The following is a 230,686-nucleotide window of genomic DNA, read 5'->3' as shown; positions in this document are numbered from 1 at the left end:
CCGCCGCCGGTCTTGATCCCACGCAGCGGGCGGAGACGGTTCCGGTCGAAGGGTTCTGCGCCCTGGCTCGCGCCGTCGAAGCCGCGTCCGGCTCTGATCGGTTGTAGCGTCAGGCGTCGCCTTGGCTTAGGCTGGAGGGATGCAGGAAGACAAAGAGTCGCCGCGAAACGGTCCCGCGCCCGCCGAGGAGGAAACGATCCGGCCGCCCGAGGCGTTCGCCGCCCTGCTCGACCGGGTTCTCGCCGGACTGCCCGATGCGGAAGCCGAGCCGGAGCTTCCCCCCGGTCCGCCCCCGCCGATTCCGGCGGTTCTTACCTCCGACGATCTTCCCCTCCACGACCGCCGCCATCCCAGCATGCTGGAACGGCTGTTCGGGCGGCGTCGTACCGGACATGGCGGGCCGTCGCAGACCGGGGCATTGCATTTCCACCCCGAGGAAGAGGATGGAGGCGGTCACCTCCCCCGCGACGAGCAAAGCGCCGCTTTGTTGCGCCAGGTCCAGACGATCTGGCGCACTCAGGATTCCCGGCCCGCCGAGCCCGAGGTGACCGCGCCGTCGGCCGAATCCGCAACGCCACCCGATGCCGTCCCCGCCCCCGTTCTCCAGGATACCGACGGGTTGCTCCGCCGGATCGCCGCCGTGACTCCGGACGGCGTGGGAACAGCGGATCTGCCCCATCGTCAGGACGCGCTGGACGCGCTACTGGCGATTCCGTCCGACGATTTCCTCGCCCAGGATCTGTTGCGGGCCTGCTGGCCCCAACGCGGTCCCGTCACCAGCCGGGCTGCGCTGGCGGTGGCGGTGACCCTGACGCAGGGCTTCGGCCGAAGCGGACGATTGCCGCTGGCCTCGGCCCAGGCATGGCGTCTGCTCGACCCGAGCTTGTTCCGCGAGGCGCTGTCGCGGCAATTGGCGACGATTTCCGACTTCGTCTTGATCGGGCAAAAGCCAAACGCGCCCGCTTTATCGCTCGAACATGGCGAGATCGACCTGATCGAATATCTGTTCGAGACGCTGGAGCCGGGAGAGAATCCCGACCTGCTGGCCTCGGTGATGGCCTTCAAGGGACTGTCGGGCCGCCGTTTCGGGCTGGTGCGGCGGATTCCAACCCGCGCCCGTCATCGGATCGAGGCGCTTGATCCGGCGATGCGCTCTGCGGCACTGCCCGGCCTGTTCCAATCGCGGGCCTTGCTGTTACGCCTGTCCGATCATGGCAGCTTTCCCCCGCTGGCCGAGGCCGCCTTGCGTGCCCTGACCGAAATCGAGGCCCTGATCGAACAGGTTGCAGAGGACGCGCAACAATGAGCGGATGGGGCTGTGTCCACGAAATCCAGGAGCAATGCTCGCGGCTGGGATATCGCCCCTGCGACCCCGGCATGAAAGGCTGCATCCTGGCCGGGCGGTTCCGCTTTTCCAATCCGGACAAGAATCGCCGCCGCGATCCCGACCCGGACGACTTGTCCCCGCGTGACCCGGCTCACTCTCCACCGCCCTCGCCTGAGGATTGACGGTTGGCAGGGCAATAGCGTTAAGTCAAAGACCCTAGGCCAAAACGCCCGCTAGAGGCGTCGTGCCACAGAAACAACAACCAAATCAGGGAGTGACACCAATGGAGGCTGGGACGGAGGACGAGGCCCCTAATCCGGCGAAGGACATCTTCGCCGCCGAAGTCTTGCGCAAAATTGACACCCTCAGCCTCGAAGTCGCCGACATCGCCGGAACGATGGACGGCCTGACCCGCTTCGTGAGCCATCAGAAGGAATTGTTCGACCACCTGAAAGGCATCGCCCACACCATGGTCGAAACCATCGGCCAGATCGACGCCGCCGGACGCGAGGCGCGCGAGGTCACCGAGCGGGCCGGACGGGAATCCGGCGACTCCCTCCACACCATTGATCAGGCCCTGACCGGCGTCAAAAGTCTGGTTGCCTCGGTCCAGGGGATCGAGGAACGGCTGGAAGGGCTGGAAGGCGCTCTTGGCAATGTCAGTTCGATGTCGCGCAACATCCAGAAAATCACCCGCCAGACCAACCTGTTGGCGTTGAACGCGACGATCGAGGCGGCGCGGGCGGGCGAAGCGGGCAAGGGCTTCGCCGTCGTCGCCAACGAGGTCAAAAGTCTGGCCCGTCAGACCGCCGACGTGACCGGCGGCATCGACGACACGGTGCAAAAGCTGTCGGGATCGGTCACCGATCTGATCCAAAGCTCGACCAGCACGCTACGGATGGCGGATTCGGTCGGGGCCGGAGTCGGCGTCATCAACCACGCCGTCGCCATCTTCGGCGAGGCAATCGGCACCGTCGATAGCAAGGTCGGCGACATCTCGCGCTCGGCGACGGATTCGCTGACGCAATGCAACGTGGTGATCGAGGAGATCGACCGCTTCTTCGAAGGCATCGCCCTGACCAGCGACAGCCTGCGCCGCGCCGACGAACGGATCGCCTCGCTGCTGGGCAATTCCGAAGAACTGATGGGCTTCATTGCCGCCTCGGGCTTTCGCACCGACGACACCCCGTTTATCGAACTGTCCCAGGCCACCGCCCGCGCCGTCGCCCACAGTTTCGAAACGGCGATCGAGTCGGGCCGGATCAATCTGGCCGATCTGTTCGACGAGGATTACCGCCCGATCGACGGCACCAATCCGCAACAGGTGCTGACCCGCGTCACCAGCCTCACCGATGAAATTCTTCCCGCCTTGCAGGAACCGGTGCTGGGGTTCGACCCGCGCGTCGCTTTTTGCGTCGCGATCGACCGCAACGGCTATATCCCGACCCACAATCTCAAGGTCTCGAAGCCGCAAGGGGCCGACCCGGTATGGAACAACGCCAATTGCCGCAACCGGCGGATGTTCACCGACCGCACCGGGCTGCATGCCGGACAGAACACCGCGCCATTCCTGCTCCAGACCTATCGCCGCGACATGGGCGGCGGCACCTTTGTGATGATGAAGGACATTTCCGCCCCGATCGTCGTCAAGGGCCGCCATTGGGGCGGATTGCGGATCGGCTTCCGGATCGAATAAACGAGTCCGATACCGGGCGCGCGGCGGACAGGACTATTTTTTCCGCCGCAGCCGGGGCAGGTCGCCATAGCTCGGCACCCGCCAGCCAAAGCCCAGGGCGCAGCCACGCACCGCGAAGGTGAACAGAAAGGCGAACCAGGCCGAAGCGACCGAACTGGCTCCGAACGAAAACAGGGCGACCTGGGCCGACGCCCCGGCGAGGGCGGCGGTGGCGTAGACCTCGTTATGGAACATCATCGGCTTTTCACCAGCCAGAACATCGCGGAGAATGCCGCCGAACGCGGCGGTCATCACCCCCATTGCGACGGCGACCACGGCGGGCGCCCCGACGGCCAGGGCCTTTTGCGTTCCCGTCGCGGTGAACAACGCCATCCCCAGCGCGTCGGACCACAGCAAAGCACGGTGAAGCGGTCCGACCAGCCGGGCCAGCCAGAACATCCCCACCGAGACCAGGACGCTGACGATCAGGTAATCGGGCTGACCGACCCAAAAGACCGGCTGAACCCCGATCACCAGATCGCGCAACGTCCCGCCGCCGATGGCGGTGACGGTGCCGAGAACGGCGAACCCGAACGGGTCCATCCGCTTCTCGGCCGCCATCAGCGCCCCGGACACCGCGAACACCGCCACCCCCAGCAACTCGACCAGATGCAGCGCTGCCCGAACGGTTTCGGCTTCGGTCATGCGGTCAAGGTCCGGTTGATCGCGCTGATCACCGCCCGCAGCGATGCCATGGTGATGCCTCCGTCAAGAGCGGCCCCGTGGATGCCGATCCCATCCGGAGTGGCCAGTTCGACATAGCAGGCGGCCTGGGCGTCGGCCCCGCTGCCAACAGCGTGTTCATGATAATCGCTCAAAGAGAGTTTCAGCCCCAACCCCTTTTCGAGCGCCTGGACAAAGGCCGCGACCGGACCGGCGCCGACTCCCTGGATCACCATTTCCTCACCGTCTTTGAGCAAGGTCGCGGTAATCGCGCGGGAATGGCCCTTGCCCGCCGCGACGGTCGAATAATCGACCAACTCCAGCCGACCGGGACGGAGATAGGTTGCGGTGAAAGTCTCCATGATCTCGGCCGGAGTCAGTTCGCGTCCCTCGCGGTCGGCGACGGCCTGGACCACCCGGGCGAACTCGACCTGAAGCGAACGCGGCAATTCGAGCCCGTAATCGCGCTCCAGCACCGCGGCGATGCCGCCCTTGCCCGACTGGCTGTTGATGCGGATCACCGCTTCGTAGCTGCGCCCGACATCGGCGGGGTCGATCGGGAGGTAGGGGACTTCCCATACCGGGTCGTTGCCATGACGGCGCGCCGCGAATCCCTTCTTGATCGCGTCCTGGTGCGACCCGGAAAAGGCGGTGTAGACCAGATCGCCGGCATAGGGATGACGGGGGTGGACCGGCAACCCGGTGCAATGTTCGGCGACGCGGCGGACCGCGTCGATATCGGACAGATCGAGCCGGGGATCGACGCCCTGGGTGAACATGTTGAGCGCCAAGGTCACGATATCGACGTTGCCGGTCCGCTCGCCATTGCCGAACAGAGTGCCTTCAACCCGGTCGGCTCCGGCCATCATCGCGAACTCGGCCGCCGCGACTCCGGTGCCGCGATCGTTGTGGGGATGAACCGACAAGATCAGCGAATCGCGACACGACACGGTGTCGCAGAACCATTCGATCACATCGGCATATTGATTGGGGGTCGACATCTCGACCGTCGCGGGAAGGTTACAGATCATCCGGCGGGCGGGCGTCGCTCCCCATTCCTTCGCGACCGCCTCGACGATCTCGATCGCGAAATCGGGCTCGGTGCCGGTGAAGCTCTCGGGCGAGTATTGGAAGGTGACCTCGCCCTCGGGCCGCGCCGCCGACAGGTCGCGGATCATCCGGGTTCCCGACAAGGCAAGGTCGATGCAACCCTGGCGGTCGAGGCCGAACACCACCCGGCGCTGTACTTCCGAGGTCGAGTTATAGAGATGGACGACGCATTTCGGCGCGCCGCGCAACGCTTCGAAGGTGCGGGTGATCAATTCGGGCCGGGACTGGACCAACACCTGGATGGTGACGTCGTCGGGGATATGGCCGCCTTCGACCAGCACCCGGATGAAATCGTAATCGGTCTGCGACGCGGCGGGGAAACCGACCTCGATCTCCTTGAAGCCCATCGCGACCAGGGCCTTCCACATCTGCATCTTGCGGTCGGACCCCATCGGGTCGATCAGCGCCTGATTGCCGTCGCGCAAATCGACGCTGCACCAGATCGGCGGTTCGGTGATGGAGGCGTCGGGCCAGCGGCGGGCGGCGGGACGGAGAGCGGGATACGGGCGGTATTTGTCCTTGGCGACGGGCATCATGGCCTCGTCCTCCTGTCGTTAGTCATCGTTTCATCGGGTGAAAAGCGCAGCGGCGTTCAACGGCCGCCGGGCGGCCACGCAAGGTCAGGCCCGGCGACCGCTGGCTAGTCGCAGCAGCAGGGGCTTCGTCGTTACGACGGCGAGGAAACGAGCGGACCCGAAATTACGAGAGGGAGACATGAAAGGCACCGTTCCGAAAGAAACCCTGAAACGCAGATCATCCCGGCGTCGGAAATTACGACACCGGGCGACTAAGCAGCAGCAGGACGGAAGCGTTGCGAATAATCATGTCGTCATGCTGACCGATACGCCCTCCGGCGTCAAGGGATCTGTTCCGGCTGATCGCCTAAGGCACCCAAGGAATGGCGCACGACCACCGAAAGACGCAGCACCCAACCATAGGTTTTGAAAAATTTTATAAAAATTACCCTTGGATAATCTTTCGATTGATTTTACCCAACAGCAAATGAATCGAAGATATCGAATGTTGCTATATTTACGTACATTCGGAGATCTCGCCCAAAATTCACACTTTACTAAATAATTAAAAGTAATAACCTTCATTCTGAGGTTGACGAAAATCAGGCCTTGAATCCAAAGTTATAGGGATTATGTCATAGTGCTCCAGGCCGTTTAATCGGCAAATCGCACCAACAGCCTATTGGACAGAGTCCGTATGAGGTCGCAAGGGGGGAGCCGATGAGTCTAATCGAAGACGCGGTGACCGTGGCGTGCTCGGGCGAGCTCTGTCTCCCCCGAGCCGAGGAAATTCGCGACACCCTGCTCGCCGCACTCGATCAGGCGCAGCCGGTGGTGATCGACCTCTCCCAGGCGACCGAGATCGACCTCAGCACCGTTCAACTGATCCTGGCCGCCCGCTTGAGCGCGGAGCGTCGGGGGCTCTCGCTGTGGCTAACCAGCCCGGCGGACGGTCCATTGGCCGCGACCCTGCTCGCGGCCGGACTGACCGGAAGCCCGCTCTCCACGGACAGCCAGTTCCGGACAGAAGGCAAATAGCGATGGCGAAGACAATCCTGTGCGTCGACGATTCCACCAGCATGCGTCTGATGGTCAAGATGGCACTGACCGGGGCGGGCTATGAGGTCATCGAGGCCTGCGACGGCAAGGACGCACTGACCAAGGCGCAAAGCGGCGGAGTCAACATGGTGCTGACCGACCTCAACATGCCCAACATGGACGGGCTGAGCCTGATCCGCGCGCTCCGCACCCTACCCACCTACAAGGGGGTGCCGATCATCTTCCTGACCACGGAATCCGACGAATCCAAGAAGGCCGAGGCCAAATCGGCCGGGGCCACCGCCTGGATCGTCAAACCGTTCCAGGAAAGCCAGTTGTTGGGCGTGGTCAAGAAGGTCCTCGGCTGATGGCCGCCGGCGCCGATCCCACCCAAGCGTTCCGCGAGGAGGCCTCCGATCTGCTGGCCGAGCTGGAAACGGCGCTGCTCAGCCTTGAAGAAGCCCCCGACGACCGCGACCTGCTCGACACCGCCTTTCGCGCCCTCCACACGATCAAGGGGTCGGGCGCAATGTTCGGGTTCGAGGCCGCGGCCGGTTTCACCCATCATCTGGAAAATGCCTTCGACATGGTCCGGCGGGGGGTGATCGCCCCCAATTCGGCACTGATCGGCGTCGCCTTGGCCGCCCGCGACCATATCCGCACCCTGATCGAGGCCCCCGACCAGGCCGACCAGGCCCTGGGAGAGCGTCTGCTGGCCCAGGTCGCGGCACTGACCGGCGAAGATGGCGGCGGCCCCGCCTTGTCCTCGGCCAACCGGGAGCGGGCGGCCCCGTCCGCCGCCATGACGACGTGGCGTTTCCGCTTCCGCCTCGCCCTGGACGCGATGGCGATGGGGACCAACCCGTTGCGGCTGCTCGACGAAATCCGCGAGTTGGGCGAGTGCACCATCAGTTGCCTGACCGAGGGGGTGCCGCCGCTGGAGGAGATTGATCCCTGCGGCTGCTATCTTGCCTGGGATGTTGTGTTGACCACCGACCAGCCCGAAACTGCGATCGAGGACGTCTTTATCTTCGTTCGCGACAGTATGGAGCTGACGATTGATCGGGTGACCGATCTCGACCCCCGCCTGGGCGAGATTCTCTCCCAACGCGGCGACGTCGATCCCGCGACGATCGAGGATATTGCCGCCCGCCAGCCCAAATTGGGCGAATTGCTGGTCCAGGACGGAGCCCTTAGCGAAGAGCGGCTGCACTCGGCCCTGGCGGAGCAGAAGCACCTCCGCGCCGAGGGAGCAGCGGCCAAGGCGGCCAGCCCGGCCGCAACCTCGTCGATCCGGGTGGCGGCGGAACGGCTCGACGATCTGATGGATCAGGTCGGCGAACTGGTGATTGCCCAGGCCCGGCTGAAGCAATTGATCGCCACCAGCGACGACCTTCAGATCAAGGCGATCGCCGAGGAAATCGAGCGGCTGGCCAACGGGCTGCGCGAGACGACGATGGGGATCCGGATGCTGCCGATCGGATCGCTGTTCGGGCGGTTCCGTCGGCTGGTGCGCGATCTGTCCCGCGACCTTGAAAAGGAAGTGCACCTCACCACCGACGGCGAGGAAACCGAACTCGACAAGACGGTGATTGAGCGGCTCAACGATCCGCTGGTCCATATCGTCCGCAACAGCCTCGATCACGGGCTGGAACCGGTCGAGGAACGGATGCGGGCCGGCAAGCCGCCCCAGGGACGAATTCACCTGTCGGCCCGCCATGCCGGAACCCAGGTGCAGATCTCGATCCGCGACGACGGTCGTGGCCTCGACCGCTCCCGCATCCGCGCCAAGGCGGAAGAGCAGGATCTGATCCCGCCCGGAGCCAAGCTGTCCGACGCCGAATTGTTCCAACTGATCTTCCACCCCGGCTTCTCGACCGCGAAGTCGGTGACCAGCCTGTCCGGACGCGGCGTCGGGATGGATGTCGTCAAACGCACCATCGATTCCCTGCGCGGCACCATTGAGGTGTCGAGCATTCCCGGCCAGGGCACCGACATCGTTCTCAGCCTGCCGCTGACGCTGGCGATCATCGACGGATTGCTGGTCCGGGTCGGCCGGGGCCGTTTTGTGATGCCGCTGTCGGCGGTCGAGGAATGTGTCGAACTGCCGAATGGGGACGAACGCCACAACGGGCGCAACTTCCTCAACATCCGCGACGAATTGGTGCCGTTCATTCGCCTGCGCGAGATGTTCGGGACAACCAGCCCGCCCGATCCCTATCAGAAGGTGGTGATCATCTCGGCGGGCGAGCGTCGGATCGGCTTGGTGGTCGATCAGGTTCTGGGCGATCACCAGACCGTGATCAAATCGCTGTCGAAGCTGCATACCGACGTCGCCAGCTTCTCGGGCGCGACGATCCTGGGCGACGGCACCGTCGCCCTGATCCTCGACACCGCGCATCTGGTCGCCAGCGGTCAGGGCCTGGATCAGCAGAGGAGCGCGTCATGACGGCACCCGCCATTGCCGATTCGAGCGATTTCGAGGCGCTGACCCTAGGTCTGGGCGGCGAAATCTTCGCGATTGATGCCAGCATCGTTCACGAAATCCTCGATCTGGTCTCGGTCACCGAAGTGCCGGGCGCGCGCGAATTCGTCGGCGGCCTGATCAACGTGCGGGGCAAGGTGGTGCCGGTGGCCGATCTGCGGCTGAAATTCGGCATGGAGCGCACGCCGCCCACCCTCGACACCAGGGTGGTGGTGGTCGAAATCGACCTGGAAGGCGAGACCACCGTGGTCGGCCTTCTTGCCGACAAAGTGTTCGAAGTTACCGAAATCGGTCGGGCCTCGATCGAAAACACCCCCGATATCGGGATGAAATGGCGCGCCGAGTTCATCAAGGGCATCGGCAAGCGTGGCACCGACTTCATCGTTATTCCCGACATCGTCCGCCTGTTCACCATTGACTGACCGCGTCCTCCGCGAAAGATCATCCAAAAGGGGTTTGGGTCATGCGAATCTCCGTCAAAGTCAAACTGGCCGCAGCATTCGGCGTGGTCATCCTGCTGTTGGTGGTCGCCGCGAGTTCGGCCCTCAACGGCCTGTCCGACATTAATACCAACCTCAGCAATCTGGTGAACGGTCCGGTCAAACGGCAATATCTGATCCAACAGATCGAGATTAGCGCCACCGAATTGATCCGCCAGGAAAAGAACCTCCTCCTCGCCCAAGATGCTGATGATTGGCAAAGAGTATCAAACAACATCGACAATTCCCGAGAAAAAATTAAAAAATTTGGCGAAGAGTATTTCGCAATAGCCTCCGAAGAAGGTCGGCGACGCTTTACGGAAACTCGCGAGATACTCGATAAATACTATACCGTTCAAAACAACATCCGAGAACTTGCCAAAATACGCTCGAACGACAAGGCCGCAGAATTGGCTGGCGGCGACGGGCGCAAAGCGATGATTAGCATCATCGATTCCTTCGGACCGCTGCTGGCACGGGTCGAGGGGGGGGGGCAGCCGACCGCCGACCAGTTTCGCATCGCCCATCAGGTGCGGCGGATCACCACCGAATTGCGCGCGGCCCAAGGCAATTTGCGCCAGTCGATGCTGACCTCGGACGACAAGGAAACCGAGGTCCTGGTCAACCGCGCCCGCGAACAGAACATCCTGGCCCGTCAATTGTTCGATATTCTGCGCCGCAGCGTCAACGACGAGGACCGCCGCGTTCTCGACGTCGTCAATGAAAAGCTGACCATGTGGGAATCCGTTTCGGCCAAGATGAATGAACTCAGCATGATCAATTCTGAGTCCAAGGCCCAGGCCCTGACCACCGGCGAGAGCCGCAGACTGTTCATCCAACTGGAACGCAGCCTGAACGAGCTGGCGGAACTGCAAGTCAAGTTCATGGATCAGGCCAAGAATTCCTCGATCGAAACCTATGAATCGCTGCGCACCCAATTGCTGATCCTGGTGGTCGCCTCGATCCTGATCGCGGTGGGAGCCGCGCTCTACATCGCCATCTCGATCTCGCGCGGATTGGGTAAGGCGGTTGGTCTGGCCAATGCCGTCGCCGTTGGCGATCTCGGCCAGAATATCGAGGTCAGCAGCAATGACGAGATCAAGGATCTGGTCACCGCCCTGAACGCGATGACCGCCAACCTGCGCTCGACCGCCCATGTCGCCGGAGAAATCGCCAAGGGCAACTTGGCGATCGAAGCCAAGCGCCTGTCCGATAAGGATAGGTTGGGGGTCGCGCTGGAAACGATGCTGGAAAAGCTGCGCGCCGTTGTATCCGATGCGATGACCGCCGCCGACAATGTCGCCGCGGGCAGCCAGGAACTGTCCTCGGCCTCTGAGCAATTGTCGCAGGGCTCGACCGAGCAGGCCTCCGCCGCCGAGGAAGCCTCGGCCTCGATGGAAGAGATGGCCGCCAACATCAAGCAGAACGCCGAAAACGCCACCCAGACCGAGAAAATCGCCCGTCAGTCAGCCAAGGATGCCCAGGTGTCCGGCGACGCGGTGACCAAGACGGTGTCGGCGATGCAAACGATTGCCGAGAAGATTTCGATCGTCCAGGAAATCGCCCGCCAAACCGACCTGCTGGCGCTGAATGCGGCGGTCGAAGCGGCACGCGCCGGGGAACACGGCAAGGGCTTTGCCGTCGTCGCCTCGGAAGTCCGCAAGCTGGCCGAACGCAGCCAGGGTGCCGCAGCCGAAATCAGTTCGCTGTCGTCCGACTCGGTCAAGGTCGCCCGCGAGGCTGGCGACATGCTGTCGAAGCTGGTTCCCGACATCAAGAAAACCGCCGAACTGGTCGAAGAGATCAGCGCGGCCTGCCGCGAACAAGATATCGGTGCCGAGCAGATCAACCAGGCGATCCAGCAACTCGACAAGGTGACCCAGCAGAACTCGGCCGCATCCGAGGAAATGGCCGCCACGTCCGAGGAACTGGCCTCGCAGGCCGAGCAGTTGCAGGACACCATCTCCTACTTCAGCATCGACGGGCAGGATTCGTCGCGGGGACGGCGGACTCCGACGACTCGTCAACAGGCGCATCACGCCCCGGCCCGCCCGGCGGCCAAAACCACGCCGCCCCGCGCCAAGTTCACCGCTCCCGGCGGTGCCAAGCCACGGGGGGTGAAGCTCGACCTGGAAAGCGGAAAGGGCGCCGACGACCTGGATTCCGGATACGTCCAGTTCTGACGATAGCCGGGACGGAGAGCGGCAGGTGCCGCTCTCCGGGCACATTCTCGGGGATGCGACATGACACAGACCGCCCTCACCCGTAGCGGGGTGCAATACGTCACCATCGGGATCGATCGCGAAATCTTCGCGGTCGAGGTCGAGCAGGTGCGCGAGATTCTTGACCTGCGTCCGGTCTCGCGGGTTCCCAACGCCCCGCCCTTTCTCGCCGGAATGATCGATGTACGGGGCCAGGGCGTTCCGGTGATCGACCTGCGGACCAAGCTTGGCCTGCTTCCCGTCGAGCCGACCGAACATACCCGCATCGTCGTTCTTGAAGTCCCGGTGGGGAACCGCCAGATCACAATGGGGATGATCGCGGACCGGGTAATCGAGGTGACCTCGCTGGCCGAGCACGACTTGGAGCCGCCCCCCGACGTCGGCGTGCGCTGGCGCTCGGACTATATCCGCGCCATTGGCCGGTCCGGCGGCGCTTTCGTCATCGTCTTTGACCTGTCGCGGCTGTTCTCCAGCGAAGACGCCGCTCTGATGCCGTCCGATTTCGACCCAACCATGAGCGAGTGATCAGGAATTTGCCGATGGAATCGTATCAGCCCCCGACCGACCATCTGTCCGACCGTGATTTCCGCCGCTTGGGCGAATTGATCCAGGATTATTGCGGCATCCGGATGCCCCCGGTCAAAAAGACGATGGTCGAGGGGCGGCTGCGCCGTCGGGTGCGGGCGCTGGACCTGTCCAGCCTGGACGATTATTGCCGCCGCCTGTTCGACGAAGGGCAGTTAGGGGCGGAAATGGTCGAACTGATCGACGCCGTCACCACCAACAAGACCGAGTTCTTCCGCGAGATCGAACATTTCCGCTTTCTGACCGCCAAGGCGCTTCCCCATCTGCAATCCCTGCCCCACCGTCCCGGACGCGACCGCCCCTTGAAGATCTGGAGCGCGGCCTGCTCGATCGGGGCCGAGCCCTATACCCTGGCGATGGTGCTGGGCGAACATGCCCGCACCGTTCGCGACTTCCGTTTCGACATCTTCGCCACCGACATCTGCACCGACGTGCTGGAAAAGGCCAAGATGGGCATCTTCCCCGAAGAAATGGCCCGCGACGTTCCGCCCGATCTGGCCAAACGCTATCTGCGCCGCTCGCGCGATCGCACCCGGCCGACGATCCGTTTGGTCCCCGATCTGCGCCAGCGGGTCCATTTCGGTCATCTCAATCTGATGGATGCCGACTTTCCGATGGATTGCGATATGGACATCATCTTCTGCCGCAACGCCCTGATCTACTTCGACAAGGCGACCCAACACACCGTATTGTCGAAACTGTGCCGCCATTTGCGCCCCGGCGGCTATCTGATGGTGGGGCACAGCGAATCCGTGCTGGGCGGAAGTTTGCCGCTGACCCACGTCACCTCGGCCGTCTTCATGCGGAGCTAGCCTTCATGGCCAAACCGATCCGGGTTTTGATCGTCGATGATTCGGCCACCGTGCGCCAAACCCTGAAAGGGATTTTGGAATCCGACCCGGATATCGAGGTGATGGGAGCCGCCGCCGATCCATTCGCCGCCGCTCGCCTGATTTCCCAGGAGACTCCCGACGTCATCACCCTTGACGTCGAGATGCCGCGGATGGATGGGATCAGCTTCCTGCGCAAGATCATGAGCCAGCATCCGATTCCGGTGGTGATGTGCTCGTCCCTGGCCGAGGAGGGCTCGGAAACACTGATGCAGGCGCTGGAAGCCGGCGCGGTCGATGTGATCCTGAAGCCCCGGATCGACACCAAGCAATTCCTGATGGAGGCCCATGTCCGCATATGCGACACCGTCAAGGCGGCGGCGCAATGCCGTCTGGTGGGTCGAGCCCGCCCGTCCGCGCCGTCCCATACCCGCACGCACGCCCCCAAGCTGACCGCCGACGCGATGATGCCCGCGCCCCATGCTCCGACCGGCGGAGCGATGGCGCGGACGACGGAAAAGGTAATCTGCATCGGGGCCTCGACCGGCGGCACCGAGGCCCTGCGCGAGGTCTTAGAGGAGCTTCCCGCCGACAGTCCGGCGATCGTGATCGTCCAGCATATGCCCGAAAGCTTCACCGCCGCCTTTGCCCGCCGCCTCGATAGCCTGTGCGAGGTCACGGTCAAAGAAGCGCAGGACGGCGATGCGATGCTGCGCGGGCGGGTGCTGATCGCGCCGGGCAACCGCCACGCCTTGCTGCAACGCAGCGGTGCTCGCTATCACGTCGCGATCAAGGACGGACCGCTGGTGTCGCGCCACCGTCCCTCGGTTGACGTCCTGTTCCGGTCTGCCGCCCATTGCGCCGGAGGCAATGCGGTTGGTATCATCATGACGGGCATGGGAGACGATGGAGCCAATGGATTGCTGGAAATGCGCAATGCCGGTGCCTATACCGTCGCCCAGAACGAGGAAAGCTGCATCGTTTTCGGGATGCCTAAGGAAGCGATCGCCCGTGGCGCGGCGGCGAAGATTCTCCCGTTGAACCAGATCGCCCGAGAAATCGGCCGCGCTGGCAACGATCCGGTCGGCCTCGCCCGGTCTCAGGAACACGACATTGGATAGCGTCGTTGCGCCGACAGAGCCCGTCGCCCTGGCCGACATCCTGCGCGGGATCGACGGTCTGAATGCGGACCTGGGACAACTGGCCGCGCCGAACGAAGCGGCATTCGTGACCCTGGGCGACGCCTTGGCCTCGGCCCGCACCACCCTCTCGAATGGAAGCGGCCAGTTCCACGCTTTGTCCGAAATGCTCGACAGCGGCGACGGCAATCATGCCGAGGAGATGATCGCTTCGGCCCGCGGCGACATCTTGTCGATTTCGGCCGAAACGCGTGCAATCGCCGCCAGCCTCTGCCATCTCGACCAGCGGACCAGCGCGGTGGCCAAGCCGCTCGCCACCCTGGCCAAGATCATCTCGGAGATTTCGGCGCTCGGCATCAACGCCAAGATTCACGCCGCCCAGGTCAACGCCCAAGGAATCGATTTCACCGTCTTCACCAAGGATATCGACCGGCTGCAACAACTGGCCGACGACACCATCAAACGCGCGTCGGGCCAGCTTGGCTCGTTGTCGATGGCGATGGCCTCGGCCCGCCAGGCTTCGGACACGTTCCAGCGCGGCGATGCGATCGAACTGGAATCGATCGGCACCCGGCTGGGCGGTCAATTGACCGAACTGGCCGCCCGGCGCGAGACGGTCCGGCGCGCTTTGCCCGGGATCGAACAGCGCACCGGCACCATCGCCGAACGGGTGTCGCGGTCGATTTCCGCGCTCCAGATCAACGACCTGACCAGCCAGAGGCTTGAACATGTCCGCTCGGCCCTGGCGCTGATGCACGGACTGACCACCCCGCCATCGGGCAAGGAAAGCGACTGGCTCTATACCCTTGACGACGAGCGCAAACGGCGGATTTTCGCCGCAGTCTGCACCTTGCAGGCCCAACAGATGGAGCGGGCGGTCGCCGATTTCTCCCAGGCGATCCGTGACCTGAAAAGCAATCTGACCGCGCTCGGTGCCGAGGCATCGACGATCCTGGCCGAAGCGCAAACGCTGTTCGGCGGCGACGATGGCGATAACAGCTTCATCGAGGCGGTCGCCACCGACATCGAACGCGCCGCCGTGCTGCTCGACAATTACTGCCAGGCCGACGAACGGGTGCGGATGCTGATCCATCAGGTGTCCGAGGTGTTCGGCCTGATCGCCAAGGATCTGTCGGCCTTGCGCTCGATCGACGCCGATTTGCGGATCATGGGGCTGAATGCCACCCTGAAATGCACCCGACTAGGCAGCTCGGGCCACGCTCTGGGGGTAGTTGCGCAGGAATTGCGCGCCTGCTCGCGCCGGACCGAGGAAATCTCGCGGCTGATCGCGACCGCGATCGACGCCGCCACCGACGAGGCGCAGGCGCTGGCGGAGCGCTCCGAGCGCGAGCATGCGACGGCGGCGGCGCTGGCGGCCAATATCGCCGAATCGACCCGGGCAATGCGGACGATCAGCAGTCTGCTCGACCGGACGCTGAACGATTTGATGACCGCCTGCGACCGGGTGTCGCGGCTGTTGACCGAAGCGACCGGCAGCTTCGACCTCGAACAAAGTCTGGAAAAGGGAATCGGCGCCCTGGTCCTGCGCCTCACCGATCTGGGCCGTCAGGCCGCCCCCGACGGAGTCGATCCGGCGCTGGTGCGCGAAGACATTCAGCGGATGCTGGGACAGCATTACACGATGTCGAGCGAGCGGATTATCCACGACATTTTCGCCGATGGCGACGCGCTGTCGGCCCCGCCGCCCGCGACTGCGGCTTCGGGGGATTCCGACATCGACGACTTCTTCTTCTGATCACCGCCGCCGATGCGAAGGCGGGGTTGCCATCCTCTCCCGACTTGCCTAAAAAGGGCGGCTCAATTCCGTCGAGAGGATCAGCCATGCGGGCAGAAATCGAATCGCTCGCCCAGGATATCCGGCGCTCCGTCGCGCTGCTGAAGCGCCACCTCAATTGGGACGAGGCGTTGATGCGGCTGGACGAGCTGAACGCCGCCTCGGAAAACCCCGAATTGTGGAACGACGCCGCGCGGGCACAGCAGATCATGCGCGAACGCACCGATCTCGACACGGCGATCCAGGGGTGTCGCGCCAGCGAACGCGAACTGGCCGATCTGATCGAGCTGATCGAACTCGGCGAGATCGAGGGCGATCAGACCGTAATCGACGACGCCGAATCTCAGGTCCGCGCGCTGAAGGACCGCGCCCGCAAGATGGAGCTGGAGACGCTGCTGTCTGGCGAGGCCGACCGCAACGATTGCTACATCGAAATCAACGCTGGCGCTGGCGGCACCGAATCCCAGGATTGGGCCGAGATGCTGCTGCGGATGTACACCCGCTGGGCCGAGCAGCACGGTTATAAGGTCGATTGGCTGGAAGAAAGCCCGGGCGAACAGGCCGGGATCAAATCCGCCACCGTCCGCGTCGCCGGGCACAACGCCTATGGCTGGCTGAAGACCGAAAGCGGCGTGCACCGTCTGGTGCGGATTTCGCCCTATGACAGCGCCGCCCGCCGCCACACCAGCTTTTCTTCGGTGTGGGTCTATCCGGTGATCGACGAAACCATTGATATCCAGGTCAACGAAAGCGACTGCCGCATCGACACCTATCGCGCCTCGGGCGCGGGCGGTCAGCACGTCAACAAGACCGATTCGGCGGTCCGCATCACTCACGTCCCCACCGGCATCGTCGCCGCCTGTCAGATGGAGCGGTCGCAGCACCAGAACCGCGCCCGCGCCTGGGAAATGCTGCGCGCCCGCCTCTACGAAGCCGAATTGCAGAAGCGCGAAGCCGCCGCCCAGGCGTTGGAGGACCAGAAGACCGAGATCGGCTGGGGCCATCAGATCCGCTCTTACGTTCTTCAGCCCTATCAGATGGTCAAGGATCTGCGCACCAACGTCGAGACCTCGGACACCCAGGGCGTCCTCGACGGCGACCTCGACCTGTTCATGGCCGCGTCGCTGGCCAGCCGGGTTCAGGGCGGACCCGACGGCGGCTGATCGCCGCATTCGGGATTTGCAATCCGCAGATTCGCGCTTACCTAATGCGTCAGCGCGTTTAACATCCGCGAAGGATCGTCATGAGGAAGTATCTCTTTCCCGTTCTGGTCGCCCTTACCCTGGTGCTGACCGGAACCGCCGATGCGCTCGCCAAGGCGGGCAGCACCTCGAAATCCAGCAGCGGCAGCAGCTTCGGGTCGCGCGGGTCGCGCACCTCCGACGCGCCGATGGAACGGACCCTGTCCCTCCCCTCCTCGCCTTCGCCCCGCGTCACCACCCCGCCGCCGCCGCCCTCGGTCGCGCCGCGCCCCGGTAATGTCGATGCCCAGCCGCTTCAGCCCGGATTGCAGCAACCGGGCATGCGCACCCCGGCGATGGCCGGTGCGGTCGGCATGGCGACGCCCGCCGCCGCCCAGCCCGGTTTCTTCCAACGCAATCCCTTCATGGCCGGAATGGCCGGCGGTTTGGTCGGTGCCGGTATCGGCAGCATGCTGTTCGGCCATTCCCCGGCGCTGGCCGCCGCCTCCGACGCCGCTCCTGGGGCCAGCATCCTGGGCCTGCTGGTCCAGATCGCCCTGATCGGCGGTTTGGTCTGGCTCGCGTTCAAGCTGTTCCGCGGCCGCGCCCCGGCCGGACCCAACCCCTATGCCGCCGCGCCGCGCGCCACGCTCAACCCCTATGGGAACGATCCGCGCGTATCGGATAATCCCTATGCCGCGCCGCGCACGGCGGTCGAGCCGCATTTCGAGCCGCAGGGTCTGTCTTCGGTTCCGCCGCAGGCCGCGCCGCAGCGGGTCCAGCGCGAATTCGAGCCGACCGAGGCCGACCAGAACGATTTCACCAACATCTTGCAAGGTGTCCAGCAATCGTGGAGCGCCGCCGACCCCGCCGCGCTGCGCGCCTGGGCGACCCCGGAAATGGTAACCTTCCTGGCCCAGGATCTTGGCCAGAATGCCGCCGAGGGTCTGGTCAACCGGGTTGAGCAGGTCACGCTGCGTGAAGGCGACGTCGTCGAAAGCTGGCGCGAGGACAAGTCCCAGTACGTCACCGCTCGCCTGGTGTTCGATTGCCTCGATTACATGGTTCGCACCGACACCGGAGCCTTGGTCTCGGGCAGCCGCACCAGTCCGGTCACCCATGCCGAGTTGTGGACCTTTGCCCGTCCCACCTCCGGCGGCAGCTGGCTGCTGTCGGCGATCCAGCAAGTCTGATCGCGGGTGGCGGGCCGGATGGATCTGGCAACGATCCGGGCGGGCGGCAAAGCGGCGCTCGCCCGGGCGCTTTCGACGATTGAAAGCGCCCCCGACGATCCTGCCGTTCTGTCCCTGCTCGAATCCGCCCATGCCGCCGCCCAGGCCCATGTCGTCGGCATGACCGGCCCGCCCGGCGTCGGCAAATCCACTTTGATGAACGCGTTGATTGCCGAGTGGCGTGCTTCGGGCCGCCGCGTCGGCTGCATTGCCGTCGATCCGTCGTCGCGCCGCTCGGGCGGCGCGCTGCTGGGCGACCGCACCCGGCTTGCCACCGACCCCGAGGACCAGGACGTGTTCGTCCGCTCGATGGCCGCCCGCGACCGTCTGGGCGGACTGGCCGAGCTGACCGTCGCGGCGATGGTGCTGATGCGGGCGCTGTTCGACATCGTTTTGATCGAAACCGTCGGCGTCGGCCAATCGGAAACCGACGTCGCCGCGATTGCCGATTCCGTACTGTTTTGCGTCCAGCCCGGCTCGGGAGACGCCCTCCAGTTCATGAAAGCGGGGATCGCCGAAATCCCCGATCTGGTGGTGGTGACCAAAGCCGATATGGAAGAGGAAGCCGGGCGCGCCCGAGCCGATGTCGAAGCCGCCCTGGCCCTGGCCAGCGACCGCATCGCGGGCTGGACCATCCCGGTCCTGATGGTTTCCGCCCCGTCCCGCGACGGGATCGCCGCTTTGGCCGCCGCGATCGACCGCCATGCCGCCTTTCTCGACCAAGGTGCCGGACGGGCTGAACGCCGCCATGCCCAGGCCGAAGTATGGCTGGTCCAGGCGATCCGCGACCGCTTTGGCCGCGAGGGGCTGCGCCGGGCCGGACGGATCGACCTTCCGTTCGGTGGCTCGCCGTTCGGACGGCTGGCCGCCCTTGCCCACGCGCTGTCGCCTCCCGACACCGCCCCTCTGTCTATGACCTAAATCATATTCATGGCCAAATTACCCTATACTTTAATCATGGCCGATGGTATCGTCGCCCTATGGTTTGGACCGGCACCGCGTCCGAACCGATCAGGAGGGCGCGATGCAGTTTCCCGCAAACGATCTGTTGGACAAAGCCACCGCTTGGACGGTTCCCGGAACCGGCGGAGCCCTGTTGGTCGGCGCCGCCACCGAAGACGCCGTCACCCTGGGGCTGTCTGCCCCTTATCGCGGTTTCTTCGAAGCCGGACCGATGCAGTGGGACGATATCGATTCCGGTCTGCGCGCCGCGATCCGCGCCGGAGGATTGGTTCTGTCGCTGACCACCGCCAGCGCCTGGAAACTTGACCTCACTCAATTGGTCACCGCAGCGGTGATCGAGCGGTTCGGCCCGCTAAACGAAGCGAGGCGGCACGAAATCGAGCTATGCCTGTCGGAATCGCTGACCAATGCGCTGTTGCACGGCAATCTGGAAATGGACAGCGCGCCCCGCAATTCACTGTCGGGGTTAGTTCGCTATCTCGACCAGATCGAGGAGCGGCTGCGCGACAATCGTCTGGCCGCCAAGCGGGTCGATCTGCTGATCACTCCCAGCCGTTCGGGTCGGCTGCGCGTCGCGGTGCGCGATCGCGGGCCTGGCTTTGATGCCGAATATTATCTCGACCGCCCGCTGGTAACCGAGGCCAAGCACGGACGCGGCCTGCCCCTGATCCGCCAATTGGCCGGGTCGGTCGCCGCCCGCGACGAAGGCCGGACCCTGGTGATGCGTTTTTCCCGCGCCGGGTGATCTATCCCAAGTCTTTTCCATATGTCTTATCGAGCCGATAGAAAAGGCTCTAGGCCATACCCGTCATCGCCTTGCGGAAGTACCATACGGTCACGCCGAAAAATGCACTGCCGATTGCGAACAAAGCCAGCAATTCAGGCCACACCACGGCGAACCCGGCCCCGCGATACAGGATCGATTGGGCCAGAATGACAAAGTGGGTGGTCGGCGCGAGCATCATCATATCCTGGACAAGGTCGGGCATGCTGTCGCGGGCGGTCAGGCCGCCGGACAGGACTTGAAGCGGGATCAGGATCAAGATCATGACGATCCCGAATTGCTGCATCGAGCGGGCGATGGTCCCGATCAGAATGCCGAGCGCGGTGGTGGCGAAGATATTGAGGGCGGCTCCGAACAGAAACAGCGGCAGCGACCCGGCCAGCGGTATTCCCAACACACCTCGCGCCATCAGCAGCAACGAGCACCCCGCCGCCACCAGCACCACCAATCCCATCGACCAGATCTTGGCCGCCATGATTTCGAACGGCGAAACCGGCATCGCCAGCAGATGCTCGATTGTGCCCCGCTCGCGCTCGCGGATCAGCGCGGCCCCGGTCAGAATGATCGACAGCATCGTCACATTGTTGATGATCTCCATCACCGCACCGAACCAGGATTCAGTCAGCGTCTGGTTATAGCGGGCCCGCAACACGAGATCGACCGGGGACGGAGCGGCGGGACGGTCGTGGCGCAGGAACGTCGTCACCTCCTGAACCACCATAGCCTGGATATAGGCGCTGCCGGTAAAGGCTTGACTGACCCGGTTGGCATCGACGTTGAGCTGGACGCTGGGCCGCCGCCCGGCCAGCAGATCGCGCTGGAAATCGGGTGGGATGTCGAGAACGAAGGTATAGGTTCCCTCGTCCAGGCCGGGATCGAGCCGGGCCAGCGAAATCATCTCGGGCGGCTGAAAATGCGGCGGGTAAAACGCATCGGCGATCCGCGCCGACAGCGGCGAGGCATCCTCGTCGATAACCGCAATCGGCGCATTGTGCAGCGTTTCCGGCATCACCGTCGCCGCGACATAAATTCCCAGGCTGAAGACATAGAGAATCAGGATCAGCATGATCCGGTCGCTGGCCAGACTGCGGAGTTCCTTGACTCCCAGGCGGGCAATCGCGGCGAGCGAGGGCATCGGCCTTACCCTTCCTGCTTTTTGAGGAGAAGGATGCACAGAATCATCAACACGACGATGCTGGCCGCGATGGGAAGAAGCGACGGCCACAATTCGACAAAGCCCAACGCCTTGGAAAAAGTCCCGCGCGAGATGATCAGGAAATAGGTCGCCGGGAAAATCCGCCCGATCAAGGCTCCGCCTCCTTCCAGCGAGGAGACCGGATTGATCAGCCCGGCATATTGGATTGCCGGAACGATGGTGCCGATGGTGGTGCCGAAGATGGCGGCGATCTGGCTCCGCATGAAGGTCGACATCACCAACCCGATCGCGGTGGCCGACAAGATGAAGAGGAAGGCGGCGACGGTCAGCAGGGCAAGGCTGCCGGTCAGTTGCACCCCGAACACAAACGTCACCAGCAAGGTCAGCAGCACGAAATTGACCATCCCCAGCACGACATAGGGAATCTGCTTGCCGATCAGAAACTCGGCCCGCGTTACCGGAGTGACGTAGAGATTGACGATCGAGCCCAATTCCTTCTCGCGCACGACGCTGAGCGAGGTCAGCATCGCCGGAATCATCAGCAGCAGAATCGGAATCATCGCCGGGACGATGGCAACGAGGCTGACGATTTCTGGGTTGTAGCGAAAGCGGATTTCGACCTCGACCGGGCTGAAAGAGGGTCGCGTCCCCGTCCGACGCTGCGCGGTTTCCGACAGCCAGGAAATATGCATGGCCCGCACATAGGACTGAATCGTCTCGCCCCGTTGCGGCATCGCGCCGTCGAACCACGCCCCGACCTCGACGGGTGTTCCCCGGTCGATATTGCGGCCGAAGCCGGGGGGAATCTCGATGGCAAGACCCAGCTCGCCACTCTGCATCCGGCGATCGAGATCGGCATAATCGGCAAGCGGGGGCTGTTCGGAGAAATAGCGCGAGCCGGACAGGGTCAGCGCGTAATCGCGGCTGAGAGCGGTGCCGTCATGATCGAGCACGGCGAAACGGATGTTCTCGACGTCAAGGCTGATCCCATAGCCCATGATCAACATCAGAATGACGGTGCCGAACAGGGCCAGGGTGCCGCGAATGGGATCGCGGCGCAGTTCGAGTCCTTCGCGCCTTGTATAGCTCCACATCCGCCGCAGGCTAAAGCCCTGCCATTCCGGCACGGGCGTGGTTGGAGGATGATGAATTTTGACCGGAGGAGCCTTCGTCGCGGCGGATTCCCCCCCGCCGGCCTCGGTCAGATAGCCGATGAAGGCGTCTTCCAGGCTGGCCGCACCGCGTCCGGCGATCACTCCCGCCGGGCTGTCGCAGACCAGAACGCGACCCGCATGCATCAGCGAGATGCGGTCGCAGCGCTCGGCCTCGTTCATGAAGTGGGTCGAGATGAAGATCGTCACCCGGTCCTGGCGCGACAGATCCGCCATCATCTGCCAAAACATGTCGCGGGCGATCGGATCGACTCCGGAGGTCGGTTCGTCGAGGATCAGCAGCTCGGGCTTGTGCACCATCGCGACGGCCAGCGATAAACGCTGGCGCACCCCCAGCGGCAACGTCTCCGGCAATCTGCCGAGTTCAGAACCAAGCGCGAAGCGCTCGGCCATTTCGGCGACCCGGCCGGGCACCTCTGCTGCGGGAACCCCGAACAACTGGGCGTGCAGCGTCAGGTTTTGCGCCACCGTCAGTTCGGAATAGAGCGAAAAGCCCTGCGTCATGTAGCCGACGCGGCGCCGCATCGCCATATCGACGATGGCGACCCGCCGACCGAACAGCTTGGCCTCGCCCGCGCTGGCTGACAATAGGCCGGTCAACAGCTTCATCGTCGTGGTCTTGCCGCAGCCGTTCGAGCCGAGAAAGCCGAAAATCTCGCCGCGTTCGATCCGAAAGCCGACATGATCGACGGCGGTGAAATCGCCAAAGCGGGCGGTCAGCCCCGTTGCTTCGATCACCACCTCGGCGGACGTGTCCGTCGTCCGGGGCGGGATCGTCACAACATGGTGGCGCTGCCGCTGCTCTTCCGGCATCAAGGCGATGAAGGACTCTTCCAGACTGGCCGCTCCGGTGCGGTCGAGCAGGTCCTTGGGCGTGCCGGTGGCGATAATCCGCCCGGCATTGATCGCGACCAGAGAATCGAAGCGGGCGGCCTCTTCCATGTAGGCGGTGGCGACGACGACGCTCATTTCCGGCCGCACGGCGCGAATCCGCTCGATCAGATCCCAAAACTGAACCCGTGACAGCGGATCGACCCCGGTGGTCGGCTCGTCGAGGATCAGCAGATCGGGATCGTGAATGAGGGCACAGCACAGCCCCAGCTTCTGCTTCATCCCGCCGGACAGGTTTCCCGCCGGGCGGTCGCGAAACGGCGCCAGCCCGGTGCTGGCCAGCAGATCGTCGATCCGGCTGTCCCGCTCGGGTTTGTCCTGGCCGAACAGCCGGGCGAAGAAATCCATGTTCTCGACCACCGACAAGGTGGCGTAGAGATTGCGCCCCAGCCCCTGCGGCATGAAGGCGATGCGGGGGCAGATCGCGGCGCGGTGACGGGGATCGGCCATGTCGCCGCCCAGAACCTCGACCCGTCCGTCCTGGATCGCCCGCGCCCCCACGACAAGGTTGAACAACGAGGATTTGCCGACCCCGTCGGGGCCGATCAGGCCAATGATTCGACCGGTCGGCACGGCCAGGCTGACCCGATCCAGCGCAACCGTATTTCCGTAATGCTGGCTGACGCCGTCAAGCCTGATCGCCATCGTGGTGGCAGCTGGGGTGGGCGGACTCATTGCGGGACATGAAGTGCAAGGTGATCCGGCCAGGCTTGGGCGGGATCGAGCCGGATATAGGCCATGCCGGGCAGGCCGGTCTTGACGTCGCGGCTGAATTTTTTCAGCAATTCGGGATCGAGTCTGGCCCGGACCCGAAACATCAGCTTTTGCCGCTCGCTGGCCGTCTCGACCGATTTGGGAGTGAATTGGGCGACATCGGCGACGAACGAGACTTTGGCCGGGATCACCCATTGCGGCGCGGCGTCGAGGACCAGCCGCACCTCGCTCTCCAGTGCGACCTTGCCCACGGCGACGTCGGGGAGAAAGAAGGTCATGTAGACGTCGGCCAGATCGACCAGATTGAGCACCTTGCCGCCCGCCGCGATCACTTCCGCCGCCTGGGCCACCCGGTACTGCACCCGGCCGTCGCGCGGCGATTTCAAGGCGCTATCCTCGATATCGCTCTCGATTCGCGCCATCGTGGCGCGAGCCGCATCGGCGCTGGCCCGTGCCCCGACCACCTGAGCCCGCGCGGTGAGGATCGCGGCATCGGCGGCGGCAACCTGGGCCTGAGCGGCGGCGACGGCGGCGGCGCTGCCCTGCTGTCCGGCCAGATCGTCGTCGTATTCCTGTACCGCCGCCGCCCCTTCGTTGGACAGCGTCCGCGAGCGCGCCAGCCGCTTGCCCGCCACATTCAACTCGGCCTTGCGCTGGGCGACGACGGCCAGCGTCGCCGCTCGTTCGCTCTGGCGCAGCGTCACCTGACTTTCGGCGGTGACAATCGTGCTGAACGCGCGGGCCAGATCGGCGGTGGCCTCGGCGAGTTGAGCGTCGAGCCCCTGGGTATCCATCCTGGCAAGGATCTGACCGCGCGTGACGACCTCGCCTTCCTTGACCAGGATTTCAGCCAGCCGCCCCGGCAATTTCGCCGCGACATCGATTTCGACCGCCTCGATCCGCCCGTTGCCGCTGGCGAACCCCGGCCCCAATTGTTTCGGTTTCAACAGATCCCAGGCCAGGAACCCAAGACCCGCCGCCACCAGCAGGGTCGCCCCGATGGCGATCCATTTGGTCCGGGCCGGCTTTGGGGCTGGTGCGGGAGGTGGCTTCGGCGCGGTCTCGGGCGGGGGCTTCTTCGGCTCGGGCGGGGCCGACGGCGCGGGGGGCTGCGCGGCAGGCTGCGGGGCCGGTTTGGCTTCGGCCTTGGGTTCTATCCTGGCATCGCTCGTTGTTTCGGTCCGGGTCTCCGTCCGGGTCTCGATCACCGTTTCATTTTTCGTATCCGGGTCGGTTTCGGTCTTCGTTTCCGTCCGGATTTCCGACTTAGCCACAAGCTTTCCATCCGGACCGGTTTCGGTGCGGGTTTCGATTCGAATCTCCGTCTTGGCATCGGGAATCGCGTCAGTCCTGGTCATGGGGAGGCCGCCTGTCGGTTTCGTCGTCGCCCCCGCCCAGGGCGGCATACAGATTGACCTCGCTCGACAGGCGGGCGCGTCTGGTTTCAACCAGCGCCTGCTCGGTCGCGAACAGATCGCGCTCGGCGTCCAGCACATCGAGGTAGGTCGATGCGCCATGGAGATAGCGCAGCCGAGACAAACGGGCACGCTCGGTCAGGGCATCCAGGGTTCGCTGCTGCGCCGCCACCTGTTGCCCGAGCCAGCGCCGCGCCGCCAGGGCGTCGGCGACATCGCGAAAGGCCGTCTGCACCGTTCGCTCGTACTCGGCCACGGCCATTGAGCGCTGTGCCTTGGCCGCGTCCAAAGCGCCCAGCAGGCGTCCACCATCGAACAGGGGCACCGACAGATTGGCGGCAAGCGTCCAGATCCGGCTTCCCCCCAAGAACAGACCGTCCAGCGCCGCACTGGCGGTGCCATACTCCCCGGTCAGGGCGATGCGGGGGAAAAATGCCGCTCGCGCCGCGCCGATATCGGCCTCCGCCGCCCGCAGCAGGTTCTCGGCACCGCGGATGTCCGGGCGGTCCTCCAGCAAAGTTGACGGCAGTCCGGGCGGCAGATCGCGCACCACGGCGGCTTCGACCGAAGACAGGGCCACGATCTCGGCCCCGACCGGAGCCCCGACCAGCACGCTCAGAGCGTTTTGTGTCCGCTCGCGCTGTTGCTCCAGCACGGTCAAGGCGCTGTCGGCCTGACCGAGCAGGGTTTCGGCCAGGGTCAGATCGAGCCGGGGCGAAGCCCCCACCTCATAGCGCCGCCGGACAATCCGGGCGGAGTCGCGACGGCTGTCGATCGTGCGGGCCGCCAGGGCAATCCGCTCGTCCAACTCACGTCCGACCAGCCAGGTATTGGCAATCTCGGCAATCAGGTTGAGGGCAACCGCCCGGCGCGCCTCGTCTGTCGCCAGCCAACTTTCCAGCGCAGCGGTGTCGAGATTGCGAACGCGGCCCCACAGGTCAAGCTCCCATCCCGCGCTGAGCGACGCGCTGAAGCTATTGGCGATGATGGTTTTGCCGGTATAGGACAGATCGGCCGGCGTTTTGGTCCGTGACGAATGCGCCCCGCCGTCGAGATGGGGAAACAATTCGGCGCGTTGGATTCGGTACTGGCTGCGCACCACCTCGACCCGCTGCACCGCGACGCGCAGGTCGCGGTTGTTTTCCAGCGCCAAGGCGATCAAATCCGCCAAAGCGGGCGCGACAAAAAAGGACTGCCAGCGCCCTGGCCGCGCCGCAGCGCCGTTTCCCCGATCGGGCAAAGCCCAAACGTCCGGCACCGGCGACGCCGGGCGGATATGTTCGGGCGACAAGGAACATCCCGCTACCAGCAGGAGTGCAAGCAAAAAACCGAAGTGGAGACGATTCATCGCCTCCACCCCCGCCGGAGGCATCTCGATGTCCCTACTTGTCCGACTTGATCATCAACTCGCTCTTGACCGAAGTGACGCCCGCAACGGCGCGCGCGATCGCAACGGCCTTGTCGATTTCGGCCTGACTGGCAACGGTGCCGCTTAACTCCACCTCGCCCTTGCTGTCGGTCTCGACCTTGACGTCGAGCAGCGTTCTAACCTTTTCTTCGGCCAGCTTCGCCTTGACCTTGGTCGTGATCGCGGAATCCTTCACGTAGGTCTCGGCGTGCGCCCGGTCGCTCTCCGCGTTGGCGATCCCGATGAAAACAGGGGACAGCATAACGGCAAGAGCGAGGCAAATGGATGCGATCCGGTAAGTCATGATTATGATCCTTTAATCGGATTAAACAATTCCAGAAGATTGGACATCGTCTGGAATTGTAATTCCGCCAAAACCGATATTTAATTCTTCTCGCTAGGCCTGGGCTTGGCTTTGCCCGCCTTCATCGGCTTGTTGTCGGGTTCCTGGTCAAAAATTTCTTTCTGAGCGGGCGTCAGGGTCGCATAAAACGCCTCGAGCGCCGGCCGGGTTTCCTGAAGGGTTTGAAGCTCGAGCTTCAGGTGAGCTTCCTTGCTGATGTCGCGCTCCAGCACCGTCGGCTTGCTCCCAAGCTTGGGGCCGTTCGCATGACATGCGGTCCGGATGCTTTCCGCCGCCGCCAACGAATCCTGGCGATATTTGGCGAAGGCCGATTTCTGCGCCTCGGTCAGCTTGAAGCGGGCTTCCTGATAGCCAAGCTCGCCGCCGCGACGGGCGTAATGGTCGTCGCAGGCCTTGACATGCCGGGCGGTCAGATCCTGTTGGGTCAGTGCCGGTTCTTTTTGACCCGGATGGGTCGATTCGGCCAGCGCCAGCGAACTCCACATCAGGGGAAGGACAAACAGTAAGGCGCGATATGGTTTGACCATGTGAAAATCCTTTGGCTAGGGCATGACTGGATATATTTATTATTCCGATACAATATCGGAGGATATCAGTTCCAGTAATTCGGCGATTTGTAATAGCTATCGACGGTGCGGCCGTATTCCGGCGTCCACGAGAATTCCTTATTCCGATCATAGCTCGGCGCATCTTCAAGATGCTTCTTGTCGAGATTGACCCGGTAGACGTTTTTGACGACGTCGTAGGCCAACGTCGACCAAGGCAACGGATGATGCCGTTCGCCCATCCCCAAAAATCCGCCGAACGACAACACGGCGTAGATCGTCCGACCGCTGACCTTATCGACCAGAATATCTTCGATCGTTCCGAGTTTCTCGTCGGTCGGGCTAAACACGTCTGATCCGACAATCGTCTTCGAACTGATCAGAGTCGCGGATGAGATCGAAATCGTCTCGCTCATTGGCTGCATCCTTGTTGGATTACGTATGAAGTCCATTCCGGCTCATGCAAGAATGGGGCTCATCCATGGAATGTAAAATATCAAACTCACCCAGGGCCGACAAAGTATCGGAATATACTCACGAACAGGAACCATTACAAAAATGACAACATTTTCTAATGTCGCACTTCATGCGTAGATTCCGAACCTTACAATTAATCAAAATTATGGATAGTTTAAGATGTTACATTAAAGTGTACGCCAATACTGGATCTGCGTCGTGACGCAAGCCAACGCGCGCATAGGGTGGGCTCGCCTGGAGATAAGGCCCCAAACCGCCCCAGTCGAACCTGTGCCGCGATGGATATTTGTCGGGGGGGGGGGAGTGAGAGATGAAATACGGAATTCTATGGTTGCTTGGGGTTCCCATTCCGGTTCTGATCGTCATATACATCCTCATGCACTAAACTATTCGAGTTTTTAAATATAAACACATTCAGGCGAAACAACCTGAATGTGTTTAACTTCTATTTTTCTACAAATCGCGCAGCATCTTCCTGCGCTACAATAGTCTCACCGGTCTTTCCGGTGTCGCGAAGCGGACTTGCCCTCCCATATCTCGGCAATCCATTAACGTGGGATGAAAGCGGGTTTGTGACGGCTCAGATCACACCAGGCGAGCAGACCAGACCGGAAACGCCCTCTTCCGAAGGTCTCGGCTGGTCGGCAGCCCTTGAGGGCACCAATGCCGTGGTGACCCTGAGCGGCGACTGGATCGCCTGCGCCCGTGGCGTGGAAGGCGATGTGGCTGCGAAAATCCTTAAAAGCGGTGCCCAGGCAATCGTCTTTCAGTCTGACCGTCTGGGACAATGGGATAGCGCGCTGATTGCCACTCTTTCCGCCGTGCGCGACGCGGCGCGGGACCGTGGCGTCGAGTTCGACCAATCCGGCCTTCCCGCTCCCGCGCGCAAATTGCTGGGGCTGATCGAGGATAGCAAACCGATCCCGCCCCCATCGCCCCAGCCGCCGCTGCTCGAGCGGGTTGGCCTGTGGGGATTGCGGGTGTTCGACGAAGCGACCGAAGCGGTTGCCCTGATCGGCTCCACCTGCCTGCGTGGCGCGGCGGCGATCCGGGGCCGCTCGACCATGCGGGGCGTTGATTTACTTGATTGCATGAAAGATGCCGGGGCGGCGGCTCTGCCGATCGTCACGGTGATCAATTTCCTGGTTGGCGGCATCCTGGCTTTTGTCGGCGCGGTCCAGTTGCGGCGATTCGGAGCCGACATTTATGTCGCAAGCATGGTCGGGATCGCCGTGGTTCGGGAAATGGCCGCCCTGATGACCGCAATCATCATGGCCGGTCGCACCGGCGGAGCCTATGCCGCCAGCCTTGCGACGATGCAGGGCAACGAGGAAATCGACTCTCTGCGCACCGTCGGTATTCCGGTGTTCGATTATCTTGTCCTGCCCCGGGTGCTGGCGCTGACCGCAATGATGCCGATCCTGTATCTGTATGGCTGCGCGGTCGGTATTTTCGGCGGTTTCGTCGTGTCGGTGCTGACGCTGAACCTGTCGCCGATCGTCTATGTCGAAACAACCCGCATCGCCGTTTCGGGCAACCAGTTCATGCTGGGTTTCGCCAAGAGCATCGCCTTTGGAACACTGATCGCAATCGCCGGGTGCCGTGTCGGGTTGCGCGCCGGTCGCAGTTCGGCCGACATCGGACGGGCCGCAACCAGTGCCGTCGTGGTCAGCATCATTGGCATCATCGTGTTGGATGCGGTTTTCGCCCTTTGCGCCAATGCGCTGGGGATCTGAGCGATGACAGCCCCCACCACCGGAACAACGATCGAGGTCTCCGGCCTGTCTGTCGGGTTCGGCGACAAGATCGTCCAGCACGACCTCTCGTTTACCGTCACTCCCGGATCGATATTCGCGATCATGGGGGGAAGCGGTTGCGGCAAAAGCACGGTGATGAAGGCGATGATCGGCCTGCTTCGCCCCAAGGCCGGTACGATCCATGTCGGCGACGAGGATTACTGGGCCGCCAGTGCCGCCCGCCGCGCCGAGATCGGCCGACGGTTCGGGGTGCTGTTTCAGAGCAGTGCGCTGTGGAGTTCGATGAGCACAGCCGAAAACGTCGCCCTGCCGCTTCGGATGCTGACCCGCCTCGACGAGGCTTCGATCGACGCGTTGGTTCGAGTGAAATTGTCGCTGGTGGGGCTGGCCTCGTCCGGAGCGGTGATGCCGAGCGATCTCAGCGGTGGGATGCGCAAACGGGCCGGTCTGGCGCGGGCTCTGGCGCTTGATCCGGACATCTTGTTCTTCGACGAGCCTGCGGCCGGGCTCGATCCGATCACCGCCCGCCGTCTCGACGACCTGATCTTGGAGGTGCGCGATGGGTTCGGCACCACGGTGGTGATGGTCAGCCACGAATTACCCAGCCTGTTCGGGATTTGCGATGACGGGATATTTCTCGATGCCGACAGCAAAACCGCGATTGCCCACGGGGCACCGCAGACGTTACGGGATCAATGCGACCATCCGATCGTCCATGCCTTTATGACCCGGTCCCGGCTTGGCGACGATCAAGACAGCCCCGGAGAGGGACATGACAAGCGCTGTTAAACCCGCGATCGTCGGCGCCTTCATCCTTAGCGGCCTTGCGCTGGGGATTGGGGCCATCCTGCTGTTCGGCAGCACCCATCTGTTCAATCCGGTCGTCCCCGCCGTGGTCTATTTTCAGGGCTCGGTTGCCAACCTTGACGTTGGCGCGCCGGTCACCTTTCGCGGCGTCAAGGTGGGGACGGTCACCGGGGTTTCGATCAGCCTCGACATGAGCGACCTGACCGCCCGCATCCCGGTATATCTGGAACTGGACCCATCGCTGATCTTCCTGGTCAAGGGGGCGAGCGAAGAGACCGAGACCGGTTTCGAGCGATTGTTGAAGGCGGGCTTGCGGGCTCAGTTGAGCATGCAGAGCCTGATCACCGGCAAATTGCGGGTTGATCTCGACATCCAGCCCGGACTCCAGGCGGCCGCGGGCGGCGACCGAAACCGCCCCGAGATTCCATCGATTCCGTCGCAGATTCAGACGATTGAGAGCGAAATCGCCAGCCTTCCGTTAAAGGAAATGGTTGAGAACGCCCGTCTGGCCCTGGCCTCGATCCAGCGCGTCGCCGACGAACTGCCACGCCAGATCGCCCCTCTCACCGACAGCCTCAAACAAACCTCGGATGCCGCGCAAACCACCCTGTGGTCGATCGACCAGCTGGCCGCCACGTCTCGGCAGCAGGTGAGCTTGAGCGGCGCGCAAATGGCCCAGCTCCTGGACTCGTCGGACCGGATGGTGCGCGACGCCGACGCGCTGATGCTGTCGCTCCAGGAGATGAGCGGGCGCGAATCGCCGATGCGAAGCGAGCTTGACGCCGCGATCCGGGATCTGGCCGCCAGCGCCAGTTCGCTGCGTGGCTTTACTCGCGAGATTGAACGCGACCCCAGCGCTCTCCTATATGGCAGGACAAGCCGCTGAACTTTTCCGCAGCGAAAGTATATCCGCGCGGATCACGCCGATGTTAGAATTATAATCGTCTCGGTTTATTATAGAACAAAGCATCAATCGCTTTTATTGGCGTCGATAACGGTCCGCAACAGATCGAGCAGGGCTTTCGACTTGGTCTTACGCATCACCGAGGCGCGGTGATTCTCGACCGTGCGCTGGCTGATCCCCAGGTAATGGGCAATGGTTTTGTTGCGGTGACCGGCCAGCAATTGTTCGAGGACGTCGCTTTCGCGCGGGGTCAAACTGGACATCCGTCCGATCGCTTCGCTGCGGCGCACGGCTTCGACTGCCTGATCGCGTCCCTGTTCCATGGCTCGATCAATTGCGGCCAGCAAACCGGTGGGATTAAACGGCTTGGCGACGAAATCGCAGGCGCCCGCTTTCATCGCGGCAACCGCCATCGTGATGTCGCCATGCGCGGTCATCACGATCGCCGGGAGGCGGCGGTTCTGGCCGCGCAACTGCCGCAACAAGTCCAGCCCGCCCATCCCCGGCATCAACGCATCGACCACCAGGCACCCCTCGCGGGACGGGGCAACCACGCTCAGAAAAGCTTCGGCATTTGGAAAGATCTCGACCCGCCGACTGTCTTCGGTCAGCAGGATCGACATGGTCTGGAGCAGGGTCTCGTCATCGTCGACCACGAAGATCGTCGGCTCCAAAGCGCGGGGGTCGGTTCCCGGCGCAGGCATCTGCGACAGCAACGTCCCCGCCGCCCGCATCAATTCGCTCATCGTCACCGGTTTGGTCAGGTGAACGCAATCGGCAAAAGTCCCGATCTTGCTCAACGTCCCGGTGGAAATGTCGCCGGACAACAGAATCGCGGGAAGATTGGGCACGCCAGCGGCGCGCAATCGGGTGATAACGTCCAGCCCGGTCGCCCCGTCGCGCAAAGTATAGTCGGAGATCACCAGATCGAACGGTCGGGACGATTGGGTGGAGCGGACTGCCGCCATCGCGGCGTTCGAGGCGACCGTTACCGTCGCGCCCTCGGCGGTGAACAGGCTGCTCAGCATCGAACTGATCGCCGGGTCATCCTCGACCACGAGAATCCGGCGTTGCCGGATCGTGGCATTCAAACTTTCCAGCGGCGGCAGGGTCGGGACGGCGACGGCGGCGGTCTCCACCACGCCCAGGGGCACATCAATCGAAAAGACCGATCCCCGCCTCGGCACGGAGCGGACCCACAGCGGATGGCCGAGCAGATCAGCCTCGCGCTTGACGATCGCCAGACCGAGTCCCAATCCCCAATTGCGCCGATCAATCGGGGTCTCGATTTGGACGAATTCGTCGAAAATCGACTCGATCTTGTCGGGAGCAATGCCGATGCCGCTGTCACACACCTCGATCCGCAGGCGGTCGCCCAGACGGCGGCATCCCAGCAGCACCTTGCCGTGGTGGGTGTATTTGAAGGCATTCGACAACAGGTTGCGTAAAATCCGCTCCAGAATCATCGGGTCGCTGTGAACGAACTGCTTTGAGGTCACGACCCGCCAGATGTTGCCGCCGGTTCCGGCGTGGAACGCGAAATCCCGTTCCAGCCGATCAAACAGAACGGAAATGCGAAAGCCGATCGGCTTGGGTTTGGTTAGCCCGGCATCGATCTGGTTGATTTCAAGCAGGGTGTTCAGCATCCCCGACATCACTTCCAGCGCCTGATCCTGGCTGGTGACCAACTCGCGCAGCCGGGGATCGTCGAACCGGCGCGCCATCACGGAGCTGATCAGATAGAGGGTTTGCAACGGCTGGCGCAGATCGTGGCTGGCGGCGGCGAGAAAGCGCGACTTGGCCGTGGTGGCCTGTTCGGCCTCTTCCTTGGCGCGGAGCATCGCATCCTGGGCCAATTTGCGCTCGGTGATGTTGATCATCGCCACGATGCAATCCTGACCGGTGACGTCGGCGAGACCTTCCAAGATGGCGACACGGGTCTGCTGTCCATCCGCCGCCTTCAAAAGCACTTCGCACCGCTCGGTGTCCTTGCCGTCGAGAATCCGATCGAGGAAGGCGCAAAAATCACGCTGAGCCCCGTCGGCGATGAACGCCCCCAGCCGTTGCGAAGCGCTCAGTTCCTGTGTCGTCCCCAGCAGGGCGATGGCGGCGCGGTTGGCTCGTTTGATCACACCGTCACGGCCCAGCGTGACATAGCCGACCGGGGCGAAATCATACAATTCGGTATAGCGGGCCAGCGCTTCCTCGGATACCTGCCGAGCCTCCTGGAGCGCTTGGTTCTGGGTCTCCAGCTCAATTTGATGAACCCGCAATTCGTGAACCAAGCGATGAGCATCCTCAACCGTCAGAGCGGGGACGGGCGCGGACGCATCATAGATGGTCTTCGCGGGAGGACGGGTGTTTCCTCCGGAGTTCGACACGTCTCTGTGATCAAAGGTCATGGCGGTGAACTCTGTCTGGTGGCCGAGCCCTGTCTTTGCCCCAGGACGAGCCGTTGCCGTATCGAGGGTGGACCCGGAGCGCGGCAAGGCGCTTCCTGCACTCATCGGGCGGACGACGGACATCGGGGCGGTCTTCTGCTGAAATGAGCGGTCCGCAGTCACATGAGCGATGAGGCATTGGGATCGACACCAATGACCTTTAGTTCAAATTCACCCGAATAATATTAAGCCATAGGTGGAATAGGACAGGGTCGGAATATACGCAGGTGGTATAACCAAATAAATTTAGAAATAAATGCGGATTGATTTCAAAAAAATCTTTTCTGTGTAAATAGAATTTTTAGTTTCAACAAATCAATGACAACGATATTTTAAATATGACCGCAAATTTGAATTTTAACAATAAGTTGTTACTAATAAGTAATTCACGTATAATTAAATAATACTCAATACCGCAAAATATGCGGATGAATAAACTGTTAATGAAATTTTATTATTCTGGAATCTGAACAGCATCTCCATCGTTCGGGGGCGCGTTGAAGATGCGTCTTCCCGGACAAGGTGGCTCACATCATCGGCAGAAAACGAAGCCGCAGGATGATTCCGATACGGCCGATCTCCCAGGCACTGCCTCGACATTCCGCGTGCGATACGGGGGTTTCTACCTGCCTTTTCTATCCTTTAAGTGGTTTCCGATGCTTTCTTATGAAACCCAGAGTGAAACAATCTCGGGATCAGCCGACAAGGGGGCGTGATGTGGGGGCATCATGGAAGAGTTGCTAAAGCTGTTATCTCGATCCGGTGATGCAGAGCTCTCAGATTCCCGCACCCTGGTTTCCGTTCGGAACCATGTCCTTGCGATGTGGCGCTGAATTCGGCTTTCGACTGGACGATCCCGCCACCTCGGGCTTGCCCATAGATTCTTAATATAATTACACGGCTCAACATGAGTACGGGAGAATACATCATGAGACAAACTGCAATTGCCGCAGCATTTTTTGCGGTTTTCGCGATCGCTGTTCCGACATTTGCCGATGCCTCTATCATCACGGTCAGCAGCCACGCCGACCTCGGCACGCTGAGCCTTGCTGGCAACTACACTTTCGGCGCCAACGTCAACAACACGGCGACCCAGGCCGGGAACTTCAGCCCGTACACCTCCACGATCTGGAACGGCATCGTCTCGCCGATCAATACGTTCAACCCGACCAACAGTGCGGTGAATTTCGTCAATACGTATTCGTTTGTTTTGTCCGCAAGCAGCGTGCCCAGCAGCGCGCATGTCGGACAAACCTTTGCCGTTGTGACCCCGATCTCCGGGTTGAACTTCTCCCTGGAATATCTCGATTCCAATAACATCTTCAACACCATCACCCCGACGAGCGTCAGCAATCCGCTCACCGTCGATCCCATCACCCACGCCGCGACTTTAACTTTGATCCAGACGTTCGCGAATCTGGCGTCGGGCACCTATGCCCTGATCGTCAACGGCGTTGTGGACCAAGGTAATGTTGGCAGCTATGCCGGCACCGTGGCGGTGAGCCCGGTTCCGCTGCCGGCCGCCCTGCCGCTGTTCGGTTCGGCCCTCCTCGGTCTGGGCGCGCTTGCCCGCCGCCGTCAGAAGGAAAATGCGGTCTGATCTGGCCGCTTATGCGCGGTCTGATCACGGATGCCCTGCCGATTAATCTCGGCAGGGCATTTTCCGACGCGCGGAGGGGGTGGCCGCTCTGGCCAGAACCGATCAGGCTTCTTGCGGCGGGGGGAAATCGAGCCGCACCACCAGACCGGGGGAATTATCGCCCAGGCTGAGTTGAGCGCCATGCAGACGCGCCACCGCCTGAACCAGCGACAGGCCAAGTCCGTTGCCCGGAGTCGAGCGAGTGGAATCCAGCCGGACAAAGCGTTCGAGCACATTATGTCGGGCTTCTTCCGGCACGCCGGGGCCGCTGTCGCTGACGGTGATCGCAATACCGCCATTGCCGCCCGCAGCGGCGACCCGCACCCCCACCTCGCCCCCGGCGGGGGTGTATTTAACGGCGTTATCGACCAGATTGGCCAGGGCCTGGAACAAAAGATGCCGGTCGCCGCGCAGCGACAAACCGGATTCGCCGCCAAAGGTAATCTTCAGATCCTTTTCTTCGGCCAGCGGCTCGTACAATTCGAACACGTCTCCGGCCAGTTGGGCCGGATCGATCAGTTCGAACTGCTCCAGCCGCCCCGAGGATTCCGCCTGGGAAATCGTCAGGATCGCGTTGAAGGTGGCCAGCAGATTGTCGGCGTCGGCCAGCGTCTCCTCTAGGGTGCGGCGATAGGCCTCGCACTCCGACGGCCCCAGCAGCACCAGATCAATTCGCGAGCGCAACCGATTGAGCGGCGTGCGCAGATCGTGGGCGATGTTGTCGGAAACGGTGCGGATGCCTTCCAGCAGCCGTTCCAGTTCGTCCATCATCTCGTTGAAGCTCTCGGCCAGTTGGTCGAATTCGTCGTCCGAGCCAGACAAGGTCATCCGCTGGCTGGTATCGCCGCCAAAGATGTTGCGGGCGGTGCGGCTCATCTCCTCCACCCGCTGGAGCAGATGACGGCTGGTGAAATAGCCCCCGACCACCCCCAGTTGGATCGTCAGCGCCAATCCCCAGCCCAGCGCGCGATTGATCGCCGATTTGACCCGGTTGGCATCGGCCAGCGAACGGCCAACCAGCAGACGGTGACCGTCGGCCAGTTCGTAGGCATGGGCCATCACCTCGATTCCGGTGCCGCCTTCGACCACCGGCAACAGGTTGAAGCGGACCCAGCCCAGCATCGTCCCGACTTCGGTCGGCCAGGCGCGTAGATTGCCCGCGACGATCCGGCCATCGCCCGCGCGCAGGGCGTAGGTGGCGCGGCCGTCGATATCCTGGCGGGTGCGTTGGGCAATGATCTCGGACAGGCCGGGAATGGCGCGGTCGCGATAGACTTCGTAGAGACCGGTGGCTTCGGCCTCGACCGTCTCCTGCACCTGCCACTCGATGAACATCGTGGTGCTCCACGACACCAACGCCAGCAACGCCACCGCCGAAACGGTAAAGATGCCGAGATAGCTCAGCGCCAGCCGGAAGGTGGTGGTGCGGAGAAGGCTAGCGGGCCGCACGAAGCGTGTACCCCGCGCCACGAACCGTATGAATCAGGGGCGGGTCGAAATCCTTATCGACTTTCTGGCGCAAACGGCTGATGTGAACGTCGATCAGGTTGGTCTGGGGATCGAAATGATATTCCCAGACGTTTTCCAGCAGCATCGTCCGGGTCACCACCTGACCGGCATGGCGCAGCAAATATTCGAGCAGACGGAATTCGCGCGGTTGCAGGTCGATCGGCTGACCGCCGCGGGTGACGCTGCGGCCGAGCAAATCCATCTCCAGATCCTCGACCTTCAGCCGGGTTTCCGGCTGCGCCGCCGAGACCCGGCGCGACAGCGCCTCGATCCGGGCCAGCAATTCGGCGAAGGCATAGGGCTTGACCAGATAATCGTCGCCCCCGGCCTTCAGCCCCTTGACCCGGTCGTCAACCTTGCCCAGGGCGGACAGGACCAGCACCGGGGTGACGTTGCCCGAGGCGCGGATCGCCTGAATGATCGCCAGCCCATCCAATCCGGGCAGCATGCGATCGACAATCATCGCGTCCCAGCGTTCGCTGGTCGCCATGAACAATCCGTCGGTGCCTGTCGCGGCAAGGTCGACGACATGACCGGCTTCCCTCAGCCCCTTGGCCATATAGGCGGCGGCCTCGGTATCGTCCTCGATCACCAGAATGCGCATGTCGCCCTTTCGGTCACAGTTGGGAGGCCGAACCTTACATCCTTCCCCCCTCATGGAAAAGCCCCCGCGCCATCGGAAAACAGCGTGGGGGCTTTTGCCGGAAGGGCCGGACGCCGGGGGGCACGCCCGACCCTATAAGTCGGTGCGCCGTCCCTGGGGGGGGCAGAGGCGCACCGCGGCGGTGAGGTCAAACCGCCAAACCCTTTGGATCAATCGAGAAAGTCATGGGCCGAAACCGTGGCCGGTCGGCAAAGCTTATGATGTGATCATGGGCGTGCCGGGGTTACCGCGCCCTTTCGCCGCGATGAACCTTTGGTAACCATTCGGGCAAATAATCGTTACCGGCAAAGAAAAACCCCCGCGCCAGGGGGGACCGGCACGGGGGGCTTCTTTGGGCGGCCAGACCATGGGGGGACACGGTTCTGGCCTTTACGTGTGCGCCTTCCTGGGGGGACAGGGGGGGGTAAGGCGCACAAGGTGGCGGGAGTTCAAAACCGCCGAAACAGAGAGGAAGAACGGGCTATCAGGTAAACGTCTTGGCTGATGTTTGAAGCTGATGTAAGCATCATGCCTGCGATCGGATTACCGCGCCCTTTCGGTCCGATTAACCTTTCGTAATGATCGGGTTTTCCTGGGGCTCATCGGATTGGTCGCGCCGCCCAACGATCAGAAACTCGCGATTGCCTTCCGGTCCCTGGATCGGGCTTTCCGAAATCCCTTCGACCCGCCAGCCCGGCCGCGACGACAGCCAGTCCCTGATCCGCTCGCACACTTCCTGATGCAATTCCGGCTCGCGGACAACACCGCCCTTGCCCACCCGTCCCTTTCCGACCTCGAATTGCGGCTTGATCAGCGCCGCCAGAATCGCGCCGGGCCGGGTCAACGCCATCGCGGCGGGCAACACCGTCTCCAACCCGATGAAGCTGGCATCGCACACCACCAGATCGACCGGCTCGGGTATTTCGGCCGAGGTCAGATGGCGGGCGTTGGTCCGCTCCATCACCACAACGCGGGGATCGGTCCGCAGTTTCCAGGCCAATTGACCGTGACCGACATCGACGGCGTAGACCTTTGCCGCTCCATGGGTCAGCAAGACGTCGGTAAAGCCGCCGGTCGAGACCCCGACATCAATCGCGGTCTTGCCCGACGGGTCGATCGCAAAGGTCTCGATCGCATGGGCCAGTTTGAGGCCACCGCGCGAGACCCAGGGATGGTCCTGGCCTTTCAGCGTCAGCGGATAATCCTCGGCAACCGCCGTACCGGGCTTATCGACGCGGCGATCGCCGGAAAAAACCAGCCCCGCCAGCACCAGCGCCTGGGCGCGGGCCCGACTTTCGACCAGCCCGCGATCGACCAGAAGCTGGTCCACCCGTTTGCGTTCCGCCATTCCCTCTGCACTCCATCAAAATCAGAGATGGAAATTGCGCCGTCCATCCCGGAGAATAAACCCATATTCTCCGAACACGGGGTGATTCGGCCGCATGACCACGCTCCTGTACACGCATCCGCTCTGCCTGGAACACGACACCGGGGATTATCACCCCGAATGTGCCGACCGCATCAAGGCGGTGATCGCCGCCTTGGAGAGCGAGGAATTTTCCATGCTGCTGCGCGATACCGCCCCCCGCGCCACCATGGAACAGGTGATGCGCGCCCATCCGCTCGAATATATTGATCTGGTGCTGGATTCGGTGCCGACCGGACCGGGGCAGCACGCGCTCGACAACGACACGGTGCTGTCGGAACAATCGGGCGAGGCCGCCTTGCGCGCCGCCGGTGCCGGAATCGCCGCTGTCGATGCGGTGGCTGCCGGGCAGGTCCATAATTGTTTCTGCGCCGTCCGCCCGCCCGGCCACCATGCCGAGATCAGCACGGCGATGGGCTTCTGTTTCTTCAACAACGCTGCCATCGCCGCCTTGCATGCCCGCGACGCCCATGGCTTCAAGCGGGTCGCAGTGGTCGATTTCGACGTCCATCACGGCAACGGTACCCAACAGATTCTGTGGGACCAGCCCGGCACCTTCTATGCCTCGACCCACCAGGAACACGCCTACCCCAACACCGGTTCGGCCGACGAGACCGGAGGCGAGGGGGTGATCGTCAACATCCCCCTGCCCGCCGGAACCGGCTCGGCCGATTTCCGGATGGCGTTCGCCGACATGTTGATTCCGCGCCTGCGTGAGTTCGCCCCCGATTTCCTGATCATTTCCGCCGGGTTCGACGCTCACGCCTCGGACCCGCTGGCCCACCTGCGGCTGACCACCGCCGATTTCGGTTGGGCGACCCGGCAGCTTCTTCAGGTCGCCGAGGAGTTCGCCGGACGCCGGGTCGTCTCGCTGCTGGAGGGCGGCTACGACCTGCGCGCCCTGGCCGACAGCACCCGCGAACATGTCCGCGCCCTGATGGGATTTTAGTCAGCGGCTTGAATTGCCAATTCTTTGTGCGCCGCCCCAGCCGGACCGGTCCTTTTCCGGAAAATCCGACGGCGTTCTTCGTCGCGCCGCGCTTGCCTTCGGCGAAGAGCGCCCGTAAACTTCCGCGCTTCCGCGCCCCTGGGTACCAACACTCAGACGCAATGACCACGATCTTCAAGGACCCATGGCCGACCTGCCGCCAGACATTACCGCCCTCAGCTTCGAAGACGCCTTGGCCGAACTGGAGCGCATCGTGCGCCAGCTTGAGGAAGGGCGTGGACGCCTGGACGATTCGATTGCCGCCTACGCCCGGGGCGCCGCGCTGAAAAAGCATTGCGAAGCCCGGCTGGAAGAGGCACGAACCAAGGTCGACCGTATCGTTTCCGGCCCAGATGGGGCTGTTTCCACTGAACCCGCCGACCTTGCGTGATCCACAATCGGGTGATCCTTTGAGCCAGTCTTCGATTTCTCCCCGCCTCGCCGAGGCCCTCACGGTCACCAGTCAGGCCGTCAATGTCGAACTCGATCGTCTGCTGCCGCTGGCCGACGGTCCGGAAAACCGCGTGATCGAGGCGATGCGCTATTCCAGCCTCGACGGCGGCAAGCGTCTGCGGCCGTTCCTGGTCATGCAATCGGCCTCGCTGTTCCACGTTGCCGAAAGCGCGGCGATCCGGGTCGCCTGCGCGATCGAGATGATCCACTGTTACTCGCTGATCCACGACGATCTGCCGTGCATGGACAATGACGATCTGCGCCGCGGTCGGCCGACCTGCCACCGCCATTTCGACGAATCCACCGCGCTGCTGGCGGGCGATTCGCTCCAGACCCGGGCGTTCGAGATCCTGGCCAACCCGGCCACCCATCCCGATCCCCAGGTCCGTTGCGATCTCGTCAGCGAACTGGCCCACGCCTCGGGCGCGCTCGGCATGGTCGGCGGCCAGATGATCGACCTTCAGGCCCATACCCTTGATCTCGACGTCGCCGGGATCACCCGGTTGCAGCAGATGAAGACCGGGCGGCTGTTCTCGTTCTCGTGCGAGGCCGGTGCGATCCTGGGCAAGGCGCATGGCGAGTTGCGGCTCGCCCTGCGGAATTATTCCCACGATCTCGGTCTGGCCTTCCAGATCGCGGATGACATCCTCGACGTCGAAGGCGACGCCGCGGAAGTCGGCAAGCAGGTCCAGAAGGACGCCGATGCCGGCAAGGCCACGTTTGTTTCCCTTCTTGGTCTCGACCGTGCCCGGTCGCAGGCCGCCATGCTGGCAGAACAGGCCTGCCGTCACCTCGATCCCTTCGGCGAAGCGGCCGATCTGATGCGGGATGTCGCCCGCTTCGTCGTCCAGCGCCGTTCCTGAGGCAATTCCGAACATGAGTGCAACTCCTCCCCGTCTCCCGAAAGCGCCCCTGCTCGACCGGATCTCCGGTCCGGAGGATTTTCGCGATTTCACCGTTGAGGAACTGATCCGGCTGACCGAAGAGGTCCGCCAGACCATGATCCATTCCGTGTCCTACACCGGCGGCCATCTTGCCGCCGGGCTGGGCGTCGCCGAATTGACGGTCGCCCTGCATTATGTGTTCGACACGCCCAACGACAAGCTGATCTGGGACGTCGGTCACCAGGCCTATCCCCACAAGATCGTGACCGGGCGGCGCGACAAGATGCTGGGGCTGCGCCACAGCGGCGGTCTGTCGGGCTTCACCCGTCGGGCCGAAAGCGAATACGACCCGTTTGGGGCTGGCCATTCCTCGACCTCGATCTCGGCGGCGCTGGGCATGGCAGTCGGTCGCGATCTGCAAGGGACCAGCAAGAACGTCATCGCCATCATCGGCGACGGCGCGATGAGCGCCGGTCAGGCCTATGAGGCGATGAACAATGCCGGAGCCCAGGGCTCGCGGTTGATCGTCGTCCTCAACGACAACGACATGTCGATCGCCCACCCGGTCGGCGCGATGAGCGCCTATCTGTCGCGGTTGATGTCGTCGCCGAAATATCACTCGATCCGCCACATCGCCAAGGATCTGGTCCATCTGCTGCCGCCTCCGCTCGAACGCGCCGCCAAGCGCGCCGAGGAATATGCCCGCGGCATGGTCACCGGCGGCGGCACCCTGTTCGAGGAGATGGGCTTCTTCTATATCGGCCCGGTCGATGGTCACAATTTCGAGCATCTGCTCCCGGTGCTGAAGAACGTCCGCGATTCGGACTCCAATACCCCGGTCCTGCTCCACGTCGTGACCAAGAAGGGCAAGGGCTACGCCCCCGCCGAAGCCGCCGCCGACAAATATCACGGCGTCGGACGCTTCGACGTCGTCACCGGTCAGTTCGAGAAACCGGCGGCCAACGCGCCGTCCTACACCTCGGTGTTCGCCAAGGCCCTGCTGGCCGAAGCCGAAGCCGACGACCGCGTCGTCGCCATCACCGCAGCGATGCCGGCCGGAACCGGTCTCGACCGCTTCGGTTCGCGCTTTCCCGGCCGCTGTTTCGACGTCGGCATCGCCGAACAGCATGCGGTGACCTTCGCCGCCGGTCTCGCCTGCGAAGGGTTGAAGCCGTTCTGCGCGATCTACTCCACCTTCCTGCAACGCGCCTACGATCAGTTGCAGCATGACGTGGTGTTGCAGAAGCTGCCGGTGCGCTTTGCGATCGACCGCGCCGGTCTGGTCGGTGCCGACGGGGCGACCCACGCCGGAGCCTACGATCTGGCCTTGCTCGGCTGTCAGCCCGACATCGTCATCATGTGTCCGTCGGACGAGGCGGAATTGATGCACGCCGTCGCCACCGCCGCTGCGATCGACGACCGTCCCTCCGCCTTCCGCTATCCCCGCGGCGAGGGAATGGGGATCGAACTGCCCGACCGTGGCTCGGTTCTGCCGATCGGCAAGGGCCGCATCCTGCGCGAAGGCAACCGGGTGGCGATTCTGTCGCTGGGAACCCGGCTGGTCGAGGTGCTGAAGGCAGCCGACGAACTGACCGCTCTCGGCCTGAAGCCGACGATCGCCGACGCCCGCTTCATGAAGCCGCTCGACGAAGAGCTGGTTCTGCTGCTGGCCCGCGAGCATGAAGTGCTGGTCACGATCGAAGAAGGCTCGATCGGCGGTTTCGGCAGTCACGTCCTGCAATTGCTGGCCAGCAAGGGCGCGCTTGATCGCGGCCTGAAGGTCCGTCCCATGATCCTGCCCGATGTCTTCATCGAGCATGACACCCAGTGGGAGCAGTACGAGAAGGCCGGTCTCAATGCCGGTGGCATCGTCCACACCGTTCTGTCCGCGTTGAACGATCCCAAGCTGACCGCCCGCGCCTGAAGGGTGACCTAAAACCGACCGGGCAGCCTTTTCCCAAGGCTGCCCGGTTTTTTGTGCACATATAACAATTTTGTGGCGTTGTTCCCCGGCAATCACCGTGTCAGTATGCGTTTTTCCGGGTATCATTGAATTTCTTCAATTCAGTGATATCTTATATATCTCGTCCGACAGCGAGGATTCTGCATCGATGGATGTCGACAAGCTTCACGATAGCGCCCGCAAAGCCAGCGTTTTGCTCAAAGCAATGAGCAACGAACACCGCCTGATGATCTTGTGCCAATTGTTGCCGGGTGAAAAATCGGTCGGCGAGTTGGAGCGGGTGATCGGCCTCAGCCAGTCCGCTTTGTCGCAGCATCTCGCCCGTTTGCGCCGCGACAGTCTGGTTTCGACCCGCCGCCAGGCCCAGACCATTTTCTATTCCCTCGCCGGGCGCGAGGCCGGAGCGGTGATCGACACCCTATATCGCCTCTATTGCGCGCCGCAGGAATCCTGCGCCGCCGAATAGCTCGCGGCGCCCCGGAACGGGGCCGCTACGGCCCCGCCCCTTGTCCGAATCCGTCGCCTATCCGGCCAAATCGAGGGCGAGAACCCCCGACAGCAATTCCTCGACCATCTCGCGCGGGAGATCGCGGGTGATGAAGACGATCCGGGTGCGGTGATCGTCGTCGGGCCAGCCCGGCAACGGCGCGGGCGGGTGAAAGACGTGCTGGACGCCATGGATCGCCAGCGGTTCCGGTACATCGCGGGCATTGACGATGCCTTTGACCCGCAACAGATTTTCGCCCTTCGACGAAATCATAAGCTCCAGCGCCAAGGCCAGCGAGGGCCACGACACCGGCTCATCGGTGGTAAAGACGAACGAGTGGATGCGGTCGTCGTGGCGATTGGGATCGTGGCTGTGGTGGCCGTGATGCCCGTGCCCATGATGCTCGTGTTTATGTCCATGGTCGTGGTGCCCGTGCTTATGGCCGTGATCGTGATCGTGATCGTCGTGGCCGTGATCGCGATAGGCTTCCTCGTTCAGCCAGCGGGCGACGTCGGGAATCTTCGAATCCCGGCTGAACAGACCGGCATCGAGAATCGAAGCGGGATCGACCCGGCCATGATCGGCGACGATAATCGGCGCGCCAGGATTGAGGTGGGCCAACCGGGCCCGCAACGCCGCCAGCGCCTTGGGTGTGACCAGATCGGTCTTGGTCAGGATCAGCCGGTCGGCCACCGCCGCCTGCTTGACCGCCTCGGGCTGGGCGTCGAGGGTATGGTCGCCGCAAGCGGCATCGACGGTGGCGACGATGCCATCCAGCTTGTAGCGCGAGGCGATCATCGGATCGGTCATCAACGTGTGGATGATCGGGGCCGGATCGGCCAGACCGGTGGTTTCGATCACCACCCGCGAAAAGTCCGGCACCTCGCCCCGGGTCCGCTTGATGAACAGGTCGCGCATTCCCTCGACCAGATCGCCGCGCACCGTGCAGCACAGGCAACCCGATTGCAGCAGCACCACCGTCTCGGCGAGCGGGCGGACCAGCAGATGGTCAAGCCCGACCGAGCCGAACTCGTTGATCAGCACGGCGGTGTCCGACAATTCCGGCCGGGCCAGCAGATGGTTGAGCAGAGTGGTCTTGCCGCTGCCGAGAAAGCCGGTCAGCACGGTGACGGGAATCAGACTCATCGGGGGGGTATCCTTGGTTCAGGCTCCGTAAAGCTGGTCGGGGGAGACCAGCACCGGCGCGATCTCGACCAATCCTTCGGGACGGACGGCCGTATAGAAACAGTGGCGTCGCCCGGTGTGACAGGCAACCCCCTCCTGATCGACACACAGAAGAATGGTATCGCCATCGCAATCGATGCGGAAATCGACCAGACGCTGGCGCTGGCCCGAGCTTTCGCCCTTGCGCCACAACCGCGAGCGCGAGCGCGACCAATAGCAGACCTGACCGGTCGCCAGCGTCTCGATCACCGCGTCGCGGTTCATCCAGGCCATCATCAGCACTTCGCCGCTGTCATGCTGCTGGGCGATCGCCGCCACCAATCCATCGGAATCGAATTTCAGCAGGCCAAGCGCGGCAGTCGGGTCGATGGCGGCGGACATGAGGCTCTCCCAGGGCAATATGGACCCTTGATATAGACCAGCCGCGCTCCGACGCAAAGCCCTGGCACTCCGTTGCGTCCGGATCGGGGAATTGCCCTTCGCAACCCGTCTCTCCCATGCGATCATCAAAGGGAAGGTATGTTATAACATAACAAAACAGACGGACCAAGCATGGCCTTTCCCGCCGCTCTTCACGATCACTCCGCCTGCATCCACGCCGCGCTGGACGCCGCCGAAGCGGAATGCCGCCGCCGTGGCGCCCGGCTGACCGACATCCGCCGGATCGTGCTTGAACTGGTGTGGGAAAGTCACCGCCCGGTCGGAGCCTATGCCCTGCTGGAAAGCCTGGGTCGGCTCGGCCGCTCCGCCGCGCCGCCGACGGTCTATCGCGCCCTCGACTTCCTGCTCGCCCACGGGCTGATCCATCGGGTCGCCTCGCGCAACGGCTTCATCGGCTGTCCCCATCCCGGCCACGCCCATGGCGGCCAGATCCTGCTCTGCGCCCAATGCGGCATGGCCGCCGAACTGGACGATCCCGCGCTGGACCGGGAAATCGCCCTCTCCGCCGCCCGCCTCGGCTTTTCCGTCAGCCACCAGACCATCGAGGTCGAAGGCCTCTGCCCCACCTGCCGAGCCCAGGCGGGCGACACCGCGTAATCGAAGCCGTCAAAGGGGGCTTCGCCCCTCACCCCGACCGGGAGGAAATCCTCCCGGACCCTCCTTTTAAATTCAAGGGGTGTTTGCGGGCCAAGGCCCGCAAGCGGGTTTGGGCGGCAGCCCGGTCGCGCAAGCGACAAACTCATATAAAAAAGGCCGACCCCGCGAGGGATCGGCCTTTCGATTGGGACCGGAGCCGGGCGTCAGGACGCCGTCGGTTCGGCGTCTTTTTTCGGCTTGGGCAGATCGAGCTTCAGGTGCAGTTCGCGCAGCCGCTCGGGCAGCACCGCCGCCGGGGCCTGCATCAGCAGATCCTGGGCCTGCTGGTTCATCGGGAACAAGATCACCTCGCGGATATTGGGCTCGTCGGCGAGCAGCATCACGATGCGATCGACGCCGGGAGCGGCACCGCCATGCGGGGGCGCGCCGAACTTGAACGCGTTCAGCATGCCGCCGAAATGCTCTTCGACGTGGGCGGCGGTATAGCCCGCGATCTCGAACGCCTTATACATGATGTCGGGGCGATGGTTGCGGATCGCGCCCGACGACAGTTCGATACCGTTGCAGATGATGTCGTACTGATAGGCGTTGATCGTCAGCGGATCCTGGGTCTGGAGCGCCTCCATCCCCCCCTGCGGCATCGAGAACGGGTTGTGCGAGAATTCGACCAGCCCGGTATCCTCGTTCAACTCGTACATCGGGAAATCGACGGTCCAGCACAGCTTGAACACGTCCTTTTCCAGCAGGTCGAGTTCGGTGCCGAGCTTGGTACGAACTTGACCGGCGAACTTGGCGGCGGCCAGCGGCTTGTCGCAGGCGAAGAACACGGCGTCGCCCTCGGACAGACCGGCGGCGACACGGATCGCCTCGACCCGCTCGGGATCGAGATTCTTGGCGATCGGCCCCTTCGGGCCTTCGGCGGCGAACTGGATATAGCCCAGACCGCCCGCGCCGTTCTCGCGCGCCCATTCGTTCAGCTTGTCGAACCACGAGCGCGGCTGACCGGCGGCACCGGGGGCCGGAATGGCGCGGACCACCGAGCCCTTTTCGACCAGCTTGGCGAACAGGCCAAAGCCCGAACCGCGGAACGGCTCGGTGACATCGGCGATCAGGATCGGGTTGCGCAGATCGGGCTTGTCCGAGCCGTATTTCAACATCGCGTCGGCATAGGCGATGCGAGGGAACGGCGCGGGAGTGACGGCGCGGCCCTGGCCGAACTCGCGGAACACCCCTTCCAGCACCGGCTCGATCGCGGCGAACACGTCGTCCTGGGTGACGTAGCTCATCTCGAAATCGAGCTGATAGAACTCGCCCGGGCTGCGGTCGGCGCGGCCGGCTTCGTCACGGAAACAAGGCGCGATCTGGAAGTAGCGGTCAAAGCCCGCGACCATCAGCATCTGCTTGAATTGCTGCGGGGCCTGCGGCAGGGCATAGAACTTGCCGGGATGGAGCCGCGACGGCACCAGATAATCGCGCGCGCCCTCGGGGCTGCTGGCGGTCAGGATCGGGGTCTGGAACTCGGTGAAGCCCTGGTCCTGCATCGCCCGGCGCAGGAAGGCGATCACCTTGGCCCGCAACATCATGTTGGCGTGGACGTCCTCGCGGCGCAGATCGAGGAAGCGGTATTTCAGCCGCATATCCTCGGGGTAGTCCTGGTCGCCTGCCACCTGCATCGGCAGCACGTCGGCAATCGACTGAATCTCGACCTCGGCGACCTGCAATTCGATCGCGCCGGTGGGCAGGCGCGGATTGACGGTCTCGGCCGAGCGCAGCACCACTTTGCCGGTGACGGTGACGACGCTTTCCGGGCGGGCGCGTTCCAGCACCGAGAACACCGGGCTGGAAATATCGGCGACACACTGGGTGATGCCGTAATGGTCGCGCAGATCGACGAAAAGCAGATTGCCGTGATCGCGCTTGCGATGGACCCATCCCGACAGCCGGACCTGCGAGTCGGCGTCCGTGGCCTTCAACTGGCCGCAGGTGTGGGTTCTATAGACATGCATGGTGACCGTGACTCCGTACTTTCGACAGCCTGCTGGCCCGGAACCGCGAAGAAAGGCACCCCCGCCCCGCCTTTGTCAAGGCGGTTTGGCCCCCCACAGCCTCGCCGAACCCGACGCGGCGGCGAGCGGGGCGGCGCGAAAGGGATCGGGGGCGATCCGACGCGCCCGGACAGTATAGGCCGGAGCGGCCGCAATTGGCGACAACCGCTTGAAATGGGCAGCGGTTGTCCTTGCCGCCCCCTCCCGGCGGGTGTATCACTTTCCATCATGCCGATGATCTCCGATACCGAGTCGCTGGCGGCTTTCTGTCAGCGAATGAAATCCGCATCCTTCGTCACCGTCGATACCGAGTTCATGCGGGAGAAGACGTATTGGCCCATCCTGTGCCTGGTGCAGGTGGGCGGGCCGGAGGAAGCCCACGTCATTGATCCCCTGGCTCCGGGCATCGACCTCGCGCCGCTGTTCGACCTGATGGCCGACACCTCGGTGCTGAAGGTTTTCCACGCCGCCCGCCAGGACGTCGAGATTTTCCTCCACATCGCGGGCGCGCTGCCGACTCCGCTGTTCGACACCCAGGTCGCGGCGATGGTGTGCGGCTTTGGCGACGCGGTGGGCTACGAGACCCTGGCGGCACAGCTGGCCAAGGCCCGCATCGACAAGTCGCTGCGCTTCACCGACTGGTCGATCCGCCCCCTGTCGGACAAACAGGTTCAGTACGCACTGGCCGACGTCACCCATCTGCGCGTCGCCTATGAAAAGCTGGTCCGCAAGCTGGAACGCAACGGGCGGCTGGAATGGCTGACCGAGGAAATGGCGATCCTGGCCGATCCCGCGACCTATCGGGTCGATCCGGCCCAGGCGTGGCGGCGGCTGAAGCCGCGCTCGAACTCGCCCCGCTTCCTGTCGGTCCTGAAGGAACTGGCGGCATGGCGCGAACACGAGGCGCAGGATCGCGACCTGCCGCGCCAGCGGGTTCTGCGCGACGAGACCCTGACCGAAATCGCCGCCCACCATCCGCGCGACACCGCCGAATTGGGGCGGATGCGCGGCATCGGCAAGGGGCTGGTCGAAGGACGGATGGGACAGGCGATCCTGGAAGCGGTTCGCCGCGGCCTTGAGATGCCGGAAAGCGAATGCCCGGTCCCACCCGATCGGATCGAGGTGCCCAAGGGATTGGGGGCCGTCGTCGATCTGTTGAAGGTGCTGCTGAAGATGAAGTGCGATGAGCACGGCGTCGCCAGCCGCCTCGTCGCCAATTCCGCCGATATTGATGCGATCGCCGCGACCGACGCCGCCGACGTCCCCGCCTTGCGTGGCTGGCGGCGCGAACTGTTCGGCGAGGATGCGCTGCGGCTGAAGAACGGGCGGCTGGGGCTGGGCTTTTGCAAGGACGGACGCCACCTGCGTCTGATCCCGACCGATCCGGATGACGCGACCGACGCCCCCCAACTCGAAACGGCCGACTGATACCAACCGGCATCGCCCGACAACGAGAAGCCCCCGGAGCCGTTCAGTCTCCGGGGGCTTTTTCTATTGCGTCGCCGAGAGGTCAGGCGGCAAAGCGCTTGACGTAGCGACCAGCGATATCGGCGGCGTTGACGACGACCAGAACGTCGGTGGTGTTGAACTGGTGGTCGATCACCGCCCCGTCGCCGATCATCCCGCCCAGGCGGAGATAGCCCTTCAGCAGCGGCGGCAGCGAGGCCAGCACACGACGAGCGTCCCATGTCGCGTCGATCGCGGCGAAATCGATTCTGTCGCGGCTGGACAAAGCGCGCCCGCGCAACGTCGGCGGGGCCAGATGATTGTCGCGCAGATAGGCAATCTGCGGAGCCAACACCGCCGGATCGGTGCCGGGTAGGCTGCCACAGCCGAACAGCAGGCGGATATCGTTCTCGACCATATAGGCGGCCAGCCCCTGCCACAGCATTTGCAGGGTTCCGCGATGACGCCAGCGGGCATCGACGCAGGAGCGCCCCAACTCGAGGATCGGACCCGGCGTCGCCAGCAGCGACGACAGGTCGAACTCGCCCTCGGAATAGAAATGGCCGATCCGGGCGGCGGCGGCGCGATGGATCAAACGATAGGTTCCGACCACTTCGCCCTCGGCCAGAACCAGCAGATGATCGCACACATCGTCATATTCGTCGAAGTCGCGATCCTGGGTGCGCATCGCGGCGGTAGGCTTTGCCCCCATTTCCTCGTAAAACACCCGGTAGCGGATGCGTTGAGCCGCTTCGATTTCGGCCCGGCTTTCGGCCAGACGGACTTCGACGGCGCCGGGGACGGCCGGCATGAGGGCTTGGACAACCAGGTCCTGGTGGGTCAAGACGCACCTCGGTTGATGAATTGTTGATGAACAATTGAAACGAAGTCTGGAACCGGAGACGACATTCCTGCACGAGACCAGTTTCCCAAGCACTCCTGGTGCAAATTACCGGCGTCGCGACAGTTCAGCTATCGCCGATGTCCACGGGATGACATATATCTTGAAGACTTGTTCAATCGTGGTGAATTAATTATTACACATGGCATCCAGGGAATGGGTCTTGACCCACCCGGTGCCGAACCACAGGGGGAGAGAAGATGGCGGAGACACGGATAGCCTTCGTCGAGGGGTTCCAGTTCTCGTTCCACCAAGAAGAGTCGGCCAAACCGACGCGGCGGGTCAATTCGCGCTGGGAAGTGCGGGACTGGGCCTGTCAGGTCGAGCACGAGGGGGAGTGGTGCCGCTTCACCCTGCACGAATTCAACGACGGTGTATTCGAACCCTCGGCGATCCAGGGGGTGTTCAGCGACTTTGCCGGAGCCGCCGCCGCCGAGGTCACCATCCGTTGGCTGCAACGCCGCATCGCCGAAAAAGACGCCCGCAACAGCCAGCAGCGCTATATTTTTCTGGGTGGACTCGCGGTCATCGCCGCTTTGGTTCTGGCGGCGGTCTCGCTACGCTGAGACGGCGTCCCCATATCTGTGTGTCGGTGCGAATGATTGGAGGGACCGGCGACCATGTTCGGCAGACGCGACAAGACGGAAATGGTGAGTGCGACCGAGGCCCTGCCCGGCCGGACCAAGGCGATGCTGGTGCCCGAACGGCATCTGGTGCTGGGCACGCCCCTGCTGCCGCCGTTTCCCAATGGGATCGAGTCGGCTTTGTTCGCTCTCGGCTGCTTCTGGGGAGCGGAGCGACTGTTCTGGACCCAGACGGGGGTGTACTCGACCTCGGTCGGCTATGCCGGGGGCTTTACTGCCAACCCGACCTATGAAGAGGTCTGTTCCGGCCGCACCGGCCACGCCGAAACGGTGCTGGTCGCCTTCGATCCCGCCATCATCTCCTATGGCACCCTGCTGCGGCTGTTCTGGGAAGCGCACGACCCGACGGCGGGCATGCGCCAGGGCAACGATGTCGGCACCCAGTACCGCTCGATGGTGCTGACCGCCTCGCCCGAGCAGGAGCGTCTGGCCCAGGCCTCGCAGGCGACCTATCAGGCGGCGTTGCGCCAGGCCGGTCGCGGCGTCATTTCGACCGAGATCGTCGTCGCCGGTCCGTTCTTTTGGGCCGAGCCCGAACACCAGCAATATCTGGCCCGTAATCCCAACGGTTATTGCGGATTGCGGGGAACCGGGGTCCGGCTTTGCTGAGGCGGGAGCAGGGTTATCGACCTCTTCGGTTGCAAGCTGCCTTTATCTATGCTTAGGTCATAAGTGGTGCGTTGCCGGTTTCAAAGAGCGTCTTTGGGGGATTTACAGGAAATGCTCAGGTCTCGTTTCGCGATCCACCCCCGCCACCTGTTCGACGACAGGCGAACATGAGACCGTATATCGTCGCCTTATTCAACCAAAAGGGCGGTATTTCCAAGACCACCACCAGCACTAACCTTGCCGTCTGCTTGGCCGCGTTTGGGAAATCGGTCATCGTCATCGACCTGGATTCCCAGGGCGATTCGACCAAAAGCCTGGGGATCGACCCCAAGACCCGCGAAGGGGTCTACGACCTGTTCATCAACCACGCTCCGGTCGAAAGCGTGATCCGCGACACCCCCTTCGACGGGGTCCGGGTGTTGCCTTCGACCTACAGCCTCGCCGGAATCGAGATCAAGCTGTCCGAGCTTCAGAACTCGCAACGGACGCTGAGCGCCATTCTTGCCAATGCCAAGCTCGATTGCGATTACGTCGTGATTGATTGCCCGCCCGCCCTCGGTATTCTGCCGATCAACGCGCTGGCCGCCGCCCATGCCGTCGTTATCCCGGTCACGGCGACGCCCTACGCCAATGATGGGCTGTTGCGGACCCTGCCCTCGATCAAATACGTCCAGGAAGGGTTGAACAAGTCGCTGCTGCTCCAGGGCGTTCTGTTCACCATTCACGACCGCAACAAGACCGCCCGCCGGATCGGCGACCTGATCCGCTCGCGCCTGGGCGGCACCGTCTATCGCAGCCAGATTCCCCGCGACAATATGGTGATCGAGGCCGCCACCGCCGGTTTGCCGGTCTGCGTCTATGCGCCCCGCTCCGCCGCCGCGCAATCCCACCTCGATTTCACCGAGGAGTTTCTCGACCGCCACACCGCGATCGCCGCCAAGGCGGGCGAAACCGTTGCGCCCCGCCCCGCCCGCGACGTCGCCCTCGACCGCCTGCTGCATTGGCGGGGCGACCTTGCCGCAGCCACCGGCCCCACCACTGCCGCCGGTCTGCGCCAGCGCAAAAGCCAGTTGGACCGGTTGCTGTACGGCGACCGCACCCTGGCCGAACGCTGGCATCTGGGGGTGATCCACTTCTTCATCGACAACCGGCTGTCGCTGGCGGTATTCCTGCTGCTGATGCTGGCCGGAGTGATCGCCTTGCTGGGAGCCAGCCTGGAGGGCCTGCGCCGTCTCTCCGACATCGTCGGATTGTAAGCGCCCGCTCCTCCGCCGTCCCTGCTCCTGTCGAGTCATCGCCATGATGGAAACGGATAATCGCGCCATTCCGGCGATCGTGATCGGCGGCGGCCCGGCCGGATTGATGGCGGCCGAGACCCTGGTTGCCCAGGGGCAGACGGTCGCGCTGTTCGACGCGATGCCCTCGCCCGGCCGCAAATTTCTGCTGGCGGGCAAGGGCGGACTGAACCTCACCCACACCGAACCGGCCGAGCGCTTTTTGGGGCGTTACGGCGCGCGGGCCGACCGCTTCGCCCCGCTGCTGGAGGGATTTGGACCGGCCGCGTTGCGCGCCTGGGCCGAAGGATTGGGGATCGAAACCATCGTCGGCAGTTCCGGCCGGGTGTTTCCCGCCGAAATGAAGGCGGCACCGCTGTTGCGGGCGTGGCTGCGCCGGTTAAAGGCGGCAGGCGTCACCTTTCACGCCCGCCACCGCTGGCAGGGCTGGGACGACAGCGGCGCGCTTCGCTTCGCCACGCCCGATGGACTCGTCTCCGTCCCGGCGTCGGTTGTGGTGCTGGCGCTGGGGGGAGCATCCTGGCCGCACTTGGGCTCGGACGGGGCCTGGGTCGAACCGCTGGCGGCGCGCGGCCTTGCCATTGCGCCACTCCGCCCGGCCAATTGCGGTTTCGATCTCGATTGGAGTCCGCTCTTTGCCGAGCGCTGCGCCGGAACCAGACTTGCCACCGTCGAGCTTCGCTTCGGCGCGTTGGTCCGGCGCGGCGAGTTGACCCTGACCGCGACCGGGATCGAAGGCGGATTGGTCTATGCCCTCGCCGCCCCGCTCCGCGACAGGATCGCCCAAGACGGGATCGCCCGCCCCACCCTCGATTTGATGCCGGATTGGAGCCGCGAGCGGATCGAGGCGGCATTGCGGCGTCCACGCGGGTCGCGCTCGCTCTCGACCTTCCTGCGCAAGGCCCTGCCGCTTGAGTCCAACGCGCTGATGCTGCTGCGCGAAATCGTCCCGCCCGCCGATCTCGACGATCCCGCCGCCCTGGCTGCCGCGATCAAGGCTGTCCCCTTGGCGCTGGTGCGGCCGCGCCCGCTGGCCGAAGCGATCTCGACCGCCGGAGGACTCTGTTTCGAGGAATTGGACGAGCATTTAATGCTGCGCCGCTTGCCCGGCGTGTTCGTGGCCGGAGAAATGCTCGATTGGGAAGCGCCGACCGGGGGCTATCTGCTCACCGGCTGTTTCGCCAGCGGCCGCGCTGCCGGTCTGGGTGCCGCCGCCTGGCTGCGGTCGGAACGAAGAAATCAGGGGGGAAACTGACCCACCCCCGAACGGCAGAAGCCGTCCGGGGATGGGGGCCGGGGCGCGTGCACGGCGAGGTCCCCCCGAACCCGCCGAAAGCTACGCCCCTTCCTTACGCAGATCCCGTACCCGCACCGCCTTGCCTTCCGAGCGGGGCAATTGCCCAGGCAAGCGGACCAGAGCTTCGCACGACACGCCGATGGTCGATTTGACGTGGTGGCGAACCTGATTGGCGAGCCGGACCCGATCTTCTTCGCTTGACGGAGAAACGGTCTCCACCTCGACGGTCAGATGGTCAAGCCAGCCCTGGCGGGACAGAATCAATTGGTAATGCGGCGCAACCCCAGGCAGACCGAGCAACACCGCTTCGATCTGGCTAGGATAGACGTTGACGCCGCGGATAATCAACATGTCGTCGTTGCGCCCGGTCACCCGCAGGATCCGCAGATGGGTGCGGCCGCAGGGACAGGGCTCGTCGGTGATCATCGAGATGTCGCGGGTGCGATAGCGCACCATCGGCAAAGCCTGCTTGGTCAGGGTGGTGATGACCAATTCGCCCGGTTGCCCCATCGGCACCGGCTCCAGCGTTTCCGGATCGATCACTTCGAACAGGAAATGATCTTCCCAGGCATGCATGCCGTTGCGCTGGCCGCATTCCATCGCCACGCCCGGCCCCATCACCTCGGACAGGCCATAGGAATCAATCGAGCGGATGCCAAGGCGACGGTCAAGCTCGCCGCGCATCGTCTCGGACCACGGCTCGGCCCCGAACACACCGACCCGCAGGCTACCCGCGGCAAGATCGACCCCCATCCGCTCGGCCGACTCGGCCAGATTGAGGGCATAGGACGGAGTCGCATTCAGGATCGTCGCGCCGAAATCGCAGATCAGCCGAATCTGCTTCTCGGTCTGACCGCCCGACATCGGCACCACGGTGCAGCCCAGCCGCTCGGCCCCGTAATGGAAGCCCAGCCCACCGGTGAACAGGCCATAACCGAGCGCGTTGTGCATCACGTCACCGGGCCGTCCCCCGGCACAGGCCAGCGAGCGGGCGATCAGATCGGCCCACGAATCGAGATCGTCGGCGGTATAGCCGACGACGGTGGGCCGTCCGGTGGTGCCGGAACTGGCATGCAGCCGGGCCACCTGCTCGCGCGGGACGGCGAACAGACCAAAAGGATAGGTGTCGCGCAGGTCCGTCTTCACCGTGAAGGGGAAGCGGGTGATGTCCTCCAGCCGGGACAAATCCTCGGGCCGCACCCCGGCCCGGTCAAACGCCTGACGATGATGAGGAACGCAGGCATAGGCGCGGCCCAGCGTTTCTTTCAGCCGTTCAAACTGCAAGCGGCGCAGGGCCGAGCGGTCGAGACGCTCGATCTCCGGCGCAAAATAGAACGGCGCGGCACCGACTGCCGACATTCCCGACTCTCCCTCGCGACCAACCCCGGATGCGCCTGGGCCACCCGGTTTCAAGGGGGAAGACATCCCCCGATTCGGCTGCAAAGACAAGCTGGAATCTTACACCACAGTATAATTTCGGTCACCATTGCTCGCCCTATCGCCGGTCTCAACCAGCAATAGGGCGAAGGCGGCACTTAGTGCGTTTAGGTTGCCCGCGTTAGGATCACCAGCCGGAGCGCCCATCCCCCCGCCACGACCGCCAGACCGGCCGCCGCCAGCGCCGACGGAGCCAGGTCCGGCATCATCCCCGCCACGATCGACAAAGCGAGCGGAATGACATTGCCCCCCAGGGTAAAGGGGGTGGAAAAGGCCAACAACACGACGGCGGTTGCCGCCGGAACGGTCTCGCCGGTCAGACGGCGACGATAGGCCATCCACACCAGCAACCGCGCTGCCACCAGGGCGATCATCAGCCCGGCGGTCCAGTCCGGCGCCCCCCCGGCCATCGTCAGCGGGGCCAGCAGAAGCAGCAGGCCGCTTCCCTCGGCGAACGCGCTGGTCAACAGCAGCGGCAGATGCAGCGGCGCCGACCAGGCCGGGATCGCGCGGACCGCCTCGATCCGGCGGGCCTGGGCATAAAGAACCACCAGGGCGGGCAGCCACACCAGCCGGATCAGGTCGGGCCAGCCTAACGCCGCCCCGCACAGCGGAAACAGCACCAGCGCCGCAATCGCGGCGACCCGCCGCCACGTCTCTCCCTCGGCCGACAAAGCGGGCCGCAGCCACATCGCCAAGAGGCCCAGTCCGACCAGAGCCAGACCGGGCAGCACCAGCCCCGCCCCGGCGTCGAGACCACCATAGCCGCCTAGCGACAGAATGGCGAGCAGCCCGGCCCCCGATCCCGACACCACCAGCCCGGTGGCGGCGATGCCATCGGGCCGGGCCGGGTCCGGCCGCGTCTCTTCCCTCGTCTCCGTCATGTCCCGCGTCCTTCCCGTCTTCGTCACGCCATAAAAAACCGGGGGCGCGAACGCCCCCGGTTCCCAGTCCACCAAGCCGGTTTTACTGGCCGGGTTCCTTGCGCGCCTTGGCATAGCCGACGCTTTCGAGGGATTCCTCGATTTCCTCGAGGATCGCCGGATCGTCGATCGTCGCCGGCATCTTGAAATCCTCGTTGTCGGCGATCTTCTGCATCGTGCCGCGCAGAATCTTGCCCGAGCGGGTCTTGGGCAGACGGGCGACGACGGTGCAGGTCTTGAAGGCGGCGACCGGTCCGATGCGCTCGCGCACCAACTGGACCACTTCCTTGATCACCTGCTCGTGGCTCTTGGTGACGCCCGCCTTCAGGCAGACGAAGCCCAGCGGCAACTGCCCCTTCAACTGATCGGCGACGCCGATCACGGCGCATTCGGCGACGTCGGGATGACTGGCCAGCACTTCTTCCATCGCGCCGGTCGACAGGCGGTGACCGGCGACATTGATGATGTCGTCGGTGCGCGACATCACGTAGGCATAGCCGTCCTCGTCGATATACCCGGCGTCGGCGGTCTTATAATAACCGGGGAATTCGGAGTAATAGCTGTCGTGGCACCGCTGATCGGCGTTCCACAGGGTGACCAGCGCGCCCGGAGGCAGCGGCAGCCGCACCACCAGCGAGCCAACCTTGCCCGGCGGGCACGGCTGATGGCTTTCGTCCAGCACTTCGAGACCCCAGCCGGGAACCGGCTTGGTCGGCGAGCCCGGCTTGACCGGGAATTGATGCAGGCCCATGCAATTGGCCGCGATCGCCCAGCCGGTTTCGGTCTGCCACCAATGGTCGATCACCGGCACCTTCAGATTGGACGAAGCCCAATTGATCGTGTCGGGGTCGGACCGCTCGCCCGCCAGGAACAGCGTCCGCAGCGAGGACAGGTCATAGTTCTTCAGCAGAGTGGCGTCGGGGTCTTCGCGCTTGATGGCGCGGAAGGCGGTCGGCGCGGTGAACAGGGCCGACACCTTGTGCTCGGCGATCACCCGCCAGAACGCCCCGGCGTCGGGAGTGCCGACCGGCTTGCCTTCATAGACGATGGTGGTGGCACCGTGCAGCAGCGGAGCATAGCAGATATAGGAATGGCCGACGACCCAACCGACATCCGACGCGGCCCAGAACACTTCGCCCGGCTTGATGTCGTAGATCGCGCTCATCGACCATTTCAGCGCCACCATGTGGCCGCCATTGTCGCGGACGACGCCCTTGGGCTGGCCGGTGGTGCCCGAGGTGTAGAGAATATAGAGCGGATCGGTCGCCTGCACCGTGACGCAGCCATGCGGGGCCGAGGCGGCGGACAGTTCGACCCAATCGAGGTCGATGCCGGGCTTCAGTTCGGCCGCGATCTGCGGGCGCTGGAACACCACGGTATGACCCGGCTTGTGCGAGGACAGGTCGATCGCCTGATCCAGCATCGGCTTGTAGGGCAGAACCCGGCTGCCCTCGATCCCGCACGAGGCGGTCAGGATCACCTTGGGCTCGGCATCGTTGATGCGGGTGGCCAATTCGCTGGGAGCGAAGCCGCCGAACACGACGGTATGGATCGCGCCCAGACGCGCCACCGCCAGCATTCCGACCACAGCTTCGGGGATCATCGGCATGTAGAGCAGGACACGGTCGCCCTTGCCGACGCCCAGGCTGGCCAGACCACCGGCCAGACGCGACACCTGATCTTGCAGTTCGGCATAGGTGATGGTGCGCTTGGTCCCGGTGACCGGGCTGTCATAGATGATCGCGGCCTGGTCGGCGCGTCCATCGGTGACATGACGATCGACGGCATTGTAACAGGTGTTGGTCTCCGCCCCGACGAACCAGCGATAGAACGGTGCCTTGCTGTCGTCGAGAACCTTGTCCCAGGGCTTGTCCCAGTGAATGCCCTGCGCCGCCTCTCCCCAGAACCCCACCGGGTCCTTCAGCGACGTTTCGAAGGCCTGTTGATACGGATTGGTCATGTCGAACGTGTTCCTCTCTGTTTTTTACCAGTCGGCGTCTTTTTTCCTCGGTCGTGGAGACGCCTTTCCCCCTCCGGGCGAGTGGGTAAGATGCCGCAAACCGGGCGGTTTTGCAAAAGGCGGGTTCAGAGGGCGAAAATCCGCGATGGGATGCCGTTCCGTCCCCAAAAGCCAGCGGGTCGCCCCACCGGCCACACCCACCCGTCAGGGTGGGAGAAAAAAGCGGACCGCCTGCCCGTTTCGATCAGACGCAATGGCCCCCCGACCCTGCCGGGCCGGGTGCCGCGGACGGTCCGCCCGTCGAATTAATGGAGCGGAGAATCGATCCGGCTCATCTCATCCTTGATGAGAAGTTTTCGGCGTTTCAGGTCGTGAAGATGAGCATTGTCGGGAATGGGGCGCCTGACTTCCATTTCGATCGCGGATTCAAGCGCGGCATGCTTGGCTTTCAGGGACTCGATACGGTTTTGAACGCTCATCAAAGCCCTCCCTTCACGATGGGTGACCGGGAAAGCTTATGCTCCGCGCGAGGGGGTTGTCAGCAGGGAAATTGCCCTAAACCTTCAGCCGGGCTAATCTTATTCACCAAGCTACAGGAAAGATCCCACCCCATGCAGGATTGTCGGCCTTGACCGTTCCCCCACCCCGCCTCATCGTGGGGTTAAGCGGCGCTTCTGGTACCATATATGGTATACGCATCCTGGAGATGCTGCGGCGGATAGGGGTAGAATCCCATCTGGTGATGAGCCGTGCCGCCGAGATCACTCTTGGCTACGAAAGCGAGATGACCGCCGATCAGGTGCGGGCGCTGGCCGACCACGCCCATAGCGTCGATAACATCGCCGCGCCCCCGGCGTCGGGATCGTTCCGCACCCTGGGGATGATCGTCGCGCCCTGTTCGATCCGGACGATGAGCGAGATCGCCAGCGGCGTTACCACCTCGCTGCTGACGCGGGCCGCCGACGTCACCTTGAAGGAACGCCGCCGTCTGGTCCTGATGGTGCGCGAAACCCCGCTCCATGCCGGTCATCTGCGGACGATGCTGAATTTAACCGAAATGGGGGCGGTGATCGCCCCGCCGGTGCCGGGGTTTTACGCCCGCCCGCAAAGCCTTGACGATCTGGTCGAACACACCGCCGGACGGGCGCTCGACCTGTTCGGGCTGGATTGCGGCACACTTCGCCGCTGGGGCGAATCAGGCGGCGCATAAACGTCCGCGATGACTTTTCGCCCGGTCATTCCCATATCGAAGCGTATGATCGCCCCTCCGAAAGCGGGCGGTCGCGCTCTACGCCGGTCGCCGTCCGGTCGTCTTGCCTAAATCCGGCACCGCAGAGGGGGATGTCATGACCAAGAGTACCCCGTTCCAACTCAGTCGCATCTATGCCAGCGGGTGGCGGGCGGGTGGCGATTGCACCGCCGACGACCCGGCCGAGATCGCGGCGGCGGGCGACCGGCAAAACCCCCATCTGAGCGGGGACGAACGCGACCGCTGGGGCGAGGGCTTCCGGGCCGCCGCGATGAGCCATATCGGCCCATCGGCCAAAGCAAAGAAATAATCGAATGCGGGCCGGTCGCTTTGCCGTGTGGGTGTAAGCTGCCCGTCGGTGTTGGGCACGTCCGTCCCGACCGGGAATGCGCGGGGTCTGGTCCATGCTGTCAGTGCAGATTCACCACCACACCACCTATCGCTATACACATCCGGTTGTTCTCGGGCCGCACCGGCTGATGCTGCGCCCGCGCGAGAGTTGCGACCTGCGCCTGCTCTCGATCGACCTGACCGCCACCCCGGCCGCCACCGTGACCTGGGCCGAGGACGTGTTCGGCAACGCGGTTGCGATGGCCGTTTTCGCCGCGCCCGCCGAGACTTTGTCGATCGAATGCCGGTTGCGGATCGAGTTGCATGCGGTTCCCTTCCCGATTTTCACCATCGCGGCCGAGGCGATTTCCTATCCCTTCCTCTACACCGATTCGGACTGGATCGACCTGGGAGCGCTGGCGACGGCGCGGACGTTTGATCCGACCGGACGGGTTGAGACGTGGGCGCGCGGGTTCATCCTGGGCAATCCGACCGATACCTTGTCCTTGCTAAAAGACCTCTGCTCGGGCGTTTCCGCCTGGGTCGCCTATCAAAGCCGCGACGACGAAGGAACCCAGACGCCACTGCAAACGCTGGAATGCGGCAGCGGGGCCTGCCGCGACTTTGCCGTCTTGTTCGTCGAGGCGGCACGCTGCTTAGGCTTTGGGGCGCGGGTCGTCTCGGGCTACCTGTTCGACCCGGACGGCTGCCTGATCGGATCGTCGGGAAACGGATCGACTCACGCCTGGGCCGAAGTCTTCGTTCCCGGGGCGGGCTGGATCACCTTCGACCCGACCAATCGGGGCGTCGGCGGCCACAATCTGATCCCGGTCGCGGTCGCGCGCGAGATCGCCCAGGTCACCCCGGTCTCGGGCAGCTATCAGGGCTCGCCCGATGCCTTCGTCGGGATGAGCGTCGATGTCCGCGTCACCGCCTGATCCCGCCGACGGGTCTGGCTCTCGACAGCCGCCCCCTCCCGAGCGATGATAAGACGGGAACGGACAATCAAGGGGGTGTTATGCGCGCGATTCGAATCGGCTTTGTCGCCCTGGCCATGGCGACGATCCCGCTGGCGGGTCAGGCCGCCGACCCGCGTGAACTCGTGCCGATGCCGCCCGGGATTCAGGAAAGCCTGCTGATGAACATGCAGGACCATCTCGTCGCGCTCGACACCATCGTGTCGCACGTCGCCTCGGAACGCTTCACCGAAGCGGCCCGCATCGCCGATCAGCGGCTGCGCTTTAGCAACACCGAGGGCGAGGCCGCGATCACCGACTGGTTCCCGCCGGCAATGATGGGGGCCAAGGATGCCCTTCGCGCCGCCGCCACCCGCTTCGCCGTCGCAGCGCAAAAAGCCGACAAGGCCCGCGATTATGCCAGCATGCGCGACGTTGCCTGGGCGATCGGCGACATCACCGCCGCCTGCACCGGCTGTCACGGCCATTATCGGGTGCGCTGAGGATTAACGATCAAGTCGGCTGATCGCTGAAAATAGCGCTCAGTCGCCCGCGCAACCATTGCGAGGCGGGATCGTCATCCATGTTGGCGTGCCAGTACATCACCGCGTCGAGGTCGGGGATCTTCAACGGCAGCGGCAGCAGCAGATTGTCAAAGGCGAGATTGGCGACCTGGGCATAGCGGCCGGGCATCGTCAAGAGCAGGTCGGTCTGGCTGACGACGCGACAGGCGGCGAAATAATGCTGGCAGCGCAACTTGATCTCGCGGCGCAAGCCCAGCCGGTTCAGTTCGAAATCCTCGATCCCCGGCCCCTTGCGCCGCGATGAAACCATCACGTGACCCTGGGCGAGAAAGCTGTCGAGGCTGAGGTTGCCTTCGGCGATCTGCGGGTGGCCCCGCCGCGCCACCACCGTCAGCGGATCGCGGACCACCCGCAACTGGTTGATCTCGTCGCCGACCGGAAAGGGAATATCCATCGCCAGATCGATCGAGCCGCGCCGCAACTCGGTTTCGATCTCGGTGCGGTCGGTGCGGACGCTGTGAATCGCGATCAGCGAGCCGGTTTTCTCCAACTGCTCCATCAAAGGCGGCAGCACGCTCGATTCGAACACGTCGCGCAGCGCCAGCCGGAACACCCGGCGGTCGGCGGCGGGATCGAAGGTCCGTTCCTCGGTCAGCGAGCCCAGCGACTGCAACGCGGTCCGAACCGGGGCGATGATCTGGCGGGCCAGCGGGGTCGGCACCATCGCCGCCCCCTGGCGGACGAACAATTGATCCTGAAAGACGTCGCGAAGCCGGGCCAGAGCGTGGCTAACCGCCGGTTGGGTCAGGTTCAGCTTTTGGCTGGCCCGCGTGATATTCCCTTCCTCGAAGATTGCGCTGAGAACCACCAGCAGATTCAAATCGTAACGACGATAATGCGGGATGCTCATACTGCACCATGAAGTACATTCAATTGATTCATTTCCAACAAAACGTAACCTGTAGCAGTTCCGTCAGCAAGGGATGTCAAAAATTCCCGGCGGGTCAGGCACCGTCAATCGCCCCGATCGGGGAAGGGGCCGAACAAGAGAAGAATGAAGCCGGAAAACTGGCTCTCAAAAATAAAAGCTTCTGGGAGGGAGCACGTAATGTTAATTGCCGATCGGCCGGGTGCTGTTCGACCACGTGAAGAATTTGACCTGGGTCGTCTTGATTGTTATATCAAGGCTATTGATCCAACTCTTGAAGGCGAGCCGAAATCTTATCAGTTTTCCGGTGGCGCTTCGAATCTGACCTATCTGGTCTCCTATCCAAACCGCGATTTGATTTTACGACGCCCGCCTTTCGGTCGCAAAGCGAAGTCGGCCCACGACATTTTGCGTGAGGCAGCGCTGTTGCAGGCGATCCGCCCGGTTTTCCCCTATGTCCCCGCCATCATCGCCACCTGCGACGACGAAACGGTGATCGGGGCGCCGTTCGCGGTGATGGAGCGGTTGATCGGCTTCATTCCCCGCCACGATCTGCCCGAGGGAATGAGTCTGTCGCCCGAGCAGGCGCACCGCCTGTGCCTCAACATGACCGACCGTCTGATCGAACTGCACGCGATCGACCCTCACTCGGTCGGGCTGGGGGGCTTGGGCAAGGGCCAGGGTTATGTCCGCCGCCAGATCGAAGGCTGGAGCGCCCGGCTGCGCGACGCCCGCACTCCCGACACCGCCGATTTCGAGTCGGTAATGGCGTGGCTGGCGGCGGCGGAACCGGCCGAGCGGGCGACCCGGCTGATCCACAATGATTACAAGATGGACAATATCGTCTTCTCTCCCGCCGATCCGGCCGCGATCGTCGGCGTGCTGGATTGGGAAATGGCCACCCTGGGAGATCCGCTGATGGATCTGGGCTCGGCGCTGGCCTATTGGGTCCAGGCCGACGACGACGACGAGATTCAGGCGATCCGCCGCCAGCCCTCGCATCTGCCGGGGATGATGAGCCGTGACGAGATCGTCGAGTATTACTGCAAAAAGACCGGAATCTGCCTCGATCGGTTCGATTTCTATTTGATCTTCGGGACGTTCCGCCTCGCGGTGATCGCCCAGCAGATCTACGCCCGTTATTGCGCTGGACATGCCGCCAATCCCGATTTCGCGGGCTTTGGCCATGCGGTCAATGTCCTGGAACGCCGGTGCCTTTCCCTGATTGCGCAGGCCGGGCGCTGAGGGACCGACTCATTTTGGTGACCTTCGTATGGGAACGCGACGCCGCGCCACGCGGTTTCGTCGTCATGCGATGAGTGGGAGAGAGTAAATCTACGAATAATTCTTGGCGGGGAACGGATATGAAAATCAAATCGAAACAAATCGGGCAATCCTATGTAACACCAATAATGCGGACGGCGGTCACCGTGTGCTGCCTGGCCGGAGCAGGTACGACGGCCCACGCCGACGATTTCTCGCTCGGCAACGGATATGAAGGGCGATGGAGCCTTGACCTGTCGGTCGGGGCGTCGATGCGTACCCGCAATCCCGATCCCAACCTGATTTCGCGCGGCAACGGCGGCAGGGCCGACGGCGGTCAGCATGACGACGGCAACCAGAACTTCCGCGCCGGTGACTTCTACTCCGCCTTGGGCAAGGCGATTGGCGAAGTCGAGTTGCGCAAGGACCAGTTCGGTGTCTTTGGCCGGGTCAAGGGCTGGTACGATTATATCGGCCGCAACCAGAACACCACGTTCGGCGACGCCGCCAACGGCTATAGCCGCAGCCCGGTCAATGACGGGCACTTCTATCCGGCGTCGAAATTCTCGGGCGTCGAATTGCTCGATGCCTATGGCTACGGCACCTTTGATCTGGCCGAAGACACTCCGCTGAAGGTGAAGATCGGCAAGCATGTGGTGAATTGGGGCGAAAGCACCTTCATCCCCGGCGGTATCAACCAGTACGGCATCGTCGATGTCGGTGCGGCCCGGCGGCCCGGCGCGCAGGTCAAGGAAGTCTTGCTTCCCATTCCGCAGATTTCGGCCAATCTCGGCCTCGATAACGGGATCAGCTTCGAGACGTTCTACCAGTTTACTTGGGAACGCTCGGTGCTCGATGGCTGCGGCACCTTCTGGAGCGCCTCGGACTATCTCAATTGTTCGAACACGATCACGATGACGCCATCGGGTAAGAGCGATCTCGCCGGGTTTAATAGTATCCCTGGGGCACCATATGGCGGTCTCAATTCCAAAATGGCTAATGGCGGGAATCGCTACCCCGGCGATGTCGGGCAGTGGGGCGCCAATATGCACTATTACAACACCGATATCGGTACTGATTTTGGGCTTTATTACGCCCAGTATCATTCCCGGACGCCGATCTTCAGCTTCATTAAAAGCCGAAGCCCGATCGCAAATTCGATCTATAATTTAGCAACTCCTGGTCAATATTACTGGAATTACGACGTCGAAGACATTCAGGTGGTGGGTGCCAGCGTCGCGGGCGACATCGCGGGATGGTCGGTGTTCGGCGAAGCCAGCGAATCTTTTGGCGTGCCGGTGCAGATCAATACCAACGATCTGGGCAACGGGATGCTCCGCGGTGTCGGTCCGATGGCTTTCCTGAATGGACTGGGTGCCGGTTCGGTTGTCGATGGCTATGACCGCAAGAACAAGTTCCAGATCCAGGTCTCGACCATCAAAACCTTCTCGAACGTCGCCTCGGCCGACGAGTTCAAGGTGATCGGCGAAATCGGCTATCAGCATTGGTCGGGGATCGGCGATCCCAACACCTCGCGCCGGTATGGCCGTGATCCGATGTTCGGTCAGGCCGGGACCGCGACAATGGCTTGCACCAACCTGAATTCCTCTTATTGCGAGAACAAGGGCTATGCCACCAGCGACGCGCTGGGATACCGCGTCCAATTGTCGCTGACCTACAACAATTTGCTGTTCGGCGGCAACGTGACGCCCCGGCTGTTCTGGGCTCACGACGTTTCGGGCTATTCCGCCGACGGCACCTTCGTCGAGGACCGGATGAATCTGGGTCTGGGGGTCCGGGCCGAGTGGAACAAGATGTACTACACCGACCTTAGCTTCAGTACCTACAACCGAGACGCCAAATACGATCCCTACCGCGACCGCGATTTCGTATCGCTGGTCACGGGCGTGACGTTCTGAGCGCGGGAGACATTCGATGAAGACTTTGTTTGAGTTGAAGTCGCTGATCGGCTGCGGCGCGGTTGCCCTGCTGCTCGGAACTGCCTGCCCGGTCTGGGCGGCGGCGAGCCCCGAGGAATTGGCCCGGTTGGGCAAGGATCTGACCCCGGTTGGGGCCGAGATCGCGGGCAATGCCGACGGTTCGATCCCGGCCTGGACCGGCGGCCTGAAGCTGCCGTTCGATCCCGAGAAGGGCTATGTCGATCCCTTCGCCAACGAGAAGCCGCTTTACACCATCACCGCCGCCAATGCCGACAGCTACAAGGACAAGCTGGCGCCCGGCAGCTACGAGATGCTGAAGCGTTATCCCACCACCTTCAAGATGCATGTCTATCCCAGCCATCGCACCACCGTTCTGCCGCAACTCGAATATGACCGGGTCAAGCAGGAAGCCGGGGCGGCCCAGCTCACCCCGTCGGGCACCGGGATCGACAATGTGGTCAATTCGACCGTGCCGTTCCCATTGCCGAAGAGCGGGCTCGAAGTGATGTGGAACCACATCCTGCGTTATCGCGGCGGCACGGTGCACCGCTATTCCAGCATGTTCCCGGTCCAGACCGGCGGCTCGTTCACCGCGGTCAAGCGCGAGGAATGGCTGGCCTGGGCGGCGGCGTTGGGCAATCCCGATCCCAACCGCCACAGCTATTACCTCAATCTGGTGCGTGGCCCCTCCAGCATGGCGGGCGAGGCGCTGCTGGTCCACGATTCGCGCGACCACGCCAAGGATGAGCGCCGGGCCTGGAGCTACAATCCCGGCCTGCGCCGGGTGCTGCGCGCGCCCGAAGTCGCCCACGACGCTCCGGCGCAGAATTCGGACGGGCTGGCGACCTCGGACGATTACGACGGCTTCAACGGCTCGCCGGAACGGTTTGACTGGAAATTGCTGGGCAAGAAGGAAATCCTGATCGCCTACAACAATTACAAGCTGAACGATCGCAGCCTGAAATATGCCGAGATCATCCTGCCCAACCACCTCAACCAGGATCTGGTCCGCTACGAGCCGCATCGGGTCTGGGTGGTCGAAGGCACGCTGAAGCCGGGCGCCCGCCACATCTATGGCAAGCGGGTGTTCTATATCGACGAGGATAGCTGGCAGGTCGCCGAGGCCGACGAATATGACGGACGCGGCGAGTTGTGGCGGGTGCACATCATGCACGCAATCCAGTTCTACGGCGCCGACGTGCCGTGGATTGCCAATGATGCCGTCTATGACCTTCAGGCGCGGCGCTATATCGTCAACGCGATGACCAACGAGGAAAAGCCGACGACCTTCGGCGAGAAGCAGAGCTTCTCGATGTACTCGCCGGACAATCTGCGTCGTGTCGGCAATTAAGCCGCGGGCCGAGACGGCGGCGGGGGAACGCTCCCCCGCTGCCGGTTCGCGGTCGATGGCGGGGAGGCGGTGGATCGCTCCCGCCCTGATATGCGGCCTGGCCGTCGCCCTGATCACGATCGCGCCCCCCTCTCTCGCCCGCGCCGAGCAAATCGACCTTGCCACCCTGCCCGCCTTCAAGACGCCCAAGGCGGCACAGTCGCTGATCCTGGCGCTGGCCGCCGTGGGAGACCGGCTGGTCGCGGTGGGCGAACGCGGCATCATCGTTCATTCCGACGATAACGGCTCGACCTGGATTCAGGCCGACGTGCCGGTCTCGGTGACGCTGACCGCCGTGACCTTTCCTACTCCGACCGAGGGCTGGGCGGTCGGCCATGACGGCATGATCCTGCACAGCACCGACCGTGGCGAGACTTGGCAGGTTCAGTTCGACGGCACCCGCGCCGCCGCCGCCGTGCGCCAGGATGCCGAACGCCGCGTCGCTCTGGCCCGCGCCCGCGCCGACGCCGCATCCCCCCAAGACGAAGCGGCGTTGGCCGCCCTCGATCTGGCCGAAACCGCGCTGGACGACGCAATGGCCGGAGTTCGCTTCGCTCCGTCGCGTCCGTTCCTCGCGGTTGCCTTCCAGGATGCGCGATTCGGTCTCGCGGTCGGATCGTTCGGCCAGATCTTCCGCACCACCAACGGCGGCGCAAGCTGGGTCTATCTGGGCGACCGCATCGACAATCAGGAACGGCTGCATTACGGCGCGGTGATGATCGATCCGTCCGGCCGGATCGTGGTGGCGGGCGAAGGCGGGCGGATCACCCGCTCGGCCGATCGCGGCGAGCATTGGACCGTCACCGCCCTGCCCGAGCGCGGAGCTATCGCCGGCCTGCGCCGGGTCGGCCCCGCTCTGCTCGCTTATGGCGGCGGCGGCCGGGTCTATCGTTCGGTCGATGACGGAACGAGTTGGACGCGGATCGTCACCTGTACCGGCAAGACCCTGATCGCCGGTCTGGTCCAGGCCGACAGCGTGCGGCTGTACGATTCCGGCGGAGCCGCGCTGGTGAGCGACGATGGCGGGCTGCGTTGGACCTGCCCCGCCGCCCCGGATTCGTCGCCCCGGCCGGTCGCGGCGGTTGCCGCCACTGCCGATGGCAAACTGGTTCTGGCCGGACCGGGCGGATTGCGGATCAGCGACATCGTCACCGCGCGATGACCAAGCCGAAGAGGAATGTTCGATGACTGCCGCCGAGCCCCGCATCCGCACCGACACCGACGCCGATCTGCTTCATCACAAGACCGCCCACGCCATCGAGGTGCGGGTCGAAGCCCTGCTGTTCCGCTTCCGGCCGCTGATCCTGGTGGTGATGGGGATCGCCTCGCTGATCTTCGCCTATCTCGCCACCGGCCTGACCGCCGATGCCAGCTTCCAGAAGATGGTTCCGGCCGGGCATCCCTATATCGCCAACACCTTGAAATACCAAAGCGAACTGCGTCCGCTCGGTAATGTCGTCCGCGTCGCGGTCGAGGCGGTCGATGGCGATATCTATTCGCAGCATTTCCTGGAGACGCTGCGCAAGGTCACCGACGAGATTTTCTATATTCCCGGCGTCGATCGCGGCAATCTGAAGTCGCTGTGGACCCCCAACGTGATGTGGTACGAGGTCACCGAAGAGGGGATGCGCAACGGTGTCATCGTGCCCCAGGGCTTCGACGGCTCCGAGCGGATGCTGGCCGAGGTTCGCACCAACGTCCTGCGCTCGGGCCGGGTCGGCAGTCTGGTCGCCTCGGATCACCGCTCGGCGGTGGTGCTGGCCCCGCTGCTGGAGGTCGATCCTCAGACCGGGGCCAAGCTCGATTACGGCCGCTTTTCCGAACAATTGGAACAAAAGATCCGCGACCGCTTCCAGGACGGTACCGTCCGGATCCACATCACCGGCTTTGCCAAGATCGTCGGCGATCTGATCGCCGGGGCCAAGGTGATCCTGATCTTCTTCGGCGTCACCTTCGTCCTGACCACCCTCTTGTTGCTGTGGTACTCGCGTTGTCTGCGCAGCACCCTGGTCACCGTGTTCTGCTGCGGGCTGGCGGTGCTGTGGCAATTGGGGATCGTCAAGCTGCTGGGCTTCGGCCTTGATCCCTATTCGATCCTGGTGCCGTTCCTGACCTTTGCGATCGGGGTCAGCCACGCGGTGCAGAACATCAACACGATGGCCAGCATGCGCGCCGCCGGGCATTCGACCCTGGAGGCGGCCAAGGTCACCTTCCGCCTGTTGTTCGTGCCGGGTTCGATCGCGCTGGTCTGCGATGCGGTCGGCTTCTCCACCCTGCTGGTGATCGAGATCGGAGTGATCCAGGAACTGGCGATCAGCGCCAGCATCGGCGTCGCGGTGGTGATCCTGACCAAGATGCTGCTGTTGCCGGTGCTGATGTCCTATGTCGGCGTCGGCGAGCGGGCGATTGCCGACCAGCGCGCCAAGACGAGGCGCCAGCCGCGCAAGATCGCCTTTTGGATCGCGCGGGCGGCCGAGCCGCGTTGGGCCGCTGTCGCGGTCGGGGTGGCGCTGGTGCTGCTGGCCGGAGCTTTTGTCGCCGGACGCGACCTCAAGATCGGCGATCTCGATCCCGGCGCGCCGGAATTGCGGGCTGAATCCCGCTATAACCGCGACGTCGCGTTCTTTGCCGCCCATTACGCCACCAGCCCCGACGTCTTTGTCGCGATGGTGCGGACTCCACCCGGCGAATGCGGCTCCTATCCGGTTGCCGCGTTGATCGACCGCTATCAGACCGAGATGGAAAGCGTCGCGGGGGTGGAATCCTCGGCCTCGATGGTCGATGCGATGAAGAAGTCGATTGCGGGCACCAATGGCGGCGATCCGCGCTGGCACGCGATCAGCCGCGACCGTTATGTCTCGAACGCGGTCTACAAGATGATCCCGCCCGAGCTGCATAACAGCGATTGCTCGATGGTCCCGGTGATGCTCTATCTGACCGACCACAAGGCCGAGACCTTGACCCGGGTGATCGACGCGTCCGAGCGCTTTGCCGCCCGCGTCAACGATCAGGAGATTCAGATCCTGCTCGCCGCCGGAACCGCCGGGATCGAAGGCGCCACCAACATCGTCATCAAAAGCGCCGAGCGGACGATGCTGTTCCTGGTCTATGGCATCGTCGCCATTCTGCTGCTGTGGGAATTCCGCTCGTGGCGGGTGGTGGTGGCGATCATGTTCCCGCTCTACATCACCTCGGTGCTGTGCGAGGCGATCATGGCCCAATTGGGGCTGGGGGTGAAGGTCGCGACCCTGCCGGTGATCGCGCTTGGCGTCGGGATCGGCGTCGATTACGGCATCTATATCTATAACCGGCTGGAATTGTATCTGGAGAGCGGTCTGTCGTTGCGCGATGCCTATGTCGAGACCCTGAAGACGACGGGAACGGCGGTGGCGATGACCGGGGTGACGCTGGCGATCGGGGTGATGAGCTGGGTCTTCTCCGATATCAAGTTCCAGGCCGATATGGGCCTGTTGCTGACCTTCATGTTCCTGTGGAACATGGCGGGCGCTATCGTGTTGATCCCGGCGGTGATGGCGCTGTTGCAGCGCCGCTCGCCCCAAGCTGCGTGAAGGAGACGTCCACGATGACGACCGAGACCTCTTCGACCGGGGCGCTGTTCCAGCCCTTCGCCTGCAAGTCGCTGCATCTGCCCAACCGGATCGTGATGGCGCCGATGACCCGCTTGTTCAGCCCCGACGGCATCCCGACCCAGGCGGTCGCGGATTACTACCGTCGCCGTGCCGAGGGCGATGTCGGGCTGATCGTCACCGAGGGCACGGTGATCGACCGCGCCCCTGCCCGCAACGATCCCAACATCCCGCTGTTCCACGGCGCGGCGCTGGAGGTGTGGCAGACCGTCGTCGATCAGGTTCATGCCGCCGGGGGACGGATTGCGCCGCAAATCTGGCATGTCGGCGGGGCCGCCAATCCGTCGAAGCCGTGGCAGCCGCCGGGCGGTCTGGAAAGCCCGTCGGGCTTTATCGGTGCCGACACGCCGACCGGACGGGTGATGAGCGAAGAGGATATCGCCGACGCGATCGCGGGCTTTGGCCGGGCGGCGGCGGCGGCGCGGCGGATCGGCTTTGACGCGGTCGAGATTCACGCCGCCCACGGCTATCTGATCGATCAGTTCTTCTGGGACCGCACCAACCGCCGCACCGATCGCTGGGGCGGAGCCAGTCTGGCCGAGCGCAGCCGTTTCGCGATCGAGGTGGTCAAGGCGATGCGGGCGGAATTGGGGCCGGATTTGCCGCTGATCCTGCGGATTTCGCAATGGAAGCAGCAGAATTATCGGGCCAAGCTGGCGGAGACTCCGGACGAGTTGCGCCAGTGGCTGGAGCCGCTGGCCGAGGCCGGAACCGACATCTTCCATTGCTCGCAGCGCCGCTATTGGGAGCCGGAATTCGCGGGATCGGACCTTAATTTCGCCGGGTGGGCCAAGAAGGTCACCGGCAAGCCGACGATCACCGTCGGGTCGGTCGGGCTGTCGGGCGAGTTCCTCGGCGCGTTCCGGGGCGAGGGCGCGCAACCGGCGGGGTTCGACGAGGTGATCCGGCGGCTGGAACGCGAGGAGTTCGATCTGGTCGCGGTCGGTCGGGCGTTGCTGACCGATTGGGAATGGCCGATCAAGGTGCGCGACGGCCGTTTCGACGAATTGAGACCGTTCGCCCGTGAGGATTTAGCCGTCCTGAGCTAAATAAAAAAATAAATTATTCGGCCAATAAATCGGGGCGGATTCTTTTTTAGCGGCGATCTGCATCTCAGCGTTTTGTCGGGTATCGACATAAAAGTCTGGAAGCAGTCAATTTTTGTCTTGAACCGGACAGAAAATTTAAGCGCTCAGCCGATAAAAAACCCCCTTCCACCGCGTGGAAGGGGGGGGCTTTGCCGGATAGGAATCAGACTTTGGCGGCGTCGCTGGCCTGGATCTCGGCCAGTTGCTCCTCGTCCGACTTCATGATGCCGAATTCGACCAGCATGTCTTCCAGCTCTTCCATCGTGATCGGGGTCGGGATGGTGCCCTTGCCGCCGTTGGCGTGAATCTTGGTCGCAAGCTGGCGGTATTCGGCCGCCTGGGTCGAGTTAGGGGCGTACTGGATCACGGTCTGGCGGCGCAGTTCGGCGTGCTGAACGATGTTGTGACGCGGAACGAAATGGATCATCTGGGTGTTGAGCCGCTTGGCCATCGTCTCGGCCAAATCAAGCTCGCGGTCGGTCTGGCGCTCGTTGCAGATCAGACCGCCGATGCGGACACCACCGACACCGGCATACTTCAGAATGCCCTTGGCGATGTTGTTGGCGGCAAACAGCGCCATCATTTCGCCGGACATCACGATATAGATTTCCTGGGCCTTGTTCTCACGGATCGGCATCGCGAAGCCGCCGCACACCACGTCGCCCAGCACGTCATAAGAGACGTAATCGACATCGTCGTAAGCGCCGTTTTCCTCAAGGAAATTGATGGCGGTGATGACGCCGCGACCGGCGCAACCAACGCCCGGCTCGGGGCCGCCAGCCTCGGTGCACTTGATACCCTTGTAGCCGATCTTCATCACGTCGGCGAGTTCGAGGTCTTCGACCGATCCGGCCTGGGCCGCGAGGTGCAGCACAGTGTCCTGCAACTTGCAATTCAGGATCAGACGGGTCGAATCCGCCTTGGGATCGCAGCCGACGATCAGGATTTTCTGATCCATCTCGACCAGCGCGGCGAGCGTGTTCTGCGAGGTGGTGGACTTGCCGATGCCGCCTTTGCCGTAAAACGCGATCTGACGAGGCATGGAGGGTGTCCTTTGTAACGGAGAAACGTGAAGGCACGTCCCTCTACCCAAGCAAGCGCCATGCCATTTATTTCGGGGCACGCCCCTCTCCCCACCGATAGCGCCGAGAGAAAATAGGTCGACCGCCGCGAAATTCCGGCCAGAACGCCCAACCGCTGGGGAATATCGCCCATGTTGCGGTTCGCGTTTGAATCCGGCGAGGGAAATAGCGTAATCGGGTTATTAGACAGAACCCGATTTATTCGAAACGTCGGGCGGCTTTGATTACCTATCCACCAGTAGTCATTTTCGCCCACCAGCGCGACACCAATCGTTTAAACCAAAGGTGGTAATTATTTTCTAATCAAAGAGCAGTTCCGCACTATCACAATCTTAAGCTTTAACCTGACTTGACGAAGACTCACTTTGTGTGTAAATAGAATGTCGTAGATCGGCTCGCAATGGTATCCATGTCATTGGAGTAAGCATGCGATTTCTCGACATCTCCACATTCAGCCAATGCTTGAATCAGGTATTTCACGTTGATATCGGTTCATGCGAAGTGCGCATGACGCTTGTCGATATGAAACGGCACCCCGTTGTTCAATTCCCTGGAATAGCGCGCGAACCGTTCTCCTTGATATTCAAGTCGGACAATCAAGTTATCCTGCCACAAAAAATTTACACCATGAGCCACGATTCTATTGGTAAGGCCGGAATATTCATCGTTCCCGTCGGACGAGATGCCGGCGGAATCATTTACGAGGCTGTTTTTAATTAGCCGAACGCAAAGATGTTGTTCGCCAACGAGTCTTTATCATCAACGGAATTTATCTGTCGGATAGACTGGAGGCAGCATGTCAGATCCATATCTCGGTCAAATTACCATGGGGGCGATCACGTTCGTTCCCAGGGGGTATTCGGCATGTAACGGTGCGAGCATCCCCATCGCTCAGAATCAGGCGCTTTATTCCCTTATCGGAACTTTCTACGGCGGATCCGGCGCATCGTTCAATTTGCCAAACCTGTACGGGCGCACCCCGATCGGGTTCGGCCAGACCGCCGGACCGGCAACCGGCCTCAGCGTCTATTCGCTTGGCGCATCGGGAGGGGCCGAAACTGTCACCTTGGGCCAAACCCACCTTCCCGCGCACGATCACTCCGTCATCGCGGGAACGGGAACCTCGACCGCCGTTTTGCCCTCGCTGATCCCCGGTTCGGTCATCACCAAAAGTACGAAATTGCCGCTGAATTCCTATGCTTCTCCCAGCAATCCGCTGGTTGAGATGGCTTCGAAAGTATCTTCCGAGGGTGGCGGGCAGGCGCACAGCAATCTTCAGCCTTTCCTTGCCATCAATTACTATATCGCGATCCAAGGATACTATCCGCCGCGGGATTAGAGAACTCTCGCTACCAAGCGATGGAGGATTTTCATGTCTGACGAGTTTGTTGGAGAAATCCGCTTATTTCCATATTTCCGCGGCGCCCCTCTCAATTGGGCGGTTTGCAACGGACAAACTCTGAATATCAGCGATAATACTCAGCTATTCTCTCTGATCGGAACGACGTATGGCGGTAACGGAACCACGAATTTCGCCCTGCCGAATTTGAATGGCCGCCTTCCGGTTGGAAAGGGCCAGTTGACGGGGGGATCGAACTACACCCTCGGCCAAAGCGGCGGGATCGATGCGATCAGCCTGACTCCGGCGCAGGGAGTCGCTCACGATCACGCTTTCAGGGTTTCCTCGACGGTGGCCACCCAACCCGGTCCCGCCTCGACTGTCCTGTTCAGTGCTTTGGCCGACCCGACCAAGCGTTTCGCCGTTCCCACGACAACCAATCCGACCTACTCGGCCCTGGCAGAGTCGGCTCTCACCGATGAGGGCGGCAGCGCCGCTCACAACAACGTCATGCCGTCCATTTGCATTTTATACTGCATATGCTTGAATGGCGTGTATCCGCAACAGAACTAAGCCGAGGGAGGCGTTCCATGAGCGATCCATATATTGGTGAAATCAAATACTGCGCCTTCAACTTCGCACAATATTCTTATGCTTTCTGCAACGGTGTGCTGCTGGATATCAACCAATTTTCGGCTCTTTACTCCCTCATCGGCACCCAATTCGGCAATACGACAACAACGAATTTCCGCTTGCCGAATTTGTGCGGTCGGGCCGTGGTTGGGCCAGGCATCGCCCCCAACGGCAGCGGAATGAACGATTGGGATCAGGCCGATGTCGCCGGAACGGAAACTGTGACGGTGTCGCTCAGCCAATACCCCAACCATACCCATGTCCTCAGCCAGTTGACCCAGACGCCGACGACGGGAACGCCCCTCAACACGATGAACTTTACCCAGTTCTCCCCCCCGGCTCTGTGCGGACTCAACCCGGCATCGGCCAATACAACTCTTCATCCCGCTGCGATTGGCGTAGCGGGGGTAGCAAGCCCGGCGCCCCATGAAAACCGCCAACCGTTTCTGGCCTTAAATCCCTGTATCGCCCTCTATGGCACATATCCCGAGTTCCCCTAGCGGTGCGAGAGACGCTTCCGGACTTCCCCGCCAGAATAGGGGATGATCCGTCGGCCCCGATTCTGTCGGACCTGCCGGATCAGGTGTCGTGTCGGGCCGCCACGCGGTCGGATTTCATTTTTCTCCGGCGTCTTTACGCCGCCGGACGGAAGTCCGAACTGGTGGCGGCCGGAATGCCCACCAAGAATCACCAGGACTTTTGCGACAGCCAATTCGCCTGCCAGCATCGCGATTGGATCGAACGCTTCCCGATGGCGCAGTTCCTGATCCTCACCCGCGGCACCCGGCCGATTGGGCGGCTTTACCTCAATCCGTCGGATGAGGGCGTTCATATCGTCGATATCGCCTTTTTACCCGATTGGCAGGGACGAGGCCTTGGCCGGGCCGTGATCGCCGAACTCCAGCGCCAGGCGACCACCTTTGGGCAATCGGTGACGCTGAATGTCGCGGTGGAGAATTCCCCGGCGGCTTCCCTGTACCACCGTCTGGGATTCGTTGCGGAGCGCCGGAGCGAGCGTCACGTCTTGATGCGGTGGAGTCCACAGGCGAGATGAAGCAAGGCTGCGTTGAGTGACGCGCATTCCTTTGGCTTTGGCCTTGCCCTTGCCCCCGTCCTGGGCGCGATCCCCGTCTTCCCCATATATCCGCACAAAAAACCGCCCGGTAGAAGCCGGGCGGTGCAGTTTGTCTCAGAGAGGGAGGCTGGCCAAAGAGAATCAAAGGCTCAACATCTGAAATGAATATAAGAAGCGATTTCTAATAAGTCAAGGTCTTCCCTCCTCCGCATCGACACGGACCCCGCGCGGAGATTGCGTCGGCATCGGGCTGTCCCTATACTGACAGCCTGCTTTTTCCCGCCTTCGACGCCATGCGCGAAGTGCCCCTGTGCCGGGGCCGTTCGCTGGTTGTCGGCTTTACCGGACCATCATGACCCAGGTTACCTCCCTCGCGCCTGCCTGCCTGCCCGGCCAACGCGATCCGTCCCTGCTGCGCGACGAGCGGCTTGACGAGATTTTCGCCGCCACCGTGGCCCGGACCCCCGCCGCCCCTGCCGCCACCTTTGGCAATCTCACCCTGGATTATTCCGGACTAGCGGCGCGGGCGGAGCGGATCGCCGCAGCGCTCGCCGCGCGCGGCATTGGCCCCGGCGCGTTCGTCGGACTGTGGATGAGCCGCTCGCTCGACCTCCACGCCGCCCTGCTCGGCATCCTGCGGAGCGGAGCCGCCTACATCCCCTTTGACGCCGACGCGCCGTCGGACCGCATCGCCGAATGCCTGGCCGATTGCCATGCCGCCGCGATCCTGGTCGATGCCGACACCGCCGGGCGGATCGCCCAGCCCCTGCCCGCCCCGGCTCTTGACGCGGCAATGCTGCTGGAGATGGTCCCGGCGACTGAGCCCGCCCCGGCCCCGCGCGAGCGGGGGGCGACGCCCGACGATCCGGCCTATCTGATCTACACCTCCGGCTCGACCGGACGGCCCAAGGCGGTGGTGGTGCCCCACCGCGCGATCTGCCATTACCTGCGCGCCGCCAACAGCCTGTATGGGATCACTTCCACTGACGTGGTGTTCCAGGGTGCCTCGGTCGCCTTCGACCTGTCGCTGGAAGAGATCTTCATTCCCTATCTGGTCGGAGCCCGATTGTGGATCGCCGGTCCGCGCACCCTGGCCGAGACCGAGCAACTGCCCGATCTGTTGGGAGAGGCGGGAATCACCGTTCTCGACACCGTGCCGACGCTGTTGTCGCTGCTGTCGCGCGACGTCCCCTCGCTCCGGCTGATCATCCTGGGCGGCGAAGCCTGCCCGCAGGCGTTGGCCGAACGCTGGTGCCGCCCCGGCCGCCGCCTGTTCAATTCCTATGGCCCGACCGAAACCACCGTCGTTGCCACCCTGGCCGAACTGGTTCCCGGCCGCCCGGTCACCATCGGCGGCCCGATCCCCAATCACGCCTGCTGGATCGTCGATGACAGCCTGACCCCGGTTCCCCCTGGCGCGACCGGCGAATTGCTGATCGGCGGTCCGGGCGTCACCGACGGTTATCTCGGCCGCCCCGACCTCACCGCCGAGAAATTCATCGCCAATCCGTTCGAGCATGACGGGCTGGCCCCGGTGCTCTATCGCTCGGGCGACGCCGTCAGCCGCGATGACAGCGGAGCGCTGCTGTTCCACGGTCGTATCGACGATCAGGTCAAGATTCGCGGCTTCCGCGTCGAACTGGGCGAGATCGAGGCCCGGCTAGCCGCCCTGCCCGGCATCCTGCGCGCGGCGGTCGCCCTGCGCCGCGACGATGGGACCGAACGTCTGGTCGCCTTCGTCGTGCCTACGCCGGGGACGAGTCCCGATGCACAGGCGCTGCGCGCCGCGCTGCGCGAGACGTTGCCCGCTTATATGGTGCCGTCGCTGATCCAGCCGGTGGCCGAGCTGCCCCGCCTGATCTCGGGCAAGCTTGACCGCAAGAGCCTTGCCGCCCTGACGCTGAGTGAGAGCGCGGCCGAAGAACAGGAACAGCCCGCGACACCGACCGAGGCCAAGCTGCTCGACGCCGCCCGCCACGTCTTCCCCGGTCAGTCGATCCCGTTCGAGGCCGACTTCTTCCTCGATCTCGGCGGCCATTCCCTGCTGGCCGCCCGCTTCGTCTCGGCAGTCCGTCAGAACCCGACGCTGGCCAGCCTGACCCTGACCGAAATCTATGCCGCCCGCACCCTGCGGGCAATGGCCGCCCTGCTCGACGCCCGGGCTCCGGCCCCTGGCACCGTCGCCGCCGATTTGTCGTTCGATCCGCCACCGTTCTCGCGGCGGCTGCTGTGCGGGTTGGCTCAGGCGGTCGCGATGCCGCTGATCTTGACCCTGACCACCCTGCCCTGGCTGGGGGTGTTCGTCAGCTACATGCTGCTATCGGGCGACGAAGCCGGGCTGGGCCGCGAAATCGTCACCCTGATGCTGACCTACGCGGTCATCAATATCGGCACCATTCTGGGGTCGATCGGGCTGAAATGGCTGGCGATCGGCCGCACCCGCCCCGGCCGCTATCCGTTGTGGGGGGTCTATTACTACCGCTGGTGGCTGGCGCAGCGGATGGTCAATGTCGCCCACATCAAATGGTTCCAGGGCACCCCGATCATGGGGCTGTATCTGCGGGCGCTAGGCGCCAAGGTCGGCAGCGATTGCATCATCGGCGAGGTCGAGGCCGGTGCCTTTGATCTGATCACGATCGGCCGGGGCGTGGTGATCGGCGGCAAGGTCAAGCTGTCGAATGCCGAAATCGTCGGCAACGAACTGATTATCGGCACCACCATGATCGGTGACGACGCCCATATCGGCACCTCGTGCGTGATCGGGCCGGACACCGTGCTGGCCGATGAAACCGAACTGGCCGACCTCTGCTCGGTTTCGCCCGGCACCCGCACCGGACGGGCCGAATTCTGGGAAGGCTCACCGGCACGGCGGACCGGCACCGTCGATATCGCCGCCCTGCCCGAACCGGCGCGGGCAACCCGGACCCGCAAAGCGGCCTTGAGCGCCTTTTACCTGCTGATGCTGGTGATTCTGCCGCCAATCAGCCTGATCCCGATCTTCCCCGCCTTCTATCTGTTCGAAAGCCTGAGCGAAGTCGTCGCCGGAAGCGGACCGCACGATTACCTCTACGTCCTGCCGCTGCTGGCCTGGCCGACGGCGATGGCGCTGATCGTCATCACCGTCCTGTTGATCGCGGTGGTGCGCTGGACCGTGCTGCCGGTGGTCACGGCGGGCACGTATTCGGTCTATGGCGGCTTTTATGTCCGCAAATGGATCGTCGCCCTGGCGACCGAACTAATGCTGGAGACGCTGTCGTCGCTGTATGCCACCGTCTATATGCGGCTGTGGTATCGGCTGATGGGAGCCAAGATCGGGCGGGACGCCGAAATCTCGTGCAATCTGTCCGGACGCTACGACCTCACCGAGATCGGCGAGAAATGCTTCATCGCCGACGAGGTGATCCTGGGCGACGAAAGCGTCCGGCGCGGTTGGATGGAGCTTGAGCCGGTGCGGATCGGCCCCCGCGTCTTCGTCGGCAACGACGCGGTAGTGCCCCCCGGAGCCCACATCCCCGAGGGAACCCTGATCGGCATCAAATCGCTGCCGCCCGCCAACGACGCGATCAGCCCCGGCGACACATGGTTTGGCAGCCCGCCGATCAAATTGCCGGTGCGCCAGCGCTTCGACGGCGGCGGCGCGGCCTGGACCTTCGAGCCGCCGCTGTGGCGACGGGCGTGGCGGGCCTTTTTCGAGGCCTTCGCGGTATCGCTGCCCAGCATGCTGTTCATCACCTTTGGTATTCTGTCGGTCGAAGTGCTCGACCAATGGATCGCCCGTCACGATTACGGCATCGTCGTCATCTTGTTCTGCGCCGCCAGCGTCGCGATCTCCACCGCGCTGACGCTGTGCGCGATCGCGGTGAAGTGGCTGATGATGGGACGCTATCGCCCCACCGCGAAACCGATGTGGTCGTGGTGGGCGCTCCGCACCGAGGCGGTCGCTGTGATGTATTGGGGAATGGCGGGTAAGGTGATGCTGGATCACCTGCGCGGCACCCCGTTCCTGCCCTGGTTCCTGCGCCTGTTCGGCAGCAAGATCGGTCGCGGCGTCTTTATGGACACCACCGACATCACCGAGTTCGATTGCATTGATGTCGGCGATTTCTGCGCGATCAACGCCGCCTCCGCCCTGCAAACCCACCTGTACGAGGACCGGGTGATGAAGGTCGGCATCGTCACGCTGGGACGGGGCGTCACCATCGGGTCCGGGTCGACCGTTCTTTACGACACCGATGTCGGCGATTTCGCCCGCATCGGCCAGTTGACCATCGTGATGAAAGGCGAGGCGATCCCGCCGCACGGCATCTGGGAAGGCGCGCCGGCCCAGACCGAAGCCTCGGCGACGCGGCGATGACCGGGCAACCCGTCCAGAAGCGGTCGGTGATGATTGCGGGCCACGCCAGCAGCGTGACGCTGGAAGAAGCGTTCTGGGACGAACTGAAGACGATCGCCGCCCAACGCGGACAATCGGTCAACCAGTTGGTCACCGAGATCGATTCGGGCCGGTTCGGCCCCCAGAGCCCCGGTTCGCTATCGTCGGCGATCCGGGTCTTCGTGCTGGCCTGGGTCAAGGCGGGCGGGCCGCCGCAATAAGCGGCGGCTCCCTTCATTCCCCCCGGAACACCGGCTTGCGGCAGGCGCGGAAGGCGGCCAGTCCCTCGGCGTAATCGGCCGTCGCGAGAAAGCGGTAGCATTCCGCCATCTCGGTCTCGGACACCGGCGCGGGATCGTCGAGACGGCGCAGGAACGCTTTGTGCCAGCGATTGACCAGCGGTGCCCCGGCGGCGATGCGCCGGGCGGTGACGGCGATTTCCGCCTCCAGGACGTCATCCTCGACGACACGGGTCAGCAACCCCTTTGCCAACGCCTCGTCGGCATCGATCACGCGGCCTTCCAGCAGCAATTCCAACGCGACGGCGACCCCGGCGACCCGGCGGATTTCGGCCAGTTCGGGATAGGCCATCACCACCGAGATACGGTTGATCGGCACCCCGAAGCGGCCGGACCGGGCCGACAGACGCAGATCGCAACAACAGGCCAACTCCAGCGCGCCGCCGACACAGGCCCCCCAGATCGCCGCGATCACCGGATGAGGGCAAAGCCGCACCGCATCAAGCGCCTTTCGCAGCACCAGATCGTAGTCTTTGGCCTGAGCGGCATCGGCCCGCAGGGTGTCGAACTCGTCGATATCGGCACCGGGGGCAAACACGCTGGTCCCGGCCCCGCGCAATACCACCACCCGGACCTGGGGATCGGCGGAAAGACGGGTGAACGCGTCGGCGAGCCCCTGCCACATCGGCAAATTCAAGGCGTTCATTTTTTCAAGACGATTGAGCGTAACGGTAGCAACACCATCGACGCAGACGACATCAATCACATTGGTCATTGCCTCTCCCCGTTTCTGTCTTCTTGCAGGACAGCAGCGATTGTGCCTATAGAGCGCCCACGCGACAAGGCGATCAGAAAGAGGGCGTCCCCATGGCAAATACCGTTTCCCGCACCCACGAACAGAAGCAGGCGGCCCTGACCACGGCCCGCATCCTGTTGGAGATCGGAGCGGTCAACTTCCGACCCGAGGAACCCTATATCCTGACCTCGGGCTGGGCCAGCCCGGTCTATGTCGATTGCCGCAAGGTAATCTCGTTTCCGCGCGCCCGGGCTCGCATCTCCGAACTGATGAGCACCGCGATCCTGCGCAATTCCGGCTATGAATCGGTCGATGCGATCGTCGGCGGCGAAACCGCCGGTATCCCCTATGCGGCCTGGATCGCCGACCGGCTTGGCCTGCCGATGCTGTACGTCCGCAAAAAGCCGAAGGGTTTTGGCCGCAATGCCCAGATCGAGGGCGATTTCCGCGACGGTGCCCGCGTCGTGCTGGTCGAGGATCTGGCCTCGGACGGCGCGTCCAAGGTCAATTTCGTCAACGCCCTGCGCGAAGCGGGCTGCACGATCGACTTCTCCTTCGTCGTGTTCTTCTATGGGGTGTTCCCCGGCGCGCTGAAGAGCCTGGAAGAAATCGGGGTCAAGCTCGGCTATCTCGCCAATTGGTGGGACGTGCTGGAAGTGGCCGAGCAGGACGGTCCGTTCGACCGCCGCGCCATCGAAGCGGTGCGCTCGTTCCTGCACGATCCGGTGCAATGGTCGGCGTTGCACGGCGGCCGCGGGGCCTGATTGACCAGATGGCGGGGCCAGGAGGCCCCGCCTCGACTTATTCCCGCTTGAGATTGGCGATCTTTACCGCCAGAATCACTCCCGCCAAAATCAAGGTCGGGATGTTGGCGGCGACCACCGGCCAGGCCGGGACCAGCAGCCCATAGACAATCCACACCCCCACCCCGCAACAGAACAGCAGCCACATCGAAAGAGAGATGTCGCGGGTCTGCCGGGTGCGCAGGGTCTTGACCGCTTGCGGTACGAAGGACACGGTAGTCATCGCTCCGGCGACCAACCCCAACAGGTCGATCGAGGTGAGGGGTGGCATTCGAGGTCTCTCCGGCTCGGGAAAGGAAACGACTTTGCTCGGTTCTATCACGGTTCTGGTGATCTGCCAGCTTGCCGGAGAGGCGATTGTCCGGCTGTTCGGCCTGCCGCTGCCCGGTCCGGTCGCGGGAATGGTGATCTTGTTCCTGGGGTTGGTGATCCGGGGTCGGGTGCCTAAATCGCTCGACCGTGTCACTCGCGGCATTCTCGGTAATCTCGGTCTGTTGTTCGTTCCGGCCAGCGTCGGCGTGATGGTCCAGACCGACATCCTGGCCGCCGAGGCGGTGCCGATCACCGTCGCGGTATTGGTTAGCACCCTGCTGACGATGGTGGTCAGCGGCCTGACGATGCAGCTGCTTGACCGCAAGGCCCGAAAGGACCAGCCATGAGCTTCGATCCGCGCGCCGCCTGGGAGGCGATCGCGGGATCGCCGATGTTCGGGCTCGCCCTCACCTTGCTGGTCTATCAGGGCGCGGTATGGCTGTTCGAACGCTGTGGCCGCCGCCCCGCGATCAATCCGGTGCTGGTGACGATGCTGGTCATCATCGCGATCCTGAGCTTGAGCGGCATCGCCTATCAGACCTATTTCGACAGCGCCAAGATGGTCCACCTGCTGCTGGGTCCGGCGACGGTGGCGCTGGCGGTGCCGCTGTACCGTCAATTGCCCTCGCTGATCCGGTCGTGGCCCGCCGTGCTGGCGACGGCGGTGGCGGGCTCGGCGGTGGCGCTGATCAGTGTCGTCGTCTCGGCCCGGCTGCTGGGCGCGTCGTCTTTGGTCCAGCTCAGCCTCGCCCCCAAATCGGTGACCACCCCGATCGCGATGGGCGTTTCCGAGCGGATCGGCGGCCTTCCCTCGCTGACCGCCGTTCTGGTGGTGCTGACCGGGGTGGCTGGAGCGATCTTCGGCTCGTGGATTCTGACCCTGGTCCGGGTCCGCTCGCCCGCCGCGCGCGGGCTGGCCTTCGGCATCTCGGCCCACGCCATCGGCACCACCCGCGCCTTCCAGGAAGGCGAGACCCAGGGCGCCTATGCCGGTCTGGCCATCGGTCTGGCCGGTATCGTCACCGCGATCCTGACCCCGCTTCTGATCGGCTGGCTGACCCAAATCTAAGCCGACCGACGCTCTTTCGTTTTCGCGTCCCCCTAGGGAGAGATCATGACCTCCACCCCGACCAATCGCACCACCGCCGAGCGAGACATCGAATCGCTTTTGCATCCCTATACCAACCCGATCCGCCATCAGGAGATCGGTCCGCTGGTGATCGCCCGCGGCCAAGGCGTCCGCGTCTTCGACGATACCGGCAAGGATTACATCGAGGGTCTGGCCGGGCTGTGGTGTACCGCGCTCGGCTGGGGCGAAGAGCGGCTGGTCGCCGCCGCCGCCGAACAGATGCGGACCCTGCCGTTCTATCACCTGTTCGGCCATAAGAGCCACGACCCGGCGATCGCCCTGGGCGAGCGGCTGCTGGCGCTGGCTCCGGTGCCGATGGCGCGCGCGTTCCTGACCGGTTCGGGCTCGGAAGCCAACGACACCGCGCTCAAGATGATCCGCTATCGCGCCAACGCGCTCGGTCAGCCGAACAAGAAGAAGGTGATCGCCCGCGACCGCGCCTATCATGGCGTCACCATCGCGACCTCGTCCTTGACCGGGCTGGCGGTCAACCACCGCTCGTTCGACCTGCCCGACCCGGCGGTGCTGCGCGCCGCCTGCCCGCATTACTATCGCGGCGGCCGTCCCGGCGAGAGCGAAGAGGCGTTCTCGACCCGTCTGGCCGAGGAGCTCGAAGCGATGATCCTGGCCGAGGGGCCGGAGACGGTCGCCGCCTTCTTCGCCGAGCCGGTGATGGGCGCGGGCGGGGTGGTGGTGCCCCCGGCCGATTACTTCCCCAAAATCCAGGCGGTGCTCGACAAATACGACATCTTGTTGGTCGCCGACGAAGTGATCTGCGGCTTTGGCCGTACCGGTAAGATGTTCGGCTCCGAGACCTTCGGAATGCGCCCCGACATCATGACGATGGCCAAGGGGCTGTCGTCGGGCTATCTGCCGATCTCGGCGCTGCTGATCAACGAGCGCGTCCTGGCCCCGATCGTCGCCGAGGCGGGGCGGATCGGCACCTTCGGCCATGGCTACACCTATGGCGGCCATCCGGTTTCGGCCGCCGTCGCGGTCGAGACCCTGAAGATCTATGCCGAGCGCGACATCCTCAGCCATGTCGCCCAGGTGGCCCCGGTGCTCCAGGACGGCCTGCGCGGCTTTGCCAACCATCCGATGGTCGGCGAGGTGCGCGGCATCGGCCTGATTGCCGCCGTCGAACTGGTCGCCGACAAGGAGACCAAGACCCCGTTCGATCCGTCCTGGGGCGTCGGCGCGACCCTGGTCGCCCGCGCCCAGGATCACGGGTTGATCCTGCGGGCGATGGGCGATTCAATCGCCTTCTCCCCCCCGCTGATCATCACCGCCGACGAAATCTCGGAAATGCTCTACCGCTTCGCCCTGGCCCTGGCCGACACCGCCGCCTGGGTCGCCGAGCGGCGCTGATCGCCCCTCACCGAACGGGGGGGAGCGGCCTACCCGGCTCACCGCTCCCCCCTCCCAAGCGAAAAATCGGCAATACCCCGGCAGGAAGTAAGGAAAATTACGTCAAGTACACTTGCAAGGCACCTTTTCGATCCTCTAGGATCGCCGCTTGTTCCGGTTCGCCCAGACGCGGGTGGGCCGGGAAGGCTTTCTTTGCTCACCGCCCGCTCGCGCGAACGATCGCAGACGTCCCCTGCGGGCAAAAAAGTTGGCTCGAACCGCCGGGAGATGGGGGGGTATCCTCGCCCGGCAGGTCGGAGGGAGGACTGGGATGGATTACGAGCAGTATTTTTCCAAGCGGATTTCTGAACTGAAGGCCGAGGGCCGCTATCGCGTCTTCGCCGATCTCGAGCGGATCTGCGGCCGCTTCCCGGTGGCCCTGAACCATCGTGACGGCAAGACCGAAGAAGTCGTGGTGTGGTGCTCCAACGACTATCTTGGCATGGGTCAGCGCCCGGAAGTGATTGCCGCCACCCACGAGGCGCTCGATCGCTGCGGCGCCGGTGCCGGTGGCACCCGCAACATTTCCGGCACCAACCATTATCACGTCCTGCTTGAGCAGGAGATGGCCGACTTCAACGCCAAGGAAGCGGCGCTGCTGTTCACCTCGGGCTATGTCGCCAACCAGACCGTCTTGTCGACGCTGGGCGCGACCATTCCCGGCTGCATCATCTTCTCGGACGAACTGAACCACAATTCGATGATCGAGGGCATCCGCCACGGTCGCTCGGCCAAGCAGATCTTCCGCCACAACGACGCCCAGGATCTCGACCGTCTGCTCGCCGCCGCCCCCAAGGACGCGCCGAAGCTGGTCGCGTTCGAGTCGGTCTATTCGATGGACGGCGACATTGCGCCGATCGCCGAAATCTGCGACGTCGCCGAGAAGTACGGCGCGATGACCTATCTCGACGAAGTCCACGCCGTCGGCATGTATGGCGAGCAGGGCTCGGGCGTCGCCGAACGTGACGGACTGCGCGACCGCATCACCATCATCCAGGGCACGATGGCCAAGGCGATTGGTGTCGTCGGTGGCTACATCGCCGCCAGCAGCGCCTGCGTCGATTACGCCCGCAGCTTCGGACCGGGCTTCATCTTCTCGTCCTCGATGCCGCCCGCGACCGCCGCCGCCTGTCTTGCCAGCGTCCAGTACCTGCGCAAGCATCCGGAACTGCGGGTCAAGCATCAGGAACGCGCCGCCACCTGCAAGCGTCGCCTGACCGAGCGTGGCATTCCGGTGCTGCCGTCGGTCAGCCACATCATCCCGGTGATGGTCGGCAATGCCGCGCTGTGCAAGCAGGCCAGCGATCTGCTGCTGTCGGACTACAACATCTACGTTCAGCCGATCAACTACCCCACCGTTCCGGTCGGAACCGAGCGTCTGCGTATCACCCCCACCCCGCTGCACGACGATTCGATGATGGATCATCTGGTCGATTCGTTCTGCGCCGTGTGGGACCGCCTCGGCATTGCCAAGGCGCAGGAGCAGAAGGCGGCCGAATAGGCCGTCTGGCCCTTTCAGGCTTTGAACGCAGAAACGGCGGGGGATTTCCCCCGCCGTTTTTGTTTGTGCGCCGACAAAAGAAAGAAACGCCGCCCGGATCGACCCGGCGGCGCCTTATATCAAGCCGCGCGGATCGAACCCGAGGCGCGCGGCCCTTCGGGCCTAACCAAACAGCATGAGTTTCACTCAAAGAGCCGTTTGGTATTATCTCTCTTAAAGACCGTGATATTGCTTGAACCAGTCGATGAAGCGCGGCACGCCGACGCTGATCGGGGTGGTGGGGGCAAAACCGACGTCACGCGCAATCGCCGAAATATCGGCGGCGGTTTCCTTGACGTCGCCCGGCTGCATCGGCTCAAGCACATAGGTCGCCTTGCGGCCCAGCGATTGCTCGACCAGACCGATGAAGTCCATCAGCCGTTCCGAACGGTTGTTGCCGATATTATAGAGCCGGTAGGGCGGCTCGGTTCCGGTATCGGGCGGCGGATTGTCGAGCACGCCGACGATGCCGGACACGATGTCGTCGATGAAGGTGAAGTCGCGCCGCATGTCGCCATTGTTGAACACCCGGATCGGCTCGCCGGCGATGATCGCCTTGGCGAACAGATAGGCGGCCATGTCGGGGCGTCCCCACGGGCCATAGACGGTAAAGAAGCGCAGGCCAGTGGTGGGGATGCGAAACAGGTGGCTGTAGGAATGGCTGATCAGCTCGCCCGCGCGCTTGGTCGCGGCATAGAGCGAGATCGGGGTATCGACCCGATCCTCGACCGAGAAAGGCAGCTTGGTGTTCGAGCCATAGACCGACGACGAACTGGCATAGACGAAGTGGCGACAGACGGGCAACCGCCGCGCCAGTTCCAGCATCACCAGATGCCCTTCGACATTGGAATGGGTGTAATCGTGCGGCGCGGTCAGGGAGTGGCGCACCCCGGCCTGGGCCGCCAGATTGATGATGGCATCAATGCCGGGATTGGCGCGCTCGATCTCGGCCAATGCGGCGCGGTCGGCGATATCGGCTCGGGCGAAGGAAAAGCCGGGGAACTCCCGCAACCGGGTCAGCCGCATTTCCTTCAACGCGACATCGTAATACGGGTTGAGGTTATCGAGGCCGAGAACCGACTCGCCCCGCTCCAGCAGACGCAGAGAGGTATGGTAGCCGATAAAACCGGCGGCTCCGGTAACGAGAACGGTCATGCTTCGAAAGCCCCTTGTATCTTAAGCGGTCTGATATAGCCTGATCGAAGATGGAAATCACCCCCCTTTCCCGAGGAAGGGGGGCAGCTTTCGCTTTGTGCGGCGATGTTTTGGCCCGCCCCTGCTTGTTTCGTTTGACATCCCGGCCGCGCTCCGTATAGTTCCGCCCTCTCTCCCGAGAAAATGGGCGGGCGCCCTCTTGGTGTGCTCACCCTCCCCCGGCAGTGCCGGATCAGGGCTATCGGGACAATCGTGAACCGATGAATTCGGACCGAAGGACGAGCATGAGCAAGCGCATCGAAGCAAAGTTTAAGATCAATCGCCGCCTGGGCGCCAATTTGTGGGGCCGCGGCAAGAGCCCGCTGGCGCGCGGTAAGGAAAACCCCCCGGGCCAGCACGGTCAGCGCCGCAAGAAGCCTTCGGACTTCGGCACCCAGCTGATGGCGAAGCAGAAGCTGAAGGGTTACTACGGCAACATCGGCGAGAAGCAGTTCCGCCGCCTGTATGACGAGGCCGTGCGCCGTCGTGGCGACACCTCCGAGAATTTGATCGGCCTGCTGGAAAGTCGGCTTGACGCCGTGGTCTACCGCCTCAAGTTCGCCCCCACCCCGTTCGCCTCGCGTCAGTTGGTCAACCATGGCCACGTCCGCGTCAACGGCAAGCGCGTCAACATTCCGAGCTATCAGGTTCGTGAAGGCGACGAAATCTCGGTCAAGACCAAGTCCAAGGATCTGGCTCTGATCGTCGAAGCCTCGCAGTCGCCCGAGCGTGACGTGCCCGATTACCTCGAAGTCGATCACAAGGACATGAAGGGCAAGTTCGTCCGTATCCCGAAGCTGGCGGACGTTCCCTACCCGGTCCAGATGGAACCGAACCTCGTCGTCGAATTCTATTCGCGCTAACGGGGTCTGTTTTGCGGCCCCTCCCCTTCGGGTGGAGGGGCCGTTTTTCTCTTTCGCACCGATGCGTTTCGAACCGACCCAAGCTCGGCATTGCCAGTCTTTCCGGTTCGGACTAAGGTGCCTTCCCACCCTGGTGGGGCGTCGCCAAGCGGTAAGGCAGCGGTTTTTGGTACCGCCATTCGGAGGTTCGAGTCCTCCCGCCCCAGCCACCCCTCCCGTCACCATGCTTCATCGATTAGCCACCCCCGACGGGGCAGCCAATCGCTGACTGACGGGGCGTCCCAATCCCCCGATTGATCGTTACCCCCGGATCGTCCGCGTGGTTTGGCCCGCCCTTGACCACGGTCATATTGCGAACGCGTCTCAATATTATTATCATCAGACTCAGCAGGCCGAACCCACGCACGGCCGTTCGCAGTGGAGAGAGGGAACGATGAACGTCACCGTGATTTATGGCTCGGATTCCGGCACCACCAAGGCGGTCGCCAAGAAGATCGCCGCTGGGCTCCAGGCCAGATTGCTCGACATCACCGCCGCCAAGACGGCTGATTTCGAAGGATGCGACCTTCTGGTTCTCGGCTCGCCCACCTATGGGATCGGCGACCTTCAGATCGATTGGGAGGACAAGCTGGGCCTATTGCGCGAGGCGACCCTGACCGGCAAGCCGGTCGCGCTGTTCGGCACCGGCGATCAGGCGACCTATGCCGACAGCTTTGTCGATGCGATCGGGATTCTCCACGACATCGCCGTCGAACGGGGCGCGGTGATCGTCGGCCACACCGCGACCGACGGCTATAGCTACACGGCGTCGTTGGCCGAACGCGACGGCCGCTTCGTCGGGTTGGCGCTTGACGAGGACGGGCAATCCTCGAAGACCGAGGCGCGGATCGCGGCCTGGATCGCCCAACTGACCCAGACGCCTGCCTTGTCCCAGGCGGCGGTTTCCGCCTAAAACAACGGCTGGATCGGTCTCCAGGTCGGTGGCCGCCGACTTGGAGACTCTCGATGTCCTGGATCGCCCTGGTCTTTGCGGGCCTGTTTGAAATCGGCTGGGCCGTCGGCCTCAAATATACCGTGGGCTTCACCCGTCTGGTTCCGTCGCTGGCGACTCTGGCGGCGATGGGGGTCAGCCTCGGCCTGCTGGCCCTGGCGCTGAAGACGCTGCCGCTCGGCACCGCTTATGCGATCTGGACCGGGATCGGCACCGTCGGCACCGCTCTGGTCGGGATGATCTTGTTCGGCGAGCCGTCCGACGCGCTGCGACTGGCCTGTATCGGCCTGATCGTCGCCGGCATCGTCGGACTAAAGCTGCTGTCGCCGCACTGAGGAAAGCGTCGCGCCGAAGCCGGGCCAGGACCGATTGGTCATACCAAGCTGCTCTTTGAGTGGACTCATGCAGCTTGGTATAGGCCCAAGGGGCCGCGCGCCTCGTGGCGCGGAGCCAAGCGGCCCGGATGGGCCGCGCCCGGCGAGGGCTTGCGCGGATCGGTTCCGATCAGCGCAGATTGGTATCACTCCGGGCTTTGGCCGTACCAGCGCGGGGTATAGACCCACGCACCGCCGCCCGCGCGGGGGAACGACCGGGTGGTCGAGGAGCCGACGATCACCACCGTCCGCATATCGACCATATCCGGACTGAGGCTCCCCAGGGTGACGACGGTAATCCGTTCGCCGGGACGGCCGACATCGCGCCCCAGCACCACCGGGGTCGCGGCGGCGCGGTAACGGCGCAGCAGGTCCAGCGCCTCGCCCAACTGCCACGGCCGGGCGACCGAGATCGGGTTATAGAGCGCCAGCACCAGATCGGCGGTCGCGGCATGGTCGAGCCGGTCGAGAATCACCGGCCACGGCTTCAGATTGTCCGACAGCGAGATCGTGCAGAAATCGTGACCGAGCGGTGCTCCGGCCTTGGCCGCCGCCGCCTGGGCGGCGGAAATACCGGGCAGGATCACCAGATCGACATCGCTGTGCCAGGATGGCTCGTCCGACAGATGGAGCGCTTCCAGCACCGCACTCGCCATCGCGAAGATGCCGGGATCGCCCGACGACACCACCACGACATCCTCGCCACCGGCGGCCAAGACAAACGCATGGCGGGCGCGGTCCATCTCGACCCGATTGTCCGAGGCATGGATGATCTGATCCGGGCGGAACGGCCCGGCCATCCGAACATAGGTTTCATAGCCGATGATGTGGCGGGCGCGGCGCAGTTCCTCGCGCACGTCGGGAGCCATCAACCCACTCGCTCCCGGTCCCAGGCCGATCACCGCCAGCCGCCCCCGCCGACGCGGCTCGGCCGGGCGGCATTTCACCTCTTCTTCGTCGGGCGAGGTGAAGGCAGGCACCGTCCCCAACGCCGCGCCGACGATCCGCGACAGGGCGACCGCACCGCGACGCAAGCCCAGCAGCGGCACCACCGCGCTGCCATCCTCGGCCACCGCCAGCACCGGCGGTTCCTCCAACCCGTCGCCCAGCAGCGGCCCGAGCGCGCGAATCACCGTAGCGGCGGCGCAGAGGGCGATGATGGGAACGTCGCGGCGATAGAGATCGCGCAAGGCGGACTCGATCGAATCGTGGCGGATTTCCGCGTCCTCGACCGGCCCGGCCAGGCCGCGAATCGCCGCATCGGGACAACCGGCACGGATGCGCCGGGCGGTTTCCAGCCCGTCCGGGCCGAGGCACAGAATGGCCGGGGCCAGCACCGACTCCATCATGCCTCCCATCGCGGACCGGGGACGAGGATCATCGCGAAATAAGGTACCGTATCGGGATCGACAGCCGCCAGAGGTTCAATCCGCTGCGTCGCCATCGTCGCCCGCTCGACATAGAGGGCGCGATCAAGCAAGCCGAGATCGGCCACCACCTTGCGCGCCTTGGTGAAGTTGGTGCCGAGCTTCATGATCGCGGCGGCCTCGGTATCACCCAGGCGGCGCTTCAGTTCCTCTTCGGGCAGCACGCCGGACAGCACGGTCAGGGTCTGGTTGCGATAAACCAGCGGCGCACCCAGCACCGAGGCGCAGGCCAGCATCGAACAGACCCCCGGCACCACTTCGGTCTCGTAGCGGTGGGCCAGACGGTCGTGCAGATACATGAACGAGCCGTAGAAGAACGGGTCGCCCTCGCAGATCGCGGCGACGTCGCGCCCGGCATCGAGATGGGCCGCGACCTCTTCGGCGGATTCGTCATAGAACGCCCGCATCGCCGTTTCGTAATTGAACGGCGGCGGCATTTTCTCGGTGGTCACCGGATAGATCATCGGCAGCAGAATCTGCGACGGGTCGAGATGGGCCTCGACGATCGCCAACGCATTGCCCTTGCGACCCTTCGCCGCCGGATAGGCCACCACCTGAGATTCGCGCAGACGCCGGAGCGCCTTCAACGTGATCAGTTCAGGATCGCCGGGACCAACTCCCAGACCGAACAGACGTCCCTTTGCCTCCGACATTATTCTTGCTCCGAGGCCAGCGCGTTGATCGCCGCCGCCACCATCGCGCTGCCGCCGCGACGGCCGCGCACCACCACGAACGGAACGCCCCGGCTGTTTTCGGCCAACGCATCCTTGGATTCGGCCGCACCGACATAGCCGACGGGAATGCCCAGGATCAACGCCGGTTTCGGCGCCCCCTCGTCGATCATTTCCAACAGATGGAACAGCGCCGTCGGCGCGTTGCCGACCGCGACGATCGCGCCAGCCAGACGGGGCCGCCACAATTCCAGCGCCGCCGCCGAGCGGGTGGTGCCCATCGCCTTGGCCAGTTCGGCAACCTTGGGATCGTTCAAGGTGCAGATCACGTCGTTGTTGGCGGGCAGACGGGCGCGGGTGATCCCCTCGGCCACCATCTTGCAATCGCACAGGATCGGCGCGCCCGCCAGCAGAGCGGCGCGGCCAGAGGCACCGGCCCCTTCGGAAAAGCGCAGATCATCGACGATGTCCGGCATCCCGCAGGAATGGGCGACACGAACCGCCAGCTTTTCCAGGTCGGCGGGAATACGAGACAGATCGGCTTCGGCCCGGATAATGGCGAAGGACTGACGATAGATGTCTTGGGCGTCGCGGATATAGTCGACCATCATGCTCCTGGACTTTAAACAAAAGCCGCCGCTTGTTCCCGTTTTGGCCCCAAGGAGCCATGGCGGTGGCGCACTCATACACCAAACGAGGGGGCCGATGAAAGATACAGTCTGCGCCGCTTGCCGCCGCCGGGGGGCATAGCGTATCACCGCCCAGGTCAACGCGGATCCAAGGAAAGGCCGACACGATGCCCGCATGGCTGACGATAGTGGGATTGGGAGAAGACGGTCCGGCCGGGCTGGGAGAGGCTGCGCGCGGCGCGATCGCCTCGGCCACCCTGCTGATCGGCGGGCAGCGTCACCTCGATCTTGTCCCCCAACAGCCGGGGCAGAAGCGGGTGGATTGGCCCAGTCCGTTCGACACCGCGATTGATCTGGTGCTGTCGCATCGTGGCCAAAATGTCTGCGTGTTGGCCAGCGGCGATCCGATGCTGTACGGAATCGGGGCCTCGCTGGCACGCCGGATTGATCCCACCGAAATGCGGGTGCTGTCCGCCCCCTCCTCGCCGTCGCTGGCGGCGGCCCGGCTCGGCTGGCCGCTCCAGGACGTCACCCTGGTCAGCGTCACCGGCCGCCCGGTCGAGTTGCTGCATCCCCACCTCGTCCCCGGCGCCAAAATCCTGGTGCTGTCGGCCGACGGCACCAGCCCCGCTACCCTGGCGGCGCTACTGACCCGGCGAGGCTTTGGCGACAGCCGCTTCGTCGTGTTCGAGCATCTGGGCGGCCCGCGTGAGCGCCGGATCGAAACCAGCGCCGCCGCCTGGGGCGACCAGCCCGCCGCCGACCTGAACCTGATCGCGATCGAGTGCCGCGCCGCCCCCGACGCAACAGTGTGGTCACGGCTGGCCGGTCTGCCCGACGAGGCCTATGCCACCGACGGCCAGTTGACCAAGCGCGACATCCGCGCCGTCACCCTGGCCCGGCTTGCCCCGCTGCCCGGCGAGTTGCTGTGGGATGTCGGCGGCGGCAGCGGCTCGATCGGGATCGAATGGATGCGCACCCACCCCTCCTGCCGCGCCATCGCGATTGAATCCGACCCCGAGCGGCAGCAGACGATTGCCGCCAACGCCGCCGCCCTTGGCGTGCCGGGCCTGTCCGTCGTCGCCGGGCGCGCCCCCGCCGCGCTCACCGGCCTTGAGTCGCCCGACGCGGTGTTCATCGGCGGCGGCCTCACCGTCGAAGGGGTCGTCGAAACCTGCTGGAACGCGCTGAAACCGGGCGGACGCCTTGTTGCCAACGCGGTCACGGTCCAGACCGAAACCGCCCTGATCTCCTGGCGCGACCGCTTCGGCGGCAGCCTGACCCGCCTCTCCGTCGCCCAGGCCGAGCCGCTCGGCCGCTTCGATACCTGGAGAACCGCCTTGCCGGTAACAATCTGGGTCGCGGTGAAGGGATAGGGTTCCGCTCCGCGGCCGGGCTATCGCCCGGACCGATTTGGAGGCAAAAGCCTCCAAACCTCCTAATTTTTTTGAATATCAAGAAAATAGAGGGTTCGGTAATGTCTCAGTCTGAAATTCAGGTATGGGCCCATATCAGTCGATCCACAGGTCAGCGCTGGTTTTCAACTGCGGTCATTCGAATGCGTGGTGCCGGTTCAAATTGCGGGCATGCCTTGCGCTTTGCAGAACTCCGCCGCTGTGCCCAGCCAGTTCAGGAAGTCACCGGGACGTAGTCGACCACGATACCAAGCGGCAATGTACCTTGGTCTGCGGCACAGAGCAGCACCTCTTGATCTAAGGGCTTTGTTAGGTTCGACGCATGATCGGTAACGATATGCTCTACAACCTCGTGAGCTTCAAGAAAAAATCTGTCAATTACATAAACAATGCCACATCTCCGTCTCCCTCCATTCAATGCATATTGCTTCGCCACGTCAAACGAAAATGAAAACGAAATAAATGCATCGGGATATTTAATTGAGTCCTTTTGATGAGTAATCACGGCGTTCCGAAGCGAATTTCCACAGGTGGCATTGTCGCCATAGGTGATCGTGCCGTCATGGAGCATAACGCGTGTAGCAATGCTCCCTTTCGGCACAAGCGCCTTCCCTGCTGAATGCATTTCCACGGAAACGCCTCTATAGAGATACCTGGAAGGCAACATACTAAGGATGCTGTTGGCGACAACAGCAATGCGCTTGGCAGTGTTGCCTCCTTGCCCTTTGATGATTGGGGCGCGGTACAGGTCTTCGTGTATAGCAGTATTCAGCCGCCTCATCGACAGGTGCCAGCCACAGTGGATGATGCTCCCAGTGAATTTAGCTTGCCGTACAGCCAGTGCCGCCCGGTCGCCCAGTACCAAGACGACGGTGCAATGGGCAAGCTCGCTCTGCAGGCGCATCAGATTCTTGGCGACGACAATCTCCTCCTCAGACGGCTCGGTGTCCCCCGTTGCTACCGGATAGTGAACCTTGTCCGACGAATTGGTGACAAGATAATCATACCTGTTGCCGGAAGCAAAAATATCTGGGTGGTGACTTCTCAGGATGGCCAGAAGCTTATCTAGGTTGCTGCCCGTTACCCCTGCAACAGGCCGTTTCTTGCGCTCCTCCAGCCGCCCAGGGCAAGAGAGTACGATAGCGGTGCGGTTTATCGGGACAATACCGGGCCAGAAGTGGGGCTTGTTGCCATTCATGGCTCAAATATACCACTACGCTCAGCGGCCTTCACTTACATTCCGATGCGCAGGGCCTTCCTGTATCTGGTAACGGTGATAGACTGAGCGTCCCGGCAGGTTCTAGCCTAGCGATGGATCGCTTCATACTTACCCTACCATCCTCCCTTTGGTGTTAAACGATCCACGGTTCCCCACTGATTCGTTCACATCAGCCGCCCGTAGCGTCGGCTTCCCTACGACTTGAGACGCGAAGCCGCTGGTCTGGAATCGGCCCAACTGAGACACGACCGGGGGTTCGGGAGGCAAGCCTCCCGATCGGGGGATTGGGGGCGGACAGCCCCCAAACGTGTTCCGCGGCTTGAACTGCGGAGCCTTACGCCCCTCCGCGCTCTCCCTCGGCGGGAGTCAGGCCATAGGGTTCGACCAGGGTCCAGACATGGGCGGGAATCATCGCCGCCATGCGCTTAGGCTGCTGAAGGCGAAGATGGATCACCGATTCCGCCGCCTTCATCTCCAGCCGGGCGCGGGCGAGTTCCAGCCCACGCGGACCGACTTTCGGCATCAGCCAGGCGACGATCGGGCGCGCCCAATCCGGCATCCCCCGCATTGGCAGACCGCCCGCCGCGCGTTCGGTGTTCTTGATAAAGCCGGACACCGCGCCCTGGCGCTTTCCGGCGCTGGTGGGCTCGGTCAGGCGCACTTCGTCACCCAGCAGCGACAAAATCTCCTCGCCGGTCTGATTGCGGACCAGCAGCCATTGCTCGCCCCGCCCGGCCATGTAGCCCACGGTTAGGTCGGCCAGCGAATTGACGTAATCGACACAGGTGCGACAGGTCAGCGGGAAGAAATCGGACGGCAGCTTCGAGATCGGCAGCTTCAGGAACGGGATTTCCTTGTTCGGGCCGTCGCTGAAACGCATCTCGACATGATAATCGGCGCGGAATTCGAGATAGGTGACGCGGTCGGGGCGGTCGGTCAGCAGCGCCAGGAAGTCGTGGAACCTCTCGGTGGTGGTGTTGTCGGAACAGGGAATGCCGATCACATACAGCCGCTCGAAGCCCAATTCCGGCTCCAGCACCCGCAGCGGATGGATCTGACAGGGCACCCCGATCACGGCAAGGCGGCGATAGCCCTGTTGCCGCGCCGGTTCCAGACCGGCCAGCAGCGGGGCATAACCCATCCGCATTCCCCGGCACGAGGCCATCCCTTCGGGCTTCGTCACCAGCACCGGCATCGGCCGCCACGAATCCTTGGGGTCGGCCGCCATCGTCAGCACCGCATCGACCTTGCCGGTTTCGAGCAGCCGCTCGGCCAGCCGGGTGGTGATCCCGGTCCATTGCGCCCCCGGCTTCGGCTCCTTCAACGCCGCCTGCCACATCTTGCGGAACGGGCCGAAATGCAGCTCGTCAGGACGGGACGGATCGCGGGTGCGGCCGTGGATGCGGGCTTCGAGCCCGGCATGGTCGGGATGGATGAACTGACAGGCGCGGGAACAGGCGCGGGGATCGGCCCGACGCGATACGCCGCAATCGGTACAGAGCGGACGGGCGGCTGCCTCGGCGTAGGGCGGCGCCCAGACCGGCGCGCTGGCTTGGTCGATCGTGGTCATATCCCCCCTGCTCTTTGGCCGTTCCAGGAAGCGGCGGAGTGTAGCCGAGCCTCTGGCCCGACGCCAGAGCAGCGGAGCAAAACTCATCATAGGGTGGCACCGCCCGGCGAAACCTTGTAGAAATCGAGCCCCGCCAGGATCGAATTTTCGGAAGACGTATCGTGCTCCAGCAAGACAAATTGGTGATCGCTCTGCCCAAGGGCAGGATTCTCGACGAGGCGATGCCTCTGGTCCGCGCCGCCGGGATCGAACCCGAAGCCGCGTTCGACGATCCCCATTCCCGGCTGTTGCGCTTTACCACCAACCATCCCCACATCGATATCATCAGGGTGCGTTCGTTCGACGTCGCGACCTTTGTCGCGTTCGGCGCGGCGCACCTGGGAATTGCCGGGAACGATGTGCTAATGGAATTTTCCTATCCCGAGATTTACGCCCCGCTCGATCTGGGCATCGGCGGCTGCCGCCTGTCGGTGGCCGAGCCGGACGATATCGCCGCGACCGACGATCCCGGCCGGTGGAGCCATGTCCGCATCGCCACCAAATATCCCGAGATCACCCGCCGCCACTTCGCCCGGCGCGGCGTCCAGGCCGAATGCGTCAAGCTGAACGGGGCGATGGAACTGGCCCCCACCCTGGGCCTGTGTTCGCGGATCGTCGATCTGGTGTCGTCTGGAGCCACGCTGAAGGCCAACGGGCTAAAGGAAGTCGAAGTGATCGCCCAGGTCACCAGCCGTCTGATCGTCAACCGCGCCGCGCTGAAGACCCGACCGGATGAAATGTCCGGCTGGATCGAGGCCTTCCGCCGCGCCCGGGGAGCCCAAGCCTGATGAGGACTCTCGCCTCTACCGATCCGGATTTCGAAGCCGCGTTCGCCGCCTTGCTCGACATGAAGCGCGAGACGGACGAGGACGTCGATGCCCAGGTCGCCGCGATCCTGGCCGACGTGCGCCGTCGTGGCGATGCCGCTTTGATCGAATACACCGCCCGGTTCGACCGGCTGGAACTGAATGCCGCCGGTCTGGCGATCGGCTCCGACGAGGTCGATGCCGCCTGCGCCAGTTGCGACCCCGATCTGCTGGCGGCGCTGGAACTGGCCGCCGCCCGCATCCGCGCCTTCCACCACCGTCAGGTGCCGAGCGACGATCACTTCATCGACGAGGCCGGGGTGCGGCTCGGTCTGCGCTGGACCGCGGTCCAGGCCGCCGGTCTGTACGTGCCGGGCGGCACCGCCGCCTATCCCTCCTCGGTGCTGATGAACGCGATTCCGGCCAAGGCGGCCGGGGTCGAACGGCTGGTGATGGTGGTGCCCTCGCCGGGGGGACGGCTGAACCCGCTGGTGCTGGCCGCCGCCCGCATCGCCGGAATCGACGAAATCTACCGCGTCGGCGGAGCCCAGGCGGTCGGCGCGCTGGCCTATGGCACCGCCACCATCCGCCCGGTCGATAAGATCGTGGGACCGGGCAACGCCTATGTCGCCGCCGCCAAGCGGCGGGTGTTCGGCACCGTCGGCATCGACATGATCGCCGGACCGTCGGAGATTCTGGTCGTCGCCGATAACGGCAATGATCCCGGCTGGATCGCCGCCGATCTGCTCAGCCAGGCCGAGCACGACACCGCCGCCCAGAGCATTCTGATTACCGACGATGCCGAATTCGGCCGCCGGGTCGCCCAGGCGGTCGAGTCGCATCTGAAGACTCTGTCGCGCGCTGCGATCGCACGGGATAGCTGGGACCGTCACGGCGCGGTGATCGTGGTGCCGACCCTGGCCGACTCGCTGCCGCTGGTCGATCGCATCGCGCCCGAGCATCTTGAACTGGCGGTGGCCGAACCGGAAGCTCTGGCGGCGCGGGTGCGCAATGCCGGGGCGATCTTCCTCGGCCGTTTCACCCCGGAAGCGGTGGGCGATTATGTCGGCGGGCCGAACCATGTGTTGCCGACGGCGCGCTCGGCGCGGTTCTCGTCGGGTCTCGGCGTGCTCGACTTCATGAAGCGGACCACCCTCTTGGGCTGCGACGCCCTCTCGCTGCGGGCTATAGGCCCGGCGGCGGTACGGCTGGCCGAGGCCGAAGGGCTGGGAGCGCACGGATTGTCGGTGGGAATCAGGCTCAATATCGGAACGGAGTAATGCCAGACCGCCAGCGGTTGATCGACATCCGCCTGGACGACAAAACCCTGGTCCGCCGTTCGGCCGAGGTCGAGCATGAACGCGCCGTAGCGATCTATGACCTGATCGAGGAAAACAGCTTCGCGCCAGAGGGGGACTTTGTTGGTCCCTATCTGCTGCGGCTGCGGCTGGAGGACAACCGGCTGATCTTCGACATCCGCAGCGGGGCCGACATCCCGCTGACCGAGGTCGGCTTGCCGCTGACGGCGTTCCAGTCGCTAGTCAAAGACTATTTCCTGGTGTGCGAAAGCTATTACGCCGCGATCCGCACCGCGCCGCCCTCGAAGATCGAGGCGATCGACCAGGGCCGCCGCGCCCTCCATGACGAGGGGGCGGCCTTGCTGCTCCAACGAATGAAGGGGCGGATCGCGCTCGATTTCGTCACGGCGCGGCGGCTGTTCACCCTGATCTGCATCCTTCATGTGCGGGGATAAGGGGTGGAGCCCGCGCCGCTGCCCTCCGCCGTGCTGTTCTGCTGTACCTTAAACGCGCTGCGCTCGCCGATGGCCGAAGGAATCATGAAGCGGCTGCACGGCACCCGGCTTTATGTCCAATCGGTCGGTGTCCGTGCGGGCGAGACCGATCCGTTGATGGTCCAGGTGATGGACGAAATCGGGATCGACTTGTCGCGCCATTGCCCGCGCGATTTCAGGGCGCTGGAAGATGAGAGCTTCGACGTGGTGATCTCGCTGTCGCCCGAAGCCCAGCACAAGGCGGTGGACCTGACGCGGGGCAATGCCTGCGAGGTCGAATATTGGCCGACCTTCGACCCCTCTTTGGTCGAGGCCAGCCGCGAGGTTCGCCTCGATTCCTACCGCGCCGTTCGTGACGAATTACAGCGGCGCATTCTCAAACGCTTCCCCCCGCCGGGGCTGGCGCGCGAGTAAACACCCTCACATAACGTGAAAACGCTTGACCAAACAGCACCGAGCGCTCACTTATCTTCCCGCGCAGCAGGGAACCCGGATGGAGGCCAGATGGCGAAAGAGGATGTAATCGAGTTTTCAGGCACGGTGTCGGAGCTTTTGCCCAACGCCATGTTCAGGGTCAAGCTCGACAACGAACATGAAATCCTTGCTCACACGTCCGGAAAGATGCGCAAGAACCGGATCCGTGTCCTTGCCGGCGACCGGGTCAACGTGGAAATGACGCCCTACGACTTGACCAAGGGCCGCATCACCTTCCGCTACAAGTAGCATTGATATGATCGAGACGGCCGGACGCCCGGCGCTGGTCCTGGCCTCGGCATCGCCCAGACGGGTCGATTTGCTGCACCAGATCGGCATCGCCCCCGGCCGGATCGACCCCGCCGACATCGACGAAACCCCCTTGCGCGACGAGCTGCCCCAGGTCTTGGCCGGGCGGCTTGCCGAGCAGAAAGCCCGCGCGGTGGCCGAACGCCACCCCGGCTGTTTCGTCCTTGCCGCCGACACGGTGGTCGCCTGCGGCCGCCGCACCCTTCCCAAAGCCGAAGACGAGTCCACCGCCCGCAAGTGCCTCGCGCTGCTGTCGGGACGGCGGCATCGGGTGCTGGGCGGGCTGTGCCTGATCGGCCCCGACGGGCGGACCGGGCGGCGGCTGGTCACCACCTCCGTCACCTTCAAGCGCCTGCTCCCGGCCGAGATCGAGTCCTATCTCGCCAGCGGGGAATGGCACGGCAAGGCAGGCGGCTATGCGATCCAGGGCCGCGCCGCGCGCTTCGTCCGCGCGCTTTCCGGCTCTTATTCCAACGTCGTCGGCCTGCCCCTGTTCGAAACCGGCTCGCTGCTCGACGGCCTGGGGTGGCGTGACTGACCCGGGCGCGACGCCGCTTGGCATCGACGAAATTCTCTGGTCGTGGGGACCGGGCGAAAGCCGCTTTGCCCTGCTGACCCGGGGCCGCCTCACCGAACTGGTGATCGACCGCCCCACCCTTCACCTTGGATCACGCTTTCTCGGCCGCGTCGTCGCGCTTGACCGCGGCTTGAACGCCGCCTTTGTCGAGATCGGCACCGGCGACCGCCCCGGCTTCCTGCCCGGTGCGGCGGCGCTGGGCCTGTCCGAGGGGGCGGCGGTCGCGGTTGCGGTCCGGGCCGAGGCCCGCGCGGGCAAAGGACCGCTGCTGTCACCGCTGGCGGGCGATCTCGCCGTTCCGGGCGCAACCAAGGCCCCGGCGCTGATATCGCGCCCAGCGACGCTCAAACGGCTGTTGGCGGCCCATCCCGCAATCCGCCGGGTGCGGGTTGACGATCCCGCCGCCCTGGCCGAGGCAAAGGCGCTGGCGCCCGCTCTGGCCGAGCACCATCGCGACGGGCCGCTGTTCGGGCTTTACCGCGTCGAGGAAGAGATTGAATCCGCCCTGGCCGCCGAGGTGCCGCTGGCGGGCGGCGGGCGGATGACAATCGAGAGCACGGCGGCGCTGACCGCGATCGACATCGATTCGGGCGGTGGCCGCGCCGACGAGGCCAACCGCAAGGCGGTTGCCGCGATCGCCCGCCATCTCCGCCTGCGTGGGATCGGCGGGCAGGTGGTGATTGATTTCGTCTCGGTCCGGCGTGACGCGCCCCACCGTCTCGCCGACGCGCTGAAAGAAGCGGTTGCGGCCGACCCGGTGCCGACCCAGATCTTTGGGGTGTCGCGGCTGGGGCTGGTCGAACTGACCCGCGAACGGCGCGGCCTGGCCTTGGCTGAACTGCTGTGCGACCGCCCGACCCTGCCGACGCCCGAGACGGCGGCGCTGGCCGCCCTGCGTCTGGCCCTGGCCGAGGCCGCCTGCCGCCCTGGACGGCCGCTCAGGCTGGTTGTCGCCCCCGAGGTGGCAACGGCCCTGGCCCGGCGTTCCGACGCCCTGGCCGAGGCCGAGGCGCGCCTGTGCCGTCCCCTGCCCGTCCGCGCCGATCCCGGTCGGGCCCGTGAGGATAGTTCGATCGAGGAGATACCCGGATGACCGAAGCCCCGTCCGCCCCCGCCTGCCCGATTTGCGGCGCGTCCGCCGCGCCCGCCCTGCGCCCGTTCTGCTCGAAGCGTTGCGCCGATGTCGACCTGCATCGCTGGCTGGGCGGGGTCTATCGGGTCGAAACCGACGAGACCTCCGAAGAAAATGCACAAGATGACGTTTTTTCGTCGAGAGGGGCTTGACCGACCCCCAAATCATCATCTATAAGCGCCTCCTCTTCACGGAGAGCGACCTGCCCAGGTAGCTCAGTTGGTAGAGCATGCGACTGAAAATCGCAGTGTCGGTGGTTCGATTCCGCCCCTGGGCACCATTTAACCCCCTGGAACCTAACGGTTCTAGGGGGTTTCCATTTGTGTCGATTGAAATCAGGCGTCTAAGCGACTTTGCCCCGCCTCTTTACGCTTGAGGCAGGCTGAGGGTGGCGCGCAAACCGCCTTCGGGACGGTTGGCCAGGGTGATGTCGCCGCCATGGGCGCGGATCGCGGCCCGCGCCACCGCCAGCCCTAATCCGGTGCCGCCGGTATCGCGCGAGCGCGAGGTTTCCAGTCGGAAGAACGGCGCGAACACCCGCTCCATCGAGTCCTCGGGAATACCGGGGCCGTCATCGTCGATGGTAAGGAGAATCTCGCCACCGCCGGTGGTCAGCCCGACTCCGGCCCGGCCGCCATACTTGACCGCATTGTCGAGCAGATTGGCGATGGCGCGCTTCAGTGCCACCGGCCGCGCCGCGATCACCAGACTGTCCGGCCCGGTATAGGAGCAGGCGACGCCCATATCCTCGAGGTCTTCCAGCATTCCCTGAACCATCGTGGCGAGGTCGAGACGCTGACGCGGCTCGCTGGCAGCATCGTCGCGGGCAAAGGCCAGGGTCGAGGCGATCATCTGTTCCATCTCGGCGAGATCGGCCAGCATCTTTGCCCGCTGCTCGTCATCCTCGATGAACTCGGCGCGCAGGCGAAGCCGGGTGATCGGCGTCTTCAGATCGTGACTGATCGCCGCCAGCATCTGGGTGCGGTCCTGCACGAAACGGACGATCCGGTCCTGCATCACGTTAAAGGCATGGGCGGCGCGGCGGACCTCACGCGGGCCGGTCACCGCCAGCGGCGGTGCGCCGACATCGACCCCCAGCCGCTCGGCGGCGGCAGCGAAGACGGCAAACGGCAAGGTCGCCTTGCGCACCGCGACCAGCGCCGCCAGCGTCACCAGCACCAGCCCCAGCAACAGCGGCGCGACAAAGCGCGGCCGCCACAGCGAGACACCCGGATCGAGCGGGGCCAGCACGTTCAGCCACGAACCGTCATCCAGCCGGACCGAAATCCGCAGCGCCGGGCCGATCATGTGATGAGGACGGTTGAGCGAGGGGGGGCGCAGCGATTCCGCCCCAGGCGGAGCGAAAGACGGCCCCTCGCCCGGCGGCGGAAACGGCTCGGCCTCCTGCGGCGGGCGATCATCGTCGCGAGCACGGCCGCCACGCCCAAACATCCCGGTATCGGGACCGCCGACCGGGCCGGGACGGGACGAGACCCGAATCTCGCGCCCTTCCAGCCCGGTTTGCAGGGTGTCGCGGACAAAGGCGGCCAGACCGAAGGATTCGTCGTTCTCGACCACCGGACGGGTGCCCCAGCCGACCCGGAAGCGGGGGGTATCGAGTCGGCGCAGCGTGCCGTGACGGCGGTCGGGATCGGTCTGTTCGGCAATTGCGACCAGACCGCCGACCCGCTCGGCGGCATTGCGTCCGCCGATCGCCTCCAACGCCTCTTGGCGCTGGCTTTCGAACAGCATCACCGCCGTCGCCACCGACAGCAGCAGCGCCAGCACCAACACCAGAGCGGTACGCCCCAGAACCGTGTCCGGCCAGCGAAGCCAACGCCGGACCCGGCGGGGGGTCATACCCGATCGACCTGAGCGGTGAACAGATAGCCGCCGCCGCGCACGGTCTTGATCAGTTGCGGATCCTTGGCATCGTCGCCGAGACGGCGGCGCAGACGACTGACCTGGATGTCGATGCTGCGGTCGAACGGCGCGGCGGTACGGCCACGGGCGAAATCAAGCAATTGATCGCGCGACAGCACCCGGCGCGGATGCTCGACGAACACCTGCAACAATCCGAACTCGCCCGCCGACAAACCGATCATCACGCCCTCGGGCGACAGCAGATCGCGGGTGGCGAGATCGAGTATCCAACCTTCGAAGCGCAGCTTGTTGGCACCGGCCGAGGCCGCCTCGCCCTCGCCCTCGCCGCCGCCGCCCTGGACCCGGCGCAGCACCGCCTTGATCCGGGCCAGTAACTCGCGCGGATTGAACGGCTTGGCGACGTAATCGTCGGCCCCCATCTCCAGCCCGACGATGCGGTCGGTGTCCTCGCCCATCGCCGTCAGCATTACGATCGGGATCGAGGAGCGCGCCTCGCGCAGCCGCCGGGTCAGGGCCAGACCGTCCTCGCCCGGCAGCATCAGGTCGAGCACCACCAGATCAATCTTCCGCTCGTCGAGCAGGCGCAGCATTTCGGCGCCGTCGCGGGCAGTGGTGACTCGCAAACCATGCCGGGCAAGAAAGCGCGCCAGCAGATCGCGGATTTCGCGGTCGTCATCGACCACCAGAATGTGAGGTCCGGGTTCCATGGCGTTTTATACCGTTCCGCACCGAGCCAAGTCGGTTGGTTTTGGGTAACCGATGGTAACAGCTACTCCGTCTCGGGGAATTTGGCCCAGTCGGGGCGGCTGGCGGTCAGGGTTGCCTCGCCGCAATGCAGCCCCTGCCCGCCCGAGGCCCGAAACGCCTCCAGCCGGATCAGGGCCAGACCGAGATCGCCCGCGCTGGAGCGCATTTCGCCCGCCTCGGCCTCGCCATGGCGGACGATCGCTCCCGGAGCCGGAGTTGGGCCGGAAATGACCACCGGCATCAACCGTTTACGGATCAGACCGCGATAGCGGGTCCGCGCCGTCAGTTCCTGGCCCATGTAACAGCCCTTGTCGAAATCGACCCCGGCCAGTTCCTCATAGCCATTTTCGAGCAGCAACGCCTTTTCCGGCTCCATGTCGCGGGCACCGTCGGGCAGGCCGAGAGCGATCCGGGCGCGGTCCCAATCCTCGACACTGCCGGGAGCAAACCCGGCGGCGATCAGGGCCGCCTCGCCCCCCTCGGGCAACAGCAGCCGCGCCCCGGCAGCAGCCAGACGGGGATCAACCAGGGCGATCCCGCCCGCGACCGGCGCGGCCGACCCGGCGGCTTCGGGCAGACCCAGCCGGGCGGCGGCGCCCTCGCCCCAGGCGGCATAGACCGACAGGGTGGCGACCGGTTCGATTGTCACCTTGGCGCGCAACCGGTGCAGGGTCAGCTTGCGGACCAGGGCCTCGGCCCGATCCGCCTCGGTATCAACAAGGAAGGATCCGTCCGCCGCCTCGGCCAGGAACAGATCGAACAGAAATTTGCCCTGGGGCGTCAGCATCGCCGCGAACAGGGCGCGCTCGGGCGATAGTCGGGTGACGTCGTTCGAGATCAGCCCTTGAAGGAAGGTCCGGCGATCGTCGCCGCCGATCGCGATGATGGCGCGCCGTTCCAGACGCACGAAACGCTGTTCCGTCATGATAAACCCTTTCCCGACAATCCCCTCGAAGGGTGGGACAAAGCGCCTGGGATGACAAGCCCGATCGGCGGCCTTATAAGGAACGGACGATGCATATCACCCTGGTGGACCAGTCCATCCCCTTCGACGGCCTCAGCGCCGCAACCCGGCCGCTGGGCGGGGCGGAAAAGGCGTTCGCCGCCCTGGCCGCCGCGCTGGCCCGACGCGGCCACAGCGTGCGGGCCTTCACCGCCACCCCCTATGGCGCCGATATCGAAGGGGTGCGGTGGGATCCGCTCTCGGCGCGCAAGCCGCCGCGCACCGACGTCCTGATCGCTTTTCGCCAACCGGCGCTGCTCGACTTCGTCCGGCTGGCCGACCGCCGCGTGCTGTGGATCACCGGTCCGGGGCGGCTGTTGGAACGCGCCCCTGCCCGCGCCGCCCTCGACACTTTCGCGCCCCTGCTGCTGCTGAGTGCCGAAGCCCAGGCGGCCCAGTTCGAACGGCGCGGCCTTGCCGCCGGGCTGTTACCCCCGGCGGTGGCCGAGTCCTACCTTGCCGCCACGCCCAACCCGGCCGACCCGCCTTATGCGATCGTCACCACCCATCCCGCCCATGGGCTCGAAACCATCCTCGATCTGTGGCAAAACCGGATTCACCCCGCTGCGCCCCAGGCCGAACTGGTGCTCTGTTCGACGATCCTGGCCCGGGCCGAGGCGGGCGACGAGGCCGAAGGCGCGTTGCGCCCGGTGATCGACCGCGCCCTGGCCGCCCGCGCCCAAGGGGTACGGATCGTCCGGCCCCAGCCCGATCCCGGCATGGCGGCACTGTTCGCCGGGGCCTGCGTCCATCTTCATCCCGGCCATGCCGACGACATGGGCTGCTTCACCCTGATGGAAAGTCAGGCCTGCGGCTGCCCGGCGGTGGTGCGGCCGCTGGGGGCGGCACTCGAACGGGTCGCCAACGGACTCTCGGCCTATGTCGTCCCCGACGATGAATCCTTTGCCAATCTGGCCCTGCTGCTGCTGACCGACCGCGCGCTTCAGGGGGTATTGAGCCGCGAGGCCAAGGGCCTTTACCGCAACCGCACGTGGGACAACGCCGCCAGCGTGCTGGAAGGGTGGATTTCGTGACCCGGTTGTTGCAGATGATGGCCGGAGCCCGCCACGGCGGGGCCGAAGCGTTTTTCGAACGGCTGGCCCCGGCACTGGCCCGGGCCGGGATCGTCCAGCGTCTGCTGATCCGCAAGGATGCCGAACGGGCCGCCCGGCTGCGCGCCGCCGGGCTGGAGGTCACCGAACTGGGCTTTGGCGGAGCGCTCGACCTGTTGACCCGCCGCCGCGCGAGCGCCGCCGCGCGCGACTTTGGCCCCGACATCGCCCTGGCCTGGATGAACCGCGCCGCCCGCTTCCTGCCCGCAGGCAACGTCGTCCGGGTCGGACGGCTGGGCGGCTATTACGATCTCAAATATTACCGCACCTGCGACCATCTCGCCGCCAACACCCCCGATCTGTGTTCCTGGATCGCCGAGCAGGGCTGGCCTGCCGAGCGGGTCCATTACCTGCCCAATTTCGCCGCCGATCCCGGCCCCGCAGTCCCCCTGCCGCGAGAGGCGTTCGACACCCCCGCCGACGCAACGCTGATCGTCGCGCTGGGACGGCTGCACCCCAACAAGGGGTTCGACGTGCTGCTCCGCGCCCTGGCCCAAATCGAGGGCACCTTTCTGTGGCTGGCGGGAGAAGGACCGTTGCGGGCCGAACTGGAAGCGCTGGCCGCAACGCTGGGGATCGCCGATCGGGTCCGCTTCCTTGGCTGGCGCGACGACGGGGCAAGGCTGCTGGCCTCGGCCGATCTGTTCGTCTGCCCGTCGCGGCATGAGCCGCTCGGCAATGTCGTGCTCGAAGCCTGGGCCGCCGCCCGCCCGGTGATCGCCGCCGCCTCGCAGGGGCCAAGCCAGTTGATCCACAGCGGCGAGGACGGTCTGCTGGTCCCGGTCGATGACGATGCGGCGCTGGCCGCCGCGATCGCCCATCTGCGCGCCGACCCGGCCCAGGCCGCCGCCCTGGCCCAGGCCGGACGCGCCGCCTTCGATGCCGACTTCACCGAGAAAGCGGTGGTGGCGCGCTATGTCGAGTTCTTCGCGCGGGTGAAACGCTGATGTGCGGGATCGCCGGACTGATGACGGTGGATGGAACCGCCCCGGCGGCGGAAATCCTCGACCGGCTGGCCAACGCCCTGGCCCATCGCGGCCCCGACGGACGCGGACGCCATGTCCAGGGCTCGGTCGGACTGATCCAGAACCGGCTGTCGATCATTGATCTGGCCGGGGGCCGCCAGCCGATCTATGACGAGGCGGGTAATGCGATTGTCGCCAATGGCGAGATCTATAATTACCTCGAACTGAAAGCGGCAATGCCGGGGCAGCGCTTCGCCACCGGCTCGGACAGCGAGCCGCCGCTGCACCTCTATCGCCAGCAGGGGCTGGAGTTCGTCGCCGCGTTGCGGGGGATGTACGCGCTGGCGATCCACGATGTCGCCGCCGACCGGCTGGTGTTGGCGCGCGATCCGTTCGGGATCAAGCCGCTCTATCTGGCCGAAGGGACGTGGGGGCTGGCTTTCGCCTCCGAACCGGCCGCCCTGATCGCCGCCGGTCTGGTCGAAGCCCAGGTCGAGCCGGTGGCGCGGGCCGAACTGCTCCAGATGCAGTTCACCAGCGGAACCGACACGATCTTTGGGGGCATTCGCCGCGTCGCCCCCGGCGAGACTATCGTGGTCGAGCGCGGCCGGATCGTCGCCACCCGCCACCGCCCCGCCCTCCCCCCCGGTCCGCCGGTTCCGGGCAAGCCCGAAGCGCTGCTGGAGACGCTTGATGCCCTGCTGACCGAGACGGTCGAGCTGCACCAACGCTCCGACGTCCCCTATGGCATGTTCCTGTCGGGGGGAATCGATTCCTCGGCGGTGCTGGCGCTGATGGCCCGCCTCAATCCGCGCGGCATCCTGGCCTTTACCGCCGGATTCCCCGGCACCGGCGCTCATGACGAGCGCGCCCACGCCCGCGCCCTGGCCCAAAGCGTCGGGGCCAGACATATCGAAATCGAGTTCACCGAGGCCGATTTCTGGACCCTGCTGCCCCAGATCGCCGCCTGCATGGACGATCCCGCCGCCGATTACGCCTGTCTGCCGACTTTCAAGCTGGCCCGCGAGGCCGCCAAGGAGGTCAAGGTGATCCTGTCGGGCGAGGGCGGCGACGAATTGTTCGCGGGCTATGGCCGCCACCGCCACGCCGCCCGGCCGTGGCCGCTGGCCCGCGCGATGCGCCGCTCCGGCAGCTTTGACGGGCTGGACGTCTTGCGGGACGGCGTCGCCGAGGGCTGGCGCGACCGCTTTGCCGCGATCGTCCGGGCTGAATCCGGCCAGAACCGCAGCCGCCTCCAGGCCGCGCAGGCGGCCGATTGCGCCGACTGGCTGCCCCACGATCTGCTGTCCAAGGCCGACCGCTGCCTGATGGCCCACGGCATCGAGGGACGGGTGCCGTTCCTCGACCCGGTGCTGGCCGAGTTCGCCTTCCGCCTGCCCGACCGGATGAAGGTGAGAGGCGGACTGGGCAAGTGGCTGCTGCGGCACTGGCTCGACCGCGCCCTGCCCCAGGCCCGGCCGTTCGACAAGAAACGCGGCTTTACCGTTCCGGTGGCCGAATGGATCGCCAAGCGTCCCGAGATCGGGCCGCTGCTGGCACGCCAGCCCGGCATCGCCGAAATCTGCCGCCCCGGCGCGGTCGAGGCGCTGTTCGCCCGCTGCGACAAGAGCACCGGATTTGCCTGCTGGACCCTGCTGTTCTACGCTTTGTGGCATCGCCGTCACATCCTGGGCCGTCCCGCCGATGGCGACGTGGCCGCGCTGCTGGGCGATGGGGTATGATGCCGCTTCGTTTCTCCCCCTGCCCCCGAGGCCGCCGATGACCGTTCTCTTCGATCTGATCCTGCGCCACGGCACTGTCGTCACTCCGGGCGGGATCGTCCGCACCGACATCGGCATCCGCGACGGCCGCATCGCCGCGATCGGCGACCTGTTCGCCGCCAGCGCAATCGAGGATGTCGAGTTGACCGGGCTGACCGTGCTGCCCGGCGTGATCGACAGTCAGGTCCATTTCCGCGAGCCGGGGGCCGAGCATAAGGAAGATCTGGAGAGCGGCACCGCCGCCGCCGCGCTGGGCGGTGTCGTCGGCGTGTTCGAGATGCCCAACACCCGCCCCTCGACCACCACGGCCGAGGCGATTGCCGACAAGTTGACCCGCGCCAAGGGGCGGGCCTGGGTCGATCACGCTTTCTATCTGGGGGCGGCGGCGGACAATGTCGTCCATCTGGCCGAATGGGAGCGCCTGCCCGGCTGCGCTGGCATCAAGGTGTTCATGGGATCGAGCACCGGTAGCCTGCTGGTCGAGGACGACGCCACCCTGCAAGCCGTGCTGGAAGCGGGAACCCGCCGCGTCGCGGTTCATTGCGAGGACGAAGCCCGGCTGCGTCAGCGCCGTTCGCTCGCCGAGGCCGAGGGCCATCCCCGCGCCCATCCGCATTGGCGCGATGCCGAAACCGCACTGATCGCGACCAAGCGGCTGGTCGGTCTGGCCGAGCGGGCCGGGCGACGGGTCCATGTCCTGCACGTCACCTCGGCCGAGGAAATGGACTTTCTCGGCCACCATAAGGATTGGGCGACGGTCGAGACGACGCCACAGCACCTGACCCTGGCCGCACCGGACTGCTATGAACGGCTGGGCACCCTGGCCCAGATGAACCCGCCGATCCGCGACGCCCGCCATCGCGACGCGCTGTGGGCGGCGATCGCGGGCGGGATCGTCGATGTGCTGGGCTCGGACCACGCGCCGCACACCCTGGCGGAAAAGGACCAGCCCTATCCCGCCAGCCCGTCGGGAATGACCGGGGTCCAGACCCTGGTGCCGATCATGCTGAACCATGTCGCCGAAGGTCGGCTGGGGCTGGAACGGCTGGTCGATCTGACCAGCGCCGGACCGGCCCGGATTTTCGGTATCGCCGGTAAGGGGCGGATCGCAATCGGCTATGACGCCGACTTCACCGTGGTCGATCTGAAGGCGGAGCGGACCATCACCAACGACTGGATCGCCAGCCGCTGCGGCTGGACCCCGTTCGATGGCAAACGGGTCACCGGCTGGCCGATCGCCACCATCCTGCGCGGCCGCACCGTGATGCGCGACGGCCAGTTGCTGGGCCAGCCCGTTGGCGAGCCGATCCGCTTTCACGAAGCCCCGCCGCCCCGCACCTGACGCGGACGTCGCCCCGGTTATTCCAGGGCCGCGCTCCACAGACCGGCCTGGCGATCCAGTTCACCGTCGCTGTAAGGCACGACCGGCTGCGCCCCCCACACCGGGCGCGGCCAGGCCGGATCGGTCTTGAACCGGGCGATGACATGGACGTGGAGCTGCGACACGACGTTGCCGAGCGCGGCGACGTTGATCCGGTCGGGCGACAGACGGGCGCGGACGATGCCGGACAAGCGGGCAATCTCTTCGATCAGCAAAGCGCGGTCGGCGGCCTCAAGCTCGCCGATTTCGGAGATATCGGCCCGGCGCGGCACCAGAATCAACCAGGGATAAGTCCGTTCGTTCATCATAAGAACGCGGCACAATGGCCACTCGGCGAGCGGAATGGTGTCGGCAAACAATTTCGGATGGAGTTCAAACATTTCGTACCGTCTCCTCATTGCGCAACAAGGCGCATTCGCGGTATCAGGGTGAGCAATCATTTCGAGGCCCGGCCTGATGCGTCCTACCCGCTCCAATCTGTTCGGTCGAGTGTTTTCCACCGTGGCGGTGACGCTTCTTTCGGCGGTGATCTTTATCGCCGCCGCCGAATATGGTGCGGGCCTCATTTTGAAACAATTGCGCGACAAGCGGCCCCTTTTTACCGTACCCGACACCGACGACAATATCCGCAAGCTGTTCGACACCGACTCTCCCGCCCGCTATCGCGAGATCGTCTCCGAAGCATGGCGTCAGGCCGATACCGTCTACAGCCCGTTCGTCGAATTCCGGATGCCCCCGTATCAGAGCCGCCATTTCAATATCGTCGAGGACGGCTATCGCCTGAACGGAGCATCCCCGGGCGATCTCAGGGCGGCGGGGCCCAAGGTGTTCGTCTTTGGCGGCTCGACCACATTGGGCTTTGGTGTCGGCGACGACGAAACCATCCCCGCTTATGTCGAGCAGGCGCTGAAAGCCGCCGGGCGTAGCGACGTTCAGGTGTTCAATTTCGGCGTCTTCTCGTATTATTCGACCCAGGAACGGATCGCGCTGGACCGGCTTTTGACCGCCGGGATCAAGCCCGACGTCGCCGTCTTCGTCGATGGAATCAACGATTTCTATTACTGCACAATTCCCGACGTCAGCGCCTGGACCGAGCGGCTGGCCCAACTGGCGCAAGTCCGCGCGCGGGTGCCGATCCTGATCGAATTGTCGCGGCGGTCGAATTTGGTCCATCTGGCCCGTCACTTGGGCGGCGACAAAGCGGTGATCGTGCGCGAATGGGGCAGTTTTTGCACCGGCGAGGGCGATGTCGCCAAGGTCGCCCACCGTCTCGACACCAACCGCCGCATCATCGACGCCACCGCCGAGCGGATCGGGTTCAAGGCGCTGTTCGTCCAGCAGCCGGTGCCGACCTATGCCTATGACAACCGCAAGCGCCCCTTCCCGGTCCAGGAAGAGATGTTGGGCTATCACATGAACTCGGCCCGAGGCTATCCGCTGATGGCGCAGCAGCGGTCGCAGGGGCAATTGTGGGAGCGGGGATTGCTGTGGCTGGCCGAACTCGAACCGGCCGAGGGCAACGCCTATATCGACCCGATTCATTATTCCCCCCGGTTGAACAAGGCGATCGGCGACAAAATCGCTCAGGCGATCCTGGCGGAGGGACATCTTCCTCCTCCGCCGCCGCCGCCAACCGCGCCCCCTACCCCGTCTCCCTGACCGGACATGAGTCTCCGACACCCGGTTCCGGCGCATCGGTGCCCTGCGTTTCCATACGTTGCGTGCTGTTGCCGCCACGACCAGAATGGTTCTTACAGGGAATACACGTCCGCCCCGGGCCTGACGTTTGTCCGCCCTCCGTCATCGTCAAAAGCGGGATAAAGCCATGGCTTCGTCGAAGTCCAGTGACACCGTGAACGAAGGCGCCTCCGCCGGTCCCACCTCGCGATGGGACGAGTTGCGGGAAGAGCTTTGTACCCATCCCGACGGCGGCTTCAATATCGGAGCCGCCTGTAGCGATCGTCATCTCGCCGCCGGTCAAGGCGAGCGGATCGCGGTGCGCTGCCTGGGTCCGCGGATGCAACAGCGCGACATCAGCTATGCCGAACTGGCCGACCGCTCCAGCCGTCTTGCCGCGGTGCTGATCGGCCTCGGACTCCAGCCGGGCGATACCGTCGCGGTGTTGTTGCGCCGGGTGCCGGAATTGTTCGTCTCCGCCCTGGGCGTGCTGAAGGCGGGCGGGGTCTATTGCCCGCTGTTCGCGACCTTCGGACCGGGGCCGATCCGCTCGCGCCTTGGGCTGGCCCAGGCCAAGGTGCTGATCGTCGCCGACGATCTTTATGCCCGCAAGGTGGCGGCCAGCCGGGCCGCCCTGCCCGATCTCCACCATGTTCTGCTGGTCGGCGAGGATGGTGTCCGCACCGTTCCGCCCGAGGATTGTCTCGATTTCACCACTTTGGTCGAGGCCGCCAGCCCCGCCGCCGCCATCGCGACCCGGCCGACCGATCCCGCTTTGCTCCATTTCACCAGCGGCACCACCGGCACGCCGAAGGGCGTGGTCCAGTCCCATCGCGCCATGCTGGCCCATCTGATCACCGGACGCGAATTGTTCGGCCTTGAGCCCGACGACATTTTCTGGTGCACCGCCGATCCCGGCTGGATCACCAATACCGCCTATGGCGTGATCGCGCCGCTGGCCTGTGGCGCAACGGTGCTGGCCGACGAGGCCGACATCAATCCGCGGCGCTGGTACGGCATCCTGGCCGACGAGAAGGTCACCGCCTGGTACACCACACCCACCGCAATCCGGGCGATGATGCGCTATGGCGCGGCGCTGGCCCGGTCCTATCGCAGCAATTCGTTGCGTGTCGCCGCCAGCGTCGGCGAACCGCTCAACACCGAGGCGGTGTTGTGGGGGCAAAAGGCGCTGGGCGTCCCCTTTCTCGATACGTGGTGGCAGACCGAAATCGGCTCGGTCGCGATCGCCAATTGCCCGAGCGAGACCCAGCGTCCCGGCAGCATGGGCCGGGTTCTTCCCGGCATCCACGCGGCGGTGGTCAAGCGCGAAGGCTCGCATCTCGAGGTGATCGAGACTCCCGACATCGTCGGCGAACTGGCGATTCGGCCGGGTTGGCCCTCGATGCTGTCCGGCTATGTCGGCAACGGCGTCCTGCTCGGTGCGGGGTTGCACGACGGCTGGTATCTGACCGGCGATCTGGTCCGGCGCGATGCCGATGGCTATTACTGGTTCGTTGGACGCGCCGACGACATGATCAAATGTGGCGGGCTGCAAATCGGCCCCTTCGAGGTCGAGGGGCTGCTGATGAATCACCCGGCCCTGGCCGAAGTCGGCGTGGTGGGAAAGCCCGACCTGCTGCTGCGCGAAGTCCCGGTGGCGTTCGCCTCGCTCAACCCGGGATTCCAGGCTGGAGACGCGCTGCGAGCCGAGGTTCTGGCCTTTGCTCGCCAGGAATTGGGGTCGGCGATGGCTCCGCGCGAATTGCATTTCATTCCGGAATTGCCCAAGACCATTGCCGGAAAGATCATGCGCCGGGTTCTGAAGGCCAAGGCGGTCGAGGAACCGGAGGACATCGACCCGTTGCCCTTGTCCAGCCCGTGCGCCGAGGTCTGAAGGGCAAAAACCCGTTTCGAAACCCGAGCGGCCTCGGGCAGACATCCTTGAGCCGGTTCCCTTTCCGTGGAAACGGCTTTAGCATCGGATAGAGATGACGCCGCCACGATGGACGGTGTTTTCATTTGGAGTCCGTCGTGCCGCTCTCCAGCCCTCCGCTTCCCCCCGGCCTGCGCCGGGTTCTCTCGTCCCGGCAAGGGTGGCTGGTGGGAATCTGGCTGGTTTGTGTCACCCTGATCGGGCTGTGGTTCTTCCAATCGACCACCACCGACCGCCGCAATACCGTGAACATGGCAGAAAGCCACCTGCGCTCCCAGGTTGAACTGGCCAGCATCGAGATCAATGGAAAGATCGAAAGCGGCGATCTGGCCCTGCGGACCATCGTCGCCCTGCTGGGGGCCAATCCGAACTGGCGCACCATCCCGCGCGACCCGCTGTTATGGCGGATTCTGAACGATGTATCCGACTCGATGGCTGCCAAGCCACGATTGGTCCTGATTGATAACAAGGGGGGGCTGCGCCTGCACAGTCACGCCGCCGACCCCGGTCAGGTCTCCCTGACCGAACGCGATTATTTCCAGCATCACCGCGACAATTCGTCGGAAGAGCCTTTTCTGGGCGCGCCGGTCTTCGGCAAGATCGCCAACGCGACGGTGATCCCGTTCTCCCGCCGGGTATCCCAGCCGGATGGCAGCTTTGGCGGGGTCGCGCTGATCAGCCTTGACCCGGCGATCTATTCCGCCTTTTTCCGCTCGCTCGATCACGACAACAAGATCGTCTTTACCCTGCTGCGGGGCGACGGCACCGTCCTGGTCCGCCACCCCGCAATTGAGGGCGCGGTCGGCAACAAGGTCGATATCGCCTCCCTTTCCCCTCTGCTGTCGGACGGCAAGACGTTCGGCTCCACGATCTCGATCTCGCCGCAAGATGGACTCGAGCGTCTGTCGAGCTTTCGCCGACTGGAACGCTTTGACCTGACCATCGTCGCCACCCTGCCGGTCGAGACCGCTTTAAAGCCATGGCGGGAACAGACCCGGCGGATGGAAGGGGTAATCGCCGCCTGCCTTTTCCTGATCACCGCTGCCGCTCTGGTGCTGCTGCGCCACATGCGGGCCGAGGCGGCGGCATGGATCCGGATCGCCGCCAGCGAGGCCGGGCTCAACCGCGCCCAGGCGGTGGCGCGGGTGGGAAGCTGGCAGGCTCGCCTGCCCGAACTGTCCCTGACCTGCTCGGACGAAGCCCGCCGCCTGTTCGCCCTGCCGATTGGCGGACCGATCCGGCGCGAGGATGTGCTGGAACGGATTCATCCCGAGGACCGCGACCGCGTGCTTGACGCGGTGCGACAGACCCGGCAGGGACGGCCGCTCGACATCGAACACCGCCTGCTGATCAACGGAACGGTGACCTGGATCAGGCTGCGGGCAGAAATTTCGTCGCAGCCAACCGGCGGCGGCGAGATACTCGGTACCGTCCAAGACATCACCGAACGCCGTCAGGCCGACGAATCGCTCCGCCATCAGGCCGAGGAACTGGCCCGCTCGAACACCGAACTCGAACAATTCGCCTATGTCGCCAGCCACGATCTGCGCGAACCGCTCAGGATGATCGCCAGTTTCGTCGATCTGCTCGGGCGGCGCTATGGCGACCGGCTGGACCAAGACGGGCTGGATTTCATCGCCTTTGCCCGCGAAGGCGCGGCGCGGATGGACCGGCTGGTGCTCGACCTGCTCGATTATTCGCGGATCGGCCGGATCTGCAAGCCGATGCAGACGGTCGATCTCGGCGTTCTGACCGATCGGGTCTTCCGCGCCTTGGCGCTGAAGATCGCGGAAAGCGGGGTCGACATCGTCCTGCCCACCCCGCCTTTGCCCAAAGTTACCGGCGATCCCGACGAACTGGTCCGGCTGCTCCAGAACCTGATCGACAATGCGATCAAGTACCGCGAACCGTCGCGGTCGGTCCGGGTGACGGTGTCGGCCGAACGCCATGGCGGCGAGGTGACGATCGCCGTCGCCGACAACGGAATCGGCATCGACCCGCAATATTTCGACCGCATCTTCGGCATCTTCCAGCGGCTGCACACCCGCGAGAGCTTTGAAGGCACCGGGATCGGCCTGGCCATCTGCAAAAAGATCGTCGAGCGCCACGGCGGGCGGATCTGGGTCAATTCGGTTCCCGGCGCGGGCAGCACTTTCTTCTTCACCCTGCCGACGGCAGACCCAGCCTGACCCCGCCCGCGATGACCCCGCCGGTGCCGCCGTCCCCTGACCTGCCGGTTGGTGCCGTCGTCGTTATCGGCGGCGGCACCGCCGCTTTGTGCGCCGCGATCGCCGCCCGCCGCGCCGGAGCGTCGGTGATTCTGCTCGACCGGGCTCCGCCCGAGAATCGCGGCGGCAACACCCGCCATTCGCGCAATCTGCGGATCATGCATTGCGCCCCCTCGCCGCTGTTTCCCGGCAGTTACGACGAAGCCGATTTCCATGCCGACCTGACCAAGGCCGCCGAGGGAGCGGGCGACGAGGCGCTGGGGCGGCTGTTGATCCGTCGCTCGGCCGCTGTTCCCGACTGGCTGGCGGCGCAAGGGGTGGCGTTCCAGACCATCGCTTGCGGCGGTCTGCCCTGGTCGCGCAAGACCGCCTTTTTCCTGGGTGGCGGGACCGCGATGATCAACACCCTGTATGCCACCGCGACCCGGCTGGGAATCGACATCCGCCATCGCAGCCATGTGATCGGCCTGAGCCGCGACGGAGCCGTGACGCTGGCCGACGGAGCGGGCGGCACCCGGACGGTCCGGGCCAGGGCGGTGGTGGTCGCCAGCGGCGGCTATCAGGCCAACCCGGTCTGGCTGGCCGAACAATGGGGAGACGACGCGGCCGAACTGATCGTCCGCGGCACCCCGTTCGCGGCGGGCGAGCCGTTGCGTGCCCTGTTCGATCTGGGGGCGGCCAGCGTCGGCACCCCCGGTGCCTGTCATCTGGTTGCCGTCGATGGTCGGCTGACCGAGGCCGATGGCGGCATCGTCACCCGCGTCGATGGGCTGGATCTGGGCATCGCGATCGACCGCGACGGTAAGCGCTTCGAGGACGAGACCACGATCACCGGCCCGACCCGCTATGCGCAATGGGGACGACGGGTCGCGGCCTTGCCCGGCCGGATCGCCCATGCGGTCTGGGATGCAGACGCGGTCGATCGCGTCCCCCCCGCGATCGTCGAACCGATCCGGGTTGAAAGCCTGGAGGCGCTTGCCGCCTTTCTGGCCGTCCCCATCGCCGATCTGGCGGCATCGGCAGCGGATTCGGGGCGGGTGACCCGAGCGCCGTTTTTCACCGTCCCAATCCGCCCCGGCCTCACCTTTACCTGTTACGGCGTCAGAATCGACGACCATTCCCGCGTTCTGACCCCCGACGGCGAACCGCTCGGCTGTCTGTTCGCGGCGGGCATGATTATGGCTCCCAACGTGATCGGGACCGGCTATCTTGCCGGGGCGGCCCTGACGATCGGGGCCGTGTTCGGACGAATCGCCGGAGAGGAGGCGGCGGAGCATGCGCTTGGATGATCCGCGCGAGGAAGCGCGGCGGGTACTGCGGCTGTGCAATGTCTGCAATTACTGTAACGGCTATTGCGAGCTGTTCCGTGCCGCCGAGCGTCACCGCATCTTCAGCGACGGAGACCTCGCCACCCTCGCCCATCTGTGCCACAACTGCCGCAATTGCTGGCAAGCCTGCCAGTACGCGCCGCCGCATCCCTTTGCCGTAAATGTCCCGCTGGTGTTGGCCGAACTGCGCCTGCTGTCGCAGACCGAACTGGCCTGGCCGCGTCCGATCGCTCATCTTGGCCTGCTGACGTTGGCGGTAAGCCTGCTGCCGGTGCTGCTGGTGCTGCTGCTGGTGCCGGGCGAAAGTCTGTTTGCCGCCCATACCGGGCCGGGAGCGTTCTATCGGGTGATCCCGTGGGCAACGATGAGCTTGGCCGCCGCCTTGCCGCTGGGCTGGTCGCTGCTGGCGCTGGGGGTGGGATTGGTGCGGTTCTGGCGCGCCGGAGGCGGAGCACGCGGCGCCGAGATGCGCGCCGCTTGCCCCGAGGCGCTCCGCGACGCGATTCTGCTCCGGAACCTTGACGGCGGCGGGGTCGGTTGCGACGACGGCAACGGCCTCCCCTCGTTTTGGCGCAAGCGCTTCCACCATCTGGTTCTCGGCGGCTTTCTGCTCTGTCTGGCCTCGACAATGGTCGCAACGCTGTATCACCATTGGCTCGGGCTGGAAGCGCCCTATCCCGTCCTCAGCCTGCCCGTCATTCTGGGCAGCCTGGGCGGGCTGGGTCTGATCGCCGGATCGCTGGGTCTGCTGGCGCTGAAGCAGGGAGCCGACCCCGCCCCCATCGCCCCGGCGGCGGTGCAATCCGGCCGTCTGCTGCTGGGTCAACTGGTCGCGATGGCGGCAAGCGGTCTGGTCTTGCTGGCCTTGCGGGACAGCCCGGCGATGGGCATTCTCCTCGCCCTGCATCTGGGAACGGTGATCGGCTTTTTCGTCGCCCTGCCCCACGGCAAGTTCGCCCATGCCCCCTACCGCGCCGCCGCCTTGCTGCGGGCCGCTCTGGAGCGACGCAACGATGAGCGTTGAGGTTCTGATTCTCGGCGGCACCACCGAAGGCTATGCCCTCGCCGCCGCCCTCGCCGACCGGTCCGGTTTCACTCCGGTCTCTTCGCTGGCCGGGCGCACCGCCAGCCCGCGCCGCCCCGCCGGCGAGGTCCGTATCGGTGGCTTTGGCGGCCCCGAGGGATTGGAGGCATGGCTCCGTGCCCGCCCCACCGTCGCGGCGGTGATTGATGCCACCCATCCCTTCGCCTCACGGATGGGGTGGAACGCCGCCGCCGCCTGCGCCGCCTGTGGCCTGCCGCTGCTACGGCTGGAGCGTCCGGCGTGGCAGACCGTCCCCGGCGATCATTGGGACGAGGTCGAGGATTGGGAGCAGGCCGCCGCCCTGGTCGCCGCCCGCTCGCGGCGGGTGCTGCTGGCGCTGGGCCGTCAGGAGTTGGAGCCGTTCGCCCGACTGGACGATGTCTGGTTCCTGATCCGCTCGGTCGATCGGCCCGAGCCGATGCCGCCCTTTGCCCAGGCCGAAATCCTGTTGGCGCGTGGGCCGTTCGGGCTGGAGGACGAGCGGACGCTGCTGTCCTCGCACCGGATCGACACCATCGTCTGCAAGAACAGTGGCGGCACCGCCACCGAGTCCAAGCTGGCCGCCGCCCGCGCTTTGGGGGTTCGGGTGGTGATGCGCCGCCGCCCCCGCCGCCCCGATCTGCCCACCGTCGGAACGGTGGCCGAGGCGATGGCATGGCTGGAAGCGACGATCCCGGCAGAAGGATGAGGGGGCGACCGTCGGCTCATCCCGGCGATCCGAACCCGCATCCGTGTCAGGATTCCTTACACTTTTTGCTCGCCATTTCCAGCAACGCCTTGAAATATAGGCCTTTTGCTCGATGGCTCGGCTCTTGCTTCTGTCGATCCTGTGTATTTTCCGTGGCTTGATCTGGGATGGACGGGATGAGCGCGTTGAGCCGTAGCCGCTTGGTGATAACCCTCCTGGTCGGGATGGTCGGGATAACGACGGGGGCGCGCGCGACACCCCTCGACGCCACCAACCTGATCAACACCTACAACCTGATTGTTTTCAACAATCTCACCAACAATTCGCATGTCGATGGCAGCGCCCTCGTCGGCGGCAACACGATGGGTGGCACCTACGCCCAGCACGTCAACCTCGCCGGAACCGCCCTGACCGTCGGCAAGACACTAAGCGGCGGCGTCACTCTCAATGGATCGGGGTTGATCGTCGGCGGTACCATCGCCACCAGCTATTTGAACGGCAACGGGGGCGGCGATTTCTATATCGGCGGCAACGTCAGCAGCGGCTGGGTCAATGCCAACAGCAGCAAGGTTTACCTCGGCGGCTCGATCGCCCCTGGGGCCGGGATCAACAATGCCACCTCCCTATCGCTCAACTCGTCGGTCGCGACGAACAAAATTGCCGCCGTCACCTCCGATATTGCCGCAGCGCAATCGTCGCTGACCGCTTATTCGCGGCAACTCTCCACACTGGCCGCCGACAGCACGATCAGCAGCAACAATTATGGGCTGCTGACCTTCAACGCGACGCCCGGGGCCGATGGGGTTGCGGTTTTCTCCATCACCAGCGCCGCCCTGCTCAACAGCGCGCGGGAAATCGTTTTCTCGCTCAACGGCGCGAAAGAAGTCGTCATCAATGTCAGCGGGATCGGAGCGAGCCAGCTGACCCTGAACGCCAACTTCTTGGCGGGGTCGGCCCAGCAGCTCGGGACCAATACCGTGTGGAATTTCACCGACGCGGCGAAGATCGACGTCACCAGCCAGTTCGGGGGGACGATTCTCGCCGTTCTGGCCGATCTGTCGAACAGCCAGAACATCGAAGGCACGGTGATCGCCAAAAATCTGATCCAGAACGGCGAAATCCACTATGACGGCGTCAACGCCAATCTGGTTTCGCCGGTGCCGTTGCCCGGAGCGTTGACGCTGTTCGGGTCCGCTCTCTTTGGCCTCGGCGCGTTTGCCCGGCGCGGACGCAAACGGCGCGGCGACGCCCCTTCCGACGCGGATGCGAGTAGGTAACGGGTAGGTCCTCATGGGTAGTAAGACGAGAAAGCATGAACAGTTCACCCCTATCCGCGCTACTTATACCGCAGCGCAACATTGGTGGGCTGGGAAATGCTCAGAGAATGGGTTCACAATATTTCAACATTCATGCTGAATCAGATAGTTTCCGATCGTAGCATCATCGGATCGTATATCTGGGATTTGGCACAGGATGAACTGGCACGACGCTATCAGGTCGCCGCTTTGGCGCTTTGCGACTAGATTTCAGCGCGTTGCCACCCGATTGCGGCGGTGCCCCGGTCAACCGGGACCGTACCCAGGCGGGCTGAAAGAGCCGCTTCCATTCAGATGGACACGGCTCTCGTGCGGATCGCGTTTGTCCGCAGATCGCCTCACACCTTAAAATCAGCGCACCCCCGAAGGCAAATCGTCTATTCGGGTTAATATCCATTGTCCGTAGCGAACGGCTCGTGATACCAAAACCGCTGGCATCCGCTCCGTTGATCGTGGTGGCATTGGAGATGCGCCGGTGACCGAGTTTGACCGCAAACAAGGCCAGAGGGTGCTGGATGCCATTGCCGATTTCCAGCAATCGCGCGATCAATCCGACCTGTGGTCGCATGTCCATCGTCACCTCTCCCATTTCGGGGTGGGCGGCATCTGGTACGGATTCGAGATTCAGCCCGAGCGGGGGAAAAAGCTGTCGGAGATGAAGCAGGCTTTCATGCTGGCAAGTCTCGATCCCGCCTACGTTGACGCCAAGATGAACGACCTGCTGATTGATGACGATTATTGCGCCCAGATGGCCCGGATGGGGACGAAACCCATCCTCTGGAACGACATCCCCCCGTCCGACCGCCTTACCGCCGCCGAGCGGCGGTCTTTCGAGATTGATGCCGATTACAAGATGATCAGCGGCGTCACCATGCCGTCCCGTTTCGCCTGCGGCCTGGGCACCAGTTCCTTCGCTTGCCATGCCGACGGCATGTCGGGAGGCGAATTCGAGCGGATGTGGGGCGAGAACGGCGACGCCATCCAGTCTATCGCCAGTGCCTTCGATATCTGCCTGAGAGAGGGGCATATGGGCGAGGTTTACAGCCTGTCGTCCCGTGAACGCGAGGTGCTGCTTTGGCTGACCCGGGGGCTTCGCCCGCAACGCATCGCCTCCAGACTGTCCCTGCATGAAGGAACGGTGGAAAAACACATCGAATCGGCACGGCGTAAGCTCAAGGCCGCAACGGTCACCCAGGCGGTTGCCACCGCCGTGATCTTCCGATTGATCGCCCCCTGACTCAGTTGAGATTGGGCAAATCGAACTGATCGAGCAGGATGTTGAAGGTCAGCACGACCATCAACAGATCGTCCTCGAAGGTCTGGTTCAAGTCGAAGTCGGGGCGACGATAAAGACTCTTCAGCCGCTCCACCGCGTCGGGATTGAAATAGCCGCCGCGCTCGATCCGTTCGCGCGACAACATGTCGTCGATCAGCGGAAGCGCGCTTTTGAGCAGGGCCGGAGCCGAGGGCGCGACGAAGCTGAATTTCGGCCGATCGACGATTTCGTCAGGCAGATAGCGCCGGGCCAGCCGCTTCAGCGGATATTTCTCGATGCCGTCTTGCACCATCACTTCGGGCGGAATGCGCCGGGCGACGTTGATGACGTCGATGTCGAGGAAGGGATAGCGCGCCTCGACCGAATTGGCGAACGCGACGCGGTCGCCATGATCGGCCAGCAGATGGTCGGCCATCCGGAGCTTGAAATCGAGATAGGAGCGTTTGTGGAAGGCGTGGCGTCCGGCCAGCGCCCCCGTTCCCACCGGCGGCATCCGAAGGCAATCGAATTCGTCGAACCGCGCCGCCATCGCGGTCGAATACAGCGCCCGCCGGGTTTCCTCCGCGACCAGATAATTCTTTTCGTAAAAGAAATCGGGATCGCCCCACAGGCGGGAGCGCATTTCCGCTTCCAGCATCGCCTCGACATCGTCGTCGTCCCGGCAAGCCCCGGCCCGTTCGACATCAAGGCGATAGCCGACATAGCCGCCGAACAATTCGTCGGCTCCCTCCCCCGTCATCACCACCTTGATCCCGTTGGCACGGACCATCCCCGACAGAATCAGCGAACAGGCGTCGTAGGATTCCCGCAGCGGCGCCTCGGCATGGCGGACGATGTCGGTCAGCCGGGCATTGATCGCGCCCGGCCCCACCCTGGTTTCGTGGTGAATCGACCCCAACTGCGCCGCCATCAAACGCTGCGGCCCGCTTTCGTCGATCTCGCGGTCCTCGAAGGCGATGGAAAAGGTGTGGCGCTCCGCCCCCGGAGTCAGATCGGCCAGGATCGCCGCGATCAACGAACTGTCCAGCCCGCCGGACAGATAGGCCGCAACCGGCACGTCGGATTGAAGCCTGCGCCGGACCGCCGTCCGCAGCGCCGCGTCCAGCTCATCGACCAAATCATCGACCGACCGGCTCCGGTCGATGTCGGCGTCGCACGGATAGTCGAGATCCCAGTACCGCCGCAGCGTCCGCCGTCCGTCTGCTTCGGCGATCAGGATATGACCGGGCGGCAAGCTGTCGATCCCGGCGAAAATCGTGTGGGGACTGACCGGACCGGGGAAGGTCAGGATCTGGTCCAGCGCGGTCGGGTTGACCCGGCGCGGCGCATCTGGCCGGGCCAGGATCGCCTTGATCTCTGACGCGAAAACCAGCGCGCCGTCGATCTCGGCATGAAACAGCGGCGCGATGCCGACAGGATCGCGCCCCAGCACCAGCCGACGCTCGCGGGCGTCCCACACCGCGAAGGCGAACTGGCCGGACAGACGCGACACGAAGCCCGGCCCCCACTCGCGATACATCGCGGGCAGCACCTCGGTATCGACGCGGGTGCGGAACCGATGCCCGCGCGCCTCCAACTCGGCGCGGAGTTCGGGGAAATTGTAGATCTCGCCATTGCAGACCGAGACGATCTCGCCGTCCTCGCTCAGGATCGGCTGATTGCCAGTCGCAAGATCGAGAATCGACAATCGGCGAAACCCGAGTCCGATCCCGGGGGCGAGGTGAAACCCTTCGTCATCCGGCCCACGATGGGACAACGCACCGGTCATCGCGGCAAGAAGAGCCGGGTCCGGACGCTCGGGACGGGCGGGATGAAAGACGCCAGCGATACCGCACATGATCTCACCACACATCCACGGCTTCGCCGCGCCGAGCACGCTCAACCGGCTTGCTGCACGCCTGTCTTACAGGGGAACAGCAAACAGGGAAAGAGGTTATCAATCACTGGAGACGAACATCTTCGCCATCACTACCCTTATTTGCAGTGCCGGGAGGGAAATCTTGCCCTTCCCTCTTGCGGGTCCGCCGTCTCGCCTTGCCCCGCCTCCGGCGCAAGGACCACGCCGCATCGGCTCGGATTGGTATCCGCGTTCGCAATCGGCTAGAATTGGATCGAATTGACGGAGGACGGGAAGGCGATGTCACCCATCAACGAGCCACGGACCGCCAGTGTGCCACCCAGTTCCGCCCCGGCGGGGCGCGCCGGACCACCCGCCCCCGATCAGGTGCGCGCCCAGGCCGACGCCCTGATCGCCCGCATGACCACCGAGGAAAAAGCGGGCCAGATCACCCAATATTTCGATTTCCTCACCGCGACCGAGGAAGCGAAGCGGATCGAGGCCGAGGTCGCGGCGGGACGGGCAGGATCGCTTCTGTTCGTCAAGGACCCGGTCGAGATCAACCGGTTGCAGCAGATCGCGGTGGAGCGGACCCGGCTTGGGATTCCGCTGCTGTTCGGCTACGACGTCATTCATGGGCTGCGGACGGTGATGCCGGTTCCGCTCGCGCTGGCGGCCAGTTGGGACCCAGACATCGCCTTGCGCGCCCAGGCCGTCGCGGCCAGCGAGGCCCGCGCGATCGGCCTGCACTGGACCTTCGCCCCGATGGTCGATATCGCCCGCGACCCGCGCTGGGGCCGGATGATCGAAGGGGCCGGAGAAGACCCCTATCTCGGGGCGGCGATGGCAGCGGCGCAGGTTCGCGGCTTCCAAGGCCCCTATCTCGGCAGCCCGGGCGGCATCATCGCCGGACCGAAACATTTCGTTGGCTACGGTGCCGCGCTGGGCGGGCGGGATTATGACGAGGTCAACCTGTCCGACAACGAATTGTGGAACGTCTATCTGCCCCCGTTCAAGGCGGCGATCGACGCCGGGGCCGGCAACGTGATGAGCGCCTATATGGGCTTCAACGGCGTTCCCGCGACCGGCAATCGCTGGCTGCTCACCGACATCCTGCGCGACGCGCTGGGCTTTACCGGCTTCGTCGTGACCGATGCCGGGGCGGCGGCCGATCTGCGGACCCACGGCTTTGCCGTCGATCTGGCCGATGCCGGACTCCGGGCGTTCCAGGCGGGGGTGGACATGGAGATGGCGCCGCCGTTCGGCCAGTCCGCCTTCCAGACCCTTCCCGCCGCCCTGGCCGCCGGGGCGATCACGGTCGAGGATTTGGACACCGCCGTCCGCCGCGTGCTGGAGGCCAAGATTCGGATGGGCCTGTTCGACCAGCCCTACGTCGATCTGGATCAGGCCCGCCTTGTGCTGAACGATCCGGACCATCGGACGATCGCCCGCATCGCGGCGGAACGCGGGGCGGTGCTGCTGCGCAACGAAGGCGGGCTGCTTCCGCTCGATCCGCAGACCCTCCGCTCGATTGCCGTCATCGGCCCGTTCGCCGACGCCGCGCGCGACAGTGCCGGTCCCTGGGTGTTCGATCAGGACGACGGCGAGACCGTGACGATTCTGGCCGGACTCCGGGCCAAGCTCGATCCCGCCGTCCGGATCAATCACTCGGTCGGCGTCAGCGTGCCCAAGCGATGCTTCGCCTCGATCTTCGAAAGCCCCGAGCACACTCAGGCTCCCCGGATCGAAGTGGAGGATTCAAGCGAAATCCTGCGCGCGGTCGATCTGGCCCGGCAGTCCGACGTGACGATCCTCGTTCTTGGTGAAGCCCAGATCATGATCGGCGAGAACGCGTCGCGCTCTTCGCTCGATCTGCCCGGCCGCCAGCAAGAGCTGCTCGAGGCCGTTCTCGCGACGGGCAAGCCGGTCGTCCTCCTCTTGATGAGCGCGCGGCCGCTCGACCTGAAAGGCGCCGAGCCCCAGGCCCTGATGACGATCTGGTATCCGGGCAGCCAGGGCGGCGCGGCGGTGGCCAATCTGCTGTTCGGCGAGGTCGCGCCGGGGGGAAAGCTGCCCTTCACCTGGCCCCGCAACATCGGCCAGATTCCCCTGCCCTATGCCCATCTGACCTCGCACCAGCCCCACAAGGCGGAGCAGCGCTACTGGAACGAAGCCAACACGCCGCTTTATCCGTTCGGGTTCGGCCTCAGCACATCGTCCTTCGCCTATTCCTCCTTGCAGATCGAGACGGAGCGGGTCGCGCCGGGCCAACCGGTTTCGCTTCGGGTCGATCTGACCAACACCGGGTCGCGCCCCGCCGACGAGGTGGCGCAGCTCTACCTGCACCAGCGCTACGGATCGTCGGCACGCCCGGTCCGCGAATTGAAGGGATTTCAGCGGGTGACGCTTGCGCCGGGAGAAAGCCGGACGCTGCGCTTCACCCTTCGCCCCGAGGATCTCAGCTATTGGAGCGCGGCGCGGCGGGGATGGGTCCAGGACCCGACCATCTTCGACGTTTATGTCGGGGGCGATTCGACCGCCTCTCTCGCCGGAACCTTCGAGGTCGCCTCGGCGTGACCCCATCCCGTGACCCAAGCCGCCCCAAGAGACTCGCGGGGCGGCCCAGGGTTAGCGGATGGCGACTTCTTCTTTTTAATTATTAAAAAAATATCATCCGGCCGCCACGATGCGGTAATCCGGGCGATGGCATTCTCTCCTCATAAGCTTCTGAGCCTCAGCCACTCAAAAGTCCTCCCCTCTAAAGACCCTCGCACCGCTCCCCCCTGGTGCGAGGGTTTTTGTTGTGCCACCCCCGATCCGAACCCGGCCCGCCTTTAAGGCGTCGTCGGCCGGGGCGGAGCCGTCGGTTCGGTCCGGGTCCGATCCGCGTCGGCCGGACGGGACCGATCGTCGGGTTTGCGTTGCGGCCGCTCGGTCTGCGCCGGGCGGGTCTCGGGCCGTTGCGGACGAGGAGCTTCGGCCTGAGGACGTCTGGTCTCGGGCGGTCTGGCATGCGCGCCGGACGGCTGCGGACGCTGGTCCAGTCTTTGGCGCCGGGCCTCGGCCTCGGCCGCCCGCTGTCGGGCCATCTGGCCGTCGCGTTCGACATCGCGCCGCGATGGCTCAATACCCCGCTGGTACGGATTGACCCGCTGGCGGTTCTCTTCGAACTGGCGACGTTGCTGGTCGAGTTCGGCTTGACGACGACGCCCATCCATCTCCGCCCGTTCCATTTCCGCCTGACGGTGACGGGCCTCCATTTCCGCCTGACGGTGACGAGCCTCCATTTCCGCGCGCCGCATCTCCTCCTGACGATGGCGCTCGCGGTCCTCATACGAATTGATGGGGCGCGGCGGGGCATAATCGTACCCGCCCGGACCATAGTCCGGAAGGACGCACCCGGACAGCGATGCCATCGCCGCACTTCCCAGACACAGCCCCAGCAGCCCCCGTAACCGCAATACCCCCATGCTCGGCACCCCTTCCCACTGATGTAAACTGAAAGCCGGAATAGTCCATCCACACGACACGGATTCCTGATGAGAAAAACCTCTCCTCATCCAGATAGGCGCGAGCCGTTGGGCCGCTTCGATAGGTGTCCGCCCCCGCAGCCACGCACAGTTCAATCAAGCGGTCTGTAGGATCGGCGACATCCATAGCTGCCACAGGCAACAGATCGGCAGCCCACATTAACTGGGTGTTCAGCTCATTTAAATCTCAAATTTTAGAGATAAAATATATTTTTTATCACTCAATCGATCTAAACCACGACGGTGACCGCAAATCCCACACAAGCGATTGGCAAAATAATTATATCCAGCATCTTCTCTATAGACCCGATCAATACTCATACAGTGCTTTTCGGGAAACGAACGGTTCGCGACCACAAACACAGAAATGCGCTGCCACCCCCTGTGCTCTACTGGAATGTTAAGCCAATGCTCGCCATTGGCGGTCTCGATCGTGTTGCTGTTGCGCCAATCGTTCCTCGTGTATTGCACGTTATCGAACAGGATGAACGTGTCCAACCGAGCGATGATGTCGAAATATCCCTTCCACGGGATGTCATTCGACTGAAGAATGGCGACAATGCAGGACTTAGCGTGACGGGAGGGAGTGCCTTTCATCCGATACGGCACGACCTTGCCGGTGATGCCGGGTGGGGTGAAAACGGGCTATGCCGCATTTACCATTTCCCAGAGCCTCCGCTCAATCATGGCGCGAGAGGAAATCACAAGGCTTTTCTTGCCAAGCGCAGCGGGATCAGGCATCACACTCCCCTTCGGTGGCCGATCCCGCATTGGTCATTGCTTAAAGCCACTGGGGTTCCGATGCGTAACCTTTCTTCCCTGTCGCCCCTGCGGCTCGATCTCGGGCATGTGTGCCTTGCGCTGGTCCTATGTCTCTTCCATGCGCTGCTTTACTGGAAGATCGCGGAATTCTACGCGGCCCATCTGCCCCATTACGACTCCATCGGCTCCTATACCCAGGCTTTTCGGGTGCTGCGCGCCTATCATCAAGACGGATGGGGCGCCGCCTTCGAACTGGCCAGCAAGTTCCATCTGTCGCTGACCCAGGCGATGTTCGCGGCCTTGTTTGCGCCGCTGCTAGACTCCACGCCGCAATCGCTGCAACTCTACAACACCCTCGCCCTGGCCATGCTCAGCTTTACCCTGGCGAGCACGACACGGCTTTTGGGTGGCGGGAAATGGAGCGCGTTGGCGGCAGGGCTGCTGCCCCTGCTGCCTGACGGCCTGTATTGGTGGCAATCGGGCTGGCAGGATTGGCAGCGTGACCCCGCCTATATCGCGTTCTTGGCCAGCGCCGCCTTCCTGCTGCTGCGCCACGCCGCCCTGCGGACCACGACCAGCGGCGTGCTGCTGGGCGTTGCCGTTGGCCTGACTATCATCTCCCGCGATTCGGCGCCCGGCTATGTGGTGATGATTATCGGCCCGGCCTATGTGGTGCTTGCCGTCACCCTGCTGGTCCGCCATCGGAGCGAATGGCGGGCGATAATGATCCCCGTCCTGACCAGCCTGCCCTTCGCCGCCCTGTATGCCATCTTCCAGTTGCCGGGTACCTTGGCGCGCTTTGGCAATGCCTACATCTTCTATGGATGGAACAGCGGCTTGCAGGTATCTGCGGCCGCCCATTGGGCTGCGCCCTTCAAATTGCTGATTGGCCGCTGGCAGGCCGGACAGGGTCTGGCGGGCAACCAGGCGCTCGTCGAAACGGCGGCGGTGTTCGGCTGCCTGCTTGTGCTGGGCGGCCTTGCCTTCGCGAGTCGCTGTCTTCGCTTTGAGTCGATGCCCGGCCGCCGCCGACTGGCCGTGGCGGCGGTGACGCTCGGCCTGTGGGCCGTCTTCGTCACTATGGCCAATCTCATCGTGGTGGTCGGCCTGGGCAATATTGGCTTCGAGTCGGTGAAGCCGATGTTTTTCCCCACCCTTCTCCTCTTCTTCGCCCTGGGGGTGGTGGCACTGGGCTGCCTGCGGGCAAGCCCGAGGACGGGACGGCTGGCCGGACCGGCGACCCTGGCTTTTGCGGTGTTGCTGCTGGCCTGGGCGCCTCATCGGCTGGACCTGAAAGGCTATGACGAATCCGCCTCCACCATGGCGGCCCTGCCGAAGATCATGGCGCTGCTGCAGGAAAAGCCGGGCGCTGTCGTGGTGTTTTACTGGCAGGATGGAATCACGGTCGATACCCTAATCTATTATTCCGTCCAGCGTGGCCTTCAGGAGCCGCGCACGCTCTATTTCACCGCACCGGATGGGGCCGGACTCGACGTCAATATCGGGGTTCTACCCAATATGGCAGTGACAGAGATCCAGGACATCATGGTGCGCGACACTTTGTGCAAGGCCGATTTTGTCTTGCTGGCCGCCGACCGGACATTTTACACTCACTCCGATAATCCGCTCTTCATTCGCCGCCATGGTGGGCCGATCTTCGATCGGCTTACCGCCGCGCTGAAGGGCAAGGAAGCGTTTTCTTATAATTGGTGGTCATATCCACTCACGCTTTACGACAACCGCACTCGCCCCCCGTGCTGAGTGCGACACCGAAGGCTAACCCTTCCATGAATCATCCCAGTGGCACACAAGTCCCGTTCAACAGGCCTTTTCTGACCAGCCACGAAGAAGCGTACCTGCAAGAGGTTCTCGCATCCCGTCGGCTGTGCGGAGACGGCCCGTTCACTCGCCGCTGCCAGGACTGGCTAACCGCCGCCTTAGGGTGCGAGAAGGTGCTGCTGACCCCGTCCTGTACGGCTGCCCTGGAAATGACGGCACTGCTGACCGACGTGGCAGCGGGCGACGAGGTGATCATGCCCTCGTTCACCTTCGTTTCCACCGCCAACGCCTTCGTGCTTCGTGGCGCGGTGCCGGTTTTCGTCGATATCCGCCCCGACACCCTAAATATCGACGAATCTCTCATTGAACGGGCCATCACCCCGCGCACCAAGGTCATCGTGCCGGTCCATTACGCCGGTGTGGGCTGCGCCATGGATGCGATCATGGACATCGCCCGCCGCCACGATTTGCTGGTCATCGAGGACGCCGCCCAGGGCCTGTGCGCCACCCATGCGGAACGGCCGTTGGGCAGCATCGGCCATCTTGGCGTTTTCAGTTTTCACGAAACCAAGAACGTCGTCAGCGGCGAGGGCGGCGCCCTGGCGATTAACGCCTCGCGTTTCGCCGAGCGGGCGGAAATCTTGTGGGAAAAGGGCACCAACCGCCGCAAGTTCCTGCTGGGCCAAGTGGACAAATACACCTGGACCGACGTCGGCTCGTCTTTCCTGCCCAGCGAATTCAGCGCCGCCGTGCTGATGGCCCAATTGGAGGCGTCGCAGGAAATCACCCAGATGCGGCATGAGCTGTGGGGCCGCTATCACCAGGCATTCGCCGAACTTGAAGCCAGAGGCCTGGTGCGGCGCCCCATCGTGCCCGAGGAATGCCGCCACAACGCCCATATCTATTATCTCCTGCTGCCCACCAACGAAATGCGCGATGCCGCGTTGCGCCGACTTCAAGAGCGCAACGTGCAGGCCGCCTTCCATTACGTGCCCCTGCACTCGTCGCCCGCCGGACAACGCTTCGGCCGCGCCGATGGCGCCCTGCGCCACACCGATGACCTGTCGTCCCGCCTGCTGCGCCTGCCCATGTCGCCGGCCCTGCTGGAGCAGGCCGATCAGGTGATTGCCGCCGTTCTGGAAGTGGTCGGCGCCGCCGCCTGACCGACTGCTGCGCAGCCCCCTCCCCGAAACAGGCGTGGCGGGACACTTCCAAGGAAATGTCCCGCCACCTGAAATGCTACGCGGCCTCGGTACCGCCTAGCCTCACCACTTGCGAATGGCAAACCCCACGCCATAACCTACGTCGTCGTAGGTCCAGGCGGAAAAGCGCTTGTCGTCGCAAATGACGCGCTGCCAGACATCGCGCAGGCTCATATGCTTGGGATGGCAAACATCGTCGAACACGATAGCGCCGCCCACCGACAGATGGGGCAGCACGTCGCACAAATCATCGATGGCGCCCTTTTCGCTGTGATCGCCGTCCACCGTGATCATGTCGAACATCAAATCAGGATTGGCCCGGAAGAACTCGGGGACGGTATCGTGCGAGTTGCCGTCGGTGAAGGCGCGGTTGCCGGTGTGGCCCACCTTGTCCAATTCGCGCTCAACCAATTGCTGACCGGGATTTTCCATGCCTGCGTAATTGGTCACCCACATGTCGAACATGGCCAGATCGACCGCCGTCGAGCGGCTGGCCACGGCGCAGATGCTGCGGCCCCGACGCACGCCGATTTCCAAATAACGGCGCGGCTTCAGCAGATCGGCCAAGCCCAGCAAGACGGTGACAATGTCAGCGAAGCCCCAGTCATCGCCGAACCGCTCCAATCCGTCCTTGTAGAAGGTCTTCATGTAGTCGGAATAGGCGTCGGGCTCCAGGCGTTCGATCAGGGCCAGGGCTTCCCGAACGTACTTCGTCGATTGGGTCAATTGGCGGCCGATCGCCTCGGCGCCAATCATCACCGGCGGATACCATTCCGTCTTGCCCTCGGGCGCGCTGTGGCACAGCGCCGGATTGCGCGGCGCCGGTTCGACATAGGCGGCCTTGCGGACTTTCTGCGCGTCAACGGCAGCGGAAGACTTCTGGCGTCCAAACATACGTCATTCTCTCTTCTTAAAGAGGCTCGCTCTTTAGCGGTTCAGCTTGGAAGGCTCGCTAACTTTTGGGGTGAGGTCAAGGTCCACCCATTCGCGCTAGCGGGAATAGTCCACCTTCGGCGCCGACGGTTCGGCTTCGACCACGAAATCGGGAAGCGACATCGCCCGTTGTCCGGCCAAGAAGACTTCCCGTCGATGGATGCGTTCAGGGGTATCAATGAAATCGGGATACTCAATATGGCCGGTATATCGTTCCACACAAGCAAAGCCGACGGCATACAGCATTTTCACCAAAGCGGAACGCGACGGAATCACCGCGAAGAATCGCAGACCCTGCGTCTCGTTCTGTCCCTCAGCCACCAAACGGAACGACGGAGTTTCCTCGGGGATCAGCTGCGTTTCGATCAGCAGATGCTTGCCGGTCAGCGCATGAAGGCTGCGAACGGCCGCAAACGGGTTTTCCAGGTGATAAAGCAACCCGAAGCAAAACACGAGGTCGGCCTTCGGCAGGGAACCCATTGCTTTGGTGTCAGTCACATCAACATTGGCGAACATGGCCGCCGGAACCCGCTGGGCGGCCACTTCGACCAATTCAGCACGCCCCTCAACGCCGACCACCTTCAGCCCGCGTTGGGCCAGTTTGTCGGTGAACCAGCCAGGACCGCAGCCGACATCGAGGCACGTGGCTATTCCAGAAAGACCGCCGAGAATATTTTGGGCAGTTTGCCACCGGGCCTCGTTGATCTCGAGGTAATATGACTGGTCGAAAAGAAGTTCCTGGTTCATGCCGATCCGCCTACTGGTATGTAAAACTCGCAGGTGCAACAGGGATGGTTCAAAGGCGGCTCGCTCCGGCCATTGAGAATATCGAGCTGAGCCTCATAGGCCTTACTCGAAACCAGGTCATCGAGAGTAGATTCTCCCAGATTCCCGACATGCACGTAATGGGCTCCCTCGTGGCAACACAGACCGACATCCAAGCCCGGACCAATCACCAATTTGAGATCAAGCCAACTCATGGAGCAACGGCGCGGTTCGGCGCTGGCAAGGCTATCCGACCGCGCAAAGCTGGTAAAGCCGTGGTTCAGCCGCACCTTGATCCGCGACTGGCTGAAAACCGGGTCGATGCCCGCCTCGTCGAACTTGGAGCGCCAGAAGGCATCATACTCCTCCAGCGAGAACAAGAACCCATAGGCCTTCACGTTAAATACGACAGGCCCGCGCGGCAGCCGCTCGGACATGCCTTTGGCCACGGCAACAACATTGGCGATGGCCTTGGTGAAATCCAGCGGCTTATAAGGCCGAACCCCACCAACCACATCACGGCCGGACTGGAGCTGGTGGTAGGTTTCGTCACTGATGCCGGAAATCGTGGCATTGAGGTTTAGCGACTTCACCGTGCCGCAGGCTGCCGCCTTTTCGACGAGATCGAGAAAGCGGTCGATTTGCTGCTGGCCCGGCAAAAGCCAATTACTGCTGAAGAAAAGGCTGTCGATCTGGGCTCCGCTGTCGATCAGAACTTCCATCTTTTCGAGAATGCCCCGATCGGTGAAAGGTTCGTTGATGCTGTTGAGGGCAAATTCAGTGAATTTGAAGCCACGGAAACGGTCCAGTAGCAGCTTGAATTGGTCAATCCCCATGACGGTCTGACCCTTTTCCATTCCCGGCCAGGGACAACAGGCACACCGAGCGTTGCAGAAGCCCGAGGTATCGACCGAGATCTGAACGGTTTTCTCGGAAATGAAGCGGAGCTTGGACGGGACGGGCTTGTCCACGGGCTGCTCCAACTGCCATTCCAACAGCGGCCGCAGAGGGCCGGGGAATTTGCGGGGCAGAATGCCCTGAGCGGTTTCGCCGTTGCTGGGATCGACACAGTGAAAAGAAAGCACCTGCTCCTGGACGAAATGGCGCTTCATGGGCGACAGATCCGGACTCACTACGCTAAGGGTAACCGTATAGGTTCCCACATTGAGCAAATCCGCGGGAATCCAGGACGTCGCCATATGCTTGCCCGGCTCGAGCCGGTAATGTTCCAGTTCGTTGATTGACGATACCGACCAGAACATCAGCGTCCCCTGGGGGCAATAAAGGGCGATGGCCGGGGTATAGATACCGGGTTCAATGACGGAATATTGGAACCGCACCCCAACCCGTTCGGAGGTGGGGAACAGGTTAGTCGGTTCGCCGTTCGTCGAGATGATTTCCGCATTCAGCAGGAAAGCGGTCGGGCGATCATTGTCCAGGCCGTCCGATTCGGCTGCTGTGCCCGCTTTCTCAACCATCTCCCGCGCTGGCACCGTATAGCGCGACTTCACATCCAGCACGGCCTCAACATAATCCGACACCACCGACTGGGTGTCGCCATCGGCCCGCACCTGACCCTGATCGAGCCAGATGCAGCGGTCGCAGTAGCGCATGATGGCGTCCATGCTATGCGACACGAAGAACAGGGTGCGACCGCCCGAGGTCAGGTCATCGACCCGCTCAAGACACTTGCGCTGGAATGACATGTCGCCCACGGCAAGGACCTCGTCCAGCAGCAGGATGTCCGGGTCGAGATGGGCAGCGACAGCGAAGGCCAAGCGCATTTTCATGCCGCTGGAATAATTCTTCACCGGGGTTTCGATGAAGCGCGCAATCTCGGAAAAATTGACGATGTCATCGAAACGGTCTTCGATTTCCGACCGGGTCAGGCCATAGAGCGAGGCGTTGAGAAAGATATTCTCGCGGCCACTCAAATTGTCATTAAACCCCGTTCCGACCTCTAGCAGGGACGTCAAGCGCCCACGAAGACGCACCTCGCCAGCAGTGGGGTAAACGACGCGGGACAGGATTTTAAGGAGCGTGGATTTGCCAGCGCCATTGCTGCCAATAATGCCGATCCGCTCGCCATGCTTGACCGTGAAATTGACGTCTCGGAGCGCCCAGTGCGTCTTGGCGTCCTCTTTCTTGGCGCGCCCCCGGACCTGATCCAGCATATTGCGCGCCGCGCGGCTCCAAAAGCCATCTTGGGCACCTTGCGGCCCTAAAGGATAAACCTTGCTAAGGCCGCGAACGACAATTGCATCGGAGAATTCAGAGTCGATCGACAATGTGTTTTTCCGCCCGCTGGAACATAACCAAGCCAACAACGGCCACGATCAACGAAAAGGCACAGGAATAGGCCCATTCCCATTGCGGCCAGGGCGAGCCGTGGAAGAGCGAGGCCCGAAAAGCCATCAATGTGCCAACCAAGGGGTTGACAGAATAATATGGCAACGCATTGGTCGGCAACATGCTCGGAGAATAGATCACCGGCGAGACGTAAAGCCCCACATACAAGCTAAAGCCCAGGAACCGGTCCCAGTCATTGCCCGACAATCCCAGGGCGGCAAAAATGCAGCCCAGCCCAAAAATCAGCACGGCAATTTGCAACAATACGGCAGGCAGAAGGATGATCCGCCAATCCGGATAGCTGCCGTACCAGACCATCATCAATACAAGCGGCACCACAGTGATGGCAAAAGAGGCTGAATTGGCAATAATGGCGGAGAGAGGACTGATGATGCGGGGAAAGTAGACCTTTTGGATCAACCCAGCATTGTGCTTGACAGATGTCGCCGTCTGCTGGACGGCCTCGGTAAAGAAAAACCACAGGATCAATCCGCCATAGACATAGAGCGGATAGGGAATGTCTACCCCCATGCGGGCTTCTGACAGATTTCGGAAAAGCGAAAACAACAGCACCATCAGGAGCGGCCGGAAAACCGCCCACACATAAGCCAGGTATTGCTGGTCAAATTCCGCCTTCAGGCGACGCCGGACCATGGATTTCAAGAGAGAACGGTACGCCCACAGCTCCACCAAATCAATTTTGGCAAAAGCGTTCGGCGGTTGGATAATGATTTCCTTCATTACACGACCTTATCGTGCATCAGCTTCTCGTATAGGCAATAGGCAAAAAGCGGTCGCCCGATATTGCCTTGGGTCACTTGACTCAAAAAGCCGGTCATCTCGACCCCTGGGTGGTCAGGGTTTCAGCATGTTGCGGCAACGGCTCGAAGGCATGGGCCGTCGATGCCCCGAACAACTTGCGCAGATAGGCTCCATAGGCACCGTCATTGGCCCCGATGTCGATCAGCACTTCCGGCCGATGGCACGCCGCCAACCAGGACAGATCCTTAGCCATGGGCCACCTCAAGGCGCAGATTGGCGCCATTGGCAAGGAACCATTCGTAGGTCTTGCCCACCCCCTCGCGCAGCGGCGTCCGGGAACGCCACCCCAATTCGGACAGACGGGTGCTGTCCATCAGCTTGCGCGGCGTGCCGTCGGGCATGGTGGAATCGTAGACAAAGCGGCCCTGATAGCCAACCACCTCGGCGATGATGTCGGCCAGTTCGCGGATGCTGACGTCCGACCCAACGCCGACATTCACATGGTCCTCGCCAGAATAATGTTGCAGCAGATAGACCAAGGCGTCGGCCAAATCCTCCACATACATGAATTCGCGCATGGGCTTGCCGCTGCCCCAGATCACCACTTCCTGCCGGCCTTCGGTCTTGGCGGTGTGGATCTTGCGGAGCAAAGCGGGCAGGACATGGCTGGCCTCGAGGTCGAAATTGTCGCCCGGGCCGTAAAGATTGGTGGGCATGGCCGAGATGTAGTCGCAGCCATATTGACGGCGATAGGCCTGACACATCTTGATGCCGGCGATCTTGGCGATGGCGTACCATTGATTGGTCGGTTCAAGCGGCGCGGTCAACAGGGCATCTTCGCGCATGGGCTGGGCGATGTCGCCTGGATAAATGCACGACGAGCCCAAGAACAGCAATTTCGCCACCCCGGTGCGGTGGGCTGCGTGAATGATGTTGGTTTCGATGGCGAGGTTTTCATAAATGAATTCCGCCGGTCGCGTGTCGTTGGCTTTGATGCCGCCAACCCGCGCCGCCGCCACCACCACCGCGTCGGGCCGGTGGCGCTCCATCCAGTCCTCGACCGCAGCCTGACGGGTCAAGTCCACCACATCGCGCCCGGCGGTCAACACCGTGCAACCGCCCATCTTTTCCAAATGCCGGACGACGGCACCGCCGACCATGCCGCGGTGACCGGCGACCCAGATCCGTTTGCCGGAAAGATCGAAGGCTTTATCAGACATGGCTGGCATGGCAATCACCGGTCCGACGCAGCACCTTCAGGTCCTCGGCCACCATCTCCGCCGCCAACTCTTCGACTGTGATGGTTGCCTGCCAGCCTAGCTTGTCGCGGGCCTTGGTGGCGTCGCCCTGCAGGTATTCTACCTCCGTGGGACGGAAATAGCGGGGATCGATCTGTACGATGACCTCGCCAGTCTTCGCGTCTAGGCCGCGCTCCTCGACACCCGTGCCAGTCCATTCGATAGCGCAGTCCACCTCGCGGAAGGACATCTCGACGAATTCGCGCACCGACCGCACTTTACCGGTGGCCAGCACGTAGTCATCGCCAATCGGCTGCTGCAACATCCGCCACATACCCTCGACGTAATCGCGGGCATGACCCCAGTCACGCTTGCTGTCCAAATTGCCTAAATAGAGCTTGTTCTGTAGCCCGAGATGAATGGCGGCGACGGCGCGTGTGATCTTGCGGGTCACGAAGGTTTCGCCGCGCAGCGGGCTTTCGTGATTGAACAAGATGCCGTTGGAGGCGTGGATGCCATAGGCCTCGCGGTAGTTCACCGTGATCCAGTAGGCGTAAAGCTTGGCCGCCGCATAAGGGCTGCGGGGATAAAAGGGCGTGGACTCGCGCTGCGGGATTTCCTGCACCTTGCCGTACAGTTCAGAGGTCGAAGCCTGATAGAAGCGGGTCTTTCCCTCAAGCTTGAGGATGCGAATGGCTTCCAACAAACGCAGCGTGCCCACGCCATCCGCATTGGCGGTGTATTCGGGCGTCTCGAAGCTAACCTGGACGTGGCTTTGGGCGGCGAGGTTGTAGATTTCGTCCGGCTGCACTTCCTGTACCAGACGGATCAGGTTGGTGCTGTCGGCCAAATCGCCGTAATGCATGAGGAAGCGGACGTCGGATGCGTGCGGGTCCTGATAAAGATGATCAACCCGGCCCGTGTTGAACGACGAGGAACGACGCTTAACACCATGGACGATGTAGCCCTTCTGCAGCAGTAGTTCGGCAAGGTAAGCGCCATCCTGCCCCGTCACGCCTGTGATCAACGCAACTTTATTCATCTTCATTCCCCACATCGAAGAATTCAGGCGGACCTATTTCCAGCCGAACTCACCCGAAAGTAGACATTTGCGGATGGGTATAGCCCATTCCGCCCGGTTTTTATAGCAAATCGGTTCAGCAATCCCCAGGCAAGGCCGGTTCCGGTGGGCCGCCAGGAATAGATTTTTTTGATGGCCACCTTTGACGAAGGTGGTAGCTTTTGCCTGCGCACAACAGCGGGTCCACTAGGCTTATAAAACGGCAGTTGAAAATGTTGTGCCAATCCCTTGGCAACAAGCCCGCGACCGGTTCCGCCGAGTTGAGGCCCCAGCGCTGCCCCAGGGCTTTCGTCAAGCCACGATAGAGCCTCTTCTTAAAATCGAAGGCTACGGATTGTGGCAGATAATTGCCGTATTTGGCCTCATAAAGCTTGATAGACCGTTCGTGCTTGGCTTTCAGCGCGTGGTATTCTGGAGCACTTGGATCGACACTCCAATTGCGGTAATGGTGGATCGCCACCCGCCGCGAATAGACCACGTCATAACCGCTGAACAGCACCTTCGCGGTGATGTCGGGGTCAATGCCGTAATCGCGGAACAACTCGCTGAAGCCGCCGACCTCTTTCATCACCTTGGTTGGCAGCATGCCTTGGTTGACGTTAAGGACGCCAAGGCTGGACAAGCCGCCAATATAGGGCGCCTTAGTGAAGGGGCCGATTTTGTCGCGGACCTTCAAGGCGATCATGCCGATGCGGGCATTGCCTTGCAGCACCGCCACCGCGCGGTCCAACCCATTATCCACGATCACGTTGTCATCGCTGATCCAGCACACATAGGGAGTCTGGACCTGATCGAAGACGTCGTTATAGGCGCGCGCCTGGCCCAGTTTCTCGCCCACCAGGATGGGGCGGACAGTGTCGCTCGCCACCGAATTCAGATATTCAACGGTACCATCGGTCGACCCAGCGTCGGTGACATAGACGATATGGGGCACCGTGGTTTCGCGGGCGATGCTTTCCACGCATTCCTGGATCTGATCGCGGCGGTTATAGGTGCCGACAACGATAGAGAGAACAGGGTTTGGCATCACGGGATATCCATCAAGCGGGTAGTGATCCGGGGGCGGCGGAGGCTGCTTGACCCTCCCGAGCCGCCCAGACAGCGTAATCGGCCAAGCCGTCCGCAAAGTGGATGCGATGTCGATAGCCGGTAGCGGCCAGCCGGTCAATGGCGGCCACCAGATCTACAGGATCGCCGGGGCGCGAATGACCGTCGAAGACGATTTCGGTGTCGCAGGCGCAGGCGCGCTCCAACTGGCGGGCGGCGTCGCGGATGGTGGTTGCATGCCCGGTGCCGCCATTAACGATGGTCGGCCGATGGGCCTTGGCGTGATCGGCTAGGTGGAACAGCAATTGTGCAGCATCCCACACATGCAGGAAATCACGCGTTTCGTCGCCGGTACCGCCAAGCACGATACGCCCGCCGCCAGCCATCTTGTTCCACAGGTCCCAGAATATCTGTTTGCGCAGGCCGGCGCCGTACAGCGAGAAAAAGCGCACGATGGCCAGGGGCTGGCCGTGATCGCGGGCCGCCGCCAGACACAATTCCTCGGCTTCGAGCTTGTGACGGCCATAGGCCGAGATGGGGGCGGGCTGGGCATCCTCTGGAATCGGATTAGGATGATCGTTGCCATAAACGGCGGCACTCGACGGCAGCACCAGGCGGGCGGCGGGCGCCCAACGACGTAGCGCTTCCAGCAGAGACTGGGTCCCGCCAACGGTACGGCGGCGATCGGCCTCCGGGTCTTCGAACGCGGCTCGCACGCTGGCTCCCCCCGCCGCATGGACAACCACGTCAGGAACACCGCCCTCGGCGAACAAGGTCCCGAGGGCCGCCGCCTCGATCGGGCTTTGCAGCCAACGCGCCAGGCCGATCTCGGCCTGCTCGTCGGGGCTCAGTCGGCCGTTGCCGATGCCCAGTACCTGCCAGCCGGCGCGGGCGAAGTAAGCCGCCACATGCCGACCGAGGAATCCCGCCGCGCCGGTAATCAGAACCTGTGAAGATGATGAGGAGGCCATGGGCAGGATGTCCGGGCGCCGGGTCAAACGACCTCGGTCGCCTTGTCCTTATGATCGTTCGCCGCGGCCCGACCGTAACGGTCCTCGACCCTTACGATATCGTCCTCGCCAAGATAGCCACCCGACTGAACCTCGATCAGCCGAAGCGGCACCAAGCCGGGATTTTCTAGTCGATGGCAGCGGCCAATGGGGATGTAGGTGCTTTCATTCTCCCGCAGCAGGAACGATTCGTCACCACAGATAACACGCGCCGTGCCTTCCACGACGATCCAGTGTTCGGCGCGATGATGGTGGTATTGGAGCGACAGGGCGGCCTTAGGCGCGACCACGATCTGCTTGACCAGGAAGCGATCGCCCATATCGACGGTGCGATAGCTGCCCCAGGGCCGATAAACAGTGGAATGATCGGTGGGTTCCTTGCGGCCTTCGCTGTGCATTCGATCGACCAGCTTTTTGACGTCCTGGGCGTGGGCGCGATCGGTGACCAGCACAGCATCGTCGGTGCCGACCACCACGACATCCGCTAGACCGATCACGGCGATCAGACGTCCTCCTTCGGAACGGACATAGCTATTGCGCAGATCCTCGGACACCACGTCGCCGACCAGGACATTGCCGCCCTCGTCCTTGGCCCCGATCTCCCACAAAGTATCCCACGCGCCCACGTCGCTCCACCCCATATCGACCGGCACCACGGCGGCTTTGTCCGTCTTTTCCATCAAAGCGACGTCCACCGACACCGACGGACAGGCGGCAAAGGCGTCAGCTGCCAAATGCAGAAAGTCGAAATCGCGTTCCGCCGCATCCCAGGCGCGGTTGGTGGCCTCAAATACGGAAGGCGCGTGGCGCGCCAGTTCGTCGAGCACCCCGCGCGCCGAAAACAGGAAAATACCAGCGTTCCACACATATCCACCATCGGCAAGATAGCGGGCCGCCGTCTCGGCATCGGGCTTTTCCACGAAGCTATCAACCGCCAGCACTCCGTCCAGTCCAGGCAGGGGCGCCGCATGTTTAATATAACCGTAGCCGGTTTCCGGGCGGGTCGGCGTGATGCCAAAGGTGACCATGCGCCCTTGCGCAGCGGCCGGGGCGGCCGTGGCCACCGCATCGCGGAAGGACGCCGTGTCCATAATCACATGGTCCGAAGGCATGACCAGCAGGAGGGCCTGAGGGTCGGCCTCCAACGCACAATGGGCGGCCACTGCCACGGCGGCGGCGGTGTTGCGCCCCATAGGTTCAAGCAAGATAGCCTGTGGGTGGATGTCGGCGGCACGCATCTGCTCGCCGAGCATGAAGCGGTGGGCATGGCTGCACACCACGATCGGCGGCATGCCCGACAGCCGCAGTGCCGTCTCGACTAGCATCGAATGGTCCGAGCACAGCGGCAGCAATTGCTTGGGGCGAGAGACGCGGGAAATGGGCCATAAGCGACTGCCTACTCCGCCCGAGAGAATGACGGGGAAGATCGGAAAATCAGCCATGGCAGGAAAACTCCTTCGCATCCGTCGGCCTGACGGCGACTAGGCCTGCAAATTTTCGATATCGGCGGTGGGAACCCGCCCCAAGCCTTGAGACAAGAGTTACCGATCATGGGCGAGGCGACCACCGTACGACTGGATTATCTTGCCATGGCCAGACTGACCTCGCGAGAGGTCTCTGCATCGTCTGTCTCGTGAGCGTCATCTTTTAAGGCTATATTCGCACGGGATCAAGGATTCAAAAGCAGGGGCTTGGCGTCCGCTCAGCCGCCCTCGCGCGGCAGGCGTTTCGCCTCCTAGGGGGACAGCGGAGGGGTGTTGGCAGCACCGCACCAGCGCGTCGGACACCGTTGCACCAGATGCAGCGGGCGGTCACCGTTGGCCAACTCCGCTCGCAGGTCGATGAAGCGACCAGTAATCATGTTATGCCAATCACGGACTAGGCGGCCAAGAACCGGGCGGGGGTTGTCCAGCGACAGACGACCGGCCATAACCATCCGCAGACACTTCCACGCCGCTCGCCGCAGCAGCCAGACTGTGTCACGCCCCAGCAATGGGCCGTAAGTCCGCATATACAGAGCTTTGTAGCGATGATTGAGCGCAGCCATTCGCTCCCCGCCTGGGCTACCTTGCTCCGGCCAATTTCGGTTGTGGTGGATACAGACTTGCCGAGTCATGGCGACTCCGCGCCCGGCCAGCAGAACCCGGGTGGTCAAATCGGCATCAATGCCATAGTCGCGGAATTCCGTGCTGAATCCGCCCAAATCTTGCAGCAGCCGGGTCGGCAACATGCCCTGGTTAATGTTGAGGATGCCGGTGCCGGTGATGCCACCGATATAGGGGGCAGCGGTGAAGGGACCGCGGAGGTCGCGTACTTTCAGTCCGACCATGCCGAGGCTGGCATCGGCGGCAAGCGCAGCAACAGCGATGTCCAGCCCCCCCTCGACCACGATATTGTCATCGCTCAGCCAACATACCCAGGGCGTGCTCAGGGTTGCGAAGACAGCATTCAGGGCCGCCGCCTGACCGCGACGTTCCTGTTCGAAGTAGGGGCGGATGCGTGCGTCACGGTCAGCCATTTCACGCAGCCATTCCACCGTGCCATCGGTCGAACCCGCGTCGGAAACGTGAACCTCGTAGGGCGTATGGCTCTGTCGCTCGATGCTGTCCAGCAGTGCGCGAAGCTGGTCGAGGCGATTATAAGTTCCGACCACCACGGCCAATTGGGCCTCGGCCACAGTCATCGGTCAACTCCCCTTCGTGTTGCGTCGCCACGGCGGCAGCCGCTTTGGGCGAGTGGGTGGGGTGAAGGCGATGGCGGGTAGCTGAAAAGAAGATTTCATGGTTCGGAAGATACGATTTCACCGACACGCAAAGTAGCGGAAGCGTCGCCGGATTTCAACGATCCCACTGAAAATGTATGGTCCACCCCGTTCGATCATGTCCCGCCGAGTGATGTAACAGCGGTTTCGCCGTTTGATCTCCGGCAGATTTGATCGGTTTGATCAGGCTGCCGCGACGGGCAGCAAGCTGGTGATGGGGTCATCGCCGAAGGGGGTGACGAATTCCATGGTCATGTCGCGGACTCTCTGGACGGCCCATTCGTCATTCCGTTTGAGGAGGATGGCGCCGATCGAGACCTGGCTTTTCGAGATGCCGGTCACGCCCATCGCCTTGATCGACGGAATCATAATTTTCGCCAGTACACCAGTTTCCGGAAGTGTCCATTTGCGCGGAGGCTCTGGGAAATGGTAAATGCGGCACAGCCGTTTTCACCCCACCCGGCATCACCGGCAAGGTCGTGCCGCATCGGACTGAAATTCATGTCCTCCCGCCACGCTAAATCTTGCATTGTCGCCATTCTTCAGTCGAATTACATCCCGTGGAAGGGATATTTCGACATCATCGCGCGGTCGGACAAGTTCATCCTGTTCGATAACGTGCAATACACGAAGAGAGATTGGCGCAACCGTAACAAGATCAAGACCGCCAATGGTGAGCTGTGGCTTACCATTCCCGTGGAGCACAAGGGCGAACAGCGTATTTCCGAGGTCATGGTCGCGAACCGCTTTTGGCCGGACAAGCACTGGACAAGCATTGAGCGGGCCTATGGAAAAGCGGCCGGGTTTAATGACTTTGCCCCTCGCCTGCGGGAGCTTTACGAACTGTGCCGAGACATGGATCAGCTGAGCGCAGTAAACCGTCTTTTTATTACTTCTATTTGTGAATTTCTGGGACTGAATACCCAATTGTTTTGGTCCACCGATCTGCTGCCTGTGGCCGTCATGGATGCCGCCGACCCTACCGACCGCTTGGTGGAACTGTGCGTGGCTGCGGGGGCGGACACCTATCTAAGCGGCCCGGCGGCCCGCGCCTATCTGGATGAAGAGAGGTTTTTGTCGGCGGGTATCCGTGTCGAATGGATGGACTATTCCGGCTATCTCTGCTATCCACAGCGCCACGGTGAATTCACCCATACGGTTTCCGTGTTGGATTTGCTTTTGAACGTGGGCAACAATTCACGCCGATATTTGAAATACGCAGGGGAGTCTTGATTCGATGACTGCGAATGCTGTCGCCGCGGGAACCTTTGGCGACTATCTGAGTTCGGAATTTCCGTCCCAGATAAATGTGGATGTCACCGAATTTTGCAATCTCGCGTGCACCCACTGTCCCTATGAAACCGTGACCAAGATCAAGGGTGCCAACCGCCGCCATTTGAACGTAGAGTGGCACGACCGCATGATTGACGAGGTCGCCACGGTCGGCAAAGGGCATTGCCGTTTCCTGCGTTATACCGGCGATGGCGAGCCGCTGCTGCATCCCAAGCTGCCCGAGATGGTCGCTTATGCCGTCAAACGCACCGGCTTGCCGGTGAACGTGACCACCAACGGTCTGCTGATGGTAGAAAATCGCGCGCGGGCACTGCTTGATGCCGGCGTGACGGTGATCGACATCAGCCTCGACGCCCACGACCCCGACACTTACGCCAAGATCCGGGTCAAGGGCGATCTGGCGGTCGCCCAGGCCAATATTCGCGAGCTGATCCGCCTGAAGCGCGAGGGTGGCTATAACGTCCGCGTCATGGTCAGCTTCGTGCGCCAGCCGCTCAACGATCGCGAGGCCGAGCCGTTCAAGGCCTTCTGGGAGGCCGAGGGCGCCGACGACGTGGTGCTCCGCATCCAACATTCCTGCGCCGGCAGCGTCCCCGATATGACGGCTCAGATGTGGGCCCAGGCGCCGAAGGAACGCCGTCCCTGTCTGTATCCATGGGAGCGGCTGGTCCTCAAGCCGGATGGCCAGTTCTCATTCTGCCCCGCCGACTGGCTGCACGAGGCCAATATCGGCAGCATCGAAAATTCGACGGTGCAGCAAGTGTGGCAGGGACAAAAGTTGGAGGCACTGCGCCAAGCTCATCGGGCCAGCGACTACGCCAATCATCCCTTCTGCGGCAAATGCCCCGACTGGTCGGTGATCCGGTGGCCGGGCGAGGGGCAGAACTACATGGCGATCATGGAACGCGCTTCCGCTTCGTGACGCAAGGACTGGTCCCATGAGCGACAAGGTCTTCTCCATCGTCGTGCCGGTGTATGAGAACGCTCTGAACCTGCCCGACACCATCCCTCAATTGGTGGCCTTGCGGGATAGGTTGCCCAATTACCAACTGGAACTGCTCTTCGTCGAGGACGGGTCGCGCGACCCGTCCTATGCGATCCTGTGCGATTTCCAGCGGCGCTACCCGGACTTGATCAGCGTCGTCAAGCTGACCCGCAATTTCGGGCAGATTGCCGCCCTCAATGTCGGGCTGCAAAAGGCGCGCGGAGATTGTGTCGGCATCATCTCGGCCGATCTCCAGGATCCTTGCGAAATGTTCGTGGACATGATCCGCGAATGGGAGAATGGCGCCCTGCTGGTGATGGGCGAACGGGTCGAACGGTTCGAAAGTCGGCATTCGGTGTTCCTGTCCAACCTGTTCTGGCGCACCACGGTCAAGGTCGTGTCGCCCAGCATTCCTCCCGGCGGCTACGATTTCTGCTTGGTGGACCGCAAACTGGTGGATGATGTGCTGACCTGTAGCCAGGCACACATCAACATCTTCGTGTCCTTCGCGTATTTCGGCTATCGCACGGTGCGCCTGCCTTATACCCGGGCCAAGCGCGAGAAGGGCAAGTCCCAGTGGACATGGTTCCGCAAGGTGGACCTGCTGCTGGGAACGCTATTCTCCTTCACCAGTTGGCCGATCAAGGTGGGCATCTATGTCGGCTCGGCAATTTGTGTCCTTAGCATCCTTTATGCGCTGCTGCTGTTGGGATATGCTCTATTCTTCGGCAATCCGGTGCAGGGATGGACGACCATCGTATTCCTGGTGCTGTTGTTCGGCGGCATCAACACCCTATTCCTTGGTCTGATCGGCGAATACGTCTGGCAGTTGGTGGCGGTCACCTGCAAGCGGCCGGAAGCGGTGATCGAATCCTTCGTCCGCCAAGCCGACGATACAATTCAGGGAGCGAAATAGGCGATGGAGCTTGCGGCCTATGATGCCGAGGCAGCGGCGCAGAAGTGGCACTGGTGGTACGTCGCCCGGCGCAGTCTGATCAAGAACACCATTGTGAACATGAAGCTGCCACATGCAGCTTTAGTGTTGGACGCGGGCACATGCTCTGGCGGAAATCTCAACCTGTTGCGCGATTGCGGCTTCAGCCACCCGATCGGCCTCGATTTCAGCGCCGACGCCCTGGCCTATTGCCGCCAGAACGGGCACGACTGGCTGATTCAGGGCGATACCTTGAACATGCCTTTTTCCGATGGCACCCTTGATCTGGTGTTGTGCACCGACGTGCTTGAACATATCGACGACGACGACGGGGCGGTAGCCGAGATCGTCCGCGTCCTCAAGCCTGGGGGAAAGGTGCTGCTGACCGTACCCGCCTTCCGCGCCCTGTGGGGCCATGGCGACGAGGTGGCGCTGCATCAGCGGCGCTATCAGATGGCGGAATTCCGCGCCATGCTTCAACAGGCCGGGTTGGAGGTCGAACACGGCTTTCACTTCAATTTCCTGCTATTCCTGCCCATCCTGGCGGCGCGTAAGCTGCTGGTGGCATCCAAGGCGACGCCGCGTAGCGAGCTCACTCTGAACACGCCGTGGCTGAACCGCCTGCTGGGGCTGGTGTTCGGCGTGGACGTGGCGCTTGCCCCCCTTCTGCGGCCGCCCTTCGGCGTGTCGCTTCTGGTGGTGGCGCGCCGACCAGATCTTCAGGGCTGAGGGCGAGGCGAACGATGCGAATCCTCGTCACAGGGGGAGCCGGCTTCATCGGCTCGGCGGTGGTACGGCGGCTCGTGGGCGACGGTCACGAGGTGCTGAATATCGACAAGCTAACCTATGCCGGTCGCCTGTCGTCGCTGACGTCTGTGGCGGACCGCCCGAATTATCGCTTTCTTCAGGCCGATATCTGCGACGCGGCGGCCATGGGCGCGGCCTTCGCCGATTTCACCCCTGAGGCGGTGCTGCATTTGGCCGCCGAATCCCATGTGGACCGTTCGGTGGACGGCCCGCTCGTCTTCGTCATGACCAATGTGGTCGGCACCGTCACCTTGCTGGAATGCGCCCGCTCCTATTGGAACGGCCTCGACGGCGACGCCAAAGCGGCCTTCCGCTTCCTGCACGTCTCGACCGACGAAGTCTTCGGCAGTCTGGGTGAAACCGACCTGTTCCGCGAGGATACGCCGTACAAGCCCAATTCGCCCTATTCGGCGAGCAAGGCCGGCTCTGATCATTTCGTTCGGGCCTGGCACCACACCTACGGCTTGCCGGTCTTGGTGACCAATTGTTCCAACAATTACGGCCCCTATCAATTCCCCGAAAAGCTGATACCCACCATGGTGCTGGCCGGGCTGGAAGGGCGGGCTCTGCCGGTCTACGGCATGGGCAGCAATGTGCGCGACTGGCTGTTTGTCGAGGACCATGTGGAGGCTTTGCTCGCCGTGTTGTTCCGCGGCCGCCCCGGCGAGACCTATAACGTCGGCGGCCGTGCCGAGCGCACCAATCTTGCCATGGTCGAGACCATCTGCGACCTGCTTGACGCCTTGGCCCCCGATCCCGCGGGGCCGCGCCGTCGCCTGATCTCTTTCGTAACCGATCGGCCTGGCCATGATTGGCGCTACGCCATAGACGACAGCAAGATACGCTCCGATCTGGGCTGGAAGCCGACCCGCACCCTGGAAACGGGGTTAGGTGAAACTATCCGCTGGTACCTCGATAACCGGAATTGGTGGGCGGATATTATGCATTCGGGGCAGCGCTTGGGCCTGGGTCGGTAGGCTTGGGGCAGCAGATTTCGGGCGGTCAGGGGGATATGATGAACACCTCGGTCAAGGGCATTCTCCTGGCTGGCGGCAGCGGCACCCGCCTACATCCGCTGACGCAGGCGGTCAATAAACACCTGCTCGCCGTTTACGACAAGCCGATGATCTATTATCCGCTGACCGCTTTGATGCTGGCAGGCGTGCGAGACATCACCCTGATCTCAACCCCCGACGCGCTACCTCAGTTCCGGCAAGTTCTGGGCGACGGGAGCCGGTGGGGTCTGACCTTGACCTATCGCCCCCAGGCCCGCCCCGAGGGCATCGCTCAGGCATTCCGCATCGCCGAGGAGGACATCGCTGGCCATCGGGTGGCCCTGATGCTGGGCGACAACATCCTCTACGGCAGCGGCTTGCCCAAGCAGATGCGGCTGGCGGCGGAACGCGTCGAGGGGGCCACCATCTTCGCCTATCGGGTCGCCAATCCCGAGCGCTTCGGCGTGGTCACCCTCGACCGCGCCGGGCAGCCGCTGGAACTGGTGGAAAAGCCGCAGAACCCGGTCTCCCACTGGGCGGTGCCGGGCCTTTATTTCTATGACCAAAAGGTGCTGGAGATCGCCGCCGCCCTCAAGCCCTCGGCGCGGGGCGAGTTGGAGATCACCGACGTCAACCGGGTCTATCTCGAACGCGGCCAATTGCGGGTGGAACTGATGGGGCGCGGCTGCGCCTGGCTGGACAGCGGCACCGCCGAATCCCTGTTTGAAGCCACCCAGTTCGTGCGCGTGTTCGAGGAGCGCACGGGCCTGAAGATCGCCTCGCCGGAAGAGGTCGCCTATCGCATGGGATACATCGCCCTCGATCAATTGCGCGAGCTGGCACGCGCTCAGTCCAAATCCTCTTACGGCGCCTATCTCGCCCAGTTGGCCCAGGCCGAGGGCGAATTTAACCCGGCGCTGTGAGAGCCTTGCTTTTTTACGGGCTGATCCCCCCATACGCCGCCGCGACCCGCCGGGCGGCGTGTTCGACCGGAGCCGAGGAATGGACCTGCAACGTAATCTGACCCTGGCTGGCGCTGTCCAGCGTTTGAAAAAAAACCGGCTTGGCATTCGCCACGCCTTCAGCATCGGTGCCGGGTCGGGCGGCGATTCCGAGTTTATTCAGAAGAATTTATGCCCCGACGCGGAAATGCTGTTGATCGAGGCGCAAGACGTTCATATCCCGAATCTGCAAAAGGTGGCTCAAAGCCCCGGCATCTCCTACGAGATTTGCGCCGCCGCCGCCGAAGACGGGGTGGTCCATTTTCTCAACTCCGCCCCCACCGGCGGGGTCGTGTCGCAGGTCACTCAGGAATCGGTCGCCGTCCCGGCGCGCTCCATCGACAGCCTAGCCGCCGAGCGCGGCTGGACCGGCCCGTTCTTCCTGAAGTTCGACACCCATGGGGTTGAGTTGGACATCCTGGCCGGAGCCGAGAAGACCCTGGCCCAGACCCATCTGGTGATGATGGAAGTTTATAATTTCCGTCTGAATTTCGTGCAGGGCAAAAACTTGATGTTCCATGAGATGTGCCAATGGATGGAACGTCACGGCCTGCGCTGCGTCGATATGTGCGAGCCCCTTTTCCGCCCCAATGACGGCGTCCTGTGGCAGATGCATCTGTTCTTCATCCGCGCCGATCACCCGGTATTCGGATCGAACAGCTACAGCGCCCCCGTCTTTAACGGTTAAGACGTTCCACAAGCGCTGCGCACCCATCACGTCTCATGATCGGCCGGGCCTGACGATCAGCCTCTGAACAGGGACCTCAACCGGCCGATCAGGGTCGGCCTTTGACGCGGCCGGGCGGCCAAAGAACGGCGATAGCGTTCGGCTGCTGTCGCATCGCATGACAGCATGTTGCGCACTCCCGAATGCACTTTGGCGGCCAAAGCCGGGTCGAGGCCTCTTTCGTCGAGGCCGGCAGTGAGGTCGGCCAGCAGCAGCGCCGGGTCGTGACGGGCCGGGTCATAGGCTTGGCGCACGGCGCGGGCGACGGTGCAGAGCTGCGCCACGCAGGACCGCACATAAGCGCTCTGTTCCGCCGAAACATCCAAGACGGGCGCCTGGATCGGGGTGTCAAGCGCCGCCCGCATGGCTTCCGCCAGTTGGCTGGCATTGTCGCAATCGAAAAAGCGACAGCCGGGCGGGTTCTGCTCTTCATGCACCGGCATGCGCGACAACAAGAGCGGCCGGTTCAGCGTTCGCGCCTCTTCGACGATGGTGCTCCAGCCCTCAAACCGGCTCGGCTGGATGATCGCGACCGCACCGAGCATCATTGCCAATTGGTCGCTGCGATCCACGCTGCCCAATACGCGCAGGCGCCGCCCCAACGCCTTGACCGCATCGGATTCCAGCAATGCCTTAGGGTAGTCCGGCCAGCGATGGTCGATGGTGGCGCCGGTACAAACCACCGCGAAGTCGCCGTCCAGTTTGGCTAATGCCGCGATCACCAATTCATGGTTTTTGTGCCGCCACCACTGGTTGGCCACCAGGAAGAAGCGTTCGGGCAAGTCATAGCGGGCCTTCACCTCGGGCAGAGCGGCACAAGCGGCGGCGACTTCTTCGGTATCGAACCAGGCGGGAAAGGACAATTGGGCATGGGGCACCAACGTCTTGGGATAAAGCCGCCGACTGTCCGCCACCGCCATGCTGCTGCTTAACACCAGGAACGGCGCGTGCTGGGCCAGCAGACCATAATGCAGATCGCGCCGTGCCCGTTCCACCGGGTCGAACAACTCGGGCAGATGCTTGCATTGCCAATCGGGAACCCATCCGGCCCAGGGGACCCCGAAGGGGGCTTCGAAAATTTGAGTGGCCGGATAGACCATGTCGAGATCGAGCAGGCTGGCTTCGGCAAAGGGACGGATGCCGGCGACAAGGGGCGCCAGTTCGGCGGCGATGGCCTGGCCGCGTTCGTCATAGGGCAACAGCCAGATTTCGGGGCGTTCTTCAACCGGCACGCTGGCGCAGGCGCGCGCCCAGTTGATGATGTAATTGACACCGCCCCGCCAACCGGGACTGGAGATGACGCGCAAGCCGATGCGCGACGGCCGATCGCCGCACCCGCCCGCCACAATCAGGACACCGGGGCGGTGGCGAAGGGTTCGAACGCGCGGACGGTGTTACTCTCGTCCACGAAGTCCGAGAAATGCTGGAAGGCCTGACGATACATCATCGGCGCGGCTGTGTCGAAATAGAGGCCGCTCCACCGGCTGACCAGAAGCTCCCTGTCGCGGATCAGGGTTTCATTGTTCTCCAGCCGTAATTCCTCTTCGGGCAACAACAGATGCTCGACGAACGACTCGGGGCAATCGACCACCTCGTATCCGGCATGCCACAACTTAAGCGCCAGATCGCTGTCTGCCTTGTAGAAGCTGTAGAAATCCTCCTCGGCATAGGCTACGTCGATTAGGGCTTCCTTCAGAAACAATCCGTGATTGACCATCAGCATGCCGCCCAGGGTATGTTGAACGAAATATTGACCCGCCTTTGGCCAGTCGCGAAAATAAAAAGCACCGCCGCCGACATTCTTGCCCGCCGCCTCCAGCGCTTCTGCGTGGCGCACGCCGCGCTCCACCGCACCGGGGAGCAGGAGGCTGTCGTCGCTGATCATGCAGACCCATTTGCCTTGGGCGAGGCGGAAGCCGAGATTGATGAAGTAGCCCCAGCTCTTCAGGCGACAATTGCCCTGGCTGGGAATGCGGTTGTGCTGCACCACGGTCACAATGTCGTATTGTTCAGCCAGCCAACCGATAGTGCCATCGGTGCTGCCACCATCCACCACGATGATTTCCGAGGGAAAGCTCAGGGATTGCTGGCGAATGCTGTCGATGGACAGCTTCAGTATTGGCAAGCGATTGTAGGTCGCCAGCACGAAAGACAGTTTGGCGCGCGGCGAGGGTTTCCAGGCATCGATCAGGGCGGGCAGACATTGCGTTCGCTTGGCGACGGGCAAACTTGCCGGCGGGATGCCGGACAGCGCGCGCGGATCGGCGCATTCGATGACCGCCTCGATATAGCGCAACTGCCAGGATTGCTCACACGTTGCCGCGTTCAGTCGAATTCGCAATTCCCGATTCATCGCATGCAGGGTTTCAATGGTCTCCAGGGCTTCCCCGTCGCTCGTCGGAGCCGCCCCTTGCCTTTGGCTCAAGCGGACCACCATCGCTTGCAAATTGAATAATTTAACGCCAAGCTCCTTTTCGCGCTCATACGCGTCATTAATTTTCCGCAAAAGGCTGGCTTTCTCACTGGCCGCACGGAACGCGTTCCGAATAGCTCCGGCCGATATGCGGCCCCTGATGTCGATAAGCTTGCGTAGAACACGCAGAAAAAAGCCAATCATCATACACATCACCTAAAAGTTGTGTAGCCTCATCGGCCATAACCAAGGAGAAAGCTCTCTTTATAAGCCCGATTTTACCATTTAGGGAAAGAGCTTGCGAGCGTCCTGTCTTCCGTTTAGACCAGTCTCCAGCATCCTTCTCTATATCATGCGTGGACTTTCCCTGATGTCTGATCAATCAGATTTGAAGAACCTCTATTTGGCTTTCGAGGCCGTGCGTGCCGACCCGCAAGCTGGCCCCGCTTTGGGCGAGTTGCTCACCCTTCTGGGTGCACGTCTTCATTCGCCCGGCCAGAAACAGATCGGAGAGTTCACCATCGGCGATGTGACCTATCGCGCTGATCTGGTGGATCGGTTCGGGCGCGCCTGCGTCTATGGTGGCCACCAGGAACGGGACGATCTTGAACTCTTCCTAGGCTTGTGCGACGAGACCTCGGTGGTCTGGGACATTGGGGCCAATTTCGGGCTCTATACCGTCGCCACCGGGCGGAAAATCGGCCCTGAAGGTGCCGTGTTCGCTGCTGAGCCCAATCGCAACGCCATGGTCCTGCTGCGGGAAAATGTCGAGCGCAACGGCGTCGTGGCCCAATTGCTCCCCCTTGCCATTGCCGATTTCGATGGCACCGCGACCTTCTATGAAGCTCAGGAATCGGCGTTCAGTGGCCTGTCTGACGCGGCACGGTCCGCTGTGGCCTCCACTCCCTCGGTCGAGGTACGGCGGTTGGACGGCTTGTGGCGGAAACAGGGCTGCCGCCCCATCGACCTGATCAAGATTGACGTCGAGGGGCACGAGGCCGATGTGCTGAATGGCGGCCACGAGGCCATCGCCGCTTCGCCGAATGTGGTGATCCAGTTCGAATTCTCGCCCAAGAACCTTAACACTGAGCGCAAGGAAAAGCTGCTGACGGTGCTACGGAAGCTTCAAGCCGAGGGCATGGCGATCTGGCATCTTGGTAAGCTCGGGCGTTCCTTCACCTGCCTGCCGCCTGTGGAAGACGACTTGCCCACCGACAACAACGGCAATCTTTTGATGGTTCGTCAGGGGTCGGCGCGTGAGGCGAGGCTGCGGGAATTGGCTTCGCGGGTCATCACCCGCCCATCCTTGGTGACGACCCAGGTAGAGGAGGCGCTGATCAGCGCGCTGCGTCAGTTGCTGCAACACAACAAGGCGCAGAAGTTCGAATATATCTCGACCATTAATGACCTGCGGGGCAGAAAATCCGACGATGCCGCTTTTACCCAGCTTCGCCCTGCGCAGGGACTTTCGTCTCGCCCTTTCGAACTGGCGCGGATGACCAGTCTGGTGGTTGTTTTGCGGGTGGCCGGGGATGACCGCCATATGGCGGAAACCATCGAGGAGGCGAGAGCCTTCTGCGGCAAGCGGAAATTCAGTGTAATCGTCGCCGATGCGCGGCCACAGGGCGAACCGTTGTCCCAGCCCTCCGATGCCATGCTGATCGCTCCCCTGATGGCACCGGGTCGCTGGGGCCGGGCCACGCTGGCGGCCTTGCGGGCGGCTGAAGCGTCGCATGTACTGCTGATCGATGCCGGAACCCGCCTGAAGGGTAGCCTGGATGACGCCATGGCGGGCTGGCTGGCGGCGGCGGCGCTTGAGCAGCGGGTTGCCGGCCTGGCCTTTGCGGAGGAAGAAAACGACGGCACGCAGATTCAGGAAGATACCTTGGGAGGTTTCCTGGCGGTGCGCCAAGGCCTATTCGCGTTGGCCCCGTTGCGCGGCTTGGCCGTGCCGACCGATCTGTATGAGGACGGCGGCTTCGATCTCGATCTGTCGCTGCGGCTGTGGAATGCCGGCTTTACCATCGCCGAGGCTCCGCGGCCGGTTGCGGTCTGCCCGGCCGGGGCACCGCTGGGCTGTTCGCCGCTCGACCAGACGCGGCTGATGAGGGAATGGGCCGGACGCTTCACCCATCCTCATCTTTCCGACATGTTTAAGATGGGCGGCCGTCGCCAGGCGGTGCCGCAATAGCGCAGCCTTCCTGCCGCATGATCAGGATGGGGCGATTACTTTAACGACCCGCGCAGGATTGCCGGCCGCGATGACGCTGGGCGGCAAATCCGTCACGACCACGCTGCCGCTGGCCACGATGGTATCGTTGCCGATGGTAACGCCCTTCATCACGATGCTGTTCATGCCCAGCCAGCAGCGTTCGCCGATGCTTACCGGGGCGTGGGCAATGGTCACCGCGCGGGGCAGCTTGTAGCCCAGCTTCTTGCGGAAATCGTTCACCCGATCCTCGGCATTGATGGGGTGGCTGTCGTTGTCGAATATCTGGACATTGTGGGCGACCAGGGTGCCCTGTCCGATTTCGATGCGCTCCATCGCGCTCAGGATGCTCGCATCGCCGATATAGACACTCTCGCCGATAGCTATGATACCCTGACGCTCAAGGCGCAGGATGCCGCGAATGACGGAGTCGCGGCCGATGGTCAGGGCTTCGGAGTTGTTGAGGTTGACCACCCGCGCGCCCGCGCCCAACCGCACCGTCTCGGCCAATTGGCCCGAGCGGCAAAATTGCTTCCACACCGCCCGAACCAGCAGTGCGTTCCGGAAATTGCGGGTCTCGCGCAGTGCCCGCAGGAAGGAATTGATGCGCAGATAGACGGGACCACTGGCGAAGGCGTGGTCGGTGGCTTCGATGTTGCGCCTCATAAGCTGGCCCCAATAGCGTCTTCGACCAAGGCGCGGCCCTCGTCGCCAAGGGGGCGGCCCAGGATGTGGCGATAAACGGCGGTCAAAGTCGGCCCCGCCTTGTCCCAGGAATAGCGGGTATAATAGGGCGCGGCACGGTCGGCAATGTCGCGCAGCAGGGCCTCCTCGGTGGTGGCGCGGTGCAGCGCGTGGGTGATCGACGCGACGTCCAGCCCGTCGAACAGCAAGGCGGCGTCGCCCACCGTCTCGGGGATCGAGGTCTGCCGGGCGGCGATGATGGGCAAACCCACATGCAAGCCTTCGAGCAGTGATTGCGACAGCCCTTCGAACAGCGACGGAAACACCATGAACCACGCCGATTGAAAAAGCGCCGAAAGGGTTTCATCCGGCACCACGGTCAGCATGCGCACCTGATCGCGCAGTTGGAAGGTATCTAGCGCGGTTTCCAGAGTCAGGCGGCTCGGCTGGTGCCACCGGCCGCTCATCACCAGGGGCAGAACGATGCCGTGCTGATCGCGCAGCCGGGCCAGAGCCTCGAACAGCCGATGATGGTTTTTGTGGGGAAAAGTCATCGCCGGGTAATATGCGAAGCGGTCAGGCAGGCCGAGTTCGGCCAGAATTTCCCGCCGCCGACCTTCGCCGACCGGCACCCGCGCATTGTAGGAACTACGGGGAATGACCGCGACTCGCTCGGGCTTCACTCCGAATTGGCTGACGATGTCGTTCTTTGTCCACTGGCTGCCGCACACGCACATGGCTGCATTGCGACACCCGTCGCCATAGACTCGGTCTCGCCATTCCACCTCTCGCGGGGTGAAAAACCCGGGATAATGGCGGTGTTGGATGTCGTGCGGCTCGTAAACGTAGGGCAGAGTGGTGGGGAAGGTGGAGCCGTAGGGGAAATGGACGATCTGAACCCCGAGGGCGCGCAAGGCGGCGTCGTTGGCCGCCGCCGTTCCCAGCTCGCACGCGAATTGACGCGTGCGTCGGACAATTAATGCCCGATCCATCGTTGCGCCGAAGGGACCCGCGAAGCGGCGCACCATGCGCAGATAGCGGTTGCCAATGGTGGGCAGGATGGGGCGATCCTGCCCACCTTCCCAGCACCGCACCTCATGATGGGGTCCCATGATTTCGCAGAAACGGGAACGAAAGGTGGGGAGAGCCAGGATGTCCAGGTGCACCGCCTCTGGTCGTTCAACGTAATAGCGCATAATCGACAGTGCCGAAGATTCGACACCGCCAGCCGTGTCCGGGTCGAGCAAGGCGTTCACCGCCACCCGAATGCGCTCGCCGTCATGTGCCTGCATGCAGGTCCCCGTCATGTTCGCCTGATCATTAATCATCGTGCAGGCCAAGGTTTTCCGCCTCGTAGACGAAGGGCTTGGCGGGATCGACGATGCCATCGCAAATCACGTCCAACCCGGGATGAACGCCAGCCGCCAGATCGGCCAGCGAGTCGACCTCAAGGCGGAAGTTCGGCGCCTTGTCCATCGGGACAACGAAGGGCAACGGCACCATGCGGCGGAAGAAGAAATGATAGGCGTATTTACGCGCCTCGCCCACTGTCGCCTCGTCCAACCGCTGGTTCAGCGGCAGGCGGTCGAGCAGCGAGAAATACTCGGCCTCCGAGGAGGCGTCGAAGGTGAGTCCCTTGTTGCGTATCCAGGCTTCTCCGGCCACGATCACCGGAATACCGATGCTGGTCAACTCCACCCCGGTCTTGGTGCCATAGATGATGGCGCTGTCGCATTTCAACATTGCGGCATAGGTGCTGACCGGGCTGTCTGCTCCGATAATGAAGATATTGGGCGACAGTTTGGGAATGGCCTTGGCGATCTCGTCGGTCAAAATCTGGCGCGATTTCACCGTGCCACGGATTTCAGCGGGGTGAATGCGGATCAGAAGCTGCAAGTCTGGGCGGGTTTCGAACCACCGTATAGTCTTGACCACCCACTCGAGCATGTCGCGAAAAGCGTTCTGTTTGTAGTGCAGTTGCGCGTCCCAGAACACGTTGGTCAGCAAGCCGATAGTTTTCTTGTTCGGGTCCATGCCGGTTTGGGCCGCAAATTTGTCGAAATCCTCGTCGGGCTTCTCGTGAAAATAAATCCAGTCGCGGCCGCCATGCCAGCGGCTACGCAGATAGGAAACCACCTGTTCCTCGTGCCGATCGGTCCATGGCAGCGACTTCCACTGTTCCACCGGCTCGTCCAGCATGGTCTGGTGAAAGGTATTGTCGTGGCTGAAGATCAAGGTGTTGCGGCGATAGGCGACCACCCAGTTGGAGACGTGAACGCCGTGCTTGCGGCACACCTCGCCGACGATGCCCTGAGGAATATAGATGCCGTGGTGAAAAGCGGCGTGGCCAATGCCTTCCTGCTCGATCAGGCGACGCGTGGCGAAAGCAGTCAGCAGCGCCGCCTCGAGGTAACGGGCTGTGACGATCTCGGCATCGCGGTCGCCGGGTTCCAGCGTGCCGCGCGCATAATAGCGCAAGGCCCCGGCCAGGGCATGTTCGCCCACCGACAACCCCTGCCAGCGGAAGGACTTCATATCAACAGCGGGAACGCTGTCGGCGATGCGTTTGGCCTCGGCTTTCTCCGCCGCTGTCAGCAATTCGCTAAGGCGGTGATGGCTTAGGCCAAGCGGGGAAAAGACCTGCGTGCCGCGCTTGAAGCAGTATTTGCACACTTGCTGCAAATTATACTCGATCAGTTCCTTAGGCTTGGCGTTGGAATCGTACTGCGCCCGCATGCAGCCCGGCAGGGCTTGATCGCACAACAGGGTATGAACCTTAGCACCGCGTAGCGTCAGGGCGACTGCCAGCATGCTTTCCACCACGCTCACCGGGCCATGCCCGCCAACATTGGAGGCGATAAGCACGCGCGGCCCATTCTCGGCGCGCTTCAGGGCGTCTTGCCAAAGATCAGGTCGGCTGGCCAGCAAGGCAGTCCAGTCGGGCAAAAAATCAGGGCGCAGGAAGGGATGCTGCGGTTGATTTGCGCTGTCGCAGACAAATTTTTTAAGGCTGTTGCGAAACCAATTTTTAAAAAACTGCGGCATGTTGGTCTGGCCATGGCAAAGGAATGGGAATTGGTATCAATCACCCAGGACGAAGGCAACACCTTGATATCGTCTTCTGTGGATTTGATATCGTCTCTTGTGGATTGGTGTAATAGCGCCGTCGGCGTATTGATCTCCGGTATGTTCGGCAGGTTTAGAGCGGATTTCGATCGATCTGGAGAGCTTCGCGCAACGACCCGGGGTATGGCATTGACCGGCTTATCGGCCTGAAAACGGCGGTCCGGTGCCGTGGGGATGGGGCGTCAGCGCCTAAATCATGGCGATTTCCTTGTGAAATCACTGCTGAAGAAGCAGCAACTTCACCCGCGTCAGGACCGGGTACGAGGGCTGCGATTCACCAGGCCGTCCGCAAGGCTCATCTACCGCAAGTCACGCCGCATCGAAACACCGCCATAGCCAAATTTACTCTAAAGAATCATGGGGTTGGCGGTTACACAAAGCTCTCCTGGGGGAGATTGTCCATGTCAGTTTTTCTCAACAAGCCCCGACACGACCTCAAGGGTTTTGGACGCGATCACTGGCCACGCAAGGTCCGTGGCAGCGTATTCAAGCGCCATGCGCGAACAGGATTCGTAGAAAGACGGGTCCTGCAGAAAAATGGTTATGGCATCGACCAAGGCTGAGGCCGGAGGGGCTGCGGCCAGGAGGCCCGTCCGTTTGTCCTGCACCTGTTCGCTCAAGCCGCCCACGGGCGTCGCCACAACCGGCAATGCCGCACCGCAGGCGGTGGCAGCAACACCCGATTGGCTCGCTTCCACGTAGGGCAGAACCATCAGATCACCGGATCGCAGAATCCCCTCAATCTCTTCCACAGGAATCCACCGGTTGTCCACCTGCACGCCCTCGGTGGCAAGACCTTCGGCGTATGGAGAAATGTCGCCGGGGCCAGCGACCAAGAGTTCCACCGGGAATCCTTTCGCCCTCATCTGCTTGTAAGCGTCGAGGAGAAGGTCGAGGCCCTTATAAGGGTGAATGCGCCCAAAGAAGAGCAGACGGAACGGGCGGTCGCGGGGAAAAGACCGGGGCTTGGCTTCGCCCCAACTGAAGACGCCATGGGGAATGACGTCGATGCGGTCCGCCGGATAGGACAGGTCTCGGATGGCTTGGCTCTTCACATGCTCGGACAGCGTAATCAGGTGATCGGCCCGCAGAACCTCGTGGCGGATCATGGCCCCGCGCACCCCATAGCCTTCTCCGGGATGGGGAATGGCATCGTGCAGCGTCAACACATAGGGAATCCGAATGCGTCGCATCAGCGGCAGGAACAGCGGATTCCATAAATGCGACATCGTGCAGTCCACTATGTCGATGCGGTGGTCGCGAAGATAGTGGGCGAATGCCGAGCGGATGGCGGGCAGACGAAACATGGCACCCAAAGCCGACGGCACGTCCGTATAGGTGTCCACGTGGAAGCCCGGCAAGCCCAGCGCCATCGTTTCCTCATAGGCTTCGGATTGGCGCGAGAGGGACAGATGGACGTTCACATTGGGGAGGGCTGACAGAGCGCGGGCCAATTCCAGCGTGATTTTCGGACCGCCGCCGCGCCGCCCCCAATGCCACAGTAAAAGATTGAGGTCCGTCACGGGAAGTCCCTCTCTGCCGGGTCGATAAACGCGTCCCCGTCCAGGATCCCCCGGCAAATCACGTCCAGACCGCGGCACACTCCGGGCGCGAGATCGGCAAGGCTACGCACATCCACGACGAAGGGCGGCCACCCCTTGGTCGGCCGCACCGCCTCTATAGGTATCATGCGGCGAAAAAAGAAATGGAAAGCATAGCGCCGCGCTTGCTGAACCTGATCGGCGGACATGCGCGCGCCCAAAGGCAGGCTATCTAGCAGGGTCAAGTACCCTTCGCGGCTGCAAGCATCCAGGGTCACCCCCTTGTTGCGGATCCAGGCCTCGCCAGCGACAATGACCGGTACGCCGATGCTGGTCAATTCCACGCCCATCTTGGTGCCATAAATTAGGGCGGCATCGGCTTGGTTGGCGATGGCGTGGGAACTGGCGCGGTTTGCGGGCGGGATGACCTTTATATTTTCCGCCAGCGCGGGAAACGCCTTGGCCAATTCCGGCATCAGTTGTTGGCGCGACGGCAACGCGCCAGTGACTTCGGCGGGGTGAATGCGGATCACTAGTTGCAGGTCGGGGCGGGTGGAGAAATAGGCGATGGTGTCTTTCACCCAGTCCAGCATTGTGGGAAAGGCATTGGCCGGGTAATGCAACTGGGCATCCCAGGCCACATTGGTAAATAGGGCCACAATGGGGCGCTGCCGATCAAGGCCGAATTCCGTGGCGATCGCATCGAAGTCCTGATCGGGCGCGGCATTGAAATTGATCCAGTCGCGGCTGCCGCTCCAGCGGCTGCGCAAATAATCGCTAATGCCCTGATCCTGACCTTCAGACCAAGGCATGTGGCGCCAGATTTCCACCGGCTCGTTCATCAGCGTGTGATGATAGGTGTCGTCATGGCTGAAGATGAAGCACCGCTTGCGATAAGCGGGATTCCAGGTGACCACCCTGGTTCCCGACTGACGTGCGCATTCGGCCAAAATGCCCTGCGGCACGTAAATGCCGTGGTGCAGCACCGCCACGTCATAGCGGCCCTCGGCCAACAGGCGCCGGGCCATGCGGGCGGTCAGGAAGGCGGATTCCACATAGCGGCGCAGGACGGCTTCGCCCTCGGGTTCGTCGTCCAGATCGCTGCGGGCGAAGAAACGCAAGGTGCCCGCCATTGCCTGCTCGCCGATGGCGATGCCATCAACCACCAGCCGGGGGATTTCGGCAAAGGGCGTCTGCCGTGACAGCGCCTCCGCCTCTTGCCGATCAGCATCGTCCAGGCTTTCGGAATATCGTCGCACCGGGATGCCAAGCCGACGGTACATGCGCTCGGCATAGGTGGGGCACATGCGGCACAGCTCTGAAGGTCCGCTTTCGAGGAAACGCACTCCCCCCTGGAACCAATTGCTTTCGCAAGCCATACAGGCGGGCAAGACACCATCGCACAGCAGCACCTCGACCTGCGCACCGCGCGCGACCAAGGCGACGGCCAGAAGGCTGTCGAGGGTGTTGATGGACAGGTGCATGCCGACGCTGGTACCGATAAGCACCCGGCGGCCGGTCACCGGCCCGTGCAGTGCCTCCACATCGGCGGCCGACAGCAAACGTGTCCAATCGGGCAAGGAGCGTGACAGCCGCCTCTCCAAATTGGCCAACCGAAGCGGACGAAACCACTTGGCTTCCTTCAAGAGCCCCTTGATCCTATTGAACGCCATCAGAAACCAAGCACCTGAGTGATCCGTCGCACCAGCGACTGCGCATCCAGACCATGGGCACCCAGAACCTCGTCATTGGTGCCGCAGCAGGGGATATCTTCCAAACCGAAACGAGTTGCCGGAATGGCAATGCCGTTCTCGGCCATGGCGGCCAGAATGGTCTCGCCCTGCCCGCCCTCGATATAGTGATTGTCCAAGGTGAACACCCGCCGGACGTCGGCCACCACGTCGGCAAGCCAGATGGCGTCCACGCGATTGAGCCACGGCAGGTCGATCACCTTCAGGCCGATGCCCTGGGCCTTCAGCAGGGCGGCGGCGGCATGGGCCTGCGACAGCATCACCGGTCCATAGGCAAACAGCGCCGCGTCAGTTCCCTCGGTCAGCACGCACCCCTTGCCCAACTCTAGGCGGTAATCGGCGGGAAGCGCGAACGGCACCGACCACGGCACCGATTCCAGGCGCACATAGGCGTTGCGCGAGGTGCGGGTCAACGCCCACTGCACCGCCATGGCCACCTCGGCCTCGGTGCACGGGGCGATCATGGCCAGTTCGGGGCAGCCCTTCATGGCGGCGATGTCGCGCACCGCCTGATGGGAATGGCCGGGACCGCCGGGCACGACGCCGGCCAGCGACCCCACATAGACGATGTGGGTGCGTTCGGTGGCGTTATTGTAAATCTGTTCGTTGGGTCGCGCCGACAGGAAGCAGGCGAAGGAGTGAACCACCGGCAGCAAGCCATTCAGCGCCATGCCGCCCGCCTGGCTGACCATGTCCTGTTCGGCAATGCCGCATTCGATGAACCGCTCGCCATAGGCGTTCTTGAACGGGATCAGCCCGGTGTCCAGGATCAGGTCGGCATCAAGGGCGACAAGATTGTGCAACTTGCCCGCATGCTCGAGCAGAGCCGCGGAGTAGGCGCCGACCAGACGCTGAACCCCGGCGGGGGGAGCGGCGCGGGTCGGGGCCTCCACCGTCTCGAAGGCCACCGGCGGCACGCCCATTTCGGTCAATTGAGCGTTCACGCGGGCGATCAGTTCCTGAGCGGCGGTGCGATAGGTTCCGCCATCGGGGGCGCCGGAATGGAAGCGGTAATATTCCACGTCCGATTCCATGGCGGTGTGCTCCATCAGCGACACACCCTTGCCCTTAATGGTATCGGCGATGATGACCTTGGGCTTTCCGGTTACCGTCTGTAGCTTGCGGAAGGTCTGGGCCACCTGGACCATGTCGTTGCCGTCGATCCGCTCCACATGCCAGCCGAACGCCGCGAACTTGGCCGCCACATCGCCCAGATCAGACACATTCTTCACCAAGGTGTCGGACTGCAATTTGTTGTGATCGACGATGACGGTCAGTTCGTCCATGTGATGGTTGGCCGCCGACCCCAGCGATTCCCAAATCTGGCCTTCCTGCAACTCGCCGTCGCCGGTGGTGACGAAAATGCGGCCCGGTTTACCCTGCAAACGGCGGGCGACCACCATGCCCTTGGCCTTGGAAATGCCCATGCCAAGCGAGCCGGTGTTGGTGACGATGCCGGGGAAGCCCACATCGGGGTGGCCGGGCAAGCCGCCAAGGCGGCGCAGCTTATGCAGATTATCCTCGGCAATGCGGCCCAAGCCGATGACCGTGGCGTACCAACCGGGGGCGTCATGGCCCTTGGACGAGAAGTAGACGTCGTTGTCGTCCATTTCTTCCAGGTGTAACCAGGCGAGCACGTCGAGGCTGGAGAACGATCCCCCCAGATGGCCCGAGCCGGCACGGGCGACCATGTAAAGGGTGTTCAGCCGAGCCAGGGTGGCGAACGCTTCGGTGCGCTTGACTGGGTCGATCTTCAGGCCGACGATCCGCGCGATCTCGCTGCGCGGCACATAGTACAGAGTGCCCTCGACAGCATCGGTAATCAGGTCGCCCATCAGTTTATGTCTCCATGGATCACGCGAGCTTCGGGGCCATCGGGCACGCGAAACGCAGGAATGGTGATTGTCGGCAGCCGCGCTTCACCCGAAGCGATCATCTGTTCCGCCACCCACAAATCCTTCGGCTTGTTGATGTCGAGCCCTTCGGCACCCTCGGTCAGGAAGGGCACCAGCACATGGCCAGCAATGGTCGGCGGATTGGCTAGGGCGACACGGCTCCAAGCCATTTCCAGGCTGGCATTCTGCACATAGATTTCCGGCAAGGACGGATACTGGCTGGAGTGCCAAGGCTGTTCCGCTGGCCCGAACGGAATCAGCGGATGCATGCGCTGGCCGCGCACCACCCACATCTTGCAGGGATGCTGCTCGCATTTTTCCACCGCGCGCAACGAGTCGGCACCCTCGGCTGCCAAAAATTCGCCCCAGGCGCGGCGGATGGTTTCAGGCAGGCGGAACGGGCTGGTCGGCCGCAGGATGGAGAAGGCGTCGAAATGCTGTCCCGCGTCTTGCAAGGCTTCCAGCGCGTGGCGGACAAACTGGATGTCGGGACTGGTGGCCCCGCAATACTCGGCCGGTCGCAAGAACGGAACCTCGGCGCCGTAGTGACGGGCGATGTCGGCATAAAGCTCGGAATCCGTGGACACCACCACCGACGCGAACACGCCGGACTCAATGGCGGCGCGGATGGAATAGGCGATGACCGGATGGCCGTTCAGGGTGCGGATATTCTTGTGGCGGACGCGGACCGATCCCGAGCGGGCCGGGATCAGTGCCACAGCGCGGGGAGACCCCACCATCACACCCCCCGGGGATCGACGTTGAGATAAATATCCTTCAACTCGGTATAGATGTCCAACGCCTCGGTGCCCGGCTCGCGCGAGCCATTGCCCGATTGCTTGACGCCACCGAACGGCATATGCGGCTCGGACCCGTAGGTACCGGCGTTGACCACCGCCACGCCGGAATGGACCGCGTGAACGAAATGGGTGGCGCGGTCGAACGAGCGGGTATGGATACACGCGGTCAGGCCGTAATCCGACCGATTGGTCAATTCCAGCGCCTCGGCATAGCCCTTGACCCGGTGCAGAGTGGCGATGGGGCCGAACAATTCGCAGGTCGAGATTTCCACGTCGGCGGCGGCGCCTTCAACCAACGTCGGGGCAACATAGCAGCCCGCGTTGCCCACGCGGTGGCCGCCGGTCAGGATGGTCGCTCCGCTCGCCCGGGCCCGCTCCACCACCGTCAGCATGTTGGTCATCTGACGTTCGTTGATGACGGGTCCGAAATCGCAATCGTCCGTATTGCCGACCTTCAGAGCCTTGGTCCGTTCCACCAGCAGATCGCGGAAGCGATCATAGACGGCGTCCACCACGATCAGGCGCGAGCCGGCGGCGCAGCGCTGGCCAGCGTTGGAGAATGCCGACAGCATGGCCCATTTGACCGCGTTGTCCAGATCGGCGTCCTCGCACACCACGAATGGATTTTTGCCGCCCAGTTCCAGCGACACCTTGAGCAGGCGCCGACCGGCGGTCTCGGCGATCCACTTGCCCACGGCAGTCGAGCCGGTGAAGGACAGAACGTCGATGCCGTCATGCTCCACCAGGGGACGGCCCGCTTCTTGGCCCAGGCCCTGGATGACGTTCAGTACGCCCGCTGGCAGGCCGGCGGCATGGGCGATCTCGGCGAAAAGATGGGCGGTGGTCGGCGTGTCCTCGGCCGCCTTCAGAACCGCGGCATTGCCGCAGATCAGGGCGGGAAACACCTTCCACGCCACATTGGCGATGGGCGTATTGGCGGCGATGATAAGGGCGGCGACGCCACAGGGCTGGCGCACCGTCATGGCGTATTTGTTGGGGGTGCCCGAAGTGGTGGTGCGCCCGTACAGCCGCTGGCCCTCGCCGGCATAGAACCGGCCCAGGGCGACGGCGCCGCCGCATTCGCCCAGGGCGTCCTTCGGGCTTTTGCCGGTCTCGGCGGCAACCACGGCGGCAAGGTCCCCAGCACGGGCCTCCAAGGCATTGCAGACGGCATGAAGGATGGCGCCGCGCTGCACTGCGGGAGTAGCGGCCCAGCCCAACTGGGCAGCGCGGGCGGCAGCGACCGCCGCCGCCACGTCATCGATATTGGATCGCGCGACGGTGCACAGCCCCGCCCCGTCATGGGGGGAAAACTTGGGGAAGGATTCGCCCGACTGGGCGGCCACGGGAAGGCCGGCAATCCAATTGGCGGCGAAATTCGGGAAAGCGAGCATGGCGGACGGTCTCTCTAATAATCGATTACCAAGCGGTGAAACCGCCATCAAGCGTCATTTCCGCTCCGGTCATATACGAGGACGCATCCGACATAAGGAACACCACTGCCCCGTTGAACTCGTCAGCGCGCGCCATACGACCCATGGGCACTTTGCGATGATACCCCTCCAGGAACTCGGTCGGCTGATTGTTGAACACCCCGGCGAAAGTCAGGATGTTGACCCGAACGCGCTTCGGCCCCCAATAGGTTGCGAGGTAGCGGGTAAGGTTGTACAGCGCCGATTTCGAAGCGGAATAGGCCACCGGCTTGTAGAAGGTCTCGCCATTGCGGCGGCGGAATTCGTAGATGCTCTGATCGGGCGACACCACGCCGTAGATGGAGCCGATATTGGCAATGGAGCCACGGCCAGCCGCAGCCATGGCACCCCCGAACACTTGGCAAGCCAGGAAGACGCCCTTGGCGTTGACCTCCATCACCTTGTCCCAGGAGGCTTCCGGGTAGTCCTCGAACGGCCCGGTCTCGGAGGCCGGGGCAGAGGGCGGCGAGTCCAAGGCGGCGTTGTTCACCAGGCCGAAGGGGGTTTCCCACTTGGCCTCGATGGCCGCCAGAGCCGCGCGCAAGCTATCCTTGCTGGTAACATCGGTCTCGACGAACATCCAGCCGTCTTCGTTCGCGGCACCCGAATAGCGCGCCGCAATACGCTCGGCGGACATGTCGATGTCCAGGACGGCGACCTTGGCCCCGCGTCGATGCAGTTCCGCCGCGAACTGATGGCCCAGTTGGCCCAAACCGCCGGTGACGGCGACCACCCGGTTGGCGATCTGAAATACATCCCTGGACATGGCGTCACTTTCGCTTAGATGTCGTGGCTTTCGCGCACTTTGGCAATCAAATCGCAAACCTCGCGCACGGCACCGTGACCACCCGGGGTATTGGTGCGCAGCATTGCGTAGGAAATGACATCCGGGTGAGCGTCGGAGACCACCATGGGTAACCCGACGCGGGTCAGGCAGGGAATGTCATTAACGTCGTTGCCAAGGAAGCCGACCTGACGCTCGGTCAGGCCGTGTTCCTCCAGCAAACGGTCCAGTGAGGCCCCCTTATCGGCGCTGCCCTGGACGCAAGCGATCCGCAGCTTACGACACCGTGCCGACACCACCGGATTTTCCTCGGTGGACAACACGAACGGCACCACGCCGGACCGTTCCAGCCGACGCAGGCCAATTCCGTCGAACCTTGAGGAGGATACGGCTTCGCGCCCATCCTCGAAGGTCCAGACACGATTATCGGTGAACACGCCATCGAAGTCAAAAAGCACCATCCTGAGGCCTAGGATGGACCCTATCACTTCGCGCGAGGGATTGGCCGACGCAATATACATGGGCGGCAAACCTCAGCCCACCGGGGCTTGCGCAAACACATCCATGGCGAAGTTATCGTCTTCTTTCAACGGCTTAGCCAGAGTCAAACCAATCAGGTCGTCCATCATGTGGGGCGGCAAACCGTCATTGGGCGACTTTATGCAGAAGTCGGCGCGAGTCAGGACGTGACCGGCCTCCAGATCGCGAGCGGCAACCAGCTTCTTCGACATCTTCTGAAGCGGCTTCTTCTCGCTTTCGTATTGGCGTTTGATGCCGTCGCCCATGGCCAAGCGGGTGCGCTTCAAATCGCGGACCATCTTTTGCAGGCCCGGCCGCTCCAGGGAGAAGGCATGGTCCGTGCCCTTCCATGCGCGGTTGAGAGTGAAGTGCTTTTCGACCACCCGCGCGCCAAGCATGTAGCCAGCGACGGCCATGGCGATACCGGAATCATGGGAAGAGAAGCCGATGACTATATCGGGGAACTCGGCGCGGAAGGTCTCGATGACCCGTAGATTCAGCTCTTCGTACTCGGGCGGATAACCGGCACTGCACTGCAAAATGCACAGGTGGCGATTGATGGGCATGATCGCCTCATAGGCGCGGCGCACGTCTTCCATGCTGCCACCACCGGTTGAGATGAACATGGGCTTGCCAAAACTGGCGATGTGCTTCATCAAAGGAATGTTGGTCAGATCGCCTGAGGCCAACTTGTAGGCTGGCATATCCAGCTTTTCCAGGAAATCGGCGCTGTTGAAATCAAAGGCGGTCGAGAAGAAGCTGATGCCCAGATCCTTGGCGTAGGCGCGCAGCTCCTTGTACTCGAACTCGCCGAATTCCAGGAATTCGCGGTGAGCGCCATAAGTGTCGCCGTAGGCGTTCTCGCTGGAGTAGGCGCTGTCGTACATCGCCTTGGTGAACAGGCTGCGATTGTCACGCTTTTGCAGCTTCACTGCATTGGCACCGCATTCGTGAGCGGCATGGAAAAGCTGCTTGCACTTTTCCAGGTCACCCTGATGGTTATGCCCAATTTCGGCGATAACGTAGCAGTCAGTATCGTCAGCGATCCTGATAGCGTCAACACAAAGCTCGCGCATAAAACTCCCCTTCGATCACGCTGCAAATCACTCGCTGGCCAACCAAGGCGGCACAATCGTTGACGGCAATCACTATAGACGTGCAATCTTGTCTGAGCAACGGTAACGGGAACATATCTTTAGCCACGTACAGAACAACCCCAAGGCCATGACAACGACCGATGCGCCCATCCTCGAATCCCCCCTTCATGTGGAAGCGATCTCCGCTGAATACTATGGCAGAGGCCTCCGAGGGACTGGTCGAACTGGTGGCGAACCGATGCCGGAACGCCGAGACCAACAACAGCGTCTCGTTTCCCCCTGGCGCGGGCTGAAATGGGTGCTTGACCGTCAGTCAGCCAGTGTTCGGGAACTGGAGACGCTTGCCGAAGCACAATTCCCCGCGGCGACGGAGAGCGGGAGGGCGGCGCGATGAATATCCGACCCAGCATTGCCACCACCCCGATGCGGCCGACCTCTACCACCACCACCCCTGCTGGGCGACGGGCAGGGGTTGGCGTTTGTGCAAAACAAACCCCATGCGCTGGAGGGCGTCAAGGGGATCGTGGGGAGGAGGGGCAAGCTTTGCTTTCTGACGGGAACCGTAGCGATGATTTACCGCCTCGCGCTTACCCGAAAAAAACAAAAGGCCGTTCCCTTGCGGTACGGCCTGCGGCAACATCTTGATATTTAAGTATAAAAGTGGTGCTGCCGAAAGGAATCGAACCTTCGACCTTACCCTTACCAAGGGTACGCTCTACCGACTGAGCTACGGCAGCATCGTCACTTTTTTCTCGTCACCAGCCGGTGGAACCGGTCAGCGGCGAGGCGCGCTTTATGCCATAGGGCTCCCCGGTGCGCAAGCCCCTTCTCGTCGGTTTTTTCACTAATTTTGCCGGGACCATGGCAGGCCGCCGCCGCCGTCATCCTGGGAGTTCATCGCCACAGCGAAATAGTCTATGGTTGCAGGGCCGGTCGCCACGGGCCCGACGGGGGCGAACGAACGACTGGCGGAGCGCGAAATGGCCGATACCGACAACGCGATCAATGCCGCCCTGGGTTTGACCGATAACCGCGAGGCGGTCTACGACGTCACCGTCGAACTGTCGGCGGTGCTGGGAACCGCAACGCTGCCCATCGCCCAGTTGCTGAAGCTGGGCCGCGGCGCGGTGGTCGAACTCGACCGCAAGGTCAACGATCCGGTCGATCTCTATGTCAACCGCAAGCGGATCTGCCGCGCCGAAGTGGTGGTGGTGGAAGATCACCTTGCCGTCACCATCACCGAAGTCCTGAAACGTGCCGCCGACTGACCCGACCGATCCGGACAAGCCGCTCCGCACGGGGTGGACGACCGGAGCCTGCGCCACCGCCGCCGCCCGCTCCGCTCTCGGGGCGCTGCTCGGCCACGGCTTCGACGATCCGGTCGAAATCACCCTGCCCCGGGGCGAGACTCCGTCCTTCGCGCTGGCCTTTTCCGAAGCCGGTCCCGATTGGGCGCGGGCAGGCGTGATCAAGGATGCCGGAGACGATCCCGACGTCACCCACGGTGCCACCATCGTCGCCACCCTGCGCCGGGGCGAGCCCGGACGCGGCCTGCTGTTTCGCGCCGGGGAGGGCGTCGGCACCGTCACCAAGCCCGGACTGCCGCTGGCGGTGGGCGAACCGGCAATCAACCCGGTGCCACGGCGATTGATGGGCCTGGTCGCCGCCGCCGCCGGGATCGCCGATCTAGAGATCGAGATATCGGTGCCCGATGGGGAACGGATCGCCACCCGCACCTGGAACCCCCGCCTCGGCATCCTCGGCGGCATTTCGATTCTCGGTACCACCGGTATCGTTGTGCCTTATTCCTGTTCGGCCTGGATTCACTCGATCCAGCGCGGTATCGACGTCGCCCGCGCCGCCGGGATCAACCACATCGCCGGATGCGTTGGCAATACCTCGGAAAAAGCGGTGGTGCGCCATTACGGCCTTGCGCCCGAGGCGATCATCGACATGGGTGATTTCGCGGGCGGCATGCTGACCTATCTGCGCCGCCATCCGGTGGCCCGGGTCACGATTGCCGGGGGCTTTGCCAAGATCACCAAGCTAGCCGCCGGTCACCTGGACCTCCATTCGAAGCGCAGTCAGGTCGATCCGGCCCGGCTCGCGGCCGATCTGGCCCGGTTGGGGGCCGGACCGGCACTGATCGCCCGCGCCGCCGCCGCCAACACCGCGCTCGAAGTGCTTGAACTGGCCCAAGAGTCCGGCCTGCCGCTTGGCAACGCCATCGCCCGCGAGGCCGAAGCGGTCGCCCGCGCCACCCTCGACCGGCCCGAGATCGACCTTGACGTCCTGGCGTTCGACCGCCAGGGCGGTCTGGTCGGAAACAGTCGAGCCTGATCCGGGCGAATCGGCACCGCGCGCCGGTAAGCCCCTGTTCAGGGTAGTGATCCGCTCCAACCTTGGTCTAGTTGCCCGAACCGGGGCGCAAGTGACATCATCCGCGCCCCATCGACCGAAGAAGGGCCATTTCGGCCTTTACGCGGACGGAGTCGCGAACCAGATGATTGCTTCAAGCCGTGAATCGACCTTTGAGCGCAAGGTCGGCGACCTGCTCGGTGTCACCTCGGGCCTGACGGTCACCCAGCTCCTGGTGCTGCGGCGGATGACGCTGATCGACTCGGCTGCCGCGGGCTGGGCAAGCGAACGCGAGTTGGAGGCGGTGTTCAAGGCGATCCTCGACCGCGCGCTGATGAAACTGGGTGCCGAGAAACTGTCGTCCGCCGCTAAAGCGGACTTCACCCCCCTGCTCCCCCCTGGCACAGCGGAGCAATCGAGCGGCGAACGCAGGCTGTTGGCCGATCTTGCCTCGAAATATCTGCCCCGGCCCAAGCCGCGCCCCGTGGAGGTCAAGCCTCCCCCGCCGCCGCCCGAAGAGGAGAGCGAAAGCGAGGGCGAGATCGTCTTCTCCTCGTTCAAGCAATTGTTCGACGAATGCCTCTCCCGCTACGCCCGGCAGGCGCTCCAGGCGATCGCGGTCGCCCCCACTCACGCCAGCCTGCGCCCCCATGTCCCGGTTCCATTCCTGCTCGCCCCCGGCTTTGCGGCCTGCTACGAAACCCTGCTGCGCCGCCACGTCCTGCCCGATCTCCGTACCTTCCGGCGCATCCGCGAACTGGAAAACCGCCGTGACTGGCGCGAGAACGGGGCCAACCGGCTGATTGGCATCCTCCAGTCGGGGGAACGCGACAATCCGATCCTATCGACCTGGGATTCGCGCTGGGCCGCCTATCCGTCCGAAGGGATCGGGGCCAAAGCCAAGCGGAAGGACGATCCCTGGGCCTTGTTCGCCGAAGCCGCCGCTAAAGACCGATTTGTCCCGCCCACCGTGGCCGACATACCGTTGCTCCAGGCGGTGATCCGGTGGGACGCCGAGATGCTGACCCAGGCCTGGCGCGGTATCACCTTGCTCTATCAACAAGAATTCACCCCCGCCAGCCGCGCCGACCAAGCCCGCGAAGGCGCCTTGCGCGACGGAATGCTGCGGACGATCCGCGACCTGCCAGAGCGGGCGGGCGACATGCTGGCGATCAAGGCGTTCTTCGAACTGCCGAAATGCGATCGGATGTTCCTGCGACGGCTGTTGCAGACGATCAGCGGCAGCGACGCCGCCCGCCGCCGCGCCGCCCCCGGTCTGGCCAGCTTCTACGACAGTTTGCCGCAGTAATTACAAGCCGGCCGGATCGAGCCCGATCCGGCCGGACCCACACTCGCCGGGCGGGTTTCTCCGAAACCCTTGCCTCCCGCGCCATGAGGGGCCTAGCGATCTCATTTCGGTCATTAAAGTCCGCTAGCCCGCCAGCCGAAAGCGACCATATGTTCACAACACAACCGGTTAGTCTATGCTCGCCACCTGCAAAATGACAGCGAGGCACCGATGGCTGAGAATTGGATTCGGACGGACGAGGCAGAGGACGTCGCGGGATCGATCCGCCACGCCATACGCGCAGCTCAATTTATAGGCGAGGATCGCCAAGCATGGAAGTGGGTGGTGATCGCGTTGCATTCGGCACTACAGGGCGCGTGCGTATGCCATCTCACTACGACTGCGGCACCGGTGGGTGCCGTCACCGAGGGCAACGCCGCCAAGTGGCTGGCCTATTTTGCTAATCCGAATGAGAAACGGCCCAAAACCCTTTTGATGGCGTTTCCAGACCTGCTTACAGCCGTGCGGAAACCGCATTGGGCAGAGGATCCCAGTAACGCTGCCGGTGTCGCAATCAGCGAATCTGATCTGTGTTGGTTGCGCCGCTTTCACAAGGATATGCGGAACCAATTCGTGCATTTTGAGCCGAAGGCCTGGTCTATCGAGGTGACTGGAATTCCTGAGATTGCGAAGTTGGTCGCACGTATCATCGGGGATATTCTCCAAATTGGTTGGGCTTTTCGCCATCAGAATCTTGTACAACGTGAAGAAATGGAGCGAAATCTTCAGACTTTGGCCATGATCGAATGGGCAACCTCCTGAGACTTCACATCTAGGCCCCTTGGGCCAAAGCTGCGCTGATTGGAAAAACCGGCCGGATCGAGCCCGATCCGGCCGGGCCCTCAAACGGCGGGCGGCCCCTCACGGCCCGGTCGGCCCCTGAGCGGGCGGCGTGACGGGGCGACAGATCGCCTTTGCCACGTCGGAGATCCGGCATTCGGTGGTGGTCTCCCACACCCGCAAAATCAGCCATGTGCCGGTCTCGCGATAATCGAGGATCAGATTCTGGAACGCACCGCCGCGATAGACCGGCGATTTGGTGATGTCACGAAACACCAACAGCGGACAGGCCCGCACCCGGTCGCAAATCGCGACCGATTCCAGGCTGATCATCAGGGTGCGGCCCGACCGGGCAACCCGCACCGTCACCGGCCGCCCGGCGGCTTCGGCCTGACTGAACAGTTCGGGCGCCCATTTCCGCGCCGCCTTCAGTTCGGCGGTGGTGGGAGGAAACGCGGTTTCGACAAAGATGCGGCTGCCGACGATCTCGGCCGCGACGGCGGGAGCGGAGGCAAACGCGGCGAACAAGGCGAGACCAAACCGGATAAAGCGCATCAAGACCGTCATTTCCCCGGCCGCTGTCCCCGATTCGACGCAATTCCTTAACCGGGTTGGGATATCCTACCCTATCGGCCCTTGTTATGCTGGGCTGAAAATCGATGTAAAAGATAAGGATTCTCGATGCGACGCAACAGGAATGCCAAGGTCATCGCCACGCTGGGTCCGGCGACATCGACAGCACAGGCGATCGAAAGCCTGTTCGTCGCCGGTGCCGACGTGTTCCGCCTCAATTTCAGCCATGGCAGCCACGCCGACCATCAGGCCCGGATTGATATCATCCGTGCGCTTGAGGAAAAGATGCGACGTCCCATCGCCATCCTCGCCGACCTTCAGGGGCCAAAGCTGCGGGTCGGCGATTTCGTCAACGGCCGGGTCCGGATCGAAAGCGGGACGGCGTTTCGCCTCGACATGGACCCGACGCTCGGCACGGCGGAACGCGCGCCCCTGCTCCACCCCGAAGTGTTCGCCGCCCTTCAGGCCGACTGTGAATTGCTGATCGACGACGGCCGCATCCGCCTCAGGGTCGAGCATCGTGGTGACGATTTCGCTCACACCCGGGTCCTGGTCGGGGGCGAAGTGTCGAACCATAAGGGGGTCAACGTCCCCAACGTAATGCTGCCGATCTCCCCGTTGACCGAGAAGGATCTGCGCGACCTCGAATTCGCAGTCGAACACGGGGCCGACTGGATCGCGCTCAGCTTCGTCCAGCGGCCGGGCGACGTCGCCGAAGCGCGCCGTCTGGTGTCGGCCCATGTCGGTTCGCGGGTACGGCTGCTGTCGAAGCTGGAAAAGCCCTCGGCGATCGAGCATCTCGACGACATCATCGAACTGTCCGACGCGGTGATGGTCGCACGCGGCGACCTTGGCGTCGAATGCCCGCCCGAGACGGTGCCGATCCTGCAAAAGCGGATTTTGCGCGCCTGCCGTCAGGCCGGAAAGCCGGTGGTGGTCGCAACCCAGATGCTCGATTCGATGATCCACTCGCCCTCGCCGACCCGGGCCGAGGCCTCGGACGTCGCCACCGCCGTCTATGACGGTGCCGACGCGGTGATGCTGTCGGCCGAAACCGCCGCCGGCGATTTCCCGGTCGAGGCGGTAACGATGATGAACCGGATCATCAAGCAGGTCGAACAGGACGAACATTACGCGGTGATCGCCGACGCCTCGCGGATCCAACCCGATCCGACCTCGCGCGATGCGATCAGCGCCGCCGCCCGTCAGGTCGCCCACACGATCAAGGCGGCCGCGATCGTCACCTTCACCTCGTCGGGCTCGACGACGTTGCGGGTCGCCCGCGAACGGCCGGAACAGCCGATCCTGTCGGTCACCTCGGATATCGAAGTGGCGCGTCAGCTCGCCCTGGTGTGGGGTGCCCATTCGATCATGGCCAAGGACGTCCGCAGCTTCACCGAAATGGTGCAAAAGGCGATCGACGTCACCCAGAGCGAGGATTTCGCCGTTCCCGGCGACCGCGTCGTCATCGCTGCCGGGGTTCCGTTCGGTCTGTCGGGCACCACCAACATGTTGCGGGTGGCCGAGATCGAACCGCCGGCCGCAGTCTAAACCGGCTTGCTCTCCCCCTCTTCGCCGATGGAGAGGGGGAGCCTTTTACGCCTCAGCGGCGGGGGTCACCCCATAGACGCCGTCCTCGGTCACCAGATAATCGATCCGGTTATCGACCAGGGCGCGGGCGGCTTCTTCCGGCGTGTTGATGATCGGCTCTTCGTGGACGTTGAAGCTGGTATTGACGGCGGCGGGCAGCCCGGTCTTGGCCTTGAACCCAGCCAGAATGTCGTAATAAAGCGGATTGTCGGCGCGACGGATCACCTGGGGCCGCGCCGTGTTATCGACATGGACCACCGCCGGAATGCGCTCGCTCCACTCTGGCTTGACGTTGCAGGTGATCGTCATGAAGCGGCAGGCATAGGCGTTGACGTCGGTGACGTCGAACACATCGCGGGCGTCTTCCTCGGCGATCACCGGCGCGAACGGCATAAACTCGCTGCGGTCGAGCCGGGTGTTAAGCGAATCGTTGATGTCGCGGCGCTGCGGCGAAGCCATGATGGTCCGGGCTCCCAGCGCGCGGGGACCAAACTCCATCCGCTGCGAGACGATGGCGACCGCCTTGCCCTCGGCGAGCAGATCGGCGGCGACCGGAACCGGCGCACCATCGACCCGGTGAATCCGGCTGCTGAAATCGCGGAAACGCGATCCGGTAACGGCACCAAAGGCCCGGCCCCAATAGACATTGTCGAGGCGGTAGCGCTGCTTCAGCCAGACCTGGAAGCCGTCGCGCTCGAGCAGGAATTGCAGCGCGCCGCCGATCACCAGCCCCTCGTCGCCCATCGGCGGCACGATGAACACTTCCTTGAGGCCGCAGGTCTCGGCCAGCCGCTGGTTCAGCTTGACGTTGGCGAACAGCCCCCCGGCCAGACCGAGCCGGGTGACCTTTTCGCGCTCCAGCAGGGTCGAGATCGAGCCGACGATCGCCTCTTCGACAAAGGTCTGGATCGAGGCCGAGGCGTCCTCGCGGGTCTGCCCCTCGCACAGGGCCATGAACGCGTCGCGCATCACCCCGCCATCGGCGAAATCGCTGGAAAACAGTCCGTCCTGGTCCATCGTGAAATGGGCGGCGAAATCCTTGGCAATCGTCGGCTTGCCATAGGCGGCCAGCCCGGTGACCTTACCCTCGTGATGGAGCGGGCGGAAGCCCAGTGCCTCGGTCACATTGGCATAGGCCCGCGCCAGACTGTCGATCCGGTAGGCGCGGTGAAGCCAGCGATCATCGCCGAACAGGGTGGTCAGCGCCCCGTTCTTGAAGACACGGTGGCTGTAATTGACATTGTCGCCCGCGCCGTCGGCGGTATAGAGCAGCGCGTCGTCCCAATCGGTGAAAAACAGCGAAGGCAGCGCATGGGCGGCGTGGTGATTGGCGAAAAATACCTTCGTCGTCGGGGGCAGACCGTAGAAGTGCAGCACCTTGCGGATGTCGAGCACCTGGGCCGGATCGAGCAGACCGGCCTTGGCCAACACCGTCGACAGGTCGCGAGTGCCCGAACGGCCCTTGACCGTGTCGCGCCAGCGGCGGAACAGATCGGTCTTGTAGAATTCGCGGGGGAATTCGCCCCGGCTGAACACGACGGCCTCGACCTCGGCCGGGGTGACGCCACCGATCGCCAGCACCTCGGCAACGCATTCGTGCGGCGCACCACCATCCTTTTTGGTTCGGCTCAGACGCTCTTTCTGAATCGCGGCGACGACACGATAGCCGTCCAGCAAAGCCGCGGCCGAGTCATGGATTCCGCAATGAATCGAAAGGATGCACGTCATCGCCGTCTTTCATCAGTCTCTAGAGCCGCGTGCGTCAAATGTGACGCATGCGGCGATCAGCGGCCCTTGCGGCCGCGGCCAAGCGGGCGGATGCCCGCGCCCGGCGAGGGGCAATGAAAAAGCCAGAGCACCGTGTCTCATCTTTGAGGCACGGCGCTCTAAGGCACGCCAAGTGCCACCTTCTGGCACAAAAAGCGATCCAGTGTCACCCGAAAATAGGCTGGCGGCACAGGGTGAAGTCCCGCCCCCCACTTTCAGACGGGACGAAATCAAACCCATCCCGGATCGAACCGGGGCAGTCGGCAATCCCTTTTCCCGCCTTGATTTATTATGACGACGCCGAGACAACGACCCGGTCGCGGCCGTCGCGTTTGGCCCGATATAGCGCTTCGTCGGCGCGGTTGAGCAGACCGTCCGGGCTTTCCCCCGTCACCAGGGCGGCGATCCCGGCGCTGGCGGTCAGGTGGTGGCCGAGGGCGAAATCATATCCGCGCACCTCGTGGCCGATCCGCTCGGCCAGCACGCGGGCCTGTTCCAGATCGGTTTCCGGGCACAGGATCAGGAATTCCTCGCCGCCCCAGCGCCCGACCACATCCTGGGTCCGGACGACTTTGCGGGCGATATCGGCAAAGGCGATCAACACCTTGTCGCCGATCAGATGACCGAACTCGTCATTGACCAGCTTGAAATAGTCGATATCGAGCAAAATGATCGCGAACGGGCGGGCATAGCGTCGATAACGCTCGAACTCGACCTGGAGGCGTTCGTTAAGCCGCGCCCGGTTGGCCAGACCGGTCAGAGCGTCGGTCTGCGACAGCGCCCGCAATTGCGTGTTGAGCGCCCGCAGCTTGATCAGCCAGAAAAAGCTGGTGAGGATCACCGCCCCCAACAGGGCGACGATCTTGAAGATCAGGTCGTAATCGACGCCGGACTGGACCCGGATCGCGACGTGGCGGTTAGCGATTTCGTCCTTTTCCTCCGCGCTGATCTCGCGCACGCCCTTGTTCAGGATGTCGCGCAGCATCACGAGATCCTTGGCCACGCCGATCCGCAATTTGTTTTCGTAGCCGGGAACCTGGCCCGAGATTTTCAGGTTGAACCAGCCGTCTTCCTTGATGGTGTGAACGGCAACCAGCATCGACCGCATCGTCATCGTCGCCTTCTTCTGCGACACCATCGCGAAGGTTTCGGCCTCGCTGTTGGCGGTCACAACCTTCAGCTTGGTGAAGTCGCGCCGCACCCGCTCCTCGATCGAGGTACCGGTCGGCAGCACGAGACTCTCGTTGGCGACGTCGCTGAGGTTCTCGATATAGGGATGCTCTTCCCGCGTCACGATCACGTTGCGATCGACAAACAGCGGGTCGGTGAAGATCAGCCAGGCATCGCGCGCCGGCGACTGGTTGAGGAAGCTGAGAATCTGGCACCGCCCCTCTTTCGAGGCGGCAACGCTCTCCTCCCACGTCTTGGTCGGAACAAGCGTCAGTGCCACCCCGGCCCGGCTTGCCGCCAGACGCAACAGATCGGCGGCGATGCCGACATGGGCGCCTTCGCTATTGATGATTTCATACGGCGCCCAGTCGGGATCGACGCAAAAGGTAAAGGGGGCGTTTTGGGTAAGATACGCCCGTTCGGCCTCGGTCAATTCCGCCGCGCGCGCAGAGGTGGAGACCGCAATCAGGATCGACAGCCCCGCCACCAGGGTCGCCAGCCTGAAACGGGGGCGAGTCCAGGCGGTCAGAACCAAAGCCCAAGCCCGGTCATCGCGGTATAGCCCCTGTTGCCAAGTCCGGATTCATCTTGATATTCAATGTATCCCACCGCCCCCATCAGGGCAACACCTTCCCCAAGAGTGTATTTTTCAGAGACCTGATAAACAGAAATAAGATCATGCCTCGCGTCGGCGACCCGTCCCTCGACCCGTGACGTATAGAAATCGAAGCTTGTCTTAGACGGGCCAAGCTCATACATCACCCCGACATCCCAGGCCTTTCCGCTATTATCCTGACGATCCTCGGCAATGACCGCGGCGCGGCTGCGATGCCGTTCGTCGGCCCACGACCCGCCGATTGTCACCCCGGCATAGGACAGGGTGCCGCCCAAGGAATAGGCGCGCACCCGCTCCCCCGCCCCGGTGGCGCCGATCAGGTCTCCGGTGACATAGCCCGCTGACAGGGCAAGCCCGATGGCACCGAAGCTCCGGGTAAAACCCAGTCCGGCCGTGTACAGCTCCGACCGCACCGACGGCCCCCGATTGTCCTCGGACAATGGGCTCGGGGTATAGGACAGCCCCAGGGTCAGACCGTTCAGGCTGGGGGTGAAATAGAGGATCTTTTCGGCATTGTCGTCCTGATCCATCTCGGTCTGGTTGCCGCTATACATCGTGCTGACGATGGCGGGACGCCGGATCACATTATCGGCCATCAGGCCGTTGGGCGGCCCGTTCCACAGTCCCGCCGCCTCGGGAGCGCAGACATGGAGCAGCGAGGCGGCGTTGTAATCGCTGCCCAGTTCGATCTTGCCGAAGCCGCCTTCGACCCAGGCGAACGCCTTGTCGATCGGGTCGGTGGTCTGGTCGGTGTGACCGCCCGCCTCCAACTCGGCCTTCAGACCGATCTGAAGCCCGTTCTCCAGCCGGGTCGCACCGATGAAATGGAGTTCGTTATCGCCCTTGACCGTCGGACTGGTGACGGCCGACGCACTGCTCTGCCCGCCGGTCGCGACCACCCACCATTTCGAATAGCCGCCGACCCGGATCGAGATCGGATCGGCGGCCAAGGCCGTTCCCATCGCCCCAGGCAGCGCTGCCACCGCCATCGGCACCAGAACGACCCTCCAGACCTTCATTCCATCCTCTCCCCTCGCTCCGGCCTATTGTCTCCGGCTCAGAGGGGGAAGGAAAGACAATCGCTTAGCGTCGTCCATTGATGCGGCGATAGAGGGTGTTGCGACTGATCCCCAAGCGGCGCGCCGCTTCGGACAAATTGCCGCCGCTGGCCGCGACCATCCGGTCGATCAGGGAATCCGACGCCGCCCGCAACGTCGCCATCGCGATCTCGTCGCCCACCGGAGCCGCCTGCGGGCGGCGCAGATCCTCGACAAAATCCTCGGGCAGATGGTCCCAGCCGACGATATCCTCGCCACTATCAATCAGAGCGCAGGCAAAGCGCAGCACGTTGGCCAGTTCGCGCAGATTGCCCGGCCAGCGATAGGCGGCAAAGGCGGCGGCGACATCGGGCTCCAGACGGAGCCCGATGTCGGGAGCGAAACTGTCGAGCATCCGGGTAACCAGCACGGCCAGATCGCTGCGTTCCCGGAGCGGCGGCAGAACCAGGGTCAGCCCGTTCAGCCGGTAATACAGGTCGGCGCGGAACCGCCCGGCCTCGACCTCCGCTTTCAACGGCCGGTGGCTGGCCGCGATCAGAGCGAAATCAACCGAGGTCGGCTTGCCCCCGCCCAACGGCACCACCTGACGTTCCTGCAACACCCGCAACAGGCGGGTTTGCAGCGCCAGCGGCATGTCGCCGATTTCGTCCAGGAACAAGGTGCCGCCATGCGCCTCGCGAATCCGTCCGGGCGAACCGTCCCGCCGCGCCCCGGTAAAGGCACCGGGGGCATAGCCGAACAATTCCGCCTCGATCAGATGTTCGGGCAAGGCGCTGCAATTGACCGCGACAATCGGCTGGTTGCGGCGCGGCCCGACGGCATGGATCGCGGTGGCGAACAGTTCCTTGCCAACCCCGGATTCGCCCTGCAACAGCAGCGGGATCGGCTTGCTCGCCACCTTGCGGGCGCGCTCGACCGCCCGCGCCATCCGCTCGTCGCCGGTATCGAGTTCTGACAAGGCGTCCCGCACCGGCTCGAACGACGGCGCCCGGTTGGGACGCGGCACCATCCGCCGCCCCGGCTCGATCCGCAGAAACAGGCTGCGGCCGTCGGCACCGCTGGCCGACACCACCCCGCCCGGACGACGGCGGCCATAATCCTGGATCGCGGCCAGCCGCAACGACAGCGCCTCTTCGATCCGGACCCGGCCGATATCGGCAAGCTCCAGCCCCAGCAGGGCCAGACCGGCCCGGTTGGCGGCAACGATCCGCCCCGCCTCGGACAAAGCGACCAGCCCCTCGCCCAGGGTGCCCAGCCCCTCGGCGCGGGAATGCAGACGCAGGCGCAGGGCATCGCCGTACCGGGCCTCGAACAACTGGTTTTCGATCATGTGCCCGGCGGTGCGGACCAAAGCGACGGAATGAGGGTGGGGACCGCGATGCGGGCCGGAAATGTCGATGACGCCCAGCACGTCTCCTTCCGGCCCGATCACCGGCGCGGCGGTACAGGAGAGAAAGCGGTTCTGCTCGAAGAAATGCTCGCCGCCATGGACCACCACCGGCGCGGCCTCGGCCAAAGCGGTCCCGATCGCGTTGGTGCCGCGATGATCCTCGTGCCACGACGCCCCCGCCCGTAACGCCACCCGGTCGGCGCGTTCGAGAAAGTCGGCATCGCCCAGGGCGTCGATCACCACGCCGTGATCGTCGGCCAGGATCACCATCCCGCCCGCCCCTTCGGTCTGGGCGTACAGGTAATCCATCACCGGACGGGCGCGCAGCAGCAGATCGCGCCGTCGCTCGACCGCCTGGGCCAGACACGCCCCGGAAACGGGGTCGGCCCCGGCATAGTGGGAAAAAGGCTGCAATCCCGCCCCTAAACAGCGCTGCCACGATTGGGCGACGGCGGGATTGACGATCCCGGCGGGGGGAAGCGTGCCGCGATCAAGCATCTGCCGGGCATGACCGAGCGCGGAGTCCGGCTGGCTCCTGACCTTATCCATGACGTGTCTCCTCCGTGGGGCATCCTGCCTGATGGCGGCACCCTCGCTATTGCCTCCAGTGTCATCGCGGGACAGGTCTCAACGCAAGAAAAACATCATTGCCCGTTGCCCCTGTTCCATTTCGCCACACTGTCCCGGATCGGGACAGGTCACATCGGGGGGAAACCGGAACAATATCGTTCTTTATCAACGATATATCCAATCGGCACGCCGTGTGCTTTTTCCTCCTCCGCGACCGCCTCAAGCGGGCCGCCAAACAACCAAAGGGAGGATCTCGATGCTGTACCCCGCGCCCGGCACGCCCGGAGCCCCTGTCGAGTTCAAGGCACGCTATGACAATTTCATCGGCGGCAAATGGACGCCCCCGGTCCAGGGCCGCTATTTCGACACCGTTTCCCCGATCACCGGCAAAGTGTTCTGCCAGGCGGCGCGGTCGAGCGAAGAGGACATCACCCTGGCGCTGGACGCCGCCCACGCCGCCGCCGAACGGTGGGGTCACACCAGCGCGACCGACCGCTCGAATCTGCTGCTGCGGATCGCCGACCGGATGGAAGCCAACCTGGAAAAGCTGGCCTATGCCGAGACCGTCGATAACGGCAAGCCGATCCGCGAGACGCTGGCCGCCGACATCCCGCTGGCGATCGACCATTTCCGCTATTTCGCCGCCTGCATCCGCTCCCAGGAAGGCAGCCTGTCCCAACTGGACGAAACCACCGTCGCCTATCACTTCAACGAGCCGCTGGGCGTCGTCGGCCAGATCATCCCGTGGAACTTCCCGATCCTGATGGCGACGTGGAAGCTGGCCCCGGCCCTGGCCGCCGGGAATTGCGTCGTCCTCAAACCGGCCGAGCAGACCCCGATCGGCATCCTGGTCCTGATCGAGCTGATCGCCGATCTGCTGCCGCCCGGCATCGTCAATATCGTCAACGGCTTTGGCCTGGAGGCGGGCAAGCCGCTGGCGTCGAGCAGCCGGATCGCCAAGATCGCCTTTACCGGCGAGACCACCACCGGCCGTCTGATCATGCAATATGCCAGTCAGAACCTGATCCCGGTGACGCTGGAACTGGGCGGCAAGTCGCCCAACGTCTTCTTCAACGACATCGCCGCCGAGGATGACGAGTTCTTCGACAAGGCGATCGAAGGCTTCGTGATGTTCGCCCTGAACCAGGGTGAAATCTGCACCTGCCCCTCGCGCGCACTGATCCAGGACAGTCTGTACGACCGCTTCATGGAGCGTGCGCTGGCCCGCGTCGCCCAGATCCGCCAGGGCAACCCGCTCGACACCGACACGATGATCGGGGCCCAGGCTTCGACCGAGCAGATGGACAAGATCCTGTCCTATCTCGATATCGGCCGCGCCGAAGGGGCCGAAGTGCTGGCCGGTGGAGCCAGGGCGGCCTTGGGCGGCGATCTCGTCAACGGCTATTACATCCAGCCGACCGTGTTCAAGGGCCACAACCGGATGAGAATCTTCCAGGAAGAGATTTTCGGCCCGGTCGTCGCCGTGACCACCTTCAAGGACGAGGCCGACGCCCTCCACCTCGCCAACGACACCCTCTACGGACTGGGATCGGGGCTGTGGACCCGCGACGGCAACCGCGCCTTCCGCTTCGGACGCGGCATCAAGGCCGGACGGGTGTGGACCAATTGCTATCACCTCTATCCCGCCCACGCCGCCTTTGGCGGCTACAAGCAATCGGGTATCGGCCGCGAGAACCATCACATGATGCTGGATCACTACCAGCAGACCAAGAACCTGCTGGTCAGTTACAGCCCCAAGGCCCTGGGCTTCTTCTGATCGTCTTCTTCCTTCACTTCAGACAGGATTGGACCATCCCATGACCGAGACCACGTTCTTCATCCCCTCGCTCAACATGATGGGGGCCGGGTGCCTCACCAACGCCGTCGGCAATGTCTATAGCTATGGCTTCCGCCGGGCGCTGATCGTCACCGATTCGGTGATGAACAGCCTGGGCGTCGCCGACAAGCTGGGCGCGTTGCTGGCAGCGGCGGGCGTCTCCAGCGTCATCTTCCCCGGCGCCCAGCCCAACCCCACCGTCGGCAATGTCGAGGCCGGACTAGCGCTGTTGCAGCAGGAGCAGTGCGATTGCGTCATCTCGCTGGGCGGCGGCTCCTCGCACGATTGCGCCAAGGGGATCGCCCTGACCGCCACCAATGGCGGCAGCATCCGCGATTACGAAGGCGTCGATAAATCGGCCAAGGCGCAATTGCCGCTGATCGCGATCAACACCACGGCGGGCACCGCCAGCGAGATGACCCGCTTTTGCATCATCACCGACGAGCAGCGGATGGTGAAAATGGCGATCGTCGATCGCAACGTCACCCCGCTTTTGTCGGTCAACGACCCCGAATTGATGCTGGGCAAGCCGCCGATGCTGACCGCCGCCACCGGGATGGACGCCTTGACCCATGCGGTCGAAGCCTATGTCTCGGTCGCGGCGACCCCGATCACCGATGCCTGTGCCTTGAAAGCGGTGTCGATCATCGCCGGAAATCTGCGGACCGCCGTCGCCGAGGGCAACAATCTCGCCGCCCGCGAAGCGATGGCCTATGCCGGGTTCATGGCCGGGATGGCCTTCAACAACGCCTCGCTGGGCTTCGTCCATGCGATGGCGCACCAGTTGGGCGGCTTCTACGACTTGCCGCACGGAGTCTGCAACGCCGTGCTGCTGCCCCATGTCGAAGAGTTCAACGCCGACATCGCCGCCTCCCGCCTGAAAGACGTCGCCCATGCCCTGGGGGTTGACACCTTGGGCATGTCCGACCGTCAGGGCGCCGATGCCTGCATCGCCGCGATCCGGCGTCTGTCGGCCGATATCGGCATCCCGTCCGGCCTGACCCAGTTGGGGGTCAAGGATCAAGACATCCCGATCCTGGCCGCCAACGCGCTGAAAGACGCCTGCGGCCTGACCAATCCGCGCCGGGCCAGTCAGGCGGATATCGAATCGATCTTCCGCGCCGCCGCTTAACCCCTCCCCGCCTTGCCCCTGGCCCCGTCTTCGGACGGGGCCAGGGGAATTTGTCCAAGGCTTGACTTTGGCCCGCCGTCCCGTCTACGGTATTTGGTGTTACGGTTCCCCGGATTATCAAAATCTGGGGCTAAGAGGGAAACCGGTGCGTCGCCTTGGCGATCAGTCCGGTGCTGCCCCCGCAACTGTCAGCGGCGAGCCGCCGTCCACCCTTGTCACTGATGCCCGCTTCGGCATCGGGAAGACCGGACGAAGGCCTTGACCCGCAAGCCAGGAGACCTGCCGTAACGCGATGAAACGTCCACGGGCGGGGTGTCCCGGCGGGCCGCTTGCGGAGCTTTATCCTTCGCCGGAGGCGCCCTTCCCCGTCCTTTCCGTCACCCGAAAGGCGCGCGCTCTCCAATGACCCGCAAGATTCCCGCCACCGTCATCACCGGATTCCTCGGCGCCGGAAAGTCCACCCTGGTCCGCCATCTGCTCGAAAACAACCGGGGCCAGCGTCTGGCCCTGATCGTCAACGAGTTCGGCGATGTCGGCATCGACGGCGAGATGCTGACCACCTGTGGCATCGAAGGATGCGGCAAGGACGACATCATCGAACTGGCCAATGGCTGCCTGTGCTGCACCGTCGCCGACGAGTTCCTCCCGGTGATGCAGGCGCTGATCGAGCGCGACCTGCCGCCCGATCACATCCTGATCGAAACATCGGGTCTGGCCCTGCCCAAGCCGCTGGTCAAAGCGTTCCACTGGCCGGAAATCCGCTCGCGCGTTACCGTCAACGGCGTCGTCGCCGTAGTCGATGCCGAGGCGACGGCGGCGGGTCTTTTCACCAGCACCCCGGAACAGATGGCTCGTCCCGACCACGACAATCCGCTGGAAGAAGTGTTCGACGACCAGTTGCTGTGCGCCGACATGGTTCTGCTCAACAAGACCGATCTGGTCGATGACGCGACCCTGGAGCGGGCGCGGGTGCGGATCGGGTCCAAGCTGCGCCCCGGCGTCAAGGTGATCGCCACCCGCCACAGCATTGTCGATCCGGTCGTGGTGGTCGGGCTGGACGCCGCCGCCGAGGACGATCTCGACACCCGCCCCAGCCTGCATGACAGCGCCACCGACCATTCCCACGACGATTTCGAAAGCTTTGCCGTCGATCTGCCCGAAATCGCCGATCCCGATGCGTTGGTCGAGCGGATTTCGGCGGCGATCGCCCGTCACGACATCTTGAGGCTGAAAGGCTTCATGGCCGTCCGCGACAAGCCCGCCCGCGCCGTGGTCCAGGCGGTGGGAGCCCGGATCGACCGCTGGTTCGACCGGCCGTGGCGGCCCGGCGAAGCCCATGCCGGACAGGTCGTCGTGATCGGCGGCAAGGGCCTTGACCGCGCCGCGATCGCCGCCGCGATTCGGGGCTGATCGCCGCCCAGCCCCAGGGAAACCGCAAGACAAAATTCAGCTTCTTCTCAGGCTCGCAAAAAGGGTACTATTACCTTAGATTTATCCAGAACGGCCTTTGCGAGGTCGCGATGGAGTGCGGGGTAGGCCATGACCGCGCACGGGCGGCGATATGACGGCAGGTCGGAACGGCCTGCCGCCGAGCCGCCTGACGCCTTGGTATGGCCGCTCGGTTTCCCAGCGGTTGGGGCGATGCGATGAGCCTGCGCGGATTTCTCAGCCGACTGATCTGGATCTGCATTCTGCCGCTGGTGCTGGTGTCGGTGTATCTGGCGATCGACCAATTACGTCAGTACGAGGAGCGGCGCGACCTTGAGGCAACCTACCTAATCCACAACATCGCCTCGACGATTGATCGGATGATCGGAAGTCAGGTCGGGGCGCTGAAGATGCTCGCCGCCTCCCCCCTGGTCGAAGACCCGGCGCGCTGGTCCGACCTGTACAAAGAAGCCCAGGCGTTCCGCAATAGCTTCGGCAGCCATGTCGTGATGGCCGATGCCGACCAGAAGATGGTCTTTTCCACCCGCGTTCCCTTTGGCTCGCCCCTGCCCAAGCTGCCGGTGGTCAAGGGCCACTCCGCCGCCCGCACCGCGCTTGAAACCGGCAAGCCCGCCGTCGGCGACCTGTTCCTGGGGCCGATCAACGGCGAACGACTGGTCGGGATCGGAGTCCCGGTGCCTACGAGCGGCCCCCGCGCCTCGGTGATCGTCGCGGTGGTCGAGGCGAAACGGTTGCAGGCTCGGCTTGACGACATCGCCCTGCCGGCCGACTGGTCGACGACCCTGCTGGACGGCAATGGAACGGTGATCGCCAGCCGCACCAGCGGGCTGTCTCCGGACAGCCCGCGCCGGACGTACAGCCTGGCCTCGTCGGTTTCGCCCTGGTCGGTGAGTCTTGAGGTTCCGCAAGGTCTGATCAGCACCCCGAACCGGCTGGTCGCCGCCAATTTCACCGGGATGATCCTGGCGGCGATCCTGGCCGGTCTGTTCGGCGGACTGGTTGCCAGCCGAAAGCTGACCCGCTCGCTGGCCTCGCTGACCGCCCCCTCCGCCCCCGTCCCGACCCCCGGCGCAGCCGCGACGATCGACGAAATCGAGGCGGTCCGCGACCGTTTGACCGCAGTGGCTGCGGCACGCGAATCCGCGCTGTTCGGCCAGAGCGTCAGCAACCAGAGATTCCAGCGCCTGTTCGAACTCGCCCCGGTCGCGCTCTGCGTGTTCGACCGCAACGGCGCTCTGCTCGATACCAATTCCCGCTTCGAACAGATGTTCGGCTATCGCCGCGACGAGGTGGCGACCCTCGAGGAATGGTGGCGGCGCGCCCATCCCGATCTTGAATACCGCACCAAAGTGATCGCCGACTGGCCCGCTTTGGTCAGTCGGACCGCCGAGGCCCAGAGCAACGCCGCCCCGGCTGAATACCGTGTCACCAGCCGGGACGGAACCGAACTGTCCGTTCTGATCGCCGCCGCGATGTTACGCGACGATTGCCTCGTCTCGTTCGTCGATATCACCGAGCGCAAGATCATCGACGCCGAACTGGAGGATTACCGTCACCACCTGGAAACCCTGGTGACGGCGCGTACCGCCGATCTGGAAGCCGCCGAGGCCCGCGTGCGGTTAATCTTGGAATCCACCGCTGATGGATTGTACGGTATTGATCCCGAGGGGCGAATCACCTTCTTGAACCCCAGTGCCGGATCAATGCTGGGCTATGCCCCCGGCCAATTGCAGGGACGCTTCGCCCATGATCTGCTGAAACGCGGCGAGGGCGACGGCGAGGCCGCTCCGGGCACCCCGCCTTCGATCCGGGACACCTTGCGGACCGGACGGATTTGCCGGGTCGAGGACGCCGCGTTCCGTCATGCCGATGGCCACACCGTTCATGTCAGTTATTCGTCGCATCCGATGGTCCGGGCGGGAATGATCGTCGGTGCGGTGGTCAGCTTCACCGATATCTCGCGACGCAAGGCGACCGAGGCGGCGCGCGAGGCGGCACTGGCCGAAGCCGAGCGGCTGGCCCGGGTGCGGCGCGAATTCCTCGCCAACATGAGTCACGAAATCCGCACCCCGCTCACCGCCGTGCTGGGTCTGGCCCGGATCGGGGCCAAGGAACCCGACCGCCGAAAGTGCCAGGATTATTTCGACGCCATTCTCGATTCCGGTACCGGCCTCCAGGGGATCGTCGATGACATCCTGGATTTCTCCAAGATCGAATCCGGCAAGATGCAGATCGAATCGGTTCCAATCGACCTGGGCGAGGTGATCGACCGCTCAATCCGCACCGTCGCGATGCGAGCCTTTGCCAAGGGGCTGCGGCTGGAGGTCGAGGAAGCGGCCGGTCTGCCCGCCGAATGCCTGGGGGATTCAAAACGGCTCTATCAGGTTCTGCTCAACCTGCTCTCCAACGCGGTCAAATTCACCCCGGCTGGCGGATCGGTGACGCTGTCGATCGCCGCCGAAACGGGGAGCCTGACCATCGCGGTCGCCGATAGCGGTATCGGCATGGCGCCCGAAACGGTCGATCGTCTGTTCCAGCCGTTCGAGCAGGCGGATGGATCGACCACCCGGCAATTCGGCGGGACCGGCCTGGGGCTGGCAATCACCAATCATCTGGTCGAGATGATGGGGGGGACAATCGCGGTCGAAACCGCGCCGGAGCGAGGCAGCCGGTTCGAGATCCGCCTGCCGCTGACCGGAGCGACGCCGCCCGGCCCGACCCCGCCCGGCATCCTGGCCCTGTTCGGTCTGCGAGACGCCGAGACCGCCCGCCTCTGCGCCGCCTTCGACGATTGCCGGGTGTTATCCTCGCTCGACACCCTTCCCGCCGATGCGGCCCTGATCGTGATCGATGCCGCCATCTTGGCCGACCCCGCCAACCGCCCCGCGATCGGTGCCGCGCTGACCGGACGGCGGCGTCTGGTGGGCGTGACGATCCCAGGTCAGAACGATATTCCTTCGGAATGGCGGGATTCCATGGCTCGGATCGAACGGCCGTTGCGGCCCCGCCATCTCCGCGCCGAACTGGCCGCCGCGCAGAAAAGCGGGCTGTCGGTCGTCTTTACCCCGCCTCATGCCCGGCTGTCCGGTCTGTCGATTCTCGCCGCCGAGGATAACGAGGTGAACCGGCTGGTGCTCGAGGACATCGTCTTGTCCGAAGGAGCCACGCTGCTGATCGTCGAGAACGGACGGCTGGCGCTCGACGCGCTACAACAGCGGGGACTGGCGGGGTTCGACGCCGTGCTGACCGACATCCAGATGCCCGAGATGGATGGCTATAATCTTGCCGCCGCGATCGTCGCCCTGACCCCAACCCTGCCGGTGATCGGGCTGACCGCCCACGCGATGGAGGAGGAACATCAGCGTTGCCTCGAGTCCGGGATGGTCGAACATGTCGTCAAGCCGATCGACCCGGATGTGCTGGTGGCGGCGATCTTGCGCCACGCCCGTCCCCGGACCACAGCCGGGTTGACCCGTCCCGCCCCCGGTGAATTCGACACTATCCCGCAAAAAGAGAGTCTATAGCGGGATCAAACACGTCATTGGCTGCGCAAGCTCCGCCGGACTCAAGAATTCACACACTGTTTCCGTGCCGGGACTGGATCGACCGCAGCGAAATGCCCATAGTCCGAAATAAGGATTGATCCGACAGATGACGGAGAGTACGGCGATGACGGAGCCGGACCACGAGGCGACCGGGGTCAAGCGTCTTTTCCTGCTGGGGCTGGGCTGGGTTTTTTTCGGCCTGGGCGTGCTGGGCGTTTTCCTCCCGGTTCTGCCGACGACGCCGTTCATGCTGCTGGCGTTGTGGTGCTTTGCCCGCTCCTCGCACCGTTTCCATCACTGGCTGTTGACCCACCGCCTGTTCGGGCCACCGCTCCAGCGCTGGGAGCGCTACAAGGTAATCCCGCTGACGGCCAAGATCGTCGCCGTCGGCGCGATGAGCCTCAGCATGGTCTATGTCGGTTTCTTCACCCAGGCCCCGTGGATCGCGGTGGTGTCGATGGGGGCACTCTGCCTGATCGGGGCGGGCTATATCCTGTCGCGGCCGCACCGCCTGCCCGACGGGACCACCCCATAGCCGGTTTATTGACGCAAGACGCCTTCTCCCGCCGGGAGGGGATCACAAGGACATGGAATGACACGACGTTCGGGCTTCGCGCTGTTTTTGCTCTCGGCTTTGCTTCTGGTGATTGCGATTGCCCCGGCCTGGGCCGATCCGGCCAACCGCCCCGCCGATATCGACCGAATCCTGCGGCGCGGCACCCTGGTGGTGGCGATGACCCAGGCCGACGCCCCCCCCTTTCACATGATGACCGAGACTGGGCTGGCGGGAGTCGATGTCGAACTGGCCCAGGGGCTGGCGCGGGCGCTGGGGGTCGACCTCGTGTTCGACCGCACCGCCAGAAGCTATGACGACGTCGTCGATATCGTCGTCCGGGGCCAAGCCGACATCGCGATCTCGAAACTGAGTCGCACCCTGCTGCGGGCGCGCTCGGTCAGCTTCTCGTCCCCCTATCTCACCTTGCGCCACGGCATGGCGTTCAACCGGGTCTGGCTGGCGCGGGAAACGCGCGAACACGACCTGTCCGAGATCATTCGCGGCTTCGACGGCCGTCTGGGAGTGGTGGCGAAAACGTCTTATGTCGAATATGCTCGCCGCCTCTTCCCCCGCGCCGAGATCGTCGAATTCCCCCGCTGGGACGAGGCGGTCGCCGCGCTGGTCCGCGGCGACGTCGCAACGCTGTACCGTGACGAATTCGAAATCCGCCGCCTTGTCATCGAGCAACCGGAATTGGCTCTGCATTTGAAAACAGCGTTCCTGACCGACACCCGTGACCATCTGTGCATGGCGGTCAATCCCCGCGACGTCCAGCTTCGTCAACTCGCGGATATCTATATTGATGACATGAACCCGAAGCTGACGGTCGAAACGGTCCTGGGCCGCCTCGGCAAAGCCGCGCCGAAACCGGGAGACGCGCCGTGACCCTTTTCCCCTCGCTGAACGGCTGGGTCCGGGTGATGTCGAGCCCCAGCGCGGTCTTTGCCGGGCTGCTGTGTGGCATCGCGATCGGCCTGTTCCTCCCCGACTTCGCCGCCGGGCTGGCCCCTTACGGCAAGCTTTTTCTCGACCTGCTCGGCATGATCGTGCTGCCGCTGCTGATCTCGGCGGTAACGGTCAGCCTGGCCAAGCTGTTCGAGACCGGCGGGGCCGCCCATCAAGTCGGGCGGATCGCCGCCGCCATCGTCGCCTGCATGATCGTCGCCGCCGGAATCGGGCTGGCGACCGGGCTGATCGTCGCGCCTGGGGCCGATCTCGAACAAACCGACATCGCCTCGCTGGGCGAGGTGGTCAGCAATTCCGACCGTCAGGCCGATTTCGAGATCTCGATGGTCGGCACCCCGCCGACGGTCAAAAACGACCAGGGTCTGGCCCGCTTCATCGCCCAGATCGTCCCCGACAACATCTTCCGTGCCCTCAGCGTCGGCGACAATCTGAAGGTGCTGATGTTCTCGTTGATGTTCGGGGTCGCGGTGGGGATGACGCCGCGCGGCCGGGCCGACGCCCTGACCGGCGCGCTCGAAATCGTCTTTCAGTCGTGCCAGAGCATGATGAAGGGGGTCAACACCCTGCTGCCGCTGGCGCTGTGCGCGATGGTGGCCCCGCTCGCCTCGGACATGGCGGCAACGCCCCTGGGACCGGTGCGGGCAATGGCGATGTTCGTCTCTGCCCAATGCATCGGCGCATTGGTCGTCTTCGTCTTGTTCGCGGTCATCATCCAGCAGCGGACCCGCTGCGGCATCCTGGCCCCGATCACCGCCCTCCGTGAAGCCCTGGTCCTGGCGATCGGGACACGCAACAGCATCGCCTGCATCCCCTCGGTGATCGACGGAATGTCGGACAAGCTTGGCGTCAACCGCAAAGACCTCGAACTGGTGGTGCCGCTCGGCATCATCTTGTGCCGGTTCGGACCGGTGGTCTTTTTCGGAATTTCGACCCTGTTCATCGCCCAATTGTACCGGATCGACCTCGGCCTCTCGCAATACGCCTTCATCTTGTTCGCCTCGGTGATGGCGGCGATGGCGTCAAGCGGCGGCACCGGGGTGATGACGATCGGCCTGATGGCGCTGTTGTGCAATCCGCTGGGGCTGCCGTTCGAAGCGGCGGTGGCGCTGTTTCTCGCCGTCGATCCGATCCTCGATCTGGTCCGCACCGTGCTGAACGTCTATGGCACCTGCGCCGTCGCCAGCATCGTCTGCGGCCGGGACTCCGATCAGGAAGCCCCCGAATTTCCCGCGATCAACACCCTGGAGCGCGGCCCGGTCTGAGCGTTTCAGCCCAAGCGGGCCTTGGCTTGCAGCAGGGTCTCGACCGCGTCCTGCCCGGCGCGGGCGATCACCGCGTCCCAGCGTTCGGACGGAGCACGGCGAACCAGCCGGACGCTGTCGTACCACGACGTCCGCTCGCCCAGCCCCCACAGCCAATAGGGCCGTTCGCCCAGTACGGCCCACACCGGCCGCCCCAGCGCCCCGGCCAGATGCACCACCGAACTGTCGGTCATCACGATTCCGTCCAGCCGGGCGAGCAGAGCGGCGGTCATGTCGAAATCGGTCATCAGGGAATCGAGCGAAGTCACCAGGGCCCCGGCGCGCAGGCGATATAAATCCTCGGCCACCGGGCCTTTCTGCAACGAGAACAGCCGCACCCGGGGATCGCGGGCCAGCGGCAGGAAATCGGCCAGATCGGCGCGGCGATACGCATTGCCGCGAAAGGTCAGGCTGCCGCTCCAGACGATGCCGATATTAAGGCCGGGGGTCGGCGGAATCGCCGCCGCCGCAATCGTCGCCAAAGCGGGATCGGGCGAGAGATAGGGCTTCCCCCCGACCGGATCGTGATATCCGGCGGCAAGCGAGTGTCCGGGCAGGCTCATCCCGGTGGTCTGAAAATCGACCGGCACCGGCGGCGGGCAGCCCTTGGGGACCAAATGGTCGATCCAGGGGAAACGGGCCAGCAGGCGGAGCAGTTCGGGCTGGGCCTGGACGACGACGCAGGCTCCCAGCCGCTTTAACACGGGCAGGAAGCGCAACGCGAACACGGTGTCGCCAAACCCCTGTTCCGGGATCACCAGGATCGTCCGCCCGGTCAGCGCCTGCCCGCTCCACATCGGCGCGCAGGCCCCCAGCGTTCCGGCGTCGGGCAACGACCAGCGGATCTCGTAATCGCGCCACCCCTCGCCCCAGCGTCCCAGCCGCAGCAATTCGTGCGACCGGTCCCAGCGGGCGTCGCAATTGGCGGGATCAAGTTCGAGCGCCCGGTCGAACGCCCGCAACGCCGCTTCGCCCTCGCCCTGGTTCTTCAGAGTGATGCCGTAATTATAGATCGAACTGGATTCGGGCGGGCACGCCGCCAGTAAGCGATCCTGCAAACGGCGGGCTTCGTCCATCCGGCCGAGATCGGTCAGGGTGTTGGCCAGATTGCCGATCGGCCCCGGCGAGGGCTCGATCGCGACGGCGCGCAGGAACGCCGCTTCGGCGGCCGGGAAGTGGCGGCGCTTGCGCAGCGCGACCCCCAGATTGTTCCAGATCTTGGCGACGTCGGCGACGCTCCGCACCCCTTGGCCCAGCCGCTCGCAGGCGGCGTCGAGACGCTCGGCCTTCAACTCGCCCAGCGCCTGATTGTTGAGGCGCTCGGCCTCGGCCAGCAGAATCTCCGGCACCGGGCGGGGGGCAAGCGGTGCCGCCAGCGTTTCCAGCGCGGCGCGGAGCGCGGTAAACACCGGCTCCCACGCTCTCGGTTCGGACTGGCGGAACAAACGCATCGTCGGATACCACGGGGTCGCGGTCGAGCCCAGACCCCAGCGCCAGTCGGGATGATAGGGGATCAGGGTCCAGACCGGACGGCCCAGCGCCCCGGCCAGATGAACGACCGAGGTATCGACCGAGATCACCAGATCGGTCTCGGCCAGCATCGCGGCGGTATCGCCGAAATCGCCCAGGCGGGGCGACAGATCGAGTACCAACTGGGTCGCCCCGGCGGCGGCAATGTCGGCGGCACGCGGCCCGACCTGAACCGAGATCAACTCGAGTCCGGGGCAGCCCAGCAGCGGCAGGAACAGCTCGAACGGAACCGACCGGGCCAGATCGTTACTGTGGGCGGCGCTCCCCGCCCAGCAGATGGCGACGCGCAGCCGCGTTCCGGCCGGAGCCGGAGGCAGCCCCCCCCGTCGCTCCGGCACCTTGAGATAGGGAATCGCCGCCGGGACCGTTTCAGCCGTCACGCCCAGGACGTCGGCAACATCAATCAGCGAGGAAACGAAGTCGAAGCGCCGCCGGGTCGGCCCCCAAAACGGAATCAAAAGTGGCCCGGCGGGAGCGATCGGCATCAGATCGGGCGGGCAGACAATCGCGACCTCGGCCCCGTTTGCGGCCAGGATCGGAGCGAAGCGCAGGAACTGGATCATGTCCCCCCGCCCCTGCTCGCCATAGAGCAGGATCGAGCGGCCCGACAGGGGTTCCCCGGCCCAGACCCTGTCACCCGGACGCGGCGCCGGAACCGCGTTGGGCAACGCCCGCCGCCGACGGTAATACGGGAACGCGGTGCGCCAGTCGCCTTTTAGGAAAAACAGCAGCGCCAGCCCCAGCGACGGCCAGGGATCGTAGGGACGGAGCGCGGCGGCGCGGCGCAACAGGGCCTCGGCGACGTCGAACCGGCGCAATCCCAGCATCGCCTGCCCGAGCGCGGTCAGCACGTCGGGCGTATCGGGCAAAAGCCGGTCGGCCTCGCCCAGGATCGCGGCGGCCTCGGCAAAACGGCTGCGCCGCAGCAGCAGACGGCCCAACGCCAGCCGGGCGGAAATCGAGCCGGGATCGAGCGCCAGCGCCCGCCCCAGCGCCGCCCCGGCACTGGCATCGCAGTCCAGACCAAGCAGCCCTTCACCCAGCAGGGTCAGTTCGGCCGCTCCCCCCATCACCGCCCCCGGAGCCTGCTCCAGCAGGGCGACGGCGCGGTCGAACGCCCGCTCGCGCAGCAAGGTGGCGGCACCGGCGATCAGGTCGGCGGGCCGACGGATCACCGGCGTGGTGCGCGGCGTGCGCCGTCTCATGACCGGCTCGCCGGGCGCGGCGGGACCAGAGGGCACCGGTCAGCCACCCAGCACCTTATCGCGCGGTCCGTCGGTGACGATCCGCCCCTGGCTCAGCACGATGATCCGGGTGCAGGCCCCGAGCAGATTGCGGCTGTGGCTGCTCAACAGCACCGTCCGCCGCCCGGCGAGGCTGTGGATATAGTCGGACAACCCCTTCTCCAACTGCGAATCGAACCCGGTCGATGGCTCGTCGAGCAGCATCAGCGGCGGCTCGCCCAACAAAGCGCGGGCCAGCGAAACCATGTGGCGCTGCCCCCCCGACAGATAGCTGCCGCGCGGCCCGGCCTCGGTCGCCAGGGTCAGCTCGCCCCGGTCGATCGCATGGCGCAGGCCCGAGCGGTCGAGCACGTCGGCCATGTGCTGGGCGATCACCGCCGGACGCCCGGCGCGGATGTTGGATTCGATGCTGCCCTCGAACAGCATTGAATCCTGCGTCTTGAAGCCGATTGAGCGGGCCAGTTGGCGGACATCCCATTTCTCGATCGGATGCATGTCGAGCAGAACCTCGCCATCGCTCGGCCGCTCGGCTCCGGCGATCATCCGAAGCAAGGTGGTCTTTCCCGCACCGGGCAGACCGGCGATGCCGATGATCTCGCCCGGCCGCACCCGCAGATCGAGTCCGCTCAGCACCGGGCGGGCGTCGGGACGCGGCCGCCAGGTCAGGTTGACCAGTTGGATGTCCCCGGTCGGGTCGGTCGGGCGCGGCTCGGTCGCCACCATCGCCGTCGCGGGCAGGATCGCATCGAGATCGTGCATCGCCCGACGGAATTCGCTCATCCGGGTCGAGAGCAGCACCACCGAGGCCACCGTCGCCATCGCCCGCGAGGTCAGCAGCGAACAGGCCATCAGACCGCCCGAGGTCAGCACCTGCCCCTCGATCAGGTAGGCCCCGCCGACCAGCACCGCCGCATAGGCCAGATTCGACGCCAGCAGGTTGAAGGTGTTCGACAGCCCGTACCAGAAGCGCGCCCGCCCTGCCGCCACCGCCGCGGAATCGCTGATCCGCCGCCAGTGCCGGGTGCTGTCGGCGCGCAACGCCGTCGTCAGCACCACATCACGGGCGATCAGAACGTCGGCCAGCAGCGAAATCCGCAACTCGCCCGCCTTGCGCGCCAGCATGTCGTATTGCCGGGCCGGGCCGGTGAACGCCAGATTGACCGCGATCGACAGGCTGCCCAACACGATCGGCACCAGCACCAGCGGGCCGGACACAATCGCGATCGCGGCGAGGAACAAAAACAGGAAGGGCAGATCGGCCAGCGCCAACAGAAAGGTCGAGGAGACGAAATCGCGGCTGGCCAGGATCTGTTTGTATTTGTCGAGAACGACCCCGATGGGGGGCAAGGCCCCTCTTTTGTGCAGCAGGTTCGCGAACAGACCTCGGTCGATGTCGCCTTCGGTCACCACCGCCAGCCGCTCGAAGATCTGGACCCGCAGGGTGCGGACCATGTAATCGAGCAGGATCGCCAGCCCGATTCCAATCGTCATCGCCCACAGGGTCTCGCTGACCCCGTTGCCGAGAACTTTGTCGAACACGAAGCTGGCGAACAACGGCAACGCCAGCGCCAGCAGGTTCGACACCACCCCTCCGGCGACGATCGGCACCAGCAGACGGGCGTGACGGCGCAGGAACGGCAGCACGCTGATCTTCAGATTGGGCTCGGCCAGCGGAACCAGCAGGAACACCCGCCGGGGCTCCGCGACCGGTCCGTCTTCAAGCGGCGACAAGGTGCCATCAGCCTCGGCGCGGTCATAGCCGCCGCCGGGACGGGGCACCAGCGCCTGCCAACCCGCTCCGTCCGCCACCTCGGCCAGCACCGCGACGGCATCCCCGGCGAAATGCGGCACGAAAGCGCCCCGGCTGAGCGGCCGGGCCTCAAGCCCCAGCGGCGACAGCGCCTCGCGCAGCAGGGCCAGCGGATCGGCGGCGGGATCGTCCGGGGCCAACGGGCCGGGCCGACCGATCCCGGCCAAAGCCGCCGTCAGCGCTTCCGTTAGCGACAGGGTCGGTTCAGGTCCACTCATCCTTGATGCAGTTGTAGCTGGGCGAGCTGGGTCGCATGGGAGTTATCGGAATAGATGGTGTACGTATTTCCGGTATGGACCACGTCCTGACCCCCGCCACTACTGAGGGTGAACGAATCTCCGGTATCGATCGTGAAGTCCAGAGTACGAGACGAACTGCTGCCCAGGATATTGACGATGCTCTCGGATGATACCGAATATCCATCGCCATGATTGCCGTTGCGGATATCGACGGATTCAATATTGGTGACATTAAAAAACAGAGGCCCGTAATCACTGCCGGTATAGATCAGGCTGTCGATTCCGGCGCCGCCGTCCAGGCTCCCGATCCCGCTTAAGGTGAAGGTATCGTCGCCGCCGCCGCCGTGGATGTTCCTGTTGGTGCCGTTGCCGCTGATCTGATCGCCTTGGTTCGATCCGGTAATCGCCTCGATGCTGACCAGCGTGTCGTGGAACGTCGTCCCGCCGAGATTGATACCCACCCCGGTGGTAAGGTCGATGCTGATCCCGCTAGTGGAACTGCTGTAATCGACGGTGTCGTTGCCGATTTCGCCGTTCAGCGTTTCCGTTCCCACCCCACCGAAAAAGGTATCGTTGCCGGTGCCGCCGTACAAGACGTCGGCGGTGCCGCCGCCGCCCCACAGGGTATCGCTGCCGGTGCCGCCCCAGATCGTGTTGTTGAAGGTATTGCCGCCCAGCACGTTGTTGCCCGACGTGCTGCCGACGATGTTCTCGATACTGACCAGGGTGTCGGTGAAGCTGACCCCGCCGATGCTGGTGGCGTTGTTGGTGGCAAGGTTAAGGTCGACGCTGACCCCGCCCGAGGCGGTGCTGTAATTGATCGTGTCGGTCCCGCTGCCGCCGTCGATAGACTCGCTGCCCAACCCGCCGAAAATGGTGTCGTTGCCGCCCATGCCATAGATCGTGTCGGCCCCGCCATAGCCGGTGATCACGTTGTCGCCGCTGCTGCCGACGATAAAGTCTTTGTTCGCGCTGCCGACCACGTTCTCGATACTGGCGTAATAATCGACCTTGCCGTTGTCGAACCCGCCGCCGGTATAGCCGGTCGGCAGCGACAATCCACCGACGGCCGCGCCGGTTTGGGTGGTGCCGCCCAGATAGACCGAAACACCGAAGGATTCCCAGGCATAGGTCACCGTATCGGTCCCGCCGCCGCCATCGAGCCGGTCGCCACCGCCTCCGCCGCCCAACGTGTCGTTGCCCGACCCGCCATAGATCGTGTTGATTCCGGTGGTGCCGATCAGGATGTCGTTGCCGCCGCCACCCCGGACGTCTTCGATATTGGCGTAATAATCGGCGACGACCGTATTGGCGACGGCAAGGTCGTTCAGGCCATAGCCGGTATAGCCGGCGGGCATTGTGACGCTGTGCGAGCTGGAATTGTTGCCCACCTCGTCAAAGCCGCCAAGATAGACGGTGACCGCCCGGTCGTTGGCGGCTCCAGCGGCGTTGACGGAATAATCGATGATGTCGTGACTGCCGACTCCGCCGTCGATGCTGTCGCTACCGCCACTGCCGAAAATCGTATCGTCGCCCGCCCCGGCATTGATGGTGTTGGTGGCGGTGCTGCCGGTCAGGACGTCGGCATTGCCCGATCCCAGGATATTCTCGATATTGACCAGCTTGTCGTATTGCGCCGACCCCGCATTGGTTCCGCCACCGAGCGAGACCGTCGCCGCCGCCAGACCGGCATAGCTGATCCAATCCGAGCCGACCGCCCCGTCCATCGTCGCCGACCCGCTGGCCGTGCCGCCGATGAAGGTGTCGTCAAAGCCGGTTCCGATAATGGTTTCGATGCTGGTGTAACTGTCGCCCTGGGCATAACCGCTGCTGTTGGCGGTGTTGGTCAGGCTGATCGTCAACCCGACGCCGCTTGAATCGTTGTTATAGCTGACCGTATCGGTCCCGTTGCCACCACTAAAGGAATCCCCGACCGAACCGCCAAAGAACAGGTCGTTGCCAGTGCCGCCGATGATCGTCGTCGTACTGGAGCTGTTGCCGGTGATGGTGTCGCCGCTGTTGCCGCCGATCACCACCTCGATATTGGACAGGACATCACCGGCGGCATAGCCGCCGCTGTTGGCGGCATTGTTGGCCAGATTGATGGTGTGGACCGTGCCGCTGTTGAAGGTGTAGCTGACGGTGTCGATCCCGCTGCCGCCGTCGATCGTGTCGGCCCCGCCGCCGCTGATGAAGCTGTTGGCGTTGCCGTTGCCGGTCAGCACGTCGCCCTGGTTCGAGGCGACGATGTTTTCGACCCCGCTCAGACGGTCGTTCGCCGCCGTGCCGCCATTGCTGCCGGTGGCGAGATTGACCGTCGCCTTGCCACCGGTCGCATATTGATAGGTGACCCAGTCAGTGCCGCCGCCGCCGCTCATCACCGCCGAGCCCGACGAGGTTCCGCCGATGAAGGTGTCGCCGCCCGAACTGCCGATCACCGTCGCGATCCCGCTATAGGAATCGCCCGAGGCAAGGCCGGTCGAACGGTTGGTCCCGCCAAGGTTGATCGTCATCGCCGTTCCATGGGCGTAGCTGACGATATCGGTGCCACCGCCGCCGATGAAGCTGTTGGCGTTGCTGTCGGCATAGAACGTGTCGTTATAGGCCGAGCCCCGGATGCTCTTGATCCCGATCAGATGGTCGTTGGCCGCCGACCCGCTGTTGAGGCTGGTGGTGTTGTTGTAGGTGAGATCGACCGTCGCGCCACTGGTCGCGTATTGATAGCTGACCCAATCGGTCCCGCCGCCGCCGCTCATCGTCGCCGAGCCGCTGGCCGTACCGCCGATAAAGGTGTCGTTGCCGGTGCCGCCGATGATCGTCGCGATCCCGCTATAGGTATCGCCCGAGGCATACCCGCTGCCGTGATTGCCCGAGGTCTGGTCGATCACCGTCGCCGCCGCGGTCCGCGCATAGCTGACGATATCGGTGCCGCCGCCGCCGATGAAGCTGTTGGCGACGGAATCGGCGAAGAAGGTGTCGTTATAGGTCGAGCCCCGGACGTTCTCGATCCCGCTGACATGGTCGTATTGGGCCGAGCCGCCATTGGCCGAGGTGGCGGTCAGATCGAGCGTCGCGGCGCTGGTCGCGTATTGATAGGTGATCCAGTCGGTGCCGCCGCCGCCGGCCATCGTCGATGAGCCCGTGGCGGTGCCGCCGATAAAGGTGTCGTTGCCGGAACTGCCGATCACCGTCGCGATCCCGCTCCAGGAATCGCCCGAGGCAAAGCCGGTCGAGCGCCCGCCCCCGGTCAGGTCGATCGTCATCGCGCTGCCACGGGCATAGCTGACGATATCGGTGCCACCGCCGCCGATAAAGCTGTTGGCGACGGAATCGGCAAAGAAGGTGTCGCTATAGGTCGAGCCCCGGACGTTCTCGATCCCGCTGACATGGTCGTATTGGGCCGAGCCGCCATTGGCCGAGGTGGCGGTCAGATCGAGCGTCGCGGCGCTGGTCGCGTATTGATAGGTGATCCAGTCGGTGCCGCCGCCGCCGCTCATCGTCGATGAGCCCGTGGCGGTGCCACCGATAAAGGTGTCGTTGCCGGAACTGCCGATCACCGTCGCGATCCCGCTCAAGGAATCGCCCGACGCATAGCCGGTCGAGCGCCCGCCCCCGGTCAGGTCGATCGTCATCGCCGTTCCACGGGCATAGCTGACGATGTCGGTGCCGCCGCCGCCAATGATGCTGTTGGCGGAGGAATCGGCGAAGACCATATCGTTATAGGTCGAGCCCCGGACGTTCTCGATCCCGATCAGGTGATCGTAAAGCGCGGAACCGCCGTTCAGGCTGGTGGTGCCGTTATAGGTGAGGTCGATCGTCGCGGCGCCGGTCGCATATTGATAGCTGACCCAATCGGTGCCGCCGCCGCCGCTCATCGTCACCGACGCGGTTCCGGTGCCGCTCATGAAGGTGTCGGCCTGGGCGCTGCCGACGATAGTGGCGATACGGACGAAGCTGTCGCCCTGGGCCTCCAGGGTGCCGTAACCGCCGCCGGTCAGGTCGATCGACAAACCGGCGGTGCTGGAGGCATAGGTGACGACGTCCAGGCCGCCGCTGCCGCCGTCGAACGAATCCGAGCCCAACCCGCCGATGAAGGTGTTGTTGAGGGCATCGCCGATCAGCTTGTCGTTGCCGCCCGAACCGATGATGTTCTCGACATTGCTCAACCGGTCCAGCGCCGCCGATCCCGCATTGTTGGCGTTGTTCGACAGATCGACGGTGGCACCGTGCGAGGTGTCGGTCAGCGAGGCATAGCTGACCCAGTCGGTGCCGCCATTGCCGACAAAGCTGTTGCCGGTTCCATCGGCGACAAAGGTATCGGAATAGATCGAGCCGTAGACGTTCTCGATACTGGTCAACTTGTCGTTGCTGGCCGCGCCGCCATTGACGTGGGTGAACAGGTTGACGGTAACCCCGACCCCGCCGCTCAAATAGCGGTAATCGGCCCAGTCCGAACCGCTGCCGCCATCCATCGTCGCCGAGCTTGCCCCGGTCCCGCCGATGAAGGTGTCGGCGGCGGTGCTGCCGACGATCGTCGCGATCCCGTTAAAGGAATCGCCCGATGCATACCCGCTGCCGTGATTGCCCGAGGTCTGATCGACCGTCACCGCCGCTCCGGCGCGGGCATAGCTGACGATATCGGTGCCGCCATTGCCGACAAAGCTGTTGGCCGCCGAACTGGCATAGAACAGATCGGCATTGGTGGTGCCGGTGATGTTCTCGACGTTGGCAAGCCGGTCGTTGACCGCCGCGCCGCCATTGTTGAGGCTGTCGGTCAGATCGACGGTGACCCCGCTCGCCCCGCTGACATAGCGGTAATCGACCCAGTCCGAGCCGGTGGCACCATCCATCGTCGCCAGAACCGAAGCGGTGCCGCCGATGAAGGTGTCGGCGGCGGCGCTGCCAATGATCGTCGCGATCCCGTCAAAGGAATCGCCCGAGGCATAGCCGCTGCCATGATTGCCCGAGGTCTGATCGACCGTCACCGCCGACCCGGCGCGGGCATAGCTGACGGTATCTGTGCCGCCATTGCCGACAAAGCTGTTGGCCGCCGCACTGGCATAGAACAGATCGGCATTGGCGGTGCCACGGATGTTCTCGACATTGGTCAGCCGGTCATTGCCCGCCGCGCCGCCATTGTTGAGGCTGTTGGTCAGATCGACGGTAACCCCGCTCGCCCCGGTGACATATTGGTAATCGACCCAGTCCGAGCCGACCCCGCCATCCATCGTCGCCAGAACCGCAGCGGTGCCGCCGATGAAGGTGTCGTCGTACTGGCTGCCCGAAATCGTCTCGATGCTGCTGTAATAATCGTTTCCGGCAAATCCGGTGGCATGACCGCCGCCGGTCTGGTCGATCACCATGCCGGTCAGCACGCCGGAACGGACATAGCTGACGACGTCGTTCCCGGTCCCACCGATGAAGCTGTTGGTCTCGCCATCGGCGTAAAACAGATCGGCATAGGCCGAGCCGATCACGTTCTCGATGCCGTTGGTGCGGTCGTTGGCCGCCGCGCCGCTGTTGTTGCTGTTGTTAAGCAGATCGACGGTCGCGCCGGTCCCACCGGTAAGGTATTGATAATTGATCCAGTCCGACCCGCCGCCGCTGAACATCGTCGCCGACCCGGCGGCAGTGCCGCCGATGAAGGTATCGACAGCGGTGCTGCCGATGATGGTGGCGATCCCGGAATAGGCGTCTCCGGCGGCAGCCGAGGTGCCCCGGCCGTATCCGGCCTGATCGATGACCAGGGAATCGCGGCTTTGGGAGTAGGAGACGACGTCGATGCCGCCGCCGCCGGTAAAGGTGTCGGCCCCGGCCCCGGCAAAGAAGGTGTTGTTGTTGGAATCGCCGGTCAGCCGGTCGCCATAGGCCGAAGCGACGATATTCTTGACGTTGACGAAATGGTCGTAAAGCGCCGAGCCCGCATTGACCCCGGTGGCGAGGTTGACGGTGGCCCCCGAGGTGGCGTTCAGGTAGCTGACCCAGTTCTCGCCGCCCGAGCCATCCATCGTCGCCGACCCGCTCGCCGTCCCGCCGATGAAGGTGTCGGACAGAGAGCCGCCGACGATCGTCGCGATCCCGCTATAGCCATCGCCCCGCGCCAGACCGGTGGCGATTCCCGATTGGGTCTGGTCGATGATCAGATCGACCGTGCTGTTGGAATAGCTGACGATATCGGCACCGCCGCCGCCGATGAAGCTGTTGGTGTTGCCGTCGGCATAGAAGGTATCGCGATTGGTCGAACCGATCAGGTTCTGGATGGCGATCAGGGAATCGTTGCTCGCCCCGCCGCTGCTCAGATGGTTGTACAAATCGATGGTGACGGCGATGCCGCCGTTCTGGGCATAGCTGACCCAGTCGGACCCGCCGCCGCCGTTGAAGGTGTTGCCCAGCCCGCTGGCGATGAAGACGTCGTTGTTGACCGAGCCGTAGACGTTCTCGATGTTGACGAAACGATCGGTGGTGACCGCGCCGCTGGTGGTGCCGGAGGCCAAGTTGACGGTGACCCCCACGCCGACCGCGAGATATTCGTAATCGATCCAGTCCCGACCGCCGCCGCCATCCATCGTCGCCGAGCCGCTGGCCGTGCCGCCGACGAAGGTATCGACGCCGCTGCTGCCGACGATGGTTTCGACGTTGACATACTGGTCGCCCGCCGCCGCCCCGGTGCCGTGGTTTCCCGCCGTCTGATCGACCGTCACCGTCCCCAGACCGTCATAGGTCACGACGTCGGCTCCGGCACCGCCGTTGAAATAATCGGCGGCGCTGCCGCCCGCCAGCAGATCGTTGCCGGTACCGCCGATCAGGGTGGTCGAGGCGGTGGCATTGCCGGTCAGGGTATCGCCGCTATTGCCGCCGATCACCACCTCGATGTTGTCGAGACGGTCGCCTTCGGCTTTGCCGCCATGATTGCCGTTGCTGGCGAGATTGACGGTGTGGGAAGACGCATCCGCGCTGTAATCGACGGTATCGTGCCCGCTGCCGCCATCGATCGTATCCGCCCCGGCGCCACTGATGAAGCTGTTGTCGGCACCGTTGCCGGTCAGGGTGTCGCCATGCGACGACGCGACGATATTGGCGATGTTGAACAGACGGTCGTTGAGCGCCGCGCCGCCATTGGCCGTCCCGCCGCCGAGATCGAGGGTGGCCGAACCGGCGGCGTTTTGATAGGTGACCCAGTTGCTGCCACCCGCCCCGTCCATCGTCGCCGACCCGGCGGCGGTGCCGCCGACAAAGGTATCGTTGCCGGAACCGCCGAGGATCGTCGCGATCCCGCCATAGGTGTCTCCCGACGCCGCTCCGGTTCCCCGATTGCCTCCGGTCTGATCGACCGTCACTGCCGTCAGACCGGCATAGCTGACGACGTCGGTTCCGCCACCGCCAACAAAGCTGTTGGCCGCCGCGTCGGCAAAGAACGTATCGTTGCCGCTGGACCCAAGGACGTTCTCGATATTGATGAAATGGTCGTTGCTCGCCGCGCCGCCATTCGCCCCCGTCGCCAGATTGACGGTGACGCCGCTGCTGCCGGGATATTGGTAGCTGATCCAGTTGGTCCCGCCCGCGCCGTCCATCGTCGCCGAGCCCGCAGCGGTGCCGCCGATAAAGGTGTCGTTGCCCGCGCTGCCAACCAGGGTGGCAATCCCGGTATAGGAATCGCCCGAGGCAGTGCTGGTCCCCTGCCCCCGCCCGGTCTGGTCGAGGACAAGGGTTCCCGAACTATCGCGGGCATAGCTGACGATATCGGTGCCGCCATTGCCGATAAAACTGTTGGTGTCCGAACTGGCGTAAAACAGATCGTTGCCGCTGGTGCCCTTGATATTCTCGATGTTGAGCAGGCGGTCCTTCGACGCGCCGCCCGCATTGTTGGCGCTGTCGGTCAGATCGACGGTGACGCCCCGGCCATAGACGACCTCGACAAACTCGTAATCGACCCAATCCGAGCCGGTGGCACCGTCCATCGTCCCCAGGCCAGAGCCGATTCCGCCGATGAAAGTGTCGTTGCCGCTGCTGCCGATCACCGCCGCGATGCCGGAATAGGAATCGCCCGAGGCATAGCCGCTGCCATAGCCTCGCCCGGTGAGGTCGATTATCAGCCCGCCCGAACTATCGCCAGCATAGCTGACCGTATCCTGGCCGCCGCCGCCGACAAAGCTGTTGACGGCGGAATCGGCGTAGAAGAGATCGGCCGCGCTCGAGCCGGCCACGTTCTCGACATTGACCAGATGGTCGTATTGGGCCGCGCCGCCATTGGCGAAACTGCCGGTCAGATCGAGGGTGACCGGACCGGTGGCATTCTGGTAGGTGACCCAATTGTCGCCGCTCGACCCGTCCATCGTCGCCGAACCCGATGCGGTGCCGCCGACGAAGATATCGTTGCCGGAACCGCCGACGATCGTCGCAATCCCGCCATAGGTATCGCCCGATGCCGCTCCGGTTCCCCGATTGCCTCCGGTCTGATCGACCGTCACCGCGGTCAGACCGTCATAACGGACGACATCGACGCCACCGCCGCCGATAAAGCTGTTGGCCCGGCTATCGGCGATGAACAGATCGTTGCCGTCCGACCCATAGACGTTGGCGACGTTGACCAGACGGTCGTTGCTGGCGGCGCCGCTATTGGTCCCGGTCGACAGGTTGATGGTGACGCTACTGCTGCCGGTATAATTGTAGCTGACCCAATTGTTGCCCGTCGCCCCGTCCATCACCGCCGAGCCGCTTGCCGTGCCGCCGATGAAGGTATCGTTGCCGGCACTGCCGACGATGGTGGCGATTCCGTTGTAGGAATCCCCCGACGCCGCCCCGGTACCGCGACCGCGACCGCTCACCTGATCGATCGTCACCGCCGTCGGTCCGGTATAACTGACGGTGTCGGTGCCGCCATTGCCGACGAAACTGTTGGCCTCGGTGCTGGCATAGAACAGATCGTTGCCGGTGCTGCCCTTGATATTCTCGATATTGACCAGACGGTCGCTGATCGCGCCGCCGGAATTGGCGGTGCTATCGTTCAGATTGACGGTGACGCCGCGATTGTTGGCGACGGAGACATAGGTGTAATCGACCCAATCCGACCCGCCGTTGCCGTCCATCGTCGCCGACCCCGCCGAGGTACCGCCGATGAAGGTATCGGCGACGCCACTGCCGACCAGGGTGGCGATGCCGCTGTAACTGTCGCCCAAGGCGTCGCCCGACGAGCGGCCGCCCCCGGTCTGATCGACCGTGACGGCGGCGCTGGCGGCATAGGTCACGGTGTCGCGACCGCCGCCGCCGACGAAGACGTCTCCGGCCGAGCCGCCCGCCATCAGGTCGTTGCCGCTGCCGCCATAGATCGTCGTGCTGGTGGAGGCGTTGCCGGTGATGGTGTCGCCGCCCGACCCGGCCCGGATCACCGAGATATTGGTGAGGACGCTGCCTTCGGCATAGCCGCCATGGTTGGCGTTGGTGGCGAGATTGATGGTGTGGGAGGTGGCATCCCCACTGAAATCGACGGTGTTGATTCCGCCGCCGCCGTCGAAGGTATTGGCCGCCCCCTGACTGACCATCGTGTCGTCGGCAATGCCGCCATAGATGGTGTTATGGCTGCCCTGGACATAGACCAGATTGGGAACGCCGTTGCTGGGCAAGATATCGACGGCGACGGTCTTGGTCGAATCGTTGGGATCGGGAGCCGTAACATCGAGATCGGCGGCGGAATGGACCTCCTTGACCTGAATCACGACCTTCTGGTGCAGATCGTAATTGGCCCCGCTGTAATAGACGGATTCGGCGAAATCGAGGGTGATCTGGCTGGCGCTGGCCGTGGTCGGATAGATCAGCTTCAGCGGGAAGGAGGTGATCGCCTCGGTCGAATCGACAAGGGTAATCGTCCACACCCCGGCACTCGTCGCCGTGGCGGCGACGGTATTGACGACGGTGAAGGCGGCGCTGAGGCTGACCAGGGAAAAGCCGAGCGGCAATCCCGTGATCGTCATCGACCCGGCTTTGTTGAACGTGCCGACGATGCGGGCGACGAAGACCTTGGAATAATAGTTCGTCGCATTGGCATCGACGCTTCCGGTCGTCCCCAACAGCGGCCCGACCCCATCGACATAGACGGTCTGATTGCCGGTGACGGTCAGGACTTCGGGCGCGATCTGTTCGGATGAATTGGCCGCCAGCGGCGCATTGGCGCTGAAATTGCGGGGATCGGACGCGGTTGTTCCGCCCGCGCCATAGACGGTCGAGCCGACCGTCTCGGACCCACTGTAATTGCCGAACCAGACCTGAAGAGTCGGCAATTGCGGTACCGTCGTCGCCGCACCCGGCGTGGCTGGCGGCGACGAAGGCGGGCTTTGCGGCGGGATCGGCTGTGGCGGCGAACTGAAATCGCCATGCTTGCTGGTTTCGCCGTCGAGCTGTTTCTTGGCGTCGTCGAGCAGGGTTTCGACGGTGGTGGGCGGCGGCGAACTGAGCGGAGCAACGTCGCTTGGCACATCGGCTGCTGGCGGAGCGGAGTCCGCCGCGCTGGCGGCGTCGGCCTCGCCGTTCGGCTCGCCGCTGGTGACGAACGAGCGCGGCCCCTTGGTTTTCTGGGCCTCGTACTCGCTGAGGCTGGTCATCGCCGGGACCGGGACCGACGGGCTTTCCACCTGGGCGACCAAGGCGAACAACTGGGTCGAACTGACCAGACCGTCGGTGAACATCACCCCCGGCGGCTTGTCGCTGGTCGAATCGAGCGCCGCCCCGGCGAGGATCAACCGCTCGCCGCTCTTGGTCTCGATCACGAGGTCGATATCGACGATATCGACGCGGGCGACGGCCGATTGCGCCAGATTCAGGCGGAATTGCCCCTGAACCGACTCAATGACCTTGACCTGCTGCGCTTCAGCCATCCGCTCTCCTCGACCGGCTTGCCCGGTCCTGTCTCGTTCCGCCGGGACCAGACCCGGCGGCGGTCATCCCGGATCAGGTACCAGCGTTTTGCTGGCGGGTGACGTCCCTGACCTCGGCACGCAGTTCGCGCATCATGTTGCGTTGCGACATTCGCATTTCCTCCAGGGTGGCTTCAAGCAACGAGGTCTGCTTGCCGACGCCCTGGGCCATTCCCTTCAACGGTTCGAGCAGCGTGTTCATCCCGTCGAACGATTCCTTGATGCCATAGAGGTGACGGGTGGCCCCGATCTCGACTTCCTGGACCCGCTGCATCTTTTCCTGCAACCCGGACAGCAGGTTCTGCATCTCGACCGACGAGTCGCGCAGCACCTGCTGGACCGACCCCAGGGCGTTGATCTGGGACTGGCTGCTGACCGCGACCTCGCTGAGCTTGGCGGTCATCTGCTGCATCGTCGCGCCGATATTGGTGGTGGCAGACGACAGCGCCTGAAGACGGCGGTCCAGCTTGGTTTCGCTGTCGGAGGTCTGGTCGTTGACGGCGTGCAGCACGCCGACCGCCTCGTCCAGCTTGGCCAGGCTCTGGATGTTGAAATTGCCGACCATGTCGAAATGGCTGCGGGTGCCGTCGTTCGAGGCGGAAATCTTCTGATCAATCGAACTCAGCGTGTCGGCCAGACGCATCATCGATTTCTGGCGGTCCTGGTTGTTGGACAGCAGCGCGCGCACTTCGCCCAGCAATTCCTCGTTGGTCTCCTTCATCCGGGGACCAAAGCCGAGCAGATCGTTGGTGCGGCGCACCGCCTCGATATTGTTTTCGATCGCGCCCGCGACCTCTTCGAGGCGAACCGCCAGATTGTCGATCCGGCTGACCAGGGCCAGCGAGCCGTCCTGCGAGCGGTGAAACAGTTCGAGCATCTGGTTCATGTTGCTGGTCAGGTCGGCGATGAAGGTCGACAGGAAGGATTCGCTGACGCCGCCGGTACGGATCGCCTCGCTGGCTCCGGCGATGCCGACCGGGCCCTTGACGCGCTGGACCAGACGGTTGAACAGGTTGCGCGCCTCGCCCAGCACCAGCCGGGCGTGACGGCGCACCGTCAATTGCATCATCCCCAGCATCAGACTGCCAAGCAGGCCGAACATCGAGGCGGAGAAGGCGATGCCCATGCCCGCCAGCGGATGGCGCAACTGGCCGACCAGCTTCAGGAATTCGGCATCAATCGAATCGCCCGCAGGCGCGTTGACCATTCCGTCCAGCATCCCGCTGATGCCGGTCAGGGTTTCGAGCAGACCGATGAAGGTGCCGAGCAGCCCCATCGCGATCATGAAACCAACCAGGAAGCTGGGCAGTTCCATCCGTGAATCGAGTTCGGCCCGCAACTGATCGAGTTCGGTCTCGATCGCCGACTGGTCCAATTGCGACGACAGCTTGCCGTCGGTATGAGCCAGATTGGCGAGGTAATCCTGGACGGCGCGCCCCTTCAGCCAGGGCGAGGCGAGCAGTTCGTTCATGTCGGCCCCGTCGCCGACCTCGCGCGAGAAGCGTTTGAGCGCAGTGTGCTCCCGCTCGGCCTGAACGAGGTTGACGAGCCACAGGACACAGCCCCCCAACCCCACCAGCAGGATCATCGAGTTGAGCAGCATGTTCCCGCGAATGGCCATCATCACGAAATCGAGATGGGTAACCCCCACCACGAAAAGAAGGACAATTGGCGCAATCGCTTGCAAGAAACTGGAACGAAACTTTATCATGCTCGAATTCCTAGCGGGCATCGCGAAAAGCGTTGAACAAGAATCTGGTAAATGGTGACGTGATGTACTGCAAAATAGTACGTTGCCCCGTAATCACATCAGCCGTTACCGTCATACCAGGCACTATTTTTTTGCCGAAATACGATTGCGGGATATGATCGACCAGGATGGCAACGCGATAGTAGGGGTCGCCCTTGCCGTCGGGCACGGTATCGGCGCTGACCTCGACGACGTGGCCGCTCAACGGGCCTAACTCGCCGATGTCAAAGGCGCTGACGCGGACCTTGGCGGGCAGGCCCACCCGCAAATCGCCCCGGTCGCTGGGCCGCGCCCGCGCCTCGACCAGCACCTCTGCGGCGCTGGGGGTGATCTCGATGATGGTGTCGCCCGGCTTGACGACGCCGCCGACGGTGTTGGACAGAATGCGGTTGACGATACCATCGACCGGGGCGCGGACCTCGGTCCGTATGAAGCGGTCGGCCTGACCGGTGATGATATTGCCCATCCGCTCGATCTCGACCAGGGTGGCGGACAGATCGCTCTGGGCTTCGGCGCGATAGCGCGCGGCGGCTTCGTGGCTGCGGGCCTGGGATTCGGCGATCGCGGCAAGGATCTTGGGACGACTGCCTTCGGCGTCGCTCAGTTCGGTCTGAAGCCGCTGCTCGCGGCTGCGGGCGTCCAACACTTCGAGCTGCGAGGCGGCGTTGCGCGACGCCATTCCGACGATCAGCTTGTTGCGTTCGCGCGCCGTCTCCAACTCGCCGCGCAACTTGACCTGACGGGCCTCGATCTCGCGCAATTCCGCCGTGCGCTGGCGGATCTGTTCTTCGAAAATCAAGGTCTCCTGGGCGAGCTTCTGGCGGCGGGCGGTGAACAAGCGGGCTTCCGACTCGGCCAAGTCCCGGTTGTTGTGGAGGATGTCGCCCCCCTTCATCGTCGGCAGCCCCTGCGCCTCGGCCTCAAGCCGGACCGCCCTGATCCGCAGCCCGTCGAGCTTGCCGCGGGTTTCGGCCAGAGAGGTCTGGGCGGTGGTGTCGTCGATCGCGATCAGAACCTCGCCCTTGCGAACGACCGCCCCCTCCTGCACCAGGATCGCGGCGACGATGCCGCCTTCGAGATGCTGGATGCTCTGGCCGCGCCCGGCCGGAATGATGCGGCCCTCGACCCGGACGACGCGATCGACCGAGGCCAGCGCAGCCCACAGGATCACCACCCCGACAAGCAGGGTAATCAACCACAGATAGGTTTCCGGCGCCTCCAGACGGCTCGTGAATCCGGACCAGAACGGACGTTTCCGTCCCGGCCCGGACCCCGGTTCAGGGGCGGACGAATCGGAGTTCAATCCTGGCATCGCCCTGGCCTTTGCCTTGTTTGGTGGTGATCTTGATCGATTGACTGCCGGCGTATTTCTTCTCAAGCAGGAAGTTGCGGAGGTCGAGGGCGCGGTAATAGGCCATCCGCCGCCCTTCGCTATAGGTTTCCAACCCCATCACGGAATCGATGGTGGCGATCGTCCCCGGCAACCGGGCGCGATAGGTTTCGAGCAGCTTGGTCAATTGCGCCCGCGAGGTATCGTTCAGCATCACCGCGGCGCGGGGATAGGTGATGATGATGACGTTGCCGCCGACGATCTCGGCCGAATCGGTGGCCCCATCGACCGGCTTGGCCGGAGCGGCGTTCTTCAGGTCCAGCGGCTTTTCGACGACGCTGGGGGTCGAGGCCGCTTCCTTGTCGCGGACTGACTGGCGGAACGCTTCGAGCCGCTGGTTGACCGCCCGCAAATCGGCGAGGTCGGCGGCCAGCTTGTCGCGGGCCTTTTGCGTCTCGGCCAGCTTCGCCTCGACCTCGGACAGCTTGGCGAACGAGGTGTGCTCCTGCTCCAGCCGCTGCTCGACCATTTGCACGGTCTTCTGCTGCATCTTGCTCGACGTGATCAGCAAAGCGAACACGAAGACAACCAGGACGAAGACGAGGGTCAGCACGACATTGCTGAGAGCATCGACGAAGCCCGGCCAGTAATTCATCTCGCGGTTGCTGTCAGCCATCGCCGTTGCTCACTCCTTGGTCCGGACCACGATCGCCTCGACCAGTTCCCCCATCTGCCGCCGCACCAGGAAGCTGGCGGTGGCTTCGGAGATCAGCAGGCGGCTGAGTTCGTTCTGCGACTGATACAGCCGCTCGTAAGCATCGAGCAGATCCAGCAACTGACGATTACCGTTCAGAAACTGTTCGTCGAACGCCGTCGCCACCTTGGCGTTGGCATTCAGGGCGCGGTTGGTCGAGTCGACCAGCCCGTTGGCGGCGTTGAGCGCGCTGAAGCTGGTCCGCACGCTTTCCTCCAGCCGCAGCCTTGTGTCGGAGGCCACATACGACGCCTGACGGGCATAGGCGGCATTGGCCAGGCTCTGGCCGATATCGGACCCGCCGTTCAGCGTCCAGTTGAACACCAGCATCAGGCGGCGGTCGTTGACATAGGGATAGACCGGCGACGGATCGGTCATCATCGGATCTTCCTGGCTGACGCCACCGGCGTTGAAGGTCCGGCTGTCGGTCATCTGCATCGACAATTTGGGCAGGAAAGCGGTCATCTGCTTCCACGTCGCGGTCAGCGCCGCGTCGGCCTTCAACTGCGCCACCTGATATTCCGGGTTCATCCGCAGGGCGCGCATCAGCACCTCCTCGACCTGCCCCGGCACGTCGGGCATCAGCCGCGCGGGCAGACTGAGCTTGATCGGGGTGACGTTGGTCAGACGGCGGAATTCGACCAAAGCGGCCTGATATTCCGCCCCGGCCTCGATCATCGCCGAGCGGGCGCTGGTCGAACGGGCATTGATACGGTCGAGTTCGACCCCGCTCGACCCGCCGCCGCTGACCCGGACCTTCATCCGCTCGCCCAACCGGTCGAGGTTGGATTTGTAACTGGTGGCGAATCCGATCGTGAGGCGCGAGCGAACCAGCCGCAGAAAGCAGGTGATGGTGTCGAGCGCGACCCGTTCCCGCGTCGCCGTCTCGTCGGCGCTGGCGGCGTCGTGAACCTGATCGCGGTTCAAGATGTCGGCGACGATGGAAAGATCGATCAGCGGCTGCTTGACGCTGTAGGTTCGGGTCCAGGTATGGTGCTTGCTGACATCGACCAGCGGATTCTGGGTTGTGTCGGTCGAATCCTTGATGATGTGATAGGAACCGGGCGAAGATCGCTGGCTGCCGGTCTGCCGTTCATATTCGAGCCGGGGCAGATACTGGCCGATACTGCCGAAAAATTCCCAGCGGCTACCCTGCGCCTTGGCGCGGGCGGCCTTGATCTCGAAATTGTTCTTAAGCGCGAAAGCGACGGCTTCGCCCATGTCGAGCGGTTCGGTTACCGTCGGCGGATTGTTGGGATCGGGGTCGAGGGTCAGGACGTCGCCGCCGCCGAGTTTCCTCAGCAAAACCGCCCGCATCGTCCCGCGATCAATCCCTTCCGGCGCAAGCGGCGGTTCGCCCGCGCCCTTCGCGGCGGAGTCCGGTGGTGGAGCGGCGGCAGCCGGGTCGGACTCGGCCGACTTTGCCGCCGGACGCCCCCGCTCGGCCAGACTGGGCGGCATTTCCAGGCCCCCGCGCGCCCGAACCGGCGATTCGTCGGACTCGACCTGCCCGCGCGGAACAGGCAAAGGCAATAACGGTTCCGACGCCGCGTCCTGGGCATGGAGTGGAGCGGCCACTGCAAACACCAAAACCGCACCGACCGTCATTTCCCCAAAGGAACGCTGCTTCAGAAGACCACGCACAAACACTTCAGCACCCCATTTCGCCCCGCGCCCCAACGCCATGGCGTATATCTTCGGAATAGCACACCATATAGATCAAGATTACGTAAAATTCATTGCCAAATTGTGACGAACGCCAATTCGCGACCCTTGCTGCGCGTCAAATGGATCTTACGATCCTCTTTGTTATTATTAGTCAGCCCTGACTTCGCCCATAAGGCGATGAACCCCGATCGCGACCAGGGCACGGACGGCGAGAAGCTCTCCGGCCTCGCCTTCAGCCGAAAGACGATGCAACAATGTCTCTGTCATACGGTCCAATGTCGCCGGAACATGCGGCCCGACCTCTGCGCCCGGCGCGGCATCGGCGATCGCGGCCTTCAGCGAATCGAGAATCCGGCGGTCGGCATAAGCCCGGCGGACCTGACGATTGGCCAGCCGACGGAAAAAGCCGCTGGACGCCCCGTCCCGCTCCGCCGTCTCCAGCGCGACGCGGATCAGGTGGCGCAGTTCCTCGCGATGGCCGTTGTGGCGCAGCGAGTCGAGCGCCAGCGGCGGAATCGTCCCCTCGACCAGCGGATCGGACGGCTGGGTCGGCCGGAACACGATCCGCGCCGGGCGACCGTCGAAGGTCATGAACGTGACGACCAGAACCCCGTTGTCCCGGTCGATGTCGATTTTCAAAATGCTGGTGGCGGCGATCTCGGCGTCGGACAGGCTGACCCGCGACAAAGCGGATTCGTAGCGCCGCCCCGACAGGAAGGCGTTGCCGTTGCGGGTGACGTCGAGCACGATCTCGCGCCCTTGGGCGGCACGGTCGATGAATTGGAGCCGAACATAGGTCTCCGTCACCGCAACCAGACGCTGCCCCTGATCGGCCAGATCGGGGGCCATCATCCCCAAACCGCGCAGGGCCTGATGCAAAGGCTGCAACCTACCAGCGACAAGGGCGGGGAATTCGGGCGCGACAGACACGACGGACTCAAGCGGCGCGCCCGCCTCGATGGCGGCATGCACCTTCTGCCACGATTGGGCAAAGGCCTGATTATCCCGAAGGCTATCGGTCGAAAACGTCATTTAAGCTCCCGTTTTACACTCCCCATCGGTAGGTACCAATGTGGAAAAGGTCGAAAACCATAGTTTCGGGATCGCCTCGAAGGAGTCGCCTGCACTACATTCCGGCACGAAGCGTCATAATTCGATTCAATTCCGGCAAGCCAGCATACAGCCCGCTAAGAACTATTATCGAATAATATTTAAATTATCCCTACCGAGGGGTGTCAATAAGCAACATTGTGTGCCTCCCTCCCTATACACCAGCTATAGCGACTATGCCCAAAGAAGCGGAAGGCTTTCGCCTCGCTCGCTCCGGGATAATCGCGATCCGGGAGGTTTGAGTCTGGCAGGAGATTAGTACACGCCTTTCGAATTCAGGAAGGCGGCGGCGCGGCGGTCGTCCGACAGGGTGTGGGCGACGATCCAGTCCTGGAGGAAGGTCAGCACCTCGGACTTCTTGTAGCCGACACCCGATGCGACGGCGGCCCGGATCTCCTCCAATTGCGCGAGCAGGCGGGCGTGCTGGGCGCGGTGGCTGCTGGTGTCGCCGTATTTGTAGCGGACCATCAGCGTCTCTTCCTCGCCGAAATGGAAGCGGGCGTAATCGAGCAGCAGCCCAAGCGAATCCGTCACCTCTCCGGCGGGGCAATCGCGGTCCATCAGGTCCAGCACGGAATTGCTGATCTCGAACAGCCGCCGGTGATGGCTGTCGATCCGCTGCACCCCGATCGAGTAATCGTCGTTCCAGCGGATCAGCACCCGGGCATGTTCGCCCGCCTCCATCATTGCCCGCATCCGCTTGGTGGTGGATTCGAACAGCTTCCACCGCACCGAGGGGATGTCGCGCAACGCTTCGGCCGGGACCAGAAAGACCTCGCACGGGTCGATCGCGCGGACCCGCAACAGGCTGGGCGTCGCGAACACCGCCGCCTCCTCGCCGAAATAATCGCCGATCCGCAGCGTCTCGAACATGTGGTCGCCAAGATAGCGCCCGGCGGTGCCGCTCTTGATCATCCCGACCATGCCGGGACCGGGATCAATCGGCCGGTTGCCTTCGAAGAGGCATCGGGTCATCGCCTGGGCGATCCGGTTCAGCGAGCGCGACGACACCACCTCGCCGAACAACGCCGTCCGCAGCAGGAACTCGCGATGCTCCTGCACCCGCGACAGGCCGGGGAAGACGTCGTTGCGGCGGACGAACTCGCTGTAAAGCGAGCAGGGAATCGCCAGCGTCTGGACGAAGCTGGTGGCACGGTAGGTCTCCGACGCCAGCGCCCCGAACAATCCCGACAATTCGCCGATCAACGCGCCCGCCGACAGCACGCTGCGGGTCTCCTGCTCGACCGGGATCATCTCGACGCTGCCTGACAGCACCAGATAGATATGGTCGTTGACGGTGCGTTCCTTGATCAGGATCGTCCCCGGATTGAACGTCACCACCCGATTGTTGAGCAGCACCCGGATCTGGTGGCGCGGAATGCCGGGGAAATAGGAATCGAGCGCCTCGTAGGCGAACGGCCAGATGAAATCGTGGTTCGACGGGATCAACACGTCGATGGTGCCGAACGACGCGGTCGAGCCGATCGCCTTCTGGGCGCGGGTGTTGCGGTGCGAGGTGTGGGCCAGGATGATCTTGCCCGAACGGTCGTCGCGGAAATCGTAGGCGTCGCCATGGATCATCCCGCCGCCGACATCGATCTTCTTGACGTTGGCGGGACGGCGATAGGCGGCGGCGATTCGGTCGTACATCTCCTGATCGATCCCGGGAGCGGCGGGATCGTCGGTGATGAAATCGCGCAGCACCGACAGGCGGCAGATGTCGGCCAGGTGGGAATAGGTACGGTAGCCCCCCTCCCACATCGCCCGGAAATGCATGATCGTCGTCTCGACCGGATGGGGCGAGAATTCCGGCATCACCTCCAGCCCGTCGATCAGGTTCCACTCGCCCTCGGCCAACGGGCAGACGTCGAAATAATCGGCGAACGCCTCCTCTTCGATGCACAACAGCGCGGCGACCTTCTTCGCCACCGCCGCCCGCACCAGCGGCGTCGCGTAATATTTCAGCTTGTGATCCGAGCGGATCAACGTGGTTAGACCGGCGAAATGATCGTCGTGGGAATGGGTGTGGAAAATCCCCTCGATCTCGTTGACGCCGATCCCCAGCGCGTTCAGCGAATAAAGGATGTTGGGACCGGCATCGACCAGGAAGATCCGTCCCTGGAACATCACGATCGAGGCCATGCTGGGGCGGTTGATGTCCCAGCCATCGCCCTCGCCGGAGTGAACCACGGCGAAATATTCGCGCCGCAACTGGTGAAAGCCGAGCGGATAGGGCGGCTCGTAGGTCTCGGACGGCGGCAGGTTGAGATCGACCACCGCCGTCTCGCCCTGATAGGAGAACTGAAAGACGTTGAACAGCATCCGCCGCACCGTGACGCCGTTTCTGATCTCGACCGGATCGGTATCGACGATCCGGGTATCAAGCAGATCGGCGGGATGGCGAATCTGGCCGAAGGCGAATTTCAGCTTCATCCGCATCATGGCATGGGCGGTGACCGGATCGATTCCGGCCTCGACAATCTCGTCCTCGCTGACCAAGCCGTAATTGCCGCGATAGATGTACTGCATCTGCGCCTGGACCTGATCGGCGCTGCCCAGCAGCAACGGCTTGACCCCGGTATTGCCGGGATGGCCGGGCAGAATCATTCCCTGGCGATACAGCATCTGTAGCACCGGGAACTCGGCCAGATTGGAAAAGCTGCCGTTCTGCACCATCGCGTCGGACAGCAAAATCGCGTTGGGGCCGGTTTCGAAGGGAACGCCGTTGATCTCGGTCGAGACGATCAGGCCGCGCTTCATCAGATGCTTGACGACATCGGCGGGACAGCCGCACAGCACGCACAGCCCCGCCTTGGGCACCTCGACCCACCAGACGCCGGTGGTGACTTCGATCTTACGCAATAACGGCATCCCATCCTCCCCGTCCCTTAAGTCCTATATAACACGGGGGATAAGCGGGGCCACCTCCCCGTAAAGGGAGGAAAAAGTATAGGTTTTCACAGCCCCAAATAAGCTTCGCGGACGCGTTCGTCGGCAAGCAGACGGTCGCCCCGGTCGGCCAGGACCACCGATCCCGTCTCCAGCACATAGCCGCGATCGGCGATTTTCAGCGCGGCATAGGCGTTTTGCTCGACCAGGAAGATCGTCGTTCCCGCCGCCTTCAGGCTTTGGACAATCGCGAAAATCTCCGCGACCAGCAGCGGGGCCAGCCCCATGCTGGGCTCGTCGAGCAACAGCAGGCGGGGGGCCGACATCAGGGCGCGGGCAATCGCCAGCATCTGCTGCTGCCCGCCCGACAGCGTCCCCGCCGCCTCGCGCCGCTTTTGCCGCAGGATCGGGAACAGGTCGTACATCCGTTCCAGATCGTGGGCGACGTCCGGGCCGTGGCGGCGATAGGCGCCCAGCCGCAAATTGTCCTCGACCGACATCGGCCCGAACACCTGACGGCCTTCGGGCGACTGGCCGATCCCCAGCCCGACCCGTTGGTCCGGCGGCATGGCGGTGATGTCGGCGCCATCGAAGCGGATCGTGCCGCCGCTGACCGGCTGCACCCCGGACAGACAGCGCAGCAACGTCGTCTTGCCCGCGCCGTTGCCCCCGACCAGGGCGACCAGCTCGCCCTCGGCGATCTCGATATCTATCCCTTTCAGGGCGGGAATGCGGCCGTAATGGCTGGAGAGGCCGGAGAGTTCGAGCAACATCGGTCTTCCCTCCCCTACGCCTGGACGCCGAGATAGGCGGCGATCACCTCGGGATTGGCCCGAACCTCGGCCGGGGTTCCCTCGGCCAGCTTGCGCCCGTAATCGAGGGCGAGAATATGGTCGGAAATCCCCATCACCATCTTCATGTCGTGTTCGACCAGCACCACGGTGACGCCCGAGGCGGCAATCCGCTTGATCACCTCGTCGATCTCGCGGCTTTCGGTCGCGTTCAATCCCGCCGCCGGTTCGTCGAGCAACAAGAGCCGCGGCCGCGCCGCCAGGGCCCGGGCGATCTCGAGGCGCTTCAGCGCGCCATAGGGCATCTGCGCCGCGTCGGCATCGAGATAGCGCGACAGGCCGACGAACTCCATCAGACCGGCGCAGACATCGCGGGCGGCGCGGTCGCGGCGGCGAAGCGACGGCAGGGTCAGCAGAGAAGGGATCAGACGGCGGTCGAGGTGAAGGTGATGGCCGACCATCACATTCTCGAGCGCGGTCATGTTGAAGAAGATCTGGAGATTCTGAAAGGTGCGGCTCATCCCCAGCGCCGCCAGCTCGAACGGCTTGCACCCGGTGACCGGCTTGCCCTGAAACAGCACCCGCCCGGCACTGGGGGCATAAACCCCGGTCATCAGGTTGAACAGGGTGGTCTTGCCCGCGCCGTTGGGGCCGATGATCGAATGAATGGTGCCGGAATCGACGGAAAAGCTCAGATCCTCGATCGCGTGGACCCCGCCGAATTCCTTCGACAGGTTTTCAATTCGCAGCAGGCTCATCGCGTCCCCCTCCCGCGACGGATCAGTCCGATCAGGGTGGGCAGCAGCCCCTTGGGCAGAAAGATCATCGTCCCCATCATGATCGCGCCCAGGATCATCGCCTCGTATTGCTCGAAGCTGGCCAGCATCTGCGGCAACAGGGTCAGGATCACCGCGCCTACCAGCGCGCCGAAGGTCGAGGCCATCCCCCCCAGCACCACCATCGTCACCAGTTCGACCGAATGGAAGAAGCTGCCGATATCCGGGGTGATGAACCCGTTCTTGTGGGCGAACAGGCTGCCCGCGACCGAGGCGAACATCGCCGAGATCACGAACACCAAGACCTTGGTGCCAGACGAATCGATTCCGGCCGCCTCGGCTCCCGCCTCCGACCCATGCACCGCCCGCAAGGCCCGGCCCAGCGGCGAATCGATCAGATTCAACGACAGCCACACCGACAGCAGCAGCACGCCCCCCGCGACCCAATACCAATCCCGCTCGCCCGAGACGGTGAGGCCAAGCACGGTAAAGTCGCCCAGCGCCAGACCGTCGGGACCGCCGGTCAGACCGGATTCGGTCTTCAACACGATATGGATGATGATGCCGATCCCCAGCGTCGCCATCGCCAGATAATGGCCTTTCAGCCGCAGAATCGGCCGCCCCAGCACAAAGGCGGCCAGCCCGACCGCCGCCGCCGACAGGGTCAGCGCCGCCAACGGGGCCAGCTCGAAGCGGCCGGTCAGGATCGCCGAACCATAGGCCCCCAGCGCGAAGAATCCGGCATGGCCCAGACTGATCTGGCCGCCATAGCCGATCAGCAGGTTGAGGCCGATACAGACGATCGCGGCCAACATCGCGTTGACGGCGACATCGTAGAAATAGCCATTGCCAAGGCCAAGCGGCACCAGGGCGATGATCGCGGCGAGAAGGAGAAGCCCGCCGGTGCGGGCGCGAAACAGGGTCATGTCAGACTCGATCGGTGCCGCGTCGGCCGAACAGGCCGCTCGGCATGAAGAACAGCACGAACAAGATGATGATGAAGGCGATCGCGTCCTTATAAGCGGAGGACAGATAGCCCGAGGCCAGCGCTTCGACCAGACCGACGATCAAACCGCCGACGACCGCGCCCAGGCCGCTGCCCAGCCCGCCCAGCACCGCGGCGCTAAAGCCCTTCAGCCCCAGCATGATCCCGGATTCGTAGCTGGTGAAGGTGATCGGGGTGACCACCGCCCCCGCCACCGCGCCCAGCAGCGCCGACAGGGCAAAGCTGGCCAGCAGGACCCGCTTGACCCCGATCCCGACCAATTGCGCCGCCAGCCGGTTGTGCGAGGTCGCCAACATCGCCTTGCCGAACAAAGTGCGGTTGAAGAACCACCACAACAGGGCGATCGCCAGCGCCGAGACGCCGATCACCCACAGACTTTGCGGCATCAGGGTCGCGCCGCCCAGGCTGATCGGAACCTCGCCGGAAAAGGCGGGCAACGAGTGGAATTCCTTGTCCCAGATCACCTGGGCCGCGCCGCGCAGGAAGATCGAGGCACCGATCGTGATAATGACGATGGTGACGACGTCGGCATCGCGGGCCGGTTCGATCGCGAGCCGCTCCAACGCCATCCCCACCAGCATCGCCACCACCAGGGCCAGCGCCACCGCCAGCCACAACGGCGTTCCCGCCGCGGCCAGGGTGGCCGTCGTCATCCCGCCGATCATGATGAACTCGCCCTGGGCGAAATTGATGACATTGCTGGCGTTATAAATGATGGCGAAGCCCAACCCGGCCAGGGCGTAGATCGCCCCGGAGGTCAGGCCAGAGAACAGGTATTGCAGGAATTCGGCGAACATTCTCCCCCCGGCTCAATCAAGCAACACCCAGTCGCCCTTGCGGACTTCTACCATGTGGAACGCCGAGGGGGAGAGACCCATATGGTCGGTCGGCGACATCGAGACCATCCCGGCGGTGCCGACATAGCCCGAGGTCTTTTCGATCTCGTCGCGCACCTTGGCCTTGTCGGTGCTTCCGGCGCGGTTGATCGCGGCCAGCACGATCTGAAGCGCGTCGTAGGGGTGACCGGCGAAGGTCGAGACCTCGGACTTGAAGGTCTTCTCGTACTCGGACTTGAAGGCGGTGACGACCGGCTTTTGCGGATCGGTGGCGGCAAGCTGGGCGGCAACGACCAGACCGGCGGCGGGCAGGCGCACCCCCTCGGCGGCCTCGCCAGCCAGACGGATATAATCCTTCGAGGCGACGCCATGCGACTGATACAGCGGAACCGTCATCCCCAACTGGCGGAAATTACGGGTGACGATCGCCGGTCCCTGGCCCGCGCCGAAATTGAACACCGCCTGGACGCCGGGACTGTTCTTGATTTTGGTCAATTGGGCGGTGACGTCGGGATCCTTGGCGGAATAGACCTCGTCGGCGACGATCTCGATCCCATTCTCGCGGGCCACCGCGACGGTCTGATCGTGACCGGATTTGCCGAACCCGGCATCCTCGGAGATCAGCGCAATCTTGGCGATCCCGCGCTTCTTCATGTCGAGGATGACCTTTTCCGCCGCCATCCGGTCGGTGTGGGGCACCTTGAACACCCACGACTTGACCGGATCAATGATCGGAATCCCGGCCGCCAGCGAGATCAGCGGCACCTTGGCCCGCTCGGCCATCGGCACCGCCGCCATCGTCGTCCCGGTGGTGGTGCCGCCGATCAGCACATCGACCTTGTCGCTGTCGGCCAGACGCTTGGCAAACGTCGCGGCTTTCTCGCCCGCCCCGCCATCATCATAGATGATCAGTTCGATCGGTCGGCCCAGCACGCCGCCGTCGCGGTTAGCGCGTTCGACATAGAGTTCGAGAGTCTTCTTTTCCGGTTCGCCCAGGAACGAGGCCGGTCCGGTCACCGACAGGAACGATCCGATCCGGATCGGATCGGCCGCGATCGCTGCCTCCGCGCCAAGACAGGCCCAGACCGCTCCAACCCCGAGAAGAAACGCCCGCCACCGCACGAAACGACCCATTGCTGCCCCCTTCGCCGAACCGAACCGGCGGAACCGCCCCGCCATTGCGATATCTAGCGGGGGAAACGGGGGAAGGGCAACGGCTTCCACCACGACAGCGCCGCCAAATCCGCACGAGGGCGGCCCTTTCCCCCAGGCCAGCCCAGGATGCGGCCCGACCGCCACTTCCGGCCTTGCATCGCGGGGGCGGTCGTGTATATTCACGCGCTTCAACCCTTGCCGACCCCCAACCGGGGAGCCGGCTATGCTCGTTCGCCCATTGGGGGCGAAGGGGAAGAGAAAAGCCAAAAGGGGTTTTTCATGCCTTTGTACGAAAGCGTGTTCATCGCGCGTCAGGACATCTCCGCCCCGCAGGTGGAAGCCCTGACCGAAGAACTCTCCAACATCATTGTCCAGGGTGGTGGCACCGTCTCCAAGAAGGAATTCTGGGGCCTGCGCAACATCACCTATCGGGTCAAGAAGAACCGTAAGGGCCATTACGTCCTTCTCAACATCGACGCTCCGTCGGCCGCCGTCAAAGAGATGGAACGGCAGATGTCGATCAACGAAGACGTTCTCCGCACCCTGACCGTCCGCGTCGAGGAGCTGGAAGAAGGCCCGTCGGCGATGATGCAGTCCAAGAACAGCCGCGATGACCGCCCGCGTCGGGGCGACGGCGAGGACCGTTCGCGCAGCGACCGTCCGCGTCGCGACGACCGTGAACCCCGCCGGATCGAAGGAGGCGAGTGATGTCCGAAGACAAGACCCAGGAACGCCCGCGTCCCGCCGCCGGCAGCCAGCCGCGCCGTCCCTTCTTCCGCCGCCGCAAGACCTGCCCGTTCTCGGGCGAGGGCGCGCCGAAGATCGATTACAAGGACGTGAAGCTCCTCCAGCGCTTCATCTCCGAACGCGGCAAGATCGTGCCGTCCCGCATCACCGCCGTGTCGGCGAAGAAGCAGCGTGAGCTGGCCCAGGCCATCAAGCGCGCCCGCTTCCTTGGCCTGCTGCCCTATGTGGTGAAGTGAGGCTGACGAGGATGCATCCGGGGCTGGCCAGATCGCTGTGAACAGAACGGTGGGAATCGCGTTGGCGGCAGGCTTGCTGTCCGCGCTGTTGTTCGCATCCCTGTCCGAAGGTCTGGCCATCGGCATGCTGCTGACCTATCTCGCGCCGCTTCCGCTGATGATCGCGGGACTGGCGCGGGGGGCGGCAACAGCCGGTCTGGCCGGTGCGGTGGCCACCATCGCCATCGCCGTCTTGTCCGGGGGAGCGGCTTCGCTGCCCTTCGGACTGGCGGTGGCGGTTCCGGCGGTGATCGTGGCCCGACAGGCTTTGCTGTGGCGGACCACGCCCTCCGGCGCGGTCGAATGGTATCCGCCCGGGCTGGTCCTGGGCTGGCTGACCGGCATGGCGATCGTTCTTATCCTGATCGGGGCCGCCTTGGCTTCGGGACAGGGTGGAACCGATCTCCAGCCCGGCGGTTTGCAGGACTGGGTCTCGGCCACCGTCGGCCGCACCCTCGATCTGCTGACGCCGACGCTCGACGCCACCCAGCGTCAGCAGGTCGCAGAATGGTGGGTGCCGTTCTTTCCCGCCCTGGTCGGCGGGTCGTGGCTGGCAATGACCCTGGTCAACGCCAGTCTGGCCCAGTCGGTCCTGGTCCGGACGGGACACAACCGCAGGCCAAGCCCGGCCTACAGCCGCGAAATGGACCTTCCCAGCTGGCTGGGGGTGGTTCTGGTGACGGCGGTGGCGGTCGGAACGATGGTCGAGGGCGACCTTGGCTATCTCGGCCGCAGCATTGCGGTGGTGACGCTGTTTCCGTTCGCCCTATCCGGGCTGGCGGCGGTGCATGGCTGGGCTGCCGGCCGACCCAATGCGAGGATGCTCCTCGTGGCGGTGTATGGGGTTCTGTTCCTGGTCTCGGCATGGGCCTTGCTGCTCGTGGCCGGCCTGGGACTGGTGAGGTTCGTGACGCGATTCCGCCCGACCGGCGACAGCGGCGGCGGAAAGGAGAAATAACATGGAAGTCATCCTGCTCGAACGCATCGAGAAGCTGGGCCAGATGGGCGACGTCGTCAACGTCAAGCCCGGCTTTGCCCGCAATTTTCTGCTGCCGCAGAAGAAGGCTTTGCGCGCCTCCAAGGCCAATCTGGTCTTCTTCGAAAAGCAGCGTGTCCAGCTTGAGGCCCTGAACCTCAAGCGTCGTGACGAGGCCCAGGCCGTCGCCGACAAGATGACCGGCCTCAGCGTGCTGATGGTCCGTCAGGCCGGCGAAAGCGGCCAGCTCTACGGTTCGGTCAGCGGCAAGGACGTCGCCGACGCGATCAAGGCCGCCGGCTACACCATCGAGCGCCGCCAGGTCAATCTCGACAACCCGATCAAGACCCTCGGCCGCTATGCCGTCCGCGTGTCGCTGCATCCGGAAGTCGCGGTGATCGTCACCATCAACGTCGCCCGCTCGCAGGAAGAAGCCGAGCGTGCCGCCGCTGCCGGTGCCGAGATCGAAGCCCTCGAGACCGAGGACGAGATCGAGGAAGAGATCGTCGACGAGACCGCCGAAGACGCCGAGATCGCTGGCTGATTTCGGGGGCGGATGTCCGCCCGAAGGAATGAAGGCGGCCGGACCTGATCGGGTTCGGCCGCCCTCTTGCCGTTTGCCTGGGCGAATGCTATCGCTCTTCCGTGTTTCGAAGGATAGGGAACGCCCATCATGTCCGTGATGCCCGATAGCTGGATTCGAGAGCAGGCCCACACCAAGGGCATGATCGAACCCTTCACCGAAAAGCTTCAGCGCGACGGCGTGATTTCCTATGGCCTGTCCTCCTATGGCTACGACGCCCGGGTCAGCCGCGAGTTCAAGATCTTCACCAACGTCAATTCGGCGATCGTCGATCCCAAGGACTTCTCGTCCGCCAGCTTCGTCGATCGCGACACCGACGTCTGCGTGATCCCGCCCAACAGCTTCGCGTTGGCCCGCACCGTCGAATATTTCCGCATTCCGCGCGACGTCCTGGTGATCTGCCTGGGCAAATCGACCTATGCCCGCTGCGGCATCATCGTCAACGTCACCCCGCTCGAACCCGAGTGGGAGGGTCATGTGACGCTGGAATTCTCCAACACCACCCCGCTTCCGGCGCGGATCTATGCCAATGAAGGCGCTTGCCAGTTCATCTTCCTGAAAGGTGAGTCGGCGTGCGAAACCTCGTATGGTGACCGCTCGGGCAAGTATCAGGGGCAAGTCGGCGTCACCCTGCCCCGGCTGTAACCGCGATGGACGCCCCGTCGCAACTGGCGGCGATCGGCTTTCTGGCCGATCCGGCCTCTCATGGCGGCGGCACGGTCGAGCGGATCGACACCCACATCTCCACTTTGTTCCTGGTGGGTGAGCGCGTCTTCAAGCTGAAGAAAGCGGTGCGCCTGCCCTTTCTCGATTTCTCCACCCTGGCGGCGCGCCACGCCGCCTGTGAGGCCGAGCTAACGATCAACCGCCGCACCGCGCCCGACCTCTATCTCGGCATCGTCGCAATCACCCGCGAGGCGGACGGGCGGCTTGCCTTCGATGGAGCCGGTCCGGCGGAGGAATGGGTGGTGGCGATGCGGCGCTTCGACCAATCCACCCTGTTCGACCGGCTGTCCGACGCGGGCAAGCTCGATACCGACCGGATCGACGGACTGACCGATGCGGTCGCCGCCTGCCACGCCGCCGCCCCGATCCGCCCGGACAAGGGCGGACGCGCCGGGATCGCCCGGGTGATCGACAGCAACCGCGCCGCGCTGCTGTCCGCGTCTCCAGCGATCCTCGACCCAGCCGAGATCGAGGCGCTTGACGGCGCGACGCGGAACACGCTGGAACGGCTGTCGCCTTTGCTGGAGGCGCGGCGCGAAAGCGGGCGGGTCCGCGCCTGTCACGGCGATCTTCATCTCGGCAATATCTGTCTGGTCGAGAACCGCCCGACCCTGTTCGACGCGATCGAGTTTTCCGACGATTATTCCTGCATCGACCTGCTCTACGACCTCGCCTTCCTGCTGATGGACCTCGACCATCGCGGTCAACGGGGGCTGGCCTGCCGGGTGATGAACCGTTATCTCGACCGCACCGGCGATTACGACGGGGCCACCGCCCTGCCTCTGTTCCTGTCTCTCCGCGCCGCCGTCCGCGCCCTGGTGCTGGCTACCACCGCCGCAGCGGCCGAGGCCGGGCCAGCGCGGGACCGTCAGGGTGCCGAGGCGCGGACCTACCTGAGCGCCGCCCGCGCCTATCTGGCACCGCCGCCGCCGCGCCTGATCGCGGTGGGAGGGCTGTCGGGCAGCGGCAAGTCTCGCCTCGGCCGCGACCTCGCCCCGCTGCTCGGCGTGCCTGGAGCCGTGGTGGTGCGCAGCGACGCGGTCCGCAAACAGCTTCTCGGCGTCCCGCCCGACCATCGGCTGGGTCCGGAGGGGTATGAGGAGTCCGTCACCGACCGCACCTACCGTGCGGTTGAGGAAACCTGCGCCCGCCTGCTGGCCGCCGGTCTGCCGGTGATCGCCGATGCCGTGTTCGCAAAACCGGAACAACGCGCCGCAATCGAGGCCGTCGCCAAGGCCGCCGCCCTGCCGTTTGCCGGGTTCTGGCTGGAGGTCGCCCCCGAGATCGCCGCCGCCCGGATCGTTGACCGGCGGCCCGACGTGTCCGACGCGACGCCCGAGGTGTTGAAGCGCCAGCTCACCTATTCGACCGGCCCGATCGACTGGACCCGGATCGACAGCGGCCAGGACAAGCCAGCCACCCTGGCCGCCGCCCGCGCCTCCCTCGGTTTGTAATACCTCTCCTGCGGCGATGGCGAATTTGCATCGGTGCGGCACCGGCGCATAATGACCCGACATGACTATCGGGGAGGCTAAGATGTCCGCGTTCCGAACCATTCTGGTGCCCGTCGGCGATGCCGGAACCACGGCGGGAGTGCTCGACGCCGCGCTCGGCCTGGGGCGGCGCTTCGGCAGCCATGTCACCGCGCTTCACGTCCGCACCGATCCAGCGCTGGCGGTGCCGCTGATCGGCGAGGGATTGTCGGCAGCGATGGTCGATGAAATGATTTCGATGGCCGAGGCTCAAGCCGCCAAGCGGGCCGAGACCGCCCGTCAATCGTTCGAAGAGGCGCGCCAGCGCTTCGACGCCCCACTGGCGCAGACTCCGGTTCCCGAACTGTCGGCGGAATGGATCGACCTGACCGGACGCGAAGAGGACGAAGTGGTCCGGCGCGGACGGCTTTCCGACCTGATCGTCTGCGGCCATCCCGCCGGAGACGAAGAAATCCCGGCGATGACGACGCTGAACGCCGCCCTGCTGACCGCCGGTCGGCCGTTGCTGCTATGTCCGGCCCGACCGCCGGTCCCGTTCGGCCGCAAGATCGCGATCGCCTGGAACGGCAGCGCCGAAGCCAGCCGTGCCGTCGCCTGGGCGATGCCGTTCCTGCACGAGGCCGAGACCGTCACCATCCTCACCGTCACCGAACATGCTTATGGCGCAGTCGCCGCCCCGGCGGGCGAACTGGCGGCCTATCTGGCCTGGAACGGGATCGCTGCCTCGACCCTGGTATCCCAGGCCCCGACCTCGGCCGCCGCCGCCGAATTGCTGCGTCAGGCCACCGCCAGCGGGGCCGACCTGCTGGTGATGGGGGCCTACACCCACTCGCGCCTGCGCCAGTTGATCCTGGGCGGCGTAACGCGCCATGTGATCGACCGCGCCCCGATCCATTGCCTGATGTGTCATTGACGCGATTCCGGCCGGGCGGCCATTCGCCGCCCGGCCGGGTCAGGCTGACCGCGTCTCGTCTCCTCCCCGCCCAGAAACTGAAATTGGCCGCATGAGTTCTATGTCCAACCCCCGCTAATAATTGGGGATTACAGGGGCATACGCCGCTTCCTCAATTCGTCGCCGTAACCCGGATCAACCCGGCTGAACCAGGGGGCTTTGGCCTCCTGGTTAATTGTGGAGATCGGTTTAACTTGCCTTCACGTTCAGTTTGGTTTTTTCGCTGATGGCCTTGATCGCATCTTTGATAATGCCTCCCCACGGAGCCGAAGCCTCGGTCGGGATATTGGCAAAGGCATTACCGGTCGAGAGGTTCCACGAAAATGCCTTTTCCAGTTCCTCAACCGTCACCTTGCCGTCACGCAGGTGAATAAACAATCTCCCTTGGCGTAGCGCGTGCCTCTTTTCACGAAAACGTTCTGCTTGATCCATTAGCGCCTTGCCATATCGCCACTGGCCAACCGCAAACAAAACCAAGAATCCATAAAACGTAAACGACTTAGCAAATTCCTGAAGAAAGCTCATTATCTCATGTTGTTTTATGACTGAAGCCTTTTCTTTTGTCAGATCTACGCCGACAATATATTTATAGAATTCTTCCTTACTTTCAGATGAGACTCGATTGCCCGACTCCGTCCCGGTATCTCGATGCTCGCACAAAAATTTAATCTCATAAATTTCGCAGAGAACTTTTTTCTCCAATACAGGAACAACATCAAATGTCATATGAAGAGAAACCAATATCGCAAACAGCAGAATACACATTGCAGATGTAAACATCACACGACCACGCTTTATATATTTTTCTGAATCAAGCTCAAGATTCCTGATCGCCTTCTCAACAAATAGGTCTGTCGTTGCAATTCTATACGCCCTAATATCTGCAGAGATTTTTTCTGAATCTTCCGGCGGCTTCTTCTCTTTCTTTTCCTTTAATTCAAAAGATACATTACCGCTTGCGCGAGGGGTCGGATTCCCCAGGAACGCACCAATAGCATCCCAAGCCCCCCCCGACACGTCTGAGGCCGATTCATTGGTTGCAATTGCTGCGGATGAGGGGATCCCAGACCGTCCACTATCCCCCTCAGCAGGGGCTACGTCCGGCTTTACCGATTCAAATAAAAAATCAATCCTGTCAGTCCTTTTATCATCATCATCTTTCTTATCCTCTTGTCCAATCTTCGCTATTTCCTGGTATATTTCGAGAGATTTCTCCCGGTCTATCGCCCGAAGAAGGGCGGCATGCCTGAGTTCCATTCTATAATAGACATCGGATGAAATATTTAGCTGATTAATTTTTTCATCAACTTCACAGAGTCTGTTCAGACGACGCCGATCCACCCACCTGAACACGCCCTCAACATATCTCAGCGGTATTTTAATCATGAATATCAATATATATAATAATATTAAAAATACAGAACACACAAAGAAGCCAACACTCTTTCGCATCATTTTTGATTTTAATGATTTAATTTTTTCAAATTCACTATCAATAGTGAGTGTTCTGTATATTTCAGTTTTAGAAACGGAAACGTCATCAAAATTATTAATTATACGGTCATAAACAGATCTACTCGGCCGGACCCGGGCCACCATAAGCTGAATTGTACGACGAATTAAGACTGCCGCAGCCAAAAAAGACTTCTTGAAATACAACAATATTTTAACAATATCAATTTGTATATTATGATAGAACGCAGTCATATCCCCCCCCGAGAATCGCAATATTATGAACAACGAAATCAACTGTCACCGAAAGTCGCGTCAGGCGATACATTTCACCCAATGTCGATCCCTTCATGAGGGTGCCACAACAATGGATTCGTGTAAAATTAGATTTTTACTGACGGGGTATCTTCTATTTTAAATTATGAGTTGGCCACCGGCCTGTCTGACGATCGCGTCAACGCCGTGATCCCCCCACGGCTGTCCGGTTTAAATTTCTGGACTAGGGTCAGGACTCATAACCAGTAACTGACGGTTGCGGCAATGCAGACCGCCGCCATGAAGTTTTTGGCGAGTCGGTCGTATCTGGTGGCGATGCGGCGGAAGTCCTTGAGTCGGCAAAACATTCTCTCGATGGCGTTACGGTCTCGGTAGAGAACGGGCGAGAAGCAGTTTTTCCAGCGTCGATTGACCTTGGGGGGGATGTTTGGCGCGGCGCCCTTACTCTCGATCTTGCGGCGGACGGCGTTGCTATCGTAGCCC

At 63.6% G+C, this 230,686-nt stretch carries 191 protein-coding genes, 3 tRNA genes, 2 pseudogenes and 1 riboswitch (1 of these 197 cut by a window edge); of the genes and pseudogenes, 110 read left to right on the top strand and 86 right to left on the bottom strand.

Translation table 11 applies throughout. The annotated features are described in order from the left end of the window. The 4 genes from rsmA to BLW40_RS05030 all read left to right on the top strand — a co-directional run. Positions 1-107: the 3' portion of a 16S rRNA (adenine(1518)-N(6)/adenine(1519)-N(6))-dimethyltransferase RsmA gene (rsmA, locus tag BLW40_RS05045; RefSeq protein WP_074766173.1), read on the top strand. It extends 736 nt beyond the left edge of the window; 107 of the gene's 843 nt are visible here — the last part of the coding sequence; its start codon lies off the left edge, out of view; the stop codon is at positions 105-107. 32 nt (positions 108-139) lie between these two features. Beyond that, the gene (locus BLW40_RS05040) at positions 140-1,306 is read left to right on the top strand and encodes a hypothetical protein (RefSeq protein ID WP_074766170.1); all 1,167 of its coding nucleotides are present in this window, start codon (positions 140-142) and stop codon (positions 1,304-1,306) included. Continuing rightward, positions 1,303-1,509 carry a hypothetical protein gene (locus BLW40_RS05035; RefSeq protein ID WP_074766168.1) on the top strand — a complete coding sequence of 69 codons (207 nt, stop codon included), beginning with the start codon at positions 1,303-1,305 and terminating at the stop codon, positions 1,507-1,509. Before BLW40_RS05040 ends, BLW40_RS05035 begins: the two co-directional genes overlap by 4 nt. 101 nt (positions 1,510-1,610) lie before the next feature. Further along, positions 1,611-3,023 (top strand): methyl-accepting chemotaxis protein, encoded by a 1,413-nt coding sequence (locus BLW40_RS05030; RefSeq protein WP_074766166.1) that lies wholly within the window; start codon positions 1,611-1,613, stop codon positions 3,021-3,023. Between the two features lie 33 nt (positions 3,024-3,056). Here the strand turns inward: BLW40_RS05030 and BLW40_RS05025 are convergent, their stop codons facing one another. After that, positions 3,057-3,707 (bottom strand): trimeric intracellular cation channel family protein, encoded by a 651-nt coding sequence (locus tag BLW40_RS05025; protein ID WP_074766163.1) that lies wholly within the window; start codon positions 3,705-3,707, stop codon positions 3,057-3,059. Further along, positions 3,704-5,371, bottom strand: a complete 1,668-nt coding sequence (gene leuA / locus BLW40_RS05020; protein ID WP_074766161.1) for a 2-isopropylmalate synthase — start codon at positions 5,369-5,371, stop codon at positions 3,704-3,706. Before leuA ends, BLW40_RS05025 begins: the two co-directional genes overlap by 4 nt. Positions 5,372-6,070: 699 nt before the next feature. Here leuA and BLW40_RS05015 point away from each other — a divergent pair. The 13 genes from BLW40_RS05015 to BLW40_RS04955 all read left to right on the top strand — a co-directional run bounded on the left by BLW40_RS05015 (position 6,071) and on the right by BLW40_RS04955 (position 20,044). Next, the gene (locus tag BLW40_RS05015) at positions 6,071-6,388 is read left to right on the top strand and encodes an STAS domain-containing protein (protein WP_074766159.1); all 318 of its coding nucleotides are present in this window, start codon (positions 6,071-6,073) and stop codon (positions 6,386-6,388) included. A gap of 2 nt (positions 6,389-6,390) precedes the next feature. After that, positions 6,391-6,756, top strand: a complete 366-nt coding sequence (locus tag BLW40_RS05010) for a response regulator (RefSeq protein WP_074766157.1) — start codon at positions 6,391-6,393, stop codon at positions 6,754-6,756. Then, entirely contained in the window at positions 6,756-8,837 is a 2,082-nt protein-coding gene (locus BLW40_RS05005) for a chemotaxis protein CheA (RefSeq protein ID WP_074766155.1), read from the top strand. The genes BLW40_RS05010 and BLW40_RS05005 overlap by 1 nt, the downstream gene beginning before the upstream one ends. Beyond that, on the top strand, positions 8,834-9,295 hold the full coding sequence (locus BLW40_RS05000) for a chemotaxis protein CheW (protein ID WP_074766153.1): 462 nt from the start codon (positions 8,834-8,836) through the stop codon (positions 9,293-9,295). Before BLW40_RS05005 ends, BLW40_RS05000 begins: the two co-directional genes overlap by 4 nt. Positions 9,296-9,336: 41 nt before the next feature. After that, positions 9,337-11,535 carry a HAMP domain-containing methyl-accepting chemotaxis protein gene (locus tag BLW40_RS04995; RefSeq protein ID WP_074766151.1) on the top strand — a complete coding sequence of 733 codons (2,199 nt, stop codon included), beginning with the start codon at positions 9,337-9,339 and terminating at the stop codon, positions 11,533-11,535. Between the two features lie 60 nt (positions 11,536-11,595). Next, positions 11,596-12,099 carry a chemotaxis protein CheW gene (locus tag BLW40_RS04990; RefSeq protein WP_074766149.1) on the top strand — a complete coding sequence of 168 codons (504 nt, stop codon included), beginning with the start codon at positions 11,596-11,598 and terminating at the stop codon, positions 12,097-12,099. A 14-nt stretch (positions 12,100-12,113) separates the two neighbouring features. After that, positions 12,114-12,971 carry a CheR family methyltransferase gene (locus BLW40_RS04985; RefSeq protein ID WP_074766373.1) on the top strand — a complete coding sequence of 286 codons (858 nt, stop codon included), beginning with the start codon at positions 12,114-12,116 and terminating at the stop codon, positions 12,969-12,971. Positions 12,972-12,976: 5 nt separating this feature from the next. Further along, positions 12,977-14,110, top strand: a complete 1,134-nt coding sequence (locus BLW40_RS04980; RefSeq protein ID WP_074766147.1) for a protein-glutamate methylesterase/protein-glutamine glutaminase — start codon at positions 12,977-12,979, stop codon at positions 14,108-14,110. Continuing rightward, positions 14,103-15,884, top strand: a complete 1,782-nt coding sequence (locus BLW40_RS04975; protein WP_074766145.1) for a methyl-accepting chemotaxis protein — start codon at positions 14,103-14,105, stop codon at positions 15,882-15,884. The genes BLW40_RS04980 and BLW40_RS04975 overlap by 8 nt, the downstream gene beginning before the upstream one ends. A gap of 86 nt (positions 15,885-15,970) precedes the next feature. Continuing rightward, positions 15,971-17,086 (top strand): peptide chain release factor 2, encoded by a 1,116-nt coding sequence (gene prfB, locus BLW40_RS04970; RefSeq protein WP_074766143.1) that lies wholly within the window; start codon positions 15,971-15,973, stop codon positions 17,084-17,086. An 80-nt stretch (positions 17,087-17,166) separates the two neighbouring features. Continuing rightward, positions 17,167-18,297 carry a TIM44-like domain-containing protein gene (locus BLW40_RS04965; RefSeq protein ID WP_074766141.1) on the top strand — a complete coding sequence of 377 codons (1,131 nt, stop codon included), beginning with the start codon at positions 17,167-17,169 and terminating at the stop codon, positions 18,295-18,297. An 18-nt stretch (positions 18,298-18,315) separates the two neighbouring features. Beyond that, a complete protein-coding gene (meaB, locus tag BLW40_RS04960; protein WP_074766139.1) occupies positions 18,316-19,257 on the top strand; it encodes a methylmalonyl Co-A mutase-associated GTPase MeaB in 942 nt (313 codons plus the stop codon). A gap of 103 nt (positions 19,258-19,360) precedes the next feature. Next, complete coding sequence (locus BLW40_RS04955) at positions 19,361-20,044, top strand: ATP-binding protein (protein ID WP_170834526.1); 684 nt, start codon at positions 19,361-19,363, stop codon at positions 20,042-20,044. Positions 20,045-20,093: 49 nt separating this feature from the next. Here the strand turns inward: BLW40_RS04955 and BLW40_RS04950 are convergent, their stop codons facing one another. From BLW40_RS04950 to BLW40_RS04920, 7 genes are all read right to left on the bottom strand, one after another. Next, positions 20,094-21,218: an ABC transporter permease gene (locus tag BLW40_RS04950; RefSeq protein ID WP_074766135.1), complete on the bottom strand. Its 1,125-nt coding sequence runs from the start codon at positions 21,216-21,218 to the stop codon at positions 20,094-20,096. A gap of 5 nt (positions 21,219-21,223) precedes the next feature. Further along, positions 21,224-23,977: a ribosome-associated ATPase/putative transporter RbbA gene (rbbA, locus tag BLW40_RS04945; protein WP_074766133.1), complete on the bottom strand. Its 2,754-nt coding sequence runs from the start codon at positions 23,975-23,977 to the stop codon at positions 21,224-21,226. After that, the gene (locus BLW40_RS04940; protein ID WP_244511057.1) at positions 23,974-25,374 is read right to left on the bottom strand and encodes an HlyD family secretion protein; all 1,401 of its coding nucleotides are present in this window, start codon (positions 25,372-25,374) and stop codon (positions 23,974-23,976) included. The genes rbbA and BLW40_RS04940 overlap by 4 nt, the downstream gene beginning before the upstream one ends. Next, complete coding sequence (locus BLW40_RS04935; RefSeq protein ID WP_074766131.1) at positions 25,361-26,779, bottom strand: efflux transporter outer membrane subunit; 1,419 nt, start codon at positions 26,777-26,779, stop codon at positions 25,361-25,363. The genes BLW40_RS04940 and BLW40_RS04935 overlap by 14 nt, the downstream gene beginning before the upstream one ends. A 34-nt stretch (positions 26,780-26,813) precedes the next feature. Next, positions 26,814-27,143 (bottom strand): BON domain-containing protein, encoded by a 330-nt coding sequence (locus tag BLW40_RS04930; protein ID WP_074766129.1) that lies wholly within the window; start codon positions 27,141-27,143, stop codon positions 26,814-26,816. 80 nt (positions 27,144-27,223) lie between these two features. Next, positions 27,224-27,730 (bottom strand): Spy/CpxP family protein refolding chaperone, encoded by a 507-nt coding sequence (locus tag BLW40_RS04925; RefSeq protein WP_074766127.1) that lies wholly within the window; start codon positions 27,728-27,730, stop codon positions 27,224-27,226. Positions 27,731-27,795: 65 nt separating this feature from the next. Beyond that, positions 27,796-28,164, bottom strand: coding sequence for a PRC-barrel domain-containing protein (locus tag BLW40_RS04920; RefSeq protein ID WP_074766124.1), 369 nt, complete (start codon positions 28,162-28,164; stop codon positions 27,796-27,798). Positions 28,165-28,797: 633 nt separating this feature from the next. Here BLW40_RS04920 and BLW40_RS04915 point away from each other — a divergent pair. The 3 genes from BLW40_RS04915 to BLW40_RS04905 are packed head-to-tail and all read left to right on the top strand — an operon-like array spanning position 28,798 to position 31,675. After that, positions 28,798-29,961 carry an MlaE family ABC transporter permease gene (locus BLW40_RS04915; protein ID WP_244511055.1) on the top strand — a complete coding sequence of 388 codons (1,164 nt, stop codon included), beginning with the start codon at positions 28,798-28,800 and terminating at the stop codon, positions 29,959-29,961. 3 nt (positions 29,962-29,964) lie between these two features. After that, the gene (locus BLW40_RS04910; protein ID WP_074766120.1) at positions 29,965-30,771 is read left to right on the top strand and encodes an ABC transporter ATP-binding protein; all 807 of its coding nucleotides are present in this window, start codon (positions 29,965-29,967) and stop codon (positions 30,769-30,771) included. After that, positions 30,755-31,675: an MlaD family protein gene (locus tag BLW40_RS04905; protein ID WP_074766118.1), complete on the top strand. Its 921-nt coding sequence runs from the start codon at positions 30,755-30,757 to the stop codon at positions 31,673-31,675. Before BLW40_RS04910 ends, BLW40_RS04905 begins: the two co-directional genes overlap by 17 nt. 83 nt (positions 31,676-31,758) lie before the next feature. On the opposite strand, the gene BLW40_RS04900 is transcribed toward BLW40_RS04905, so the two are convergent. After that, positions 31,759-33,978 carry a response regulator gene (locus BLW40_RS04900; RefSeq protein ID WP_244511054.1) on the bottom strand — a complete coding sequence of 740 codons (2,220 nt, stop codon included), beginning with the start codon at positions 33,976-33,978 and terminating at the stop codon, positions 31,759-31,761. 1,084 nt (positions 33,979-35,062) lie between these two features. Here BLW40_RS04900 and BLW40_RS04895 point away from each other — a divergent pair. Continuing rightward, positions 35,063-35,734, top strand: a complete 672-nt coding sequence (locus tag BLW40_RS04895; protein ID WP_074766116.1) for an FxDxF family PEP-CTERM protein — start codon at positions 35,063-35,065, stop codon at positions 35,732-35,734. A gap of 102 nt (positions 35,735-35,836) precedes the next feature. Here the strand turns inward: BLW40_RS04895 and BLW40_RS04890 are convergent, their stop codons facing one another. From BLW40_RS04890 to BLW40_RS04880, 3 genes are all read right to left on the bottom strand, one after another. Further along, positions 35,837-37,222, bottom strand: coding sequence for a sensor histidine kinase (locus tag BLW40_RS04890; protein WP_074766114.1), 1,386 nt, complete (start codon positions 37,220-37,222; stop codon positions 35,837-35,839). Further along, entirely contained in the window at positions 37,209-37,886 is a 678-nt protein-coding gene (locus BLW40_RS04885; protein WP_074766112.1) for a response regulator transcription factor, read from the bottom strand. The genes BLW40_RS04890 and BLW40_RS04885 overlap by 14 nt, the downstream gene beginning before the upstream one ends. A gap of 604 nt (positions 37,887-38,490) precedes the next feature. Further along, positions 38,491-39,273 carry a TlyA family RNA methyltransferase gene (locus BLW40_RS04880; protein ID WP_074766110.1) on the bottom strand — a complete coding sequence of 261 codons (783 nt, stop codon included), beginning with the start codon at positions 39,271-39,273 and terminating at the stop codon, positions 38,491-38,493. A gap of 94 nt (positions 39,274-39,367) precedes the next feature. On the opposite strand from BLW40_RS04880, the gene BLW40_RS04875 reads away from it, so the two are divergent. From BLW40_RS04875 to BLW40_RS04855, 5 genes are all read left to right on the top strand, one after another. Next, entirely contained in the window at positions 39,368-40,300 is a 933-nt protein-coding gene (locus tag BLW40_RS04875; protein WP_074766108.1) for a histone deacetylase family protein, read from the top strand. A gap of 184 nt (positions 40,301-40,484) precedes the next feature. Then, entirely contained in the window at positions 40,485-40,730 is a 246-nt protein-coding gene (locus BLW40_RS04870) for an exodeoxyribonuclease VII small subunit (RefSeq protein WP_074766106.1), read from the top strand. Positions 40,731-40,749: 19 nt separating this feature from the next. Next, the gene (locus tag BLW40_RS04865; protein WP_074766104.1) at positions 40,750-41,655 is read left to right on the top strand and encodes a polyprenyl synthetase family protein; all 906 of its coding nucleotides are present in this window, start codon (positions 40,750-40,752) and stop codon (positions 41,653-41,655) included. A 13-nt stretch (positions 41,656-41,668) separates the two neighbouring features. Next, positions 41,669-43,600: a 1-deoxy-D-xylulose-5-phosphate synthase gene (gene dxs / locus BLW40_RS04860; protein ID WP_074766102.1), complete on the top strand. Its 1,932-nt coding sequence runs from the start codon at positions 41,669-41,671 to the stop codon at positions 43,598-43,600. 187 nt (positions 43,601-43,787) lie between these two features. Further along, a complete protein-coding gene (locus BLW40_RS04855) occupies positions 43,788-44,105 on the top strand; it encodes an ArsR/SmtB family transcription factor (RefSeq protein ID WP_074766100.1) in 318 nt (105 codons plus the stop codon). A 57-nt stretch (positions 44,106-44,162) separates the two neighbouring features. Here the strand turns inward: BLW40_RS04855 and BLW40_RS04850 are convergent, their stop codons facing one another. Both BLW40_RS04850 and hisI read right to left on the bottom strand, forming a co-directional pair. Further along, entirely contained in the window at positions 44,163-45,272 is a 1,110-nt protein-coding gene (locus tag BLW40_RS04850; protein ID WP_074766098.1) for a CobW family GTP-binding protein, read from the bottom strand. Positions 45,273-45,290: 18 nt separating this feature from the next. Continuing rightward, positions 45,291-45,692 (bottom strand): phosphoribosyl-AMP cyclohydrolase, encoded by a 402-nt coding sequence (gene hisI / locus BLW40_RS04845; RefSeq protein WP_074766096.1) that lies wholly within the window; start codon positions 45,690-45,692, stop codon positions 45,291-45,293. A gap of 171 nt (positions 45,693-45,863) precedes the next feature. Between hisI and BLW40_RS04840 the strand changes: the two genes are divergently transcribed. Beyond that, positions 45,864-46,349, top strand: coding sequence for a Fur family transcriptional regulator (locus BLW40_RS04840; RefSeq protein ID WP_074766094.1), 486 nt, complete (start codon positions 45,864-45,866; stop codon positions 46,347-46,349). Between the two features lie 203 nt (positions 46,350-46,552). Here BLW40_RS04840 and aspS read toward each other — a convergent pair whose 3' ends face one another. Beyond that, positions 46,553-48,355 carry an aspartate--tRNA ligase gene (gene aspS, locus BLW40_RS04835; RefSeq protein ID WP_074766092.1) on the bottom strand — a complete coding sequence of 601 codons (1,803 nt, stop codon included), beginning with the start codon at positions 48,353-48,355 and terminating at the stop codon, positions 46,553-46,555. 267 nt (positions 48,356-48,622) lie between these two features. Here aspS and rnd point away from each other — a divergent pair, with 267 nt between their 5' ends. Further along, the gene (rnd, locus tag BLW40_RS04830; RefSeq protein WP_074766090.1) at positions 48,623-49,822 is read left to right on the top strand and encodes a ribonuclease D; all 1,200 of its coding nucleotides are present in this window, start codon (positions 48,623-48,625) and stop codon (positions 49,820-49,822) included. An 82-nt stretch (positions 49,823-49,904) separates the two neighbouring features. Here the strand turns inward: rnd and BLW40_RS04825 are convergent, their stop codons facing one another. Beyond that, positions 49,905-50,684 carry a GNAT family N-acetyltransferase gene (locus tag BLW40_RS04825; protein ID WP_074766087.1) on the bottom strand — a complete coding sequence of 260 codons (780 nt, stop codon included), beginning with the start codon at positions 50,682-50,684 and terminating at the stop codon, positions 49,905-49,907. A gap of 257 nt (positions 50,685-50,941) precedes the next feature. On the opposite strand from BLW40_RS04825, the gene BLW40_RS04820 reads away from it, so the two are divergent. The 4 genes from BLW40_RS04820 (at position 50,942) to BLW40_RS04805 (ending at position 54,544) form a co-directional block, all read left to right on the top strand. Continuing rightward, complete coding sequence (locus BLW40_RS04820; RefSeq protein ID WP_074766085.1) at positions 50,942-51,307, top strand: hypothetical protein; 366 nt, start codon at positions 50,942-50,944, stop codon at positions 51,305-51,307. Positions 51,308-51,361: 54 nt separating this feature from the next. Beyond that, positions 51,362-51,994 (top strand): peptide-methionine (S)-S-oxide reductase MsrA, encoded by a 633-nt coding sequence (gene msrA, locus BLW40_RS04815; protein ID WP_074766083.1) that lies wholly within the window; start codon positions 51,362-51,364, stop codon positions 51,992-51,994. Between the two features lie 167 nt (positions 51,995-52,161). Next, positions 52,162-53,250, top strand: coding sequence for a ParA family protein (locus BLW40_RS04810; protein ID WP_074766081.1), 1,089 nt, complete (start codon positions 52,162-52,164; stop codon positions 53,248-53,250). Positions 53,251-53,293: 43 nt separating this feature from the next. Continuing rightward, complete coding sequence (locus BLW40_RS04805) at positions 53,294-54,544, top strand: TIGR03862 family flavoprotein (protein WP_074766079.1); 1,251 nt, start codon at positions 53,294-53,296, stop codon at positions 54,542-54,544. Positions 54,545-54,625: 81 nt separating this feature from the next. On the opposite strand, the gene BLW40_RS04800 is transcribed toward BLW40_RS04805, so the two are convergent. The 4 genes from BLW40_RS04800 to BLW40_RS04785 form a co-directional block, all read right to left on the bottom strand. After that, positions 54,626-55,945, bottom strand: a complete 1,320-nt coding sequence (locus BLW40_RS04800) for a phenylacetate--CoA ligase family protein (RefSeq protein WP_074766077.1) — start codon at positions 55,943-55,945, stop codon at positions 54,626-54,628. A gap of 185 nt (positions 55,946-56,130) precedes the next feature. After that, positions 56,131-56,907, bottom strand: a complete 777-nt coding sequence (locus BLW40_RS04795) for a hypothetical protein (RefSeq protein ID WP_074766075.1) — start codon at positions 56,905-56,907, stop codon at positions 56,131-56,133. Between the two features lie 82 nt (positions 56,908-56,989). Further along, positions 56,990-58,906 carry a propionyl-CoA synthetase gene (locus tag BLW40_RS04790; protein WP_074766073.1) on the bottom strand — a complete coding sequence of 639 codons (1,917 nt, stop codon included), beginning with the start codon at positions 58,904-58,906 and terminating at the stop codon, positions 56,990-56,992. A 305-nt stretch (positions 58,907-59,211) separates the two neighbouring features. Next, entirely contained in the window at positions 59,212-59,385 is a 174-nt protein-coding gene (locus tag BLW40_RS04785; protein ID WP_074766071.1) for a YdcH family protein, read from the bottom strand. 149 nt (positions 59,386-59,534) lie between these two features. Here BLW40_RS04785 and BLW40_RS04780 point away from each other — a divergent pair, with 149 nt between their 5' ends. The 4 genes from BLW40_RS04780 to BLW40_RS04765 all read left to right on the top strand — a co-directional run bounded on the left by BLW40_RS04780 (position 59,535) and on the right by BLW40_RS04765 (position 61,944). After that, entirely contained in the window at positions 59,535-60,116 is a 582-nt protein-coding gene (locus BLW40_RS04780) for a UbiX family flavin prenyltransferase (protein ID WP_074766368.1), read from the top strand. Positions 60,117-60,252: 136 nt separating this feature from the next. Beyond that, the gene (locus BLW40_RS04775; RefSeq protein ID WP_074766069.1) at positions 60,253-60,465 is read left to right on the top strand and encodes a hypothetical protein; all 213 of its coding nucleotides are present in this window, start codon (positions 60,253-60,255) and stop codon (positions 60,463-60,465) included. Between the two features lie 94 nt (positions 60,466-60,559). Beyond that, positions 60,560-61,423: a transglutaminase family protein gene (locus BLW40_RS04770; protein ID WP_074766366.1), complete on the top strand. Its 864-nt coding sequence runs from the start codon at positions 60,560-60,562 to the stop codon at positions 61,421-61,423. 80 nt (positions 61,424-61,503) lie between these two features. After that, a complete protein-coding gene (locus BLW40_RS04765; RefSeq protein WP_074766067.1) occupies positions 61,504-61,944 on the top strand; it encodes a hypothetical protein in 441 nt (146 codons plus the stop codon). Between the two features lie 10 nt (positions 61,945-61,954). On the opposite strand, the gene BLW40_RS04760 is transcribed toward BLW40_RS04765, so the two are convergent. Further along, positions 61,955-62,875: a LysR family transcriptional regulator gene (locus BLW40_RS04760; RefSeq protein WP_074766065.1), complete on the bottom strand. Its 921-nt coding sequence runs from the start codon at positions 62,873-62,875 to the stop codon at positions 61,955-61,957. A gap of 144 nt (positions 62,876-63,019) precedes the next feature. Here BLW40_RS04760 and BLW40_RS04755 point away from each other — a divergent pair, with 144 nt between their 5' ends. The 6 genes from BLW40_RS04755 (at position 63,020) to BLW40_RS04730 (ending at position 72,182) form a co-directional block, all read left to right on the top strand. After that, positions 63,020-64,138, top strand: coding sequence for a phosphotransferase family protein (locus BLW40_RS04755; RefSeq protein WP_342027651.1), 1,119 nt, complete (start codon positions 63,020-63,022; stop codon positions 64,136-64,138). Positions 64,139-64,257: 119 nt separating this feature from the next. Beyond that, positions 64,258-66,075: a DUF1302 domain-containing protein gene (locus tag BLW40_RS04750; protein ID WP_083386622.1), complete on the top strand. Its 1,818-nt coding sequence runs from the start codon at positions 64,258-64,260 to the stop codon at positions 66,073-66,075. Between the two features lie 16 nt (positions 66,076-66,091). Next, positions 66,092-67,447 carry a DUF1329 domain-containing protein gene (locus BLW40_RS04745; RefSeq protein WP_074766059.1) on the top strand — a complete coding sequence of 452 codons (1,356 nt, stop codon included), beginning with the start codon at positions 66,092-66,094 and terminating at the stop codon, positions 67,445-67,447. Further along, positions 67,434-68,648: a YCF48-related protein gene (locus BLW40_RS04740; protein WP_139305492.1), complete on the top strand. Its 1,215-nt coding sequence runs from the start codon at positions 67,434-67,436 to the stop codon at positions 68,646-68,648. The genes BLW40_RS04745 and BLW40_RS04740 overlap by 14 nt, the downstream gene beginning before the upstream one ends. Positions 68,649-68,670: 22 nt before the next feature. After that, positions 68,671-71,055 carry an efflux RND transporter permease subunit gene (locus BLW40_RS04735; RefSeq protein ID WP_074766055.1) on the top strand — a complete coding sequence of 795 codons (2,385 nt, stop codon included), beginning with the start codon at positions 68,671-68,673 and terminating at the stop codon, positions 71,053-71,055. A gap of 14 nt (positions 71,056-71,069) precedes the next feature. Continuing rightward, entirely contained in the window at positions 71,070-72,182 is a 1,113-nt protein-coding gene (locus tag BLW40_RS04730; RefSeq protein WP_074766364.1) for an NADH:flavin oxidoreductase, read from the top strand. A gap of 202 nt (positions 72,183-72,384) precedes the next feature. Here the strand turns inward: BLW40_RS04730 and nifH are convergent, their stop codons facing one another. Then, positions 72,385-73,263 carry a nitrogenase iron protein gene (gene nifH / locus BLW40_RS04725; protein ID WP_074766053.1) on the bottom strand — a complete coding sequence of 293 codons (879 nt, stop codon included), beginning with the start codon at positions 73,261-73,263 and terminating at the stop codon, positions 72,385-72,387. A gap of 466 nt (positions 73,264-73,729) precedes the next feature. Here nifH and BLW40_RS04720 point away from each other — a divergent pair, with 466 nt between their 5' ends. From BLW40_RS04720 to BLW40_RS04690, 7 genes are all read left to right on the top strand, one after another. Beyond that, complete coding sequence (locus tag BLW40_RS04720; RefSeq protein WP_074766051.1) at positions 73,730-74,023, top strand: DUF6916 family protein; 294 nt, start codon at positions 73,730-73,732, stop codon at positions 74,021-74,023. Between the two features lie 76 nt (positions 74,024-74,099). Next, entirely contained in the window at positions 74,100-74,642 is a 543-nt protein-coding gene (locus BLW40_RS04715) for a phage tail protein (RefSeq protein WP_074766049.1), read from the top strand. A gap of 33 nt (positions 74,643-74,675) precedes the next feature. Beyond that, positions 74,676-75,215 (top strand): phage tail protein, encoded by a 540-nt coding sequence (locus tag BLW40_RS04710; RefSeq protein ID WP_074766047.1) that lies wholly within the window; start codon positions 74,676-74,678, stop codon positions 75,213-75,215. A 17-nt stretch (positions 75,216-75,232) separates the two neighbouring features. Then, the gene (locus tag BLW40_RS04705; RefSeq protein WP_074766045.1) at positions 75,233-75,775 is read left to right on the top strand and encodes a phage tail protein; all 543 of its coding nucleotides are present in this window, start codon (positions 75,233-75,235) and stop codon (positions 75,773-75,775) included. 2 nt (positions 75,776-75,777) lie between these two features. Continuing rightward, the gene (locus BLW40_RS04700; protein ID WP_139305491.1) at positions 75,778-76,329 is read left to right on the top strand and encodes a GNAT family N-acetyltransferase; all 552 of its coding nucleotides are present in this window, start codon (positions 75,778-75,780) and stop codon (positions 76,327-76,329) included. 373 nt (positions 76,330-76,702) lie between these two features. Continuing rightward, complete coding sequence (locus tag BLW40_RS04695) at positions 76,703-80,704, top strand: Pls/PosA family non-ribosomal peptide synthetase (protein WP_074766043.1); 4,002 nt, start codon at positions 76,703-76,705, stop codon at positions 80,702-80,704. Continuing rightward, positions 80,701-80,943 carry a ribbon-helix-helix domain-containing protein gene (locus BLW40_RS04690; RefSeq protein WP_074766041.1) on the top strand — a complete coding sequence of 81 codons (243 nt, stop codon included), beginning with the start codon at positions 80,701-80,703 and terminating at the stop codon, positions 80,941-80,943. Before BLW40_RS04695 ends, BLW40_RS04690 begins: the two co-directional genes overlap by 4 nt. A gap of 13 nt (positions 80,944-80,956) precedes the next feature. On the opposite strand, the gene BLW40_RS04685 is transcribed toward BLW40_RS04690, so the two are convergent. Beyond that, positions 80,957-81,736, bottom strand: coding sequence for an enoyl-CoA hydratase/isomerase family protein (locus BLW40_RS04685; RefSeq protein WP_074766039.1), 780 nt, complete (start codon positions 81,734-81,736; stop codon positions 80,957-80,959). A gap of 92 nt (positions 81,737-81,828) precedes the next feature. Between BLW40_RS04685 and BLW40_RS04680 the strand changes: the two genes are divergently transcribed. After that, positions 81,829-82,521 carry an orotate phosphoribosyltransferase gene (locus tag BLW40_RS04680; RefSeq protein ID WP_074766037.1) on the top strand — a complete coding sequence of 231 codons (693 nt, stop codon included), beginning with the start codon at positions 81,829-81,831 and terminating at the stop codon, positions 82,519-82,521. A gap of 37 nt (positions 82,522-82,558) precedes the next feature. Here BLW40_RS04680 and BLW40_RS04675 read toward each other — a convergent pair whose 3' ends face one another. After that, positions 82,559-82,831, bottom strand: coding sequence for a SemiSWEET transporter (locus tag BLW40_RS04675; RefSeq protein WP_074766035.1), 273 nt, complete (start codon positions 82,829-82,831; stop codon positions 82,559-82,561). A 34-nt stretch (positions 82,832-82,865) separates the two neighbouring features. Between BLW40_RS04675 and BLW40_RS04670 the strand changes: the two genes are divergently transcribed. The 4 genes from BLW40_RS04670 to hemA all read left to right on the top strand — a co-directional run bounded on the left by BLW40_RS04670 (position 82,866) and on the right by hemA (position 86,909). Next, entirely contained in the window at positions 82,866-83,219 is a 354-nt protein-coding gene (locus BLW40_RS04670; protein ID WP_074766033.1) for a CidA/LrgA family protein, read from the top strand. Continuing rightward, positions 83,216-83,941, top strand: a complete 726-nt coding sequence (locus BLW40_RS04665; protein WP_074766031.1) for an LrgB family protein — start codon at positions 83,216-83,218, stop codon at positions 83,939-83,941. The genes BLW40_RS04670 and BLW40_RS04665 overlap by 4 nt, the downstream gene beginning before the upstream one ends. 45 nt (positions 83,942-83,986) lie before the next feature. Further along, positions 83,987-85,369: an aspartate aminotransferase family protein gene (locus BLW40_RS04660; protein WP_074766029.1), complete on the top strand. Its 1,383-nt coding sequence runs from the start codon at positions 83,987-83,989 to the stop codon at positions 85,367-85,369. A 310-nt stretch (positions 85,370-85,679) separates the two neighbouring features. Further along, the gene (gene hemA / locus BLW40_RS04655) at positions 85,680-86,909 is read left to right on the top strand and encodes a 5-aminolevulinate synthase (RefSeq protein WP_074766027.1); all 1,230 of its coding nucleotides are present in this window, start codon (positions 85,680-85,682) and stop codon (positions 86,907-86,909) included. A 213-nt stretch (positions 86,910-87,122) separates the two neighbouring features. Here hemA and BLW40_RS04650 read toward each other — a convergent pair whose 3' ends face one another. Then, a complete protein-coding gene (locus BLW40_RS04650; RefSeq protein WP_074766025.1) occupies positions 87,123-88,103 on the bottom strand; it encodes an NAD-dependent epimerase/dehydratase family protein in 981 nt (326 codons plus the stop codon). 284 nt (positions 88,104-88,387) lie between these two features. On the opposite strand from BLW40_RS04650, the gene rpsD reads away from it, so the two are divergent. The 4 genes from rpsD (at position 88,388) to sugE (ending at position 90,331) form a co-directional block, all read left to right on the top strand. Beyond that, complete coding sequence (gene rpsD / locus BLW40_RS04645) at positions 88,388-89,005, top strand: 30S ribosomal protein S4 (RefSeq protein ID WP_021132244.1); 618 nt, start codon at positions 88,388-88,390, stop codon at positions 89,003-89,005. A 134-nt stretch (positions 89,006-89,139) separates the two neighbouring features. Continuing rightward, positions 89,140-89,214, top strand: a tRNA-Gln gene (locus BLW40_RS04640). Between the two features lie 224 nt (positions 89,215-89,438). After that, complete coding sequence (fldA, locus tag BLW40_RS04635) at positions 89,439-89,957, top strand: flavodoxin FldA (protein ID WP_074766023.1); 519 nt, start codon at positions 89,439-89,441, stop codon at positions 89,955-89,957. A gap of 53 nt (positions 89,958-90,010) precedes the next feature. Further along, on the top strand, positions 90,011-90,331 hold the full coding sequence (gene sugE, locus BLW40_RS04630; RefSeq protein WP_074766021.1) for a quaternary ammonium compound efflux SMR transporter SugE: 321 nt from the start codon (positions 90,011-90,013) through the stop codon (positions 90,329-90,331). Between the two features lie 185 nt (positions 90,332-90,516). Here sugE and cobJ read toward each other — a convergent pair whose 3' ends face one another. The 3 genes from cobJ to BLW40_RS04615 are packed head-to-tail and all read right to left on the bottom strand — an operon-like array spanning position 90,517 to position 93,076. Next, the gene (gene cobJ / locus BLW40_RS17880) at positions 90,517-91,719 is read right to left on the bottom strand and encodes a precorrin-3B C(17)-methyltransferase (RefSeq protein ID WP_074766019.1); all 1,203 of its coding nucleotides are present in this window, start codon (positions 91,717-91,719) and stop codon (positions 90,517-90,519) included. After that, positions 91,716-92,450, bottom strand: a complete 735-nt coding sequence (locus BLW40_RS04620; RefSeq protein WP_074766017.1) for a precorrin-2 C(20)-methyltransferase — start codon at positions 92,448-92,450, stop codon at positions 91,716-91,718. Before BLW40_RS04620 ends, cobJ begins: the two co-directional genes overlap by 4 nt. Continuing rightward, positions 92,450-93,076 (bottom strand): precorrin-8X methylmutase, encoded by a 627-nt coding sequence (locus BLW40_RS04615; protein WP_074766361.1) that lies wholly within the window; start codon positions 93,074-93,076, stop codon positions 92,450-92,452. The genes BLW40_RS04620 and BLW40_RS04615 overlap by 1 nt, the downstream gene beginning before the upstream one ends. Before the next feature lie 188 nt (positions 93,077-93,264). Here BLW40_RS04615 and cbiE point away from each other — a divergent pair, with 188 nt between their 5' ends. After that, on the top strand, positions 93,265-94,473 hold the full coding sequence (gene cbiE / locus BLW40_RS04610) for a precorrin-6y C5,15-methyltransferase (decarboxylating) subunit CbiE (RefSeq protein ID WP_074766015.1): 1,209 nt from the start codon (positions 93,265-93,267) through the stop codon (positions 94,471-94,473). A gap of 253 nt (positions 94,474-94,726) precedes the next feature. On the opposite strand, the gene BLW40_RS04605 is transcribed toward cbiE, so the two are convergent. Continuing rightward, on the bottom strand, positions 94,727-95,710 hold the full coding sequence (locus tag BLW40_RS04605; RefSeq protein WP_074766013.1) for a hypothetical protein: 984 nt from the start codon (positions 95,708-95,710) through the stop codon (positions 94,727-94,729). A 355-nt stretch (positions 95,711-96,065) separates the two neighbouring features. Then, positions 96,066-97,301 (bottom strand): Coenzyme F420 hydrogenase/dehydrogenase, beta subunit C-terminal domain, encoded by a 1,236-nt coding sequence (locus tag BLW40_RS04600; RefSeq protein WP_074766011.1) that lies wholly within the window; start codon positions 97,299-97,301, stop codon positions 96,066-96,068. 161 nt (positions 97,302-97,462) lie between these two features. Here BLW40_RS04600 and hisG point away from each other — a divergent pair, with 161 nt between their 5' ends. From hisG to BLW40_RS04555, 9 genes are all read left to right on the top strand, one after another. Further along, positions 97,463-98,128, top strand: coding sequence for an ATP phosphoribosyltransferase (gene hisG, locus BLW40_RS04595; protein WP_074766009.1), 666 nt, complete (start codon positions 97,463-97,465; stop codon positions 98,126-98,128). Beyond that, positions 98,128-99,426 carry a histidinol dehydrogenase gene (gene hisD / locus BLW40_RS04590; protein ID WP_074766007.1) on the top strand — a complete coding sequence of 433 codons (1,299 nt, stop codon included), beginning with the start codon at positions 98,128-98,130 and terminating at the stop codon, positions 99,424-99,426. The genes hisG and hisD overlap by 1 nt, the downstream gene beginning before the upstream one ends. Beyond that, positions 99,426-99,899, top strand: a complete 474-nt coding sequence (locus BLW40_RS04585; RefSeq protein WP_074766005.1) for a UPF0262 family protein — start codon at positions 99,426-99,428, stop codon at positions 99,897-99,899. Before hisD ends, BLW40_RS04585 begins: the two co-directional genes overlap by 1 nt. Before the next feature lie 3 nt (positions 99,900-99,902). Continuing rightward, entirely contained in the window at positions 99,903-100,352 is a 450-nt protein-coding gene (locus tag BLW40_RS04580; RefSeq protein WP_280139893.1) for an arsenate reductase ArsC, read from the top strand. Positions 100,353-100,442: 90 nt separating this feature from the next. Then, positions 100,443-100,661, top strand: a complete 219-nt coding sequence (gene infA, locus BLW40_RS04575; RefSeq protein WP_002726865.1) for a translation initiation factor IF-1 — start codon at positions 100,443-100,445, stop codon at positions 100,659-100,661. A 7-nt stretch (positions 100,662-100,668) separates the two neighbouring features. Further along, complete coding sequence (locus tag BLW40_RS04570; protein WP_074766003.1) at positions 100,669-101,259, top strand: Maf family protein; 591 nt, start codon at positions 100,669-100,671, stop codon at positions 101,257-101,259. Then, complete coding sequence (locus tag BLW40_RS04565; protein ID WP_074766001.1) at positions 101,252-102,391, top strand: ribonuclease E/G; 1,140 nt, start codon at positions 101,252-101,254, stop codon at positions 102,389-102,391. Before BLW40_RS04570 ends, BLW40_RS04565 begins: the two co-directional genes overlap by 8 nt. Further along, positions 102,388-102,582 (top strand): DNA gyrase inhibitor YacG, encoded by a 195-nt coding sequence (locus tag BLW40_RS04560; protein ID WP_074765999.1) that lies wholly within the window; start codon positions 102,388-102,390, stop codon positions 102,580-102,582. The genes BLW40_RS04565 and BLW40_RS04560 overlap by 4 nt, the downstream gene beginning before the upstream one ends. A gap of 52 nt (positions 102,583-102,634) precedes the next feature. Then, a tRNA-Phe gene (locus BLW40_RS04555) sits at positions 102,635-102,710 on the top strand. Between the two features lie 86 nt (positions 102,711-102,796). On the opposite strand, the gene BLW40_RS04550 is transcribed toward BLW40_RS04555, so the two are convergent. The 3 genes from BLW40_RS04550 to ygfZ form a co-directional block, all read right to left on the bottom strand. Next, on the bottom strand, positions 102,797-104,290 hold the full coding sequence (locus tag BLW40_RS04550) for a sensor histidine kinase (protein ID WP_074765997.1): 1,494 nt from the start codon (positions 104,288-104,290) through the stop codon (positions 102,797-102,799). Next, positions 104,287-105,021, bottom strand: coding sequence for a response regulator (locus BLW40_RS04545; protein ID WP_074765996.1), 735 nt, complete (start codon positions 105,019-105,021; stop codon positions 104,287-104,289). Before BLW40_RS04545 ends, BLW40_RS04550 begins: the two co-directional genes overlap by 4 nt. Positions 105,022-105,083: 62 nt before the next feature. Then, a complete protein-coding gene (ygfZ, locus tag BLW40_RS04540; protein ID WP_074765994.1) occupies positions 105,084-105,986 on the bottom strand; it encodes a CAF17-like 4Fe-4S cluster assembly/insertion protein YgfZ in 903 nt (300 codons plus the stop codon). Positions 105,987-106,075: 89 nt separating this feature from the next. Here ygfZ and BLW40_RS04535 point away from each other — a divergent pair, with 89 nt between their 5' ends. From BLW40_RS04535 to BLW40_RS04520, 4 genes are read left to right on the top strand one after another with little or no spacing between them, the layout of a single operon-like run. Further along, positions 106,076-107,098 carry a glycosyltransferase gene (locus tag BLW40_RS04535; protein WP_074765993.1) on the top strand — a complete coding sequence of 341 codons (1,023 nt, stop codon included), beginning with the start codon at positions 106,076-106,078 and terminating at the stop codon, positions 107,096-107,098. Beyond that, entirely contained in the window at positions 107,095-108,123 is a 1,029-nt protein-coding gene (locus BLW40_RS04530; RefSeq protein ID WP_170834525.1) for a glycosyltransferase, read from the top strand. Before BLW40_RS04535 ends, BLW40_RS04530 begins: the two co-directional genes overlap by 4 nt. Continuing rightward, entirely contained in the window at positions 108,123-109,883 is a 1,761-nt protein-coding gene (gene asnB / locus BLW40_RS04525) for an asparagine synthase (glutamine-hydrolyzing) (protein ID WP_074765991.1), read from the top strand. Before BLW40_RS04530 ends, asnB (BLW40_RS04525) begins: the two co-directional genes overlap by 1 nt. A gap of 37 nt (positions 109,884-109,920) precedes the next feature. Next, positions 109,921-111,264: a dihydroorotase gene (locus BLW40_RS04520; RefSeq protein ID WP_074765989.1), complete on the top strand. Its 1,344-nt coding sequence runs from the start codon at positions 109,921-109,923 to the stop codon at positions 111,262-111,264. A gap of 17 nt (positions 111,265-111,281) precedes the next feature. Here the strand turns inward: BLW40_RS04520 and BLW40_RS04515 are convergent, their stop codons facing one another. Then, positions 111,282-111,683 carry an HIT domain-containing protein gene (locus BLW40_RS04515; protein WP_074765987.1) on the bottom strand — a complete coding sequence of 134 codons (402 nt, stop codon included), beginning with the start codon at positions 111,681-111,683 and terminating at the stop codon, positions 111,282-111,284. A gap of 76 nt (positions 111,684-111,759) precedes the next feature. Here BLW40_RS04515 and BLW40_RS04510 point away from each other — a divergent pair, with 76 nt between their 5' ends. The 8 genes from BLW40_RS04510 (at position 111,760) to BLW40_RS04475 (ending at position 122,794) form a co-directional block, all read left to right on the top strand. After that, entirely contained in the window at positions 111,760-112,962 is a 1,203-nt protein-coding gene (locus BLW40_RS04510) for an SGNH/GDSL hydrolase family protein (protein ID WP_074765984.1), read from the top strand. Between the two features lie 166 nt (positions 112,963-113,128). After that, complete coding sequence (locus BLW40_RS04505) at positions 113,129-114,874, top strand: AMP-binding protein (protein ID WP_074765982.1); 1,746 nt, start codon at positions 113,129-113,131, stop codon at positions 114,872-114,874. 137 nt (positions 114,875-115,011) lie between these two features. Beyond that, complete coding sequence (locus BLW40_RS17870) at positions 115,012-117,102, top strand: sensor histidine kinase (protein ID WP_244511051.1); 2,091 nt, start codon at positions 115,012-115,014, stop codon at positions 117,100-117,102. 23 nt (positions 117,103-117,125) lie between these two features. Beyond that, positions 117,126-118,430, top strand: a complete 1,305-nt coding sequence (gene tcuA, locus BLW40_RS04495; RefSeq protein WP_244511050.1) for an FAD-dependent tricarballylate dehydrogenase TcuA — start codon at positions 117,126-117,128, stop codon at positions 118,428-118,430. Beyond that, positions 118,417-119,493, top strand: a complete 1,077-nt coding sequence (gene tcuB, locus BLW40_RS04490) for a tricarballylate utilization 4Fe-4S protein TcuB (RefSeq protein ID WP_074765978.1) — start codon at positions 118,417-118,419, stop codon at positions 119,491-119,493. Before tcuA ends, tcuB begins: the two co-directional genes overlap by 14 nt. Beyond that, entirely contained in the window at positions 119,483-120,241 is a 759-nt protein-coding gene (locus tag BLW40_RS04485; RefSeq protein WP_074765977.1) for a cobalt-precorrin-6A reductase, read from the top strand. The genes tcuB and BLW40_RS04485 overlap by 11 nt, the downstream gene beginning before the upstream one ends. A gap of 176 nt (positions 120,242-120,417) precedes the next feature. Further along, positions 120,418-121,518: a choice-of-anchor A family protein gene (locus BLW40_RS04480; protein WP_170834524.1), complete on the top strand. Its 1,101-nt coding sequence runs from the start codon at positions 120,418-120,420 to the stop codon at positions 121,516-121,518. A 514-nt stretch (positions 121,519-122,032) separates the two neighbouring features. Next, positions 122,033-122,794 carry a helix-turn-helix transcriptional regulator gene (locus BLW40_RS04475; protein ID WP_074765973.1) on the top strand — a complete coding sequence of 254 codons (762 nt, stop codon included), beginning with the start codon at positions 122,033-122,035 and terminating at the stop codon, positions 122,792-122,794. A gap of 1 nt (position 122,795) precedes the next feature. Here BLW40_RS04475 and asnB (BLW40_RS04470) read toward each other — a convergent pair whose 3' ends face one another. After that, entirely contained in the window at positions 122,796-124,670 is a 1,875-nt protein-coding gene (gene asnB / locus BLW40_RS04470) for an asparagine synthase (glutamine-hydrolyzing) (RefSeq protein ID WP_074766351.1), read from the bottom strand. Positions 124,671-124,970: 300 nt separating this feature from the next. Here asnB (BLW40_RS04470) and BLW40_RS04465 point away from each other — a divergent pair, with 300 nt between their 5' ends. Continuing rightward, positions 124,971-127,247: a glycoside hydrolase family 3 N-terminal domain-containing protein gene (locus BLW40_RS04465; protein ID WP_083386619.1), complete on the top strand. Its 2,277-nt coding sequence runs from the start codon at positions 124,971-124,973 to the stop codon at positions 127,245-127,247. A gap of 257 nt (positions 127,248-127,504) precedes the next feature. Here BLW40_RS04465 and BLW40_RS04460 read toward each other — a convergent pair whose 3' ends face one another. The 3 genes and pseudogenes from BLW40_RS04460 to BLW40_RS18150 all read right to left on the bottom strand — a co-directional run bounded on the left by BLW40_RS04460 (position 127,505) and on the right by BLW40_RS18150 (position 128,698). Further along, positions 127,505-128,140 (bottom strand): hypothetical protein, encoded by a 636-nt coding sequence (locus BLW40_RS04460; RefSeq protein WP_244511049.1) that lies wholly within the window; start codon positions 128,138-128,140, stop codon positions 127,505-127,507. A gap of 37 nt (positions 128,141-128,177) precedes the next feature. Beyond that, positions 128,178-128,360 (bottom strand): annotated as a pseudogene (locus BLW40_RS18155) (WbqC family protein); the annotation flags it as partial. A gap of 20 nt (positions 128,361-128,380) precedes the next feature. Further along, the gene (locus BLW40_RS18150) at positions 128,381-128,698 is read right to left on the bottom strand and encodes a WbqC family protein (protein ID WP_425283699.1); all 318 of its coding nucleotides are present in this window, start codon (positions 128,696-128,698) and stop codon (positions 128,381-128,383) included. Between BLW40_RS18150 and BLW40_RS04445 the strand changes: the two genes are divergently transcribed. Together BLW40_RS04445 and rffA are read left to right on the top strand one after the other, a co-directional pair. Further along, positions 128,609-130,723 (top strand): DUF2339 domain-containing protein, encoded by a 2,115-nt coding sequence (locus BLW40_RS04445; RefSeq protein ID WP_244511048.1) that lies wholly within the window; start codon positions 128,609-128,611, stop codon positions 130,721-130,723. The two genes, BLW40_RS18150 and BLW40_RS04445, sit on opposite strands and share 90 nt — an antisense overlap. Before the next feature lie 26 nt (positions 130,724-130,749). Further along, complete coding sequence (gene rffA, locus BLW40_RS04440; protein WP_074765963.1) at positions 130,750-131,904, top strand: dTDP-4-amino-4,6-dideoxygalactose transaminase; 1,155 nt, start codon at positions 130,750-130,752, stop codon at positions 131,902-131,904. A 102-nt stretch (positions 131,905-132,006) separates the two neighbouring features. Here rffA and BLW40_RS04435 read toward each other — a convergent pair whose 3' ends face one another. From BLW40_RS04435 to BLW40_RS04380, 12 genes and pseudogenes are all read right to left on the bottom strand, one after another. Further along, positions 132,007-132,837 (bottom strand): class I SAM-dependent methyltransferase, encoded by an 831-nt coding sequence (locus BLW40_RS04435; protein ID WP_211656717.1) that lies wholly within the window; start codon positions 132,835-132,837, stop codon positions 132,007-132,009. A 96-nt stretch (positions 132,838-132,933) separates the two neighbouring features. Further along, positions 132,934-133,623 (bottom strand): class I SAM-dependent methyltransferase, encoded by a 690-nt coding sequence (locus BLW40_RS04430; protein ID WP_074765962.1) that lies wholly within the window; start codon positions 133,621-133,623, stop codon positions 132,934-132,936. Then, positions 133,620-135,929: an ATP-binding cassette domain-containing protein gene (locus tag BLW40_RS04425; protein WP_211656715.1), complete on the bottom strand. Its 2,310-nt coding sequence runs from the start codon at positions 135,927-135,929 to the stop codon at positions 133,620-133,622. The genes BLW40_RS04430 and BLW40_RS04425 overlap by 4 nt, the downstream gene beginning before the upstream one ends. Further along, positions 135,913-136,731, bottom strand: coding sequence for an ABC transporter permease (locus BLW40_RS04420; protein ID WP_074765958.1), 819 nt, complete (start codon positions 136,729-136,731; stop codon positions 135,913-135,915). Before BLW40_RS04420 ends, BLW40_RS04425 begins: the two co-directional genes overlap by 17 nt. A 94-nt stretch (positions 136,732-136,825) precedes the next feature. Further along, the gene (locus tag BLW40_RS04415) at positions 136,826-137,005 is read right to left on the bottom strand and encodes a class I SAM-dependent methyltransferase (protein ID WP_074765956.1); all 180 of its coding nucleotides are present in this window, start codon (positions 137,003-137,005) and stop codon (positions 136,826-136,828) included. Then, entirely contained in the window at positions 136,998-137,972 is a 975-nt protein-coding gene (gene fcl / locus BLW40_RS04410) for a GDP-L-fucose synthase (RefSeq protein ID WP_083386618.1), read from the bottom strand. Before fcl ends, BLW40_RS04415 begins: the two co-directional genes overlap by 8 nt. Next, a complete protein-coding gene (gene gmd, locus BLW40_RS04405) occupies positions 137,965-139,032 on the bottom strand; it encodes a GDP-mannose 4,6-dehydratase (protein ID WP_074766344.1) in 1,068 nt (355 codons plus the stop codon). The genes fcl and gmd overlap by 8 nt, the downstream gene beginning before the upstream one ends. Before the next feature lie 115 nt (positions 139,033-139,147). Then, positions 139,148-140,098: a glycosyltransferase family 2 protein gene (locus tag BLW40_RS04400; RefSeq protein ID WP_074765952.1), complete on the bottom strand. Its 951-nt coding sequence runs from the start codon at positions 140,096-140,098 to the stop codon at positions 139,148-139,150. A 13-nt stretch (positions 140,099-140,111) separates the two neighbouring features. Next, positions 140,112-141,089: an NAD-dependent epimerase/dehydratase family protein gene (locus BLW40_RS04395; protein ID WP_074765950.1), complete on the bottom strand. Its 978-nt coding sequence runs from the start codon at positions 141,087-141,089 to the stop codon at positions 140,112-140,114. A gap of 23 nt (positions 141,090-141,112) precedes the next feature. After that, positions 141,113-142,570: a mannose-1-phosphate guanylyltransferase/mannose-6-phosphate isomerase gene (locus BLW40_RS04390; protein ID WP_074765948.1), complete on the bottom strand. Its 1,458-nt coding sequence runs from the start codon at positions 142,568-142,570 to the stop codon at positions 141,113-141,115. Positions 142,571-142,863: 293 nt separating this feature from the next. Further along, a complete protein-coding gene (locus BLW40_RS04385) occupies positions 142,864-143,811 on the bottom strand; it encodes a glycosyltransferase family 2 protein (protein WP_074765946.1) in 948 nt (315 codons plus the stop codon). A gap of 261 nt (positions 143,812-144,072) precedes the next feature. After that, positions 144,073-144,201, bottom strand: a pseudogene (locus BLW40_RS04380) (IS256 family transposase); the annotation flags it as partial. Positions 144,202-144,390: 189 nt separating this feature from the next. Here BLW40_RS04380 and BLW40_RS04375 point away from each other — a divergent pair. The 7 genes from BLW40_RS04375 (at position 144,391) to BLW40_RS04345 (ending at position 150,592) form a co-directional block, all read left to right on the top strand. Next, positions 144,391-145,122 (top strand): WbqC family protein, encoded by a 732-nt coding sequence (locus BLW40_RS04375; RefSeq protein WP_074765944.1) that lies wholly within the window; start codon positions 144,391-144,393, stop codon positions 145,120-145,122. Positions 145,123-145,126: 4 nt separating this feature from the next. Next, positions 145,127-146,104 (top strand): radical SAM/SPASM domain-containing protein, encoded by a 978-nt coding sequence (locus BLW40_RS04370; RefSeq protein WP_074765942.1) that lies wholly within the window; start codon positions 145,127-145,129, stop codon positions 146,102-146,104. A 16-nt stretch (positions 146,105-146,120) separates the two neighbouring features. After that, positions 146,121-147,083 carry a glycosyltransferase family 2 protein gene (locus BLW40_RS04365; protein WP_074765940.1) on the top strand — a complete coding sequence of 321 codons (963 nt, stop codon included), beginning with the start codon at positions 146,121-146,123 and terminating at the stop codon, positions 147,081-147,083. A 3-nt stretch (positions 147,084-147,086) separates the two neighbouring features. Next, positions 147,087-147,830, top strand: coding sequence for a class I SAM-dependent methyltransferase (locus BLW40_RS04360; RefSeq protein WP_074765938.1), 744 nt, complete (start codon positions 147,087-147,089; stop codon positions 147,828-147,830). Between the two features lie 14 nt (positions 147,831-147,844). Continuing rightward, entirely contained in the window at positions 147,845-148,885 is a 1,041-nt protein-coding gene (gene rfbB / locus BLW40_RS04355; protein ID WP_074765936.1) for a dTDP-glucose 4,6-dehydratase, read from the top strand. 35 nt (positions 148,886-148,920) lie between these two features. Continuing rightward, positions 148,921-149,826, top strand: coding sequence for a glucose-1-phosphate thymidylyltransferase RfbA (gene rfbA / locus BLW40_RS04350; RefSeq protein ID WP_211656714.1), 906 nt, complete (start codon positions 148,921-148,923; stop codon positions 149,824-149,826). A gap of 79 nt (positions 149,827-149,905) precedes the next feature. Beyond that, entirely contained in the window at positions 149,906-150,592 is a 687-nt protein-coding gene (locus BLW40_RS04345; protein ID WP_074765933.1) for an FkbM family methyltransferase, read from the top strand. A 56-nt stretch (positions 150,593-150,648) separates the two neighbouring features. Here the strand turns inward: BLW40_RS04345 and BLW40_RS04340 are convergent, their stop codons facing one another. Together BLW40_RS04340 and BLW40_RS04335 are read right to left on the bottom strand one after the other, a co-directional pair. After that, a complete protein-coding gene (locus BLW40_RS04340; RefSeq protein WP_074765931.1) occupies positions 150,649-151,977 on the bottom strand; it encodes a glycosyltransferase in 1,329 nt (442 codons plus the stop codon). 2 nt (positions 151,978-151,979) lie between these two features. Beyond that, the gene (locus BLW40_RS04335) at positions 151,980-153,251 is read right to left on the bottom strand and encodes a glycosyltransferase family 2 protein (RefSeq protein WP_170834523.1); all 1,272 of its coding nucleotides are present in this window, start codon (positions 153,249-153,251) and stop codon (positions 151,980-151,982) included. A 163-nt stretch (positions 153,252-153,414) separates the two neighbouring features. Here BLW40_RS04335 and BLW40_RS04330 point away from each other — a divergent pair, with 163 nt between their 5' ends. Beyond that, the gene (locus tag BLW40_RS04330; RefSeq protein WP_170834522.1) at positions 153,415-155,235 is read left to right on the top strand and encodes an FkbM family methyltransferase; all 1,821 of its coding nucleotides are present in this window, start codon (positions 153,415-153,417) and stop codon (positions 155,233-155,235) included. A 21-nt stretch (positions 155,236-155,256) separates the two neighbouring features. On the opposite strand, the gene BLW40_RS04325 is transcribed toward BLW40_RS04330, so the two are convergent. The 12 genes from BLW40_RS04325 to BLW40_RS04265 all read right to left on the bottom strand — a co-directional run bounded on the left by BLW40_RS04325 (position 155,257) and on the right by BLW40_RS04265 (position 169,659). Continuing rightward, a complete protein-coding gene (locus tag BLW40_RS04325) occupies positions 155,257-155,919 on the bottom strand; it encodes an acyltransferase (RefSeq protein ID WP_074765925.1) in 663 nt (220 codons plus the stop codon). Beyond that, positions 155,916-157,277 carry a glycosyltransferase family 4 protein gene (locus BLW40_RS04320; RefSeq protein WP_170834521.1) on the bottom strand — a complete coding sequence of 454 codons (1,362 nt, stop codon included), beginning with the start codon at positions 157,275-157,277 and terminating at the stop codon, positions 155,916-155,918. Before BLW40_RS04320 ends, BLW40_RS04325 begins: the two co-directional genes overlap by 4 nt. Continuing rightward, on the bottom strand, positions 157,258-158,982 hold the full coding sequence (locus tag BLW40_RS04315; protein ID WP_139305489.1) for a capsular polysaccharide export protein, LipB/KpsS family: 1,725 nt from the start codon (positions 158,980-158,982) through the stop codon (positions 157,258-157,260). Before BLW40_RS04315 ends, BLW40_RS04320 begins: the two co-directional genes overlap by 20 nt. A 485-nt stretch (positions 158,983-159,467) precedes the next feature. Next, on the bottom strand, positions 159,468-160,586 hold the full coding sequence (locus BLW40_RS04310) for a glycosyltransferase family 4 protein (protein ID WP_170834520.1): 1,119 nt from the start codon (positions 160,584-160,586) through the stop codon (positions 159,468-159,470). Next, positions 160,583-162,250, bottom strand: coding sequence for a capsule biosynthesis protein (locus BLW40_RS04305; protein WP_211656712.1), 1,668 nt, complete (start codon positions 162,248-162,250; stop codon positions 160,583-160,585). The genes BLW40_RS04310 and BLW40_RS04305 overlap by 4 nt, the downstream gene beginning before the upstream one ends. Positions 162,251-162,276: 26 nt before the next feature. Continuing rightward, a complete protein-coding gene (locus tag BLW40_RS04300) occupies positions 162,277-164,190 on the bottom strand; it encodes a transketolase family protein (RefSeq protein ID WP_074765920.1) in 1,914 nt (637 codons plus the stop codon). Then, positions 164,190-164,990 carry an acylneuraminate cytidylyltransferase family protein gene (locus BLW40_RS04295; protein WP_074765918.1) on the bottom strand — a complete coding sequence of 267 codons (801 nt, stop codon included), beginning with the start codon at positions 164,988-164,990 and terminating at the stop codon, positions 164,190-164,192. Before BLW40_RS04295 ends, BLW40_RS04300 begins: the two co-directional genes overlap by 1 nt. Continuing rightward, complete coding sequence (locus BLW40_RS04290; protein WP_074765916.1) at positions 164,990-166,444, bottom strand: aldehyde dehydrogenase family protein; 1,455 nt, start codon at positions 166,442-166,444, stop codon at positions 164,990-164,992. The genes BLW40_RS04295 and BLW40_RS04290 overlap by 1 nt, the downstream gene beginning before the upstream one ends. A 25-nt stretch (positions 166,445-166,469) precedes the next feature. After that, a complete protein-coding gene (locus BLW40_RS04285; RefSeq protein WP_074765915.1) occupies positions 166,470-167,288 on the bottom strand; it encodes an SDR family oxidoreductase in 819 nt (272 codons plus the stop codon). Between the two features lie 14 nt (positions 167,289-167,302). Further along, a complete protein-coding gene (locus tag BLW40_RS04280) occupies positions 167,303-167,827 on the bottom strand; it encodes a KdsC family phosphatase (protein WP_074765913.1) in 525 nt (174 codons plus the stop codon). Positions 167,828-167,839: 12 nt separating this feature from the next. Then, positions 167,840-168,901, bottom strand: coding sequence for an N-acetylneuraminate synthase family protein (locus BLW40_RS04275; protein WP_074765910.1), 1,062 nt, complete (start codon positions 168,899-168,901; stop codon positions 167,840-167,842). 682 nt (positions 168,902-169,583) lie between these two features. Then, positions 169,584-169,659, bottom strand: a tRNA-Thr gene (locus tag BLW40_RS04265). Between the two features lie 243 nt (positions 169,660-169,902). Between BLW40_RS04265 and fliN the strand changes: the two genes are divergently transcribed. From fliN to BLW40_RS04245, 4 genes are all read left to right on the top strand, one after another. Beyond that, a complete protein-coding gene (gene fliN / locus BLW40_RS04260; protein WP_002726472.1) occupies positions 169,903-170,190 on the top strand; it encodes a flagellar motor switch protein FliN in 288 nt (95 codons plus the stop codon). Continuing rightward, positions 170,177-171,262, top strand: a complete 1,086-nt coding sequence (locus BLW40_RS04255) for a cobalt-precorrin-5B (C(1))-methyltransferase (protein WP_074765908.1) — start codon at positions 170,177-170,179, stop codon at positions 171,260-171,262. The genes fliN and BLW40_RS04255 overlap by 14 nt, the downstream gene beginning before the upstream one ends. A gap of 163 nt (positions 171,263-171,425) precedes the next feature. Further along, complete coding sequence (locus BLW40_RS04250; protein WP_074765906.1) at positions 171,426-172,589, top strand: hypothetical protein; 1,164 nt, start codon at positions 171,426-171,428, stop codon at positions 172,587-172,589. Between the two features lie 210 nt (positions 172,590-172,799). Further along, complete coding sequence (locus BLW40_RS04245; protein ID WP_074765904.1) at positions 172,800-173,390, top strand: hypothetical protein; 591 nt, start codon at positions 172,800-172,802, stop codon at positions 173,388-173,390. A 99-nt stretch (positions 173,391-173,489) separates the two neighbouring features. Here the strand turns inward: BLW40_RS04245 and BLW40_RS04240 are convergent, their stop codons facing one another. Then, entirely contained in the window at positions 173,490-173,975 is a 486-nt protein-coding gene (locus tag BLW40_RS04240) for a hypothetical protein (protein ID WP_083386612.1), read from the bottom strand. Between the two features lie 114 nt (positions 173,976-174,089). On the opposite strand from BLW40_RS04240, the gene pyk reads away from it, so the two are divergent. Further along, on the top strand, positions 174,090-175,532 hold the full coding sequence (gene pyk, locus BLW40_RS04235; protein WP_074765902.1) for a pyruvate kinase: 1,443 nt from the start codon (positions 174,090-174,092) through the stop codon (positions 175,530-175,532). 45 nt (positions 175,533-175,577) lie between these two features. On the opposite strand, the gene BLW40_RS04230 is transcribed toward pyk, so the two are convergent. The 4 genes from BLW40_RS04230 to BLW40_RS04215 form a co-directional block, all read right to left on the bottom strand. Further along, positions 175,578-177,299: a carbamoyltransferase C-terminal domain-containing protein gene (locus BLW40_RS04230; RefSeq protein WP_074765900.1), complete on the bottom strand. Its 1,722-nt coding sequence runs from the start codon at positions 177,297-177,299 to the stop codon at positions 175,578-175,580. 328 nt (positions 177,300-177,627) lie between these two features. Continuing rightward, positions 177,628-179,043: a diguanylate cyclase gene (locus BLW40_RS04225; protein WP_244511046.1), complete on the bottom strand. Its 1,416-nt coding sequence runs from the start codon at positions 179,041-179,043 to the stop codon at positions 177,628-177,630. Continuing rightward, the gene (locus BLW40_RS04220; protein ID WP_074765898.1) at positions 179,034-180,143 is read right to left on the bottom strand and encodes a porin; all 1,110 of its coding nucleotides are present in this window, start codon (positions 180,141-180,143) and stop codon (positions 179,034-179,036) included. The genes BLW40_RS04225 and BLW40_RS04220 overlap by 10 nt, the downstream gene beginning before the upstream one ends. A 64-nt stretch (positions 180,144-180,207) precedes the next feature. After that, on the bottom strand, positions 180,208-182,121 hold the full coding sequence (locus BLW40_RS04215; protein ID WP_074765896.1) for a sigma-54-dependent Fis family transcriptional regulator: 1,914 nt from the start codon (positions 182,119-182,121) through the stop codon (positions 180,208-180,210). Between the two features lie 277 nt (positions 182,122-182,398). Here BLW40_RS04215 and adh point away from each other — a divergent pair, with 277 nt between their 5' ends. The 7 genes from adh (at position 182,399) to BLW40_RS04180 (ending at position 192,889) form a co-directional block, all read left to right on the top strand. Continuing rightward, complete coding sequence (adh, locus tag BLW40_RS04210) at positions 182,399-183,919, top strand: aldehyde dehydrogenase (RefSeq protein ID WP_074765893.1); 1,521 nt, start codon at positions 182,399-182,401, stop codon at positions 183,917-183,919. Positions 183,920-183,959: 40 nt separating this feature from the next. Continuing rightward, a complete protein-coding gene (gene yiaY / locus BLW40_RS04205) occupies positions 183,960-185,111 on the top strand; it encodes an L-threonine dehydrogenase (protein WP_074765891.1) in 1,152 nt (383 codons plus the stop codon). An 85-nt stretch (positions 185,112-185,196) separates the two neighbouring features. Next, a riboswitch (cobalamin riboswitch) is annotated at positions 185,197-185,412 on the top strand. A 101-nt stretch (positions 185,413-185,513) separates the two neighbouring features. After that, complete coding sequence (gene cobW, locus BLW40_RS04200; RefSeq protein ID WP_074765889.1) at positions 185,514-186,521, top strand: cobalamin biosynthesis protein CobW; 1,008 nt, start codon at positions 185,514-185,516, stop codon at positions 186,519-186,521. Between the two features lie 236 nt (positions 186,522-186,757). Next, a complete protein-coding gene (locus tag BLW40_RS04195) occupies positions 186,758-190,084 on the top strand; it encodes an ATP-binding protein (RefSeq protein WP_074765886.1) in 3,327 nt (1,108 codons plus the stop codon). A 127-nt stretch (positions 190,085-190,211) separates the two neighbouring features. Next, positions 190,212-190,640: a YbaN family protein gene (locus BLW40_RS04190; protein ID WP_244511045.1), complete on the top strand. Its 429-nt coding sequence runs from the start codon at positions 190,212-190,214 to the stop codon at positions 190,638-190,640. A 57-nt stretch (positions 190,641-190,697) separates the two neighbouring features. Further along, the gene (locus tag BLW40_RS04185) at positions 190,698-191,546 is read left to right on the top strand and encodes a transporter substrate-binding domain-containing protein (RefSeq protein ID WP_074765882.1); all 849 of its coding nucleotides are present in this window, start codon (positions 190,698-190,700) and stop codon (positions 191,544-191,546) included. Beyond that, positions 191,543-192,889, top strand: a complete 1,347-nt coding sequence (locus BLW40_RS04180) for a dicarboxylate/amino acid:cation symporter (protein WP_139305488.1) — start codon at positions 191,543-191,545, stop codon at positions 192,887-192,889. The genes BLW40_RS04185 and BLW40_RS04180 overlap by 4 nt, the downstream gene beginning before the upstream one ends. A 5-nt stretch (positions 192,890-192,894) precedes the next feature. On the opposite strand, the gene BLW40_RS04175 is transcribed toward BLW40_RS04180, so the two are convergent. The 14 genes from BLW40_RS04175 to BLW40_RS04110 form a co-directional block, all read right to left on the bottom strand. After that, positions 192,895-195,663, bottom strand: a complete 2,769-nt coding sequence (locus tag BLW40_RS04175) for a tetratricopeptide repeat protein (RefSeq protein WP_074765878.1) — start codon at positions 195,661-195,663, stop codon at positions 192,895-192,897. A gap of 39 nt (positions 195,664-195,702) precedes the next feature. Further along, positions 195,703-197,730, bottom strand: a complete 2,028-nt coding sequence (locus BLW40_RS04170; protein ID WP_074765876.1) for a peptidase domain-containing ABC transporter — start codon at positions 197,728-197,730, stop codon at positions 195,703-195,705. Next, a complete protein-coding gene (locus BLW40_RS04165; RefSeq protein ID WP_074765874.1) occupies positions 197,727-208,619 on the bottom strand; it encodes a calcium-binding protein in 10,893 nt (3,630 codons plus the stop codon). Before BLW40_RS04165 ends, BLW40_RS04170 begins: the two co-directional genes overlap by 4 nt. Positions 208,620-208,692: 73 nt before the next feature. Then, complete coding sequence (locus tag BLW40_RS04160) at positions 208,693-210,369, bottom strand: MotA/TolQ/ExbB proton channel family protein (RefSeq protein WP_139305487.1); 1,677 nt, start codon at positions 210,367-210,369, stop codon at positions 208,693-208,695. A gap of 10 nt (positions 210,370-210,379) precedes the next feature. Then, positions 210,380-211,603 carry an HlyD family type I secretion periplasmic adaptor subunit gene (locus tag BLW40_RS04155; RefSeq protein WP_211656711.1) on the bottom strand — a complete coding sequence of 408 codons (1,224 nt, stop codon included), beginning with the start codon at positions 211,601-211,603 and terminating at the stop codon, positions 210,380-210,382. Between the two features lie 82 nt (positions 211,604-211,685). Further along, the gene (locus BLW40_RS04150) at positions 211,686-212,414 is read right to left on the bottom strand and encodes a hypothetical protein (RefSeq protein ID WP_074765869.1); all 729 of its coding nucleotides are present in this window, start codon (positions 212,412-212,414) and stop codon (positions 211,686-211,688) included. 9 nt (positions 212,415-212,423) lie between these two features. Further along, positions 212,424-214,025, bottom strand: a complete 1,602-nt coding sequence (locus BLW40_RS04145; RefSeq protein ID WP_170834519.1) for a TolC family protein — start codon at positions 214,023-214,025, stop codon at positions 212,424-212,426. Between the two features lie 282 nt (positions 214,026-214,307). Beyond that, positions 214,308-215,192, bottom strand: a complete 885-nt coding sequence (locus BLW40_RS04140) for a hypothetical protein (protein WP_074765865.1) — start codon at positions 215,190-215,192, stop codon at positions 214,308-214,310. A 333-nt stretch (positions 215,193-215,525) separates the two neighbouring features. Then, on the bottom strand, positions 215,526-218,141 hold the full coding sequence (locus BLW40_RS04135; protein ID WP_074765863.1) for a bacteriohemerythrin: 2,616 nt from the start codon (positions 218,139-218,141) through the stop codon (positions 215,526-215,528). Between the two features lie 86 nt (positions 218,142-218,227). Continuing rightward, positions 218,228-218,932, bottom strand: a complete 705-nt coding sequence (locus BLW40_RS04130) for an ABC transporter ATP-binding protein (protein ID WP_074765861.1) — start codon at positions 218,930-218,932, stop codon at positions 218,228-218,230. Positions 218,933-218,946: 14 nt separating this feature from the next. Then, positions 218,947-219,708, bottom strand: a complete 762-nt coding sequence (locus tag BLW40_RS04125; protein ID WP_074765859.1) for an ABC transporter ATP-binding protein — start codon at positions 219,706-219,708, stop codon at positions 218,947-218,949. Continuing rightward, positions 219,705-220,652 carry a branched-chain amino acid ABC transporter permease gene (locus BLW40_RS04120; protein ID WP_074765858.1) on the bottom strand — a complete coding sequence of 316 codons (948 nt, stop codon included), beginning with the start codon at positions 220,650-220,652 and terminating at the stop codon, positions 219,705-219,707. The genes BLW40_RS04125 and BLW40_RS04120 overlap by 4 nt, the downstream gene beginning before the upstream one ends. Position 220,653: 1 nt before the next feature. Then, positions 220,654-221,529 (bottom strand): branched-chain amino acid ABC transporter permease, encoded by an 876-nt coding sequence (locus BLW40_RS04115; RefSeq protein WP_074765856.1) that lies wholly within the window; start codon positions 221,527-221,529, stop codon positions 220,654-220,656. Between the two features lie 12 nt (positions 221,530-221,541). After that, entirely contained in the window at positions 221,542-222,702 is a 1,161-nt protein-coding gene (locus BLW40_RS04110) for an ABC transporter substrate-binding protein (RefSeq protein WP_074765854.1), read from the bottom strand. 300 nt (positions 222,703-223,002) lie between these two features. Here BLW40_RS04110 and rpsF point away from each other — a divergent pair, with 300 nt between their 5' ends. The 7 genes from rpsF (at position 223,003) to BLW40_RS04075 (ending at position 228,436) form a co-directional block, all read left to right on the top strand. After that, complete coding sequence (gene rpsF / locus BLW40_RS04105; RefSeq protein WP_021131212.1) at positions 223,003-223,431, top strand: 30S ribosomal protein S6; 429 nt, start codon at positions 223,003-223,005, stop codon at positions 223,429-223,431. Beyond that, a complete protein-coding gene (gene rpsR / locus BLW40_RS04100; protein WP_002728119.1) occupies positions 223,431-223,706 on the top strand; it encodes a 30S ribosomal protein S18 in 276 nt (91 codons plus the stop codon). The genes rpsF and rpsR overlap by 1 nt, the downstream gene beginning before the upstream one ends. Before the next feature lie 49 nt (positions 223,707-223,755). Next, positions 223,756-224,703, top strand: coding sequence for a DUF2232 domain-containing protein (locus tag BLW40_RS04095; RefSeq protein ID WP_244511044.1), 948 nt, complete (start codon positions 223,756-223,758; stop codon positions 224,701-224,703). Between the two features lies 1 nt (position 224,704). Next, positions 224,705-225,265, top strand: a complete 561-nt coding sequence (rplI, locus tag BLW40_RS04090; RefSeq protein WP_074765852.1) for a 50S ribosomal protein L9 — start codon at positions 224,705-224,707, stop codon at positions 225,263-225,265. Positions 225,266-225,394: 129 nt separating this feature from the next. After that, the gene (gene dcd, locus BLW40_RS04085; RefSeq protein ID WP_074765850.1) at positions 225,395-225,949 is read left to right on the top strand and encodes a dCTP deaminase; all 555 of its coding nucleotides are present in this window, start codon (positions 225,395-225,397) and stop codon (positions 225,947-225,949) included. 5 nt (positions 225,950-225,954) lie between these two features. Next, the gene (locus tag BLW40_RS04080; protein ID WP_074765848.1) at positions 225,955-227,484 is read left to right on the top strand and encodes a bifunctional aminoglycoside phosphotransferase/ATP-binding protein; all 1,530 of its coding nucleotides are present in this window, start codon (positions 225,955-225,957) and stop codon (positions 227,482-227,484) included. 82 nt (positions 227,485-227,566) lie between these two features. Beyond that, positions 227,567-228,436: a universal stress protein gene (locus BLW40_RS04075; protein WP_074765845.1), complete on the top strand. Its 870-nt coding sequence runs from the start codon at positions 227,567-227,569 to the stop codon at positions 228,434-228,436. A gap of 228 nt (positions 228,437-228,664) precedes the next feature. On the opposite strand, the gene BLW40_RS17325 is transcribed toward BLW40_RS04075, so the two are convergent. Together BLW40_RS17325 and BLW40_RS04065 are read right to left on the bottom strand one after the other, a co-directional pair. After that, positions 228,665-230,182, bottom strand: coding sequence for a hypothetical protein (locus BLW40_RS17325; RefSeq protein WP_139305486.1), 1,518 nt, complete (start codon positions 230,180-230,182; stop codon positions 228,665-228,667). Positions 230,183-230,439: 257 nt separating this feature from the next. Next, on the bottom strand, positions 230,440-230,686 hold a 247-nt coding region (locus BLW40_RS04065), incomplete at its 5' end, for an IS5/IS1182 family transposase (RefSeq protein ID WP_074765839.1).

Origin of the sequence: Magnetospirillum fulvum, from assembly GCF_900108475.1 — a bacterium.
GTDB classification, from domain to species: Bacteria; Pseudomonadota; Alphaproteobacteria; order Rhodospirillales; family Magnetospirillaceae; genus Phaeospirillum; species Phaeospirillum fulvum_A.
Note: the sequence above shows the minus strand (reverse complement) of the source record. Positions and strands in the feature narration are given on the sequence as shown.

Excerpts from the sequence above, each read along its gene's own strand:
- BLW40_RS05040 (WP_074766170.1), top strand. The coding sequence starts at position 140 with ATGCAGGAAGACAAAGAGTCGCCGCGAAACGGTCCCGCGCCCGCCGAG.
- BLW40_RS05035 (WP_074766168.1), top strand. The coding sequence starts at position 1,303 with ATGAGCGGATGGGGCTGTGTCCACGAAATCCAGGAGCAATGCTCGCGG.
- BLW40_RS05030 (WP_074766166.1), top strand. The coding sequence starts at position 1,611 with ATGGAGGCTGGGACGGAGGACGAGGCCCCTAATCCGGCGAAGGACATC.
- BLW40_RS05025 (WP_074766163.1), bottom strand. The coding sequence starts at position 3,707 with ATGACCGAAGCCGAAACCGTTCGGGCAGCGCTGCATCTGGTCGAGTTG.
- leuA (WP_074766161.1), bottom strand. The coding sequence starts at position 5,371 with ATGATGCCCGTCGCCAAGGACAAATACCGCCCGTATCCCGCTCTCCGT.
- BLW40_RS05015 (WP_074766159.1), top strand. The coding sequence starts at position 6,071 with ATGAGTCTAATCGAAGACGCGGTGACCGTGGCGTGCTCGGGCGAGCTC.
- BLW40_RS05010 (WP_074766157.1), top strand. The coding sequence starts at position 6,391 with ATGGCGAAGACAATCCTGTGCGTCGACGATTCCACCAGCATGCGTCTG.
- BLW40_RS05005 (WP_074766155.1), top strand. The coding sequence starts at position 6,756 with ATGGCCGCCGGCGCCGATCCCACCCAAGCGTTCCGCGAGGAGGCCTCC.
- BLW40_RS05000 (WP_074766153.1), top strand. The coding sequence starts at position 8,834 with ATGACGGCACCCGCCATTGCCGATTCGAGCGATTTCGAGGCGCTGACC.
- BLW40_RS04995 (WP_074766151.1), top strand. The coding sequence starts at position 9,337 with ATGCGAATCTCCGTCAAAGTCAAACTGGCCGCAGCATTCGGCGTGGTC.
- BLW40_RS04990 (WP_074766149.1), top strand. The coding sequence starts at position 11,596 with ATGACACAGACCGCCCTCACCCGTAGCGGGGTGCAATACGTCACCATC.
- BLW40_RS04985 (WP_074766373.1), top strand. The coding sequence starts at position 12,114 with ATGGAATCGTATCAGCCCCCGACCGACCATCTGTCCGACCGTGATTTC.
- BLW40_RS04980 (WP_074766147.1), top strand. The coding sequence starts at position 12,977 with ATGGCCAAACCGATCCGGGTTTTGATCGTCGATGATTCGGCCACCGTG.
- prfB (WP_074766143.1), top strand. The coding sequence starts at position 15,971 with ATGCGGGCAGAAATCGAATCGCTCGCCCAGGATATCCGGCGCTCCGTC.
- BLW40_RS04965 (WP_074766141.1), top strand. The coding sequence starts at position 17,167 with ATGAGGAAGTATCTCTTTCCCGTTCTGGTCGCCCTTACCCTGGTGCTG.
- meaB (WP_074766139.1), top strand. The coding sequence starts at position 18,316 with ATGGATCTGGCAACGATCCGGGCGGGCGGCAAAGCGGCGCTCGCCCGG.
- BLW40_RS04955 (WP_170834526.1), top strand. The coding sequence starts at position 19,361 with ATGCAGTTTCCCGCAAACGATCTGTTGGACAAAGCCACCGCTTGGACG.
- BLW40_RS04950 (WP_074766135.1), bottom strand. The coding sequence starts at position 21,218 with ATGCCCTCGCTCGCCGCGATTGCCCGCCTGGGAGTCAAGGAACTCCGC.
- rbbA (WP_074766133.1), bottom strand. The coding sequence starts at position 23,977 with ATGAGTCCGCCCACCCCAGCTGCCACCACGATGGCGATCAGGCTTGAC.
- BLW40_RS04940 (WP_244511057.1), bottom strand. The coding sequence starts at position 25,374 with ATGACCAGGACTGACGCGATTCCCGATGCCAAGACGGAGATTCGAATC.
- BLW40_RS04935 (WP_074766131.1), bottom strand. The coding sequence starts at position 26,779 with ATGAATCGTCTCCACTTCGGTTTTTTGCTTGCACTCCTGCTGGTAGCG.
- BLW40_RS04930 (WP_074766129.1), bottom strand. The coding sequence starts at position 27,143 with ATGACTTACCGGATCGCATCCATTTGCCTCGCTCTTGCCGTTATGCTG.
- BLW40_RS04925 (WP_074766127.1), bottom strand. The coding sequence starts at position 27,730 with ATGGTCAAACCATATCGCGCCTTACTGTTTGTCCTTCCCCTGATGTGG.
- BLW40_RS04920 (WP_074766124.1), bottom strand. The coding sequence starts at position 28,164 with ATGAGCGAGACGATTTCGATCTCATCCGCGACTCTGATCAGTTCGAAG.
- BLW40_RS04910 (WP_074766120.1), top strand. The coding sequence starts at position 29,965 with ATGACAGCCCCCACCACCGGAACAACGATCGAGGTCTCCGGCCTGTCT.
- BLW40_RS04905 (WP_074766118.1), top strand. The coding sequence starts at position 30,755 with ATGACAAGCGCTGTTAAACCCGCGATCGTCGGCGCCTTCATCCTTAGC.
- BLW40_RS04895 (WP_074766116.1), top strand. The coding sequence starts at position 35,063 with ATGAGACAAACTGCAATTGCCGCAGCATTTTTTGCGGTTTTCGCGATC.
- BLW40_RS04885 (WP_074766112.1), bottom strand. The coding sequence starts at position 37,886 with ATGCGCATTCTGGTGATCGAGGACGATACCGAGGCCGCCGCCTATATG.
- BLW40_RS04880 (WP_074766110.1), bottom strand. The coding sequence starts at position 39,273 with ATGGCGGAACGCAAACGGGTGGACCAGCTTCTGGTCGATCGCGGGCTG.
- BLW40_RS04875 (WP_074766108.1), top strand. The coding sequence starts at position 39,368 with ATGACCACGCTCCTGTACACGCATCCGCTCTGCCTGGAACACGACACC.
- BLW40_RS04870 (WP_074766106.1), top strand. The coding sequence starts at position 40,485 with ATGGCCGACCTGCCGCCAGACATTACCGCCCTCAGCTTCGAAGACGCC.
- dxs (WP_074766102.1), top strand. The coding sequence starts at position 41,669 with ATGAGTGCAACTCCTCCCCGTCTCCCGAAAGCGCCCCTGCTCGACCGG.
- BLW40_RS04855 (WP_074766100.1), top strand. The coding sequence starts at position 43,788 with ATGGATGTCGACAAGCTTCACGATAGCGCCCGCAAAGCCAGCGTTTTG.
- BLW40_RS04850 (WP_074766098.1), bottom strand. The coding sequence starts at position 45,272 with ATGAGTCTGATTCCCGTCACCGTGCTGACCGGCTTTCTCGGCAGCGGC.
- hisI (WP_074766096.1), bottom strand. The coding sequence starts at position 45,692 with ATGTCCGCCGCCATCGACCCGACTGCCGCGCTTGGCCTGCTGAAATTC.
- BLW40_RS04840 (WP_074766094.1), top strand. The coding sequence starts at position 45,864 with ATGGCCTTTCCCGCCGCTCTTCACGATCACTCCGCCTGCATCCACGCC.
- aspS (WP_074766092.1), bottom strand. The coding sequence starts at position 48,355 with ATGCATGTCTATAGAACCCACACCTGCGGCCAGTTGAAGGCCACGGAC.
- rnd (WP_074766090.1), top strand. The coding sequence starts at position 48,623 with ATGCCGATGATCTCCGATACCGAGTCGCTGGCGGCTTTCTGTCAGCGA.
- BLW40_RS04820 (WP_074766085.1), top strand. The coding sequence starts at position 50,942 with ATGGCGGAGACACGGATAGCCTTCGTCGAGGGGTTCCAGTTCTCGTTC.
- msrA (WP_074766083.1), top strand. The coding sequence starts at position 51,362 with ATGTTCGGCAGACGCGACAAGACGGAAATGGTGAGTGCGACCGAGGCC.
- BLW40_RS04810 (WP_074766081.1), top strand. The coding sequence starts at position 52,162 with ATGAGACCGTATATCGTCGCCTTATTCAACCAAAAGGGCGGTATTTCC.
- BLW40_RS04805 (WP_074766079.1), top strand. The coding sequence starts at position 53,294 with ATGATGGAAACGGATAATCGCGCCATTCCGGCGATCGTGATCGGCGGC.
- BLW40_RS04800 (WP_074766077.1), bottom strand. The coding sequence starts at position 55,945 with ATGTCGGCAGTCGGTGCCGCGCCGTTCTATTTTGCGCCGGAGATCGAG.
- BLW40_RS04795 (WP_074766075.1), bottom strand. The coding sequence starts at position 56,907 with ATGACGGAGACGAGGGAAGAGACGCGGCCGGACCCGGCCCGGCCCGAT.
- BLW40_RS04790 (WP_074766073.1), bottom strand. The coding sequence starts at position 58,906 with ATGACCAATCCGTATCAACAGGCCTTCGAAACGTCGCTGAAGGACCCG.
- BLW40_RS04785 (WP_074766071.1), bottom strand. The coding sequence starts at position 59,385 with ATGAGCGTTCAAAACCGTATCGAGTCCCTGAAAGCCAAGCATGCCGCG.
- BLW40_RS04775 (WP_074766069.1), top strand. The coding sequence starts at position 60,253 with ATGACCAAGAGTACCCCGTTCCAACTCAGTCGCATCTATGCCAGCGGG.
- BLW40_RS04770 (WP_074766366.1), top strand. The coding sequence starts at position 60,560 with ATGCTGTCAGTGCAGATTCACCACCACACCACCTATCGCTATACACAT.
- BLW40_RS04765 (WP_074766067.1), top strand. The coding sequence starts at position 61,504 with ATGCGCGCGATTCGAATCGGCTTTGTCGCCCTGGCCATGGCGACGATC.
- BLW40_RS04760 (WP_074766065.1), bottom strand. The coding sequence starts at position 62,875 with ATGAGCATCCCGCATTATCGTCGTTACGATTTGAATCTGCTGGTGGTT.
- BLW40_RS04755 (WP_342027651.1), top strand. The coding sequence starts at position 63,020 with ATGAAGCCGGAAAACTGGCTCTCAAAAATAAAAGCTTCTGGGAGGGAG.
- BLW40_RS04750 (WP_083386622.1), top strand. The coding sequence starts at position 64,258 with ATGAAAATCAAATCGAAACAAATCGGGCAATCCTATGTAACACCAATA.
- BLW40_RS04745 (WP_074766059.1), top strand. The coding sequence starts at position 66,092 with ATGAAGACTTTGTTTGAGTTGAAGTCGCTGATCGGCTGCGGCGCGGTT.
- BLW40_RS04735 (WP_074766055.1), top strand. The coding sequence starts at position 68,671 with ATGACTGCCGCCGAGCCCCGCATCCGCACCGACACCGACGCCGATCTG.
- BLW40_RS04730 (WP_074766364.1), top strand. The coding sequence starts at position 71,070 with ATGACGACCGAGACCTCTTCGACCGGGGCGCTGTTCCAGCCCTTCGCC.
- nifH (WP_074766053.1), bottom strand. The coding sequence starts at position 73,263 with ATGCCTCGTCAGATCGCGTTTTACGGCAAAGGCGGCATCGGCAAGTCC.
- BLW40_RS04720 (WP_074766051.1), top strand. The coding sequence starts at position 73,730 with ATGCGATTTCTCGACATCTCCACATTCAGCCAATGCTTGAATCAGGTA.
- BLW40_RS04715 (WP_074766049.1), top strand. The coding sequence starts at position 74,100 with ATGTCAGATCCATATCTCGGTCAAATTACCATGGGGGCGATCACGTTC.
- BLW40_RS04710 (WP_074766047.1), top strand. The coding sequence starts at position 74,676 with ATGTCTGACGAGTTTGTTGGAGAAATCCGCTTATTTCCATATTTCCGC.
- BLW40_RS04705 (WP_074766045.1), top strand. The coding sequence starts at position 75,233 with ATGAGCGATCCATATATTGGTGAAATCAAATACTGCGCCTTCAACTTC.
- BLW40_RS04695 (WP_074766043.1), top strand. The coding sequence starts at position 76,703 with ATGACCCAGGTTACCTCCCTCGCGCCTGCCTGCCTGCCCGGCCAACGC.
- BLW40_RS04690 (WP_074766041.1), top strand. The coding sequence starts at position 80,701 with ATGACCGGGCAACCCGTCCAGAAGCGGTCGGTGATGATTGCGGGCCAC.
- BLW40_RS04685 (WP_074766039.1), bottom strand. The coding sequence starts at position 81,736 with ATGACCAATGTGATTGATGTCGTCTGCGTCGATGGTGTTGCTACCGTT.
- BLW40_RS04680 (WP_074766037.1), top strand. The coding sequence starts at position 81,829 with ATGGCAAATACCGTTTCCCGCACCCACGAACAGAAGCAGGCGGCCCTG.
- BLW40_RS04675 (WP_074766035.1), bottom strand. The coding sequence starts at position 82,831 with ATGCCACCCCTCACCTCGATCGACCTGTTGGGGTTGGTCGCCGGAGCG.
- BLW40_RS04665 (WP_074766031.1), top strand. The coding sequence starts at position 83,216 with ATGAGCTTCGATCCGCGCGCCGCCTGGGAGGCGATCGCGGGATCGCCG.
- BLW40_RS04660 (WP_074766029.1), top strand. The coding sequence starts at position 83,987 with ATGACCTCCACCCCGACCAATCGCACCACCGCCGAGCGAGACATCGAA.
- hemA (WP_074766027.1), top strand. The coding sequence starts at position 85,680 with ATGGATTACGAGCAGTATTTTTCCAAGCGGATTTCTGAACTGAAGGCC.
- BLW40_RS04650 (WP_074766025.1), bottom strand. The coding sequence starts at position 88,103 with ATGACCGTTCTCGTTACCGGAGCCGCCGGTTTTATCGGCTACCATACC.
- rpsD (WP_021132244.1), top strand. The coding sequence starts at position 88,388 with ATGAGCAAGCGCATCGAAGCAAAGTTTAAGATCAATCGCCGCCTGGGC.
- fldA (WP_074766023.1), top strand. The coding sequence starts at position 89,439 with ATGAACGTCACCGTGATTTATGGCTCGGATTCCGGCACCACCAAGGCG.
- sugE (WP_074766021.1), top strand. The coding sequence starts at position 90,011 with ATGTCCTGGATCGCCCTGGTCTTTGCGGGCCTGTTTGAAATCGGCTGG.
- cobJ (WP_074766019.1), bottom strand. The coding sequence starts at position 91,719 with ATGATGGAGTCGGTGCTGGCCCCGGCCATTCTGTGCCTCGGCCCGGAC.
- BLW40_RS04620 (WP_074766017.1), bottom strand. The coding sequence starts at position 92,450 with ATGTCGGAGGCAAAGGGACGTCTGTTCGGTCTGGGAGTTGGTCCCGGC.
- BLW40_RS04615 (WP_074766361.1), bottom strand. The coding sequence starts at position 93,076 with ATGGTCGACTATATCCGCGACGCCCAAGACATCTATCGTCAGTCCTTC.
- cbiE (WP_074766015.1), top strand. The coding sequence starts at position 93,265 with ATGCCCGCATGGCTGACGATAGTGGGATTGGGAGAAGACGGTCCGGCC.
- BLW40_RS04605 (WP_074766013.1), bottom strand. The coding sequence starts at position 95,710 with ATGAATGGCAACAAGCCCCACTTCTGGCCCGGTATTGTCCCGATAAAC.
- BLW40_RS04600 (WP_074766011.1), bottom strand. The coding sequence starts at position 97,301 with ATGACCACGATCGACCAAGCCAGCGCGCCGGTCTGGGCGCCGCCCTAC.
- hisD (WP_074766007.1), top strand. The coding sequence starts at position 98,128 with ATGAGGACTCTCGCCTCTACCGATCCGGATTTCGAAGCCGCGTTCGCC.
- BLW40_RS04585 (WP_074766005.1), top strand. The coding sequence starts at position 99,426 with ATGCCAGACCGCCAGCGGTTGATCGACATCCGCCTGGACGACAAAACC.
- infA (WP_002726865.1), top strand. The coding sequence starts at position 100,443 with ATGGCGAAAGAGGATGTAATCGAGTTTTCAGGCACGGTGTCGGAGCTT.
- BLW40_RS04570 (WP_074766003.1), top strand. The coding sequence starts at position 100,669 with ATGATCGAGACGGCCGGACGCCCGGCGCTGGTCCTGGCCTCGGCATCG.
- BLW40_RS04560 (WP_074765999.1), top strand. The coding sequence starts at position 102,388 with ATGACCGAAGCCCCGTCCGCCCCCGCCTGCCCGATTTGCGGCGCGTCC.
- BLW40_RS04550 (WP_074765997.1), bottom strand. The coding sequence starts at position 104,290 with ATGACCCCCCGCCGGGTCCGGCGTTGGCTTCGCTGGCCGGACACGGTT.
- BLW40_RS04545 (WP_074765996.1), bottom strand. The coding sequence starts at position 105,021 with ATGGAACCCGGACCTCACATTCTGGTGGTCGATGACGACCGCGAAATC.
- ygfZ (WP_074765994.1), bottom strand. The coding sequence starts at position 105,986 with ATGACGGAACAGCGTTTCGTGCGTCTGGAACGGCGCGCCATCATCGCG.
- BLW40_RS04535 (WP_074765993.1), top strand. The coding sequence starts at position 106,076 with ATGCATATCACCCTGGTGGACCAGTCCATCCCCTTCGACGGCCTCAGC.
- asnB (WP_074765991.1), top strand. The coding sequence starts at position 108,123 with ATGTGCGGGATCGCCGGACTGATGACGGTGGATGGAACCGCCCCGGCG.
- BLW40_RS04520 (WP_074765989.1), top strand. The coding sequence starts at position 109,921 with ATGACCGTTCTCTTCGATCTGATCCTGCGCCACGGCACTGTCGTCACT.
- BLW40_RS04515 (WP_074765987.1), bottom strand. The coding sequence starts at position 111,683 with ATGTTTGAACTCCATCCGAAATTGTTTGCCGACACCATTCCGCTCGCC.
- BLW40_RS04510 (WP_074765984.1), top strand. The coding sequence starts at position 111,760 with ATGCGTCCTACCCGCTCCAATCTGTTCGGTCGAGTGTTTTCCACCGTG.
- BLW40_RS04505 (WP_074765982.1), top strand. The coding sequence starts at position 113,129 with ATGGCTTCGTCGAAGTCCAGTGACACCGTGAACGAAGGCGCCTCCGCC.
- tcuB (WP_074765978.1), top strand. The coding sequence starts at position 118,417 with ATGCGCTTGGATGATCCGCGCGAGGAAGCGCGGCGGGTACTGCGGCTG.
- BLW40_RS04485 (WP_074765977.1), top strand. The coding sequence starts at position 119,483 with ATGAGCGTTGAGGTTCTGATTCTCGGCGGCACCACCGAAGGCTATGCC.
- BLW40_RS04480 (WP_170834524.1), top strand. The coding sequence starts at position 120,418 with ATGAGCGCGTTGAGCCGTAGCCGCTTGGTGATAACCCTCCTGGTCGGG.
- asnB (WP_074766351.1), bottom strand. The coding sequence starts at position 124,670 with ATGTGCGGTATCGCTGGCGTCTTTCATCCCGCCCGTCCCGAGCGTCCG.
- BLW40_RS04465 (WP_083386619.1), top strand. The coding sequence starts at position 124,971 with ATGTCACCCATCAACGAGCCACGGACCGCCAGTGTGCCACCCAGTTCC.
- BLW40_RS04460 (WP_244511049.1), bottom strand. The coding sequence starts at position 128,140 with ATGGGGGTATTGCGGTTACGGGGGCTGCTGGGGCTGTGTCTGGGAAGT.
- BLW40_RS04445 (WP_244511048.1), top strand. The coding sequence starts at position 128,609 with ATGCTCGCCATTGGCGGTCTCGATCGTGTTGCTGTTGCGCCAATCGTT.
- rffA (WP_074765963.1), top strand. The coding sequence starts at position 130,750 with ATGAATCATCCCAGTGGCACACAAGTCCCGTTCAACAGGCCTTTTCTG.
- BLW40_RS04435 (WP_211656717.1), bottom strand. The coding sequence starts at position 132,837 with ATGTTTGGACGCCAGAAGTCTTCCGCTGCCGTTGACGCGCAGAAAGTC.
- BLW40_RS04430 (WP_074765962.1), bottom strand. The coding sequence starts at position 133,623 with ATGAACCAGGAACTTCTTTTCGACCAGTCATATTACCTCGAGATCAAC.
- BLW40_RS04420 (WP_074765958.1), bottom strand. The coding sequence starts at position 136,731 with ATGAAGGAAATCATTATCCAACCGCCGAACGCTTTTGCCAAAATTGAT.
- BLW40_RS04415 (WP_074765956.1), bottom strand. The coding sequence starts at position 137,005 with ATGGCTAAGGATCTGTCCTGGTTGGCGGCGTGCCATCGGCCGGAAGTG.
- fcl (WP_083386618.1), bottom strand. The coding sequence starts at position 137,972 with ATGTCTGATAAAGCCTTCGATCTTTCCGGCAAACGGATCTGGGTCGCC.
- gmd (WP_074766344.1), bottom strand. The coding sequence starts at position 139,032 with ATGAATAAAGTTGCGTTGATCACAGGCGTGACGGGGCAGGATGGCGCT.
- BLW40_RS04400 (WP_074765952.1), bottom strand. The coding sequence starts at position 140,098 with ATGCCAAACCCTGTTCTCTCTATCGTTGTCGGCACCTATAACCGCCGC.
- BLW40_RS04395 (WP_074765950.1), bottom strand. The coding sequence starts at position 141,089 with ATGGCCTCCTCATCATCTTCACAGGTTCTGATTACCGGCGCGGCGGGA.
- BLW40_RS04390 (WP_074765948.1), bottom strand. The coding sequence starts at position 142,570 with ATGGCTGATTTTCCGATCTTCCCCGTCATTCTCTCGGGCGGAGTAGGC.
- BLW40_RS04385 (WP_074765946.1), bottom strand. The coding sequence starts at position 143,811 with ATGACTGTGGCCGAGGCCCAATTGGCCGTGGTGGTCGGAACTTATAAT.
- BLW40_RS04375 (WP_074765944.1), top strand. The coding sequence starts at position 144,391 with ATGTCCTCCCGCCACGCTAAATCTTGCATTGTCGCCATTCTTCAGTCG.
- BLW40_RS04370 (WP_074765942.1), top strand. The coding sequence starts at position 145,127 with ATGACTGCGAATGCTGTCGCCGCGGGAACCTTTGGCGACTATCTGAGT.
- BLW40_RS04365 (WP_074765940.1), top strand. The coding sequence starts at position 146,121 with ATGAGCGACAAGGTCTTCTCCATCGTCGTGCCGGTGTATGAGAACGCT.
- BLW40_RS04360 (WP_074765938.1), top strand. The coding sequence starts at position 147,087 with ATGGAGCTTGCGGCCTATGATGCCGAGGCAGCGGCGCAGAAGTGGCAC.
- rfbB (WP_074765936.1), top strand. The coding sequence starts at position 147,845 with ATGCGAATCCTCGTCACAGGGGGAGCCGGCTTCATCGGCTCGGCGGTG.
- rfbA (WP_211656714.1), top strand. The coding sequence starts at position 148,921 with ATGATGAACACCTCGGTCAAGGGCATTCTCCTGGCTGGCGGCAGCGGC.
- BLW40_RS04345 (WP_074765933.1), top strand. The coding sequence starts at position 149,906 with ATGGACCTGCAACGTAATCTGACCCTGGCTGGCGCTGTCCAGCGTTTG.
- BLW40_RS04335 (WP_170834523.1), bottom strand. The coding sequence starts at position 153,251 with ATGATGATTGGCTTTTTTCTGCGTGTTCTACGCAAGCTTATCGACATC.
- BLW40_RS04330 (WP_170834522.1), top strand. The coding sequence starts at position 153,415 with ATGTCTGATCAATCAGATTTGAAGAACCTCTATTTGGCTTTCGAGGCC.
- BLW40_RS04325 (WP_074765925.1), bottom strand. The coding sequence starts at position 155,919 with ATGAGGCGCAACATCGAAGCCACCGACCACGCCTTCGCCAGTGGTCCC.
- BLW40_RS04315 (WP_139305489.1), bottom strand. The coding sequence starts at position 158,982 with ATGCCGCAGTTTTTTAAAAATTGGTTTCGCAACAGCCTTAAAAAATTT.
- BLW40_RS04300 (WP_074765920.1), bottom strand. The coding sequence starts at position 164,190 with ATGGGCGACCTGATTACCGATGCTGTCGAGGGCACTCTGTACTATGTG.
- BLW40_RS04295 (WP_074765918.1), bottom strand. The coding sequence starts at position 164,990 with ATGGTGGGGTCTCCCCGCGCTGTGGCACTGATCCCGGCCCGCTCGGGA.
- BLW40_RS04290 (WP_074765916.1), bottom strand. The coding sequence starts at position 166,444 with ATGCTCGCTTTCCCGAATTTCGCCGCCAATTGGATTGCCGGCCTTCCC.
- BLW40_RS04285 (WP_074765915.1), bottom strand. The coding sequence starts at position 167,288 with ATGTCCAGGGATGTATTTCAGATCGCCAACCGGGTGGTCGCCGTCACC.
- BLW40_RS04280 (WP_074765913.1), bottom strand. The coding sequence starts at position 167,827 with ATGTATATTGCGTCGGCCAATCCCTCGCGCGAAGTGATAGGGTCCATC.
- BLW40_RS04275 (WP_074765910.1), bottom strand. The coding sequence starts at position 168,901 with ATGCGCGAGCTTTGTGTTGACGCTATCAGGATCGCTGACGATACTGAC.
- fliN (WP_002726472.1), top strand. The coding sequence starts at position 169,903 with ATGGCCGATACCGACAACGCGATCAATGCCGCCCTGGGTTTGACCGAT.
- BLW40_RS04250 (WP_074765906.1), top strand. The coding sequence starts at position 171,426 with ATGATTGCTTCAAGCCGTGAATCGACCTTTGAGCGCAAGGTCGGCGAC.
- BLW40_RS04245 (WP_074765904.1), top strand. The coding sequence starts at position 172,800 with ATGGCTGAGAATTGGATTCGGACGGACGAGGCAGAGGACGTCGCGGGA.
- BLW40_RS04240 (WP_083386612.1), bottom strand. The coding sequence starts at position 173,975 with ATGACGGTCTTGATGCGCTTTATCCGGTTTGGTCTCGCCTTGTTCGCC.
- pyk (WP_074765902.1), top strand. The coding sequence starts at position 174,090 with ATGCGACGCAACAGGAATGCCAAGGTCATCGCCACGCTGGGTCCGGCG.
- BLW40_RS04230 (WP_074765900.1), bottom strand. The coding sequence starts at position 177,299 with ATGACGTGCATCCTTTCGATTCATTGCGGAATCCATGACTCGGCCGCG.
- BLW40_RS04220 (WP_074765898.1), bottom strand. The coding sequence starts at position 180,143 with ATGAAGGTCTGGAGGGTCGTTCTGGTGCCGATGGCGGTGGCAGCGCTG.
- BLW40_RS04215 (WP_074765896.1), bottom strand. The coding sequence starts at position 182,121 with ATGGATAAGGTCAGGAGCCAGCCGGACTCCGCGCTCGGTCATGCCCGG.
- adh (WP_074765893.1), top strand. The coding sequence starts at position 182,399 with ATGCTGTACCCCGCGCCCGGCACGCCCGGAGCCCCTGTCGAGTTCAAG.
- yiaY (WP_074765891.1), top strand. The coding sequence starts at position 183,960 with ATGACCGAGACCACGTTCTTCATCCCCTCGCTCAACATGATGGGGGCC.
- cobW (WP_074765889.1), top strand. The coding sequence starts at position 185,514 with ATGACCCGCAAGATTCCCGCCACCGTCATCACCGGATTCCTCGGCGCC.
- BLW40_RS04195 (WP_074765886.1), top strand. The coding sequence starts at position 186,758 with ATGAGCCTGCGCGGATTTCTCAGCCGACTGATCTGGATCTGCATTCTG.
- BLW40_RS04190 (WP_244511045.1), top strand. The coding sequence starts at position 190,212 with ATGACGGAGAGTACGGCGATGACGGAGCCGGACCACGAGGCGACCGGG.
- BLW40_RS04185 (WP_074765882.1), top strand. The coding sequence starts at position 190,698 with ATGACACGACGTTCGGGCTTCGCGCTGTTTTTGCTCTCGGCTTTGCTT.
- BLW40_RS04175 (WP_074765878.1), bottom strand. The coding sequence starts at position 195,663 with ATGAGACGGCGCACGCCGCGCACCACGCCGGTGATCCGTCGGCCCGCC.
- BLW40_RS04170 (WP_074765876.1), bottom strand. The coding sequence starts at position 197,730 with ATGAGTGGACCTGAACCGACCCTGTCGCTAACGGAAGCGCTGACGGCG.
- BLW40_RS04165 (WP_074765874.1), bottom strand. The coding sequence starts at position 208,619 with ATGGCTGAAGCGCAGCAGGTCAAGGTCATTGAGTCGGTTCAGGGGCAA.
- BLW40_RS04160 (WP_139305487.1), bottom strand. The coding sequence starts at position 210,369 with ATGATAAAGTTTCGTTCCAGTTTCTTGCAAGCGATTGCGCCAATTGTC.
- BLW40_RS04150 (WP_074765869.1), bottom strand. The coding sequence starts at position 212,414 with ATGGCTGACAGCAACCGCGAGATGAATTACTGGCCGGGCTTCGTCGAT.
- BLW40_RS04140 (WP_074765865.1), bottom strand. The coding sequence starts at position 215,192 with ATGACGTTTTCGACCGATAGCCTTCGGGATAATCAGGCCTTTGCCCAA.
- BLW40_RS04135 (WP_074765863.1), bottom strand. The coding sequence starts at position 218,141 with ATGCCGTTATTGCGTAAGATCGAAGTCACCACCGGCGTCTGGTGGGTC.
- BLW40_RS04130 (WP_074765861.1), bottom strand. The coding sequence starts at position 218,932 with ATGTTGCTCGAACTCTCCGGCCTCTCCAGCCATTACGGCCGCATTCCC.
- BLW40_RS04125 (WP_074765859.1), bottom strand. The coding sequence starts at position 219,708 with ATGAGCCTGCTGCGAATTGAAAACCTGTCGAAGGAATTCGGCGGGGTC.
- BLW40_RS04120 (WP_074765858.1), bottom strand. The coding sequence starts at position 220,652 with ATGACCCTGTTTCGCGCCCGCACCGGCGGGCTTCTCCTTCTCGCCGCG.
- BLW40_RS04115 (WP_074765856.1), bottom strand. The coding sequence starts at position 221,529 with ATGTTCGCCGAATTCCTGCAATACCTGTTCTCTGGCCTGACCTCCGGG.
- BLW40_RS04110 (WP_074765854.1), bottom strand. The coding sequence starts at position 222,702 with ATGGGTCGTTTCGTGCGGTGGCGGGCGTTTCTTCTCGGGGTTGGAGCG.
- rpsF (WP_021131212.1), top strand. The coding sequence starts at position 223,003 with ATGCCTTTGTACGAAAGCGTGTTCATCGCGCGTCAGGACATCTCCGCC.
- rpsR (WP_002728119.1), top strand. The coding sequence starts at position 223,431 with ATGTCCGAAGACAAGACCCAGGAACGCCCGCGTCCCGCCGCCGGCAGC.
- rplI (WP_074765852.1), top strand. The coding sequence starts at position 224,705 with ATGGAAGTCATCCTGCTCGAACGCATCGAGAAGCTGGGCCAGATGGGC.
- dcd (WP_074765850.1), top strand. The coding sequence starts at position 225,395 with ATGTCCGTGATGCCCGATAGCTGGATTCGAGAGCAGGCCCACACCAAG.
- BLW40_RS04080 (WP_074765848.1), top strand. The coding sequence starts at position 225,955 with ATGGACGCCCCGTCGCAACTGGCGGCGATCGGCTTTCTGGCCGATCCG.
- BLW40_RS04075 (WP_074765845.1), top strand. The coding sequence starts at position 227,567 with ATGTCCGCGTTCCGAACCATTCTGGTGCCCGTCGGCGATGCCGGAACC.
- BLW40_RS17325 (WP_139305486.1), bottom strand. The coding sequence starts at position 230,182 with ATGACTGCGTTCTATCATAATATACAAATTGATATTGTTAAAATATTG.